The organism is Rhizobium johnstonii 3841 (assembly GCF_000009265.1).
GTDB classification, from domain to species: Bacteria; Pseudomonadota; Alphaproteobacteria; order Rhizobiales; family Rhizobiaceae; genus Rhizobium; species Rhizobium acaciae.
This window is the reverse complement of record NC_008380.1, coordinates 1880043-2109862: the sequence shown is the minus strand read 5'-3', so window position 1 is coordinate 2109862 and position 229820 is coordinate 1880043. Positions and strand designations below refer to the sequence as shown.

General features: G+C 60.8%; 223 protein-coding genes, 1 tRNA gene and 2 pseudogenes (2 of these 226 cut by a window edge). 106 read left to right on the top strand and 120 right to left on the bottom strand.

Features of this window, described 5'->3' with window-relative positions:
- From RL_RS10380 to RL_RS10355, 6 genes are all read right to left on the bottom strand, one after another.
- Positions 1-769 carry the 5' portion of a TRAP transporter substrate-binding protein gene (locus RL_RS10380; RefSeq protein WP_011651617.1) on the bottom strand. It extends 230 nt beyond the left edge of the window, so only the first 769 of its 999 coding nucleotides appear in the window; its start codon is at positions 767-769; the stop codon falls past the left edge of the window.
- A gap of 13 nt (positions 770-782) precedes the next feature.
- The gene (locus RL_RS10375) at positions 783-2615 is read right to left on the bottom strand and encodes a TRAP transporter large permease subunit (protein WP_011651616.1); all 1833 of its coding nucleotides are present in this window, start codon (positions 2613-2615) and stop codon (positions 783-785) included.
- A 118-nt stretch (positions 2616-2733) separates the two neighbouring features.
- Positions 2734-3717, bottom strand: a complete 984-nt coding sequence (locus tag RL_RS10370; protein WP_003538873.1) for an ABC transporter permease — start codon at positions 3715-3717, stop codon at positions 2734-2736.
- Positions 3714-4709, bottom strand: a complete 996-nt coding sequence (locus RL_RS10365) for an ABC transporter permease (protein ID WP_011651614.1) — start codon at positions 4707-4709, stop codon at positions 3714-3716. Before RL_RS10365 ends, RL_RS10370 begins: the two co-directional genes overlap by 4 nt.
- Complete coding sequence (locus RL_RS10360; protein ID WP_041936284.1) at positions 4706-6244, bottom strand: sugar ABC transporter ATP-binding protein; 1539 nt, start codon at positions 6242-6244, stop codon at positions 4706-4708. The genes RL_RS10365 and RL_RS10360 overlap by 4 nt, the downstream gene beginning before the upstream one ends.
- Positions 6245-6321: 77 nt before the next feature.
- Positions 6322-7461: a sugar ABC transporter substrate-binding protein gene (locus RL_RS10355; protein WP_003538869.1), complete on the bottom strand. Its 1140-nt coding sequence runs from the start codon at positions 7459-7461 to the stop codon at positions 6322-6324.
- A gap of 228 nt (positions 7462-7689) precedes the next feature.
- Between RL_RS10355 and RL_RS10350 the strand changes: the two genes are divergently transcribed.
- The 7 genes from RL_RS10350 to RL_RS10320 all read left to right on the top strand — a co-directional run bounded on the left by RL_RS10350 (position 7690) and on the right by RL_RS10320 (position 17898).
- Positions 7690-8694, top strand: coding sequence for a LacI family DNA-binding transcriptional regulator (locus RL_RS10350; protein ID WP_011651612.1), 1005 nt, complete (start codon positions 7690-7692; stop codon positions 8692-8694).
- Positions 8695-8779: 85 nt separating this feature from the next.
- Positions 8780-9367: an ANTAR domain-containing response regulator gene (locus tag RL_RS10345; protein ID WP_018241751.1), complete on the top strand. Its 588-nt coding sequence runs from the start codon at positions 8780-8782 to the stop codon at positions 9365-9367.
- Between the two features lie 34 nt (positions 9368-9401).
- Entirely contained in the window at positions 9402-10682 is a 1281-nt protein-coding gene (locus tag RL_RS10340) for a CmpA/NrtA family ABC transporter substrate-binding protein (protein ID WP_011651610.1), read from the top strand.
- Between the two features lie 481 nt (positions 10683-11163).
- Positions 11164-12432 (top strand): MFS transporter, encoded by a 1269-nt coding sequence (locus RL_RS10335; protein ID WP_011651609.1) that lies wholly within the window; start codon positions 11164-11166, stop codon positions 12430-12432.
- A 17-nt stretch (positions 12433-12449) separates the two neighbouring features.
- Positions 12450-14900 (top strand): nitrite reductase large subunit NirB, encoded by a 2451-nt coding sequence (gene nirB / locus RL_RS10330; protein WP_011651608.1) that lies wholly within the window; start codon positions 12450-12452, stop codon positions 14898-14900.
- A 4-nt stretch (positions 14901-14904) separates the two neighbouring features.
- Positions 14905-15240 carry a nitrite reductase small subunit NirD gene (gene nirD / locus RL_RS10325; protein WP_011651607.1) on the top strand — a complete coding sequence of 112 codons (336 nt, stop codon included), beginning with the start codon at positions 14905-14907 and terminating at the stop codon, positions 15238-15240.
- On the top strand, positions 15241-17898 hold the full coding sequence (locus RL_RS10320) for a nitrate reductase (RefSeq protein ID WP_011651606.1): 2658 nt from the start codon (positions 15241-15243) through the stop codon (positions 17896-17898).
- A gap of 37 nt (positions 17899-17935) precedes the next feature.
- On the opposite strand, the gene RL_RS10315 is transcribed toward RL_RS10320, so the two are convergent.
- On the bottom strand, positions 17936-18613 hold the full coding sequence (locus tag RL_RS10315) for an HAD family hydrolase (RefSeq protein ID WP_011651605.1): 678 nt from the start codon (positions 18611-18613) through the stop codon (positions 17936-17938).
- 113 nt (positions 18614-18726) lie between these two features.
- A complete protein-coding gene (locus RL_RS10310; RefSeq protein WP_011651604.1) occupies positions 18727-19044 on the bottom strand; it encodes a hypothetical protein in 318 nt (105 codons plus the stop codon).
- Positions 19045-19231: 187 nt separating this feature from the next.
- Here RL_RS10310 and RL_RS10305 point away from each other — a divergent pair.
- The 5 genes and pseudogenes from RL_RS10305 (at position 19232) to RL_RS10285 (ending at position 24823) form a co-directional block, all read left to right on the top strand.
- Positions 19232-19583, top strand: a pseudogene (locus RL_RS10305) (hypothetical protein).
- Between the two features lie 150 nt (positions 19584-19733).
- Entirely contained in the window at positions 19734-21185 is a 1452-nt protein-coding gene (locus RL_RS10300) for a cryptochrome/photolyase family protein (RefSeq protein WP_011651602.1), read from the top strand.
- Entirely contained in the window at positions 21182-22516 is a 1335-nt protein-coding gene (locus tag RL_RS10295) for an NAD(P)/FAD-dependent oxidoreductase (protein WP_011651601.1), read from the top strand. The genes RL_RS10300 and RL_RS10295 overlap by 4 nt, the downstream gene beginning before the upstream one ends.
- Complete coding sequence (locus RL_RS10290; protein ID WP_011651600.1) at positions 22513-23364, top strand: DUF1365 domain-containing protein; 852 nt, start codon at positions 22513-22515, stop codon at positions 23362-23364. Before RL_RS10295 ends, RL_RS10290 begins: the two co-directional genes overlap by 4 nt.
- A 199-nt stretch (positions 23365-23563) precedes the next feature.
- Positions 23564-24823: an SAM-dependent methyltransferase gene (locus tag RL_RS10285; protein ID WP_028742113.1), complete on the top strand. Its 1260-nt coding sequence runs from the start codon at positions 23564-23566 to the stop codon at positions 24821-24823.
- Here RL_RS10285 and RL_RS10280 read toward each other — a convergent pair whose 3' ends face one another.
- Entirely contained in the window at positions 24824-25657 is an 834-nt protein-coding gene (locus RL_RS10280) for an SDR family NAD(P)-dependent oxidoreductase (RefSeq protein WP_011651598.1), read from the bottom strand.
- Positions 25658-25756: 99 nt separating this feature from the next.
- Positions 25757-26416 carry a ChrR family anti-sigma-E factor gene (locus tag RL_RS10275; protein ID WP_011651597.1) on the bottom strand — a complete coding sequence of 220 codons (660 nt, stop codon included), beginning with the start codon at positions 26414-26416 and terminating at the stop codon, positions 25757-25759.
- Positions 26417-26642: 226 nt separating this feature from the next.
- On the opposite strand from RL_RS10275, the gene RL_RS10270 reads away from it, so the two are divergent.
- The 4 genes from RL_RS10270 to RL_RS10255 are packed head-to-tail and all read left to right on the top strand — an operon-like array spanning position 26643 to position 29878.
- A complete protein-coding gene (locus RL_RS10270) occupies positions 26643-27680 on the top strand; it encodes a cysteine synthase A (RefSeq protein ID WP_011651596.1) in 1038 nt (345 codons plus the stop codon).
- Between the two features lie 6 nt (positions 27681-27686).
- Positions 27687-28424, top strand: coding sequence for an alanyl-tRNA editing protein (locus tag RL_RS10265; RefSeq protein WP_041936282.1), 738 nt, complete (start codon positions 27687-27689; stop codon positions 28422-28424).
- An 18-nt stretch (positions 28425-28442) separates the two neighbouring features.
- The gene (sseA, locus tag RL_RS10260; RefSeq protein WP_011651595.1) at positions 28443-29312 is read left to right on the top strand and encodes a 3-mercaptopyruvate sulfurtransferase; all 870 of its coding nucleotides are present in this window, start codon (positions 28443-28445) and stop codon (positions 29310-29312) included.
- A 5-nt stretch (positions 29313-29317) separates the two neighbouring features.
- Complete coding sequence (locus RL_RS10255; RefSeq protein ID WP_011651594.1) at positions 29318-29878, top strand: GNAT family N-acetyltransferase; 561 nt, start codon at positions 29318-29320, stop codon at positions 29876-29878.
- A gap of 30 nt (positions 29879-29908) precedes the next feature.
- Here RL_RS10255 and RL_RS36900 read toward each other — a convergent pair whose 3' ends face one another.
- A complete protein-coding gene (locus RL_RS36900) occupies positions 29909-30076 on the bottom strand; it encodes a hypothetical protein (RefSeq protein WP_165402793.1) in 168 nt (55 codons plus the stop codon).
- Positions 30077-30157: 81 nt separating this feature from the next.
- On the bottom strand, positions 30158-30985 hold the full coding sequence (locus RL_RS10250) for a class I SAM-dependent methyltransferase (RefSeq protein WP_041936281.1): 828 nt from the start codon (positions 30983-30985) through the stop codon (positions 30158-30160).
- A gap of 533 nt (positions 30986-31518) precedes the next feature.
- Between RL_RS10250 and RL_RS10245 the strand changes: the two genes are divergently transcribed.
- The gene (locus RL_RS10245) at positions 31519-32586 is read left to right on the top strand and encodes an IS110 family transposase (RefSeq protein ID WP_011649142.1); all 1068 of its coding nucleotides are present in this window, start codon (positions 31519-31521) and stop codon (positions 32584-32586) included.
- Positions 32587-32857: 271 nt separating this feature from the next.
- A complete protein-coding gene (locus RL_RS10240) occupies positions 32858-33361 on the top strand; it encodes a DUF1203 domain-containing protein (protein WP_011651591.1) in 504 nt (167 codons plus the stop codon).
- A gap of 53 nt (positions 33362-33414) precedes the next feature.
- Here RL_RS10240 and RL_RS10235 read toward each other — a convergent pair whose 3' ends face one another.
- The 5 genes from RL_RS10235 to ald form a co-directional block, all read right to left on the bottom strand.
- Positions 33415-33699, bottom strand: coding sequence for a DUF1330 domain-containing protein (locus RL_RS10235; RefSeq protein ID WP_011651590.1), 285 nt, complete (start codon positions 33697-33699; stop codon positions 33415-33417).
- 63 nt (positions 33700-33762) lie between these two features.
- Complete coding sequence (locus tag RL_RS10230; protein WP_011651589.1) at positions 33763-34311, bottom strand: flavin reductase family protein; 549 nt, start codon at positions 34309-34311, stop codon at positions 33763-33765.
- A gap of 66 nt (positions 34312-34377) precedes the next feature.
- Complete coding sequence (locus RL_RS10225; RefSeq protein WP_011651588.1) at positions 34378-35127, bottom strand: SDR family oxidoreductase; 750 nt, start codon at positions 35125-35127, stop codon at positions 34378-34380.
- A 154-nt stretch (positions 35128-35281) separates the two neighbouring features.
- On the bottom strand, positions 35282-36211 hold the full coding sequence (locus tag RL_RS10220) for a helix-turn-helix domain-containing protein (RefSeq protein ID WP_244432362.1): 930 nt from the start codon (positions 36209-36211) through the stop codon (positions 35282-35284).
- Between the two features lie 226 nt (positions 36212-36437).
- Entirely contained in the window at positions 36438-37556 is a 1119-nt protein-coding gene (gene ald, locus RL_RS10215; RefSeq protein ID WP_011651585.1) for an alanine dehydrogenase, read from the bottom strand.
- Between the two features lie 156 nt (positions 37557-37712).
- Between ald and RL_RS10210 the strand changes: the two genes are divergently transcribed.
- The 3 genes from RL_RS10210 to RL_RS10200 all read left to right on the top strand — a co-directional run bounded on the left by RL_RS10210 (position 37713) and on the right by RL_RS10200 (position 39725).
- Positions 37713-38174 (top strand): Lrp/AsnC family transcriptional regulator, encoded by a 462-nt coding sequence (locus tag RL_RS10210; RefSeq protein ID WP_011651584.1) that lies wholly within the window; start codon positions 37713-37715, stop codon positions 38172-38174.
- Between the two features lie 179 nt (positions 38175-38353).
- On the top strand, positions 38354-39235 hold the full coding sequence (locus tag RL_RS10205; RefSeq protein ID WP_011651583.1) for a DMT family transporter: 882 nt from the start codon (positions 38354-38356) through the stop codon (positions 39233-39235).
- An 85-nt stretch (positions 39236-39320) separates the two neighbouring features.
- Positions 39321-39725, top strand: coding sequence for a PilZ domain-containing protein (locus tag RL_RS10200; RefSeq protein WP_011651582.1), 405 nt, complete (start codon positions 39321-39323; stop codon positions 39723-39725).
- On the opposite strand, the gene RL_RS10195 is transcribed toward RL_RS10200, so the two are convergent.
- A complete protein-coding gene (locus tag RL_RS10195) occupies positions 39695-40417 on the bottom strand; it encodes a hypothetical protein (protein ID WP_011651581.1) in 723 nt (240 codons plus the stop codon). The two genes, RL_RS10200 and RL_RS10195, sit on opposite strands and share 31 nt — an antisense overlap.
- 179 nt (positions 40418-40596) lie before the next feature.
- On the opposite strand from RL_RS10195, the gene RL_RS10190 reads away from it, so the two are divergent.
- On the top strand, positions 40597-42585 hold the full coding sequence (locus RL_RS10190; protein WP_041936280.1) for a bifunctional 2',3'-cyclic-nucleotide 2'-phosphodiesterase/3'-nucleotidase: 1989 nt from the start codon (positions 40597-40599) through the stop codon (positions 42583-42585).
- Between the two features lie 42 nt (positions 42586-42627).
- Here RL_RS10190 and RL_RS10185 read toward each other — a convergent pair whose 3' ends face one another.
- Positions 42628-43596, bottom strand: a complete 969-nt coding sequence (locus RL_RS10185) for a LysR family transcriptional regulator (RefSeq protein ID WP_011651579.1) — start codon at positions 43594-43596, stop codon at positions 42628-42630.
- 139 nt (positions 43597-43735) lie between these two features.
- Here RL_RS10185 and RL_RS10180 point away from each other — a divergent pair, with 139 nt between their 5' ends.
- A complete protein-coding gene (locus RL_RS10180) occupies positions 43736-44350 on the top strand; it encodes an FMN-dependent NADH-azoreductase (RefSeq protein WP_011651578.1) in 615 nt (204 codons plus the stop codon).
- A gap of 47 nt (positions 44351-44397) precedes the next feature.
- Here RL_RS10180 and RL_RS10175 read toward each other — a convergent pair whose 3' ends face one another.
- The gene (locus RL_RS10175; RefSeq protein ID WP_011651577.1) at positions 44398-44973 is read right to left on the bottom strand and encodes a TetR/AcrR family transcriptional regulator; all 576 of its coding nucleotides are present in this window, start codon (positions 44971-44973) and stop codon (positions 44398-44400) included.
- Between the two features lie 162 nt (positions 44974-45135).
- Between RL_RS10175 and RL_RS10170 the strand changes: the two genes are divergently transcribed.
- Entirely contained in the window at positions 45136-45912 is a 777-nt protein-coding gene (locus tag RL_RS10170; RefSeq protein ID WP_011651576.1) for an SDR family NAD(P)-dependent oxidoreductase, read from the top strand.
- 58 nt (positions 45913-45970) lie between these two features.
- On the opposite strand, the gene RL_RS10165 is transcribed toward RL_RS10170, so the two are convergent.
- The 4 genes from RL_RS10165 to ilvA form a co-directional block, all read right to left on the bottom strand.
- Entirely contained in the window at positions 45971-47200 is a 1230-nt protein-coding gene (locus RL_RS10165; RefSeq protein WP_041936279.1) for an MFS transporter, read from the bottom strand.
- A 196-nt stretch (positions 47201-47396) separates the two neighbouring features.
- Positions 47397-48668: a GGDEF domain-containing protein gene (locus RL_RS10160; RefSeq protein WP_011651574.1), complete on the bottom strand. Its 1272-nt coding sequence runs from the start codon at positions 48666-48668 to the stop codon at positions 47397-47399.
- Positions 48669-48903: 235 nt separating this feature from the next.
- Positions 48904-49230 (bottom strand): HlyU family transcriptional regulator, encoded by a 327-nt coding sequence (locus tag RL_RS10155; protein WP_003538786.1) that lies wholly within the window; start codon positions 49228-49230, stop codon positions 48904-48906.
- A 37-nt stretch (positions 49231-49267) separates the two neighbouring features.
- Positions 49268-50518: a threonine ammonia-lyase gene (gene ilvA / locus RL_RS10150; RefSeq protein WP_011651573.1), complete on the bottom strand. Its 1251-nt coding sequence runs from the start codon at positions 50516-50518 to the stop codon at positions 49268-49270.
- 138 nt (positions 50519-50656) lie between these two features.
- On the opposite strand from ilvA, the gene RL_RS10145 reads away from it, so the two are divergent.
- Positions 50657-51091 (top strand): VanZ family protein, encoded by a 435-nt coding sequence (locus RL_RS10145; RefSeq protein ID WP_011651572.1) that lies wholly within the window; start codon positions 50657-50659, stop codon positions 51089-51091.
- A gap of 288 nt (positions 51092-51379) precedes the next feature.
- On the opposite strand, the gene RL_RS10140 is transcribed toward RL_RS10145, so the two are convergent.
- Together RL_RS10140 and wrbA are read right to left on the bottom strand one after the other, a co-directional pair.
- Positions 51380-51464, bottom strand: a tRNA-Leu gene (locus RL_RS10140).
- 217 nt (positions 51465-51681) lie between these two features.
- Positions 51682-52278 carry an NAD(P)H:quinone oxidoreductase type IV gene (gene wrbA / locus RL_RS10135; protein WP_003538774.1) on the bottom strand — a complete coding sequence of 199 codons (597 nt, stop codon included), beginning with the start codon at positions 52276-52278 and terminating at the stop codon, positions 51682-51684.
- A gap of 285 nt (positions 52279-52563) precedes the next feature.
- On the opposite strand from wrbA, the gene RL_RS10130 reads away from it, so the two are divergent.
- The 4 genes from RL_RS10130 to RL_RS10115 all read left to right on the top strand — a co-directional run bounded on the left by RL_RS10130 (position 52564) and on the right by RL_RS10115 (position 55854).
- Entirely contained in the window at positions 52564-53340 is a 777-nt protein-coding gene (locus RL_RS10130) for a competence/damage-inducible protein A (RefSeq protein WP_011651571.1), read from the top strand.
- Between the two features lie 108 nt (positions 53341-53448).
- The gene (locus RL_RS10125; protein WP_011651570.1) at positions 53449-54291 is read left to right on the top strand and encodes a universal stress protein; all 843 of its coding nucleotides are present in this window, start codon (positions 53449-53451) and stop codon (positions 54289-54291) included.
- Positions 54292-54472: 181 nt separating this feature from the next.
- Positions 54473-54967: a xanthine phosphoribosyltransferase gene (gene gpt, locus RL_RS10120; RefSeq protein WP_011651569.1), complete on the top strand. Its 495-nt coding sequence runs from the start codon at positions 54473-54475 to the stop codon at positions 54965-54967.
- 296 nt (positions 54968-55263) lie between these two features.
- Complete coding sequence (locus RL_RS10115; protein ID WP_011651568.1) at positions 55264-55854, top strand: hypothetical protein; 591 nt, start codon at positions 55264-55266, stop codon at positions 55852-55854.
- Between the two features lie 235 nt (positions 55855-56089).
- On the opposite strand, the gene RL_RS39830 is transcribed toward RL_RS10115, so the two are convergent.
- Positions 56090-56371 carry a hypothetical protein gene (locus RL_RS39830; RefSeq protein ID WP_011651567.1) on the bottom strand — a complete coding sequence of 94 codons (282 nt, stop codon included), beginning with the start codon at positions 56369-56371 and terminating at the stop codon, positions 56090-56092.
- A gap of 122 nt (positions 56372-56493) precedes the next feature.
- Here RL_RS39830 and RL_RS10110 point away from each other — a divergent pair, with 122 nt between their 5' ends.
- The 4 genes from RL_RS10110 (at position 56494) to RL_RS10095 (ending at position 63794) form a co-directional block, all read left to right on the top strand.
- Entirely contained in the window at positions 56494-60309 is a 3816-nt protein-coding gene (locus RL_RS10110; RefSeq protein WP_011651566.1) for a vitamin B12-dependent ribonucleotide reductase, read from the top strand.
- Positions 60310-60664: 355 nt separating this feature from the next.
- Complete coding sequence (locus RL_RS10105) at positions 60665-61858, top strand: HNH endonuclease (RefSeq protein WP_011651565.1); 1194 nt, start codon at positions 60665-60667, stop codon at positions 61856-61858.
- A gap of 10 nt (positions 61859-61868) precedes the next feature.
- The gene (locus tag RL_RS10100; protein ID WP_011651564.1) at positions 61869-63116 is read left to right on the top strand and encodes a nucleotidyltransferase domain-containing protein; all 1248 of its coding nucleotides are present in this window, start codon (positions 61869-61871) and stop codon (positions 63114-63116) included.
- A gap of 66 nt (positions 63117-63182) precedes the next feature.
- Positions 63183-63794, top strand: coding sequence for a hypothetical protein (locus RL_RS10095; protein WP_011651563.1), 612 nt, complete (start codon positions 63183-63185; stop codon positions 63792-63794).
- Between the two features lie 178 nt (positions 63795-63972).
- On the opposite strand, the gene RL_RS39670 is transcribed toward RL_RS10095, so the two are convergent.
- Together RL_RS39670 and RL_RS39665 are read right to left on the bottom strand one after the other, a co-directional pair.
- Positions 63973-64491: a hypothetical protein gene (locus RL_RS39670; RefSeq protein ID WP_011651562.1), complete on the bottom strand. Its 519-nt coding sequence runs from the start codon at positions 64489-64491 to the stop codon at positions 63973-63975.
- Between the two features lie 9 nt (positions 64492-64500).
- A complete protein-coding gene (locus RL_RS39665; protein WP_129557785.1) occupies positions 64501-64692 on the bottom strand; it encodes a hypothetical protein in 192 nt (63 codons plus the stop codon).
- Positions 64693-65113: 421 nt separating this feature from the next.
- Here RL_RS39665 and RL_RS10085 point away from each other — a divergent pair, with 421 nt between their 5' ends.
- Positions 65114-66472, top strand: coding sequence for a hypothetical protein (locus tag RL_RS10085; protein ID WP_041936276.1), 1359 nt, complete (start codon positions 65114-65116; stop codon positions 66470-66472).
- 49 nt (positions 66473-66521) lie between these two features.
- Here RL_RS10085 and RL_RS10080 read toward each other — a convergent pair whose 3' ends face one another.
- The gene (locus RL_RS10080; RefSeq protein ID WP_011651560.1) at positions 66522-66917 is read right to left on the bottom strand and encodes a hypothetical protein; all 396 of its coding nucleotides are present in this window, start codon (positions 66915-66917) and stop codon (positions 66522-66524) included.
- Between the two features lie 191 nt (positions 66918-67108).
- On the opposite strand from RL_RS10080, the gene RL_RS10075 reads away from it, so the two are divergent.
- From RL_RS10075 to RL_RS10060, 4 genes are all read left to right on the top strand, one after another.
- On the top strand, positions 67109-67870 hold the full coding sequence (locus RL_RS10075) for a metallophosphoesterase (protein WP_122330859.1): 762 nt from the start codon (positions 67109-67111) through the stop codon (positions 67868-67870).
- Positions 67871-68534: 664 nt separating this feature from the next.
- The gene (locus tag RL_RS10070; RefSeq protein ID WP_129557784.1) at positions 68535-69245 is read left to right on the top strand and encodes a hypothetical protein; all 711 of its coding nucleotides are present in this window, start codon (positions 68535-68537) and stop codon (positions 69243-69245) included.
- On the top strand, positions 69235-70299 hold the full coding sequence (locus RL_RS10065; protein ID WP_041936274.1) for a pentapeptide repeat-containing protein: 1065 nt from the start codon (positions 69235-69237) through the stop codon (positions 70297-70299). The genes RL_RS10070 and RL_RS10065 overlap by 11 nt, the downstream gene beginning before the upstream one ends.
- A 112-nt stretch (positions 70300-70411) precedes the next feature.
- Positions 70412-70945, top strand: coding sequence for a hypothetical protein (locus tag RL_RS10060; protein WP_011651555.1), 534 nt, complete (start codon positions 70412-70414; stop codon positions 70943-70945).
- 3 nt (positions 70946-70948) lie between these two features.
- Here RL_RS10060 and RL_RS10055 read toward each other — a convergent pair whose 3' ends face one another.
- Positions 70949-72316 carry an FRG domain-containing protein gene (locus RL_RS10055; protein WP_041936551.1) on the bottom strand — a complete coding sequence of 456 codons (1368 nt, stop codon included), beginning with the start codon at positions 72314-72316 and terminating at the stop codon, positions 70949-70951.
- A 187-nt stretch (positions 72317-72503) separates the two neighbouring features.
- On the opposite strand from RL_RS10055, the gene RL_RS10050 reads away from it, so the two are divergent.
- On the top strand, positions 72504-74513 hold the full coding sequence (locus tag RL_RS10050) for a DNA cytosine methyltransferase (RefSeq protein ID WP_041936273.1): 2010 nt from the start codon (positions 72504-72506) through the stop codon (positions 74511-74513).
- Here RL_RS10050 and RL_RS10045 read toward each other — a convergent pair.
- The 8 genes from RL_RS10045 to RL_RS10010 all read right to left on the bottom strand — a co-directional run bounded on the left by RL_RS10045 (position 74503) and on the right by RL_RS10010 (position 85624).
- The gene (locus RL_RS10045) at positions 74503-74805 is read right to left on the bottom strand and encodes a hypothetical protein (protein WP_011651552.1); all 303 of its coding nucleotides are present in this window, start codon (positions 74803-74805) and stop codon (positions 74503-74505) included. The genes RL_RS10050 and RL_RS10045 overlap by 11 nt on opposite strands.
- On the bottom strand, positions 74802-76679 hold the full coding sequence (locus RL_RS10040; protein ID WP_011651551.1) for an AAA family ATPase: 1878 nt from the start codon (positions 76677-76679) through the stop codon (positions 74802-74804). The genes RL_RS10045 and RL_RS10040 overlap by 4 nt, the downstream gene beginning before the upstream one ends.
- Positions 76676-77299 carry a hypothetical protein gene (locus RL_RS10035; protein WP_011651550.1) on the bottom strand — a complete coding sequence of 208 codons (624 nt, stop codon included), beginning with the start codon at positions 77297-77299 and terminating at the stop codon, positions 76676-76678. The genes RL_RS10040 and RL_RS10035 overlap by 4 nt, the downstream gene beginning before the upstream one ends.
- Positions 77300-77428: 129 nt before the next feature.
- Positions 77429-77605, bottom strand: a complete 177-nt coding sequence (locus RL_RS10030; protein ID WP_065420956.1) for a DUF3606 domain-containing protein — start codon at positions 77603-77605, stop codon at positions 77429-77431.
- Between the two features lie 81 nt (positions 77606-77686).
- Entirely contained in the window at positions 77687-81559 is a 3873-nt protein-coding gene (locus RL_RS10025; RefSeq protein WP_011651548.1) for an autotransporter outer membrane beta-barrel domain-containing protein, read from the bottom strand.
- A 526-nt stretch (positions 81560-82085) separates the two neighbouring features.
- Positions 82086-83111: a DUF1254 domain-containing protein gene (locus tag RL_RS10020; RefSeq protein WP_041936271.1), complete on the bottom strand. Its 1026-nt coding sequence runs from the start codon at positions 83109-83111 to the stop codon at positions 82086-82088.
- Between the two features lie 74 nt (positions 83112-83185).
- Positions 83186-84700 carry a DUF1254 domain-containing protein gene (locus RL_RS10015; RefSeq protein ID WP_011651546.1) on the bottom strand — a complete coding sequence of 505 codons (1515 nt, stop codon included), beginning with the start codon at positions 84698-84700 and terminating at the stop codon, positions 83186-83188.
- A 162-nt stretch (positions 84701-84862) separates the two neighbouring features.
- Positions 84863-85624, bottom strand: coding sequence for a hypothetical protein (locus RL_RS10010; protein ID WP_049778369.1), 762 nt, complete (start codon positions 85622-85624; stop codon positions 84863-84865).
- 611 nt (positions 85625-86235) lie between these two features.
- On the opposite strand from RL_RS10010, the gene RL_RS10000 reads away from it, so the two are divergent.
- The 17 genes from RL_RS10000 (at position 86236) to RL_RS41120 (ending at position 108440) form a co-directional block, all read left to right on the top strand.
- Positions 86236-87957 carry a hypothetical protein gene (locus tag RL_RS10000; protein ID WP_011651543.1) on the top strand — a complete coding sequence of 574 codons (1722 nt, stop codon included), beginning with the start codon at positions 86236-86238 and terminating at the stop codon, positions 87955-87957.
- Positions 87958-88040: 83 nt separating this feature from the next.
- A complete protein-coding gene (locus RL_RS09995; RefSeq protein ID WP_011651542.1) occupies positions 88041-90638 on the top strand; it encodes an SH3 domain-containing protein in 2598 nt (865 codons plus the stop codon).
- A gap of 33 nt (positions 90639-90671) precedes the next feature.
- Positions 90672-91652 (top strand): SphA family protein, encoded by a 981-nt coding sequence (locus RL_RS09990; protein WP_049778367.1) that lies wholly within the window; start codon positions 90672-90674, stop codon positions 91650-91652.
- A gap of 84 nt (positions 91653-91736) precedes the next feature.
- The gene (locus RL_RS09985) at positions 91737-92885 is read left to right on the top strand and encodes an alpha/beta hydrolase (RefSeq protein WP_244432376.1); all 1149 of its coding nucleotides are present in this window, start codon (positions 91737-91739) and stop codon (positions 92883-92885) included.
- A 169-nt stretch (positions 92886-93054) separates the two neighbouring features.
- Complete coding sequence (locus tag RL_RS09980) at positions 93055-94701, top strand: arylsulfatase (protein ID WP_041936269.1); 1647 nt, start codon at positions 93055-93057, stop codon at positions 94699-94701.
- A gap of 56 nt (positions 94702-94757) precedes the next feature.
- Positions 94758-95735 (top strand): AAA family ATPase, encoded by a 978-nt coding sequence (locus tag RL_RS09975; protein ID WP_011651538.1) that lies wholly within the window; start codon positions 94758-94760, stop codon positions 95733-95735.
- Positions 95732-96670 (top strand): DUF58 domain-containing protein, encoded by a 939-nt coding sequence (locus RL_RS09970; RefSeq protein WP_011651537.1) that lies wholly within the window; start codon positions 95732-95734, stop codon positions 96668-96670. Before RL_RS09975 ends, RL_RS09970 begins: the two co-directional genes overlap by 4 nt.
- Complete coding sequence (locus RL_RS09965; protein WP_011651536.1) at positions 96670-97191, top strand: DUF4381 domain-containing protein; 522 nt, start codon at positions 96670-96672, stop codon at positions 97189-97191. The genes RL_RS09970 and RL_RS09965 overlap by 1 nt, the downstream gene beginning before the upstream one ends.
- A complete protein-coding gene (locus RL_RS09960; protein WP_011651535.1) occupies positions 97178-98167 on the top strand; it encodes a vWA domain-containing protein in 990 nt (329 codons plus the stop codon). The genes RL_RS09965 and RL_RS09960 overlap by 14 nt, the downstream gene beginning before the upstream one ends.
- Positions 98164-99717: a VWA domain-containing protein gene (locus RL_RS09955; RefSeq protein WP_011651534.1), complete on the top strand. Its 1554-nt coding sequence runs from the start codon at positions 98164-98166 to the stop codon at positions 99715-99717. Before RL_RS09960 ends, RL_RS09955 begins: the two co-directional genes overlap by 4 nt.
- Positions 99714-101015 carry a BatD family protein gene (locus RL_RS09950; RefSeq protein ID WP_011651533.1) on the top strand — a complete coding sequence of 434 codons (1302 nt, stop codon included), beginning with the start codon at positions 99714-99716 and terminating at the stop codon, positions 101013-101015. The genes RL_RS09955 and RL_RS09950 overlap by 4 nt, the downstream gene beginning before the upstream one ends.
- A 254-nt stretch (positions 101016-101269) precedes the next feature.
- Positions 101270-102874, top strand: coding sequence for an arylsulfatase (locus RL_RS09945; RefSeq protein WP_197729729.1), 1605 nt, complete (start codon positions 101270-101272; stop codon positions 102872-102874).
- Positions 102875-102983: 109 nt separating this feature from the next.
- Entirely contained in the window at positions 102984-103946 is a 963-nt protein-coding gene (locus RL_RS09940) for a formylglycine-generating enzyme family protein (RefSeq protein ID WP_041936268.1), read from the top strand.
- A complete protein-coding gene (locus tag RL_RS09935) occupies positions 103943-104956 on the top strand; it encodes an HAD family hydrolase (protein ID WP_011651530.1) in 1014 nt (337 codons plus the stop codon). Before RL_RS09940 ends, RL_RS09935 begins: the two co-directional genes overlap by 4 nt.
- 12 nt (positions 104957-104968) lie before the next feature.
- Positions 104969-106885 (top strand): mechanosensitive ion channel family protein, encoded by a 1917-nt coding sequence (locus RL_RS09930; RefSeq protein WP_041936547.1) that lies wholly within the window; start codon positions 104969-104971, stop codon positions 106883-106885.
- Position 106886: 1 nt separating this feature from the next.
- Positions 106887-108020 carry a hypothetical protein gene (locus RL_RS09925; RefSeq protein ID WP_011651528.1) on the top strand — a complete coding sequence of 378 codons (1134 nt, stop codon included), beginning with the start codon at positions 106887-106889 and terminating at the stop codon, positions 108018-108020.
- 312 nt (positions 108021-108332) lie between these two features.
- Entirely contained in the window at positions 108333-108440 is a 108-nt protein-coding gene (locus RL_RS41120) for a sugar-binding domain-containing protein (RefSeq protein ID WP_077988444.1), read from the top strand.
- Between the two features lie 225 nt (positions 108441-108665).
- Here the strand turns inward: RL_RS41120 and RL_RS09920 are convergent, their stop codons facing one another.
- Positions 108666-108848: a hypothetical protein gene (locus tag RL_RS09920; RefSeq protein WP_041936267.1), complete on the bottom strand. Its 183-nt coding sequence runs from the start codon at positions 108846-108848 to the stop codon at positions 108666-108668.
- Between the two features lie 105 nt (positions 108849-108953).
- Here RL_RS09920 and RL_RS09915 point away from each other — a divergent pair, with 105 nt between their 5' ends.
- The 7 genes from RL_RS09915 to RL_RS09885 all read left to right on the top strand — a co-directional run bounded on the left by RL_RS09915 (position 108954) and on the right by RL_RS09885 (position 117712).
- The gene (locus tag RL_RS09915) at positions 108954-109544 is read left to right on the top strand and encodes a type II toxin-antitoxin system VapC family toxin (protein WP_011651526.1); all 591 of its coding nucleotides are present in this window, start codon (positions 108954-108956) and stop codon (positions 109542-109544) included.
- Between the two features lie 79 nt (positions 109545-109623).
- The gene (locus RL_RS09910) at positions 109624-110436 is read left to right on the top strand and encodes a hypothetical protein (protein ID WP_011651525.1); all 813 of its coding nucleotides are present in this window, start codon (positions 109624-109626) and stop codon (positions 110434-110436) included.
- Positions 110437-111234: 798 nt separating this feature from the next.
- Positions 111235-111636 (top strand): hypothetical protein, encoded by a 402-nt coding sequence (locus RL_RS09905; protein WP_041936266.1) that lies wholly within the window; start codon positions 111235-111237, stop codon positions 111634-111636.
- A gap of 242 nt (positions 111637-111878) precedes the next feature.
- Positions 111879-112595: a hypothetical protein gene (locus RL_RS09900; RefSeq protein WP_011651522.1), complete on the top strand. Its 717-nt coding sequence runs from the start codon at positions 111879-111881 to the stop codon at positions 112593-112595.
- 4 nt (positions 112596-112599) lie between these two features.
- Positions 112600-114849 carry a DDE-type integrase/transposase/recombinase gene (locus RL_RS09895; protein ID WP_011651521.1) on the top strand — a complete coding sequence of 750 codons (2250 nt, stop codon included), beginning with the start codon at positions 112600-112602 and terminating at the stop codon, positions 114847-114849.
- Positions 114846-115892, top strand: coding sequence for an ATP-binding protein (locus tag RL_RS09890; RefSeq protein WP_011651520.1), 1047 nt, complete (start codon positions 114846-114848; stop codon positions 115890-115892). Before RL_RS09895 ends, RL_RS09890 begins: the two co-directional genes overlap by 4 nt.
- Entirely contained in the window at positions 115889-117712 is a 1824-nt protein-coding gene (locus RL_RS09885) for a TniQ family protein (protein WP_011651519.1), read from the top strand. The genes RL_RS09890 and RL_RS09885 overlap by 4 nt, the downstream gene beginning before the upstream one ends.
- 39 nt (positions 117713-117751) lie before the next feature.
- On the opposite strand, the gene RL_RS09880 is transcribed toward RL_RS09885, so the two are convergent.
- From RL_RS09880 to RL_RS09820, 12 genes are all read right to left on the bottom strand, one after another.
- Positions 117752-118720 carry a hypothetical protein gene (locus RL_RS09880; RefSeq protein ID WP_129557783.1) on the bottom strand — a complete coding sequence of 323 codons (969 nt, stop codon included), beginning with the start codon at positions 118718-118720 and terminating at the stop codon, positions 117752-117754.
- A gap of 1020 nt (positions 118721-119740) precedes the next feature.
- Complete coding sequence (locus tag RL_RS09870; RefSeq protein ID WP_011651516.1) at positions 119741-120109, bottom strand: hypothetical protein; 369 nt, start codon at positions 120107-120109, stop codon at positions 119741-119743.
- Positions 120110-120207: 98 nt separating this feature from the next.
- Positions 120208-120648 carry an EF-hand domain-containing protein gene (locus RL_RS09865; protein ID WP_041936264.1) on the bottom strand — a complete coding sequence of 147 codons (441 nt, stop codon included), beginning with the start codon at positions 120646-120648 and terminating at the stop codon, positions 120208-120210.
- Between the two features lie 92 nt (positions 120649-120740).
- The gene (locus RL_RS09860) at positions 120741-122963 is read right to left on the bottom strand and encodes a copper-transporting P-type ATPase (protein WP_011651514.1); all 2223 of its coding nucleotides are present in this window, start codon (positions 122961-122963) and stop codon (positions 120741-120743) included.
- Complete coding sequence (locus tag RL_RS09855) at positions 122956-123633, bottom strand: methyltransferase family protein (protein WP_011651513.1); 678 nt, start codon at positions 123631-123633, stop codon at positions 122956-122958. Before RL_RS09855 ends, RL_RS09860 begins: the two co-directional genes overlap by 8 nt.
- Positions 123626-123886: a DUF2933 domain-containing protein gene (locus RL_RS09850; protein WP_011651512.1), complete on the bottom strand. Its 261-nt coding sequence runs from the start codon at positions 123884-123886 to the stop codon at positions 123626-123628. Before RL_RS09850 ends, RL_RS09855 begins: the two co-directional genes overlap by 8 nt.
- 56 nt (positions 123887-123942) lie before the next feature.
- Positions 123943-125421 (bottom strand): multicopper oxidase family protein, encoded by a 1479-nt coding sequence (locus RL_RS09845; RefSeq protein WP_011651511.1) that lies wholly within the window; start codon positions 125419-125421, stop codon positions 123943-123945.
- Positions 125422-125532: 111 nt separating this feature from the next.
- Positions 125533-125910 (bottom strand): hypothetical protein, encoded by a 378-nt coding sequence (locus RL_RS09840; protein ID WP_011651510.1) that lies wholly within the window; start codon positions 125908-125910, stop codon positions 125533-125535.
- Between the two features lie 21 nt (positions 125911-125931).
- Positions 125932-126237, bottom strand: a complete 306-nt coding sequence (locus tag RL_RS09835) for a hypothetical protein (protein ID WP_011651509.1) — start codon at positions 126235-126237, stop codon at positions 125932-125934.
- A gap of 478 nt (positions 126238-126715) precedes the next feature.
- Positions 126716-127888 (bottom strand): acetate/propionate family kinase, encoded by a 1173-nt coding sequence (locus RL_RS09830; protein WP_011651508.1) that lies wholly within the window; start codon positions 127886-127888, stop codon positions 126716-126718.
- Positions 127881-128234 (bottom strand): hypothetical protein, encoded by a 354-nt coding sequence (locus RL_RS09825; protein ID WP_028742141.1) that lies wholly within the window; start codon positions 128232-128234, stop codon positions 127881-127883. Before RL_RS09825 ends, RL_RS09830 begins: the two co-directional genes overlap by 8 nt.
- Positions 128215-129849 (bottom strand): MBL fold metallo-hydrolase, encoded by a 1635-nt coding sequence (locus tag RL_RS09820; RefSeq protein ID WP_011651507.1) that lies wholly within the window; start codon positions 129847-129849, stop codon positions 128215-128217. Before RL_RS09820 ends, RL_RS09825 begins: the two co-directional genes overlap by 20 nt.
- 215 nt (positions 129850-130064) lie before the next feature.
- On the opposite strand from RL_RS09820, the gene RL_RS09815 reads away from it, so the two are divergent.
- The gene (locus tag RL_RS09815; protein WP_011651506.1) at positions 130065-130712 is read left to right on the top strand and encodes a BON domain-containing protein; all 648 of its coding nucleotides are present in this window, start codon (positions 130065-130067) and stop codon (positions 130710-130712) included.
- Between the two features lie 78 nt (positions 130713-130790).
- Here RL_RS09815 and RL_RS09810 read toward each other — a convergent pair whose 3' ends face one another.
- On the bottom strand, positions 130791-131300 hold the full coding sequence (locus tag RL_RS09810; protein ID WP_041936263.1) for an Hsp20/alpha crystallin family protein: 510 nt from the start codon (positions 131298-131300) through the stop codon (positions 130791-130793).
- Positions 131301-131506: 206 nt separating this feature from the next.
- Here RL_RS09810 and RL_RS09805 point away from each other — a divergent pair, with 206 nt between their 5' ends.
- Entirely contained in the window at positions 131507-131950 is a 444-nt protein-coding gene (locus tag RL_RS09805; protein ID WP_011651504.1) for a hypothetical protein, read from the top strand.
- Here the strand turns inward: RL_RS09805 and RL_RS09800 are convergent.
- The gene (locus RL_RS09800; protein ID WP_011651503.1) at positions 131913-132656 is read right to left on the bottom strand and encodes a response regulator; all 744 of its coding nucleotides are present in this window, start codon (positions 132654-132656) and stop codon (positions 131913-131915) included. The two genes, RL_RS09805 and RL_RS09800, sit on opposite strands and share 38 nt — an antisense overlap.
- 122 nt (positions 132657-132778) lie before the next feature.
- Here RL_RS09800 and RL_RS09795 point away from each other — a divergent pair, with 122 nt between their 5' ends.
- The 3 genes from RL_RS09795 to RL_RS09785 are packed head-to-tail and all read left to right on the top strand — an operon-like array spanning position 132779 to position 135748.
- The gene (locus RL_RS09795) at positions 132779-133513 is read left to right on the top strand and encodes a helix-turn-helix domain-containing protein (protein WP_011651502.1); all 735 of its coding nucleotides are present in this window, start codon (positions 132779-132781) and stop codon (positions 133511-133513) included.
- Positions 133491-135410 carry a hybrid sensor histidine kinase/response regulator gene (locus RL_RS09790; protein ID WP_011651501.1) on the top strand — a complete coding sequence of 640 codons (1920 nt, stop codon included), beginning with the start codon at positions 133491-133493 and terminating at the stop codon, positions 135408-135410. The genes RL_RS09795 and RL_RS09790 overlap by 23 nt, the downstream gene beginning before the upstream one ends.
- Positions 135411-135433: 23 nt before the next feature.
- Entirely contained in the window at positions 135434-135748 is a 315-nt protein-coding gene (locus tag RL_RS09785) for a hypothetical protein (RefSeq protein ID WP_041936262.1), read from the top strand.
- Between the two features lie 5 nt (positions 135749-135753).
- Here the strand turns inward: RL_RS09785 and RL_RS09780 are convergent, their stop codons facing one another.
- The 3 genes from RL_RS09780 to RL_RS09770 form a co-directional block, all read right to left on the bottom strand.
- Positions 135754-136401, bottom strand: a complete 648-nt coding sequence (locus tag RL_RS09780) for a BON domain-containing protein (RefSeq protein WP_011651500.1) — start codon at positions 136399-136401, stop codon at positions 135754-135756.
- 124 nt (positions 136402-136525) lie between these two features.
- Positions 136526-137881 carry a trypsin-like peptidase domain-containing protein gene (locus tag RL_RS09775; RefSeq protein ID WP_011651499.1) on the bottom strand — a complete coding sequence of 452 codons (1356 nt, stop codon included), beginning with the start codon at positions 137879-137881 and terminating at the stop codon, positions 136526-136528.
- A 108-nt stretch (positions 137882-137989) separates the two neighbouring features.
- On the bottom strand, positions 137990-138973 hold the full coding sequence (locus tag RL_RS09770; protein WP_028742145.1) for a zinc-dependent alcohol dehydrogenase family protein: 984 nt from the start codon (positions 138971-138973) through the stop codon (positions 137990-137992).
- A gap of 165 nt (positions 138974-139138) precedes the next feature.
- Here RL_RS09770 and RL_RS09765 point away from each other — a divergent pair, with 165 nt between their 5' ends.
- Both RL_RS09765 and RL_RS40485 read left to right on the top strand, forming a co-directional pair.
- Positions 139139-139438, top strand: a complete 300-nt coding sequence (locus RL_RS09765; RefSeq protein WP_028742146.1) for a hypothetical protein — start codon at positions 139139-139141, stop codon at positions 139436-139438.
- Positions 139439-139701: 263 nt separating this feature from the next.
- The gene (locus RL_RS40485) at positions 139702-139839 is read left to right on the top strand and encodes a universal stress protein (protein WP_244432361.1); all 138 of its coding nucleotides are present in this window, start codon (positions 139702-139704) and stop codon (positions 139837-139839) included.
- 12 nt (positions 139840-139851) lie between these two features.
- Here the strand turns inward: RL_RS40485 and RL_RS09755 are convergent, their stop codons facing one another.
- On the bottom strand, positions 139852-140223 hold the full coding sequence (locus tag RL_RS09755) for a hypothetical protein (protein ID WP_011651496.1): 372 nt from the start codon (positions 140221-140223) through the stop codon (positions 139852-139854).
- A 46-nt stretch (positions 140224-140269) separates the two neighbouring features.
- Entirely contained in the window at positions 140270-140728 is a 459-nt protein-coding gene (locus RL_RS09750) for a pyridoxamine 5'-phosphate oxidase family protein (RefSeq protein ID WP_011651495.1), read from the bottom strand.
- A 129-nt stretch (positions 140729-140857) separates the two neighbouring features.
- On the opposite strand from RL_RS09750, the gene RL_RS09745 reads away from it, so the two are divergent.
- Entirely contained in the window at positions 140858-141679 is an 822-nt protein-coding gene (locus RL_RS09745; RefSeq protein WP_011651494.1) for a universal stress protein, read from the top strand.
- Here RL_RS09745 and RL_RS09740 read toward each other — a convergent pair.
- Together RL_RS09740 and RL_RS09735 are read right to left on the bottom strand one after the other, a co-directional pair.
- Positions 141676-143538 (bottom strand): heavy metal translocating P-type ATPase, encoded by a 1863-nt coding sequence (locus RL_RS09740; RefSeq protein ID WP_011651493.1) that lies wholly within the window; start codon positions 143536-143538, stop codon positions 141676-141678. The genes RL_RS09745 and RL_RS09740 overlap by 4 nt on opposite strands.
- 28 nt (positions 143539-143566) lie before the next feature.
- On the bottom strand, positions 143567-143890 hold the full coding sequence (locus RL_RS09735) for a TraR/DksA family transcriptional regulator (RefSeq protein WP_011651492.1): 324 nt from the start codon (positions 143888-143890) through the stop codon (positions 143567-143569).
- A gap of 236 nt (positions 143891-144126) precedes the next feature.
- Between RL_RS09735 and RL_RS09730 the strand changes: the two genes are divergently transcribed.
- The gene (locus tag RL_RS09730) at positions 144127-146808 is read left to right on the top strand and encodes a cation-translocating P-type ATPase (protein ID WP_011651491.1); all 2682 of its coding nucleotides are present in this window, start codon (positions 144127-144129) and stop codon (positions 146806-146808) included.
- 66 nt (positions 146809-146874) lie between these two features.
- A complete protein-coding gene (locus RL_RS09725; RefSeq protein WP_011651490.1) occupies positions 146875-147708 on the top strand; it encodes a universal stress protein in 834 nt (277 codons plus the stop codon).
- A gap of 202 nt (positions 147709-147910) precedes the next feature.
- Here the strand turns inward: RL_RS09725 and RL_RS09720 are convergent, their stop codons facing one another.
- The 5 genes from RL_RS09720 to hppD all read right to left on the bottom strand — a co-directional run bounded on the left by RL_RS09720 (position 147911) and on the right by hppD (position 153824).
- Entirely contained in the window at positions 147911-149239 is a 1329-nt protein-coding gene (locus RL_RS09720) for a hypothetical protein (protein ID WP_011651489.1), read from the bottom strand.
- A gap of 357 nt (positions 149240-149596) precedes the next feature.
- Positions 149597-150229: a maleylacetoacetate isomerase gene (gene maiA / locus RL_RS09715; protein WP_011651488.1), complete on the bottom strand. Its 633-nt coding sequence runs from the start codon at positions 150227-150229 to the stop codon at positions 149597-149599.
- Positions 150226-151251, bottom strand: a complete 1026-nt coding sequence (locus RL_RS09710; protein ID WP_011651487.1) for a fumarylacetoacetate hydrolase family protein — start codon at positions 151249-151251, stop codon at positions 150226-150228. The genes maiA and RL_RS09710 overlap by 4 nt, the downstream gene beginning before the upstream one ends.
- 40 nt (positions 151252-151291) lie before the next feature.
- Positions 151292-152653: a homogentisate 1,2-dioxygenase gene (hmgA, locus tag RL_RS09705; protein ID WP_011651486.1), complete on the bottom strand. Its 1362-nt coding sequence runs from the start codon at positions 152651-152653 to the stop codon at positions 151292-151294.
- Positions 152654-152714: 61 nt separating this feature from the next.
- On the bottom strand, positions 152715-153824 hold the full coding sequence (hppD, locus tag RL_RS09700) for a 4-hydroxyphenylpyruvate dioxygenase (protein ID WP_011651485.1): 1110 nt from the start codon (positions 153822-153824) through the stop codon (positions 152715-152717).
- 130 nt (positions 153825-153954) lie between these two features.
- Between hppD and RL_RS09695 the strand changes: the two genes are divergently transcribed.
- Complete coding sequence (locus tag RL_RS09695; RefSeq protein WP_011651484.1) at positions 153955-154434, top strand: Lrp/AsnC family transcriptional regulator; 480 nt, start codon at positions 153955-153957, stop codon at positions 154432-154434.
- A gap of 48 nt (positions 154435-154482) precedes the next feature.
- On the opposite strand, the gene RL_RS09690 is transcribed toward RL_RS09695, so the two are convergent.
- Positions 154483-154944 (bottom strand): Lrp/AsnC family transcriptional regulator, encoded by a 462-nt coding sequence (locus tag RL_RS09690; protein ID WP_011651483.1) that lies wholly within the window; start codon positions 154942-154944, stop codon positions 154483-154485.
- Positions 154945-155067: 123 nt separating this feature from the next.
- Here RL_RS09690 and RL_RS09685 point away from each other — a divergent pair, with 123 nt between their 5' ends.
- Complete coding sequence (locus RL_RS09685) at positions 155068-155859, top strand: phenylalanine 4-monooxygenase (RefSeq protein WP_011651482.1); 792 nt, start codon at positions 155068-155070, stop codon at positions 155857-155859.
- A gap of 61 nt (positions 155860-155920) precedes the next feature.
- Here the strand turns inward: RL_RS09685 and RL_RS09680 are convergent, their stop codons facing one another.
- Positions 155921-157702, bottom strand: coding sequence for a peroxidase family protein (locus tag RL_RS09680; RefSeq protein ID WP_041936261.1), 1782 nt, complete (start codon positions 157700-157702; stop codon positions 155921-155923).
- Positions 157703-158387: 685 nt separating this feature from the next.
- Here RL_RS09680 and RL_RS09675 point away from each other — a divergent pair.
- Both RL_RS09675 and RL_RS09670 read left to right on the top strand, forming a co-directional pair.
- Positions 158388-159743, top strand: coding sequence for a S8 family peptidase (locus RL_RS09675; RefSeq protein ID WP_011651480.1), 1356 nt, complete (start codon positions 158388-158390; stop codon positions 159741-159743).
- Positions 159740-159970 (top strand): hypothetical protein, encoded by a 231-nt coding sequence (locus tag RL_RS09670; RefSeq protein ID WP_028742154.1) that lies wholly within the window; start codon positions 159740-159742, stop codon positions 159968-159970. Before RL_RS09675 ends, RL_RS09670 begins: the two co-directional genes overlap by 4 nt.
- Before the next feature lie 93 nt (positions 159971-160063).
- Here RL_RS09670 and RL_RS09665 read toward each other — a convergent pair whose 3' ends face one another.
- On the bottom strand, positions 160064-160768 hold the full coding sequence (locus tag RL_RS09665; RefSeq protein ID WP_011651479.1) for a type 1 glutamine amidotransferase domain-containing protein: 705 nt from the start codon (positions 160766-160768) through the stop codon (positions 160064-160066).
- 80 nt (positions 160769-160848) lie between these two features.
- Positions 160849-161355, bottom strand: a complete 507-nt coding sequence (locus RL_RS09660; RefSeq protein WP_011651478.1) for a YybH family protein — start codon at positions 161353-161355, stop codon at positions 160849-160851.
- A 350-nt stretch (positions 161356-161705) separates the two neighbouring features.
- Between RL_RS09660 and RL_RS09655 the strand changes: the two genes are divergently transcribed.
- From RL_RS09655 to RL_RS09625, 7 genes are all read left to right on the top strand, one after another.
- Positions 161706-162431, top strand: a complete 726-nt coding sequence (locus tag RL_RS09655; protein WP_011651477.1) for an SDR family NAD(P)-dependent oxidoreductase — start codon at positions 161706-161708, stop codon at positions 162429-162431.
- Positions 162425-162934 (top strand): RidA family protein, encoded by a 510-nt coding sequence (locus tag RL_RS09650; protein WP_011651476.1) that lies wholly within the window; start codon positions 162425-162427, stop codon positions 162932-162934. The genes RL_RS09655 and RL_RS09650 overlap by 7 nt, the downstream gene beginning before the upstream one ends.
- Complete coding sequence (locus RL_RS09645) at positions 162931-163932, top strand: enoyl-CoA hydratase/isomerase family protein (RefSeq protein WP_011651475.1); 1002 nt, start codon at positions 162931-162933, stop codon at positions 163930-163932. Before RL_RS09650 ends, RL_RS09645 begins: the two co-directional genes overlap by 4 nt.
- 153 nt (positions 163933-164085) lie before the next feature.
- On the top strand, positions 164086-164619 hold the full coding sequence (locus RL_RS09640) for a hypothetical protein (protein ID WP_011651474.1): 534 nt from the start codon (positions 164086-164088) through the stop codon (positions 164617-164619).
- A gap of 33 nt (positions 164620-164652) precedes the next feature.
- Entirely contained in the window at positions 164653-165276 is a 624-nt protein-coding gene (locus RL_RS09635; protein WP_011651473.1) for an isochorismatase family cysteine hydrolase, read from the top strand.
- Positions 165277-165565: 289 nt separating this feature from the next.
- The gene (locus RL_RS09630) at positions 165566-166234 is read left to right on the top strand and encodes a VOC family protein (RefSeq protein ID WP_011651472.1); all 669 of its coding nucleotides are present in this window, start codon (positions 165566-165568) and stop codon (positions 166232-166234) included.
- A gap of 482 nt (positions 166235-166716) precedes the next feature.
- A complete protein-coding gene (locus RL_RS09625; protein WP_011651471.1) occupies positions 166717-168003 on the top strand; it encodes an epoxide hydrolase family protein in 1287 nt (428 codons plus the stop codon).
- Between the two features lie 131 nt (positions 168004-168134).
- Here RL_RS09625 and RL_RS09620 read toward each other — a convergent pair whose 3' ends face one another.
- Positions 168135-170981 carry an ATP-binding protein gene (locus RL_RS09620; RefSeq protein WP_011651470.1) on the bottom strand — a complete coding sequence of 949 codons (2847 nt, stop codon included), beginning with the start codon at positions 170979-170981 and terminating at the stop codon, positions 168135-168137.
- 267 nt (positions 170982-171248) lie between these two features.
- Between RL_RS09620 and RL_RS09615 the strand changes: the two genes are divergently transcribed.
- Positions 171249-171902, top strand: a complete 654-nt coding sequence (locus RL_RS09615; protein ID WP_028742158.1) for a response regulator transcription factor — start codon at positions 171249-171251, stop codon at positions 171900-171902.
- Positions 171903-171997: 95 nt separating this feature from the next.
- On the opposite strand, the gene RL_RS09610 is transcribed toward RL_RS09615, so the two are convergent.
- Positions 171998-173011 (bottom strand): L,D-transpeptidase family protein, encoded by a 1014-nt coding sequence (locus RL_RS09610; RefSeq protein ID WP_011651468.1) that lies wholly within the window; start codon positions 173009-173011, stop codon positions 171998-172000.
- 119 nt (positions 173012-173130) lie between these two features.
- Here RL_RS09610 and RL_RS09605 point away from each other — a divergent pair, with 119 nt between their 5' ends.
- Complete coding sequence (locus RL_RS09605; protein WP_011651467.1) at positions 173131-174024, top strand: LysR family transcriptional regulator; 894 nt, start codon at positions 173131-173133, stop codon at positions 174022-174024.
- A 13-nt stretch (positions 174025-174037) separates the two neighbouring features.
- Here the strand turns inward: RL_RS09605 and RL_RS09600 are convergent, their stop codons facing one another.
- The 5 genes from RL_RS09600 to RL_RS09585 all read right to left on the bottom strand — a co-directional run bounded on the left by RL_RS09600 (position 174038) and on the right by RL_RS09585 (position 176645).
- Positions 174038-174352, bottom strand: a complete 315-nt coding sequence (locus tag RL_RS09600) for a hypothetical protein (RefSeq protein WP_011651466.1) — start codon at positions 174350-174352, stop codon at positions 174038-174040.
- 110 nt (positions 174353-174462) lie between these two features.
- A complete protein-coding gene (locus tag RL_RS09595; RefSeq protein ID WP_011651465.1) occupies positions 174463-175044 on the bottom strand; it encodes a BA14K family protein in 582 nt (193 codons plus the stop codon).
- Positions 175041-175208 (bottom strand): hypothetical protein, encoded by a 168-nt coding sequence (locus RL_RS40125; RefSeq protein ID WP_165422411.1) that lies wholly within the window; start codon positions 175206-175208, stop codon positions 175041-175043. Before RL_RS40125 ends, RL_RS09595 begins: the two co-directional genes overlap by 4 nt.
- A gap of 49 nt (positions 175209-175257) precedes the next feature.
- Positions 175258-176130: a DUF1236 domain-containing protein gene (locus tag RL_RS09590; RefSeq protein ID WP_041936260.1), complete on the bottom strand. Its 873-nt coding sequence runs from the start codon at positions 176128-176130 to the stop codon at positions 175258-175260.
- Between the two features lie 116 nt (positions 176131-176246).
- Positions 176247-176645 (bottom strand): DUF1236 domain-containing protein, encoded by a 399-nt coding sequence (locus tag RL_RS09585; RefSeq protein WP_003547654.1) that lies wholly within the window; start codon positions 176643-176645, stop codon positions 176247-176249.
- A 201-nt stretch (positions 176646-176846) separates the two neighbouring features.
- On the opposite strand from RL_RS09585, the gene RL_RS09580 reads away from it, so the two are divergent.
- Entirely contained in the window at positions 176847-177113 is a 267-nt protein-coding gene (locus RL_RS09580; RefSeq protein ID WP_011651463.1) for a hypothetical protein, read from the top strand.
- Positions 177114-177207: 94 nt separating this feature from the next.
- Here RL_RS09580 and RL_RS09575 read toward each other — a convergent pair whose 3' ends face one another.
- Positions 177208-178047, bottom strand: coding sequence for a class I SAM-dependent methyltransferase (locus tag RL_RS09575; RefSeq protein WP_011651462.1), 840 nt, complete (start codon positions 178045-178047; stop codon positions 177208-177210).
- 173 nt (positions 178048-178220) lie between these two features.
- Between RL_RS09575 and RL_RS40120 the strand changes: the two genes are divergently transcribed.
- The 3 genes from RL_RS40120 (at position 178221) to RL_RS09560 (ending at position 180474) form a co-directional block, all read left to right on the top strand.
- Entirely contained in the window at positions 178221-178397 is a 177-nt protein-coding gene (locus RL_RS40120) for a hypothetical protein (protein WP_041936258.1), read from the top strand.
- A 62-nt stretch (positions 178398-178459) separates the two neighbouring features.
- The gene (locus tag RL_RS09565) at positions 178460-179848 is read left to right on the top strand and encodes a sensor histidine kinase (RefSeq protein WP_011651460.1); all 1389 of its coding nucleotides are present in this window, start codon (positions 178460-178462) and stop codon (positions 179846-179848) included.
- A gap of 2 nt (positions 179849-179850) precedes the next feature.
- The gene (locus RL_RS09560; protein ID WP_011651459.1) at positions 179851-180474 is read left to right on the top strand and encodes a response regulator; all 624 of its coding nucleotides are present in this window, start codon (positions 179851-179853) and stop codon (positions 180472-180474) included.
- 27 nt (positions 180475-180501) lie between these two features.
- Here RL_RS09560 and RL_RS09555 read toward each other — a convergent pair whose 3' ends face one another.
- Positions 180502-181002 carry a hypothetical protein gene (locus RL_RS09555; protein WP_011651458.1) on the bottom strand — a complete coding sequence of 167 codons (501 nt, stop codon included), beginning with the start codon at positions 181000-181002 and terminating at the stop codon, positions 180502-180504.
- 286 nt (positions 181003-181288) lie between these two features.
- Here RL_RS09555 and RL_RS09550 point away from each other — a divergent pair, with 286 nt between their 5' ends.
- From RL_RS09550 to RL_RS09540, 3 genes are all read left to right on the top strand, one after another.
- Positions 181289-181786, top strand: coding sequence for a hypothetical protein (locus RL_RS09550; protein WP_011651457.1), 498 nt, complete (start codon positions 181289-181291; stop codon positions 181784-181786).
- Positions 181787-181954: 168 nt separating this feature from the next.
- A complete protein-coding gene (xth, locus tag RL_RS09545) occupies positions 181955-182749 on the top strand; it encodes an exodeoxyribonuclease III (protein ID WP_011651456.1) in 795 nt (264 codons plus the stop codon).
- A gap of 105 nt (positions 182750-182854) precedes the next feature.
- Positions 182855-183037 carry a hypothetical protein gene (locus RL_RS09540; protein ID WP_028742166.1) on the top strand — a complete coding sequence of 61 codons (183 nt, stop codon included), beginning with the start codon at positions 182855-182857 and terminating at the stop codon, positions 183035-183037.
- Between the two features lie 45 nt (positions 183038-183082).
- Here the strand turns inward: RL_RS09540 and RL_RS09535 are convergent, their stop codons facing one another.
- The 13 genes and pseudogenes from RL_RS09535 to RL_RS39975 form a co-directional block, all read right to left on the bottom strand.
- Positions 183083-185167 carry an FAD-dependent oxidoreductase gene (locus RL_RS09535; protein ID WP_011651455.1) on the bottom strand — a complete coding sequence of 695 codons (2085 nt, stop codon included), beginning with the start codon at positions 185165-185167 and terminating at the stop codon, positions 183083-183085.
- Between the two features lie 6 nt (positions 185168-185173).
- A complete protein-coding gene (locus RL_RS09530; protein ID WP_011651454.1) occupies positions 185174-186343 on the bottom strand; it encodes a Gfo/Idh/MocA family protein in 1170 nt (389 codons plus the stop codon).
- A 24-nt stretch (positions 186344-186367) separates the two neighbouring features.
- Positions 186368-188023 carry a GMC family oxidoreductase gene (locus tag RL_RS09525; RefSeq protein ID WP_011651453.1) on the bottom strand — a complete coding sequence of 552 codons (1656 nt, stop codon included), beginning with the start codon at positions 188021-188023 and terminating at the stop codon, positions 186368-186370.
- A gap of 1 nt (position 188024) precedes the next feature.
- Positions 188025-189571: pseudogene (locus RL_RS09520) on the bottom strand (GMC oxidoreductase).
- Between the two features lie 15 nt (positions 189572-189586).
- On the bottom strand, positions 189587-190702 hold the full coding sequence (locus RL_RS09515; RefSeq protein WP_011651451.1) for an ABC transporter ATP-binding protein: 1116 nt from the start codon (positions 190700-190702) through the stop codon (positions 189587-189589).
- A gap of 3 nt (positions 190703-190705) precedes the next feature.
- Positions 190706-191653, bottom strand: a complete 948-nt coding sequence (locus RL_RS09510; RefSeq protein WP_011651450.1) for a carbohydrate ABC transporter permease — start codon at positions 191651-191653, stop codon at positions 190706-190708.
- Positions 191650-192603 carry a carbohydrate ABC transporter permease gene (locus RL_RS09505; protein WP_011651449.1) on the bottom strand — a complete coding sequence of 318 codons (954 nt, stop codon included), beginning with the start codon at positions 192601-192603 and terminating at the stop codon, positions 191650-191652. Before RL_RS09505 ends, RL_RS09510 begins: the two co-directional genes overlap by 4 nt.
- 128 nt (positions 192604-192731) lie before the next feature.
- A complete protein-coding gene (locus RL_RS09500) occupies positions 192732-193994 on the bottom strand; it encodes an ABC transporter substrate-binding protein (RefSeq protein ID WP_011651448.1) in 1263 nt (420 codons plus the stop codon).
- Positions 193995-194184: 190 nt separating this feature from the next.
- On the bottom strand, positions 194185-195705 hold the full coding sequence (locus RL_RS09495; protein WP_028741349.1) for an aldehyde dehydrogenase family protein: 1521 nt from the start codon (positions 195703-195705) through the stop codon (positions 194185-194187).
- A complete protein-coding gene (locus RL_RS09490; RefSeq protein ID WP_011651446.1) occupies positions 195705-196484 on the bottom strand; it encodes an enoyl-CoA hydratase/isomerase family protein in 780 nt (259 codons plus the stop codon). The genes RL_RS09495 and RL_RS09490 overlap by 1 nt, the downstream gene beginning before the upstream one ends.
- Positions 196477-198090 (bottom strand): acyl CoA:acetate/3-ketoacid CoA transferase, encoded by a 1614-nt coding sequence (locus RL_RS09485; protein ID WP_173364453.1) that lies wholly within the window; start codon positions 198088-198090, stop codon positions 196477-196479. Before RL_RS09485 ends, RL_RS09490 begins: the two co-directional genes overlap by 8 nt.
- 5 nt (positions 198091-198095) lie before the next feature.
- A complete protein-coding gene (locus RL_RS09480; protein ID WP_011651444.1) occupies positions 198096-199145 on the bottom strand; it encodes a LacI family DNA-binding transcriptional regulator in 1050 nt (349 codons plus the stop codon).
- A 199-nt stretch (positions 199146-199344) separates the two neighbouring features.
- Positions 199345-199494 carry a hypothetical protein gene (locus tag RL_RS39975; protein ID WP_162039348.1) on the bottom strand — a complete coding sequence of 50 codons (150 nt, stop codon included), beginning with the start codon at positions 199492-199494 and terminating at the stop codon, positions 199345-199347.
- Between the two features lie 244 nt (positions 199495-199738).
- Here RL_RS39975 and RL_RS09470 point away from each other — a divergent pair, with 244 nt between their 5' ends.
- On the top strand, positions 199739-201274 hold the full coding sequence (locus tag RL_RS09470) for a sensor histidine kinase (protein ID WP_041936257.1): 1536 nt from the start codon (positions 199739-199741) through the stop codon (positions 201272-201274).
- A gap of 63 nt (positions 201275-201337) precedes the next feature.
- Positions 201338-201955, top strand: a complete 618-nt coding sequence (locus RL_RS09465; RefSeq protein WP_003547626.1) for a carboxymuconolactone decarboxylase family protein — start codon at positions 201338-201340, stop codon at positions 201953-201955.
- A 40-nt stretch (positions 201956-201995) separates the two neighbouring features.
- On the opposite strand, the gene RL_RS09460 is transcribed toward RL_RS09465, so the two are convergent.
- A complete protein-coding gene (locus RL_RS09460) occupies positions 201996-202970 on the bottom strand; it encodes an alpha/beta hydrolase (RefSeq protein WP_028741353.1) in 975 nt (324 codons plus the stop codon).
- Between the two features lie 467 nt (positions 202971-203437).
- On the opposite strand from RL_RS09460, the gene RL_RS09455 reads away from it, so the two are divergent.
- Positions 203438-204028 carry a nucleoside 2-deoxyribosyltransferase gene (locus tag RL_RS09455; protein ID WP_011651441.1) on the top strand — a complete coding sequence of 197 codons (591 nt, stop codon included), beginning with the start codon at positions 203438-203440 and terminating at the stop codon, positions 204026-204028.
- Here the strand turns inward: RL_RS09455 and RL_RS09450 are convergent.
- The gene (locus tag RL_RS09450; protein WP_011651440.1) at positions 204003-204890 is read right to left on the bottom strand and encodes a LysR family transcriptional regulator; all 888 of its coding nucleotides are present in this window, start codon (positions 204888-204890) and stop codon (positions 204003-204005) included. The genes RL_RS09455 and RL_RS09450 overlap by 26 nt on opposite strands.
- A 126-nt stretch (positions 204891-205016) precedes the next feature.
- Between RL_RS09450 and RL_RS09445 the strand changes: the two genes are divergently transcribed.
- Positions 205017-205868: an oxidoreductase gene (locus RL_RS09445; protein WP_011651439.1), complete on the top strand. Its 852-nt coding sequence runs from the start codon at positions 205017-205019 to the stop codon at positions 205866-205868.
- A 103-nt stretch (positions 205869-205971) separates the two neighbouring features.
- Complete coding sequence (locus tag RL_RS09440; RefSeq protein ID WP_011651438.1) at positions 205972-206973, top strand: ketopantoate reductase family protein; 1002 nt, start codon at positions 205972-205974, stop codon at positions 206971-206973.
- 43 nt (positions 206974-207016) lie between these two features.
- On the opposite strand, the gene RL_RS09435 is transcribed toward RL_RS09440, so the two are convergent.
- Positions 207017-208012: an alpha/beta fold hydrolase gene (locus tag RL_RS09435; protein WP_173364435.1), complete on the bottom strand. Its 996-nt coding sequence runs from the start codon at positions 208010-208012 to the stop codon at positions 207017-207019.
- A 302-nt stretch (positions 208013-208314) separates the two neighbouring features.
- On the opposite strand from RL_RS09435, the gene dapA reads away from it, so the two are divergent.
- The 4 genes from dapA to RL_RS09415 all read left to right on the top strand — a co-directional run bounded on the left by dapA (position 208315) and on the right by RL_RS09415 (position 210269).
- Positions 208315-209235, top strand: a complete 921-nt coding sequence (gene dapA / locus RL_RS09430; RefSeq protein WP_011651436.1) for a 4-hydroxy-tetrahydrodipicolinate synthase — start codon at positions 208315-208317, stop codon at positions 209233-209235.
- A 117-nt stretch (positions 209236-209352) separates the two neighbouring features.
- Complete coding sequence (locus tag RL_RS09425; protein ID WP_041936256.1) at positions 209353-209535, top strand: hypothetical protein; 183 nt, start codon at positions 209353-209355, stop codon at positions 209533-209535.
- A 26-nt stretch (positions 209536-209561) separates the two neighbouring features.
- Entirely contained in the window at positions 209562-209825 is a 264-nt protein-coding gene (locus tag RL_RS09420; RefSeq protein WP_041936255.1) for a hypothetical protein, read from the top strand.
- Between the two features lie 132 nt (positions 209826-209957).
- The gene (locus RL_RS09415) at positions 209958-210269 is read left to right on the top strand and encodes a DUF1883 domain-containing protein (protein ID WP_003547605.1); all 312 of its coding nucleotides are present in this window, start codon (positions 209958-209960) and stop codon (positions 210267-210269) included.
- 13 nt (positions 210270-210282) lie between these two features.
- Here the strand turns inward: RL_RS09415 and RL_RS09410 are convergent, their stop codons facing one another.
- Positions 210283-211599 (bottom strand): replication-associated recombination protein A, encoded by a 1317-nt coding sequence (locus RL_RS09410; protein WP_011651433.1) that lies wholly within the window; start codon positions 211597-211599, stop codon positions 210283-210285.
- Entirely contained in the window at positions 211596-212999 is a 1404-nt protein-coding gene (locus tag RL_RS09405; protein WP_011651432.1) for a DegQ family serine endoprotease, read from the bottom strand. The genes RL_RS09410 and RL_RS09405 overlap by 4 nt, the downstream gene beginning before the upstream one ends.
- Positions 213000-213255: 256 nt before the next feature.
- Between RL_RS09405 and RL_RS09400 the strand changes: the two genes are divergently transcribed.
- Together RL_RS09400 and RL_RS09395 are read left to right on the top strand one after the other, a co-directional pair.
- On the top strand, positions 213256-213636 hold the full coding sequence (locus tag RL_RS09400; RefSeq protein ID WP_011651431.1) for a YkvA family protein: 381 nt from the start codon (positions 213256-213258) through the stop codon (positions 213634-213636).
- A gap of 23 nt (positions 213637-213659) precedes the next feature.
- Positions 213660-214013 carry a lysozyme inhibitor LprI family protein gene (locus tag RL_RS09395; protein WP_011651430.1) on the top strand — a complete coding sequence of 118 codons (354 nt, stop codon included), beginning with the start codon at positions 213660-213662 and terminating at the stop codon, positions 214011-214013.
- A gap of 169 nt (positions 214014-214182) precedes the next feature.
- On the opposite strand, the gene ilvD is transcribed toward RL_RS09395, so the two are convergent.
- The gene (gene ilvD, locus RL_RS09390; protein WP_011651429.1) at positions 214183-216021 is read right to left on the bottom strand and encodes a dihydroxy-acid dehydratase; all 1839 of its coding nucleotides are present in this window, start codon (positions 216019-216021) and stop codon (positions 214183-214185) included.
- Positions 216022-216356: 335 nt separating this feature from the next.
- Between ilvD and msrP the strand changes: the two genes are divergently transcribed.
- Together msrP and msrQ are read left to right on the top strand one after the other, a co-directional pair.
- Positions 216357-217304, top strand: coding sequence for a protein-methionine-sulfoxide reductase catalytic subunit MsrP (gene msrP / locus RL_RS09385; RefSeq protein ID WP_041936254.1), 948 nt, complete (start codon positions 216357-216359; stop codon positions 217302-217304).
- Positions 217304-217960, top strand: a complete 657-nt coding sequence (gene msrQ, locus RL_RS09380) for a protein-methionine-sulfoxide reductase heme-binding subunit MsrQ (protein WP_011651427.1) — start codon at positions 217304-217306, stop codon at positions 217958-217960. Before msrP ends, msrQ begins: the two co-directional genes overlap by 1 nt.
- Positions 217961-217963: 3 nt before the next feature.
- Here msrQ and RL_RS09375 read toward each other — a convergent pair whose 3' ends face one another.
- The 22 genes from RL_RS09375 to rplV all read right to left on the bottom strand — a co-directional run.
- Positions 217964-218383 carry a DUF2809 domain-containing protein gene (locus RL_RS09375; RefSeq protein WP_011651426.1) on the bottom strand — a complete coding sequence of 140 codons (420 nt, stop codon included), beginning with the start codon at positions 218381-218383 and terminating at the stop codon, positions 217964-217966.
- Positions 218384-218466: 83 nt separating this feature from the next.
- Positions 218467-218889, bottom strand: a complete 423-nt coding sequence (rplQ, locus tag RL_RS09370; protein ID WP_003558556.1) for a 50S ribosomal protein L17 — start codon at positions 218887-218889, stop codon at positions 218467-218469.
- Between the two features lie 123 nt (positions 218890-219012).
- The gene (locus RL_RS09365) at positions 219013-220023 is read right to left on the bottom strand and encodes a DNA-directed RNA polymerase subunit alpha (RefSeq protein WP_003547579.1); all 1011 of its coding nucleotides are present in this window, start codon (positions 220021-220023) and stop codon (positions 219013-219015) included.
- A 97-nt stretch (positions 220024-220120) separates the two neighbouring features.
- On the bottom strand, positions 220121-220510 hold the full coding sequence (rpsK, locus tag RL_RS09360) for a 30S ribosomal protein S11 (RefSeq protein WP_003547577.1): 390 nt from the start codon (positions 220508-220510) through the stop codon (positions 220121-220123).
- Positions 220511-220643: 133 nt separating this feature from the next.
- Positions 220644-221012, bottom strand: a complete 369-nt coding sequence (gene rpsM, locus RL_RS09355) for a 30S ribosomal protein S13 (RefSeq protein WP_011651425.1) — start codon at positions 221010-221012, stop codon at positions 220644-220646.
- A gap of 222 nt (positions 221013-221234) precedes the next feature.
- Entirely contained in the window at positions 221235-221885 is a 651-nt protein-coding gene (locus RL_RS09350; protein ID WP_011651424.1) for an adenylate kinase, read from the bottom strand.
- Positions 221882-223222 carry a preprotein translocase subunit SecY gene (gene secY / locus RL_RS09345; protein WP_003547569.1) on the bottom strand — a complete coding sequence of 447 codons (1341 nt, stop codon included), beginning with the start codon at positions 223220-223222 and terminating at the stop codon, positions 221882-221884. The genes RL_RS09350 and secY overlap by 4 nt, the downstream gene beginning before the upstream one ends.
- 234 nt (positions 223223-223456) lie before the next feature.
- Positions 223457-223933 carry a 50S ribosomal protein L15 gene (gene rplO / locus RL_RS09340; protein WP_003547567.1) on the bottom strand — a complete coding sequence of 159 codons (477 nt, stop codon included), beginning with the start codon at positions 223931-223933 and terminating at the stop codon, positions 223457-223459.
- A 16-nt stretch (positions 223934-223949) separates the two neighbouring features.
- On the bottom strand, positions 223950-224159 hold the full coding sequence (rpmD, locus tag RL_RS09335) for a 50S ribosomal protein L30 (RefSeq protein WP_003547566.1): 210 nt from the start codon (positions 224157-224159) through the stop codon (positions 223950-223952).
- Between the two features lie 14 nt (positions 224160-224173).
- The gene (gene rpsE / locus RL_RS09330) at positions 224174-224743 is read right to left on the bottom strand and encodes a 30S ribosomal protein S5 (RefSeq protein ID WP_003547565.1); all 570 of its coding nucleotides are present in this window, start codon (positions 224741-224743) and stop codon (positions 224174-224176) included.
- A 131-nt stretch (positions 224744-224874) separates the two neighbouring features.
- Positions 224875-225237 (bottom strand): 50S ribosomal protein L18, encoded by a 363-nt coding sequence (gene rplR / locus RL_RS09325; protein WP_003547564.1) that lies wholly within the window; start codon positions 225235-225237, stop codon positions 224875-224877.
- A 12-nt stretch (positions 225238-225249) separates the two neighbouring features.
- Positions 225250-225783, bottom strand: coding sequence for a 50S ribosomal protein L6 (rplF, locus tag RL_RS09320; RefSeq protein WP_003547563.1), 534 nt, complete (start codon positions 225781-225783; stop codon positions 225250-225252).
- A 42-nt stretch (positions 225784-225825) separates the two neighbouring features.
- Positions 225826-226224 (bottom strand): 30S ribosomal protein S8, encoded by a 399-nt coding sequence (rpsH, locus tag RL_RS09315; protein ID WP_003547562.1) that lies wholly within the window; start codon positions 226222-226224, stop codon positions 225826-225828.
- 12 nt (positions 226225-226236) lie between these two features.
- A complete protein-coding gene (gene rpsN / locus RL_RS09310; protein WP_003547561.1) occupies positions 226237-226542 on the bottom strand; it encodes a 30S ribosomal protein S14 in 306 nt (101 codons plus the stop codon).
- A gap of 32 nt (positions 226543-226574) precedes the next feature.
- On the bottom strand, positions 226575-227132 hold the full coding sequence (gene rplE / locus RL_RS09305) for a 50S ribosomal protein L5 (RefSeq protein ID WP_003547560.1): 558 nt from the start codon (positions 227130-227132) through the stop codon (positions 226575-226577).
- A complete protein-coding gene (rplX, locus tag RL_RS09300; protein WP_003547559.1) occupies positions 227125-227433 on the bottom strand; it encodes a 50S ribosomal protein L24 in 309 nt (102 codons plus the stop codon). Before rplX ends, rplE begins: the two co-directional genes overlap by 8 nt.
- An 11-nt stretch (positions 227434-227444) precedes the next feature.
- Entirely contained in the window at positions 227445-227813 is a 369-nt protein-coding gene (rplN, locus tag RL_RS09295; protein WP_003547558.1) for a 50S ribosomal protein L14, read from the bottom strand.
- A 258-nt stretch (positions 227814-228071) separates the two neighbouring features.
- Entirely contained in the window at positions 228072-228311 is a 240-nt protein-coding gene (gene rpsQ, locus RL_RS09290; RefSeq protein ID WP_003547557.1) for a 30S ribosomal protein S17, read from the bottom strand.
- 12 nt (positions 228312-228323) lie between these two features.
- Positions 228324-228524 (bottom strand): 50S ribosomal protein L29, encoded by a 201-nt coding sequence (gene rpmC / locus RL_RS09285; protein WP_003558545.1) that lies wholly within the window; start codon positions 228522-228524, stop codon positions 228324-228326.
- Positions 228525-228535: 11 nt separating this feature from the next.
- Positions 228536-228949 (bottom strand): 50S ribosomal protein L16, encoded by a 414-nt coding sequence (gene rplP / locus RL_RS09280; protein WP_003547555.1) that lies wholly within the window; start codon positions 228947-228949, stop codon positions 228536-228538.
- A gap of 36 nt (positions 228950-228985) precedes the next feature.
- On the bottom strand, positions 228986-229717 hold the full coding sequence (gene rpsC, locus RL_RS09275; protein ID WP_003547554.1) for a 30S ribosomal protein S3: 732 nt from the start codon (positions 229715-229717) through the stop codon (positions 228986-228988).
- Positions 229717-229820: the 3' portion of a 50S ribosomal protein L22 gene (gene rplV, locus RL_RS09270; protein ID WP_003547553.1), read on the bottom strand. 286 nt of this gene lie beyond the right edge of the window; 104 of the gene's 390 nt are visible here — the last part of the coding sequence; its start codon lies off the right edge, out of view — the gene reads right to left on this strand; its stop codon occupies positions 229717-229719. Before rplV ends, rpsC begins: the two co-directional genes overlap by 1 nt.

Below are 229820 nucleotides of genomic sequence, written 5' to 3'. Positions count from 1 at the left end.
CATTGAGGCCGGTCCAGAAGGTTGAGGCATAATAGATGACGCCGGATGCCCAAATGTGACCGGTCTCGGTCATGTCAGGCACGACCTCATAGAGCTTGAAGCCGGCATAGGCCGACTTGGTCAGGTCCATCGCGTCGGCGACGCCGGTTGCAAGCGCATTATAGGTCTCGGTGATCGGAATGCCGATCGGCGTCGTGCCGAATGCGCTCCAGAGCTTTGTGTGCAGCGGGCTCTGGATGACACGAATGCGCTTGCCCTTGAGCTGCTCCGGCCGCGTCACCGGTTCCTTGGTCAGGAGATGGCGGGCGCCGTAATTGATGAAATCGCCGACGACGAAATTCTGCGCCTGCAGTTTCTGCTTGAGATCGGCGCCGACATCGCCGCCAACGGTCCTGCGGACATGGTCGGCATCGCGGAAGAGGAAGGGCAGATCGAGGATCTGCAGTTCCGGCGCCCAGCCGGAGAGCGACGAGACCGTTGAAAGGCTGGCCTGGATGGAGCCGAGGCGCACGCCTTCGGCCACTTCCTTCTCGCCGCCGAGCGCACCGTTCCTGACGATATTGAACTTGAACTGGCCGGGAAGCTTCGCTTCGACCAGTTCGCCGATCTTCACCCAGATCATCGTCTCCGGCTTGTCGTCGCCGAGCAGCGAGGCGATCGTGATCGTCGTCGTGCGGGCAGCGGCCGTGCGGACGAAGGCGGGCGCAGCAAGAGCCGTTCCAGCGAGAGCTGTGGTCTTCAGGAAATCGCGTCGGTTGAGACTGTCCATGGGGTTGTCCTGTTTATGAGAAGATGATGGCCCAGACGCAGAGGATTGCGAGCGAGACCAGGAGAGCGAACAGATAGGGAAGGACCGCCCGAAAGAGCTCCGAGGCGGGAATGCGCGTGACGCCGCTGACGACGAAGATCAGCATGCCGAGCGGCGGCGTCAGTCCGTGGATCATCAGGTTGACGACGATGATCACCCCGAACTGAATGGGATCGATGCCGGCGGCAACCGCTGCCGGCAGCAGGATCGGGCCGAAGAGCAGGATCGCGGCGCCGATGTCGAGAACGAGGCCGACGACCAGCAGAATGACGTTCGACAGCAGGATGACCGCAAGCGCGCTGCCACCGAGCACGGTCGTCAGATGCGAGATCAACCCGGATACGTCGTCGACCGCCAGCAGGAAGGCAAAGGGGCCGGCCGTGCCGATGAGAAGGCCGATCGCTGCCGCCTCCACAGCCGCCTGACGAAAAGCGGCATAAAGTGAAATAATGCCGAGGCGCGCGCCGAGGCCGAGCAGCAACGTGTAGAAAGCAGCAAGTGCCGCGGCTTCCGTGGTGGTGACGATACCGATGCGGATGCCGACGACGACGATGACGCCGAGCCCGAAGGCCGGGATTGCCTGGACCGCCGATTGCCAGCGCTGTCTCGCGTTTGCGCGCGGCAAGGGCACTTGCTCACCTACGGTCAGATGAATGGCGACCGCCAGGCATATGGCCATCAGGCCGCCGGCAAAGAAGCCGCCGACAAGCAGCGAACCGACGGAGAGATTGGTCGCGGTCGCAAGGATCAGGAAGGCGATCGACGGCGGGATGACATTGTCGAGAACCGATGTCGAGGCGATGATTGCCGCCGCCTGCGCCGGCCGATAGCCGTGTTTGACCAGCTCGGGCTGGAAGGTCGATGCGCCGAAAGCGGCATTTGCGACCGACGAGCCGGAGGCGCCGGAAAAGAGAACGCTGGTGAGCAACGTCGTCTGCGCCAGTCCGGCCCTGCGATGGCCGACCATGGCGGCTGCGAAGCGCACAAGCTGATTGGCGACGCCGGAGGCAGTGAGAAGACCGCCGGCGAGCAGAAAGAAGGGAATGGCCAGCAGCAGGAATTTCGATATGCCGGTGACGGTCGAGGAGACGATCGCCGGCTCCGGCAGGCTGCTGCCGAAGGCGATGACGACATAGGCCGCAGCAAGAAAGGCGTGCGGCAGCGGTGCGGCGAGCGCGAGACCGACCGCGGCGATCAGTCCGAGGAAGATGCTCGGCGGCCAGTCGAGATCGAGCGAGACATGCGGGATGCCGGCATAGAGCCCGACACCCACGGCAAGCGAGAACAAAAACGGCAGGATCTTGCCTTCGGCGATGCGCTGCAGAAGCAGCACGACGAGGATCAGCGCGCCGCCGGCGCCGAGAAAACCGAAGCGGATCCATTCCGGCACGCCGAGCGTCGGCGAGACGCCGCCAAGCATCGTCATGATCTCGCTGCCGCCGAAGCTCAGGATCAGCGCCGAAAGCACGGTGAAGACGTCGGCGCCGATCCGCGTCACCTTCTGCAGGTTTTCCGGCAGCATCTTGACGAAGACGTCGAGGCGCATGGCAAGCGCACTGTTGAGACTGAGCGGCGCGCCGAGCGCAATCAGGCTGACATGCAGCCAGATACCGAGATCCTCGGCACCGATGAAGCCGGCGCTGAAGAAATAGCGCAGGCAGACTGTGACGAGGACCATGAAGAGCAGCACGGCGAGAACGACTGCCGCGGCAACGCCGAGAATCGCCTCGATCGCCCTCAAGGCGCGCGCAGCAAGTCCATCATCCAGAGCGGTCCGTTCGATCGAATGAAATTCGCTGGTGGCCACAAAACGTACCTTCTGACTTCCCTGCTGACATGGAACCGCGGCAGCTCCTTTTCGCCGAAACGATAGGTTTCCTCAAGCAGCGGATGCTGGAAAAGATGAAAGTATCGACAGCGGCCGATCAGGCCGGCTTCTGGCGGCCGTAGAGCAGGAGCATGCCGATGATGACGGCGCCGTAAATGAGCTGGCGGCCGGCTTCCTCGATCTGCATCACCGAGAGGATGGATTGCAGCAGGGTGATCAGGATGACGCCCGCCACCGTTCCGAGGTAGGAACCTTTGCCGCCGAGCACATGCGTGCCGCCGAGAACGACGGCCGCGATCGACGGCAGCAGGTAGGCGTCCCCCATGGATTGCGACGCCTTTGACGCGTAACCCGCCAGCAGAACGCCGCCGAGCGCGCTGAGCCCTCCCGAAATAACAAAAGCCAGAAGCGTAATGCGACGAGTATTGATGCCGGACATGTAGGCGGCGCGCTCCCGGTTTCCGATGGCGTAGAGCGACCGGCCGAAGGTCGTCCGCGTCAGCATGAAAACCGCGGCCAAACCCACGCATAGCCAGACGAGAACCCCGTTAGGGAGTCCCGGGATTGTGTAGCCGGTTGCCAGGAACCGCATGGCCGGCGTGGCCGAATCCTGCGGGGAGAAGCCGCCGGTGTAGACGACCATCAGTCCTTGCGCGACGGCATTGGTCGCCAGCGTGATGATCATCGAGGGAATGCGGAGATAGGCGACCGCCAGGCCGTTGACGAGACCGATCGCAGCGCCGCAGAAAATGCCGAAGGGGATCGCTAGAACCGAGCCGGTCGTACCGTAAGCCGTCGCGGCGCAGGCCATCATCGCACCTGTCGTCACGACCCATGGCACCGAAAGGTCGATCTGGCCGAGCAGGATGACCGCCATCATGCCGGTGGCGATGACGCCGAGGAACGAGGCCACCTTCAGCTGCTGCAGCAGATAATCCGGCGACAGGAAATTCGGCGAATAGATCGATCCGGCGAGCAGAAGCAGGATGATGCATCCGAAGGCGGTCGCCACCGCCGGATCGACACCGCGCAGGCGTGTGGGCACTCGAAGCTGCCGCATGAGGGACGCTTCCTCGCTCATTGAAACCACTCCAGCCGATTGCGGACCCTGGCAATCCCGATGCAGCCGATACTGATCGCCAGCATCAACACCACGCCCTGGAACAGCGGCTGCCAAAGCGGATCGAAATCGAAGACGAAGAGGAGGTCGCCGATCGTGCGAAAGGCCAGGGCTCCGAAGACAGCGCCGACGGCGCTTCCCTTGCCCCCCGCAAGGGAAACGCCGCCGAGCACCACCGCCGCGATCGAATAGAGCGTGTAGGCGTTGCCGCTCGCAAACGCCGCTTCGCCGGTATAGGAGAAAAAGGTGAGATAGAGCCCGCCGATCGCCGAAAGCAGTCCCGCCAATGCATAGGCGGTGAATTTCGCCCGCTTGACCGGCATTGCCGACATATAGGCGGCGTTCTCGGCCGAACCCACCGCATAGGCCGCCCTGCCGATCGCCGAGCGGCTGAACGGAACCCAGATGACGACAATGACGGCGAGGAGAACCACGAGGCTTGCCGGAACGATCCCAAAGAGCTTCGAGGTGAAGGCATCGGCCAAATCCTCGTTGACCGAGCCGCCGGGCGTCGGTCGCAGCAACAGCGCCAGCCCATAGAAGATCGCGCTGGTCGCGATCGTCGCCACGATCGGCTGCAGCCGGCCGAAGATGATGATGAGCCCGTTCAGCATGCCGCAGCCCAGCCCGGCGAGCAGCACCACGACGATGCCAGTTCCCGTCTGCAGCGGCGTGCCGACGACCAGCCAGGAGGCGAGGCAATTGCAGAGGACCAGAACCATGCCGGCCGAGAGATCGATGCCGGCGGTGATGACGACCAGGCATTGCGCCATGGCGACGAAGGCAAGCAGCGTCGCCTTGTTCGAAGCCGTCTGCACGACGTTGGGCGTGAAGCCCGCCGGGTGGTTCGAGACGTAGAGGGCGAACATGGCGACGAAGAGGAGTGCGGCAAACAGCGTTCCCTTCTGCTGCGCATACCAGAACCGCCGGTCGCCGGAAGCATGCTTGTTCATGGGGCAATCCTTTGCGCTGCGTGGTCGCCGGCGATGTTGAGAGCAGCGCCGATCAGCTCGTGCTCGTTGATCTCGGCGCCTTCGAGCTGGCGGATGATGCTGCCGTCATACATGACGAGCACGCGGTCGCAGCAGCCGATCAGTTCGTCGTAGTCTGTCGAATAGAAGATGATCGCCGCTCCCGCATCGGCAAGCTTGCGCAGCAACAGATAGATTTCCTGCTTGGTGCCGACATCGATGCCGCGTGTCGGATCGTTGAGCAGGATGATGCGCGGCCGGTTCATCAGCCATTTAGCGATGACCACCTTCTGCTGGTTGCCGCCGGACAGGGCGGCGACGGGCATGTCGATCGTCGCGGCCTTGATCGCCAACAGCTTGAACAGGTCGTCGATCTCGCGACGCTCGGCCGCCCGGTCGATCACGCCGTTGCGCGAGACGCGGTCGAGGGCTGCAATCGACAGGTTCTCGCGCACGGTCATCGGCAGCATCAGCCCTTCGGTCTTCCGATCCTCGGGGATCAGCGCCATGGATATGCCGCCGGACTTGGCATCGCGGGGGCTTTTCAGCGTCACCGGCCTGCCGTCGATTACGACTTCACCCTTCACATCGCGCAGCACGCCGAAGAGGGCCAGCAGCAATTCGCGCTGTCCCTGCCCGTCCAGGCCGCCGACGCCGATGATCTCGCCGGGCCTGATATCGAAGGTGATGCCGGAAAGCCTATCGCCCCAGGAAAGGTCGCGGCAGGAAAGGACCGGCATTACCTCTCCGCGATGCGCCGGTTTCGGCGGAAAGACATTGCTGTATTCGCGGCCAATCATCAGTTCCACCACCTGCTGGTCGGTCTTCGTGCCGGCCGGATAGGATTCGATGCTGCGGCCGTTGCGGAAGACCGTGCACTCATCCGCCAGCTGGGCGATCTCGTGCATGCGGTGGGAGATGTAGATTAGCGCCATTCCCTCGGCGCGCAGGCGCTTCAGCATGGTAAAGACCTTTTCGACATCCGACTGCGTCAGCGCCGAGGTCGCCTCGTCGAGGATCATCAGCCGCGGCTTGCGGGCAAGCGCCTTGGCGATCTCGACCATTTGCCGCCGGGACAGAGGGAGGTCCTTGACCAAGGCGGACGGATGAATGTCGGAGGCGCCGGCGCGCGCCAACGCTTCCTCGGCGATCCGCCGCTGCCTGCGCCGGTCTATCATGCCGAATTTCAGCGGTGGATTGCTGATGACGATGTTGTCGGCGACCGAGAGGTCGGGGATCAGCGAAAGCTCCTGGAAAACGCAGACGATGCCCGCCGCATTGGCGGCGGCCGGCGAGGCGAAGGCGATCTCCTTACCGTCGAGCAGCATGCGTCCTTCATCAGGCGCCACGACGCCCGCCATGATCTTGATCAGCGTTGATTTGCCGGCGCCGTTCTCGCCGAGGACGGCATGGATCGCGCCCGGCCGGATGGCGATATCGGCATCCTTAAGCGCGACGGCACCGCCATAGCGTTTCGATATGCCTTCCATGCGGAAAAGCGGTTCGGGCAAGGTCATGCATCCAGCCTCCATTCGGTCTATCACCTTCGAGATTGCGGGTGCGAACACCCGCAATCAGATCCGGAGGACGGCTGCTATTGGTTCTCTTTGGACTGCCCCATGATTTCCTGAGCGCTGAAATTAATGCCACAGGTGGGGAAGGAATTGCCGACGAAGAAGTTGTCGGACTGGGTGGGATAATAATCCTCGCCTTCCTTGAAATCAGGATCCGAAACAATCGCGGTCGGCAGCTTGACGGCCTGCGGCACGACCTGACCCTCAAGGGCTGCAATCGCCGTCTTGATGGCGACGGCGACCTGGGCCGGGCCGGTGCCGGCGGACGAGCACTTCAGGCCGTCGGCGGCATGGGCAGCGCAGAATTTGCGGAAGCCATTTTCCGTCTCACCGCCGAAGGGCACGAAGGGATGTTTGGCATCGATCATCGCCTGCACGACGCCGGTATCGCCGCCCTGGGCAGTGATGCCGTCGAACGGGCCGTTGGTGGCGATCGCGTCAGCGGTTGCCTTCTGGGCAACGCCGTCATCCCATTTTCCGACGACCTCGGTTACCGTGAACTTCTTGCCCGAGGCGTCCAAGGTTTCGTGGATGCCGTTGTGGCGATCCGTATCGACCGAGGTGCCGGCGACGCCACGCACTTCCAACACCTTGCCGCCGTTCGGCAGATGCTTCACCAGCCAGTCGGCCCAGAGGACACCGAGCCCCTTCTGGTCGACGTTGACATTGATAGCGTCCTTGGTGTCCAGGATATTGTCGAAAGCGACGAGGACGACCCCGGCCTCCTTGGCGCGCTTGATCACCGGCCCGAAGGCGGTCGGGTTCTGCGCGTTGACGACGATGGCATCATAACCGGCATCGATGAAGTTGTTGATGGCGGAAATTTGCGCCGGCACATCCTCGCCTGTGGAAACGACCTTGAACTCCTTCAGCTTGGCCGCGACATCGGGCTGGGCGGCGTAGGCCTTGGCCGTCTGCACCATCTGGATACGCCAGGTGTTGGCGATATAGCCGTTGGCGAGCGCGATGCGATAGGGGCCGTCCTTCTTCGGATATTGCAGGAACTGTGTGTCGGCTGCCCACGGCACCATGCAGCCGGGCTCGGCGGCCGGACCGGACACGACCTTCGGTTCCGCGCTGGCCGCGCCGCAGAGCAGGGCAAGCGCGGATACGGAAAACGCGGCAATGCGAGCCAATTTGGCTTCTTTCACCTTAAACATGAATGTTCTCCTCCTCAGGCGGACCGAGCCGCCTCTCCTATGCTTTGATTTGCATACTTGGTCCCGGAAGGCTCCACCCCGTCCCTTTCCGGTACAATTTTAGGTTAACATAGTTGACAGCGCTGTCAAATCGTATCTGCTAGCGCTGTCAACTACAACAACGAGAAAATATTCTCTATTTTTGAAGAATATGAGAATCAATATTATGGGTCGAATGGCGGGACTTGCATGCGGCGGATAACACTTGATGACGTGGCAAATCTTGCCGGCGTCAGCCCGATCACGGTTTCGAGGGTGCTGCGCAAGCCCGATGCGGTCTCGCCAGGCCTGCGGCTGCGCGTCGATGCCGCGGTCAAGGAACTCGGCTATGTGCCGAATATTGCCGCGAGCCGCCTCGCCTCCTCGCGCACGCATGCGATCGGCGTCATCGTTCCGACCCTCTACAACGTTATCTTCGCGGAATATCTGTTTGCGCTTCACGAGGTGCTGGTCGCCGCCGGCTTCCAGGTGATCGTCGTCAACAGCCGCTATTCCGAGATCGAGGAGGAAAACGCCATCAAGGCACTACTCGGGCAAAGGGTGGAGGCGATCATCATCGCCGGCACTCATCACACGCCGCTCTCGCGTCAGCTTCTCACCCAGGCTCGTCTGCCCGTTGTCGAGACCTTCGAGCTTTCTCCAAACCCGATCGACCTCAACATCGGCATGTCGCAGGAGCATGCCGGGCAGACGGCGACGCAGCACCTGATCGAACGGGGTTTCCGCCGAATCGCCTTCCTGACCGGCAATCTCGACCACCGCGCCCAGTCGCGTTTCGACGGCTACCGGCTGGCGATGCAGGAGGCGGAGCTGCCGAATCTGGAGATCATCGCCGAGAGGCCACGCCATAGCTCCGTGGCACTCGGCTCCGACCTCTTCGCCATGACGCATGAACGTGGCGACGTGCCCGAGGCGATCTTCTGCACTGACGACAATCTGGCGCTCGGCGCCATGCAGGAATGCCGCAAACGCGGCCTCCGTGTGCCCGATGACATCTCGATCATCGGATTTCACGACCTGGAATTCGCCGCCTGCGCCGCACCCTCCCTCTCCTCGATCGCGACTCGGCGTTTCGAAACCGGGAAACTCGCGGCCGAAAGGGTGCTTGCCGCGTTGAATTCCTCCGTGGTATCGAGGGCCGAGCAGATCGACCTCGCTTTTGCCTTGATTCCGCGCGAAAGCACGGCAATCTGATCATATATTGTGCATACTTAGTTTTTGCACACTTTTCAGGCTGGCGCGCTTGCCAAATTTGCTGCACTGCGCCATGAATATAGCCATGACGCATCTCGATCTGACAATTCTGGTGATCGACGAAAATGCCATTCGCGCCTCCATCATCGAAGAAGGCCTGCGCGAGGCAGGGCATGTGCGCGTCACCGTGGTCCACGAGGTCAACGGCATCGCGCGAATCATCGAAACGCTGATGCCCGACGTGATCATCATCGATATCGAGAATCCCAACCGTGACATGATGGAGCATCTGTTCCAGCTGACACGCACGGTCAGCCGTCCGATCGCGATGTTCGTCGATCGCTCCGACACGGCCTCGATCGAGGCTGCCGTCGATGCCGGCGTCTCGGCCTATATCGTCGACGGATTGAAGAAGGAACGCGTCAAACCGATCCTCGACATGGCCGTCAGCCGCTTCAATGCGTTTAACCGGCTACGGCGGGAGCTTGCCGATGCCCGCTCCGCGCTGGAGGAACGCAAGTTGGTCGAGCGCGCCAAGGGCATATTGATGAAGATGCGCGGCCTGTCGGAGGAAGAGGCTTTCGCCCTGCTGCGCCAGACAGCGATGAACGAAAAGAAGAAGATGTCGGAAATCGCCCAGAGCGTCGTCACTGCCGCGGGGCTGTTGATGTAATGGCCGACCTGATGAATTTCCGGAGGAAACCGGAGTGGATATGATGACAACGACCTCCAACTCCGGCGGCGAGCTGCCCTCGCCGGTGCGGGTGAACAACGAAGGACCGAAAGTACTGCGGGCCGGTTTCATTCCGCTCGTCGATGCATCGGTGCTGATTGCGGCGGCGGAATTCGGCTTCGCACGGAAGGAAGGCCTGACACTCGATCTCGTCAAGGACGTCTCCTGGGCGAATGTGCGCGACCGCCTGGCATTCCGCCAGTTCGACATCGCCCACATGCTGTCACCGATGCCCGTCGCCTCCATGCTCGGTCTCGGCTCCAATCCCTCACCGACCATCACGCCATTTTCGCTGGGGCGCGGCGGCAACGCAATTACGCTGTCGACGCGGCTCTTCGACAGGATGCGGAATGACGTGGGATTGCCGGAAACGGCAAGCGCGCTCGACAATGCCCGCGCCCTGGCAAAAACATTGGTAGCAATGAAGGCCCGCGGCGAGCCGCTGCCGACTTTCGGGGTCACCTACCCCTTCTCCTCGCACAATTACGAATTCCGCTACTGGCTGGCAGCCGGCGGCATCGATCCCGACAAGGATGTCAAGCTCGTGGTCGTGCCGCCGCCCATGACTTCGGATGCGCTGGCGGCCGGTGCGATCGACGGTTTCTGCGTCGGTGCGCCGTGGAACATGGTCGCTTCGGAGCGCGGCGTCGGCCGCATCGTCGCCGCCAAACAGGATATCTGGCCGTCGGCACCGGAAAAGGTGATCGGCATGCGGCCGGACTGGGCGGAAAGCCATCCGGAAACCGTTTCCCGGCTGATCGTGGCGCTCGACGCGGCAGCCCAATGGTGCGACCGGCCGGAAAATCACGATGCGCTGGCGGCAGCTCTTGCCGACCCGCGCTATATCGCTGCCCCCGTCGAAATCATTCGCCGTGTGCTCGCCGGCGAATTCAGCCTCGACGCAAAGGGTAACCGTCGCATCATCGCCGATTATTTCATGTTCCATTCCGGCTTCGCCAATTATCCCCGGCCTAGCCAGGCGCTGTGGATCTACAGCCAGATGATCCGCTGGGGACAGGCTGAGATAAGCCTTAACATGGCAAGGGCCGCAGCATCCGCTTACCGCCCGGATCTCTATCGCACGGCTCTCGGTGAGGGCAACGCACCTGAAGATGCCGATATCCGCATCGAGGGCAGTGACGAGCGCGACCGTTTCATGGACGGCCACGTCTTCGACCCGGCGAGACTGCCGGACTATGTCGCAGGTTTTGCCGTCAAAAGCGCCCTCGCCTTCGTTCCCGACGACGAGGTCTAACCGATGCCGGCCTGCACAAAACGCCAGCAAGCATCTGCCCGCCTCACGACAAGCGCACAAAATATTTGCATGAGCGGGTGGCGGCCCGAAAAACAAGCAGGCGACGCGTTTCGTAAAATATCATTTTTATTCAGTGACTTGAATGCAAATCACCAAACTGGCACGCAGCTTGCATGACCATTATAGCGCCGGTCAATGACGATCAGCGCAGAATGAGCGCGCAATAGACGCTCACGGAAGACACAGAGATTGCTCTTCGGATTGAAGAGGTAGGTTTTAGCTTGGGCAATCCGGCCAACGGATTGCCTCCAGGCAACTGGGCCAGAAGGCCCAAGAATTCGGCGTCCAACGGCGGGCGCCACCAGCAAAGCCGCTGATCAGGATATTTCGCGCGCCTCGGGTATGCGCGTCCTGACCAGCGGCTTTTTGTTTTAACCCTCAGCGATGGATCGGCACGACCTTGTCGGGCCTCGGAGAAGTTATGTCTGTCATCGAGAAAGCACAGCCAATGTCTGCCGGCGAACCAGCCAAGGCATTGTGGATCTCCACTGTAGCCTTCACCCTCTGTTTTGCCGTCTGGACGATCTTCGCGATCATCGGCATTCGCATCAAGCAGGATCTCGGCCTGAACGAGGCCGAGTTCGGATTGCTGGTCGGCACCCCCGTGCTCACCGGTTCGCTGGTGCGCATCGTCCTTGGCATCTGGACGGGCCGTTACGGCGGCCGTCTCGTCTACACGCTCACCATGCTGGCCGCCGCATTGGCAACCTTTCTGCTCTCTTACGCCCAGACCTATACGCAGATGCTGATCGCCGGCCTCGGCGTCGGCCTCGCCGGCGGCTCCTTCGCGGTCGGTGTCGCCTATGTCTCGCCTTTCTTCCCGGCGGAGAAGCAGGGGACCGCGCTCGGCATCTTCGGCGCCGGCAATGTTGGCGCGGCCGTAACCAAATTCGCAGCCCCCTTCGTGCTGATCGCATGGGGCTGGCAGGCGGTTGCGGAGATCTGGGCCGTCGGCCTGGCGCTGATGGCAATCGTCTTCTGGTTCACCACGACCGATGATCCGGCCTTCCGTCTCCGCCGCGAACGCCGCGTCGCCACCAAGAGTTTCGTCGAAGAATTCGCGCCGCTGCAGAACGTTCAGGTCTGGCGCTTCTCGCTCTACTATTTCTTCGCCTTCGGCGGCTTCGTCGCCCTGTCGCTGTGGCTGCCGCGCTACCTGGTCGGCGTCTACGGCTTCAATCTGGAAACCGCCGGCATGGTCGCCGCCGCCTACTCCATCCCGGGCAGCATCTTCCGCGCCTTCGGCGGCGTGCTGTCGGACAAGAAGGGCGCGCGCAGCGTGATGTATACGATGCTTACCGTGTCGGCCGTCGCCACCCTCATCCTTTCGCTGCCGGCTGCTTCTGGGTCCGGGACGGGTCCGGCGTTCGGCATCACCCCCGTCATCTTCATCGTCGTCATTTTCGTGCTCGGCTTCTTCATGAGCCTCGGCAAGGCTGCCGTCTACAAGCACATCCCGGCCTACTACCCCGAAAACGTCGGCGCAGTCGGCGGCGTCGTCGGGATGATGGGCGGCCTTGGCGGCTTCATCCTTCCGATCGCCTTTGGCCTCCTCAAGGACATGACTGGCCTTTGGTCCAGCTGTTTCCTGCTGCTCTTTGCGATCGTCGTGATCTCTCTCATCTGGATGCACCTGTCCGTCAAGCAACTGTCGCGCCAAGGGCACTCGGCGCCCGTGGCTGCAACCTGATCTAAGGACCTGGAAATATGACCGAAAAACTTGTCATCATCGGCAATGGCATGGCGCCCGGGCGCATGCTGGAGCACCTCTTCGAGCAGGCGCCGGGTCGCTATGAAGTTACGATCTTCAATGCCGAGCCGCGCGTCAATTACGACCGCATCATGCTGTCGCCGGTTCTCTCCGGAGAAAAGGACTACGAGCAGATCATCATTCACGGTGACGGCTGGTATATCAAGCACGGCATCATGCTCTATAAGGGCCACAAGATCGTCAATATCGATCGCGCCGCCAAGACCGTCACCTCCGACCACGGCGTCACCGAAAGCTATGATAAGCTGGTGATCGCAACCGGGTCCGTGCCTTTCATCATCCCCGTTCCCGGCAAGGATCTGCCCGGAGTCATCACCTATCGCGATCTCGACGACGTGCAGGCGATGCTGCTTGCCGCCCAGTCGCGCGAAAAGGCCGTCGTCATCGGCGGCGGCCTGCTTGGCCTGGAAGCAGCGGCCGGCCTTGCCCAGCGCGGCATGGACGTCACCGTGCTGCATGTCATGCCAACGCTGATGGAACGCCAGCTCGACCCGGCCGCCGGTTATCTGCTGCAGAAGGCGGTCGAGGAACGCGGCATCAAGGTCATCTGCAAGGCCAATACCAAGGCGATCGTCGGCAATGGCAAGGTCGAGGGCATCGAACTTGACGACGGCCGCATCATCCCGGCAACGCTGGTCGTGATGGCCGTCGGCATTCGTCCGAGTGTGGGCCTGGCGAAGGACGCCGGCATTGCGGTCAATCGCGGCATCGTCGTCGATGCCGGCATGCAGACCTCGGACGGCGATATTCTCGCGCTCGGCGAATGCGCCGAGGTGGGCGGCATGGTCTATGGCCTCGTTGCGCCACTCTATGAAATGGCCCGTATCGCCGCCTCGCATCTTTCCGGCGATCGCTCGCCCGCCTTCGTTCATGCGGATACGCCGACCAAGCTCAAGGTCACCGGCATCGAGCTTTATTCACTCGGCGATTTCGCCGACGGCGACGACCGCGAGGAGATCGTGCTGCGCGATGCCAGCGCCGGCGTCTACAAGCGCCTGGTGCTGAAGGACAATAAGATCATCGGCACCGTGCTTTACGGCGAAACCGCCGATGGTGCCTGGTTCAACGACCTGAAGAAGAAGGCAACCGATATTTCGGAGATGCGCGAGACGCTGATCTTCGGACAGGCCTATCAGGGAGGGTCGCCGCTGGACCCTATGGCGGCCGTTGCAGCCTTGCCGGATGACGCGGAGATTTGTGGCTGCAACGGCGTATGCAAGGGCAAGATCACCTCGACGATTTCAGGCAAGGGGCTGACGTCGCTCGACGATGTACGCGCCCACACAAAGGCATCCGCCTCGTGCGGCTCCTGCACCGGCCTCGTCGAACAACTCATGGCGCTGACGCTCGGCGACAGCTACAATCCGACTGCCGTACAGCCGATGTGCACCTGCACCGAACTCGGCCATGACGACGTTCGCCGGCTGATCAAGGCCAAGGGTCTGAAGAGCATCCCTGCCGTCATGCAGGAGCTCGAATGGAAGACCTCCTGCGGCTGCGCCAAATGTCGGCCGGCGCTCAACTATTACCTGGTCTGCGACTGGCCGGACGAATATGCCGACGACTACCAGTCGCGTTTCATCAATGAACGCGTGCATGCCAACATCCAGAAGGACGGCACCTACTCCGTCGTTCCGCGCATGTGGGGCGGCGTCACCAATTCGAACGAACTGCGCGCCATCGCCGATGTCGTCGACAAGTTCGAGATCCCGATGGTGAAGGTCACCGGCGGCCAGCGTATCGACCTGCTCGGCATCGAGAAGGAAGACCTGCCCGCCGTCTGGGCCGATCTCGGCAAGGCCGGCTTCGTCTCCGGCCAAGCTTATGCCAAGGGCCTGCGCACCGTAAAGACCTGCGTCGGTTCGGACTGGTGTCGCTTCGGCACGCAGGATTCCACCGGCCTCGGTATCCGCATCGAAAGGTTCATGTGGGGCTCCTGGACGCCGGCCAAGCTGAAGATGGCCGTCTCCGGCTGCCCGCGCAACTGCGCGGAAGCAACCTGCAAGGATATCGGCGTGATCTGCGTGGATTCCGGTTTCGAGATCCATTTCGCCGGTGCGGCCGGTCTCGACATCAAGGGCACGGAGGTCCTTGGTCTTGTCCGCACCGAGGACGAGGCGCTGGAGTATATCGTGGCCCTGACGCAGATGTACCGCGAGCAGGCCCGCTATCTCGAGCGCATCTACAAATGGGCCAAGCGCATCGGCCTGGAGGAAATCCGCCGCCAGATCATGGGCGATGCCGAAAAGCGCAAAGCCTATTACGAGCGCTTCGTCTTCTCCCAGAAATTTGCCCAGGTCGATCCCTGGTCGGAGCGTGTTTCCGGCAAGGACAAGCATGAGTTCAAGCCGATGGCGACGATCGGCTATCCGCAGGCTGCAGAATAAGGAGATGGACATGAACTGGATCGCAATCGGTGACATCTCCGACATCCCGCTGCGCGGGGCGCGCTGCGTGAAGACGCCGCAGGGCAAGATCGCCGTCTTCCGCACGGCCGAAAACGAGGTCTTCGCCATCGAGGATCACTGCCCGCACAAGGGCGGCCCGCTCTCCCAGGGCATCGTCCACGCCAAGTCAGTCACCTGCCCGCTGCACAACTGGGTTATCTCGCTGGAAACAGGCAAGGCGCTCGGCGCCGACGACGGCGAGGTCCGGACGATACCGGTGCTGAACGAAGACGGCAGGCTGTTCGTCGCCCTGGAAAGCCTGATGATGGCGGCGGAATAGATGGCGGCTGAGGTCAAGACCACCTGTCCCTATTGCGGTGTCGGCTGCGGCGTTCTCGCCACGGTCGACGAGGCCGGCGCAGTCAGCGTCAAAGGAGATCCGGAGCATCCTTCGAATTTCGGCCGGCTCTGCTCGAAGGGTTCAGCCCTCGCCGAAACTATCGATCTCGATGGCCGCCTTCTCCATCCCGAGATCGAAGGCAAACAGAGCGGCTGGGACGAGGCGCTTGATCTGGTCGCCCGCCGTTTTTCTGAAACGATCGCCGAACACGGGCCTGACGCCGTTGCCTTCTACGTCTCGGGCCAGTTGCTGACCGAGGATTACTATGTCGCCAATAAGCTGATGAAGGGCTTCATCGGCTCCGGCAATATCGACACCAATTCAAGGCTTTGCATGTCCTCCTCCGTGGCGGGGCATCGCCGTGCCTTCGGCGCCGATACGGTGCCCGGTACCTATGAGGATATCGAACTCGCGGATCTGGTGATCCTGACCGGCTCCAACCTCGCCTGGTGTCATCCCGTCATCTACCAGCGGCTTGCCGCCGCAAAGACGGCTCGGCCAAACATGCGGATCGTCGTCATCGATCCGCGCCGGACGATGACCTGCGACATCGCCGACCTGCATCTCGCCATCCGTCCGGACGGCGACGTTGCGCTGTTTATGGGACTGCTTGCCCATCTCGCGACCAGTCCGGCAATCGACCAGAATTATATCGGCGCCCATACCGAAGGTTTCGGCGACGCTTTTGCCGCCGCCGCCGCGCTCGATATCAACGATCTCCTGGAACGGACCGGCCTGCCGGCCATGCAGATCAGGGAGTTCTTCCGGCTGTTCGAGACGACGCCGAAGGTCGTGACCTGCTACAGCCAGGGCGTCAACCAATCTTCCTCCGGCACCGACAAGGTCAATGCCATCCTCAACTGCCATCTGGCGACCGGCCGCATCGGCCGCCCCGGCATGGGACCGTTTTCGCTGACCGGCCAGCCGAACGCCATGGGTGGGCGCGAGGTCGGCGGTCTCGCCAATATGCTTGCCGCCCATATGGCGATCGAAAATTCCGAAGACCGGGACCGTGTGCAGCGCTTCTGGAACTCGCCCGTGATCGCCGCAAAGCCCGGCCTGAAGGCGGTCGACATGTTCCAAGCCGTGGCCGACGGGCGCATCAAGGCGCTGTGGATCATGGCCACCAATCCCGTCGTCTCGATGCCGGATGCCGACAGCGTCGAAAGCGCGATCGCCGCCTGTCCCTTCGTCGTCGTGTCGGACATCCTCAAAGAAACGGATACGACCCGGCACGCAAATGTGCTTCTGCCCTCGCTCGGCTGGGGCGAGAAGGATGGCACCGTCACCAATTCCGAACGGCGCATTTCAAGGCAGCGGCCGTTTCTCGATGTCCCCGGCGATGCAAGGGCCGACTGGTGGCAGCTTGCGGAGGTCGGACGCCGCATGGGATTTGCCGCCGCCTTCGATTTTGATGCGCCGGCCGCAATCTTCGACGAACACGCCGCGCTTTCCGCCTTCGAAAATAACGGCAGCCGCGACTTCGACATCGGCGCGCGGGCCGGCTTGAGCGGCGGCGCCTATGATGAACTGTCGCCTTTCCAATGGCCGCAGGCGGCAGGGACAGAACCGAGCATCACCCGCTTCTTCGCCGAAGGTGGTTTCTTCCACCCCGATCGCAAGGCGCGCTTCGTCGCGGTCAAGCCGCCCGCAACCGATCGTACCAATGCCGAGTACCCCTTTACCCTGAATACCGGGCGCATCCGCGACCAGTGGCACACGATGACGCGAACAGGAAAGAGCGCGCGGCTTTCCGCCCATATCGCCGAACCCTTTGCCGAGATCCATCCACGCGACGCGATCGAGACCGGTATAGCAAGCGCGGGCCTCGTCGAGATCGACAGCCCGCACGGCAAGGCAATCGTCAGGGCACTGGTGACCGATCGCCAAGCCCGCGGTGGCATCTTTGCGCCGATGCACTGGAACGACCAGTTCGCCGCAAGAGCGCGAATCGACGCCGTGGTCGCGCCGATAACCGATCCCATTTCCGGTCAGCCGGCATCGAAGAACGTTGCCGTCGCCGTTCGGCCCTTTCGCGCCACCCATTACGGTTTCGCCGTCTCCGCCACAAAACCCGCCACGCCCGACGCCGCCTATTGGGCGCTGGCAAAAGCCGCCGGCGGCTGGCGGTTGGAGCTTGCTTTCGGCGAAACCGTCGAAGACTGGACGGCCTGGTGCCGGGCGGTTTTCGCCATTCCGGCCGAGATCGAACCGCTTGGTTATGCCGACCGGCAATCCGGCGACCTCAGGCTCGCCTTCTTCGATGGCGAGGTCCTGCTTGCGGCGCTGTTTCTGGCCCGCGAGCCCGTCGCAGTCGCGCGCAACTGGGCGATTTCGCAGCTCTCCGCCTCACATGGCGACCTCAGGAAACGCTTTGCGCTCGTCGCGGGTCGACCGGGAGCAGGCAGGCCGGATCCGGGCGCAACCGTCTGCTCCTGCTTCAGCGTCGGGGTTAACCAGATCGCTGCTGCCGTACGCGGCGGATGTCACAGCGTCGAGGCGGTCGGCAAGGAAACCAGCGCTGGAACCAATTGCGGCTCCTGCCGCAGCGAAATCGGCAGCATCATCGATCGCTGTCTTGCCGCAGCGGCGGAGTGAACCGCACAAAAGCAAGCAGAACGCAGCCGGAGCACTGTCAGGCCGCGTTCGGGACGATCAGCATCCTGTGATCGGAGGAGATGCGGACCGAGATCTCGTCATAGGATGAAAGCGTCGGGTGCGGCGTCTCCATCTTTTGGTGATGTGTTGTCGTGATGACCATGACATCGGCACCCGCTGCCTCGCCGGCGGTAATGCCGGCTGCGACATCCTCGAACACCAGGCAATCCTGGGTGCTGACGCCGAGGCGCTCGGCGCCGAGAATATAACATTGCGGGTCGGGCTTTCCGACCTTCACGTCCTCCGCCGTCACCATGAATTTCGGCACCGGCAAGCCTGCCGCCTCCAGCCGCCGGTGAGCAAGGCGCAACGGCGAGGAGGTGACGATCGCCCAACGATCCGGGGGCAGTGAACTCAGAAAGGTCGCGGCGCCGGGAACGGCCACGACGTCGCTGACATCGGCGATTTCGGCCTCGGTCACCAGCTTCGATTCATGTTCGGGATCGACTCCCGGCAGGTTCAGCCGGGTTATCGTGTCAATGCCGCGCGATCCATGCATCTTCGGCAAAAAGGTGGCGACATCGAGCCCGTGACGCCTTGCCCAGTCGCTCCATACACGCTCGGCCGCGCGGATCGAATTGAGGATGGTGCCGTCCATATCGAACAGGAAAGCGGCATAGGGCTTCTCGAAGCCGCGGGGCATCGGCATGGACAAAAGGCTGATCCTTCAGGGAAAGAGTCGGACGGTGGTTACTATCGCGATGAAACGGCAAATCATCGGGTTTTGCAAGCTTTCGGGGATGAGTGACGCCTCCCGACCGCCTTCACCTAAAAAGCCGCAGTACCAGAGGTGACGATCAAGTCGCAGGAAAGCCGGAGGCCGATCGGGTCGTTGCAGAGGTCGTCGGCACCATCGGCGAGTTCCAATGCGGCCGAAGCATCGGCGCGCAGGTAGGCTTGCGTAGCTGGATCGACGCGCATCGGAGCGGCGGTCCAGAGCGAGGGACGGCTGACGTCGATCGCTGAAATTTTGGCCTTGTCGTTCCTGACGGAGTAGGAGGCGACCGCCATGCCACTCAGCGTCAGGGTGAGTGCAAGTACGATCTGGAGACCCAGATCTGCGGCTTCGCGAAAGGAGATGAACATAGCGGCCTCATGCCACGGTTTTTTAGTATCTCCGCATGCAAGTAGGACATGTGCTGGCGCCGATCCAGCGACATCGCCCGTTAAGGTTTACGCATAACCATGCGGGTATGCCGTGAGGCTTGAATGCAGGTTTCGGCAAATTTCGGAACAATGATTCCATCAGGCAGTTACCGCTGGGTCATCCAAGATGAAAATCCAAGGAGGATATCCCACGTCTACGTGCCTTATCGCCGCTTCGCTGCTTGCAATCGGCATGGCGTCGTCAGCCTTTGCGCAGTCGAACCCCGATCCAATCGGGCCGACGAATGGCGGCTCGACTGATCCGAGTTCGAGGTACCTATTCATCCGACTACACCAACGATGACAACGGCATTCGTCCGGTACCCGTCTCGCCGGTCGATCCGATGACGACACAGAGCATCGGCCGACCGCAGACGATGGAGTGCCCCGGCATGCCGCAACAGATGTCCGGCGTCGACACGCGCGGCGGCCAGAGCGGCGCATCGATCAGCGAAGCCTGCCGCGAATACGACAACTAAGCGAGACCGCCGCTCTCAGAAAGGTCGGTTTACACCGGCCTTTTTTCATGCCGCCGACAGCCAGCTTTTTTCCGCCGGATGAAACTTTTGATCCGGGCGTTCCGTATATCCGTAACGGGTTGAAAAGAACACAAGCGGGGAACGGTTTCATTGGCAAAGGACGCGGCAAAACCGGTCATCCTCTGGTTTCGCAAGGACTTGCGCCTTGACGACAATCAGGCACTCACCGCCGCCCATCGCTCCGGGCGGCCGATCATCCCGCTCTATATTGGAGAACCGGCAGCAGCAGGCACCGGTCCACTGGGTGCTGCACAAGCCTGGTGGCTGCATCATTCACTGGAAGCGCTCAACAGGTCACTGCAAAAGCGGCATGGACGGCTGGTGCTGGCAAGCGGCGAGGCGCTCGAAGTGCTCCGCGCCTTTATCAAGGAAAGCGGTGCCGAAGCCGTCTTCTGGAACCGGCGCTACGATCCAGCCGGAATCTCCATCGACGCCCGTATCAAGCACGAACTGGAAAAGCAGGCGATCGAGGCAAGAAGCTTTGGCGGCCAGCTGCTGCACGAACCTTCCCGGCTGATGACCGGCAACGGCACGCCCTATCGCGTCTACACGCCATTCTGGCGCGCGCTGGAGGGCGGCGACGAACCGGAGCCGCCGCTGGAGGCGCCGGCGGAGCTGCGGCTGACATCGCAACTTCCGACATCGGAAACGTTGGAGAGCTGGAAGCTGCTTCCGACGAAGCCGGACTGGGCAGGCGATTTCGTTGATCTCTGGACACCCGGCGAAGAGGGTGCCCAGCAGAGGCTCCATGCCTTCGTTGAAGACGCGCTCGAGGGCTACAAGGAAAACCGAGACTATCCAGCGAGGCCGGCGACGTCGATGCTGTCGCCGCATCTGGCGCTGGGCGAGATATCCCCTGCCCGCATCTGGGATGCCACACGCGGCCTGTCGCAACGCGTGCCGGCAGCCGACATCGTGCATTTTCGCAAGGAGATCGCCTGGCGCGAATTTTCCTATCACCTGCTTTTCCATTTTCCGCGTCTTGCCTCTGCCAACTGGAACGATCGTTTCGACGGCCTCGAATGGTGCAACGACAGCGACGATTTCGAGGCGTGGCGCCGCGGCATGACCGGCTATCCGATCGTCGATGCCGGCATGCGCCAGCTCTGGCGCCATGGCTGGATGCACAATCGCGTGCGTATGATCGTCGCCTCCTTCCTCATCAAGGATCTGATGATCGATTGGCGGCGAGGCGAGGCCTGGTTCCGGGATACGCTTGTTGATGCCGATCCCGCCAACAATGCCGCAAGCTGGCAATGGGTGGCGGGATCGGGAGCCGATGCCTCGCCATTTTTCCGCATCTTCAATCCGGTGCTGCAGGGCGAAAAATTCGATCCCAACGGCGACTATGTCAAAACCTACGTGCCGGAGCTTCGAGAGCTCGGGGCAAAATACATCCACCGGCCGTTCGAGGCGCCGAAGAGCATGCTCGACGAGGCTGGCATCACGCTTGGCCAAACCTATCCAAGACCGATCGTCGATCACGCGAGCGCCCGCAACCGAGCGCTCGCCGCTTACAGCGCAACAAGGGATGCCGCATGAACGCACACTTCCGTCCCGCTCCACGCCGGCTGAGGATCGTCGTGATCGGCTCCGGCATTTCGGGCGCCTCCGCAGCCTGGGCACTGTGTCAGGTACATGACGTTACGCTGTATGAAAGCCAGGCGCAGGCCGGAGGCCATACGGCGACGGTCGACGTGGATTACGACGGGGTTCAAATTGCGGTCGATACCGGCTTCATCGTCTATAACGAGCAGAATTATCCCAATCTGACGGCGCTGTTTGCCGAACTCGACATCGCGACGCATGCAAGCGATATGAGCTTTTCACTCTCGCTCGACCGCGGCAGACTGGAATGGAGCGGCGGCGGATTGTCCTCGATCTTCGCGCAGAAGCGCAACCTGCTGCGGCCTTCGTTCTTGTGGATGATCCGCGAGATCCTCCGCTTCAACCGCACCTGCCTCGAAGACCGCACCGCCGGTCACCTCGCCTCGCGCTCGATCGGCGATTATCTCGACTGGCGCGGCTTCTCGCCCGGTTTCACCAACAACTATCTCGTGCCGATGGCGGCGGCGATCTGGTCGACACCATCAGCCCGCATGCTGCAGTTTCCCGCTGAGCAGTTCGTCAATTTCTTCGACAATCACCGGCTGATCTATCGCCGCCAGCACCAGTGGCGCACAGTGACCGGCGGCAGCCGCAACTATCTCGACCAACTGCTTCGGCCGCTCGGCGAACGCGTGAAACTCTCCTGCGGCGTGCGCGGGGTCATGCGCTCCGAGCGCGGCGTCACGATCATAGACGAAACGGGCGGCGAACAGTCGTTCGACAAGGTAATCTTCGCCTGCCACAGCGATCAGACAGCTCGCCTGCTCGTCGATGCCACCGATCGGGAAAGCAGGCTGTTTGCTGCCATTCCCTACCAGCCGAACCGCGTCGTCCTGCATCGCGACCAATCGCTGATGCCGCAGCGGCGCAAGGTTTGGGCCTCATGGAACTATCTGCGTTCGAGCCGTGAAGGCGGAAACGCGGACGTCGCGGTGACTTACTGGATGAACCGGCTGCAGGGCATCGACGAGAAATTCCCGCTGTTCGTCACCCTCAATCCCGACCGCGAGCCGGCCCCCCATAAGGTTTTTGCCGAATTCACCTATGAACATCCGCAATTTTCGGCGGAAGCCATGGGCGCGCAACAAGCGCTCACGACCATCCAAGGACAGAATAATTGCCATTTCGCGGGCGCCTGGACTGGGTACGGATTCCACGAAGATGGTCTCGCTTCCGGTCTGGCGGCGGCAGAGGCCTTGGGCGGGATCATACCCTGGCGAACGGCCCGAACCTCCCGACAACCTCAACCGGATGCGGCGGCATGACAGGGCGCGGCGAAAAACGTGGCATGAACGCGGTGGCCAACGGTGCGCCACCGAATGCTGCGGCGGCGCTCTATGTCGGCGAGATCATGCATCAACGCATGAAGCCGTTCGGCCATCGCTTCCGCTACCGTGTCTTCTCGCTGCTTGTCGATCTCGACAGGCTGGACGAGGCCGGCGGGCTGTCGGTGCTGTTTTCCGTCAACAGGCGCAATCTCGTCTCGTTTCACGAGAAGGACCATGCCGACATCGGGGACACGTCGCTGAGCGCCTATGCCGACCGGCTGCTCGCCGAGGCAGGGCTCGACCGCGCGGACAGGATCCTGCTCGTCTGCTATCCCCGAATTCTCGGCTATGTCTTCAACCCGCTTTCCGTTTATCACGCCTATGATGCCGCTGGCACGCTCGTCGCGATGATCTACGAAGTGCGCAATACTTTCGGCGAGCGGCACAGCTATATCTGTCCGGTCGGCCATGGCGAGATGTCGGAAAGCGGGCTTCGCCAGAGCTGCGACAAGCTCTTCCATGTCTCGCCCTTCATCGGTATGGCGGCGCATTATCATTTCCGCATGCTGCCGCCCGGCGCCGAAATCCGTTGGCGCATCCTGGAAAACGACAGCGAAGGCCCGCTTCTCTCGGCGACATTTTCCGGACGGCAGGTGCCGTTGACCAGCGCCTCGCTGCTGGGGTTGACGGCGCGCATCCCCTTCCTCACCTTCAAGATCATCGCCTGCATTCATTGGGAAGCGCTGAAATTGTGGCTGAAAGGCGCGCGCTACGTCAGGCGTCCGGCGCCTCCGCCAGAAGTCAGCATCCGGCAACCCCTCCCGCTTGCGGACGCGGCGGAATGACATTACAGCGCTGCGCGTCTTTTCAGACGCGCAAAGGACGCTGTAACGCTTTGAACTGCTGCATAATTTTATCCGCAAATCGGTTCCGATTTACGGAATTATGCAGTAGCCTTCGGTGCAATAGCCGGGGGTCGGTCGAGCGCATCGTCGCGGATGTGTAAGCATCTCTAACCGGCAAGAGAATACTGGAGGAGGAGAGATGAGCAAGGCGCAGGACTGGAATCTGCTGGCCCGCGACGCGGTGACGCTGACGGGGGAAAACATATCTCGTCTGGTGAAGGGCCTGCCCTTCAAGGCGAAGTTGGCGTTGCGCGGGCTTCTGCGCATGCAGCACGGCTCGCTTGCCGTTACTCTCCCCGACGGTCGCAAGCTGCTGGTGGAGGGCAAGCAGCCTGGGCCGAAGGCGGCGCTCAGCCTCAACAACTGGAATCTTGCCTATCGGGCGCTGACGAGCGGAACGATCGGGGTCGCCGAAACCTATATGGACGGCGACTGGGACAGCCCCGACATCACCGCCTTCCTCGAACTCTTCCTCGTCAACGGCGAGGCCGCGCACAGCTATGCCAATGGCAAGGGCGGCCTTGGCCGCCTCTTTGAGCGCCTCCGCCATTGGATGAACACCAATACCAAGACGGGCTCGAAGCGCAACATTTCCGCCCATTACGATCTCGGTAACGATTTCTACAAGGAATGGCTCGATCCGAGCATGACCTATTCCTCAGCGCTCTATTCCACGGGCGCCAACGATCTTCAATCGGCCCAGAACGCCAAATACCGGGCGCTCGCCGAGGCAACCGGCATCGGGCCTGGCGATCACGTGCTGGAGATCGGTTGCGGTTGGGGCGGTTTTGCCGAATTTGCCGCAAGTGAGCTGAACTGCAAGGTGACCGGGCTGACGATTAGCCGCGAGCAGCTCGCCTTTGCCCAAGAACGTATCCACAAGGCCGGCCTCGACGACCGCGTGGAATTCCGCTTCCAGGATTACCGCGATGAAGCAGGGCTCTATGACCGGATCGTCTCGATCGAGATGTTCGAAGCGGTCGGCGAGAAATACTGGCCGTCCTATTTCTCCAAACTCAGGCAATGTCTGAAGCCGGGCGGCAAGGCTGGGCTGCAGATCATCACGATCAAGGATGAGTCCTTCGACCAGTATCGCAGCAACCCCGACTTCATCCAGAAATACGTCTTTCCCGGCGGCATGCTGCCGACGCGCAACCATCTGGCCGAACTCGCCAGCAAGGTCGATCTGTCGCTGGTCAAGGATTTCGGCTTCGGGCTCGACTACGCCCGCACGCTTGCCGAATGGCGCGAACGTTTCTGGTCGGTCTGGGAACGCATCCGCCCGATGGGCTTCGACGAGCGTTTCAAGCGGCTCTGGGAATTCTATCTGTTCTATTGCGAGGCCGGCTTCCGTGCCCGCAATATCGATGTGCGCCAGGTCGTGTTCTCGCGCCGTTGATCATTCCGCGGCATGCGGTGTCACCGGGTGGCGACCAGCCGATGGCGGCCGCTCCCGCCAGCCGGTCACGCGATTCACCAGTGTGAAATAAACGCTGTAGGGGAGCAGGCGCGCGAGCTTCAGCATGGTGGTGAAGCGCTTCGGAAACGTGATCTCGAATGTCTGCGATTTCAACCCGGCGGCAATCTCCCGGGCGGCCTCCTCGACCGATACCAGAGACGGCATCGGAAAGGCATTCTTCCTCGTTGCCGGCGTATCGACGAAGCCCGGGCAGACCAGCTGGATGCGGATGCCCATCTTGTCGAGATCGAATTTCAGACTTTCGGCCATATTGATCAGCGCCGCCTTGGTGGCGCCATAGGCGGCCCCCGTCGGCAGGCCACCATAGCCGGTGACGGAGGAAACGATGGCGATCTGTCCCTGCCCTTTCGCCTTCATATGGCGGATCGCCGGCAGCAGGCAGTTGACGACGCCGGAGAGGTTGACGGCAAAGCTCTTCTCGAAATCGGCGCGGTTCAGATCCTCGGCATGAACAGGCAGGTAGACGCCGGCATTGAGGATCGCCATGGCGAGCGTGCCGTGCTCATATTCGATCGAGGCCATGACATGCTCCATGTCCTCGGCATCGGTGACGTCGCCGTCGAGCACAATGATACTGCCCGAAAGGCCATTGGCCTCGGCTTGCAGTTCGACCAGCTTTTCGTGGCTTCTGGCGGTGACGGCGACCTTGTATCCTTCGCCGGCGAGCTTTAACGCAAGCGCCCGGCCGATGCCTGAACTTGCGCCCGAAATCCAGACGATTCCATGTTCGGGATGGGCAATGAAATCACGCATGACATGTTCCTCCGGGCTGCCTGATCAAATGCGAAAACAGGTCCGGAAGTTCCTCAACCCCTCCGGATTTACGGCTCTATCACACCATTGTGGCTGCTTTCAGCCGAGCAGGTCGCCGATCATCTGACGAAAGGATCCGGTGAGCTTGACCGGTCCGTCCGAGACGGCAAAGGCGATGCAAGGCCTGTCCTTTTCGGCAACCGGCCGGTGGTCGACCGTCTCGTCGGCGATGGAGATGTCGCCGGGGCCGAAACGGCCGCGTACATCGTTGAAGGCGCCGTCGAGAATGAGGATCAGCTCCATGCCTTTATGGGTGTGCGCCGGCAAGGCGCGGCCAGCCCGGATCCACATCAGGCTGACCTCGCAGCCGTCCATGTCGAGCGAATATTCCTTGAAACCGGGCAACCGCCGGCGCCAGGGCACATCGTCGGCCTCGAAGCCCAAGAGGGCGCGCAACGCTTGCGGAAACAGCGCGTTTTCCGGTCGCGCGACCGTCCGTGGCGCCGGGACGAGAGACGCAGAGGAAAAGATCGCCGCAAGCCGCCCGTTGCGATCGGCAATGGCGGCTTCAGGCGCGTTTTCCAGAGCTTCGCCTGCCAGCAGCTCGAGGCTGTTCACCAGGCTGCGATTGTCCGGTTTCATTTCGAGATGAGACTGCACCAGCACACGCGCCGGCTCGGGCAAGGAGCCGGCAACATAATGCGCCATCAATGCATCGATCGTGTCGATCTGCTCGTGAACCATGTCGGTTTCGGTCACGCCCTGTTGCCGCGTTCCGTTTTCGCTTTGTCGTCATCCGTACGGGGAAAGTCAATCTTCGGATCACCCCTCACACGGCGGGATTGCGGGCCATGCGTCATTTCGGAGGAGGAAAGCCAAATTTTATCGCGGCCGACAGAGGTGTGGAATAGCTTTTCTTGCCAACTCAGCCTTGTGAAGGGAAAAGACCGTTCCTAAAGTAAGAGTTCGAATAGAGGCAGATTCTATGACCTTCCACCCCTCCGTCCTTGAAGCCATCGGCAACACGCCCCTGATCAAACTCAAGGGTGCCTCAGAGGCGACCGGCTGCACCATTCTCGGCAAGGCGGAGTTCCTGAACCCCGGCCAGTCGGTCAAGGATCGCGCCGCGCTCTACATCATCCGCGACGCAGAGCGGAAGGGATTGCTTCGTCCGGGCGGCGTCATCGTCGAGGGCACGGCCGGCAATACCGGCATCGGGCTGACGCTGGTCGCCAAGGCGCTCGGTTATCGCACCGTCATCGTCATCCCGGAAACGCAGAGCCAGGAAAAGAAGGACGCGCTGAAGCTGCTCGGCGCCGAACTCGTCGAAGTGCCCGCCGTTCCCTACAAGAACCCGAACAACTACGTGAAGGTGTCCGGGCGGTTGGCAGAGCAATTGGCGAAGACCGAGCCGAACGGGGCGATCTGGGCAAACCAGTTCGACAACGTCGCCAACCGCCAGGCGCATGTCGAAACGACGGCAAAAGAAATCTGGCAAGACACCGACGGCAAGGTCGACGGCTTTATCTGCTCGGTCGGTTCCGGCGGCACACTGGCAGGGGTGGCTGCGGGCCTCAAGGCTTTCAAGGCAGACGTCAAGATCGGCATCGCCGATCCCGACGGCGCCGCACTCTATGAATTCTACCAGAACGGCGCGCTGAAATCCGAGGGATCCTCGATCACCGAGGGCATCGGCCAGGGCCGCATCACCGCCAATCTCGAGGGTTTCACGCCTGACTATGCCTATCGGATTCCGGATGCCGAAGCGCTTCCCTATCTCTTCGACCTCGTCGAGAACGAGGGCCTCTGCCTCGGCGGCTCGACGGCGATCAACATTGCCGGCGCGGTCAACCTCGCCCGGGATCTCGGACCTGGTCACACGGTGGTGACGATCCTCTGCGATTACGGCAACCGCTATCAGTCGAAGCTCTTCAACCCGGATTTCCTGACGTCGAAGGGGCTGCCCGTTCCGGGCTGGATGGCCAAATCATCAGATATCCACGTTCCCTACGAGCCCGTGTGAGACGCCATGCCCGTCAATGCCCTTTATCGTGACGACTTCTATCTCTCGACGTGCGAGGCGGTCGTCACCGCCGTTCACGAAGACGGGGGCATCGAACTGGACCAGACCTGCTTCTATGCCACATCAGGCGGCCAGCCCGGCGACACCGGAGAGCTCGAGCGCGCCGACGGCAGCAAGATCGCGCTCGGCCAGACGAAACATGGTCCGAGCAAGGATGTCATCATCCACGTGCCGCTCGAAGGTGCGCCACGGCCCGTGCTCGGCGAGACGCTGGTGCTGCATGTCGACTGGCCGCGCCGCTACAGGTTGATGCGCATGCACACGGCCTGCCACCTGCTTTCCGTCGTCTGCTCCTATCCGATCACCGGGGCTGCCGTCGGCGAGGAAGAAAGCCGCGTCGACTTCGACATGATCGAGACGATCGACAAGGACGAGGTGACGGCCAAGCTGATGGAACTGGTCGAGCAGAACCATCCTGTCACTCTGCAATGGATCACCGACGAGGAGCTTGTGGTCAATCCCGATATCGTCAAGTCGAAAAACGTCCGCCCGCCGATGGGGCTCGGGCGCGTCAGCCTCGTGTGCATCGGCGAGAACTCCTCGATTGACAGCCAACCCTGCGGCGGCACACATGTCTCCGAGACTCAGGAAGTCGGCCGGATCCTTATCGCCAAGATCGAGAAGAAGGGCAAAGAGAACCGGCGCTTCCGCATCCGCTTCGGCACGCCCGGCGACGAAGCTTGACCATCAAGGGAGACCATCATGAGTGAGACCAAGAGCCGTTTCGTCGTTTCGGCCGACTGGCTGCAGTCCGAGCTTGGCAAAGCTGACCTGCGGGTGCTGGACGCCTCCTTTTATCTGCCGGCGCAGAAGCGCGATGCCGATGCCGAATATGCGGCCGGCCATATTCCCGGCGCCATCCGTTTCGACCAAGACAAGATCGCCGACCATTCGACGTCGCTGCCGCACACGATCCCCTCGCCCGACTATTTCGCCGCCGAAGTCGGCCGGCTCGGCATCAACGAGAATGATCGGATCGTCGTTTATGATGGCATCGGCCTGTTCGCCTCGCCGCGCGTCTGGTGGCTGTTCCGGGTGATGGGCGCGAAAAATGTCTTCGTGCTCGATGGCGGTCTCGACGGCTGGAAGGCCGAGGGCCGTCCGCTTGAAACCACGGCGCCCAATCCTGCGCCGGCGACCTTCACGCCGCATTTCGATGAAAGCCGCGTGGTGACGCTTGATACGATGCGCGACATCGTCTCCAGCGGCGCGATGCAGATCGCCGATGCCCGCAGCGCCGGCCGCTTCGCAGCCGCCGAACCCGAACCGCGTGCCGGCATGCGCTCCGGCCATATGCCTGGCGCCCGCAGCCTGCCCTCCGGCGCCTTCGCCAGCCAGGGCCGATTCAAGTCGCTGCCCGAACTCAGGCAGACGATCGAGGATGCCGGCATCGATCTGTCCAAGCCTGTCGTCACCTCCTGCGGCTCGGGAATCACCGCCGCGATCATCACGCTGGCGCTGGAATCGCTCGGCCATCACGACAACAAGCTTTATGACGGCTCGTGGAGCGAATGGGGCAGTCGTGACGATACGCCCATCGTCACCGGTCCGCCGACGCCGGTCAAAGTCTGATCGCCATGGGAAAGGCACCCGCTTCGCTGAAAGCTCACATCACCCGGCTCGAAATGACGGCGCCGCCGAAGGCGAGCATGCCGGTGCCCGTCAATATCCAGACGGCGATCATGCGCACTCCCGAGATCCCATTGCCGTTCTACCGCTATCTCTACCGGCAGGTGGGTGCGCGCTGGCAATGGGTGGACCGGTTGCGCATGAGCGACGAGCAGCTTGCCGAGACGCTGAACGACAAGCGCAACAATATCAGCGTTCTTTACGTGAACGGCGCGCCCGCCGGCTTCTACGAATATTTCTGCGAAGACGAGGATATGATCGAGCTCAGCCATTTCGGCCTGATCGAACATGCGCTCGGTCTCGGCATCGGCAAATGGTTCCTGCTGCAGGCGCTCTATGCCATCTGGTCGCTCAATCCGAAGCGGGTCACCACCACCACCAACAACCTCGACCATCCGCGCGCGCTGCAGCTCTACCAGATGTACGGCTTCTCCCCCGTCTCGACCGGCACCGGCATCGTCCGGCCGCTCAGCGACAAGGAGCTTCTGGAGATTGCGCGGAAAAGCTGACGGCTTCTTTCCCGACGTAAGTGGAGGCGACTAACGCTGCGTCAGGCTGTTCGGGCGGCGCGGATCGTTGCGGCGCTCGAAATCGAGCGTGCGGCCCGACTGTTCCTTCAGTTCCGCCACTTCCCGCCGCAGAGCCCTGAGCTCTTCCAGTATTTCCGCATTCTGTTGCGCCAGCAGCGCGAGATCGACATCGGGCATGGGCTTTTTCCTTTTCGTCATGCAGTTTTGCGGAATCCGATAGCAAATGCCAGCCATGTCGGCTTAGCCCAAAGCCGAGATTCACGCTGAGCGGAAATCACCAATAAAGCACGGGGGACTGTCGCCGTACCGGCCGCCGGTGATCAGCCATGCGCGCGAATCGAATTGAACTCCGTGGGGCGTCTGGTGCGCCTCCAGCATGTCGAGCAGCCGCGCTCGTATTTCGGCTGTCGTGGCGGGACGATCGAGGGCGTTCTTCACATTTTCAAATGTCTGAATCGTCACCAATGCAGTCTCGGGATCCGGACCGTAGAACACAGGCTCGTTGATTTCACGAAACTCGATGGCAGTGAATCCTGCCGTTTCGAGCAGTCCGGACGTTACCGAGGTTTCGCTCAGCGAAAAGGCTTTGCCGGCCGCAACCGGACCGGTTGAATCCGGATCAAGCGCCTCATGTATAGCGGTCGCCCACTCATTGTGGTCTCTGCCCTGCCAGACCATGAAAATGAAACGCCCGCCCGGGCGTACGGCGTTGGCGATATTGGCGAAAGCCACCGCCGGATCGGCGAAGAACATGACGCCAAATCGACTGATGCAAAGGTCGAATTCCCCTTTTGCGAAGTGATAGTTCTGTGCATCCGCCAGTTCGAACGTCGCATTGGGTAATCCCTCCTCGGCGCTGCGCCGGCGGGCAATCTCCAGCATCGTGGCGGACAGGTCTATCCCGTGCGCCCGTCCTGCTTCCGCAGCGCGAGCGGCGTCACGTGTGGTTTGTCCGGCGCCGCAACCGACATCGAGAACACGATCAGACCGCCCGACCGCGGCGGTGACCCGAAAATGCGCGTTGTGAAGAGCAAGCTCGGCATCATAGAAGTCCGCGAAGTTCAATGCTGCTTCTTCAGCCACCATCTGTCCCTCCAAACCGAAATTCGTGATGGGTTAGCCACCCAGGCAGCGTACCCTCTCAAAACCGAGCAGCGGCCCGACCATGTGCCACCCGATCGTGTACCACGGTATGAAGACGGCAAACATACCCGGCGCCGCGACGAGAGACACGATCGAGGCGACGACAGGCTGCCGCGAGAAGAAAGCTGGTCCATGACAGGCCTCGACCCGCTTGGGGGTGACCCGTGGTGACCTGCTTTTGGCGAATTCCCGCAGTGTCTGAGTTTACGAGGAGCGTGGGAGCGTGCGGCTGCGAAAGTGGCATATTCCGCGTTTCGCTCGATCGCCCAATGCCTGCGGCGCGCAAGAATCGGGTGGCTTGCACGCTCGTCCGGGTGCATTTCATGGCAATCACAAAGGAGGTGGCATGAAAGAGGCCGCGCCCGTTGAGAGAACGGATCACTGAGATGCAGATGATGATCGAGGGACAGTCACACTTCCAGCCTTTCGGCTTATCCTATTGGGGTTTCGAAGATCTCAATAAGGGAGTTGGAAGCATGACTGCCTCTTATGAATACCATATCGGGGTCGACTACCACAAATCCTACAGCCACCTGGTGGTTCAGGACAGCAGCGGCAAGACGCTGAGATCCGGCCGGGTGAAGAACGACCGACAGTCGCTCGGCGGGTTTCTCGAACGCTATCGGGAGAACTCGCATGCGGTTGTCGAAGCGACGCGCAACTGGATGGTGATGTACGACTGGCTCGACGACATTTGTGATGATGTCGTTCTCGCTCATCCGCTGAAGGTTAAGGCGATCGCCGACGCCAAGATCAAGACCGACAAGATCGACGCGACGGTGCTGGCACATCTGCTCAGAGCCGATCTGGTACCCGAAGCCTGGGCGCCAAGCGAGAGATCGCGGGACCTTCGCGTCGCGCTGCGCGAGCGGATGTTTTACGTGCGGCTGCGCACGATGACCAAGAACCGCATCGTCACGGTGTTCGACCGCTATCCGGAGCAGACGGCGCAATTGAAGAAGCTTGGCGACCTGTTTGGCAAGGCCGGCCGCGTCCAGCTGGCTCAAGTGAACGTCTCTGAGATCGACCGCATCCAGATTGACCGTGGTCTCGCCTTCATCGGCGACATCGACATGCGGATCAAACAGTCGGAAGCAACGATCCGGGCGATGACCAAGGCCAATGCCAACGTCAAGCTGTTGAAGACGATCCCCGGCATCGGCGAGTTCTTCGCCCGGCTGATCGATGCGGAGATCGACGACATATCGCGGTTCCGCCACTCGAAGAAGCTTGCCGCCTATGCCGGGCTTGTGCCGTCGACCCATTCCTCCGGCGGCAAGACCTTCCACGGCAAGATCATCAAGCAGGGCAACAAGTGGCTGCGCTGGGCCTTCGTCGAAGCCGTCGCTCCTGCCATCGCCAGCGATCCACAGCTGCGCGCCCAATACGAGCATCTGAAGATCAAAGGAATAAACAAGGCGCGGGTGGCGATTGCGCGCAAGCTTTTGACGATCACCTTCCAGATCCTGCGTGACCAGCGCGCCTACGAGCCGCGCGGCGAAAGCACCATGGAAGGCGCGTCGACGATATCCCGGTTGTCCTGATGGCAGTCTAGCGAGCCCGGTAGAACTGGGTTGCGCTTCTCAAGGAGAATGGGAAACCGGGAGCCGAACGCCACTCTGTGACCGAAGCCCCAGGCATCAGGTCACGCATTGGAGACTGGTTCAAGAACCGAAGGACAGCAAAGCGATCTGTCCGGCGGAAAGAGAGACTTTGCCGATCGGTGCGAATGCCGGTCAAAACTTAACCGAACCCAAGGAAAAGCCGCCAAATGGTGGTGTTCTGCCCCTTGCGTTCTTTCATTGGAGATCTGCCATGACCGCCACTCGTTTTGTTGCCATGCCGACGACCGACGCCGAACACCTCTGGAACGGCGGCCGCGACGCCTATGACAGGCCGCCCGAGACGATCGTTTCCGATGGCCCCGGTCATCCCTGCCGCCATTGCCTCGAAAATATCGATGCGGGCGAGGCGTTGCTGGTCTTCGCTTACCGGCCCTTCCCCGAGCTGCAGCCCTATGCCGAAACCGGCCCGGTCTTCCTGCACAAGCAACCTTGTGCACGCTATGCCGCCGAAGAGATCATGCCGCCGGTGCTGACGACGAGCCGTGACTTCATCGTCCGCGGCTATAGCGAAAATGACCGCATCGTCTACGGCACCGGCGCGGTGACTGCTATCGGCGATATTTCAGCCTATGGCGAAGAGCTGCTGGGACGATCGGATATCGCCTATGTGCATGTGCGTTCCGCGCGCAACAACTGCTTCCAATGCCGGATCGACAAGGTAAAGGCGCCGGCCCTGGTGGAGGCCGGCGCCTGATAGGCGGAACAGGAAGTCGTCAATCTGTCGGGATCGCGCGCCTTCTAATGTTCTTAAACGCCGCGCAAGGCAATGATCCGCGAACCTGCGGCAGCCTGCCGTTGGTGTGCGAGCGGCGCATATTCGGGCGATGCAAAGAGACCACGGATGGCATCCATATCGAGAAACTCGATGATCAGCATATTGGTCGCCTGCCAGCCTTCGAGTTCGAGCGGCGCGTCATCAAGAGCAATGAGACGGCCGCCGGCCTTTGCCACCAACGGCAGAGCCCTCGAGCGGTAATCGGCAATGGCTTCGGGGTCGTGGATGTCGAGATCGACAACGAGGTAGGCGGACATGCTCATATCCTTTCAATCAATGTGAAGTTCAGGGGGTGTGTGTTTTGCGTGCGGCGGCGCGCCTTAGGGCAAATGCCGCCACTTAACCATGCGCTTGCGGAGATCGAGCGTGCCGCCATCGACGGTGAAGCTGCCGTCACCGCGATGATGCATGGTCCGTCGTTCCTTGCTGGTCTCGTCGATCCAGATCCTCTTCGCTTCGAGGATGAAGAGATTGTATCGATCGACGAGGCTCGGATCGGCAACACGGCATTCGATATTGGCAAGGCAGTCCACCAGTAACGGTGCTGCAACATCCTTTGCTGGACGAGTCCTCAAGCTGAACCGCTCGAACTTGTCCACCGTGTCGCCGGAGCAGTTGCCGATGTCCACCACGGTTTCGGCGAGGTCGACAGCTGGAATCGCAATCACGCATTCGCCGGTCTTCTTCAGGGTGTGGTGGCTGAAGTCCCAGGGGCCGATGACGCACCCGATCAGCGGCGGCGCATGCTGGATCATCATGTGAAAACCCATCGTCATCACATTCTGCGTACCCTCAAGGCTCGTCGTCACAAGAACGATCGGGCCAGGTTCGAGCAAGCGATAGGCCTGGGAAGCGGAAATCTCTTTCATCCTGCGCTCCTTCGCGGGTCTCTTCCCCGCACCTATGCGGGGAAGCTGACAGACGTTCTGGCGTGGTTACCAGCCCTGTTCGACCGGCAGAACGAAGAGTTCCGCGACATTCACATGCGCAGGCGCCTGCGCAGCGAAGACGATGGTGTCGCCGATGTCTGCGCCCTGCAGGAACGTCATCTGCTTGGCAAGGTCGTCCATCTGCTTGATATAGTCAGGCTCCGTGATGTGATCGTACAGCTCGGTCGCCACGGCGCCCGGCTGGATGCAGGTCACCCGGATATTGTGCTTCTGGCCCACTTCCATGCGCAGGCCGTCGGAGAATGCGGCGACCGCATGTTTGGTGGCGCAATAGACCGACAGGCCCTTGAAGACCTTGCGGCCAGCAATCGACGACATGTTGAAGATATGGCCCGAATGCTGGTTGATCATCTGCGGCAGAACGGCAGCCGTGGTGTTCAGCAGGCCTTTTACATTGACGTCGACCATCCGGTGCCATTCGTCGACTTTGAACTGATCGACATCCGAAAGCGGCATCAGGCCAGCATTGTTGACGAGAATGTCGATCGAACCGTAGGCACCCACCAGCTTTTTGACGCCGGCTTCGACGGAGGCTGGATCGACCACGTCCATTTCGATAACGAGGGCCTCACCGCCCTTCGAGACGATCTCCTTTTTGAGGTCTGCAAGCTTTTCGGTGCGACGGGCGGCGATACCGACCTTTGCGCCGGCCTCCGCGAGCTTCAATGCGGTTGCGGCACCGATGCCGCTCGAGGCGCCGGTGACCAGCGCGACTTTTCCATTGATATTCGTCATGGTTTATCTCCTTGTCTTGGCGTCCTTCCAACTGAAAGGGCGGTCGTGTTCGACAAGGAGGAACATAAGGAGGAGGGCCTGATCCCTCTCTCGGGACCTTGCGGGATCTGTCGGGATCTTGCTCAAATCAGCAATTCTAAAATCGCGACGCGCTTCAGCTGCGACGGTAGTCGCTGGGGGAGACGCCAGCCTCACGGCGAAAAATCTGAGCAAAATGGCTAGGGCTCGAATACCCCACGGACATGCCGATCTCGATGATGCTGGTACTGGTTTCCTGCAGAAGTTGCTGGGCTTTGGCTATGCGTTGGCGAATGAAATAATGGGATGGAGAAAGGCCGGTGGCCTTCTTGAAGAGGCGGCTGAAGTGAAACGCACTCATGCCGGCCGTTTGCGCCAGACGTGCGAGATCAAACGGCTCCTGGAGGTTGGCTTCCATGAATGCGATGGCCCGCCGTAGCTTTGCGCCGGGGAGGGCATTTGACGGCCGTGCCTCTGCGTCAAATGTTGCGTATTGCCGGATAAGATGAACGGCGAGCGTCTGTGCCAATCCCTCAACGAAGAGCCGACTTCCCTCCCCTTCTGCCGTCAGTTCGGCATGGATCAGTTCCAGCATGCTTGAAAGATGTTGGTCGCGGCCGCCCGATATGTCGCGCAGGCGCAAGGCGCTGGCAGCCTTGCCGAGAACCGCTTCCGCCACCCGCTCAAACAACGGAACGGAGAGATAGAGATGCATCACCTGGAAAGGTTCGTCTCCCTCGGCACGCCAGCGCATTTCGTATGGCGTGGGCGACCGCGTCAGAAAAAAGTCTCCGACTCTGACTGTGTTGGCCTCCCACTCCCCATCCAGATCGCGTTCTTCCACGCGTGCCTGACCTGAGATCACCCAAACAACGAGAGGTTCGGCGACCGCCGGAACAAGAAAGGGGCGTTGCACCGTCAGGCGGGAAAACACCTGCACGAATATATCCGTCCAGGCCGGTCCATCTCCGCTGACGAGTGTTCTGCCGGCAATATATGTTTCGAGGCCGGCAGGTGACGTTCGAAGCGGGACCGGCGATATTTCCTCTCGACTATCGACCTTCATTGCTGCTCCGTTTAGATGCGACTGCCCATCGGCATGATACGATAGGCACTGGTCGGCGGGACACAACTCATCGCTCTGATTGACAGGGAAAAGCATACCTGCAACGTCGTCGAAGGTCGCGGTTCAATTACAGCTACGCCGTCATACAAAGAAGGCGGCATCCCCTCGGATACCGCCCTCCCCGCCGAAAAATAGAGCTGTAAGCCGTCACCTGGAGTCAGTTAGCTTACGCTACGTTCAGCACGCTTTCCGGCGCGAAGGCCTCGTAGCCCAGCGCTTCGGCGACCGGCTTGCTGGTGATGCGGCCCTTGTGGACGTTGAGGCCATTCCTCAGATGCCTGTCTTCGGCGATGGCGCGCAGGCCGCGATCGGCAAGCGCCAGGCCATGAACCAATGTGGCATTGTTCAGCGCGTGTGCCGAGGTGACCGGCACGGCGCCCGGCATGTTGGCAACGCAATAATGCACGACGCCATCGACTTCATAGGTCGGATCGGAATGGGTCGTCGCATGCGAGGTCTCGAAGCAGCCGCCCTGGTCGATGGCAACGTCGACGATGACGGAGCCCTTCTTCATGCCGGACAGCATCTCGCGGGTGACGAGCTTCGGGGCGGCAGCGCCCGGGATCAGCACGGCGCCGATAATGAGATCGGCCGAGAAGACTTCCTCCTCCAGCGCCTGGATGCTGGAATAACGGGTGTGGATGCGGCCTGCAAAGATATCGTCGAGCTGGCGCAGACGCGGCAGCGACTTGTCAAGGATGCTGACATCGGCGCCAAGGCCGGCGGCCATCCTGGCCGCATGCAGGCCGACGACGCCGCCGCCGATGACTGCGACCTTGGCCGGCAGCACGCCGGGCACGCCGCCGAGGAGGACGCCGAGGCCGCCATTGGCCTTCTGCAGGGCGGTCGCTCCTGCCTGGATCGACAGGCGACCGGCGACCTCCGACATCGGCGCCAGCAACGGCAGGCCGCCGCGCTCGTCGGTCACCGTCTCATAGGCGATCGCGGTGACGCCGGAGGCGATGAGGCCTTTGGTCTGTTCGGGATCCGGCGCCAGATGCAGATAGGTGTAGAGAAGCTGACCGTCGCGGAGCTGCGCCCATTCGGCAGGCTGCGGCTCCTTCACCTTGACGATCATGTCGCACTTTTCGAAGATATCCTTGGCGGAGGCGGCGATCTTGGCGCCAGCCGCGGCATAGGCGGCATCATCAGCGCCGATACCGACGCCCGCCTTGGTCTCCACCCAGACCTCGTGGCCGTGGGCAACATATTCGCGCACCGAAGCCGGCGTCAGGCCGACGCGATATTCATGATTCTTGATTTCCTTCGGGCAACCGACACGCATGCGCGTTCCTCTCATTTTATCTCCGCGGCCGCGGATTTTTTCAGATGAGGAATCCAACCATCAAGACAGTGAAATGTCCTTGCAAAGACGATTTGCGAAGACGCGATTTTTCGGCGATTATTGCGCTACTTCTATCTTTCTTCGAAGGTTCTTCGAATGGCCGATCTCGATACCATCGATCTTGCGATTCTCCGGGTATTGCAGGCCAATGCCCGCATCACCAACGCCGAGCTTGCCGAAAGGATCGGATTGTCGCCTTCGGCCTGTTCGCGCCGGCTCGACATCTTGGAAAGAAGCGGCGTCATCGGCGGCTACCATGCGCGGCTTTCACACAAGGCGCTCGACTATAAGATGATCGCCATCGTGCATATCTCGCTTTCCGGCCAGTTCGCCAAGACGCTGGCGGAATTCGAGGCAGCGGTGAAGCTCTGCCCGAACGTGCTCGTCTGTTACCTGATGTCGGGCGAATACGACTACATCTTGCGCGTCGCCGCCCGCGACCTGGAGGACTATGAGCGCATCCACCGCGACTGGCTGTCGGCCCTACCCCACGTCGTCAAGATCAATTCGAGCTTCGCGCTCAGAGAAATCATCGACAAGCCGAATGTCGGCCTTTGAGGCCTTGCATCTTTGCCGAAAGCCTGCCCAGACTTTCGTCGCGCGCACGCGTTTCCCCACTACAGCGCCGCGCGTCTTTTCAGACGCGCAGAGGACGCTGTAACACTTTGGACTTCTGCATAATTTCACGCTTAAATCGGAATCAATTTAAGCGTGAAATTATGCAGTAATGGCAAGTCATGACATCGAAGACCCAAGGCTATATTTTCGCGCTGCTGGCGATCACCATCTTCTCCCTGCAGGATGCCATCTCGAAACATCTGGCGACGGCCTATCCGCCAATCTTCGTGACGATGATCCGTTACTGGGCCTTTGCGCTTTTCACGATCATCCTCGCTGCGAAGATGCGCGGCGGCATCAAGGCGACGGCCCGCACCAAACGCCCTCTCCTGCAGGTGACCCGCGGCGTGCTGCTTGCCGTTCAGGTGGTCCTCGCCATCACCTGCTTTGCGATGATCGGCCTTGCCCGTTCACAGGCGATCTTTTCCGCGACGCCGATCCTGATCGCACTGCTGGCGATGCCGATCCTCGGCGAGCGGGTCGGGTGGCGGCGGTGGGCAGCGATCGGCGCCGGACTTTTCGGGGTGCTGTTGATCCTCAAACCGGAAGGCGAATTTTTCGACGTGAAGCTGCTTCTCGCCGTCATTTCCTGCTTCAACTTCGCCTTCTACGTTATCGCCACCCGTCTGGTCAGCCGCGACGATTCGTCGATGACCAGCTTCTTCTATACCGGCGTCGTCGGCGGCGTCACGATGACGCTGGTCGGACCGTTCTACTGGAGTTGGATGTCGTCGGGCGACTGGGTCTGGATGGCGCTCGTCTGCGTCACCAGCATTTCCAGCCATTATTTCCTGATCCGCGCCTATGATGTTCTCGATGCCGCCGCCGTCCAGCCGCTGACCTATCTGTCACTTGTCTACGCCTCGGTCATCGGCATGGCGGTCTATGACGAAACGCTCAGTCTCAACACGATCATCGGTTCGATCATCGTGGTTGCCGCCGGGATTTTTACGGTCTGGCGCGAGCATGTGGTCGGAAGCAGGGCCACTGCGGCCAATTGATTGTTTCACTGCAATTTTAGCCAAGCCCCTAAAACCATTTCAATTTTCCGACGCTATGCTCCCTCGCTATATCAAGGGAGACAGTATGACCCGCAACTTGAAAATCACGGCCCGGAAGACTGATCGGAAAAACTGCCGCGTTTTCGGCCATGTCAAATATCTGAACAGCCAGGTGGATGCCCGCATCCTCGACCTATCACTGACCGGTGCCGCCCTGGAGATGAAGGGGCCGCTCCATGCCGCCTCAGGCAGCAAGGTGCGCATCGAGGCCGAAAACCTCGGGCTGCTCGAAGGCATCATCCGCTGGAAGCACAATGGCCGCGTCGGCATCCAGTTCGACGTGAATTCGAATGCGCGGGCGCAGATTTCCTCCTATTTCCGCTTTTTCCATAAGGAGATGCGGCCGGTGCTGGCGGTACGCCAACTGGCCAAAGCCGGCGCCAATAGCGACCGGATGCCTCATTTGGCAACGTCGACGCTGAAATCGTAAGGCTGCACGGCCTTGGCGCCGAATGACCGGCTGAGATCGTTCCAGTAGCTGCGGTTGACGTTGACGTCGAGGGTGACCGAGCCTTGCGTCTGCGGCAGCCTGGCGCCGAGGTCCCTGATGTTAACCGTGGCGGTATTGGCGTTGGCGCCGGACAGCAGGATCGTTTCCGTGCCAAGCGGCACGTTGACTGCGCCAGGCGCCTGGCTGCTGGAGAGCGGCTCGCTTGATATGATCTGGCCGTCTCCACCCAGGAACTTGATATCGCAGGTCTGGCATTCGCCCTGCGTCCAGCCGGGATTAACTTTCAACTCGACCCGCGGCGGCAGCGAGCGAGTGCCATCCTGAGCAAGGGCGACGCCGACGATGCCGAACAGGCTGGCGGCCGAGCTGACCTCGATCGGCCTCGGGTTGGCTGCACTCCCCTGCGCAGCGGCCATGATGAGGGCCGGTGCGCCGATGCCAAGAAGAAGCGCCTTCTGCAACTGCTGTTCGCGATAGATCAGGGCGATGGCGCCGCCGATAATGAAGAAGACGACGATGGCGGCAAGCGCGCAGGCAACCGAGATCCAAGGGTTTGCCGTCGTCGTCAGCCATTTCTCCACATCGCCGCTGTAGAGCGCCTGCGCCTTGTCGACCAGACTGGGTGCGATGCCTCCGAAACCTCCGACCAAAGCGATAACAACCTTGTTCATAATCCCATCTCCCCCAATGGTTCCAGCTGTTACCACTGTACCATAAATTGCATTTCACGACCACGCCGCTTTTCCGACGGATTGTTTTGCCGTTCTGTCATTTTCACGGTGTACTCCTCGGCAAATCGTCCTAATTCTGACGGGCCGGACGATGCATGACCCCTATTAGGAGAATTTCCATGTCTTCCATTTTCGATGTTGGCGTGATGAGCCGCCGTTCCCTGCTCGGCGGCCTCGCCGCCACTTCCGCCCTGGTGCTGCTGCACCCTTTCAGCGCGCGCGCCAGCGCCAACCAGGCCCATCTCAGGCTGATGGAAACGACCGACATTCACGTCAACGTCTTCCCCTATGACTATTATGCCGACAAGCCGAACGACACGATGGGCCTGTCGCGCACCGGGACGATCATCGACGCGATCCGCGCGGAGGCCGTCAACTCGCTGCTGATCGACAATGGCGACGTGCTGCAGGGCAATCCGATGGGCGATTACATGGCCTATCAGCACGGCATGAAGGACGGCGACGTCCATCCGGTGATCAAGGCGATGAACACGCTCGGCTATACGGTCGGCACGCTCGGCAATCACGAGTTCAACTACGGCCTCGACTTCATGTTCAAGGTCCTGGCAGGCGCGAACTTCCCCTTCGTCTGCGCCAACCTGACCAAGGGCCAGCTCGCCTCGGACCCGAAGCAGGACGATCTCTTCTTCAAGCCCTACATCATCGTCGAAAAGCAGATCAAGGACGGCGCCGGCAATGAGAGCCCCGTCAAGATCGGCTTCATCGGCTTCGTGCCGCCGCAGATCATGCTGTGGGATATCAAGAACCTCGAAGGCAAGGCGCAGACGCGCGACATCGTCGAGGCCGCCAAGGCCTGGGTTCCCGCCATGAAGGAAGCCGGCGCCGATATCGTCATTGCGCTCTCGCATTCCGGCATCGACGGCAGCGCACCGTCCGAAAAGATGGAAAACGCCTCGCTGCATCTCGCCGCCGTCGACGGGATCGACGCGATCTTCACCGGCCACCAGCACCTCGTCTTCCCCGGTCCGAAGAGCTGGGACGGTGTGTCCAATGCCGACCCCGTCAAGGGCACGCTGCACGGCAAGCCCGCCGTGATGGCCGGCTTCTGGGGCTCACATCTCGGCCTTATCGACCTGCTGCTCGAAAAGGACGGCAATAGCTGGAAGATCGTCGATTTCACCTCGGAGGCACGGCCGATCTTCCATCGCGACGACAAGAAGAAGGTGGTTGCCGACTATGCCGACAAGAAGGACGTGGTCGAGGCCGCCAAGGCCGAGCACGAGGCAACGCTTGCCTATGTCCGCACCCCGGTCGGCAAGACCTCCGCACCGCTCTACTCCTATTTCGCGCTGGTTGCCGATGACCCCTCGGTGCAGGTCGTCAGCCAAGCCCAGACCTGGTACATCAAGCAGATGCTCGCCGACACCGAATTCAAGGATCTGCCGGTGCTTTCGGCGGCGGCCCCCTTCAAGGCCGGCGGTCGCGGCGGTGCCGACTACTATACCGACGTGCCGGCCGGCGACATCGCCATCAAGAACGTCGCCGACCTCTATCTCTACCCGAACACGGTGCAGGCTGTCGCCATTACCGGTGCCCAGGTGAAGAACTGGCTCGAAATGTCGGCCGGCATGTTCAATCACATCGAGGCCGGCTCGAAGGATGGCGCGCTGCTCAACAATGATTTTCCGTCCTACAATTTCGACGTGATCGACGGCGTGACCTACCAGATCGACCTGTCGCAGCCGCCGAAATATGATTCGTCCGGCAAGCCGATCCATCCGGACGCCAACCGCATCCAGAACCTCGCCTTCAACGGCAAGCCGATCGATCCGGCCCAGAAGTTCGTCGTCGTCTCGAACAACTACCGCGCCGGCGGCGGCGGCAATTTCCCTGAGATCACCGCAGACAAGGTAATCTTCCAGGCGCCGGATACCAACCGCGACGTCATCGTCCGCTATATCCATGATCAGGGCACGATCAATCCGTCGGCCGACGCCAACTGGACCTTCAAGCCGCTTCCGGGCACGACCGCGACCTTCGAAAGCGGCCCGAAGGCGAAACAGTTCCTCGCCGAGGTCAAGAGCGTCAAGATCGAGGATGCCGGCGAAGGGGCCGACGGTTTCTCGAAATTCAGGCTGGTTCTTTAGGCGGAAGACAATATCAGCGAAGGCGCGGCACCCGCGCCTTCGTCATTCGGCCGCGAGCGCCGTACCAGCGTCCTGCAGTTCCGCTATCTGAGCATGGAAATCGGCTTGGCTCGGACAGGCGGAAAGCCGCGTGCGGAACGCGTCGATCATCCAGGTGGCGGCAGGTCCGGGCGGGTTGGCGAGCTGACGGACCGAATATATCGGATATTCCCCCTGTTCGTAGGCATCCAGATCGAGATGAACGAGCCTGCCGCTCGTCAGATCGTCATGAATCACGGAAGCCGGGAGGCCGCCCCAGCCAAGGCCGGCCTTGATGAGCTGGTGTTTCGTCGCAATATCGCTGACGCGCCATGTCTTGTAGGAGAGAACGTTGAAATCGCGCCCCTTCGTCCGTCCCGATGCATCGGTGACGACGAGTTGCACTTCCTCGCGCACGTCGCCGAGCGTCAGCGGTCGGCCGATCCCAGCAAGCGGGTGGTTATGCGCGGCAACCGGCAACATGAAGGAATGACCGATACGCTCCGTGACGATCGAATCGTCCTGCTTGACGACCGCGCCGCCAATCCCGATCGTCGCCTTGCCGCTGAGGACGAGATCCATGACCATTCCGAGCTCACCTACATTGAGGCTTAACGAAACGGATGGAAACATCTCCCGGAATTCGCGGAGGACGTCCACCAGGGCTCGCGAAGGCACCATGACACTGATGGCGACGGAAACCTCCGCTTCGAGCCCTTCCCTCAGGCTCTTGACGCGCGCCCGCATGACTTGCAGATCGCCCAGAATGCGCCGCGCATCCTCCAGCATCGCCTTGCCCGCCTCCGTCAGCTTCGGCTGACGCGCGCCGGAACGCTCGAAAAGCGGGACTTCGAGCTGCGCCTCCAGATTGGCGATCGTATAGCTGACGACCGACTGCGCCCGGTTCAGCGCCCGCGAAGCGGCCGAGAAGCTACCGGTCTCGGCAACGGTCAGAAACACCTGCAATTGGTCCAGAGTGGGGTTTGGCAGCATCTTCTATCCATTCCATCGATAGTTTCGATCTACATTATCACCGTTTTTTCGATAGCAGGCCAGACCTATTTTCCTCATCGAGACTGCGGCTCACCTCCCAGCAACGGGCCGTCAAATCCCATTCGAAAGGAAATGCACCATGTCGTCCATCCTGCTTCTGACGTCCAGCCCGCGTGCCGATTCTCTCTCGACGCCGATCGCCGTCGATCTCGCCGAAAAGCTGAAGAGCCAGAATCCGGGCAGCGTCGTCGTTCGCCGCGACCTTGCCGCCAACCCGCTGCCGCATATCGATGACCTCTTCACCGGCGCGATCCGCAAGCCGCCCGAGGCCCGCACCGCTGAGGAAACCGTGGCCGTCAAGACCTCCGACGAGCTTGTCAACGAACTGCTCGCCGCCGACACGATCGTCATCAGCACCGGCCTCATCAACTTCAACATCTATTCGTCGCTGAAGACCTGGATCGACAACGTTGCCCGCGCCGGCCTGACCTTCAAGTACACGGAAAGCGGCCCGGTTGGCCTCGCAACCGGCAAGAAGGTCTATGTGGTGCTCGCCTCGGGTGGCGTCTACTCGCAGGGACCGGCCGCCCCCTTGAACCATGCCGTGCCGTATCTGAAGTCGGTTCTCGGCTTCCTCGGCATCAGCGATATCGAGACCATCTATGTCGAAGGCCTGGCCTTTGGTCCGGAAGCTGCCGAAAAGGCGATCGACGCCGCCAAGTCACGCGTCCAGGAAATCGCACTGGCGGCCTGATCGGCTCCCAAATGCTTCACGGACGGCCGGCGTTTGCCGGCCGTTTTTCATTTGTCGATATCGGCGACAGAATCCCGGACCGTCGCCAGGATTTCGGCCGAGAGTTCTTCATCGGACGAAATCCTGGCAAGGCCGACGCCGCCGGCCATCATCGCGAAGGCCATGATCGCCTTGCGCCGCCGTTCCCTATCGTCCGCTCCCGCAGCCTTGCCCGCCAATGACGCGAAATTGCGCCGGAGCCCGTCCGTGGCGATCCCCCGCGCCTTCTCGCCGCTGCGGGATATGTCGGAGGTCAGCGCTGCGAAAGGGCAACCCTCGCCAGGATTGTCGCGATGATAGGCGCTCACATAACGATCGGCGACATCGGCAGCCGTCATCTCCGCCGGGTTCACCCCCTCGGCCTCCAGCTTGCGCCCCCATGAATCGAAAGCGGACTGGATCGCTTCGGCAACCAGATCGTCACGGGAGGCGAAATGTTTGTAGAAGCCGCCGACGGTCAGTCCGGCCTCCTTCATCAGGTCGGCGACGCCAATACCTTCGAGCCCCTCCTCGCGCAGCCGCTTCGACGCGATCTCGACAATCTTCTCGTGCGTCTTCTGTTTCTCCAACTGCGAACGCCCCATCGGACATCTCCCCGGCACCAATCGAATGAACATGATGTCGGCCGAAAACCGCTTACACTTTTCGGCATCATGCTTCTCTTGACTCATGTGGATTATCATCATAATCCTTGTAGATAACGATCATAATCCAGATCGTTGCCAATTCCAAGAGGAGCATGAATCATGCGTCTAAGAAACAAGGTCGCCCTGATTACCGGCGGAAACAGCGGCATCGGTCTTGCGACCGCCAGGGTCTTCATCGACGAGGGTGCCAGGGTGGTGATCACCGGTCGCAACCCGGAAACGCTCGCGGCTGCCGAAAAGGCGCTCGGCGCCGGCGTGCTGGCGCTGAAGGTCGACGTCACCGATGCCGCCGCCACCGAGAAGGCGTTTGCGGAAGCCGCCGGAAAGGTCGGCAAGTTCGACATCGTCTTCGCCAATGCCGGCATCGGCGGCGCGACGCCGCTTGGCGAGACATCGCCAGAGCAGTTCAACCAGATCATCAGCACCAATCTCACGGCGGTTTTCTTCACGGTGCAAGCGGCCTTGCCGCATCTCCATGACAGCGCTTCGGTAATCCTCAACGGTTCGGTGCATGCCGTGCTCGGCGCTCCCGGATGGACGGCCTATGCGGCAACCAAGGCAGCGGTCCGGGCAATGACGCGCAATATGGCATCCGAGCTTGCGCCGCGCGGCATCCGCGTCAATCAGGTAACGCCCGGCGGCACCAAGACGCCGATCTGGTCGCCGATGGCCCAGACAGAAGACGCCATGTCGGCGCTCGAGGCCCGAATCGGCGGCATGAGCCCGCTCGGCCGCATGAGCGAAGCCGACGAAATCGCCAAGGCGGCGCTCTATCTGGCCTCGGATGATTCGGCCAATGTCACCGGCATCGAGATCACCGTCGACGGCGGCATGACGAGCGCCCCATCCGGCGCCAAGATCTTCCGCGCTGCCTGAGTAAGCCGGGCTGGGCAGTTCAAATTTGCCCGGCCCCCTCGCCGACCTCGGTCACCCGTCATAGAGTGCTTGTATTGTCTCTTACGGATGCTTTGTTTCGTTCTTGCGTCGCACGGTGGGCAACACGAAAGAGGACGATTGCCAAATTCAGGACGGCAAGCAGGAGCAAAACACAGAGCATGGTCTGGATACCGGCGGAAACGATCAGATTGCCGGCGATCAATGGAAAGCCGAAGACGCCGATGGAATAGGCGAGCGAGAATAACAAAAGCGACTGCGGCATAAGGCCGGCGGGAGCCTCATTGGCCGCCAGACCGTTGATGACGGAATAAGTCAAGCCATAACCCACCCCCAGCATCGCCGCGCCTCCCAGATAGGCAAGCTGATTTGATGTCAGCATCAGGAACAGCAGGATCGATGCCAGCGTCAGGCTTGTCAGGACCAAAAGCGAATAGAGTGGGTCTTTCTTGACCACATATCCCGCCACGAACAGCCGACTCAGAATCGCGGCGGACATGAAGCCGATGAAGAACAGGGAGTAGTCGAACCCATGCGCCTTGGCGTAGCTGGTCTGAAAGCTGGACAACCCGCCGAAAATCGCGCCGCCGATGCCGACCATAATGATGGAATAGATGGCCCTCGAGCCGATCACCTCACGCGCTGAGCCAAATGAGATCTTGTTGACATGAGGCAAAATCTTGCCGGCATTGGTCAGCCGGATATGGAGCAAAAAGTAAAGCGCACCGCCGGCAAGACTGGCAAGGAACGCAAATGCGAAGGCCGCCTCGATCGGCATCGACCAGATGGTAGCAACGCGGCCAATGATCGGTCCGGCGCCGATGCCCGACATCATCGATCCCGAAAGCAGGGCAAAAAACCTGATCCGATGTTCGGGTTCGACGATCGCGGCGACCAGAATAGGGCCGAGCGCATAGAAGGTGCCCCAGCCTACGCCGAGGATGAAACCGACCGCCATCAGGCTCAGCCCAACTGAGGGAACCATGGCGAATCCGAGCGCTGACGCGGCAAGAAACAATCCCGAAACAGCCACCGCCCGCGCCGAGCCAATGGCATCCGCGATGTGGCCGGACAGGATCACGAGAATGACGGTGCTGACAGTCGCAGCCGAAATGATCAGGCCGGCCAGCGCCTCGTCGCCGCCGCGCTCACCCACCAGCACCGGGATCAGAAAGGTCACGCCATAGGCGATCGAAAGAAGAAACCCGCCGATACACAAAACGGCAAACTCGCCGCCATCGACTTTCTGTGCTGCAACTGAATCACTCATGTCCACGCCCCTCGCAGGAAAGCTCATCGGAATGCTGCGGCAATGGAGATCATGTTTGCGTTATGCTAACAAGCCGTTTTTATGGTTCTCATAACCTGTTGAAAATACGTAAATATATGGGATCATGTTTCTGTTTACGCAACATCCTAAACACCCGCGGCCGACGGCGCTGCGCTGATCGACGAGCCCACCGGGCCTAACTGAGTTTCACCACGCCGGAGCGGCCGACGACGCAGTTGCGGCCGCTCTTCTTTGCTGCGTAGAGCCTGCCGTCGGCAGCCGTCAGCACGGCGGTGAAATCGATACCGTCCTCGTCGGCAGTCGCAACGCCGATGCTGACCGTGATCGGACTGTCATCCGGCGTCTTGACGCTGGTTGCGATTGTCCAGCGCAGGCGCTCGGCAAGCAGCAGGCCTTCTTCGTGGCCCGTGCCTGGACAAACGGCAACGAATTCCTCGCCGCCGAAGCGGAAGACGCGATCGCTCGAGCGCAACGTCGTGCCCAATCGGGCGGCGATCGCCTTCAGCACCTCGTCGCCCTGGAGATGGCCGTAGCCGTCGTTGACATCCTTGAAGTGATCGGCGTCGATAATGAGGACGGTGGCGAATGACCCCTGCTTCAGTGCCTCGAGCAGCATCAGCGGCGCTTCCATTTCCATGCGCGTCCGATCGTAGACACCAGTGAGCATGTCGCGGCCGGTGCGCTCCAGCAGATCGTTGTAGCGCTCGCGGAACGTCAGGTCACCGAATACGTCGCTGATCGAACGTGCGGACCCGGCTGCGCCGATACGGCGAATACGATATTCATAGAATGCGAACATCGCCGCGTAGAGGCAGACGGCAAGCATTTTCGCCTTCCATCCGCCCCAGAATGCGGCGATCGGCACATCCAGGAAGTAATGCAGCGCCGCGAAGAAGCCGATCTGGTCGAATGTCAGCAGCACGAAGCCCGAAATCAGGAAACGCAGGACGACGCGGCGGCGGAAGAAATCGCCGAGTTTTTCGTAAAGCAGGATGATGCCGAGCGAATCGACATAGAGCAGCGCCGTGCCCCAGACCATCAGCCAGCCCATCTCCTTGAGGAAGTCGACGTCGGGTGTGTGGTTGGTCGATATCTGCAGCGGCTGGTGCAACTGCAGCACCCAGGCGATGCCGACAGTGAGCAGGTTGCCGAGGAACAGGCCGTAGATCGGCTGGCGCACCGTCGCTGCATCCTCCTGCAGGTAAAGCATCAGGATCATCATCAGCTTGCCGGAGAAGAAGACGGATGAGCCCGGCGACACATCCCCGAACGGCAGCGAGACATAGAAGACCGCGGCCAGATAGGTCTCCATGAAATGCATGACGCCGAGCGCCGTCAGGAAAACCCCGAGACCGAGCCGGTGACGGAAATGCAGAAGCGTCACCATCAGCACGAAATAGGCGATGGCTTCGACGACGAAGAGAAGGAGGTTGAGTGTCTCCATCATGAGACCTCGGCTCCGGACGTTCGGCCTCCTGCTGGCGCGGTGATCGCGACAGCGAATCCTTTGGTCAATCGTCCGAAACAGTCAAACACGGGGGTGTCCTGCAAATCCTGCAGGCGATACCTTTCACCGCAATCCTTTAAGATTGCGTGAGCGAGAACGCACTCGCTGGAGCGCAGCCGGGTCACATACAGGAATAGTTGCAGCCGGTATCTGGGACCTATGCCCGGATGCCGTTTCAGACCTGACGAAGCTTCTCGCCGTCGCCAAAGAGCGACGAACCATGCTGATCGATAATCTGCTGCGCCTTGCGCACCGTGCATTCGAGCGCGTCATCGGAGGAGGAAAACAGATCGGCGCGTATGAAATTGCGCACCAGTACCTCGTCGCCAACCTTCTTTTCGATGCGGCCGGCAAGGCGATACTGGCCGCCTTCCTTGCGCGGCTCGGCATAGATCGTGCAATCGCCGTAAAGCTGCGGCTCGCCGGAAGGGCCTGCCGCCTCCGAAGCCGGTTTGCCGCCACCGGAGAACATCGAAAAGATATTTGAAATGAACGAAGCCATGCTCCGCCTTTAGCACGACCGTATCGCTGTCGCCAAGTCAAATGATCAGATTGGCGAGGATCTCGTTTTCGGTAATATCCTCGTAACCCATGCCGGCTGCTTCGAAATTTCCGATCAGCCGAGCGAAATTCTCAGGCGCCTTGGTTTCGATGCCAATCAGGATCGAGCCGAAGTTACGTGCCGATTTCTTCAGATACTCGAAGCGGGCGATATCGTCGTCGGGGCCGAGCAGATTGAGGAAATCCCGGAGCGCACCGGGGCGCTGGGCGAGCCGCAGGATGAAGTATTTCTTCAGCCCTGCGTAACGCATGGCTCTTTCCTTCACGTCAGGCAGACGCTCGAAATCGAAATTGCCGCCGGAGACGACGGCAACGATGGTCTTGCCGCGGATCGCTTGGCCGTCCATCGCGGCGATCGCCGTCAGCGACAGGGCGCCGGCCGGCTCCAGCACGACGCCCTCGACATTCAGCATCTCCTGAATGGTGACGCAGATGGCGTTCTCCGGTATGAGTTGCACCTGCTCGGCCGGAAAATCGCGAAGAGCGGCGAAATTCAGGTCGCCGATCCGGGCGACTGCAGCGCCATCGACGAAATTGTCGACCTTGGCAAGCGTCGTCACCTTGCCCGCTTCGATGCTGCGCTTAAGGCTCGGCGCGCCGGCCGGCTCAGTGAAGACGAAAGCCGATTTCGGCACCGTGCCGTCGAGATAACTGGTGATGCCGGCGGCAAGTCCGCCGCCGCCAACCGGCAGGACGACCATGTCCGGCACTGTTCCCTCCGGCAGCTGCTGCATGATTTCGGCGGCGACGGTCGCCTGGCCTTCGATGATGTCGGCATGGTCGAAGGGCGGCACCATGACGCCGCCAATCGCCTCCACATGTTCGCGGGCGGCTTGGTAGCACTGGTCGAAGAAGTCGCCGAACAGCCGGATGGTGATGAATTCGGCGCCGAACATGCGGGTCTTGTCGATCTTCTGCTGCGGTGTCGTCACCGGCATGAAGACGACGCCCGGCACGCCGAAATGGCGGCAGACGAAGGCAAAGCCCTGGGCGTGGTTGCCGGCTGAGGCGCAGACGAAGGTCTTGCCGGCAGCACCCTGCCCGATCGCCTTGCGGAAGAAATTGAAGGCGCCGCGGATCTTGTAGGAGCGCACCGGCGACAGATCCTCGCGCTTCAGCCAGATATCGGCACCGTAGCGGGCCGACAGATGATCGTTGAGCTGCAGCGGCGTTGCCGGAAAAAGGCTGCGCATCGCCTCTTCGGCGCTTTCGACATCAAGTCTCGTCACGGGCGTGGTCCATTCTCTCAATTAGCCACCGCCGCTATGGCACAGGCCGGCCGGCAAAGGAAAGCTCGTTTGGGCCGTTTCCGGTTCGCTCCCGGACCGTTTCGCTCCGAGGAAGGCTTTCTTAAGCCAATCGCGAAATTGGCGGCACATGAACTGATTTTAACTGTCAATGAAAAGGGCGGCCACTTATATGAAGCTATGATGATCTTCAAATTCGCAAAACCGCTCGCCTGGCTGCTGCTCGCCCTCATCCTCTTCGTCACGGTTTCGCCGATCGGAGAGAGGCCGGATACGGTCACCACGGTCGATGTCGACCGTGCCGCCGCCTATCTTCTCGTCGGCTTCGCCTTTGCGCTTGCCTATCCAAAGCAGTGGAAAACCGTAGCGGTGCTGCTGATCGTCGGCGCATTCGCCATCGAATGGCTGCAATATTTCGCGCCGACCCGCCATCCGCGCCTGCATGACGCGAGCATCAAGGCCATGGGTACAGCCCTCGGGCTGCTGGCCGGCTGGGTGATCAACAAATGGCGCGATACGAAGGCGCCAAACGCCCTTCCGTTCGCAGAACGCTGATTATCGGCGGGATCGACTAGAAAGCGCGCAATTGCACTGCCCAGAAGAACAGTGGTATCGCGGCCATCGCAGTCGCGAGAACGAGCGCGACACTGGCCTTGAAGACCCGGATGCGCCTAGTCCTTGCCCCACTCCAATCGTAAACCATCGTCTTACTCCCACAAGACAACACTTACTCAACCGCCGCGGCGCAATCCTTGCTCCGAAAATGCCAAATGCAAGCAATAGCGCGCTTTTATCCACAATATACAGGCATAATACAAGCATATTCGAACAGGATTATGAAGGTGGTGCGGGCGACGGGGGTCGAACCCGTACAGCCAAGGCCGAGGGATTTTAAGTCCCTTGCGTCTACCAGTTTCGCCACGCCCGCTTGCGGCATTTTCAATATCTTGCGTCATGGGCGATGGGAAGAGCCGCGAGGCGTAAAAATTATGCTTGGTTTTCCGGCAGCACCGACGAATGATCGGCCAGGCATTTCCCTCCCGAATGCCCTCGCCGATGAAGGCTGCCAGTCTCTCGTGGGAAAAAACAGAAGAGGCGCGGCGAGCCCCATGCCCGCCGCGCCTTCTTTATTTCAGCGTCAAAGATCAGGCGAGCTTGGCAGCAAGCTTGGCGACGTGGGCGCCCTGGTATTTCGCGCCTTCCAGTTCGATCTCGGAAGGCTGGCGCGAGCCGTCGCCGTTGGTGATGGTGGAGGCACCGTAGGGCGAGCCGCCCTTGACTTCCTCGGTGCCCATCTGGCCCTGGAAGGCATAAGGCAGGCCGGCAACGACCATGCCCTGGTGCAGGAAGGTCGGGATGAAGCCGAGGATGGTCGATTCCTGGCCGCCGTGCTGGGTGGCCGAAGAGGTGAAGACCGAACCGAGCTTGCCGACGAGTTTGCCGGCGAACCAGAGGCCGCCCGTCTGATCCCAGAAATTGCGCATCTGCGAGGCGACCGTGCCGAAGCGGGTGCCGGCGCCGACGATGATCGCGTCATAGTCCGCCAGTTCGTCGACGGTGGCGATGGGAGCCGCCTGGTCGACCTTGTAATAGGAAGCCTTGGCGACGTCTTCCGGAACCAGTTCCGGAACGCGCTTGACGGTGACCTCGGCGCCGGCCGACTTCGCGCCTTCGGCGACCGCATAGGCCATGGTTTCGATATGGCCGTAAGCCGAATAATAAAGGACGAGAACCTTCGCCATCTTCTATCTTCCTTGAAACATCGGGTTGAATTTCGTGTCCGACGCGATTTCTATCAGCGCGTCTGGGCGAACACAGCCCTTCCGTCAAGAACTCAGTGTTCACCACCCGGAGACGAAAATTCGCTTGCGGTTTTCATTTCGGCAAAATGACGCATCGCCCGAATTAGAGAGTTGGCGCATGATGTCGTCCAAAAACCGCCTGCACTTTTCGGCATCATGCTCTGGTGTTTGCAAAGCGAGCGAACGGCGCTACCTATTCCCCAGCCTCACATCACGGAACATCCCATGAGCCAAGACATCGTCGTCACCGCCGCCATGCTCGCCATCGGCGACGAACTTCTCTCCGGCCGCACCAAGGATAAAAATATCGGCCACCTCGCCGATTTGCTGACGCTTTCCGGCATCGACCTCAAGGAAGTGCGGATCGTCGCCGACGACGAGGACGCGATTGTCGAGGCACTGAACGCGCTTCGCGGCAAGTATGATTACGTCTTCACCTCGGGCGGCATCGGGCCGACGCATGACGACATAACCGCCGATGCCATCTCCAAGGCTTTCGGCGTGCCCTGCGAATACGACGAAACAGCAATGACGCTGCTTGCCGAGATGTACCGGCGCCGCGAGATGGAATTCACCGAGGCGCGCCAGCGTATGGCGCGCATGCCGCGCGGCGCTGTGCACATCGCCAATCCAGTCTCGACAGCGCCAGGCTTCATCATCGGCAATGTCCATGTCATGGCCGGCGTGCCGCAGGTCTTCCAGGCGATGGTCGACAATGTGCTGCCGACGCTTCGAACCGGCACGCCGGTGCTTTCGCTCGCCATCGCTTGCCCTTACGGCGAAGGCGAGATCGGCACGCCACTGACCGCGATCCAGAAGGCACATCCGGAAACCAGCATCGGTTCCTACCCACGCTATATCGGCCAGAAATTTTCGACCGAGATCGTCGTACGCGGCCGCTCGCAGGCGGCAATCGATGCGGCCGGCGCCGAGGTGCAGGCGATGATCGACGCCATCCGCCAAAGGAAGGACATCGCCGAAAACCATTCCGCCGAGGCTTGAGGGCAACGCCGGAACTGGAGGCCATCCTTGATCCCGTTCAAGGAACAGTAGAACGGTCCGGCGCATTCCTTCCCTCGCGCAAGCCATTTCAGCGCAAGGAGAATTGATATGTCTTACAAAACCATTCTCGCCATTCTCGATACATCAGACAATAGCGGGGCGGTTGCCGATTTCGCCTTTGCCATCGCTGCTGAAAGCGGCGCCCATGTGATCGGCCTGCATGCCGAAATCATTTCCGCCGTGCCGCTGGTCGCGCCGATGGAAATCCCCGATCCCGTTGCCGTGCAGGCGCTGCAGGATATGGCGCATAGCGAAACGATTGCCGTCGAGCGCATCTTCAGGGCGAAAGCGGAGGCGGCTGGAGCCTCCTTCGAATGGCGCAGCTTTGCCACATCAACCGGATACGGCTCCGCACCGCTGATCGAAAGTGCGCGCAGCGCCGATCTCCTGATCGCCTCGCAGGCCGACCCGGCCAGACCTTCCGACAGCCACGTCGACGTCGACAGTTTCCTTTTCGAAACCGGCCGGCCGGTGCTGATGATCCCCTATATCATTCGCCAGCCGAAGCCGATCAAGCGGGTGCTGATCGCCTGGAACGGATCGAAAGAGGCGGCGCGCGCAACCTTCGACGCACTGCCGATCCTGAAGGCGGCTGACGATGTGGAGATCTTTTCCGTCGATCCGGCCGACACGGCGCTGCAATCGCCGCTGACCGCCGGCGCCGACATCGCCGCGACACTTGCGCGTCATGGCGTGAAGGCGACGCTTTCCACGGCCCAGAGTGTGGATAAGAGCGCATCGCATGTCATCGAGAACCGGCTTTCGGACAGCAGCATCGATCTTCTCGTCATGGGCGCCTATACGCATTCCTGGCTCTGGCAGATGATCTTCGGCGGCACGACGAAAACCTTGCTGCAATCGATGACGGCGCTGACCCTGTTATCGCGTTGATTGGCTGCTCTTGCCTTTTGCCGGCAAATCCCGCTAATTGCGGCGACCGATGACAGCTTCGAGCCTCGGCCCCATCTCGCGCAGTTCCGACTGCGCGATTTGCGTTTTGCCAATCGCCGCTTCAAGCCCATCCGGTCGCCGGCAAACGGCGTGTCGTTTTTTCATGCCGCGGAGCAGCCCGATGTCCCTTCCCGATAAAGCCTTTCCCGTTTCCTGGGATCAGTTCCACCGCGATGCGCGCGCCCTTGCCTGGCGGCTTGCCGGCTTGAATCAGACGTTCAAGGCGATCGTCTGCATCACCCGCGGGGGCCTCGTTCCGGCTGCGATCATCTCGCGCGAGCTGAACATCCGGCTGATCGAGACCGTCTGTGTCGCTTCCTATCATGACTATGTGAACCAGGGCGACATGGTGCTGCTCAAGGGAATAGCGCCCGAACTTATGGAGAATGGCGGCGAAACCGTGCTGGTCGTCGACGATCTGACCGATACCGGCAAGACCGCCGCACAGGTGCGCACCATGCTGCCGAGAGCACATTTCGCCTGCGTCTACGCCAAGCCGAAGGGCGTGCCGACCGTCGATACCTTCATCACCGAGGTGAGCCAGGACACCTGGATCTACTTCCCCTGGGACATGGGCTTCACCTATCAGGAGCCGATCGCCAAGGGTGCGGGCTGATCGCCACCGATCAAAGCGCGCGACCCGCGGATTTACCACTTTAAATTGTTCCAGATTTTGTCGGCGAGGTTTCCTGAATCCGCTATCGGGATCTGCACATCTATTTTATCTTTTGCTCATAGACTGCTGTCTAATTCCTTCAATCGGAATCGATTCAAGGATGAAATTATGCAGCAATTCAAAATGTTACAGCGTCCTTTGCGGCTCTCGAAAAGACGCGCGGCGCTGTAGGGCGTGCGAATCGTGTCAAATTGCGCTTAAAGCGTGCAATGATCGGTACGGTACAAGGAAACGAGATGGCGCGGTGGGGGCATATAAGAGCGGTTGTGACCGTCGGGCTGGCGGCCTTTCTGTTGCCGCTGGCGCCTGTCCGCGCTGAACCTGCCTATATTCCCCTCGTGCGCGACTATGTTGAGAAACGAATCCGGCCGATAGTGGAAACGCCGTTGGTGCTGAAAGCCATTGCCGAGCAGAACGCAAAATTCGGCAATGTCAGCGAAATGGATATGCGGGTGCTCGACGAGACCTACCGGTCTGAGGTCGATCAGCACCACCTGCAGATGGTCAAGCTGCTGCTCGACAAATCCGTGTCGCATTACCTGAGGGAAAAGCAGGACGCCTCGCAGGGCGCGATTCTCGAATTTTTCGTCACCGACTCGCATGGGCTGAATGTCGGGCAGAGCACCATCACCGCAGACTATTGGCAGGGCGACGAGGAGAAATACCTCAGAACCTTCGCCAACGGCTCCCGCGAGATCTTCATCGACCGGGCGGAACGCAACGAATCCAGCCAAAATCTCGAGACGCAGGCGAGCTTCGTCGTCATGGACAAAGAGAACAGGCCGATCGGCGTCGCCATCGTCACCATCGCCATCGATGCGATTTAAGACCATGTCGCGCAAAAGTTTGCGGTTTTGCGATAAGGACGCGCTTTAGGAGCGCTGATTTCACCGGCGAATCGGCATGCCCATTTGCGCCGGAAATGCCATCACAAGATTTGCCGCAGGACGCTTTTTTGCCATTCTAAGGTTTTCCTTAGCCGGCAATGCCTGCAAGCCATTGTAATTTCAGCGCTCCCCGGCTTTCCCCAATCTCCACAGGCGCATCCACAACATGTTGTGGTTAGCAATCAATTAAAAGCCAGCCCTTGACGGAATCAGCTGTTTCAAACTTTACTGATCCTGATGTTGCGGCGGCGACAGGACCGGAGGTAACGAGCCCGGTTCCCTTTTGAAAATTAGGACGCGGAATCAGGGCGATGGACCGGGAACGGTTCAGGCCAGACAGGATTTCTGCGCGGTTTTCAGCCTCCAAAAAAAGTGACATCGGGGCTGGCGATAATAAGCTGTTAATACTATATTTAGTGTTTGCAGCCACCATCACCACAAGATACAGGAAGGACATCTCCGGATGACACCCCTGTCACAATACGGAAACGAGACTGGCTGCGCGACGACAAAGTGCCGCCGGATAGGAATTTTGCGCCTGAGGTCGTGGGGACCGGGCGCCAACGCGAGGTCAAGACTATGCGCATCGAACGTCGTTTCACGAAGGCCGGCCAAGGCGCCTATGCGGATATCGAATTCCGCAAGGCGACGAGCGAGATCAAGAACCCTGACGGTTCGATCGTGTTCCGCCTCGAGAACATCGACGTTCCCGCGCAGTTCTCCCAGGTCGCGACCGACGTTCTGGCGCAGAAGTATTTCCGCAAGGCCGGCGTTCCCACCCGGCTGAAGAAGGTCGAGGAAAACGATGTTCCTTCCTTCCTGTGGCGCTCCGTTCCCGACGATGCTGCGCTGAAGACCCTGTCCAAGGACGAGCAGACCGGCTCCGAAATCGATGCGCGCCAGGTCTTCGACCGTCTTGCCGGCACCTGGACCTATTGGGGTTGGAAGGGCGGCTATTTCTCCTCCGAGGAAGATGCATCGGCCTTCAAGGACGAGCTTGCCTATATGCTCGCCACCCAGCGCGTCGCCCCGAACTCGCCGCAGTGGTTCAACACCGGCCTGCATTGGGCCTACGGCATCGATGGTCCCGGCCAGGGCCATTTCTATGTCGATCCCTTCACCGGCAAGCTGACCAAGTCCAAGTCGGCCTACGAACATCCGCAGCCGCATGCTTGCTTCATCCAGTCTGTCGAGGACGATCTCGTCAACGAAGGCGGCATCATGGACCTCTGGGTGCGTGAAGCGCGCCTGTTCAAATACGGCTCCGGCACCGGCTCCAACTTCTCGATGCTGCGCGGCGAAGGCGAAAAGCTTTCCGGCGGCGGCCGCTCCTCCGGCCTGATGAGCTTCCTGAAGATCGGCGACCGCGCCGCAGGCGCCATCAAATCGGGCGGCACGACGCGCCGCGCCGCCAAGATGGTGGTCGTCGACATCGACCATCCGGATATCGAGGAATACATCAACTGGAAGGTCAAGGAAGAGCAGAAGGTTGCGGCTCTCGTGACCGGCTCGAAGGTCGTCGCCAAGCATCTGAAGGCGATCATGAAGGCCTGCTTCAACTGCGAAGGCGGCGACAACGGCGATTGCTACGATCCCAACAAGAACCCTGCCCTGAAGCGCGAAATCCGCGCCGCCAAGAAGGACCAGGTTCCGGAGAACTACGTCCAGCGCGTCATCCAGTTCGCCCGCCAGGGCTACAAGGATCTCCAATTCAAGACCTACGACACGGATTGGGATTCGGAAGCCTACCTCACGGTATCCGGCCAGAACTCCAACAATTCCGTCTCGATCAAGGACGACTTCCTGCGCGCCGTCGAAAATGATGGCGAATGGAACCTGACCGCCCGCAAGGACGGCCGGGTGATGAAGACGCTCAAGGCCCGCGATCTCTGGGAAACGATTTCCTACGCTGCCTGGGCTTCGGCCGATCCGGGCATCCATTTCAACACGACGATGAACGACTGGCACACTTCGCCGGCCGGCGGCCCGATCCGCGGCTCGAACCCGTGCTCGGAATACATGTTCCTCGACGATACGGCCTGCAACCTTGCCTCGCTGAACCTGCTGCAGTTCAAGGACAAGGCCACCAAGCGCATCAACATCGCCGATTACGAACATGCGGTTCGCCTGTGGACCGTCGTGCTCGAAGTCTCGGTGATGATGGCGCAGTTCCCGTCGAAGCGCATCGCCGAACTCTCCTACGAATACCGCACGCTCGGCCTTGGCTACGCCAATATCGGCGGCCTGCTTATGTCGTCGGGCATTCCCTATGACTCCACGGAGGCCCGCGCGATTGCAGGGTCGCTGACCGCGATCATGACCGGCATCTGCTATGCGACCTCGGCCGAAATGGCCGCCGAGCTCGGCCCGTTTCCGAATTTCGCGCCGAACCGCGAGAGCATGCTCAAGGTCATTCGCAACCATCGCCGTGCGGCGCATGGCGAGAGCTCCGGCTATGAAGCGCTGTCGATCAACCCGGTCGCGCTGATCCATTCGGAAAACCCGGACCAGGATCTCGTCGCCCACGCCAAATCGGCCTGGGACAAGGCGCTCGAGCTTGGTGAACAGCATGGCTACCGCAATGCCCAGGTCTCGGTCATCGCGCCCACCGGCACGATCGGTTTGGTCATGGATTGCGACACGACGGGCATCGAGCCCGACTTCGCCCTCGTCAAGTTCAAGAAGCTCGCCGGCGGCGGCTACTTCAAGATCATCAACCGCGCCGTGCCCGACGCGCTGCGCACACTCGGCTATTCGGAAAGCCAGATCGCCGAGATCGAGGCCTATGCCGTCGGCCACGGCAACCTGAACCAGGCGCCGGCTGTCAATCCGTCGACGCTGAAGACCAGGGGCTTCACCGACGAGAAGGTCGAAGCCGTCAACGCCGCGCTGAAGAGCGCCTTCGACATCAAATTCGTCTTCAACCAGTGGACGCTCGGCGCCGACTTCCTGAAGGAGACGCTGAAGGTTTCCGACGAACAGCTCGCCGACATGAGCTTCAGCCTGCTTGACCATATCGGCTTCTCGAAGAAGGACATCGAAGCTGCCAACATCCACGTCTGCGGTGCGATGACGCTGGAAGGCGCACCCTTCCTGAAGAATGAACACCTGCCGGTCTTCGATTGCGCCAATCCCTGCGGCAAGATCGGCAAGCGCTACCTCTCCGTGGAAAGCCATATCCGCATGATGGCGGCGGCCCAGCCGTTCATCTCGGGTGCGATTTCCAAGACGATCAACATGCCGAACGAGGCGACCGTCGAGGATTGCAAGAACGCCTACATGCTCTCCTGGAAGCTTGGCCTCAAGGCCAACGCGCTCTATCGCGACGGCTCGAAGCTGTCGCAGCCGCTCAATTCCTCGCTGATCGAGGACGAGGACGACGAGGATGCGCTGGAGGACCTGCTGCAGGCGCCGCTCGCCGCCCAGGCGGTCACCATCACCGAGAAGATCATCGAGCGGGTGGTCGAGCGTGTTTCCCGCGAACGCGAGAAGCTGCCGAACCGCCGCCAGGGCTATACCCAGAAGGCCGCCGTCGGCGGACACAAGGTCTATCTGCGCACCGGCGAATTCGGCGACGGCCGCATCGGCGAGATCTTCATCGACATGCACAAGGAAGGCGCTGCCTTCCGTGCGATGATGAACAATTTCGCCATCGCCATCTCGCTCGGCCTGCAATATGGCGTGCCGCTCGAGGAATATGTCGAGGCCTTCACCTTCACCAAGTTCGAGCCCGCCGGCATGGTCATCGGCAATGACGCGATCAAGAACGCCACCTCGATCCTCGACTATGTCTTCCGCGAGCTTGCCGTCTCCTATCTCGGCCGCCATGACCTGGCGCATGTCGATACCTCGGACTTCTCGAACACCGCGCTCGGCAAGGGCATCCAGGAAGGCAAGACCAACCTGCTCTCCACCGGCTGGACCCGCGGCTACAAGCCGACACTGGTGTCCGGCACCGGCGGCGAACGCCAGGCGGGCGAACCCAAGGGTGCGGCCACCGCCGCCCCTGCCCGCGCCGCTTCCACCGGCACAGTGACCGCCTTTGCCGGCGCCGCTGCCCGCAAGCTGGAACCGACGATTGCCGTCTCCACCTCCGAAATCGTCGCCTTCAAGCGCGATTACGAGGAGCGCGCCAAGGAATTGGCGGAAGAGATCGCCGAAGAGGTGACCGAGGAACTCTCCAGCGACGCAACGGCCCTGTTCTCCGACAAGGCGGCAGCCGACGCGGCCACGGCGAAATCCGAAGCCAAGAAGCGTGAAGCCGAACGTCGCCAGCGCTCGATCATGCAGGGCTATACCGGCAACATGTGCTCGGAGTGCCAGAACTTCACGATGGTGCGGAATGGGACCTGCGAGAAGTGCGACACGTGTGGTGCGACGAGCGGGTGCAGCTGAGCGGGCTAGGCGCTTATAGGTGTAGGCAGCCAGCGATTATGACGGCTGGCCACTTAAACGACGCAGTAATGATGAGGCCGCAACAACGTTGCGGCCTCCATAGAATGAAAAGGACTACCGCACAGGCACCGCTGGAAAGATCTTAGTAACTAGGTCGAACTTCACGATGCCAGCATATCAAGCAACCCTACCGTCTCCGGGAAAGTAACGATTGACTTCGACTGAGCTGAACGCAGGATAGACTTTCTTGGTCCACAGACAAACGGCAGATGGATGAAATTCTCACGCCGATACTGTTGGGTTTAGGATATTATCCCTGCAACCTTCGGCCGCTGGAAGCGAGGACATGTAAGCCATGTCGGATGAAGCTGATGCCGTTGAAGACCGACCTGCGCCACAGGCGAACGCCAGGCGCCGCCCCTCCCTGCCTCAAAACGTAAAAGCAATTGTCTGGGCACGAGCCGCCGGACGCTGCGAGTTCCGCGGATGCAATAAGGCGTTGGTGGGCGACCTGCTTACTGGGAGAGACGATCTCAACACCGCCTACATCGCGCACATCGTTTCAGATGCTCCCGGCGGTCCGCGCGGCGATGACATTCTTTCGCCAAAGCTCTCGACAGATCCATCGAACCTGATGCTGCTCTGCGATCCGCATCACCGGCTAATCGACGGCAAGGCAACGTGGAGGGATTATCCCGATCAACTACTGCTGGAGATGAAGGCCGAACATGAGGATCGCATCGAGGCAGTCACGTCTATCGTTCGGGATCGCGGATGCCACGTCATCCGGTTCGCAGCAGGCATTGGCAAGAACGAGTCTCCCGTGAACGTGGATGCCGTCAAGGAGGCGTTGCTTCCGGAGTTCTATCCCGTCCGAAACGGAATGATAGATCTTGATGTCCCCGACCTCGGAATCCCGGATAGCGATGCGGGCTACTGGCCGCTGCATCAGCGTCTCCTACGCGAGAAATACCAAGAGCGGGTCAAGGGCAGGCTCGAGCGGAATGAGATCAACCGCCTCGCAGTCTTCGCCCTCGCCCCAATGCCGCTCCTGATCGAGCTTGGCCGCCTTTTATCGGACATCTCGGAAGCTCACGTCCGGCAGCGTGTTCGCGAGCCGACAACTTGGGAGTGGCAGAGTGAACCTGGAGAAATGGAGCTCGTTCGAGAGGAGCCCGCTTCCAAGGGACCGGTAGTCGCATTGAAACTGGGCGTCAGCGGACCGATCGATGACGACCGCATCACGTCCGTTCTCGGGGACGACGTGTCTATATGGTCGCTCTCGGCGAACGGCGCCCACAACGACATCCTTCGCACCCCGAGCGATCTCACACTGTGGCGAAAGGAACTCCGGGCCATCTTTGAAGCCATCAAGGACAACCATGGTCGCACAGACATCGTCCACATCTTTCCGGCGGTGCCCGTCTCCGCGGCGGTCGAACTTGGCCGGGTCTGGATGCCGAAGGCCCATCTGCCGATGCGCATTTACGACCACAACTGGGCGCTCGGCGGCTTCCGCCAGACGCTCGACATCGTTCATCAAGCATAGGAGCCATCCGATGAACTATACGGATCCCGTCCTTCGCGAGATCGCCGCCTTCAGTCCGCTGGACGTCCTGCTCGCAGACATCGCTGTCCGCATTCAACTTACACCGACAGACCATCGTCTTGCCGTCGGCCACTACCATGCGATCCATCAATGGTTGGAACGAGACGGCAGTCCGCTCGCGGGCCTCATCGCGTCTTTTTACGCTCAAGGTGGGTTCTCGATCGGCGCGACGACGGCCCGACATGCGGAAGACGCCGACTTCGATATCGACGCAATGGTTCAAGTGACCATGCATCACGATACTGACCCTGAGGATGTTCTTTCGACGCTTCATACCGCTATCCGTGGCGAGCCTGGTTCGCGCTACTACGACAAGACGGAACGGAAGAGCCGTTGCGTCACGGTGAAGTACGACGGCCTACATCTGGACTTAACGCCTGCGGTTCTCATCCCGTCGCTCGAAGAAAGGACCAGCTTTATCTTCCACTCCAAGAAGACGGCGACCGGCTTCGACAAGGCACGGCTCGTCGCCAACCCGTGGGGCTTCGCCGAATGGTTTCTGAGGCAGACGCCGCCGGAAGCCGCGTTCGGCCAGTTCTTCGAACGGCAGTCCTTGGAGTACGAACGGCTCCGCTTCACGAAGGCGGAATCGGACGCCGATCCGGTCCCCGACCAGGATCCGGCTTACCGCAAGTCTCGGGCTGTGATCGCGCTCCAGCTCATGAAACGTTGGAGAAACCTCGCGTACGACGCACGCCATGCCACGCTGCGCCTGCCCCCGTCCGTCGTTCTCGCCCACTCCGTCGCCGTGAACGCGAACAGGACGTCGAGCCTGTCTGAGGAGTTGCTCCATCAGGTCGTCTCCCTGGTCTCGGCACTCGAAGCGGCCGAACGCAGGGGAATGACCTACAAGGCAGTCAATCCTGCATGTGACCCCTACGACGTCCTGACAGACCGATGGCCAGAGGATCTGAATTCTCAACGCATCCTCATCGACGAGCTGCGCGCCTTCGCGGTCGACATCCAGCGGCTGCGTAGCGGCCTGTCCATGCCGGAAATGCGCAAGACGCTGGAAAAGCTGTTCGGCGAACGGCCGGCAGCAGATTCAGTCCGCAAGTTTATGGACAATCAGGTGTCTGCAGATCGCGGCGGCGTTGCCGCACATATCCCGTCGACGGGTACCGTGGCCGCGGTGACGTCCATAGCGACCCCGACCTATGCCCGTCCCACCCCAAGAACCTCTCCCTGGGGAGACTGACAACTGGCGTGGTATTCGATCGCAGAGCAGGACACCCGTCTCCGTTCCGTCTATCCGGGATTTCGGTTGACGTTCGACGGTGGGTGGTTTGCGACCTGGGAAGGAACCCTCACCCCGATCGCTCAGTCCTATCGGATCTGGATCAGGTACTTCCCGGAGCTTCAGTGGGACGAAGTGACGTTGTCCCACCGCTATGCGACGGTAAAGGTTCTTGATCCACTAATCGCGCCCGACGTTCGAGGTACGGGCGAACTGACCCCGCATGTCTACAGGCATCGGCAGCCGCCGCACAGTCCCGCTCTGTGTGCGTGGGACCCGGTCGACGAACCATTCAATCCGACTGTCTACCTAGCAGACCATGTCATCCCTGCCGTTATCCGTTGGCTTGTCTTCTACGAGGACTGGCTCGACACGGGAGTCTGGAGAGGCGGCGGGAAACATCCCGATCCCGATGCCGGGATGTTAAGTCGGTCGAGTTTCTCGTCGGGCGGCGCGTCTCTGGAACCTCGACGTCTCGATGCCGTCCTCGAGCGTCGCGTGACCAAGGAAGCCGGTTCGGCGACTTCGGCTATGTCGATCAGCCGGGCGAGCTGGGGATTGTTCCCGAGCACCCTGGAACTTGTGCGCTATCGTTACCACCGCATCTTCGTTAACCGGTCGCCAGCACCCTTGATATGACGCCCAATCGTTAACAAATGGCGTCGTTTTTCCGGCCGGAGAGATCTACGACGATGATCATTTGGAATCGACCTTCAGAGACTATTGCTGGCTGGACGCGGATCTCGCTCACGCTCTTCAGCATAGTCACGGTTTCGGCTCGCCCGGCGTCGGCGGACGCCACGACGTCGGACGTGGCTCAAGGGAGCCGCTGCCTACGCGGGAGGAGGCCCTTTTGGATGTTTTCCATCTTGGCTTCAAGCCTGGCTGCTTCGGCGAGCGCAGCCGCAGCAAGGGCTTCAAGCCTCTCCTCATCGCGAACCCTGTTTATCTCTTCTACTTTTGCTCGATGAAAATTATAAAGGAGGCTTCCGGGTGGGTCTTCAGCGAAGCGGTTATGATTGCCAATCGCGAGAACGACGACGTGGTCATCGAACTGCATCAGGAACAGGAGTTCACTCGAACTCTTCTTTCCAAGATGCAAATGCATGATGCCGTAACGAGAAAGAACCGTGTCAGGTGGGTAGTTGTCGTCGATGCCGCTTCGATACGCCCACTTTGGCAGCGGCCTGCCCTCAGCGATCGCATCAACGATGTCGAGCACGTGGTCCTCCAGGTGAGGCTTTCCACGATAGTAGGATTTAGAATCGTAAAGGGGGGAGATAATAACTTCTAGTGGCTTCCTCTGGATGCGGGGAAGCTTCAGTGCGTCATTCATGTGAACACTTTAACGTCCGAAAAGAACTTTTCTACGTTCTTCACGGGTCATTTTCGTAATGTTAATTCCCCCACCCAACTTCGCGTCTTTCGCACTCGCTGCGATACGAAGCAGACGGTCGGTGTGGGTCTCTTTCTCTTCCTGAACATCGACAGGCATCTTAAGAAGAGCTGCTACCATTTCAACCACCTCATAATTCACGACAATTCATAACCGATTAGCGCGATCATTTCAATGCATTTCGAGGATCGCAGCCACCACACGGACCGAACGTGTAGATGCGCCTTAAGGTTCGAGCCGACAACCGAAAAACAGGTCGATATGAATTACCCATGTATGCATGCGTTCTCTTGACGTCAATGACGGCGCCACTCAATTCACCCGACCGCACAGGCTCCCTGTCGCCGGCTCCCTACACTCTGCCTGTGATCGCCCCGGAGCAGCATCTGGCTTTCAAAGGGTTCCGCCGTAATGCTTTCGTGATGACGACGAGATTTCGGGCCTTGACAACGTATTCGTAGATTCCGGTGCACAACTAAGGATTGGAGCTTTAATATGTGACGAGACTATTGCATCCATGACGCGATCATATTGAACTTTCGTGACTTATGGATGAGGGGCTATGAGTTACCGAGTTATACAACTTGACGATATGCTGGTTAACCGAGCCAACGATCGGCATGGTGAATTGGAAAACGAGACCGCCGCCATCGGATGGCTGTTTTCGCACCACCTCGGCCAGATGCGAAAGTTGGCCGAAGACATAGTTCGTTCTAAAGGACTGTACGAGCCGCCCCTTGTCTACCAGGAGGGATCGCATTTCGTCGTATACGACGGCAATCGTCGAACCACCTGCCTGAAGCTGCTCGCCGATTCAAAGCGAGCGCCAAATGCGGAACTACGCGAGTTCTTCGTCAACCTTCGAGTCGAGTGGACAGGCGCCTTCCCTGATCGGATCATGTGCCGCGTCGAAACCGACCGCGATGAGATCGACGAAATCCTCTACCGACGTCACACCGGAAGCCAGGGTGGGGTCGGCCAGAGCACTTGGGACGACCGGCAGAAGGCCACGTTCGTCAACAGGACCGGCAAAGGGGGGAAGCTCAACGTCGCCGACGAGATCGAGACCAGGCTGAAAGCCGCGGGCCTTCTCCCCAAAAAAGGGCGCATCCCTCGCAGCAACTTGAACCGGCTGCTATCGGGCGAAGCATTTAGAAACCGCGTCGGGATTTCCACGGCGAAGGGACGTTTCGAGTTTATCCGGACGGAAGAAGCCTCCTTGAAGGCACTCGCCCGTATTGCCGACGATCTTGCTCACCGCCGAAAGACGCTCGACGATGTGTGGGATGTCGACAAGAAGTCCGAGTACCTCAACGAACTCGACACGGAAGGCGTCCTGCCGACTGCGGCTGACCTTTTGACATCGGGACCGCTAAAATCGGCGAAGGCGGTGAAGACGGTAGGCCCTGCAACTGTTCCTTTGGCAAGTTCCGCACCGGGCAACGTGGTCTCCTTGGGAGCCTCACGTTCATCCAAACCTCCAAGACGAACCAAGCTGATACTGCATCACGACTACGGCATCGCGTGGACCGGACGCCTCCAGCGGCAGAGGTCCATCTGGGAGGAGCTTCAGTTCAAGCTGGACCTGAACGAACACCCGAATGCCATCGCGGTTCTGTGCCGAGTGCTGCTCGAGCTGTCCGTTGACAATTACATCAAGCAGACGAAGCTGACGACGGCGGCCGAAAACGACGCCCTCGTGAAGAAGCTAGTGGCATGCGCGGAAGATCTCAACACCCGTGGCAAGGTGGACAAGCGCTACGTCGAAGTCGTGAGAAAAGCGCGTACGATGGACGCTATTGTGTCCGTCGACACTCTCAACAAGTATGTTCATTCGTCGAACCTTGCGCCCACCGGCGAGCATCTTTGCGCACTCTGGGACACATTCTCAGAACTGGTCGTGAACTGCCTCAATGAATAGGCGGTAAAGATTCATGAAGCGCCGGCGCGGACACCATCGCCCTATCTTCCTAGGCAGCCTTTTCAAGATCGCGTTCGTCGAATAGGCCCGTAGACAACCATTGGACGGCACGTCTGACGGCGCGCTCGTACGAAAGACGTTGCCCCTCACCGATCCTCATGCCGAAATTCCATTCCGCATCGTCACAGATGAACTGCGTACCTTCTCCACGGTATCTGTTGATCGTCAATGTCCAACCGTCGTCACTTCCGGGACCGCTCAGCACGACGTCCCGCCTTGCGCCAGCTTCGGCGTAGGTGGCTACGTATCGCCAGAGATTGCCGGGACCGAAAGAAACATCGAACTCCTCCATTGCTTTTGCAACGAGAACACCGAACGACTCTTCGGCGACGTCCAAGAGTGACAGCGATATCGGTTCCACATGGTTGGAGGTCATGTCTGTCATCGCTTCGGTATCCCTCAAATTCGCTTGGTCGGTGCCGCCAACCTTTAATTGACACTCGTTGCGAAAAGCGCCGTGGTTTCATTAAAAGTCACCGAATATGCCAGCAAGTCAGTTTCAATTTGAGGCACGACATTCGCGCGCCGGAAACTTTTCGGCGCTATTGCTTGCCCTCAAGACCGAGAGGATGCCCTTTGAAGACCTATGTCATAGGCGATGTCCATGGCCGCGCCGACCTATTGAAAGCGCTGCCTTCCCATATCGAAGAAAACGATCCGAATGGCTGCGGCTACCGGGTCATCTTCCTAGGTGACATCATCGACCGCGGTCCGGATAGCATGAAGGCGATGGAGATGGTGGTGAGAGAACTCAACCAGAATCCGGAGAGCCGCCTGATCCTCGGTAACCACGAGGAATTCATGCTCCTCTTCCTGGACCGGCCAGACAAGCGCGAGATCGTCTTCGACCACTGGATGAGGAACGGCGGCCTGGCTGCCGCGGCGTCCTACGGACTGAACGTCGGCGGGCGATACGGCCGCATTGAGGAGGCTCACGAGTCCTTACTGGAACTTCTCCATCGGAGGCAGAACCACATAGACGCGATGCGACGGGCCGCTTCTCTGATCAACGACGGCGCCAACGTCTTCGTCCATGCCGGCCTTCGGCCGGGCGTCCCTTTCGAGCAGCAGACTACGAAGGATTTGCGCACCATCCGCTCGGGTTTCCTGGACAACGATTTCGACTTCGGCGCGATGGTTGTCCACGGTCACACGGTGACGAGCTCTGGTCTGCCGGAGATTCGCCGAAGCAGGATCGCACTCGATACCGGTGCGGGTGCAGGTGGATGCCTATCGATGATGATGGTCGACGACGACGGAGCGAGGACCTTCTTTCAGTCGGGTTCGGCCCGCGAGGTCGTGAAGGTCGAACTTTCCCAACGGCCGGACGAACCTTGACGCTTTTGCAGGATTCACGTGCCACGAAACGCCAATCTAACAGAGGGACAGGGACACCGCCCGCATGGTCGCCGTCTTCGCGATGACGGCCTTGATGTCCATCGCAGCGAACTGGACGGCGGACACCCCAGCGACGAAACGGCAGAGGGAGTGGTTCGTCCATGTGCGTGCTCGCGATCCTGAAGCTCCGGAATCTAGAAAACTTGCCCGACATGTCCCTAGGGACGTACTGGCCTGCCGCTGGATGCGCTAAACGTATCTTCACCCGCTCAGCGAAGCGCTGGTGGGCATCCTCATGATCGCAGGTCCTCTTGGCGTATGGTCGACGCTTGGCTCGATTTCCAGCTCGCCTCCGAGACCCGCCGCCCCGAGCTTCGCGTTGGCAACGTCGAAGGGAAGCAGGCTGTACACGAATCCTGCCGTACATGTGAACCAAGCGCGCGCCTGCTTTGTAGAGCGCGGCACGGTTCGGAGCGAAGGCCGGCGTCTCGTTCCAAGACGCGCCATGCTTCTAACAACCCACATCCCCTAAAATTCGGCTGCTTTTCCAAAAGCATTAAAAGTGCGAATACAACTGTCGCACTTCATGGATTCGGAGCCGCTCAACTTGTCATTCCGAACTGAGAATAAGAACGCGTTTCGCAAGATCGTCGATCTGCACACTATGGTCGAACGGCTGGAGGGAGACGGCAGGCACGCGATAAACGTCCACCTGGGCATCTATTGCGACGAGATTGAGCTTGAGGGGGCGGTTGTGGAGGTCGGCCTTAAAACAGCGTTCGTTTCGGTTGAGGCAGAAGGACTGGAGATCGATCAAGGTTCGAAATACGGCGAGATGGCTTTCCCTGCGAAGATCGGCGTCGATCACACGGTCATGGAGACATTGAGCCGGGCCATCGAAGATTCGGCCGCCGTCGAGGCGACGATCCAGGGAAGTCTTTCGCCCCTCAAGGCCGGGGTAGAGGTATCCGCGAAGGGGCAGTTGTCCGGTAAGCAAACCGCTGGCTACACCCTCTCGGATTCCCGCGTCGAGACCCGATCCTTTCAATTCGTCGAAGCTATCGGAGAAGATCGCTGGAAGCTTCATCCCGAGAAGGAATTGCTTCACGGAAAGTTTCTCCATGGGCAGACCCTATGCGAGACAACGGTTGCGCAAGGCAGGCCTAACCGTCGGGGCGTTGCAGTCTCGGTCAATGTCAGGAAACGCGACGTCGAGGTGAACCTTGTGACGGATACGCGGGTTGTGAAGTTCCCGAAGACGAATCGTGAGAAGATGATCGCTCTGCTTATAGCGAAGAGCCTGTCACGCGCGTCCCCGTCGTCGAGGGCAGAGAGCATTCTCCTGTCCTCGTCGGAGAGCTATGATGAAGAGTAGCGTGTTCCTGACGGACGACCTGTCGGCGGCAGACCTCGCGGCGATCGAGACGATGGCCACAACAGCCGATTCCAGCTTTGCAAACCTCGTGAAAATCGGGGGCTTCGACCCCAAGGTAGACTTCAGATATGGGAACTTCCGCGGCATGGACCTCGGCGATGCCGATCTTCGAGGCTTCGACTTCACGGGCGCCGACCTACGGGAGGTTTCCGGCGAATGCACCATCGATAGCACCACGATTTTGGACAGCGCCTTGCTGGACGGCGCCTCTTTCCTCACTCCCCCCCTTGCCCAGAAAGGCTTGGACATAGAAATCTATGAAGCCCTCAGGGGTTCTTATTGGACGGATCAGATCATAGTCCTCGAGCGAGAACTTAAGCGACAAGATTTGCCGGCGTCCAGCAAGCTTGCCACTGCATCCGCTCTCTACGCGCTGGGCAAGGACAGCTTCATCCGGCGCACGGCGATGAGGGCAATGTCGAAAATGATGACCGCCGGACAATTTCTCCAGTTCGTGCGCGATGAGCTAAAGAAGGGGAGCCACAGCCCGATCGAGGTGTTGAGTTCGGCTCTTCATATCGTAGATGAACTTTACGAAGCGGCGCCTTCCGATTGTTTGCGGTTTCTGATGCAACTTCTTGACGGAGGGGAGGCGTTCGAGACGATCGCGGCGGCGGCTATCGCACGGAACATTCGAACACAGGATATTCCCCGGATGGCGGCGGTGATCAAGCGAAGGAGTAGTGCGGTCATGAGGAAGTCTTTCATCGCCGCCTTGGCTGCGAGGCTAAGTCCGGTGCATGCGATGATGGTCCGGAACCCTATCACAAACGACACTTTCGATTTTGATACGAGACTGTCGGACGACGAGTTCAAGAGTGTCACGCGTGCCGTGACCCGTCGCGTCAGATCGGAGTCGCTTGATCGTTCTGGCGCACCAAAACCGTTCTGTGAAATCTTGGGCTACCCGAGCAAGGAGGCGGTCGTCGCCATCCGTCTCATGGAATTCTATGAAGGGCTCGCTCTGACGGGAATTTCCGTCTCGGTACCATAGTGACAGGGCCGTAATCAGGCGCTCACAGTTAATACCAACCGATGGGACTAATAGGCAAAATTTTCCCTGAGAAAATCAGCATCCACCAGCGGAGCCGGAATGGGAGAGGCGGATGGCGCAAGTAGGTTACGACAGTCTTGAAGGCGTCCTTAGGCTCACCAGCGCCGGAGAAAGAGAACTCGACCCATTCGTGGTCGAAGTGCTGACCTATCACGCCGCGCTCGAACTCGAGATGGACCATCTCATCGCGAGGATGCTTCCACGTCCGGACCGCCTCCAAGGTGGCGGGCTCGGGTTCAAGCACAAAATCTCGGTCATCAATGCGGCATGGCGTGGGCGACCCGAAGATGGAGATCTGCTCGCCGACGCGCTCACCAGGTACAACGACCTGCGCAACGCGGTCGCTCACGCAGATCAACACAAAGGAGTCGAACGGATATTCTCGGCCTTGAGCGCGGCCGGCACACTCATCAACCCCGACCAGGCCGTGAACCCTACCCCGTACGACGTCGCCGTCAGCATCTGCGCGTTCATGGGTGAGGATCCGGGCGGGCGGCGACTTCTTCGAACCCTGGGCGAGTTCGACGACGTGATTAACTCCCATCTTCCGACGGCTTTTGAAAGGAGCGCTGATGACGATACCTAGCGTTCAGCGAAACGACAACTCATGCTTCCTGGCAATTTCCGCCGTCGTCTTCTCGATGCCGGGGTATATCGTGCTCGACTTGATATTGAGCTTGGCGAGGTCCTGCAGGATCGCGCCCTTATTCCTTATCGTCATGCGCTGCACGTTAAGGGAGCTGTAGCCGGTCTCGGGCAGAACTGAATCCTTCCCAAACAGCAGGAAGGCGCCGGATTGAGACGTGATCCTTTCGTTCGTGCTGCGCCCTCGGACGAACATGATCCTCTCGAGGTCCGTCGGCTCGATCCGAGCCTCGAAATACGGCTTGTCCCGTCGGATGAAATGCAGGAGCTTCTTGCATTCGTCGGTCTTGTTGAATGCCCTCGCCTTCGCGGTCGTGTCCAGCGCCTCCTTCTCTGCCTCGGTCATCAGAGCAAGGTTTGCGATGCAGCTCACGGTGTCGGAATCGAAGAAGCGGACTTCGCGAGTCTTCGTTGAAAGCACGATGACTTCGCCGTCGACCTCGTGACCGTCTGCGTCTACCTTAGCGTCCGCGCAGCAGAAGTAGAGGGCAACCAAAGGATTCGAGGTAACGTCGAGCAGTCGCGTAGGAAGCCCGTAGTGCTGCATCCTCACGAGCTTGTCCAACATGTACTCGTCGCTCGAGAAGGCCGTAGCCTGAGCTGTAAGGAGTTCCCGGACGATGGTCTCCTCCTTCCTAAGATAGCGCCAGTCGCCGCCGTCGTTCTTTCGGAAGAGCGACGGGATCAACTTGTAGCGCCGGTCCGAATGTCCCCGATAGAAGATCTCTTCGTCAGCTTCGGATGGAAGGCCAAGCACGTGCTGCATGAACTCGATAAGGTTCGTGATGATGGGTAGCGCCGGCTCGTCTTCCGGAAGATCGGGCGACTCCGGCGGCGGAGTGCCTGGCGGAGGCTCGGCGTCACCTGCGGCCGGCTCAAGAAGGCCAGCGTCACGCAACGATAACTCCAAGTTCCCCGACTTGACCGCCCAGTGCGTTCGAGAGATCTCCCAGTTCCCTAGGTCAAATAGCTGCTCGAAGAGGGAGCGGTTCGCGACGTCGACCTCGCCGAAGTTCTGATCGATGCGAAACTGATAGGCGATGTCCCTGCCGACGATCCTGATGCCCCAGACCCGACCGACACGGATCCTGACGAACTGGCGCTTTTGCGGACCGGTCTGGAGTTCGCTCATGAACACGGTCGGTAGCTCGGAGAGAAACGATACGACGGCGGACCCGATAGGTTTCAACCGCTGCTCGACCTCATCCTCGGTATACTCAAGGTAACGGGAGAGCGGAAATGTAGCTTCGTGGTCGGACCCCACATCCACGTCCCAGTCGTCGTCGTTGCCGGCCATCAGCAGGTTGTACAAATCGCGCATCCTTATTCGATCTCGCGGTTGTAGACGCCGCAAAAACGCGACGCAATAAGCGCTAATCGTGAGATTTGGACGACCGCCAATAATTTGAGGTTGTAAACAATTTTAATGACACGCTTGCCGGTTCGGCAACGAATGTCCCGATATGACACGTGGGAATTTCACATGCGAGACATTGCGGATGAAGGATTTGAGAAGCGAAGCCCTCAGCAAGGCGAAGAAGGCGATCCGGAGCCTTCAACAGCAGATGTCCGACCGCCTGTTCAAGATGGCCCACGAAGTCGAAGGACTGCTTGAGCATCTGTCGCCGAAGGATGTGGTACACTTTCTTCATGCCGGCTGCGAAATGGATGTCGCCGAGGCAGGCACATATGTGAAGGTGACGAAGACTTTGAAGAGCTCCGAGGAGTTGCTTCGCGAAGCACGCATCCAGTTTCCAGTCCTGAAAGCTTTGGCGGCATCGGACGACGAAGCGCGGAGCGAGGCCATTTCCCGGATTGCCGGTGGCGCAACATTGGGTGTGAGGGATGTGTCCGCCATCCGGGCCAATCTTCGGAATAGGAAAAAGACGTTCGCGGAGCAGTATGCCACGGCCGGCTTCCAGAGCTCGTCGAAGGCGGCGCGTCGAAGAGCGGTCGATAACGTGCGCGTAGTCGACAAGGCTGCCACGGAACTCCTTGCCCTCCTCCACGCATACCGCCCGAAGAGTATGACCGACGAGCAACGCTCGGACGCCCATGCGAACATCCGAGCGTCAGCAGCAGCTCTTCTTCCGAACTTCATCTCTGCCTATGGCACGTATGACATTCCTATCGCGGACATTCTCAGGATGCCAATGCACGCGAGCGAACGCTACCTGGCTCTCGCCAATGCCGCGATCGACGCTCTGGCCAAAGGACGCTTCGGTGGCGAGTTCGGGCTTGCGCTCGACAGATCCAGCCTTGAAGCGCAATGGTCGACCAACTTCCAGGAGTGCATCCAGCCGATCACGTCGACCGTCGCGCCCGACATATTCGACATCGTGACGGAAGAGCCGGCTCCGCTGACTAGCCTTCCCACCCAGAAGCTGAACGTCGTCGAGTTATGCGCAGGTGCGGGTGGAATATCTCTTGGCCTCGAAGACGCAGGGTATCATCCTCTCGCCCTCTTCGAGTTCGACAAGCATGCCGTCGCGACGCTGCGGTTGAATCGGCCGCTCTGGAACGTGGTCGAAGGCGACATCCGCCAAGTGGACTTTACGGCCTATAGGTCTGTGGGAGTCGATCTCCTCGTCGGAGGCCCGCCTTGTCAGGGCTATTCCATAGATGGCAAAGGCCTCGGCAAGGACGACCCCAGGGATCTGTTACTCGAATGTGCGCGGGCGGTGCGCGAGATGCTACCTCGGGCATTCGTCTTCGAGAACGTGGTCGGGCTCCTGAATGCTAGACACGCAGACCATCTTGGCAACTTCCTCAAACAGTTGAAGAAATCTGGCTACGCCGTTCAAATCGTTCGCATGGAAGCGGAAGACTACGGCGTGGCCCAAGAACGGACCCGGATGCTCTTCGTGGGATTGCGTCAGGGGGCCATGAGCGCCTTCCGCGCTCCACCGACGTTCCCTCACTGGCGCTCGAACCTGGGCGATGTCCTCGGAGACCTCATGGCCGCCAACGGCTGGACGGGCGCCAAGGATTGGGCGGAAGCGCGCCGCAACCATTTGGTCGTTCGCAACGGCATCGAACTACGAGGCGCGCTGGCCTCGACAGTGGTCGGGCGAAAGGGAGGCTCTCGAGAGAAGGAAGCCGCGCGGTGGGCAAAGAAGGGCATCGACATCGCCACCGTCGCCGACGCCGCGCCGACACAGGAGGAAGCTGACAAGTGCGGCGCAGGGTTCCTGCCTCAACTTACGCTTCGGATGCGTGCCCGGCTTCAGGGCTTCCCGGATTACTGGGACTTCGTGGGCGGTAAGGATTCGACCGCACGCCAGGTCGGAAATGCGGTTCCTCCTGTGATCGGTCAGGCAATCGGGCTTGCGGTGCGCTCGGCTTTGACCGGGAAGCGATTTGACTATTCGGTCATGCTGCGGGAGCGAGGCTGCATCGAAGAGCCATTTGGACAGCGCTTCATCGATGCTCCTCCTATCGCCCCGGATTTTCGATCGACGGACGTCGCGGAGTTAGGCGTATCAGCGTCCGCTGAGATCAGCGCGTGACACGACCCATTACCTCCGCCAGAGTTGGCGGAGGATCGGCCAGGATATCCAGAAGATCATCGAACGAAATCAGGCAGATTTCACCCTCTCCGTATACGTCGATAAACCGTGGCGTACCGGAGAGGGCGTCGACGGACATCGTGAGCAGTGCTCTCCTCGCCTGTCGGATCGGCGCGGCGTCGCCACCGACGTCCTTCAGCACTTGGGCGATCAACTCCTTGCGGCCTGCCAGCACCTTGCTCTTCAGGCCTTTGACGACGAGCTTCCAGGAAGATTCCTTCGCCCCTGTCATGACGACCTCTCCCGCAGCTTCGCCGACATCATCTGCTCGACGTCCTTCCCATCGAGACGGCCCTTGGCGGCCAGTTGCGACGCCACCAATTCAATGACGCCGACATGTTCCTCGACGATGGTTCGCGCGCGCTTCCACTGCTTCAGGAGAACCTTTTCCACCCGCTCGCGCACGGCAGGAATTCGGCGGCGAAGTTCCTCAAGGTCGGCAGACGAGCTTGCCCGGAAATACCCCAGCGATTCACCCATCCCGAGCTGAACCTCCATAACCGTCGCGAGGTCCGTAGCCTTGTGGATATCCGAGCCCTCGCCGCCCGATCCTTCGAACGCCGATCCAAGAATGACCTCTTCCGCAAGTCTTCCTCCCAGCAGCATCGCGATCTGGCTCAGGAAAGTCTGTCGATTTCGCTCGACGTCGCCGTCGAGAACGAAGTGCGCAAAACCGGCGGCGGATCCGGTCCTTGGGACGTCGCGGGCGATCACGATGGAATCCAACCTTCCGACCGCAACGCGAATGCCGACGATCGCGTGGCCGGCCTCGTGCACGGCCACCGTTCGCCGCCGCTCTCCCTCGATTTTCAGCGCGGGCGGCAAGACCTGCAGCGCAAGCGAGGCCGTGATCTCCGATCGTTCCCTCCTCGCCCGCCGACGGATATCGCGTCCAATCCGTTCAAAATCGGCGCCGCTGAGGCCGGAAGTGGCGCGGACGATCGTTTCAATTTCGCCCTCGGGCATATCGTTGCGGATGTATCGACGGCAGAGAGATCTTCTGGTTTCCGCGTCCGGCAAGGGAATCGCGATGTGTCGGTCCAGCCGGCCGGCCCTAAGGAGGGCCGGGTCGATTTTCTCCGGGAAGTTGGTTGCTCCGACCAGCACGACGCCTTCGAGGCGATCATACCCATCGACCAGTTCGAGCAGTCCGTTCACCACCTGGCTGGAGTACTGGGCGTTGTCGCCCTTGAAGGTGGCCCTGTCACCAACGCTGTCGAGTTCGTCCAGAAAAAGGATGCATGGCTTCTTTGCAGTGGCCTCCTGAAAACTCTTGCGCATGGCGCCCAGCATGTCGCCGAGATGCCCCGCTGATTGCCACCGGCTTACGGAGGTCGCGACCACCTCGACGCCGCAGCTACGTGCGAGCGCCGAGGCGAACAGCGTCTTACCCGATCCCGGAGGCCCGCTGATGAGAATTCCGCGATCGACCTCCGACCATGGGATATCTGCGCTCTGCCACGCACGGATATCCTCCGCCAACGCCAATCCCCACTCGCGGGCTTCGCCATAGCCTTCCAGCTCGTCGAGGCCGGGACCTGCTGTGGGGATGTCGGACGAGAGATGCGCAGCCTGGAGCCGCTTCAGAACGAGCTCGGTCGAACGTCCTGCGCGCATCGAAGCGAACACGGAGGCAAGGGGATATTCGAGGAGCCTGGTCGCCTCGCCGATATCCAGCAGCCTCCCTTCGACTTCCTTGGCGGCCGAAACGAGATGGAAGGGCCGCACCGATCGCACGTCGACAATTCTGTCTGCGGCCGCAACGATATGGATCGGCACCTTAATACCCAGAGGCCAGAGAATGACGAGTGGACGCCCCAGAACAAGAGCGTCGTCCAGCGTCTTGACGTCCAGTAGGCCCCTCCGGGTGACGTCGGCTCTGATAACCAGAAAACCAAGAAGATTGGGGTTGCTTTTTACTAGCCGGCCTGCCGCGGCTTCATAGGCTCTTTCGTCTGCCTGCGGAGGCAGTTTCAAGATGATGACCGTTTGGCGAGTGGTAGCCCCATTCAAGAAAGCGCCCGCGAGCCGCATCGCGGCCTTCAAGGCGACGCCGTAGGTCGCCGAGGCGATGGTGACCTTGGAGGTAGTGCGCCCGAGGTTCATCGCGCCACCTCGTTGCTGGAGCGACGGATCAAGGTGTCAGGTCCGATCGGCGCCTCGTCCAGATCCATAGAGATGAACCGATGAAGGGTCATCCATGCGATCGCCGTCAGAGGAGGCACTTCCCGGAAAAGGTTGAACGTTTCGCCGACCGTAATAGAACCGGCCTCGCTAAGGGCGGCCATCAGTCTCACTCTGTCGTTCAGTGGCGTTCGAAACCGCGCGTAACGGAGCAAGTCCTTCGCATTCTGGAGGCGATGTCCCGAATAGATTTCCCCCAGGGTGACGAAGCGGTGCCGGCGCTTCATGCAAGCGATCGTCTCCGTCACCGCGGGATCACCAAGGAACTCTGCGACGTCAAGGAACTCGCGCGTTCCGTCGAAGTGGTCGACCATGAAATCAACCACATGCACTCGATCATCGACGTGAGCGCCGAAGCAGAGGCAGGACCAGGCGACGACGGTTTCGTCGACGTCCAGCAGACAACCAAGGTCTCGCGCGATCTGGCTTCTGAAAGCGGGGCGATCCGGGCAGCGGACGGTGGCTAGGGGGAAGTAGGTGTTCTGTGACGCTTCGCGAAACGCGGCGTCGAGAATGGAGTGGTCAGCAGCACGCTTTTCCATGTTCGAAAATCCAACACACGATGATACCAGCCGCGGGAACGGCGTTCAGTGTCAACCAGTGGTGGATATTCGAAGATCGTGTTCCATATGGGAACATATAGAGAACACCATGATCGATGTCAACAGAGATCAGTGTCGGCTGATTTCCGCCTCGACCTTCTTGCGAGAGTTCCCAGCACTCTTGACGGCCTTCTTGACCGTTTCCTTTGAAACGCCTTCCTTCTTCGCTTCGTAGCGGACCTCGTGATCCTGTCCGCCAGCGACCTTCGCGCGATCCAGAGCACGGCCTCGGGAAGTGGTTGCCATCTTCATTTCTCCTAATGATATCGATCACCGGGAAACGGACGTCGATTCGAGAAGTTCCGGGAGCGATGAAAGGCCCCTCTTCTACCAGTTGACCCTCAACCCGAGCTTGCCGTTCCACGCGTAGTTGTCTCCATCGAAGGACGTGCTGAAGTTGACGTTCCCATACAGGGACGTGTTGTTCGACACCTGTCGGGTCGCTCCGAGGCCGAGCTCGATCCACGTCTCGTCGAGGTTCGACGAGAACGGGACGAACCCATCGGACGAAGAGACTTCCGTCTGTGCTTTCGCCGTAAACTCATGCCAGACATTGACCCTGCCCCAGACCGTCGCCAGCCGGGCCGGGTCCGTCGCGGTCGCCTCCTCCGCCTGCCATGTCCGGGCAACGCGAGCGCCGATCCGGCCGACAAGCGAGTTCAGATTGTCGTAGCGGACGTCGGCGGCGCCGTCGTTGAAGTCGTCCATCCGGATCGTCTGCCATATGATCTGCGCCTGCGGCTCGAACTGCCAGCCGTCGCCCAGGTCGAAGGGATATCCGCCTTCGATAGAAGCGGCGAAACCGAAACCGTCGATGCTCTGGTCGGGGAAGCCGATCTGGGTCGGCCGGTTGGAATGCGTCGTCACGTCGTACCAGGTTGCCTGGAGCACGCCATCGAGATACCAGCCGTTCTCGCCGAACCGCGTCCAGTAGCCCCCAACCGAGAAGGCGTTGAAGTCGCTGTCGCCCGCGTCGCGCTCCGTCGTCAGCAGGTTCTGCGTGACGTCCATTCGACCGTGGCCGTACGCCAGATACATGCCGGCGTGGTCGGTGATCCCATCCTCCTCCTCGCGGTAGAAATCCATTCCGCCCTGCATGGCACCAAACCTGTAGTCGAACTCCGGCGCGCCGTCGTAGACGCCTCTGGCGTCGCCGTCGCGATGACCCCACTGGCCGATGCCTCGCAGCCAGACGCCGTTGAAGTTCTCGTCCTCGCGTATATCCGTGCGTCCCTTGAGCTGCTCCTCCTCGCCGACGCGCTCATGAAGGGTGTCGATGATGTGTCTGCCGTAAATCGCGGCCATGGATGGAATTGCCGCATAGAGCGAGACTTCCGGGCGATAGATCGGCGTTGGATCCGGTGGGCCGTCGAGCTCGGAACGAAGATACCAGTTCTCCGAACCTGAGCCGTCGACGCTGCTCCGGAAGAGCAGGTAGTCGTAAGGCCCTGCGGCTGCGGGCGCGGCGAGATAAAACGCCGTCGGGTCGGTCACGCCTCCGTTGATCGCGTCGACGACGAGAATGCCGTTGCCCGTCGTCAACGCTCCGCCGCCGGTCGTGTTGGAGATGATGAGGCCACTGGAACCGGTGGCCGATCCGCCGTCGATGACGAGGCGGTCCGACGGGGAACCGTCCGTGTCCAGATAGGTGTTCAACCCGATGTTGCCATCCTCGCCGACGTAATCGACGACAGTCAGCGTCATGTAGCTGGCGAGCAGCGTGGGATCGCCCGTCGGGGCGGAGAATTGGATCAGACTAGGGTCGTTCAGCAGCGTCGTGAGGTTTGAGCTGCCCGTCATGTTCCAGAGGCTGTCGTCCTCAAGAACAAGATTGGATACGCTTCCCGGCGCTGTGAACGCTGCGCCCGTCACTACGGAGCGAGACAGCGTCACGTTGGCGAGGCCGGGCACCACCGGCAGGGCCGCCGGGGGGGTGAACACCGGGGAAGTTTCCAGTCCTTCCGGGTCGGTTACGCCCCCGAGACCAGCGTCGGGCACGGTCAGGGGCTGGAAATCGGCGATCGTCCCGACGCTTAGCCACTGCCCGCTCGACGAAACGACGGAGCCGGTCAGCGAGACGACGCCCTCCCCGCCTATCGCGATCGCCGGGCCGTCGGCGTTGCTCAGCCGGCTCGCGTCGAACCGGGCCTCGGAGACAAAGCCCGCGGCTCCGGCGACATATAGCGCGTAGGAGTCACTCCCTTTCGCCTCCACCGAGGTCCGCAACCCGTTCACAAGCCCGCCACCCTCGGCGAGAGCCCCGTGCGACGCCGTACCCTCGGTAGTCACAGTGGTGTCGATAAGGTTGATCTCGCTGCCGTTGTCTCTCGAGTGCAGTCCAGACGACCGGTCGCCTTGGGTCAGAATGACCGAATTGCGAGCGTCGATGCTGGCCGACATGATCGATCGGAGACCGGAGGCGAGGTCTCCATGGGTGGTGAGCAGCGAGTCGTCGAGCAAGATGGTCGAATCGGCAGGAAGAAAGTGCTCGACCGCCATCGCCCCGTGCGCCCCCGTTCCGAAGGTCTCGACGACGAGGCGCTCGCCGACGATGCCTGCTGGAAACTGTGGCCCCGACTGCTCGACCGTGGAATAGAGGCCAATGCTCGTCGTCCCAAGGGTGGTGATCGAGTTGCGGTCCAACAAGATGACTCCGCCATCGTCTGCGACCACTCCCATGGCGGTCAGGCCTTCAGTCCGTACGGAAGTTCCGTTGGCTCTCACGATCCCTCCTGGATTGCGGGCTGCAATGCCATGTGGGTAGGCGCTCAGGCGCACGGAGTCTCCAGTCGTAACGATCGAACCGCCGTTCAGGGTTATGTTGCCCCCTAGGTCGGCAAGGACACCCATCGCGTTGTCCGGCCCGGCAGTCGAGAAGGTCACGTTGTTGGCGACGACCGTGGCGTTTCCGGCCGCAAGCGCGGGAGCGTCCCGCCCCGTCGTCGTCGAGGATCCTCCCGTCATCGTCACCGTTCCGCCATCTCCGACACGAAGACCATATCCAATCGCACCACCACTCCTGACATTGCTGTCCGTGAGGTCGATGGAAGACCCTGCTCCCTGGACATTGACCGCTGTCGAGTTCGCTGAAAACAGGCTGCTGTCGGAAAACGAGGCTTCCCCGCCGTCGAACACGAAGGCAGCGTTCGCGCGGGTTCCGGAGACCGATATGGCCGTGCCTGTCACAGTGGCCGTCGAACCCGCGTCCTGAACGGAGAGACCGTTCCCCCTCTGCCCCGTGGTGTCCACCGTGCTGTTCGTCAGACGGAGGCTCCCGCCCGATAGGACTCGGGTGGCGGACGAAGGATCGCTGTCGGCCTGCGAATTGCTGCTGGTGTTGATGGTCGCGCCCGTAAGTGCGACGACGCCCCCATTCTCGGCGCGGGCGGCACTTGCAAACAGGCCCGACGTGCCGAGCGTGACATTTGCACCGTCGATCCGGCTGCCCGATCCGGTCGCGATGAGCGCATGGCTGCCGGTGACGGGCGTCGTAGTTAGATCCTGCACGCCCGTTGTCGTTACCTGCGTGCCGCCGCCGATCACGACACGTCCACCGTCCGCCGCCTGGACGCCAAAGGAGCCACGGGAGGCGGTCGAGACCGTGCCGCCCGTGAGCGTGACGGTGCTTCCTGATCCCGTCGCGGTGACGGCATGGTTCGCGATGCCGTTGGCTGCGCCCCTCGTCGAAATGGCGGAGTTCGTGAAGTTCGCCATGCCACCGTTCTGTGCGAGCACGGCAAGATTGTCGTTGACCGTCGTCGCCCCGGTTCCGAGCGTGATCGTCAAGCCGGTGGCGCTGATGTTGCTTCCGAAACCGTCGGAAATCACGCCTCTTTGGCCCGTCCCTGCCTGAGACGTGATGATGGTACTGCCGCTCAGCTCGACGGCAGCTCCGGACAACGCCTGCGCGCCGACGAAGGTCCTCGGTACGACACCGGGACCGAGCTGCACCGTTATACCTTGGGCGGTAATGGTCGCACCAGCATTTCGGGCGTCCAGCCCCGGCACGGCCGCCTGCGATACCGTGATGCTGGAGCCCGCCGTCACGGTGCAGGAGGTTCCGTCGACGAAGACCGGTCCGGCCGCGCACGTCTGCGCGGCGGCGCCGTAGGCGTCGAGGAACAACGCCATCCCCGCAAATAGTGTCGCCAGTCCGACGTGGCGCCCGACCGACGCCGACAACCATCGGTAAATGCGCATCGCTGCTCCCCTCCCATGATTCGCGCAAAGCTTGCCAATCGGCACGCAGGGAGGGAAGCATGTAACAGTAACAACTCAGGCTACATCAGCCATCCGGCCGCGGTTGGCGACCGCCAGCAAGAAAGGCGGAATCCGCCTGTTGCGATCGGCCGCCCTTACTGCTGGAATTGATGCACCCTGGCGAACACCTCTCTTTCAGGGCCGGGCATCCTAAGGGTGAGGTACTCGTCCTTCCGGCGCGAAGCCAGTTCGAGGTGTCGGCAGCTTCTCATCCTGGAACCAGGATCGCCAGCGACCGCACGGATCGGTTTTCAGCGCGTCTGCAGTCCTGCTGTGCGGCCGCAGTCGTTCTCCCCGAACAGCGTGTCGGAGGCTTAAACGCCCTGTTCCGGAAGACCGAGATGGGAGGATGTCCGCCCCGGTCGGCGGCGCAACTTTCTACGGCAGCCTGAATTCGATCGGACGGCGTAGACATCGAGGAGAGAAAACTCCCTGACCGTGCTCCACCAGCGCTGTCAACATGAGATCAGTTCAAAGCCGTGAGATCGGGAAAACTCCACTGGCCGTTCAGGATGGAATCCCGCGGCCGATACAGTCGCACCGTGTAATTCCAACCGGCCATGATCGGGAGGCAGTTTGGAATTTTCCCATCGCAACCACCAAATTGAACGTTGATCGAACCATCGGCGTTCTTCCGCGCGGTGAAATCGTTCAGCGAATAAGCCCCGTATGGGTTTTTCTCGAAGTAGCCTTTTGAATTATAGAGACTGATCGACCAGAATCCATCGACGGGAACGTCCCTGACGTCGAGCTTGTAGATCGTCTTGCCGTCGTTTTTCTCAGGGGTGACGTTCAGATAAGTGGCGTCCTTGTCTGGGTTCCCACCCCACGCCGCAGCGCTGGAGACGAGATGACGTATGGGGTCGACACTTTCCTTCGACCCGAAGGACTTGTTGAAGTCTGACATGGTCGTAGCGAGGATTAGGAGGGCGTCGCGCACTTTCTTTTGACTGGCGGCGTCCCAGTCGGGGGTCTCGAACTTGCCGGGTCCGCCGGGCTGGTCGACCTTGATGGCGTCCTGCAGCACGTGGACCTGTTCCACGTCCTTCGGATTGGAAGGATCGACGAACGTCCGGATGGCGATCACCAAGTAACGCGTGCCCGCTGTCTCCTTGGTGAAGGTCGAGGTGCCACCATACGACACGGTCGTGACATAGTGGTCCTCGTTGATGGCCAGCAGCGACATGAAGCGCTTTCCGGCCTCTGGCAGCGTGATCGTAACCGGCCCCGCATCGAGATCGAAAACCGCGCCCGAATAGAGCGTGTCGCGGTTCAGTCTTATGATGGTCTGGTTTTCGATTGTCGCCGGCTCGCGGCGATGAAAGAACTTCCCGAAGCCTCCGTCCTTTGCGACATTGCCGAAATACAGATCGCTTTCGGCACGGACAAAGTTGTCGATGGTGACCTGCTCGGCCGCCGATGGCGCCGTGGAAGAGGCGACGAGGGCCGTGATTGCGGTTGCGGCGGCGATGGCAAGAGGTGTCGTGTGCATGTATCTCTCCAATTCGCTGTGTTCCCTCGCACGAACGGTAGATTTCCGCGGTTGCCGAGGTCGGAAATTCGTTCCTACTGAACCTTTTCAAAGTCTCCGGGCTTCCAGCTTTTGTCGAACCACGGTTCCAACGGCGCGTAGAGCCGCAGGATCGTGTTCCATCCCTTGCCGGGCATGGTCTGCACCCAGTTCGTCTGATGGCCTTCGGGGGCGTTGGGAGAGAACCAGATCGTCACCGACCCGTCCTCGTTCTTCTTGATGTCCGGCTGATTGCTGTCGATGCCCGCGAGCTTCTGGTCTGTCTCCAGCATCGAGCGCGTCTGGTTGTCGTACACCGTGAACGACCAGAACTGCCCGGCCGGTATCGGCGACGGCAAAGTGATCTTGTAGGTCTTGCCTCCGTCGAGATACTCCCCGGCCCCGTCCCTGACGGCGAATGCGTAGGCCGAGCCGGTCCCCGGTTTCGCGTCCGCCATCGCCGGAGTGATCCCGGTCGCCGCGTAATGGAACATCGTACGGGCGTCAAGCATGCGTTCGCCCTCGTTCAGGAACTGGTAGCTGTTGCCGATGAAGCCGTTGTTCCACTGGCGGTCGGGGTAGAACTTCGCGCGGGGTTCGCGGGGTGCGAACACCATCGAGCGGGCGGTCGCGTTGCCGACTGCAACGGCGTCCGTCAGGATCGTCTTCATGCGGGCGTCGGGTGCGAACTGCTGTCCTTTCTTGATGCCGATCGAAGCGAACAGCCCGACGATCTCTGGATCGAATGCATCGGCGGGCTCGCTCTGAACGACGTTGTAGAGCTCCTCGTAGAAGTGAAAGTCGTTGGCATGGATCGTGTTGAGCTGCTTGCCAGAGAGGTTGACGAACGTGGTTTCCGGCGCGGGCGTCGCCTCAGACAACGGGTAGATTCTGGCATGATCCTTGACGCCCTTGACCGCTGCCGCGATGTCGCCGTCCTTTACGAAGGCCCGGTAGAGGACGAGGTTCGTGTTGGTCGAAGACTTCGTGACGAAGTAGCCGTCCGCGGGCAGTCCGCCCGAGTACCCCGGCGGCACGAACAGATACTTTCCTCCCTTGCCCTTGTCGGGGCCGATGATGCCGACGTCCGTGACATAGCGGAAAAAGGCATCGTCCACCGGTCCGAGAACGCCCGGCGGGACTTGTGCAACCACGGGACCGTTCGACAGATCTACGCAGAAGAAAACGTAAACGGTGGTGGTGTTGGCGGTCAGAAACAACGAGCGCGCGTCCAGGAGGTTCTCCGTGATGCCAATGCCCTTGTTCTTCACGGCGCCCGCGTCAGCGAGCCCCTCGCACATCGCATAGACGGACGCGGCCGGCATTCCTGATAGGAACGCTTCGACGCCCCTCGAAAAGTCGATGTTGTCGTATACCTTCTGCACTGCAGCCTGATCGGGGAGACCGTCGGCAAAATTGAGCGTGCCGATTCGGGTCTGGACAGTGCTCGGCGTCTGGATGCTTGCCGGAACTTCGGCTTTGAACTGCGGTGCCGACTGATTGGCTGCGGCAGTCGCCGCTGAAAGCAACGATGACATCACTACTGCTTGGATTCGGGCATATCGGTTCATCTGTCTCTCCGGATTTTCTGCTGATCAGCAACTGGACGGTTGCCAGGAAGAAGTCGGCGGCTGGAAATCGTCCTCCAAGATGGCGGCGCTAGACGGTGCGCGACACCAATCGCTCGCGAGAATGTGCGTACGCTCGCGTATCTTACCTTTCTGCGGCGACCATCAGCGACCGACCGGAAACTGGAAATTCACTCCAGCGAAGATCTGCCAGCGCGGCGCACCGGCTCCGTCGTGCCAGACGGTGTACTGGGGCTCGACGAAGGCGTTCATCGTCACGCCCTTGTCGAGTTGGAAGACCTTGCCGACGCCTGCGCCCACCGGGATGTACGAGTTGCCGCTCTCGAGGTTGAAGTTCCATGTCGCGGAGGACCGCAGGTACCAGCCGTCCGACAGGTTTATATTGAGGATCGGCTGGACGGTCAGCAGGTTGACGTCCTCGCGGTCCTCGACGCCCGCGAACGAAGTCTGATAGGTAACGAGACCCCCGAGCAGACCCCAGCTTTGCGGAGCGACGACGACGCCGGCCGCGCCGATCTGCCACTTGCCGCTTCCAAGGGATTCGTCGGTCGCCGTCGGCACGACCAGCAACGGCCCAATTCCGAGAGTGACGTCGCCCTGCTTCGGCAGGATGAAGAGATCCATCAGGGTGAGGTCACCGAGCCCCGTGACATATCCGCTTGGAACATCGGGGGATGTCGCGATCGGGAGTGTAAAGCGAAAAAGCTGCGGCAGTCCGAACATGTCCGACGGAATGAGGCCCCTGAGCAGGAACTGGTTCGCCTCCGGATCTCCGGGCGTGTCGATGAAGCTTGGGATGTAGTAGTCATGGAAGTTGATGGTGATCTTCGGGGTCAGTGGGTTGTTCGCCTCGTTGACTGTGTCATGCGCCTCCTGCGCGACCGCGGGTGCGGCGACCGCCAGCATCAGGACTGCCAGGATTCGAGTGAAATTCAATTGCACGAAGGATCTCCCGTTTCGGTGAAGGCAATCCAGCACGAAAGGTTTCGGGTGCACAGATTGTTACAGTAACAAGGCGATGCCCCGTCCCGGCGACATCGAATGTAACTGTAACAATCTCGCTTTTTTCGATTGGCCCAGGCGAGAATGGCCGATGCGTATCCGCGCTCCTCGCACGCCTCCTGCTCGAAAGGATCGCCTGCTCGCCATGGACACTCCCAGAGATGCAGCCCATCGCGGATTGCTGAAGCTGATGCTGAGACTTCCGTCTCTGCGTGGCGAGCTTCAACTTCTCTGGCCAAACGACGCTTCGTTCGAGGCTCTATGCGAGGCCTACGAGGACGCGACGGCCACGCTTGACCGTCTCCTGACGTCCCCGAGAGACGGCGAGGACGAACTGATCGACGAGTACCGCAACTTGTGTCGGGCCTTGGAATCGGACGTGGTAGCTCGATGCCGCACACGGACAGCGCGATCACGATTTTAAATTCTCCGCATTTGCCGCTTTATGGTTGCAACAGGAAATACGCCAGCATACATTCTCCACTGCTTATGGACGGACGGGCGCGAGGTGCGGAATGGCAGCGAACGGCGTGAGCAGTGGGGCATGCGCAGTTTCCGAGGAGGAGGCGCGTTCGGAAGCGGAGCGGCTGCTGGCCGATCCACGGCTTCACGTATCCGACCGCCACCGAGCTTTCTTGCGGTACATCGTCGACGCCCGGTTCGAAGGCCGGAGCGACACCATCAAGGCCTATTCGATAGCGATCGACGTCTTCAAACGGCCAGCTTCATTCGATCCCTCCTCGGATCCGATCGTCCGCATCGAGGCCACCCGTCTGCGGGAATCCCTTCAAAAATACTACGCGCAGCTTGCCGACGAGCCGGGTGCCCGCCTCGACATCCCGCGCGGGCGCTACGTCCCCGTGTTCGTCGAACGCGATAACCCGCCCTGCCCCGAGGAGGACGGCGAACTTGAGGACGTCGGCCTGCCGACGGAGGAGCCGACTCAAGCTGCTTCGCGGCCCGAGGGCAGAAACTGGCGTCACGCCATCATGGGAGGAGCAGCCCTCGCCGCCGTCAGCTTGACGGGGAGCCTTGCATATTTAGCCGCCAGCGCGGCGCATCTGAACACGCAGAAGCCCTTCGTCGCGCTGTCGATAAACGCCTCGCAAAACGACAAGGCGGCCGGCGAAGCGGTCATGGAAGACCTCGCCGTGTCGCTCGCACGTTTTGGCACCGTCCGTCTGAAGTCCGGTGCCTCCGGCTCGAGAGTGCCTAGCGATGCGATGGAGCAGAGTCTCTACGAAATCAACATGCGTTACGCCGAGAATGAAAGTTCGGTCTCACTGTGGTGGCAGGTTTCCGACGCCGCCAATGGCGAGGCCGTCTGGACCGACGAGGAGCGACGTCCGGTCGCAGCAGGATCACGCGAGGAGGCGATGCGCGACCTGGTCTTCGCAGTCTCCCGAAGGCTGGCAAGACCGGCCGGAATCATCAATACGATCGAGCTTAGGCGCAACCTGCCCTCATCAACGATCGGCAACGTGTGTGTCCTCCGAGGCGAGTTCGCAGTCGAGCAACGCGACGCCGCCGGCCTGGAGGCCGCCCGCTCGTGCCTGGCGGCCACGATCGCCTCGGATCCCACGGATGCCGACGCAATGGCCACGCTTGCGCGCGTCTATGTCTGGATCGGCCGCGCGACCGGCGACGACAGCTATTTCGGCCGTGGCCTGGAACTGGCCAACCGGGCAGCCACCCTCTCGCCTTCCTCGCCAAGAGCGGCGCTGGCGCAATTAGGCGTGCAGTATCAGCTCGGACAGAACGAGATCTCGATAGCGGCCGGCCGCCGTGGCGTCGCGCTAAACCCTGAAAACGCTGACCTGCTCGCCAAGCTTTCCATGGTCGTGTTCCTCACAGGACACTGGGACGAGGGCGTGCAGCTTGCCAGACAGGCGACGGAGATCGCCGGGCAGCCCATACGCGATGCAAGCTTCGTCATGATCCTCAACGACTATCGCCAGGAACGTTACGCGCAAGCCGTGTTCCTCGCACGGCAGGTTCCGGCACCGGACGCGCCGACGACGGTTTTGAAGCTTGCCGCGATCGCTCGCCTCGGCGACCGGCCGGTGACGCAGCAGGAGATAGCCGCAGCCCGTTTGCAGCATCCCGATCTCGAGCGGACGGTCACAGCAATGTTCTCCGGAGCGCGCTACGACAGCAATCTCAGAGACGCGCTGCGCGCAGGCATTCTGGAAGCCGGCCTGAAAATGCCGGAACTCGCCAGCAACGGTGCAATGTAACAGTAACATTCTTGTCCGAAAGGCTCCGATGGCATTCCTTCGACCGGTCCGCAGATCGCGGGCGATGACGTCGAAGGGCCGCCATGATGCGCAAGCTGCTTGTCCTCTCAGTCGCTTCCACCTTTCTCGCAGGCAACGTACTGGCCGATCCCGCGGTCATGACCGCGGCCGTCAATCTGCGTTCGGGACCGGGCACGGGGTTCGCGGCGGTCGGAAACGTTCCGGAAGGCGCGCAGGTCGACCTCAAGGAATGCGACGCGAGCGGCGCATGGTGCGCGGTTGATTTCGGGGGCGAAAACGGCTTCGTCAGCGGGCGCTATCTCAGCCAGGTTTCAGCCGAAACCCCGACCTGGCCGAAGACGTTCACGGCGGATAGCGGGGCGACGCTCACTCTATTTCAGCCGCAGGTGATCGACTGGCCGAACTTCACCAAGCTCGACGCGCTGATCGCAGCGGAACTGAAGCTCTCGAAGGACTCGCAGCCGGTCTATGGCGTGATCGGCGTCACAGCGAAGACAGTTGCCGATGACGAGACCGACAACATTGCTCTGACAGACTTCCAGACGACCGCGGTGTACTTCTCGACGCTTGACAAGGAGCAGCTTTCGAAACTGGCGCTCGGCGTTGGCAGGATCATGCCGACGGATCCCATAATGGTCTCGCAGGACCGCCTTGCGGCGAGCCTCGCCGATTACAAGCGGCTGAACGATATCTCGGGGCTCAAGGCTGATCCTCCGCCGATCTTCACGAGTGAAACCTCCGCCATTCTCGTGCAGACCGACGGCAAGGCGGTTCTCTCTCCGGTCAAGGGCGTGCAGGGCCTCTCCTTCGTCGTCAACACCAACTGGGACATTTTCCAGACCGATGCCGACAAGGCATTTTATCTCAGGAGCGAGAAGAACTGGCTGACGGCGTCGAGCCTTGACAGCGAATGGACGGAATCAGATGCGCTGCCACCCGAGATATCCAGCCTGCCCGACGACGACGCCTGGAAGGACGTGAAGGCCGCCCTGCCCGCGATGCAGTTCGGTGAAAGCGGCGTCCCCAGGGTCTTCTATTCGGACGTGCCGGCCGAACTCCTCTTGTTCGAAGGAAAGCCCGCACTGCAGAAGGTGCCCGGCACGGGACTGGAATGGGCCTCGAACACGACCAGCGACGTCTTCTATCGCCCGTTCGACACGACATGGTACGTGCTGCTTTCGGGTCGCTGGTTCTCGGCGCCGTCGCTCGACGGGCCCTGGACGTTTGCGACGCCGAACCTGCCTGCCGACTTCCAGAACATTCCGCAGGATGCGCCCTACTACGCGGTTCGGGCGTCGGTGCCGGGAACGTCGGAAAGCGCCGAGGCGCGCCTGAAGGCGAGCATCCCTCAGATGGCCCGCGTCGCGACCGACGGAACCGTCAAGGTCGACGTCGCCTACAGCGGCGATCCGAAGTTCGAGACAATCGACGGCACCAGTCTCTCCTATGCGGTGAACTCGAACGAACAGGTGATCAAGGTCGGCGAGAAGTACTTCGTGCTGAAGGATGGGGTCTGGTTCGTCGGCGACACGCCGATCGGACCCTTTGAAGTGGCGAAAGCCGTTCCGGACGAAGTCTACAAAATCCCGGCCTCCTCTCCCGTCTACAACGTCACCTATGTCAGGGTCTACGACACGGAGCCTGACGCCGTCTGGTACGGCTATACCGCGGGGTATCTCGGGGTCTACCTCGCATGGGACGCCCTCGTCTGGGGAACCGGATGGGCCTACCGTCCCTGGTGGGACTTCGGCTGGGCGGGCGGTTACTGGCCCTATTATCCCAGGCCCGTCACCTACGGCGTCGGTGCCTTCTACAATCCTGCCTTCGGCACCTTCGGCCGCTACGGCTACGCCTACGGTCCCTATCGTGGCATCGCCGGCGGGGCGGCCTACAATCCTCGCACCGGCACCTACGTCAGAGGCGGCGCCGTCTCCGGCCCGGCGGGTTCGCGTGGCTTCGTCGCCGCGTTCAATCCACGTACCGGAAACGCCGTCGCGGCGCGCGGCGGCACCAACGTCTATGGGTCGTGGGGCACGGCTGCCGTCAAGCACGGCGGCGAGTTCGCCCGCGTCAGCGGCGGTTCGACGGGCAACGCCGCCGGCCTCCACTGGCACAGCTCCTCGGGCGACCGCGGCTTCATCGCCGGCGGCAAGGGTGGCGACATCTATGCGGGGCACGACGGCAACGTCTATCGCCGCGAGAACGGCGAATGGCAGAAGCACACGCCCGACGGCTGGGATCCTGTCAATCGTCCTTCGACCGAAGGCTTGAAGAACGTCGGCGAGCAGTTTGCTTCCAAGCATGCGGAAGCCGCCGACCGCATCCGCCAGAATGCTCCCGAGCGTGCGCAGAACATCCAGGACCGGGTGGAGAAAAATCCCGCAGCCAAGGACCGTGTCCAGAACCGCGTGCAGAACGGTCAGAACGCTGCTCCTCGCCAGCAGGTCCGCGAACAGGCTCCGGACAATCTCGGCCTCGACCGCGTCGCCCGCCACCTCGGCAACCAGCGCGACCTCTCGCGCAGCTACGGACGCCGCGACATCGGACAGTTCGGCGGCGGACGGCAGATCGGCGGCGGCGGGGGCCGTGAATTTAGCGGCTCCCGCGGCGGCGGTGGCGGCTTCCACGGCGGTGGCGGCGGACATTTCCGCAGACGTTGAGCCTCGTAGAAATCTTGGAGATTGAGAACTTCGATGACCTCTGAATTTGGCAGACGCCTGGCATTAGTAGCAGCGACAACGTTGCTTCCTTCGCTTGCACTGGCGGCCGAGGGCGGCGCGGGCTTCTATCTGCTTGGCGCGAAGCTTCCCGCAAGTGCGATCACGCCGCCTCCCGGCGTGTTCTTCTCGAACGACATCTACATGTACACGGGCGATCTCGGGGGCGGACGGGCGCTGCCATCAGGTGGACGACTGGCGGTCGGCGTCGAAGGCTCGGCCGTCATCGAGGTGCCTACCGTGCTCTGGATCCTTCCGGAGGATGTTGCCGGTGGTCACCTCGGACTGTCGCTCACCGTCCCTGTCGGCTGGAAGAATACCGACGCCGACGTAACGTTGGCGGGACCACGAGGTGGAACGGCGTCAGGATCGATCTCCGATCCGGTCTTCACCGTCGGCGATCCGGTCCTTGGCGCCCTGCTTGGCTGGGAAGCCGGCAACTTCCATTGGCAGACCAGCCTTCTGGTCAATGTGCCGATCGGTGATTATCAGGACGGCGAGATATCGAACATAGCCTTCCACCACTGGGGCGCCGACGTTTCGGCCGGCGTGACCTGGCTCGATCCGACGATCGGCCTCGACCTGTCGGCGGTGGTCGGCATGACGTTCAATGCCGAAAACCCCGCCACCGACTACCGCACGGGCAACGAGTTCCATGTCGAGTGGGCGGCCGTCCAGCACTTCAACGAGCAGTTCGACGCCGGTCTCGTTGGGTACTACTACGACCAGGTGAGCGGCGACAGCGGCGCCGGCGCGTCCAGCGACTTCAAGGGGCGCGTCGCGGCCATCGGCGCGACCATCGGCTGGACGTTCAAAGCGGGCGAAGTGCCGATATCGACCCGCATCAAGTATTTCCACGAGTTCGCCGCCGAAAACCGCGCCGAGGGAGATGTCGTCTATCTGACGATCTCGATGCCCTTGTCGATCACCAAGCCCATGAACATAGCGGCGCAGTAAATGAAGCATTTGCAACTGAAACTCCTTGCCGCTTTGATCGGCTTCCTCCCGGCGCTAACCGGCTGTGGGCACCCGAGCGGCGTCATGCAGCCTGTTCCGCTGGCGGCAGGAACGAGCACGGCGCAGGTGGACATGCTGGTGGCGACGACCAGGCAGCCTTCTGGCGACGCGAGGACGCTGTTCAATGGCGAGCGTAGCCCGAAGCCCTCCATGACCGACGTTGCGGTTTCCATTCCGCCGAAGCGCGAGGCGGGCACCGTCCAGTGGCCGCAGCGGCTGCCGCCCAATCCCGCCACGGACTTTGCCGTCACGCGGGTGAAGCAGATCGACACCATTCCGGAAGGGCGGGCATGGTTCCGCCAGCATATCCAGGGCGGGCATGCGCTCGTCTTCATCCACGGGTTCAACAACACATACGAGGACTCGGTCTTCCGCCTAGCCCAGATCGTCCACGACAGCGGCATGCAGGCGACGCCGATCCTATTCACCTGGCCGTCACGCGCGCAACTCACCGGATACGAATACGACAAGGAGAGCACGAACTATTCGCGCACGGCGCTCGAACAATCCCTGCGCGTCCTCGCAGCCGATCCTGAAGTGAAAGACATCACCATCCTCGCGCATTCCATGGGCACGTGGCTGGCGATGGAATCGCTGCGGCAGATGGGCATCCGCGACGGCCATGTCAACGCCAAGATACACAACGTTATCCTCGCCTCGCCCGACATCGACATCCAGGTGTTCGCTAAGCAGTTCGTCGAGTTGGGCGATCCGAAACCGCAGTTCACGATCTTCGTCTCCCAGGACGACAGGGCGCTCGCAGCGTCGAGCTTCATCACCGGCAACGTGTCGCGTCTCGGCGCAATCGATCCGTCGAAGGAGCCATATCGCTCGCGGCTGGAGAAAGCCGGAATCACGGCCATCGATCTTACGAAGGTCAAGACCGAAGACAGCCTGCACCACGGCAAGTTCGCTGAGAGCCCGGAGATCGTCCAGCTCATCGGGCAGAGGCTGATGACCGGGCAGACGCTGACGGATTCCAACGTCTCTCTCGGTCAAGGCGTCGCCGCAGTCGTGGGCGGGACGGCGCGCACGGTGGGCACGGTCGCGGGCGCGGCCGTCGCCGCCCCGCTGACGATCGTCGAACAGCCTGTGAGGACGCGGCGGCCGTCCGGCAGGGAGGTGGGAGAAGACCTCGAAAGCGATCGAAAGTCGAAGCCGTTGACCCAGTAGACCCGCAGCCTGGACCGATTGTTACCCCCGGCTGCCTGCAATGTAACTGTTACAAGCTTACCCCCTTGCTGCGCCTGAAGCACAGTATCGCGGCGCATAGGAACCCGACGAAAACTACGCACTCCGCCTGACAAGCCAGACGCATTCGCTAGTAGAAAGGAATCTCGTGATGAGTACGCCCACCCATCGAAGACTTCTTGCAGCCTCGGCCGCGGTCGTGATGACCATGACCTCGGCCGTCATCGTCGCGCCGGCCTTCGCACAGCAGCCCGCGCCAGCGGCGACCACTCCGTCGGCCACCACGGAAAATTCAAAGCCGAACATTCTCGTCATCTTTGGCGACGACGTCGGACAGACCAACATCAGCGCCTATTCATTCGGCGTCGTCGGATACAAGACACCGAACATCGACAGCATCGCCAAGGCCGGCATCATGTTCACCGACTACTATGCCGAGAACAGTTGCACGGCGGGCCGCTCGACCTTCATCACCGGCCAGACATGCCTGCGCACCGGTCTCTGCAAGGTTGGCGCACCCGGTGCTCCGGTCGGCCTGCAGGCCGGCGACATCACGATCGCCCAGGCGCTGAAGCCGCTTGGATATGCGACCGGCCAGTTCGGCAAAAACCATCTTGGCGACCGCGATGAGTACCTGCCGACCAAGCACGGTTTCGACGAATTCTTCGGCAACCTCTACCATCTGAACGCCGAAGAGGAGCCGGAAGCCCCTTATTGGCCCAAGGATGACCAGGAGTTTCTGAAAGCTTATTCTCCGCGCGGCGTCATCAAGGCGTCGGCCGACGGCAAGATCGAGGATAGCGGCCCGCTGACCAAGAAGCGGATGGAAACCATCGACGACGAGACCAGCGCCGCGGCTATGGACTTCATGGACCGCCAGGTGAAGGCGAAGAAGCCGTTCTTTACCTGGATGAACGCGACTCGCATGCACGTCTTCACGCACGTGCGGGAGTCGATGCGGGGCCAGAGCGGCATGGTCGGAAACGAATATGCCGATGGCATGGTCGAGCACGACCAGATGGTCGGAAAGATTTTGAAAAAGCTCGACGAACTCGGGATCGCCGACAACACCATCGTCGTCTACAGCACCGACAACGGGCCGAACCAGTGGTCCTGGCCGGACGCTGCAACAACTCCATTCAGGAGCGAGAAGGATACCAACTGGGAAGGCGCGTTCCGCGTGCCCGCCATGATCAAATGGCCGGGGCGCATTCAACCGGGCCAGGTTTCGAATGGAATGATGTCCGGCCTCGACTGGTTCCCGACGCTGCTTGCGGCCGCCGGTGATTCCGACGTTAAAAGCCGCCTCCTGAGCGGCTGGAAGCCGGAGGGCAGCGCCACCAGCTTCCGCAACCATCTCGACGGCTATAATCAGCTCGACTACCTCACCGGCAAGACCGATAAGAGCGCCCGCAGCGACTTCTACTACTTCGACGACGACGGCGAATTGGTTGCGACGCGTTACGACGACTGGAAGGTGGTGTTCAAAGAGCAGCAGCTCCCCGGCGGATTCGCGGTCTGGCAGAACCCGCTCGTCACCTGGCGGATCCCGAAGCTGTTCAATCTGCGCATGGATCCCTACGAACGGGCGGACGTCGTGTCGGATCAATATAACGACTTCGTCGTTCGTAACGACTACCTGCTTGTGAAGGGTCAGTTGCAGGGCGCTGCCTTCCTCGAGACCTTCGTCAAGTATCCACCGAGCCAGCGCGTCGCCAGCTTCAACATCGAAGGAGTGCGCGACCAGGTCGACAAGGCGATCAACCAGTCCTTCAAGGATCGCGGCATCGAGAAGTAGCCCGATATGGACGCGCCGGGTCCCGGCGCGCCTATCCCTCAATCATAGAGAGTGCCATGTCAGCTCGTGAAGACGTCCTTCAGCTCGGCCAGCGCATCGGCAAGTCGATCATCGGCCAGGAGGCGATGGTCGAGCGGCTCTTGCTCGGCCTACTTGCCAATGGGCATCTACTCGTCGAAGGGCTGCCTGGCCTCGCAAAAACCAGAGCAATCAAGAGCCTGGCGAAAAACCTTGATTCAGAGCTTTCACGCGTTCAATTCACGCCCGACCTTCTGCCGGCCGACATTACCGGCTCCGAGATCTACTTCAGCGAGGGCGGCAAGGGCGAATTCAAGTTCCAGCAGGGGCCGATCTTCGCCAATCTCATTCTGGCGGACGAGATCAACCGCGCGCCGGCCAAGGTGCAGTCCGCTCTGCTCGAGGCCATGGAGGAACGGCAGGTCACCGTTGGCGGCAAGAGCTATCCGCTGCCGCCACTCTTCATGGTGATGGCAACGCAAAACCCCATCGAGCAGGAAGGCACCTACCCTCTCCCCGAAGCCCAGCTCGACCGCTTCCTGATGCATGTCGAGGTCGGTTATCCCGACGAGACGTCGGAGGCGGCCATTATGCGGCTCAACCGCGACGAGGAAAACCAGACGCATGGCGGCACGAAGCCGCCGTTGCCGGAGAAGCTGAACCCACAGGCCATCTTCGACGCCCGGAAGGAAATCGGCGCTGTTACCGTTTCAGAGCCCGTCGAGAAGTACATGGTAGCGCTCGTCTTCGCCACGCGTTATCCCGACCGCTACGACAAGGATCTCGCGAGGTTGCTGCAGGTGGGTGCCAGCCCTCGCGGTGTGATCGGCCTCGACAAGGTTTCGCGATCCTATGCCTGGCTGAAGGGGCGCGATTATGTGACCCCTGACGACGTCAAGGCGATCGTCCACGACGTTTTTCGCCACAGGCTGATCCTGTCCTACGAGGCGCATGCGTCAAATACCACGCCGGACAAGGTGATCGACCGCATCGTCGAACTGGTGGCGGTCTCATGAGCGATGCGGGCGTCTATGTTTCGACGGACGAACTGGTCGCGCTCGAAGCGAGAGCCCGAGATCTGAGCTTCGTCCAGAAGGCGCGCAGCCACCAGCAGCTTGCGGGCCGCATGCAGTCGGCGATGCGCGGCCGGGGACTGATCTTCGAAGAACTTCGCGACTATCTACCCGGCGACGACATCCGCTCCATCGACTGGCGCGTCACGGCGCGAACCAGCAGACCGGTGGTCCGCGTCTATTCCGAAGAGAAGGAACGCCCGGCTCTGATCATCATCGACCAGCGCATCAATATGTTCTTCGGCAGCAGGCGCTCGATGAAATCGGTCACGGCAGCGGAAGCCGCGATGCTCTGCGCCTGGCGTATCCTTGGTTCCGGCGACCGGGTCGGCGGATTCGTCTTCGGCGACGGTGGGACCAGCGAGGTGAAGCCGCATCGCAGTCGCAACGCCGTGATCGCCTTCGCGAACCGGATCGCCGAAAAGAACAAGGAACTGAGGGCCGATGCGGCCTCGGCGGCGGCGTCCGGACAGCTCGACGCCGTGCTCGAAACCGTCTCGAACATCGCGCATCACGACCACCTCGTGGTGGTGATCTCCGACTTCGACGGACATACGGAGCTTACCCGAGACCTTCTCCTGCGCCTCTCCTCCCGCAACGATGTCGTCTGCATTCTCGTCTACGATCCCTTCCTGTTGGAGCTGCCGGTCTCCGGCGACATCGTCGTCAGCGGCGGCGGTCCGCAGGCGGAGCTGGCGCTTCGAACAGCAAGCGTCCGCACCTCGATAGACGCCTTCGCGCGGAAACGTGGGCGGGAACTTCGTGCATGGCAGCACGAACTCGGACTGGCGATGCTGCCGGTCTCTGCCGCCGAGGAGACTGCGCCTCAGCTTCGGCGACTTCTCGAGCAGTCCGCCTGGCGACAGAGGAGACGCTGATGGAGCCGACGGCGAAACCTGATCCGATAACGGAAGCGGCACTGCGATCACTGCACGACATCGCGACGCTCGAACCGGTGTCATGGATGCCGCAGACATGGGGGTGGGGCGTTCTCGCGGGCGCCCTGCTCGTGATGTTGGCTCTGACCGGCATCCGATGGATCTTGCGTTATCGTGCAGACGCATACCGGCGCGAAGCCTTGGCCCTCCTGACCGTCATCGACGAGCAGCTTCGAAACTCTGCGACCCGGCGCGATGGCATTCGAGACCTTTGCGAGGTCCTGAAGCGAACGGCGCTGGCGGCCTGGCCCCGTACTGAAGTCGCCTCGCTTTCGGCCAACGCCTGGACCCGCTTTCTTGAGGAGCATGATCTGGATGGTGCCGGGCATGCCCTCGAGCGGCTGCTGGACGACTTCGAATACCATGGTGCGGAGGTCGTCGCCGACCTTCCATCGAACGTCTGCAGCGACCTGGTGGCCGCCGCCCGCAACTGGATCGAGCGTCACCATGTACCAGCTTGATCTCCCATGGCTATTGTTGACGCTCCCCGTTCCCCTGCTGGTCTGGTGGCTGCTCCCGCCGCATCGGGAAACGTCCGCGTCGATCAGACTGCCCTTTTTCACCGAAGTGGCCGAGGCGGCCGGGGTGCGACCGACCGAAGGTTCGGTGATCGCCCGCAGGACATGGCCACAGATCCTGTGCGAAGGAGCCGCGTGGTGCCTCGTGGTGGTGGCGCTCGCCCGTCCTCAATTCGTCGAGCCGCCGATCGAGAAGGTCGAACCGCAGCGCGACATTCTTCTGGCGCTCGACCTTTCGCAGTCGATGGACACGAAGGATTTCCCCGGCGCGGATGGGAAGCCGCTTGCCCGTGTCGACGCGGTCAAGCAGGTCGTCGCCGACTTCGTCGGCAGGCGGCCCGGCGATCGGATCGGCCTTGTCGCCTTCGGTGATGCCCCCTACCCGCTCGCGCCCTTCACCATGGACCACGCACTGGTCGAGACGATGATCGCCGACGCCGTGCCGGGGATGGCAGGACCGCGGACGTCGCTCGGGGACGCGTTGGGGCTGGCGGTCAAGATGTTCGAGAAGACGACCGTTCCGGAGAAGGTGCTGATCGTTCTGACGGACGGCAACGACACCGCAAGCCGGATGCCGCCGCTGAAGGCTGCCGAGATTGCGAAGTCGAAAGGCGTCGTCGTCCATGCCGTCGGTATCGGCGACCCGCTAGCAACAGGCGAGGACAAGCTCGACACGGCGACGCTGCAGAAGATCGCGGAGAAGACCGGCGGTCGATACTTCTTCGGCGGCGACCAGGCGCAGCTCGCGTCCATCTACCAGGTGCTCGACCAGATCACGCCGGGAGACCAGAAAAAGCTGTCGTGGAGGCCGCGGGTCGAGCTATTTCAATGGCCGCTGCTGGCAGCCGTTCTGCTGCTGGCAGGATTTCATGCGTCTGCCGGCGCAGTCGGCTTCGTTCGCCGTAGAGCCATTGCATGATCGCCGACTTTCACTTCATTCGCCCCTGGCTGCTGCTCCTGCTTTTGTTGCCGGCACTGATATTGTGGCTGGCGTCCCGCTCGGGCGACGTCCGGTCGCAGTGGAAGAGCATGATCGCGCCGCATCTGCTCGACAATCTGATGGTCGACGGGTCGGCAGGCTCGAGGATCCGGCCGTCATGGGTCCTGGCAGGGGTACTCGTCGCCGGGATCGTCGGCGCGGCAGGCCCGACGTGGCAGCGTGAACCGCCGCCGTTCGTCGAGGACACCGCGCCTCTCGTCATCGCGGTTGATCTGTCGCAGACGATGGATGCCATTGACGTGACCCCGTCGCGGATCGAGCGCGCCAAGCTGAAGATCAAGGACTTGATCGATACGAGGCAAGGTGCCCGGACTGCGATCGTCGCCTATGCGGGCACCGCCCATCTCGTCCTGCCGCCGACAGAGGACGCTGCCTTGCTCGAAAGTTACTCCGATGCTCTGGCGACGCGGCTGATGCCGAGGCCCGGCAAGGACACGGCAGCCGCCCTGTCGCTCGCGGACAAGCTCCTCGAAAAGGAAAAGGCGTCGGGCACGATCCTGCTGCTGACCGACGGAGTCGAAGACGCGGCTTCGAAGGCGATCGAATCCAATTCGAACGGCATCATCATCCTTGGTGTCGGCACGTCGGCCGGCGGTCCGGTGAAGACGCACGACGGAGGATTCGCTTCCGACGCTTCCGGATCACGCCTGTTCTCGAAGCTCGACCTCGCCGGGCTGGAGGAAACCGAAAAGGAGACCGGAGCCGACGTCGCGACGGTGACCGATGACGACACGGACGTGCGGTGGATAGCGGAGCGGGTGCGTGCGAACTTTACGCAGAAGCAGGCCAAAGATGGCGACCGCTGGCGCGACCTGGGCTGGTGGCTGATCTTGCCCTTGTCGGTCGCAATGGCGTTCTCCTTCCGCAAGGGGTGGGTGGTGCGAACCAGCGCCGTGCTGTTGGCGGTCCATATGTTCTCGCCAGACAGCGCACGTGCCGACGGTCTGATGGACATGTGGCTGACGCAGGACCAGCAGGGGCGGATCGCCTTCGAACGCGGCGACTTCGACGCCGCTGCTGGGCACTTCGCCGACCCGATGTGGAGGGGCGTCGCGCTCTATCGAGCCGGCAAGTTTCAGGAGGCGGTCGACGCGTTTGCTTCCGTCGATACCGCCGAGAGCTGGTACGACCAGGGCAACTCCCTTCTTCATCTCGGAAAGTTCGACGAAGCCGTCGCCGCCTACGGCAAGGCGCTTCAGAAGCGAAAGGACTGGGGGGACGCGATTGCGAACCTCGCCGTCGCGCAGCAGCTCCTCGAGGCCCAGAAGGAAAAGCACGAAGAGCAGCCGGAGCAGCCGAGCGAAGCGCCCGACAGCATCCAGTTCGACGACAAGGGAAAGCAGGGCAAGGAAGGCACCATCAACGTCGCCGAACAGACCTCCGAGATGTGGATGAAGAACATCAACGTCAGCCCGGCCGACCTGATGGCCCGCAAGTTCTCGATCGAGGCGGGAAGGAATTCGCAATGAGATTGCTCATGCTCCTGATCGGCCTTCTGACTTCTACATACGTCTTCGCAGCCGAGCCGTTCGGGCGCGCGTCGATCGAAGGCGCCGAAGGCATCGTTCCCGGCCTGCAGGTGCACGTCGTCGTCGACGTGTTCGCGCCGGAATTCTTCACATCGCCGCCGCAGTTTCCGCTCTTCGATGTGCCGGATGCGCTTGTAACGCTGTCCACCGACCGCGCTCAGAACCTGGTGCAGACGATCGACGGCACGCAATATGCCGGGATCCGTAGAAGCTATGCGGTCGTTCCGGAAAAGGCGGGGTCCTTCCAGCTTCCGGTGGTCGAGATCGATCTCGGCTTCTCGTCCAATGGCAATTCGACGAAGGCGATTGTGAAGGTCGCCCTTCCCTCCTTCGAGGTCGGCGCTTCGTCCCACCAGGCCGCTACTCCCTTCGCCGCACGCGGCCTGACGATGACGCAGTTCTTCGACAGGGACCCGGCGAGCCTGAAGGTAGGCGACGCTTTGGTGAGGACGGTCGTCGTCTTTGCCGAGGACACACAGGCGATGCTGATACCTCCGGTCGAATTCGGCACGACTGCGGGGATGTCGCTGTACGAAAAGCCTCCGGTACTTGCAGACGGCATCGAGCAGCGGGGGATCGGCCGCAGCGTCGAAACTGGCAGCATGCGGACCGAGACGGTCGTCTATACGGCCCCTAGCACGGGGCGCTTTCCGCTTCCTGCGATTTCGTATCCGTGGTTCGACGTTGACGGGCACGTCCTTTCGGCCGCGGCCCTTCCCGCTACCGACGTCGTCGTCGCGCAGGCTGCAGTGACGGAACGCATCCAGCCCGAGCTTCAAGGCGACGTGAATGCCCATGCGAGCCGCGCCCGGAGAGGTTGGCTTTTGGTCCTCTCGCTGTGCGCCATCGATTTGGCGGTCGCCGCTTTCGCATGGCGGCGGTTACCGGCCATTCGCACCTGGGTGGCGGATGCGCGCGCGCGGGGCCGGAATTCTCCGCGGCGTAGGCTGGGCCGGATACGAACGATCATTGGAGTAGGTGACGACCTCGCGGTCTACCGGGGGCTTCAGGACTGGAGCCGCAAGCTGGGATACCGGACAACGTCGGAGTGGGTGGAAGCGGAGGCCTGTCCGCGCCTCACGGTTCAGTTGGCTATCCTCGAGCGGCGGCTCTTCAGGTCGCGCGACGTGCAGTGGGACCGGGCGGCGCTGGCGTCGGCGATTACCTTGCCGACCGCCGATCGTCGGCCAGCCAAGCCAGCCTTGCCCGACCTGAATCCAACGGAAGGCCCATTGTAACGGTAACAAGGTTCTCTTGGTGCGCGGACGCGTAGCGGCAATCTGCGTCTACGTTGCCTGATCTCCGACTGGATTCACATCGCTGATCCGCCAATCGCGTCGAGCGGCGACGCCACGGCTTCCCACGACGCGAAGTTGTTACTGTAACACCCCGTCAGGTTTACAGTAACGTGCTTCCCTCATTTTGACGTGTCGCTAGCCTGAGGGCCTAGGTTCCACCTGCCTTGCCGGGAGACACGCCAATGGTCAATGAAATGAAGAATCGAGCGCCTAGTGGAATTCGGCAGGGGATTAGTAGACGGGATCTGCTGGCGGCAGGTACTGCCCTCGCTGCAGGTGCGGTGTCATTGTCAGCGCCCGGTCTTGCGATAGCGCAACAGGCCTCGTCGTCAGGGGGTGGGCGCAAGCCGAACATCCTCATGATCATGGCGGATGACATAGGCTGGTTCAATGCGAGCATCTACAATCACGGCATGATGGGCTACCGCACACCGAACATCGACCGTATCGGGACCGAAGGCGCGATGTTCACGGACTGGTACGGCGAACAGAGCTGCACTGCCGGTCGCGCCGCATTCATCACTGGGCAATCTCCCATTCGCACGGGTCTGACGAAAGTCGGGCTCCCCGGCGCGGATATCGGTCTGCGGGCAGAGGATCCGAGCGTCGCCGAGTTTCTCAAACCACTCGGCTATGCAACCGGGCAATTCGGCAAGAACCACTTGGGTGACAAGGACGAGTTCCTTCCGACCAACCATGGCTTCGACGAATTCTTTGGCAACCTCTATCATCTCAATGCGGAGGAAGAACCTGAGAACCCCGACTACCCGAAGAATCCCGATTTCGCCAAACGCTTCGGGCCGCGCGGCGTCATCAAGGCGTCTGCCGACGGACGGATCGAAGACACCGGACCGCTCACCACCAAGAGAATGGAGACGGTGGATCAGGAATTTCTGGGCGCTGCGATGGACTTCATCGACAGGCAGCAGAAGGCCGACAAGCCGTGGTTCTGCTACTTCAATCCAACCCGGATGCACGTCTGGACTCACCTGAAGCCGGAATCCGAGGGCAAGACGGGTTTGGGACCTTACCCGGACGGCATGGTGGAATTGGACGGCTATGTCGGGCAGTTGCTCCAGAAGCTCGAAGAGCTCGGAGTGGCTGACAACACCATCGTCGTCTTTACGACGGACAACGGCGCGGAAGTGATGTCTTGGCCGGATGGCGGCAACACGCCGTTTCGCGGGGAGAAGGCGACCAACTGGGAAGGCGGCTACCGGGTTCCCATGCTGATCCGCTGGCCTGGCACCATCAAGCCCGGAACCGTTTTCAACGAAACCTTCGCGCATTACGACCTGGTGCCGACTTTCGCAGCCGCAGGCGGTGATCCCGATATCGTCGAGAAGTGCCTCAAGGGCGGCCAGTTCGGCACCAAGACCTTCAAGGTCCATCTCGACGGCTACAATCTCATTCCCTTCTTCAAGGGTGAGGTGAAGGACGCGCCGCGGCGCGAATTCATCTACTGGAACGATGACGGCCAGCTTGTCTCGCTTCGCTACGATGATTGGAAGGCAGTCTTCATGGAGCAGAACCATGAGGGCATCGGCGTCTGGATGCGCGGTTTTGAAGAGCTGCGCATTCCGAAGCTGTTCAACTTGCGCGCCGATCCCTTCGAACGGGGAGATGAGTCAATTCTTTACGACAAATGGTTGGCGGACCACGCTTTTGTTCAGGTTCCCTTGCAAGCACTGGCGGCAAATTGGCTGAGCAGTTTCAAGGACTTTCCGCCGAGGCAAAAACCCGCAAGCTTCAATCTCGACAAGGTCGTGGAACAGTTGTCCTCTCCGGCGTCGAGATAGAGATCGAGGCCGCTAGTCGCGAAGCTAGATGAAGCTTGGTAATGCTCCGGTGTGGCCGGGACACTGCTTCGCGAGAGCTAAGGTCAGCCCATCAGTTCTGGAGACAGCGATGGCTTTAGCATTCGACAACATGACGGAACGGGACCGATTCATCTGGATACCCGGTCGTACCTTCACGGTGGGATCCGACAAGCATTATCCGGAAGAGGCCCCGGCCCATCCCGTGACCGTCGACGGCTTCTGGATGGCCGAAACGCCGGTCACCAACAGGCAATTCAAGCAATTCGCCGAGGCGACGGGATATGTCACCGTCGCGGAGAAAGCTCCCGATCCGAGGGACTATCCCGGCGCGAAGCCTGAGATGCTGAGGGCGGGATCGCTGGTGTTCACGCAGCCGAAAACGGTCAGCGGCGCTGACATCTCCCAGTGGTGGACATTCAAGTTCGGTGCGAACTGGCGCCGCCCCCTCGGCGGTCTCAGCGATCTGCGCGGCAAGCTCGACCATCCGGTCGTGCATGTCGCCTACGCGGACGCCGCTGCCTATGCGCACTGGGCGGGGCTCGATTTGCCGACGGAAGCCGAATGGGAGCTTGCCGCCCGCGGCGGGCTGGATGATGCGGAATATGCATGGGGCGACGAGTTCGCGCCGGGCGGTGTGCCGATGGCAAACACCTGGAGCGGCACGTTCCCTATCCACTCGACGAAGCCGAAAGGACACGAACGCACCTCGCCTGTGCGATCGTTCCCGCCGAATGGCTTCGGCCTCTACGACATGATCGGCAACGTCTGGGAATGGACCAGCGACTACTGGTCGACCCGGCATCCCGAACCGGCGAAGCACTCGTGCTGCATTCCGAGCAACCCACGCGGGCGCGACGCCGAGGCGAGCTACGATCCGCGCCAGCCGGAAATCCGGATAGCGCGGCGGGTGCTGAAGGGCGGCTCCCATCTCTGCGCCCCAAACTACTGCAGACGCTACCGTCCTGCCGCCCGCCACGCCGAGCCCGAGGATACGTCCACCAGCCATGTCGGCTTCCGCTGCGTCAGGCGCACCGAAGGAGAAGCGAAATGAGAAGACGTTTCCAGGCTTCCGATACCGTGCTTGCATCATTTCTCGTCGCCGCGCTGCTACTCGTCAGTGGCGTCGTCGGAACGGCCATGGCGCAGGAGGTCCTGCCGTCCTGGAACGATACCGCGGCGAAGACCAGGATCATGGATTTCGTCAAGGCAACGACAGCCGAGGGCGGCGAGGGATACGTCGTTCCCGAAGACCGGATCGCGGTCTTCGACAATGACGGCACCCTCTGGTCGGAGCAACCCATCTACTTCCAGTTTGCTTTTATGCTCGACCGTGTGAAGACGCTCGCACCGGAGCACCCTGAATGGCAGGCCAAGGAGCCGTTCAAGTCGGTGCTGGCAGGCGATCCGATGGGCGTGATGAAAGGCGGCGAGAAAGGGATCATGGATCTCGCGATGACGACGCATGCCGGGATGACGACGGACCAGTTCTCGAAGATCGTCACCGACTGGTTTGCGAGCGCCAAGCACCCGAAAACCGCAAAACCATACGACGAGATGACCTTCGTGCCGATGCGCGAACTCCTCGACTACCTCAGGGCCAACGGCTTCAAGACCTACATCGTCTCCGGCGGCGGCGTCGAATTCATGCGACCGATGACCGAGAAAATGTACGGCATCCCGCCGGAACAGGTGGTCGGCAGCACCATTACGACGGAATATGCCATTGTCGGCGACGAGCCCGTGCTCAACAGGCTGCCGAAGATCGACTTCGTCGACGATGGCGCCGGCAAGCCTTCCGGCATCAACAAGTTCATCGGGCGCAAGCCGATCTTCGTGGCCGGGAATTCTGACGGCGACTACGAGATGCTGCGATGGGTCACCGCCAAGGGTCCGAGCTTTGCGATGATCGTCCATCACACGGATGCGGAACGGGAGGTCGCCTACGATCGAAACAGCGAAATCGGCAAGCTCGACAAGGCGCTCGACGAAGCGGAGCGCCGCAACTGGCTGGTTGTCGATATGAAGGCGGACTGGAAGAAGGTCTTCTCATTCGAGAAATAGAAGGACATGCGCATGAAATGGATCGGCGGACTCCTCCTGTTCGTGTTGATGTCCGTCGTCGCCACTGCCCAGGAAGCGCCGCGGCCGCAGAAGGTCGACGACCTCGTGCGGCTACTGCAGGATCCCGAGGTCCGGGCATGGCTGGAGAAAGCGCCCGGCCCGGCACTTACGACTGTCCAGCAAGCGGACTCCGGGCTGGCCACATGGGAGGCTGCCACCCGGAGCCGGATCGATGGTGTCGTTCAGGCAATGCCAAGGATTCCCGCCGAGGTGATGGCCGCCGCTGCTCGCACGAGAGAAGATGCGCTGTCCCATGGCCGGCTGCCTGTCTTCGTCGCATTCCTTGGGCTGATGGCAGTCGGACTTTTCGCCGAACGTCTTTTTGCGCGATCAAGAAGGCGCATGGAAGGGCTGCAGGAGCGCCTGCTGGCCATTGGCATCTCTGCGGTGGCGATGGCCGCCGTCTACTTTGCCTTCGATTGGCCTGCACTCCCACGCATCGTACTCCTCGTCTCGCTGCTGGCGCTCTCGGCATATCGGGCGATCTCGGCGCTGCTCGACACGGCCGTACTGACAATTTCCGCTCGCAGGCGGACGAAGATTTTCGCGGGGGCCGCGATCGTCGGGATCGCAGCGGCAAGCCTCGGCCGGCCTTTGTCGGTCGACCCCTCGGTGACGGCGGCGATCTCGTTCTGCTTCTCGATCGTTCTTCTCGCCCTGGCCGTTGAGGGCGTCGTCTCCTCGTCCGAGAGGCCCCTTCGCATGCGCATCGCGCTCTGCCTTGCCTTCGTGATCATCTGGGCACTCTGGTGCGTCGGTCTCCGCGGTCTGTTCTGGCTGGGCGTCTACGCGATGACGCTGCCCTCGGCGCTTCGGTTCGCCGGTCAGACGGCAGCCGACACGATTCGCTCGGAACCCGATAGCACCAAGCGCGTCCTGCTTGTCCGCGGCAGCCGGGCCGTCGTTGTCGCCATCGCCGTCGCATGGGTGGCGATCGTGTGGAGGGTCGATCCCAACTCGCTTGTTCACAGCGATCCTGCCGTGGCCTCGGTGGCCTACGGACTTCTGAAGAGCGTCGTCGTCCTGCTGCTTGCCGATCTCGCATGGCACCTGGCGAAGTCGTGGATCGACCGGCGCCTCTCGGTGCAGGCCGAAGCTGGAAACGATCCTTCGCAGGCTGCCCGGCGGGGGCGGCTTCGCACCCTGCTGCCGATCTTCCGGAACGTGCTGGCCGTGATGGTGGCGGCTATCGCCGGGCTGATCGTGCTTGCGGAGCTCGGCGTCGAAATCGGGCCGCTGATCGCAGGTGCGGGCATCTTCGGCGTGGCGCTCGGCTTCGGATCGCAGACGCTGGTGAAGGACGTCATCAGCGGGGTCTTCTATATGCTCGACGACGCCTTCCGTGTCGGCGAATACATTCAGGCGAAGAGCTACAAAGGGACCGTCGAGGGATTCAGCCTCCGGTCGGTGCGGCTTCGTCATCACCGCGGCCCGGTGTTCACCGTTCCGTTCGGCGAGCTCGGCGCCGTCGAGAACATGAGCCGCGACTGGGTCATCGACAAATTCCGGGTCAATGTCAGCTACGACACCGACATAGAGAAGGCGCGCAAGCTCGCGAAAAAGATCGGCGCCGAGCTGCAGGCCGATTCGGAACTGGGGCCGATGTTTATCCAGCCGCTGAAGATGAAGGGTGTCGAGGAGTTCGGCGATTATGGCATCGTTCTCAGCTTTGCGATGACGACAGTGCCCGGAATGCAAACCTATATCCGGCGCAAGGCCTATGCGAAAATTCGAGAGGCTTTCCAGGCGAACGGCATCGAATTCGCGACGCCGTCGGTGCAGGTCGGCGGCGACGATAGGGACGGCGCTGCCGCTGCGGCGGCCGCGATACGCACGCAGCAAGCCAAGGTGGTGGCCGCGGAGGGGTAGAATGGCCAGCGACGACGATCGCCTGCGGATCATGCATGGCGGGCCGTTCTACGAGCTGATGACCCGGCTTGGCATACGCAAGCGCGGATGGCGGGCATTCGTCTTCGCAGGCCTATGCTGGACAATCCCGGTGCTGCTTCTGCTGGCGACCAGCGGCGGACACGGGGCCGGCCTCTTCCTTCACGACTGGGGAGCGTGGGCAAAGTTCCTGATCGCGCCGGTCCTGCTGACGCTGGCGGAAAAGCCCATCGGTTTCGCCCTCGACGAGTGCGTTTCAATCCTCTTTAGGATTCCGCTCGTGTCGTCGCAATCCATCCCAGACACCCGGAAGGCCCTGCGTGATGCAGGCGCTCGAACAACTGCCGGCTTTCCGGAACTCATCTGCTTAGGTTTGGCGCTCGCCGCGACGGTCTTCAATGCGTCCACGTTCCTTGGCGGATCCGCGCCCCCATGGGCGGTCGGCGACGGAAGCATTTCGATGACAGGCTTCTGGTGCCTGGCAGTCGGCAACACCGTCTACTGGTTCCTGCTGACGCGTCTCGTATGGAAGCATGTGATCTGGTGCCTATTCCTGTCGAGCGTCGCAAGGTGCCATCTCCGTCTCGTGGTCACGCATCCCGACGGCCATGGCGGCCTCGGCTTCCTCAGCTATTACCAAGCCGGCTATGGCCTCTTCACGCTTGCGGTGAGTTCCGTCTTCGCGGCCGGCGTCGGCCATGTGATGCAGCGCGAGACCGTGACACCCGGTCTGTTCACCGCCGTCTGCGGGGCGTGGCTGGTGGTGGTCGTGATCTACTATGCTGTTCCACTCGTCGGCGTCGCCATGCAAGTCTCCCGTCTGAAAAGGAAGACGATCCTGCTGTCTCTCTCGAAGGTGACGGATTTCGAGCGATGGAGCGAACGTGCGACGCTCGGAGATAATGTCGTCGGTGATGAAAGAGAGCCAGAGGTGGCGGAATTCCGCGATGTGAAACCGGTCTACCTCGCATCAATGAAGACGTCCGCGATGCTGATCAACAAGGGGAACGTCCTGCCTGTTCTGGTGCCGGCACTGCTGCCGATGTTAGTGGTCGGCGCATCGTACCTGCCGTATTCCCAGCTCGGTCCGATCGTGAAAAGACTTTTGCTACTTTGAAGGTGGGCGAGCCGGCGGAAGAGCTTTGATCTCCTCAGATCGTCATACCAGTTCGTCAATTTTGAACGCGCCTGTTCGACATCTTGTCGAAGATTTCCGGCACGATCCACTCTGCCGCCATGTGGCGAGAGAACAACTTAAGCAAACGTTGGCGAGAAAGCGAAATCGTGAGGCCCCCTTCCCGGCAGAACTCGTGCCCTGAGCAGGCACTGCCTCTCGAGTGACGCCAAGCACGCCGGCATCGAACGTCTCGCCTGCGCCGACCGTATCGACGACGGTCCTAACTTGGTCGCGTAGCCGTTCGCCGCAGCTATTGGAAAAGACGGGGTTCCTGCGATCCGAGCCGCGCTGCGTGGCGGATACGTGAACATCCTGGTGACGGATAAGATCACCGCGGAGATGCTGTTGGACGAGGCGTGATAACAACCAGTTGCGATGGCTCGAAGCCGATCGCAAGACCGCGGGGATTTCGGCGGGATCGGGCAGTCGACCTGTCTGTCAGTAAATTTTAAGCTGCCGATCTCGAAGGCACCCAATCACCGCTTGGCGCCGTAGCGCCTGCTGACAAATTTGTCGGCACTTCTGGTAACGTGGCCTCAAGCTTGGAACGTAGTTAACGAATCCTTGCCGTGGGGGCGCCGAAATCTAGCCCTTGGGACGCAACTTCAACAGAGAATCGGCGGCATCCGGCTTACTGAAGTCATCTTCGATCTTGAGCACATAAATACCCGTCTCGTCGCGAATCCGTTGCGGACCAACGGTTCTTGCCTGTTCCAGCACCCGCGCAAGATTTCTCTCGAGGTCCTTGGCCGTCCAGACCGGGTTCATTCCATTCCACCGCCAACAAAGATTCGAACGGTAACATTTTAACAGGCGCAAAGCAGTTAGCATACCTTCGTTTAGACGGGACCAACAATTGGAAGCGGCGAGCCGGTGGGGCAGATTCTCGTTGATACCAACATAATCAGCGTGGCCTATCTTCCCGAGCCTCCGGACTGGGTTTGGGAATGGCTGGCGGAACTGCCTCGCGGATCGCTCGCCGTCTCGTGGATCACCATCTATGAGACTGAATATGGCATCCGCAACGTGCAGCGGCACAATTCGAAGAAGGCGATCGAACTGCTCGCCTGGTTCGAGGAGTTTCTCGCCAGTCGTATGGTTCAGCCTGAAATGGACGTGGCCGCGGCCCGTGTGCTCGGGGCGATGGCCGCGCACCCCCCTCTCAAGCACTTCTTCTTCACTCCGGAAAAGAAGGACAGGTATGGCAGGACGATCAAACAGGACCGGGTCAACCTGGGCTGCGACACAATGTTGGCGGCCCTCTCCATCGCCCACCAGCTCCCAATCGCCACCCTCAACGCCGCCGACTTCTGCCTGATCCATCAGCATTTCCCACTCCCCGGCGTCTACGATCCTCGTGCGGACGTCTGGCATGTGGAGCCGCCCGTCGGCTGGTATGTCGGAGAGGCAGCAAACGACGACGTGATCCAGTCGAGCTGGCCTGTTCCCGACCGCCGATCCTAGTCACCGGGGGACGGCGAAAGGCGTTGTACCTTGCGACATGTGAAGAGACGGTGGGGCGTACGCTCACCAGGAGATTCCCATGTCGATCAGGCTCATGATGGCGCCGAACAACTATCCCTACACCCACGGGTGGGGAGTGTATCCCCAGCTCGCGACAGAACTCGGGAAGCGGCGTCGCAGTGCGAAGACCATGCTCGGCTTCATCGACGGGACGCCCGGAGTAAAACCCAGCGACTGGCGGTATTCAGCGCTCATTCTTGAGGGCGCCTTCAAATCCGTCGCCGGGGAAAGTTCACGTGACTGGTTCACCCTCTGCAATCATCTTGGTCAGCCTTCACGGGCTCTCGCTCACGAAATCTTCGAACATCTTCGGACCTTGAAGGAGCTCGATCCGCGGTCAAGCGAGGCGGGGCGGACTTTTGACCTGCTGGAAGATCTCGCCCTGCCGGACATGCTGCAGTACTTCCGCGAAACGACCTCCGCCGAGGACCCGCGGCCGGTCGACGTCCGCGAGGGCTGGTGCCACGTCCTCTGGACGCACGAGACGCCGGACCGCCTGCTCGTCGGCGCCGTGCACGGTACTTCCGTCGAAGTCGTGTCCATGCTTGACCACCGGTCTCCCGGAGTGCGCCACGGCGTCCTGGCCGCGTGGCACGTCGAAGATCCCGACTGGGCCGCGTCGCAAATTGTAAGAACGTTCGGAAAGTCGCTCGACCAGCTCGGCCTCATGCAGCTTCCGGCGGCGGAAGGGATACCCGCGATCAAGCTGCTCACCGAGAACGCGATCTGGAAGACGATCGTCAAGTCGCCATGGCATGTCGAAGCCGTGGAACCGCCCTGCGGCGAAGCGGCGGACACCTATTCCGATGTGGTCTCTGACTTGTCCCTATAAATGCGAATCCTTGCGCGCTTTAGTTGAATCCTTGCGTGCGCGTCTCCAGTCCCAAATCGGGACAGGATTCGAGAGAGTTGACAGTTTGTTAAGCGTATGACGTCGTAACATACTGAAAGGGCGTCGCGATTGAAAATTGATCAAAAGACGCACGCCCGCATGCCATCGGAAAATACTCTTGCATTGCGTGTATTGTCGAATTATGGTGCAGCCCGGCCGTAAGGTCCGTCATGTCGGCGGACCGGCCTTGAGGAGCATGCCATGACTGCAGTCATGTCGATAATAGCCGGGCCCCCTGCCCGCTTGGCCCCGTAGGCGTCGACAGAGCTGCGCCGTGCCCGCGATGAGGGCTCGGCCGTCCCGAAGTTCTTCCCACCGATTTTTGGAATGAGGGTTCGAAATGTCTGGTTACGAGAATACAGCCTTCTCGGCATTCGCTCGCAACGTTTCCCGGAACAACGCGGAATTTCCGCAGATAGCCTGACGCGACATTCGTCGTCGTCTCGTTCATCCTGTCCGTCGCGTGCCATGAGGCCCGGCGGCTCCTTCCGGAGGTTGCCTGTGATTGAGCTGTTCTCCCGCGGTCCTATGACCGCCATCGCCGCCACCGCCCTGCTCGCACGCGTCGCGAAGCCGATAGGCTGACGTCCGAGCGGCCGTAGCGCGGCCAATTTCCCCGTCGTGCCTACCAGGACTGCATCGCAGGCCTAGGACTCGCGCGCTCTTTCGAGCGCCGAGCCGGCTGCGCCGTCGTCCTGCCGAACCGAGAGTTTGTCGCAGCACAAGGAGTACGTAGTCATGCGCGACCTGATCGAGTCCATCCTGCCCCGCACCTATCTTTCCGAACTCGACGAGGAGTACGGCGTCGTCGACGTGGAGGAGATCGTCGAAGCCCTCGACCTCGAGGCCGACAAGCATTGCTTCTCCGCGACCAACGTCGCGCTTCAGAAGAAGCACGCGATGATGCACGTCGAAGGGGCGCTCGGCATGTTTGCCGCCTATTCCGCCATGCAGTCCGAGATCGAGGACCTCAACGACTGGAGACCGGCCGGACACGAGCTGCGACCGTGCTCGTTGCGCACCTTCAGCAACCGCATCGCCTCGTTTCAGTACCGCCTGGCGGAGGCTGAAGGGCATGACATCGCCCTGCTGAGCGACGCCGCCTGGCGGAGGCTGAAGGGCATGACATCGCCCTGCTGAGCGACGCCGCCTGACGGCGCCAGACCATCACGAGGCACGCCGGCGTTCGTCTCCGGCATGTCTTCCCTAAAGGTACGCCAGGATAGGATCCACGACCATGCTCGCCGCACTCATCGATATGATGCACTCACGTCACCAGGGCTTCGACATCCTCGAACGTCCCATCGCAAACGAGACCAACTTCGCGAATTCGACCGTCACGAGAAAGGTAGGAGGCTTCGAAATATAACGAAGAACTGGGTGTGCGGACTGGAACGCCGCCTCAGCGCGGCGAGTTTGACCGCGAGATCCCGTTCAAGGGGACGCTCGGCGATGAGGTCGAGGAAGAGGAGTTCGTCAAGACTATCGCGTCGTGTCGTGTTGTGATCCTTGATCGCTCCACGAACACCTACCATCGTCTGGAGAGCAACCTAGAAGCGGGTCTCGTGAAGATCCTGCTCGCCCGTCACGACACGCTCGCGATCAAGGGGCAAGACGGACCTTATAGCGTGATCGTCGAGGGCAAGACTATCCTTCACATCGTCGACGTCCGGCGAACCGCGGTGGGTGGCGCGATTACGTATTTCGTCGTCAAGGCGGAGGGCAGCACCGCTCGCGCCACTGCAGGTTTGGTTAAACTCCTCAATAACCAACTTCCCAAAAACAGTGGTGATCGGTTCGTTCTCGTCACCAACAGGGACATCACGAAAGGTCGTGTTAACGCGGCCGAGAACATTCTCCACACCCGCGAGGTCCGGAACAACTCCGAGACGTCGCGCGTGCATGATGCACTGCTGGAGCACGGCGGACGCGCTAAGGTCTGGCATCTCGCCCAACTCCTGCCCGATCTCCCTATGGCGAACATCTGGACTGCCGTTTGGGACCTGATCGACAGGCAACTTGCCATTTTCGACCACCCGACCCCCGAGAACGTCATCATGTCGGAGGGATCGTGGATCGGTGCGATTTCGAAGGATTGAACCGATGCCAGTGACCGCGTCCGTGCTCGACTACACCAGATACACGTTTACCCAGGACGACCTCATTCGGTACCAAGCCCGTGACTGGTGCCTGAAATCCAAGAAGACCGGCAACGACGGTTCAGAGTGGGAAGATGGCGTCCTCATCGAAACCTGCGACGGGAAGGACCCGCCGAGGACGGAGGCACTCGAATATTCAGATATCTCCGAGCTCTTCCGTCACAAGCAGATCGAATGGGAAGAAGGATACTTCAGCGCCAAGAATGCGATCGCCAGACGTAAGGGGATCAAGATCTTCGACATGTCGGCGGCGACGATCTTCCGGGTGCGGATGGTAGCCGAATTCCTCGAACTCGAGCTCGACCGATACGAGACCGGAGAATACTACCCGCGATCCGACGCCGGCTACGCGAAATTCATCGCGGCGTTCAAGGCGGAGAACGAGTTTCTCATTCCTCCGAAGACCGGCAAGCGCGCCGTCATTCCCGGTCCTCGGCAATTCGGAAGGCTCGTCGAGCGTTTCGAGGACAACGAACTTGAGCCGACATCTCTCGCTCCCCGTCATCGGGGCCGGGTCGGCCAGGAGTCGCGCTTCACCACCGACGAGCTGCGTTTCCACGCCGAATATGCTCAGAAGTTTCAAAGCAAGGACAGGCCGACCAAGCTCGACTGCTATGTACAAATGTCGGAGGCTAACGATGCACGCGAGGCAAGTGAAATGCCCCGGTTCGATGTCCCGTCACTTAGAACGTTTCAACGGATCATCGACGACCTAGGAAATTTCAGCAATGAGGTGGCCCGTGCCGGCGATCCCATGAGGGTGATCCGGAAATTCGGCATGTCCCGTCGCGGATACCAGCCACAGCGACCGCTGGAAGTCGTCGAAATGGACGAACACAAGCTCGACGTCATCCGACTGCTCGTGAGGAATGGAATCTGGGACTATCTCCATCCGGAGGTGCAGCGCCGCATCGAAGAGAAGATCGGCGAAAAGAACGACGGCAGAGTGTGGCTCTCCGTTGCTCTCGATGCTTGCTCCCGATCGGTTTGCGGCATGAAACTTCTATGGGGCGGGCCAGACGGAGCGTCGGCCGTCGCTACACTTGCGATGGTCGCCCGTTCGAAGGAGTTCGAGACCCAGCTCTACGGAACGACGACCTCGTGGGTGCAGCAAGGAACCGCGGAGAGCGTTCACGTCGACGCGGGGACGAGCTACACATCGAATGAATTCCAACAGGCGGTAATGTCATATACCGGGAACGTGACAATCCCTCCGTCAAAGCATCCGCACCTGCGAGGTAGAGTGGAGCGCTTTTTCCGGACGATCAACCAGCGCTACATCCATCTTCTCTCCGGCCAGACGTTCAGCAACGTCCTGCTTCGGGATAAATACGATGCCAAGAAGCACAGGCACATCACGGACGACCAGCTTGCCGATCTGATCGTGATGTTGATCGTTGATTGCTACCACAATACGAAGCATCGCGGCCTTCAGGGAATGACCCCGCTCCAGGCGTGGCGCTTCTTCAGCCAGAATGGCAAGGGCGGTGTGAAGCCGGTTCCGAGCGAAGAGAAATATGCCGAGGCTTTCAGCATCGTCGCCAAGTACAAGCTGGGGAACTACGGCATCCAAATTTTGGGTCTTCCTTATTCGAATCGGAGGCTCCAGGCTCTACGTCTGCGTCGCCACGATCTCGAACTGTCTGTCCGCGTCAACGAGATCGACCTCTCCAAAATCCATGTCAAGGACCCCTTTTCCAAAAAACCGGCCGGCGATTGGTTCGAGGTGGAGTGTGCGATGGATGGTCTGAAGGGCGTCAGGGTGATGCACTGGCTGGATCAGATGAAATACCTGCAGTCGCAATTCGGGCGGGACGCCAAGGTCGCCGCCAAGGTCGCGGCAAAAAACCTTGCCGACGCGAGAGTGTTCGCCAACGCCAGCAAGGCGGCTGCGGGCATCGCTTCGCCAATCGCAACCCCGGAAATGATGTATCATTGGTCTAAAATGGTCGTAGCCGGATTCACGATCGTCGACGAGGCGGCGACCGACTACGGGGACGGCACCTATAGTCCTAGCGGAAGTACCGACGGGACCGATCCGTTTGCGCCACTACCCGCCAGCGTCGGCCACGACGTCGACGCCAGTGTCGAAGAGCCCCCTGAAACGGACGGCGTGCTCACATGGGCGCAGATCATGGAAAGCTACAATACCGACTCGGCCAATGTTGGTGAGTCTGAAGAGGACGAATCGTGATTGAGCAGCCCGCTACGAGCATGATGGAGCACCTGCTCCGAACGGCGTCGCGCAAGACGGTCGATCGTGCGGCAATAATCAAAAAAATCCAGGACATTCATGTTCCCACGACAGTGGACGACGAACTCGCGAAAGAGATCGAGATCATGTTGGCCCATATCATGTCGGGGAACGCAACGAGCGGGTACGCACTTACAATTTTGGGTAAGAGCGGCGCCGGAAAGTCGAAGGCGTTGGACCATCTTCTGGACAACCATCCGTCATTCGCCAGTTTCGATGGCCTTTACAATAGGATGTCGTTGAGCCTTCGTGCAGTCACGCCGCCGAGCTGTACCTGGAAGAAGCTGGGAGCGCGCCTCGCCGCTCAGAGCGGCTTGCCCGTTCACGGCGAGACCAACGAAGACGTCGTCTGGAACGATATCCTCCTCGATCGAATGAGGAAGATGGGCACGCGTGTGATCGTGCTTGATGAATTTCAGCATGTGCTGGAGGCCCCGACCAGCCACGCGTACACTCATCTGAGCAACTCGATCAAAAACTTGATGCAGACCCCGTCATATCCGATTTGGGTCATCGTGTCGGGTGTTCCGGAGATCGAGGGTATCTTGGATCGCGACGAGCACAAGCAGTTGGATCGGCGCGTACCGATCATCCGCGTAAAGGACATGCCCAACGACGAGACCACAGTCGGGAAAGTGGTCGAGACGGTGCAGAAGCTTGCTGACGCAAGCGACATCAGGATCGGCTTTCCTTTGATTCACGAATTTGTGCAGCGGCTCATGCACGGCGGAATTTGGCGGTTCGGCATGACCGTGCAAATTATCAAGAATTCGCTGGAAAAGTGCATCTGGGACGACAAGGCCGGCGGCGTCCTGCTTCCAAACCATTTTGCGCAGGGGTACGCACGCCTCGCCAGGGATTGCCCTGACGAACAGAACGTATTCAAGTCAGCGGACTGGCAGAAGATCCAGCGCGAGGTGGATGACAAGGGCTACCTGGTCGATCCGGCTTCGGCTCCTAAGCGTCGGAGAAAGAAAGGGTGAGCGCTCTTTTCGACGTCCCGCTCTTCGAGCACGAGCCTCTTACAAGTTGGTTCGCACGCCTCGCGCGGGCTAATTCCGCGCCGAACTCGCGGGTCCTCTTCCGGTATCTCGGCATCGATCGGGCGGCCTTCCTCAGGGGCGATCGGGATGAAATTGCAAGAGTCGCCGGACAAGTTGGACGTTCCGAAGACGAACTTTTCGCCCGCGCCGTCGTCACCAACGATAACGCGAGCGTGACCGTCGCGGGGGCGACTTTCGGGAAGAGAATGGTCGTCGGGCCACGCCGGTTGCGTTTCTGCCCGCATTGCATCCTTTCAGACGATCAGGATGAAGGTCTTATGCCCGGTGCCCGGCGACGCCTTCGGCCGCATTGGATGTTTCTTTCGGTGCAGACCTGTCCAGTCCACCTGACACAAATCGTTGAGGCCGAACACGTTGGCCTCCAGCGTCATCCATATGACCTGATCAGTCAGCTAGAGGTCGTCGCGGAGTCGATGCCTGAATTGATTCTGGAGAGCGTACCAAGACAGATGACAGCGTTCGAACGTTTCGTCTGCGATCGGCTCGAAGGACGGCGAAACCACGGGGACTTCCTGGATACCGTCACACCGGCGGTCGGCATCACCGCCTGCGAACTACTCGGCACTGCCTACGTCTACGGACGAGATACGGCATTCGCTGGTTTGTCAAACGAAGCTATGGTCGAGGCGCGAAACACTGCTTTCGACTTCATCGTCCGTGGGAGCCACGGCTTCACCGAACTGCTGGATTACATCCGATCAAATGGTCGGGCTTCTTATGCTGGTGGACAGGCCCTCTACGGGAAACTGTACTCCGCCCTTCTGATCAATTTCAAGGAACCAGAATACGGCGTGTTAAGAGAACGCATTCGCTCGCACACGCTCAAAACAGTGCGAGTAATCAATGGCTCCGAGTTCTTCGGAAAAGTGACGGACAGCGAATGGACGACCGTCTCCGCGTTGGTCGATGCGACTGGCTCAAGCGACCAGACGCTGCGCCGCCTGCTAGTCGAAATGGGCCATCTGGACTCGGTTCGTCAGAAGGACGGCGAACAAACCATTCCCGTCGCGGTCGTTGAAAACGCGCTCGGGAAGCTTCGGGACATGATCGATTTGGAAGAGGTCGCCGCTATCCTCGGCATCAATCGCATGCACGCTTGGTACCTGCTCAAAGGAGGACTGATCGAACCGGTCGTGAAGCGTGACGGAGGCAGTGAAAGAAGCTATCGGCTTCAGAACCGCTATTCGAAGACCGCGGTGCTCAGACTTCGTGACTGCATCATGAAAAATACGATCACGCCATGTTCGAAGGCCTTGGTGCCGATCTCCAAGGCGGTGAAGCTTGCGAATACCAGTTATGTAGGCATCCTAGAAGCTGTGATCGAAGGACGTTTTAAGCGTTGCGGACGCGCGGAAGACGAAGGGATCGCCGGCCTTCGATTTGACCCAGCGGAAATTGAAAGTCTGTATTGGAAGGCGCCCGGCTCGGCTCTTGATCGTGCCGAGGTTCGCAAGCGGATGCTGCTGACGTCCAAGGCATTCACCTACCTCGTGAGCGAGGGCTACCTTCGCGCCGAAAGGATCCATCTCCATCAAAGTCGCGCACCGGTCTGGATAGTGGCCGAGAGTGACTTCGAAGATTTCAGTTCAAAGTACGTCACGTTCGCACTGATCGCTCAACAGACACGCTGCAGTACGCGTGGTCTGGGTCGACGCAGGCAGGACCGTGGCATCCCTTTGGCGTTTCCTGAAGACAAGGTCGATCAGTGCATCGTGGAACGGATCTACTTACCGATCTGAAGGAACTAAGATCGAGCGGTCGCCCCCTCCATCGCGCGCTCAAAACCGCATTGTGAAACCCGCGTTCAGCTCAAATCCAGGTTCCGAAAAGAGGATCTGTAGGACGTCGCGCATCGCGGTCAAGGCCTCTCCTGACTGTCGCTGCGTCGCATCATTCCCTTTGTGCATCAGCTTATTACGAGCGTTCCTCAAATTTTCCATCCGCTCGTAAAGATAGCCGCTGAAAACGCCGCAATCACGCAGCGCCGAGGCCATGGTCTGCTGGGTCATGCTTCTAACTTCATTCCTAGATTTTGATCCTAGAAATTGCGTCGGGAAAACGGCGCCGAGAGTTTTGGTGGTGTTATTCACGATTCCACTCGCCCATATCGTCCCTTGGCTAGCTGCTTCGACGACCACCGCCGACAATGCCAGGCTCGCGGAAGCATGCTGCGCAGCGTGCAGAACGACTGCTTGATAGGCCATAGCGAGGAGCTGTATCGGATCCGCGTTGTTGAAATCGTGCGCAAGTAGCCGATCAGCCAGTTCGAGACCTTGAGCTACCGTTGCTAGTGGAATTGGCATCTTTCGCAAAGCATCTCCGCCCCCCGGCGTCCGCAGACGGTCAATGTCTTCAGGTCTGGATATGAACTTGCCATCCGCGATGGTTATCCACGCCATGTCTCCCAGACTTGGATATCTCATACCTGAAAGAGCCGAATGGCTGTTTCGTCCGTGTGTCCCGTAGATGCAAGCTGCGACATACACAGCGAACGTCATCCGCCGCCGCTGGATATCAAAGACGTGGTCGTTGCTGGCCGTCACTTCGTCTGGAACAGCACCCTGCCCTTGGAAAACCAACCGCTCAACGCTGCCTAGGTCACTGTTTGTGCAATCGAACACAAGCAATCCGTCAGGTGTGCATCGAACATCGACGCCATTCGACAACGTCGCTCCGCTCACCGCCGTAAGGTTGTTCCTCTCGATCGCAGGCTCCTCGCCGAAATAGTAGCTATTGCTGAAATTCAAAGCGACGCCTTGGGGAAGTGGCTGTCTCAAAATCACGGAAAAGAACCTCTCAAAATTGAAAGGCGAGGACTATCCGGTTCAGCACAGACCGGCAAGAATTCCGGTTTGCCAGAGCCGTCAAATTCATCTGGCTGTTGCGTCGAAATCAATTGGCTGTGACGATATCGAAGTTATTGAAATTCCGAGACCCTGTGCGTCAAAATCAGCGACTGCCTACAATAGGCAGCCATTCATTTTGTCCGGCAGCCACTTAAGTGACGCAGTATACATCCCGCTCGACGGCAACTTCGAGCGGGATGCCAGACGAAGAAAGCACTGACAGCGCTTGATTTGGAAGATGATCCGAAATCCCAAAGTTCTCACAATGCAAGACGAAGTGATACGTTATGTTTCGGGCCTGCAATGGTCGCGTTGATGCGATAATTTATTTGTCAGAGGCCAAGATATAGCTGCGACGCAGCACGTAGCTCCAGCTAGAGACAAAAGACTTGGGCTATTTCGTATCCGCTGACTGCGCAATCGGCAGACCATCAGAGGTTTGCGACTTATTAGCGGGCTCAGCCGTCAGATCGGTCCAGGCGCAAGTCGGGACGGACGGCAGGATGAGAGAAGCGGCATTGTTTGCGAGCCGTCTGTAGGACGAGAGAATACTCCGAGTGCGAGCCCCAGGCACGCGCTCGCAAGCAACGGACGCCCTCGCCCCGATAGGCGGGCTTCTTCGAGCCGTCGGCATTCTCGCGGGTCGGACTCTTGCGCGGAATGTCGGGCTGCTGCGACTCGTCGCCATTGCGCAGGCTGGAGCCGTGAAGCGGCTGGGAGGCGTCGCCGACGTAGTGCGCGAGGGTTCCTGCGGCGGCGACGAATTTCGCCGGATCCGTGGCGGCATAAGCCTTCAGCCTCTCGATTGGGCCACTGAAAAAGCTCTCAGGACGAACCTTGAGGAAGCGCCATACGTGTTCCTGGACGTCCGCCCGCGGAAGGGCTGACGTCGCGATCGATCAAGCCATGTCGAGCTGCCGCTCACGAAGCGGGAGAGGTGCAGAGCGCCGCCCAGAGATCGTGCTTCCAGTCGGTTCCCGGCCGCGCCGACACGTCAACCGTATAGTTAGCGGAATTGATCCGCACCACGGCGGGCGAAACGCAGCGCACACTCGCCTCGTGTCTTCCTCCGTCCCGATAGAGCACGATGCCGCTACCGTCGAATTCTGAGAGCGTGATGACGACGTCGAAATCAAAGGCGAGATCGCGGGCGGGCCCGCCCTCGGCCAGACCGAGACTGACCGACCGGCTGCTGCCGAACGAAGCGGTGTGGAAGATGGCAAGCCCCGACGCTGCCGACATCGATGCGGACTGCGCGCAAAGGATCAGAGACAGAAGGACTCGGCGCATTTCCCCCTCCCGTGGTCAATGCATCGCCAATCTTATCATATCCACGGAGGCTCCGCGACTATTCGCGGAGTCTCCGAAGTTGGATCCCTTCGGCCCCGCTACGGCCGCATGAACGCCTGCATCTCCTCGGTCGTGACCTTGCCGTCCTTGTTCGCGTCCACGCTGTCGAAGATCCGCTTGTGGATCGCCGTCACCTCCTCGAAGGACAGCCCGCCGTCTCCGTCAGCGTCGGCGATCGCGAACATGATCTTCATCATGTGTCCGCGCATCGCCATCATCGGCATGCCGCCCATCATGCCGGACGGCATCATCATGTTCCGCCCCATCATTCCGTCGGGCATCATGCCGGAACCGCCGGGCATGGCTCCCTGGCCCTGGCCCGTCGTTCCGTCGTCCGCATCGGACGGCGGGGTTGCCTGCGCCGATGTCGCAGGATGATGCGGATCGGCGTCGTTCGTCTGCGCGAGCGCGAGGCCGGCTCCGCCGACCGCGATCAGCGAGGCCAGCATGGCTGCATGTGGCAATCTTGTCGTCGTCATGTCCATTCTCCTTTTGCGTGATCCTCTTCCACCTGCATCTTTTATCCTGCGCAGGACAGGCATTCGCACATCGTGCACCAACCGGCGCTGGCCTAATCCAACGGCGAGCGTCGCAGCCGCAGCGAGTTGCCGATGACACTGACGGAGGACAGCGCCATGGCGGCGGCGGCGATGATCGGCGAGAGCAGTAACCCGAAGGCCGGATAGAGCACCCCCGCCGCGACGGGGATGCCCGCCGCGTTGTAGATGAAGGCGAAGAACAGGTTCTGGCGGATGTTGCTCATCGTCGCATGGCTGAGCTTGCGGGCTCTTGCGATGCCCTGCAGGTCGCCCTTCAACAGCGTGACGCCGGCGCTCTCGATCGCGACGTCCGTTCCCGTGCCCATGGCGATGCCGACGTCGGCGGCGGCAAGCGCCGGGGCGTCGTTGACCCCGTCGCCGGCCATCGCGACGACGCGTCCTTCGCTTCGAAGCCGGGCGACCACCTTTCCCTTGTCCTCCGGCAGGATCTCCGCCTCGACCTCATCGATGCCGAGCCGGCGGGCCACCGCCTGTGCCGTCGTCTTATTGTCGCCAGTCAGCATCACGACTCGGATGTTCTCCTCCTTGAGCGAGCGCAGCGCCGCGGCCGTCGTCGCCTTGATCGGATCGGCGATGGCGACAAGACCGCCCACCTTGCCGTCGACGGCGACATAGATCACCGTCGCTCCCTCGCCGCGAAGCGCTTCGGCCTCGGCCATGAGAGCCGCAAGGTCGACGCCCGCCTCGGCCATGATCCGGTGGCTGCCGATGACCAGCTTCCTGCCGTCGACCGTACCGGTGACGCCCTTGCCGACGGGACTGTCGAATTCGCGGGCCTCGCCCAGGGCAAGGCCCCTCTCCTGGGCTGCTGCGACGATGGCGGCGGCAAGGGGATGTTCGCTGGCCCGCTCGAGCGTGGCTGCCAGCCTGAGTAGGTCGGCCTCGTCGAATCCCCCGACGGCTTTCAGGGCTGTGACCTTGGGTTTGCCTTCGGTCAGCGTTCCGGTCTTGTCGACAACCAGGGTGTCGATCTTTTCGAAGCGTTCCAGCGCCTCGGCATTCTTGATGAGGACGCCCATCCGGGCGCCGCGTCCGACGCCCACCATGATCGACATCGGCGTCGCCAGTCCGAGGGCGCATGGGCAGGCGATGATCAGCACGGCGACTGCGGCGACGAGACCATGAGCGAAGCGTGGGTCCGGACCCCAAATCCCCCAGGCGACGAAGGCGACGATCGCGATGAGGATTACGACCGGAACGAACCAGCCGGAGACCTGATCGGCCAGACGCTGGATCGGCGCGCGGGAACGCTGAGCGTCCGCGACCATGCGCACGATCTGCGAGAGCATCGTGTCGCGGCCGACCTTGCCAGCCTTCATGACGAAGCCGCCGCTCTGGTTCATCGTGCCGCCGATCAGCCTGGCGCCGACCTCCTTGGTAACCGGCATGGATTCGCCGGTGATCATGGATTCGTCGACGGAGCTGCGCCCCTCCAGCAACTCCCCGTCGACAGGGACCTTCTCGCCCGGCCGGACGCGCAGACGGTCCCCGACCGCAACGACGTCCAGCCCGACGTCTTCGTCCGAATCATCCTCCTTGATGCGGCGGGCCGTCTTCGGCGCAAGGTCGAGCAGCGCCCGGATGGCGCCGCCGGTCTGCTCCCTCGCACGGAGTTCGAGAACCTGGCCGAGCAGCACCAGCACGGTGATGACCGCAGCCGCCTCGAAGTAGATCGCGACCGAGCCGTTGGCGGCGCGGAACGTGGCAGGAAAGATGTCCGGCGCAGCCGTGGCGACGACGCTGTAGATCCAGGCGACGCCCGTTCCCATCGCGATCAGTGTGAACATGTTGAGGCTGCGGTTGAGGAGCGAGGCCCAGGCCCGCTCGAAGAACGGCCATCCGGCCCAGAGCACGACGGGCGTCGCAAGCACGAGCTGGATCCAGTTGGCGAGCTGCGCGCCGAGCAGCATGTGCAGGTTGGTGAGATGGCCGCCCATCTCGAGCGCGAGAACGGGCAACGACAAGGCGAGTCCGATCCGGAACCGCCGGGTCATATCGACAAGTTCGGCACTCGGCCCGGTCTCCTTCGTCGTGACCTCCGGCTCGAGCGTCATGCCGCATATCGGACAGGTGCCGGGCCCCACCTGCCGGATCTGCGGATGCATCGGGCAGGTATAGATCACGCCCTCCGGCGCCTCCGGCGGCCTGGTGGCCGCTGGCGTGACCAGCCGCCCTTCTTCGTGATGGCGATGGCCGCCATGGGCATGGCCTTCATGGACGTTGTGGTCAGTCATGGACAGCTCCTCCGCGATGGCTTCCAGCGGCATCCGTTCCGCGGCCGAACCTCGGGAGGAACCGGGGAACCGCTCGGGCATAGGCGTCCCATGCAGCTCCGAACTCGGCCCGCGAAGCCTCCTCCTCCCGCTTCGCAAGGTGCACGTAAACCCAGACAAGCACCGGGAACATGGCTAGCGTCACCAGGGTCGGCCACTGTAGCAGGAATCCGATCATGATGACGACGAAGGCGTCGTATTGCGGGTGCCGGACCCGCGCGTATGGCCCGGTGGTCGCCAGGCGATGGTTCTGCTGGGCGGCGTAGAGCACATGCCAGCTCAAGGCGAGCAACCAGAAGCCGGCCATGATCAGGACGCTGCTTGCGAGGTGAAACAGCCCGAAATGCGGGTTGACACGCCAGCCGAACATCATTTCCAGCAGGTGGCCGGCGTCGTGGGACCAGAAGTCGACGCCTCGAAACTGTCGGCCAAGCCAGCCGGACAGCAGATAGATGGTCAGCGGGAAGCCGTACATCTCCGTGAAGAGCGCCACGACGAAGGCGGAGAAAGCGCCGAGCGATCGCCAGTCGCGCTTGGTCTCGAGCCGGGTGAAGCTCGCGGCGAAGACGATGAACACCACGGAGTTGATGATCACGAGGCTCCAGAGTCCATAGGCGGGAGTGTCAGACATCTTCCTTCTCCTTCGGCTTGTGCGGTGTCATGCGCGCATCGTGACGCGAATGATCATGACCGGAATGACCGCCGTGCCCGTGATGCATGAACATGTGCATGAGCGGACAGGCGAGGATGAGAAGCCAGGGCAGGATACCGAGCACATGCACGCGGTGCTCGTAAGCGATGAGCGCCAGGGCGACCGCGGCAAAGGCGATGAAAACGGTACGGCTGTAAGTGCTCCAGGCCGACGGAGGGTGGTTGTCGTTCATGAGGATGCCTCGTTCGAATAAGTTCGGGGAAGCCGTCGCGGTCTCTTGATCCGCGTTCAGCCGATGCCGTCGTAGGTCACGTAGGCCATCATGCCCGTCGCCATGTGATAGAGATGGTGACAGTGAAGCGGCCAGCGGCCGGGATTGTCGGCGTCGAAGGCCAGGACGACGCTCGCCATCGGCGGCACCAGGACGGTGTCTCGCACCGCGCCGGCGACCGGCGCTCCATTGACGCCGACCACCTGGAAATGATGCCCGTGCAAGTGCATGGGATGCGCCATCATCGACATATTGTTGATCGCGACCTCGATCCGCTCGCCGCGCTTGACGACGAGACCGTCCGCGCCGTCGATGCCCCAGCTATAGGCGGCCATGTCGCCTCTCAGCGAAAGCCCGAAGCGGCGGTCTGCCGCACGGGCGGCAATGGGAGCGACGGGACGCAGGCGCTGTTCCAGATCGAGCCCAAGGACCGGTCCCTTCATATCGCCCGCGACCTGAATTCTGCGGATGTCCGACGGGGTAGTGGCCAGGATGACGCCTGCGCGCTCGACGGCCCCTTCGCGAAGGGCAAGGATGGGAAAGGCGCCGCCCTCCCTGGGCAGGCTCAGGCGGATGTCGAGGCGCTGGCCCATGGCGATGGGGAAGGAGGTCCCGCCAACCGGTTCGACACCCTGCCCGTCGACGGCGACCAGCTCTCCGGAAAGGCGGCCGGTGTCGACGGTGAAGGCGGTCGCCGTTGCGCCGTTGATGATGCGCAGACGGACGCGGCCGCCCTTGTCGACCCTCACGATCTCGGGATCGTCGAGCGTGCGGTCATTGGCGAGATAGGCGTCGTAGTCGATGTCGTTGAGGTCCATGGTCGCCATTCCCGGCATCGCCATGCCCGCCATGTCGTTGCCGGTCATCATCTGCTGCATGCCGGCCATGCCCTGCATCGAGCCGTGTTCCATCGGCATCGCGCCAGGCGCGGCATTCCCCTTCAGCTTCGCCAGCAGTTCCTCCGCCGACAGGAAGGAGAAGTCGTGCAGCAGGACGACGACCTCCTGCTCGTCCCGCTTCAGGTCGTCGGCGGTCCGCACGATCAGCGGGGCGGCGAGCAGGTTCTGCTCCTGCAGCGTATGGGCGTGCATCCAGTGCGTGCCACCCGCGCCGACGGGAAAGGCGTAGCGGCGGGTTTCCGTCGGCCGCAGGAGCGCGGCCGGATTGTCGGGCACACCGTCGGCCGCCCAGGGCGGCGTCAGACCGTGCCAATGGATCAGCGTCGGCTCGTCGATGACGCTCGATAGAGCGACGTCAAATTGGGTTCCGGCGTCCAGCACCAGTCCCGGTCTCCCGTCCGCCTGGACGAGGCCGAAGGCTCGGGCGGACTTGCCGTTGACGTCGATGGTCCTGTAGCCGACCGACAAGGCGCGCGGCGCAGGAGACGTTTTGGCGGTAGCGGCCTGTGCAAAGGCGCGTATGGGGCTGAGGATGGCCGATGTGCCGAGCGCGGCTGCGCCGACCATCAGGTCGTTGAGAAATTCACGGCGATTCATTGTAGTTGGTCCTGGCTTCCGGGTCGGCTGTGCCGACCATTGGGTCATGGGCGTCCGGAGGGAAGCCCGTCGAAGCAACCGGATGCCGCGACGAGGCAGCCTCCGGCATCCTCAGACCGGAAGACGAGGCGGACCGAGCGTCGGTGGAAGCGCCAGACCGCTGCCGGTCTGATCGCCCCATGCGAAACGGAGGAACGAACCCGTTGCGGCGGGAGCTTGCGTCCTGTCGAGGCTGGCGAGGACGACGCAGAAGCCGCACGGGACTGCGCAGCAGCCCTTGTGATCGGGCGTGTGAAGGCCGCCTTGGAGCGAGACGTGGGCGTCCATTGTCAGCACGGAGGAATGCTCGAGCCCCGAGTGTCCGTGAGCCGGACGTTCATGGCACTGCATCGCCTGCGCGCCTGCCGCGGGCGCAATTAGAAGTGCGAGTGCGACCAGAAAGGTCAGCACTGCGTTCACCCATGGGAACCTGCGGCGGTCGGCGGCCATATGCGCGGCTCCACTCGCTGCTCAGCCGAAGCGCCGGCTGATGAAGTTGAAGATCGCAGCGATCAATGCTCCTGCATAGCCACCAAAGATGACGCTTTGAAGGAGGCCCAGCGCCAGGCTTCGAAGATCGAAGCCCGTGAGGCCGAGATAGAACTGCAGCCATGGTCGGTGCAGGCCCCATTCAGGGGCGACGAAGCCGAGCAGCATGCACAGTAGGAACGAGATGGTGGCGAAGGCGGCGAGCGTCGCGCCAAGCACCGGAACCGAAACATGAGCCGACGTCGCCGGGGATGTGTCGGAACGGGCATACAGGGTTGTGTTCGCCATTGAACGATCCTCCGCCTGGCTGTGTGTTCAGCCGCCTTCACAATCGAAGAATGAACCTGCCAGCCGCGTCCTTCTTTGACTCAAATCAAGAATGCGGAAATATCACCCCGCTGTTGCATTCGAGCCGGCCAGAACCACTTGAGACGGCCCGCCCGGCAGTAGTGGCCGCCAAGTGGTCCGGTCTTCCAGCAGTCGGTCGACCGAGCATGTGATGCCCACGCAAGTCGTTGAAATTCAAGCAACCGCTGTGTCATAATCATTGGCTGCCTATAGCGCTGGTTGTCTAGCTGTCGAATCGAACGGCGTGGTCGTCGTGCCTTCCTCACAAATCCGCACACATGGATCTTGCGGTGACTGGTGCGACGGCACGTCAACCGATGAATGAGATACGGATAGCCGTGAATAGGCGAAGATGACCGGGCTATCCCGTTAAAATGTCGTCGAACCGCGCGTCGCCGAGTGCAGACATGTTTGATCGTCAAAGCTTGTGGCGACGGATGACTTCGATCGCTTCGTCGGCGATGACCTGTTCCTCGTCGGTCGGAATGACGAGGGCGACGATTTCGCTTTCCCTCGCGCTGATTACGGTCGCGTTCATCTTGTTCGCGGGCTCGCTCAACGAGAGACCCAGCCAACCCAGATGGTGGGCGACGCCATTGCGTATCTCCGGCTGATGCTCGCCGACGCCGGCGGTGAAGACGATGGCGTCCACCCCGCCCAGAGAGACGGCGAGCCTTCCTATCTCGCCGGCGATCCTGAAGCAGAAGAGATCGAGGGCTTCCCTGGAGGCCGGATGGAAGTCCTCCAGCAGGACGCGGACGTCGCCGCTTTTCCCGGAGACGCCGAGCAACCCGCAACGGTTATAGAGGAAATCCTCGAGACGATCTGCGTCGTGACAATTGTTGCGCAGGAGATGGACGACGGCGCCGGGGTCGAGCGAACCCGGCCGGGTCGACATCGGAATTCCGTCAAGCGGGGAGAAGCCCATACTGGTGTCAATACTCACGCCGTCGACCATTGCGCAAAGGCTCGCGCCGCTTCCAAGATGCGCGCAGACGACACGGCCAGCGGCCAGGTCGGGATCGTGTTTCCTGAGTTCGCCGGCGACGTACTTATAGGAAAGACCGTGGAAGCCGTATCTCCGGACACCCGCATCATGCAGCGCCCTTGGAATGGCAAGCCGTACGGCAAGACTGCTCTGCGACGAATGGAATGCGGTATCGAAGGACACCGTCTGCGGTATGTCCGGATATGCGCTCCAGACTGCGTGGACGATCGCAAGCGCTGGAGGAAGGTGCACCGGCGCGAGATGCGTCAGATCTTCCAATTTAAGGACCACCTCGGGCTCCAGCAGAACGGGGCCATCGAAGACCTGTCCGCCGTGGACGATGCGATGGCCGGCCACGACGGGGTCGAATCCTCTGCCGACGATGCAATCGACGACCTGCGAAACTAGCCGCGCGTCGATCGCTGTCCCGGACGGAAGATCGACGGCCTCGTCCCCGCCAGAAAATCGGAAGGTGAACCTTGGCTGGTCCCCGAGCGTGGCAATGCCGCCTCCCAGCCGGAGTGCTCGACCGTCCTTCAGCTTGAAGACGCCGACCTTGAGGCTGGAGGATCCGGCGTTGAAGCTGACCGCGACCCTATCCATGGCCCGAAGCCCTGGAGCGTGCCGTTTCAGCGGACTTCGCAGCCACCTTCGTTGCAGCCTGCCTGCCTGCCTCCTTGCTTGCCTCTTCGAAGAACTCGCATGCGTACTCGAGGACGGACGTCTCGTCTTCCGACGAAAGACCGAACGGCACGCACTGCTCCTTCATGGCCCGCAGGACCTTTTTCTTTAACGCAGCGACCGCAAAGGCATTCTTCGAAGCGAGAACCTCCCGCAGGCAGGTTATAGCGACGACCTCCAGGACGGTAAGCTTGCCTTGCACCTCACCCTGGGTCGGTATCGCGAAGCGTTCTCCGCCGCGCTTGCAGTCACGATCCATGATTAACATTGCCGTCTCTCCTCCCTTCGACCGCCGAAACATCGTCCGGGTCCAGTGCGCGTCGAAGCCTGCGCAGCACGACCGCGCGGCCCTTCTCGTCGGCGACGGATTTCAGACGATCGGACAGGTCCAGAACGAACCGCTGATAGTCGTTGTTCCAGTCAGGCCTGCCGGGCACGACCGGCTTGATACGTGCGGGCGTCCTGTCTTCGATGAGGCGTGCACCCGCCGGTGAAAGCTCGTAGGCGTCGTCCAGCGACGGGCAGACGACCTTTGCGGAAACTTGCTTCGGGAGCCGGGCGGACATCGCTTCACGAGCGCGCTCCTCTCCATGGACAAGGAAGATCGCCTTCCGGATCGGTTCCCGGCCAGCAACCCACGCATCCAGTTCGCTCGCATCCGCATGTCCGCTGTAGGCGTCGAGCGTGGCCATCCTGGCGCAGACGTGGATCTCCTCGCCCTGGATGCGGACGTCGGTCGCGCCCTCCTGCAGGATGCGGCCGAGCGTCCCCGCCGCCTGAAACCCGACGAACAGCACGGTGCACTCCTGCCGCCAGAGCCAGTTCTTCAGGCGGTGGCGGATCCGCCCCGCCTCGCACATTCCACTTGCCGCGATGATGATGTGAAAGCCCCGGACGAGATCGAGGGCCTTCGACTGCTCGGCCGTCTCGGTGAAACGGACGTTCGGCGCGTTCAGAGCGCGAAGGAACGCCTTGCCGTGACCGAGGTCGGCCGCATGCTTCTTGAATGCCTCGGTCGCTCGCGATGCAAGCGGCGAGTCAATCATGATAGGGCACCGCGGCACCTCTCCTTCGTCCATGAGGGCGACGAGATCGGTCAGCACTTCCTGCGTCCTCTCGACGGCGAAGGAGGGAATGAGAAGGACCCCGCCGGGGCTGTTCGAACTCGCCACCACTTCGCGCAGCCGGTCCCGTCGATCCTTCAGAGCGTACTCTTCCCGTTCCCGGTCTCCGTATGTGCTTTCGCAGATGAGGTAGTCGACCCCGGAAGGCGCCAGAGGAAGATTTTCAAACAGCTTGTTGCTCGCCCCGACGTCGCCCGAGAACAAAATTCTTGTCGCCCCGTCGGCGCCCGCCGTCTCCACTTCGATCGATGCGGAACCCATCAGGTGTCCGGCATTCCAGTAACGGAACCTTAAGCCGCCAACGGTCTCCCGCCACTCGCCGTACTCGACCGCGATGAACTGCGGCAGCATGCTGCGGGCGTCGTCGGCGGTATAGATGGGCTCCACCGTCTCTCGCGCCCTTCGGCGATTCCTTCGGTTGAGCTGTCGGACCTCCGACTCCTGGATATGACCGGAATCCTGGAGCATGATCGTGCAAAGGTCGATCGTTGCCGGCGTTGCATAGATCGGCCCGCCATATCCCGCCTTCGCAAGCTTCGGAAGCAGCCCCGAGTGGTCGATGTGCGCGTGTGTGAGCAACACCGCGTCGATCCGCGATGTTACAAATGGGAATGGCTTGTAGTTGAGCTCCTTCTCCGACTTCGAGCCTTGGAACATTCCGCAGTCGATCAGTATGCGCGCGCCACCGGTCTCTAGAAGGAAGCTCGACCCGGTGACCGACCCCGCGGCGCCGTGGAAGTGAAGGATCGGATTGGCCATGACAACTCCTGTGTGTTGTCGGGCACTCTATGGCAGCTCGGACGACCGCACGTTGACGAAGGTCAAAGACATGTTCGGTGCGCGCCTGACGTTCGGTCGATTGGGAAGATGCAGGTCGTCGCCGGTTCAATTGACCGAGCGCAACGCCGGAAATTTTGGACGGCGCATCATACTCCGCGAGGCCAACGGGGTTCGGAACCCAACAGGAGGCAGAAATGACGGACTTAGGAATCCAACAGGACATACTCGACGAGCTGGCGTTCGAACCCAGCATCGACGCCGCCCATATCGGCGTCTCGGTGGAAGATGGCATTGCGACCCTCTCCGGTCATGTGTCGACCTATGCCGAAAAGCTGACAGCGGAAGACGTTGCAACGCGGGTGAAGGGCGTCCGGGCGGTGGCTGTGGAGATCGAGGTGCGGTGCGTAGGTCACAAGCAGCATGCGGACGACCAGATCGCATCGAGGGCGATCGACATCATCGCCTGGACCACGGCGCTTCCGGAGGGACCGGTTCATGTAAAGGTCGAGAGCGGCTGGGTGACGTTGTCGGGCGAAGTGCGCTGGCAGTTCCAGAAAGCTGCCGCCGAGCATGCCGTCAGGAAGCTCGGTGGCGTGGTCGGCGTCCTCAATCTGCTGACGATACGGCCGTGCCCGACGGTGCCGGACGTCCGCCGGCGGATCGAGGAAGCGCTGAAACGGAGCGCTGAAGTCGACGCTGGCGGCATTTCGGTCAAGGTTCAGGATGACAAGGTCGTTCTCGAAGGCGGCGTGCGCGCCTGGCACGAGCGCGGCGTCGCCGAACGGACGGCTTGGTCTGTTCCAGGTGTTGCCACCGTCGAGAACCACATCCGCATCAACTGAAAAAGAGGGAGGGGTCACCCCCTCCGTCTCTCCGCGCCCACCGTACGCCACCCCCTCGGCGTAGCGGAGGAATGGCTGTCAGGCCGCCTTGACCGTAATCTTCTTGCCGTTCTGCTGCCGCTCGGGCGTCTTCGGCAGCGAGACCTTGAGAACCCCGTTGGAAAAGTTCGCCTCGATCTTCTCGCTGTCCACGCCGCGCGGCAATTCCAGGCTTCGATGGAACGATCCGTAGCGCCGTTCGGAAAGGTAATAGTCCTTTTCCTTTTCCTCCTTGGTCTCGTTCTTCTCACCCTTGATGGTGAGCACACCGTCGGCGAGCGTGACGTCAAGATCCTTGGCGTCGACGCCCGGAAGCTCGGCCGACAGCTCGAAGGCTTTTTCGGATTCTACGAGATCGACGGCGAGCATGCCGCGCGAGAACGCGGCCGGCATCCTGCCGAAGGCCCGGTCGAAAATCGACGGACTGCCGAAGTCGTTGAGCACGCGGTCGATCTCGGACCGAAGGCTGTCGAGGGGCCGCCAGCGGTCGACTGGCGCCGCCGGCTTTGCTTCTGTCTCTACGGAAAGTTTCGTTGGAGAGTCTGCCATTGTCATTCTCCTTCTCTCAAGAATGCCGTCGTTCACAGGCGGCGACGCGCACATAGAACAGTCCATTGCATCCTCAGTCTTTGATCACCGTCAAATCACCCTGGCTTTTGTCATTCGAGTTTCCCCGGACTGAGGATTGACCTGGGACAAGGCCCCAACTGCCGGACCATGCGAACCTCTCCTCTCGATCGAAGAGGAAAACCACCATGACGTCGGGATATTGCGTCCGCCTGCTCCACATGGACGATGCACTGCACGCCTACAGCCTGATCCAGGTGGCGGCTCCTTGCTTTTCTGCCGATGATTGGGCGCAAGTCGTGGCCAGCGCCGATCAGTGGACGCTCGTCTCGTTAAAGGATCCAGCAGGGTATCTGCGTGGGCTGGCCGTCTACCGGATCGGCACGCATCCGATCGCCGGACGATTGATGGACGTTCCGATCTTCGTGGCGGCGAGCGTCATTGACGACGTGACCATCGCGGATGTCCTGTTCACCTCGTTGAGAAAGCGATCGGCAGGATGCAACTTCATGCGGTTCTGGGCGCGGTGTCCAAGCGATCTCACAGAGATGGAAAGCAAGGGCAGATTTCGTCGGTGGGATCATGGCCTGATGGTCAGGGTTGACCAGAAGCCGTCTCCAGCCTTGCTGTAAAGAGATATCCGACGCCGCGGACCGACTTGATCAGGCGGGGGCTTGCCGGATCCGTTTCGATCTTGCGACGGAGCCTGACGATCAGCGCGTCGATCGTGCGATCGAAGCCGTCGCGGCCTCGCTTGCGCGTCAGATCCATCAGCATGTCGCGCGTAAGGACCCGGCCGGCATGAGCGGCAAACACGTGCAGCATGTCGAACTCCCCCGTCGACATCGCCACTTCGTCTCCGGCAGGGTTGGTCACCGCCCGCCGTTCCACATCCAGCTTCCACCCCTCGAAGCGGAAAACGTCACCCTCAATCCTGACCGGGTCGCCTGCAGGGCTCCTGCGCCTTAGCACGGTCTTGACCCGAGCCAGCACCTCCCTCAGATGAAAAGGCTTGCCGATGTAGTCGTCCGCACCAACCTCGAGTCCGACGACGCGATCCATGACGTCGTCGCGGCCGGACAGCATGATGATGGGAACGTCCGAACCTGAGCGGATTTCCCTTGCGAGCTGGAGCCCGTCGCAGTCTCCCGGCAGAACGAGATCGAGCAGGACAGCATCGAATTTCGCCCCCGCCATTCTGGCGCGCATTTGCGAGCTGCCGCCCGCTACGTCGACGTCGAACCCCTCCTCGCCGAGATACTGCGCGAGCATTCTTTGGATCCGGACGTCGTCGTCCACGACAAGTATGCGGGTCCGCCTGACAGTTCCGCTCGTCATCCCAGCATTCTCAAGTTGTTACGGATTGTTACACGATCGCATCAATTCTTACGCTTCTCGCATCCCTGTGTCATCAGGCTCCTGTTAAATCCAGGCCACGCAACGGCAGAGGGAGGCACGACATGCAAGCGGTATCAAACATTCACTCACTCGAACGCCCACGGGCGCACGGGATGATCGACTTCGCGCCGCTGTTCATGCGCCAGACCGTCGAGACAGCACAGTCGGGAACCACGATCTTCTTCGAAGGCGACGCCGCCCGCCATGTGTTTCGCATCGTGCGCGGGAACGTCCGCATATGCCGGTTCCTTCCTGACGGCCGCCGCATCATCATCGGTTTTCTTGGTGCGGGCGACCTGGTCGGACTGTCTTTTCGCAACCGCTACTTGTTTGCAGGCGAAGCTATCGACGAGGTGGCCTTCTCCCGGATGAACAAGCGGACGCTGGAAGAGGAACTGCAACTCGTGCCTGATTTCCGGCTTCAGCTTCTGTCGCAACTTCGCGACGAAATTTCCGCAGCGCAGGACCACATGCTCCTACTGTCCCACAAGAACGCCGAGCAGCGCGTCTGCACCTTCCTGCTGCATCGGCTGGAACGGAACGAGGGGCGGGACGGCCGGACGATCAGTCTGCCGATGGTCCGCGCCGACATCGCCGACCATCTCGGCATGACGATCGAGACCGTGTCGAGGACGCTTACCAAGCTGGTCGCCAAAGGCATACTATTGCCTGCGGACAAGCATCAGTTCAAGGTTGCGAGCCGGTTGGCACTGGCCCGCACCGCCGACGAAGACCCGGACGACCTGTTCGAGGACGTAGACGCAGGAGCACGCTGTGGTGGAACACGCTACCAGTGAGACAGACCTGGACCGGATCGTGCGCATGTTCGACGGCGCCAACCTGATCGTCCACGGCTTCGACGGCGTCATCCAGCGCTGGACCTCGGGCTGCGAGCAGCTCTATGGATGGTCCGCCTCGGAGGCCGTGGGAAATGTGGTCCACGATCTTTTGGACACGCAATTTCCGGCCGGCGTGGAAGAGCTTCGGACCGAAGTGCGTGACAAGGGGTTCTGGACCGGACAGGTGGGGCACCGGCGAAAGGACGGGGTCAGACTGGCGATTGTGACGCGGTGGACCGTTCTCGAACTTGGCGATCCGGATACGCTCATCATCCAGTCCAACAACGACGTGACCCTCATGCAGCAGGTGGGGGACGAGCTGCGGGAGCGGCAGGCACACCTGCAGTCCATCCTAGCCACGGTCCCCGACGCAATGATCGTGATAGACGACAAGGGTTGCATCGCCTCGTTCAGCACCGCGGCGGAAAAGCTCTTCGGTTACTCCGCCGACGAGGCCATCGGGCAGAACGTCTCGATGCTGATGCCGTCGCCCGACAGGGAGGCGCACGACGGATATCTGGATTCATACATCCGGACCGGACGCCGCCGGATCATCGGCTACGGGCGCGTGGTTGTCGGCCTCAGGAAGCACGGGACCACCTTTCCGATGGAGCTCTCGGTCGGCGAGGCGGTCGCCGGCGGCAAGCGGACGTTCACGGGCTTCGTCAGGGATCTGACGAGCCGCCACCGCATCGAGGCCGAGCTGCGGCAGTCGCAGAAAATGGAGGCGGTCGGACAGTTGACCGGAGGGCTCGCGCACGATTTCAACAATCTGCTCGCCGTCATTATTGGAAATCTCGAAATGCTGGAGGCCCGTCTTGCCGAGCCGGGGCAGTTGTCCCTGCTGCGAGAGGCGCAGTCCGCGGCCGACGACGGCGCCAGACTGACCTCGCAGCTTCTGGCGTTCGGAAGGCGGCAGGCTCTCGCACCGACGGTGCTGGACGTCGGCGCCCTCCTTGGAGAATTTTCAGACCTCGTCCAGCGAACGCTCGGCGATTCCGTCGAGCTCCGGACGATCATTCCTGGACGGCGGCTGAGCGCAATGGCAGACAAGGCGCAGCTTCAAAGCGCGCTTCTCAACCTTTCGATCAACGCCAGGGACGCGATGCCTGCCGGGGGCCGTCTGACGATCGAGATATCCGGCGTCGAGATCGACGCCGACTACGTCGGGATGTACCCGGCGATCCGCCCCGGCAGATACGTCCTCATTTCGGTCACCGATACGGGCACCGGAATGACATCCGAGGTGATGGAGAGAGCTTTCGAACCGTTCTTCACCACGAAACCGACGGGCTCGGGAACGGGGCTTGGGCTCAGCATGGTCTACGGTTTCGCAAAGCAATCCGCAGGGCACCTGCAGCTCTACAGCGAACCTGGCGAGGGGACGACTGTGCGCCTCTTCCTTCCGCGCGCCGATGGTGGAAGGGATTCCCATCCGGACGAGCAGCAGGTCAAGGACGCCCCCTCTCCTGGCACCGAAACCATCCTGGTCGTCGAAGACGACGCGAGAGTTCGCCGAGTGACGATCAGCCGTCTGCAGACGCTTGGCTACTCGGTGATCGAAGCCACGAACGGGATCGACGCGTTGAAGGAGCTGGAGGCGGGGCACGACGTTGCATTGCTGTTTTCAGACGTCGCCATGCCCGGCATGAACGGCGACGAACTGGCCCGCAAGGTTCGCGAGCGCTGGCCGAGGGTGAAAATCCTTCTCACGTCCGGCTTTTCGGAACCCCATGCTGCGGAGAAGGAGATCGAAGCAGGCGCCGGCTGGCTAAAGAAGCCATACACGGCGTCGGAGATGTCGACCCGTCTCAGGCTGTTGCTCGACGCGAGGCATGGTAGCGATTCTGCTTGACGGCGGGATTCCAAGTCGGAGAAATGGGAAAGTTCTCGTTCGCGCTGTCGCCGTTCGGATACGAACATCGAACTCGGTATCCGTCCTGGCGGCTGATCCAGTCAACATCCCTGATCGGCCTTTCTGGGCAACAAGCTTTTCCTGATGCTCGCGACGAAGGCTCAGCATCGGCAGGTCCAGAATTTCGTTTCGAAGACGAGAGCGACACCGCAGTCGGGCAAAGCGGAAGAGACGGTCTGATCTTCGATCTTGGCATTGGTGGCGTATGCGAGGGCGCTCGCAGCGGCGCCCTCGCTGCCGAGTGGGCGGAGCGGTTAACGTCCAGCCGCTCCGGCTAATTCGATCAACCGACCGTCAGCCGGTCGTCGAGAGTGCTGATCCCCGGAGCAGACCATGCAGCGCGCTCCGCTGCCTGCCGTTCCGACCAGGTCTTCACATTGCCGGATAGGGTGACCTTTCTGCCTTGGACGTCGATTCTGATTGCACCGGCCTCCAGAGCGGCGTCGCGCTGGAACGCATCTTCTATGCGTTTCTTGACGTCCACGGCCGTAATGCGCGGCTTCAGCTCCACGAGATTGGATACCCCTACAACGCCGGCGAGATCGCGCACCGCGTCGTAGGTTGCGTTCTTTTGATATTGCCACTCGACCTGGCCCCGCAGGGTGATCCACCCCTTGAGGACCCGCACCTGCACCGAATCCTTTGGCACGGAGACGTTCCAGTCGAGCATCTTGACAGCCCGACGGGCGATGTCGTCGTCGTCTGTTTCCTTCGGGCCGAAAATCTGGACCTCTATGTCGGCAGCTATTCCGCGTACGCCCTTGACGCGACGAACCACCCGCTCTGCGGCCTCTTTCTCCGCGTAGGTACGCACGTGGCCTGTCAGGGTTACGATCCCGCTGTGGACCGCGACGCCGATACCAGCCGCGTCGATACTGGGCTCGAATTCCATTTCGTCGAGAATGCTCTGTCTGAGATGAATGTCGTTCATAATAACCTCCTTCAGGTTTGTGACTTGCCGACCGTGCCAGCGCCGCAGAATTTCGTCGTTGATCTTCATCAAGCACGAGAGCGGCCTTGATATTTCAGCGGACTGAACACCGTCTGCGGGGCTGCTACTGGGTCTGCACGTCGGCGGCCACGAAGAGGCGATGGCCGTTCCTCACGACGGTGACGAGAGCGCGGGCATGCTCCTTCATGAGAATTGCAAGCACTTGCCCGACGTCCGTCACCGGCTGCTGGTCGAGAGCGACGATAACGTCGTCCAGTTGCAGACCGGCCTGTGCCGCGACCGAACCCTCGGCGACGACGACGACGCGCGCGCCGAGACCGTCGGGGGAGTTCGCCATCTCGACGTCAGCGAGAGGGCCGCGAGCGATATGGATGGTGCGGGGAGCGGCCGGTTCGGCGACCGGTGCGGCGGACACCGCGGGAAACGCCTCTATCCTTCGGCTGGCGCGATCGATCTGGAAGGACGGCCTGGACTGCAATGGTAGCGATCCCACAAGCCTGCGTACGTCGGACGCGCCGCGCACCGTCCTTCCGTCGACCATTCGGATGACGTCGCCCGGCTGAATTCCTGCATTCGCCGCCGGCGAACCGGGCCGGACTTCGCTGATGAGCGCCCCCGGCCCTTCATTGACGCCGAACGCCCTTGCAAGACCGGGCGTCAGGTCCTGAGTGACAACTCCGACCTCGCCGCGTACCATCTTGCCGGTTAGGATGAGCTGCCGCATCACGATACCGACAGTCTCGGCGGGCACTGCAAAACCAATGCCGATGCTTCCGCCGGCGGGGCCGATGATCGCGCTGTTGATCCCGACGACGACACCGTTCTCGTTTACAAGTGCGCCGCCCGAGTTGCCGGGATTGGTCGAAGCATCCGTCTGAATGAACCCTTCGTAACCCTCCGATCCTACGGCGCGGCGTCCAAGCGCGCTGACGATGCCCATCGTCGCAGTCTGGCCCAGCCCGAAGGGATTCCCGATCGCCACGACGACGTCGCCGACATGCAGGGAGGACGCGCTTCCAAAATCGGCCTGAACAAGATGATCGGGCGGAATTTGAACGACAGCGACATCCGTCTCGGGATCGGCGCCGACGAGTTTCGCTTTGAAGCGTCGGCCATCGGAAAGCACCACCTCGATTTTTGAGGCGCTTGCTATGACATGCTGGTTGGTGACGATGTAGCCGTGGACCTCGTCGATGACGACACCCGAGCCGGCTGATTGGAAGCCGTGCTCTGCCGGCGCGGCGTCGTCAGGGAGTCCGAAAAACTTTCTGTAGAAGGGATCGGCGAGCGTCGCATCCGCGTCGTCGAGTTCCTTGCCCTGCACCGAGATGCTGACGACGCTCGGCACGACCCTCTGGAGCATCGGCGCGAGCGACAGGCTGTTTGCTACGGCTGGAGCCGACAACAGGCTCTCACCTGCGATGAAGAGCGCCACCAAGGCTAGCAACGAACGCGACATGTCTGATCTCCTCGCGAAAGCGCCGCCGCTTGTCGACGGACGTCTTGACCAAGAAGCTTCCGTTTTCCCCGAACGATCCGCATTGATCCTCGTCAACGAGGATGGCGGCTACGGAACGATGACGGCTGCGCCGGTGAGGCGGCCTGCTCGCAGGTCGTCGAGGGCATCGTTCGCGTGCTCGAGAGCGTAGACGCTGGTGACGCATCGGACGCCGGCCGCCTTCGCGATCGAGAAGAATTCGGTTCCGTCGTTCCGGGTCAGATTCGCCACCGAGACCACTCGCCGCTCACCCCAGAGCAGACGGTAGGGCATGCTTGGGATGTCCGACATGTGGATGCCGCCGCAGACCACCGTTCCGCCCTTCCGCACTATGTCGAGCGCCATCGGCACGAGTTCGCCGGCCGGCGCGAAGATGATGGCGGCGTCGAGCGGCACCGGCGGCCTTTCACCGGAGAACCCGGCCCAGACGGCGCCAAGGTCAAGCGCGAACTTCCGCCCGGCCTCGTCTCCGGCACGCACGAATGCATAGACGCTCTGGCCTCGATGCTTGCATACCTGCACGAGGATGTGGGCGGCCGCGCCGAACCCGTAGATGCCGATCGTCCTCCCCTCGCCCGCCATCTTCAGGGATCGCCACCCGATGAGGCCCGCGCACAGAAGAGGAGCGGTCGCCACAGGGTCCGTATCGTCAGGCAGTTCGAACGCGTAGCCCGCCTCGACAACCGCATGCGTCGCGAAGCCGCCGTCGATGGTGTACCCAGTGAAGCCAGGCTCGTCGCACAGGTTCTCGCGACCCTCGCGGCAATATTCGCAGTGCCCGCAGGTGTGGCCCAGCCAGGGTACTCCGATTTTTCGACCGACAAGACGACCGGGAGCGCCCTCGCCGGTTGCGATCACGGTTCCCACAATCTCATGCCCAGGAACGAGAGGAAGCTTTGGCTGGGAGAGGTCTCCGTCGCAGACGTGAAGGTCCGTCCGGCAGACGCCGCAGGCCTCCACCTTGACGACGACCTGGCCGGGCGGCGCTGGCGGGTCAGGCAGCTCCACGAGACGAAGCGGACGTCGCACCTGTTCAAGTACCATCGCCCTCACGTTTCCCTCCATCGGCACGTGCCACCGCTATGATCGTATCACTACCTTCCCGACCTCGACTTGATCCCGGTCAAACATCCGGATTGACGCTCGTCAAAGACGGAACGCCGCGGGGCAGATAGGCTTCTGGACACGGCGCCACGACCTCATCCAAAGGAGACGGACATGCGCGAACAAGAAAAGGCACGCAAGACAGCAACCGACGTAGCCACGACCATTCCTCCGGTCGAGCGAGTGTCCGCAGACCTTGTTCTCGGACGTCGAGACGAGGATCGCTGGGAGGTGACGGCGGCGACGCCGCGAGGCCAGGCATGGGCGAGAGACCATTTCTGCTGCGCGCTCCGGCAATCCTTCCCTGGCACCATGTGTCTCGACATCATGAGCGCCGATCGGCTTCTCAAGGAAGCGCATGGCGATGGACTGACCACCGAGTTCGTCAGCCTGTCTGGAAAAGACATATACTGAGATATTCGCCACAGTCGTCTGCGTCATCGCCAGAGGATCCCGGCAACGCATGCTCCAGCTCGCCCCCAACGGAAGCCTCCACCTCGTTCACGCGGTAGACGGCCTGCCCTCGCCGGCCTCGCCGGACGATTGGGCGGTCGAGGTGATGGCCGCCGCCGAGACCAGACTTTCGGAAGCTCTGCGGTCGACCGACACTCCTGCTTCGATACACGTCCGCGCGGGCACCCGTCTGCGGGCACCCGTCTCAGGTCATCGTCGCCGTCGTGAAGGAGACCATCGCAGATCTCGTCGTGATCGCCTTTCACCGGGATGACGTGCTCGACCGGGTCTTCGGCTCGGTCGTGGACCATGTCGTGCAGCGCGCACCATGCTCCGTGCTCGTCTTGCGAGCGACCCGGTGACCGCCGCACGTTTCACACGACCGTCTTCGCTTCAGCCTCCCCGACCTGACCGGCCGCGACGTCACGATACAGTTCGGCCGAGTGTGCCAACAGTCGTGACCCTGTCTCAAAGAACCGCGCCACCTCCACAGGATATACCTCCAGCTCGCTCTCGACGAAGTCCGAAAGAACCGCGACTGTATCGCCGTTGTCGATACTGCAGGCGAGTCGCGCCAGGAATTCAGAGCATCGAAGCCCGCGTCGAGCAGCGGACGCCGTCAAATCCGTGGTTACACTGGCCGACGCGGCGAAGATCTCGTCTTGAATCAGGAACCCCGTGCGAACGATGGGTGCGAGGTTGGAGGTGAATATGGCGCTCGGATGGAGACTGGGAAAATATAGCATGTGGTGCTCCGTTTGTAGGATGTGGTTTCGGCTCGAGCATTGACGGTCATTCCGTTCTGATTGCGCACCGTCCCGACACGGCCGTGACGGCAATGCCGTAGAAGACGTGAGGAGAACCGTCGGGCATGGGGACCTCATGAGGCTTCATTGAGCCGATCTCCCACCAGTCCGAATACTTTTGGAGAAGCGACCACGCATGGAGCCTTTCGCTTGGTCGCGCGTCGCTGTCAGGAAACTCCTCGAACCTGCCTTCGACGACGACGCTCGTCCACCCGCCGGCGCTCGAACGCTGCTCGACGTGAAGGCAGACCTTGTCGTTTCCCCGCATCCAGTCGAGCTTCTTGCCGGGCATGGTGAAGCTATAGGCGACGCCGCTGGAAAAGGCGAAATAGATCGCTGCCACGTAAGGCTGTCCATCCTTGCAGCATGCCAGATGACCGAAGCGCTCGTTCTCAAGGATTCGGTAGCACTCACCGGGGTTGATCTCCGTCAGCTTGATCGTCATGGCCGTGTCCTCCAGCTCTAATGAAGACACGATCATAGGAGCTTCGTTGCGCCGCGGCCTTGACAAAGCTCAATGCGAACTCTCTCTGCGGCATGCATCATGACGGAAGTTTAATCTCAGGAGGCCAGCATGAAGCCGCAGTTCCATCTCCCGTTATCGACCTATCCCGACCCGAGTTCCTTTACCATAGTCGACAACGCGATCGACCTCGCTCGGCAGAACGACGCCGATCTCGTCGCCAGCATCCCGCAAGTCCGGATCCCCCAGGTCCATCAGCCCTTTCCCACTTTTATCGATGTCGACACATGGCGGGGACAAGCAGAGGGGTATAGCCGGGACAGCGGGAATTCGCTGCGGGAACACGTCACCGACGCTATTTCGGAAACTGGCTTCGAGGTGCGAATCCACGGATTCGAGGTCCGGGAACCGTTCGTCTATGAACGCTTTTCCGAAATTGCCAGGTGCCACGACCTCTCCATCGTCGAGGCTTCGGAACTGTCCCGACAGCTTTCCGAGACGCTGCTGTTCGGAAGCGGCCGCCCCCTAGTACTATTTCCTGCGACCAGCGTCTGCTCTCGTGTGGACACGATCGCCGTTGCCTGGGACGGCAGCGCCACCGCGGCGCGCGCCCTTTCCTGCGCACGCATCTTCATCGAGCGCGCGACCAAGGTGCAGGTCATCTCGATCACCGACGACAAGGAGATCGACGAGGCGAACCGCGCGCTCCTGATCGCCTCGTTGAAACACTCGGGATTCGACGTGGAAGACGTTTCGATCCAGGCAGGCGGCGAGACCGCGACAGCCGCCATCCAATCGGCCGCGCGGGAACGAAAGGCGGACCTTCTGGTCGCGGGCGGGTTTGGCCATTCGCGGCTTCGTGAATTCATCCTTGGCGGCGTTACTCGGGAACTGCTCGTCAAGGCCGATCTGCCGGTGCTTCTCGCCCATTAGAGAGCGCGAAGGGCGTTGAGAATGACCGCCACGTCGATGGCCTCCTGAAGCAATGCCCCGCCGACTGGCGGAAGGTATCCCGCTCCCGCGAACCCCATCGCGAGGAGCGAGAGACCTATGCCGGCATAGATGCTTTGAAGCGCGATCTTGCGCGAACGACGCGCGATGCCGATCGCCGTCGCTATCTTGGTGAGGTCGTCCCGGACGAGCACGATATCCGCGGCCTCCGCGGCCGCCGCAAGGTTCTCGACGCCTACCGCGATTCCTACATCGGCTGCCGCCAGCGCTGGCGCGTCGTTCACGCCGTCGCCGACCATCAGCACTTTCCCGTGGACGCGTTCCTTTTCGATGACTGCGACTTTGTCTGCGGGAGCGAGCCTCGCCGCGACGTCGTCCAAGCCCAGCGAGCGAGCTATGGCTGTCGCGATAGCCAACTCGTCGCCAGAAGCCAGGACTACTCGAGAGATTCCTGACGCCCTGAGCTGGGTGACGAGTTGGACAGCGTCTTTGCGAAGCCGGTCTTCGAGCGTGATCGTCCCAGCCAGCGTGCCGTCAAACAGCACCATCACACGCATCGCGCTGCCTGACCCGTTAAGCCCGGACGGCGGCGCCTCTCCGAAATACGTGTCTCCTCCGACGCCGACACGCACCCCATCGACGATCCCGGAGATTCCGAATCCCGCGGTCTCGGTCACCTCCGATGGGCGACTCAGTACCAACCCACGTCTATGCGCCTCGTCCACCAGCGCGCGTCCGACCACATGGCCCGACGCCTGGTCCAGCGAGGCGGCCAGCCGCAGGATCCTGTCGGGATGCTCCGGGCCTGCTATCACGCCGACTTCCGGCTGTCCCGCGGTGAGCGTCCCCGTCTTGTCGAACACCGCCACAGTGGCCTGTGCGAGGGCTTCGAGAGGTCCCGCGCCCTTCACCAGAACGCCCTCCTTGGCGGCTTTTGAAGTGCCAGCCGCAAGTGCGACGGGCACGGCCAGGATCAAAGGACAGGGCGTGGCGACGACCAGCACGGCCACGATGCGCGACATGTCGCCTGACATAATTGCCGAGACTCCTGCAATGGCGATGGTTGCGACCAGGAACCAGAGCGAGAACCGGTCGGCGAGACGCATCAGCTTCGCCTTGGAGCGCCTCGATGCTTCCACGAGCCTGACTATTCCGGCATAGGTGCTGTCCTCTGCACGGCTCACAACACGAATTTCAATCGCGTCCCCCTCGTTCGTTGCGCCGCTCGAAATGTTGCCCCCCTTGGCGATGCGCACCGGGAAAGGCTCTCCGGTCAGCACCGCCTGGTCGATCGTCGCGACTTCGCCGACGAGGGCTCCGTCGGTCGGTACAACGTCGCCCTTGCGTATTAGGAGCACGTCGCCGACTGCGACCTTCTCGATCGGAATTTCTTCGAAACCGGTTCCGGCAAGCCGCAGGGCCGTCCGCGGTACTTGCGCCAGCAAAGCCGACATGCCCTCGTCGGCGCGACGATGTGCGTATGCCTCCAGAAACTGACCGCCGGAATACATGAGACCGACGATCGCTCCGGCAAGATATTCGCCGAACCACAAGGACGATCCCATGGCCATCGCCGCGATCAGATCCAGGCCGTATTCCTGCTTCCGCAGCTTCTTGGCGATCTCAATGCAAAGAGACAGCAGAATCAGGCTGGTGCAGCCCACCAGGATTAATCGATACCCAAGGCCGTGACCCGCGAGATAGAAGGCGAATGCGGCCGCGAGCGCAAGGAGCGACGACAGTACCAGAAGACCCGACCGGGAGCCCGCTTTCCTCAGTCGCAACATCCCGCCCTGATGCCACATCCACTTACCACCCCACCATGCCGCCGCTGTAGCCACCTCTCACCCTCCCATCAATCCAGAAGTCTCAGCGGAACGATTTTGCGCAATCGATGCAGAACGGCGTATAGGGGACCGCAGTTAGCCGCTCCTTGCCGATCCGATTGTGGCATTTGACGCATTTCCCATATGTATCGTCGTTCAGCCTGCCGATCGCCGCGTCGATGGCCGCGATCTGGTTGTGCCCCTCGGCTTGCATCTCGCGAAGAACCTCATCGTTTTCAACCTGGGTCGCGCGCTCCTCGCTGTCCTTCTCAAGCGCGACGCTGAGATCCGCACCGATCGCTCCGAGACGACGGGCAAGGTCATCCTTCATTGTCTGCAACACGGTCTGTACTGAGCTTTTGTTCATTTTAGTGCCTTCCAATCCTGCCTAACCAATGCTGGCCCCCACACGGCATCGTCGGAAACCGATCCAAGCGCAGCGTCTTCGAAACGCATTGGCCGCATAAGCCGCGGTCCACAAATCATCCGCAGCATATCTCAGTCCGATCGGAGCTCCTTGATCCCGGTCAATGCCCCGCGCGCGGGTGCACATAGGCTGTCGCGCGAGCTTTCAATGAAATCGTTGCGACAAGTCCGGAGACCATGATGAATCTTACGGCGCAGACACCCGCCCCCACGACGCCCAAGACGAACGGACTGACGAGCGTCGAGGCCGAGGCACGCCTCGCCGAGCTCGGACCTAACACGCTGCCCGAGCCTGAGCCCCCATCGCCGCTGAAGGTCTTCCTCATTCAATTTCGCAACCCGATCATCTATATTCTTTTGCTGGCATCGGCGCTCTCGTTTGCGACCGGCAGGATCGAAGACGCCCTGTTCATTTTCGTCGTGCTTCTGATCAATGCCTCCATCGGCACCTACCAGGAGTATTCGGCGGATCGAGCGGCTGCAGCCCTTAGAAAGCTTGAGCAGCCGTCGGCCAAGGTCATCCGGGACGGCGTGGCTAGTAGGATCGAGGCCAAACGGCTGGTCGTCGGCGATCTCGTCCTTCTGGAATCCGGCGACCGAATCCCTGCCGATCTGAGGCTTGTCGATGCAAGTGACCTCCGGTGCGACGAGTCACTTCTGACCGGCGAGTCGAAGCCGGTCCCCAAAGGGCCTATTGTCGAAGGCTCGTCGGATGTAACCCGCAATTCCTTGCTGCTGCTCGCGGGTTCCCTTGTGACACGCGGGCGAGCCAAAGGCGTCGTGACCGCTACGGGTACCGCGACCATGCTTGGCGGCATCGCCGTCGAGTTGGGAAGAGCCACTTCGTCGCAGCCCCCGCTCGTCGCCCGTCTGGCGAAGTTCACGAACGCGCTCGCGGTTTTCGTAGGATTGGCTGCATTGGTGCTGGTCCTCGCGGGCTTCATGCGGGGCCTTGCTCTGCACGATCTAGTCATGATGTCCGTAGGTCTGGCGGTGAGCGCTGTTCCGGAAGGCCTTCCGATCGCCATCTCCATCGCGCTTGCCGTCAGCATGCGGCGGATGGCCGCCCGCAACGTCATCGTCCGAAGCATGCCGGCCGTGGAGGCCCTGGGTTCGACCACGATGATCGCCACGGACAAGACAGGGACCTTGACCAGCAACGTACAGACAGTGACCGAAATTCGCCTGCCGGACGGAACGGACATTGCCCTGGACGCCCACGCCGATCTCGACAAGTGCGAGATCAGGGCGAGCGGCCTGCACAGCGACCTTGTCCGCGAGAGGGCGCGCAGGCTGCTACGCGCTGCACTGCTCGCAAACGAAGGAACCCTGGCTCGCCATGACGATCTCTGGGTCGCTGCCGGCGACACGGTCGACGTGGCGCTTCTTGCAGCAGGCCGAAAGGCGGGGCTGGGACAGGAAGAGCTGAACGACCGATACCCGCTGGCGGCAAGGATCGCCTACGAGCCCGAGCACAAATACGCTGCATCCTTCCACCACGGCAGCGATCGGATCCATCTCTTCGTCAAGGGGGCGTCGGAGGTCCTCATAGAAATGTCTGATCGCATGGACTCCGCAGGAAACGTAGTCGAAATCGACCGTGCATCGCTTTTGGCGCAGAAGGAAGAAATGGCCGCTCGGGGCCTCAGGGTGCTCGCGTTCGCCGAAGGGGAAGTCGGCGCGACGCTCGCCGGAAGCCTCGGACACGGTCACCTTGTCGATCTCGTGTTCTTGGGCCTGGCCGGACTACAGGACCCGGTTCGACCTGAAGTGCCGAACGCTATGAAAGATTGCCACGCGGCCGGTGTGCAGGTCGTGATGGTGACCGGGGACGACCCGCGGACCGCTGCCGCGATTGCCAGAGATTGCGGCTTGAGCTTTCACGCGGGCCAGGTCGTCTCTGGCAGCGACATCGATGAAGCCGCCCGAGCGGGCGACCAACGGCTGGACGAGATTACGAGAGAGGCCCGCATCTACGCCCGCGTGCAGCCGGCGCAGAAATCGGCGATCGTCGGATCCCTGATCCGCAATGGCCACATCGTCGCCGTGACCGGAGACGGTGTGAACGACGGTCCAGCGTTGAAGAAGGCGCATGTCGGTGTCGCAATGGGGCTCAGGGGAACCGAGGTAGCAAAGGAAAGTGCCGATCTCGTCGTCACGGACGATAACTTCGCATCCATCGTCGCGGGGATCGCCGAGGGGCGGGCAGCCTATCGCAACATCCGCAAGGTGGTGCTGATGTCGGTCGCAACAGGCGCCGCCGAGGTCCTGCTCTTCATGCTCGCGCTGCCATTCGGCCTGCCCATGCCACTCCTCGCTGTTCAGCTTCTATGGCTCAATCTCGTGACAAACGGCATCCAGGACGTCGCCCTTGCAGGCGGAAATCCGGAAGGAGACGAGCTGGCGGGGCCGCCACGTTCTCCGCTCGAGCCTCTCCTCGACCGGTTGATGATCCGGCGCGTCGTCCAATCGACGCTCGTCATCGGCGCGGGCGCCTTCCTCGCCTTCCAGTGGATGCTCGCGCACGGATATGGCGTTCCCGAAGCCCGCAACATAACACTTCTCATCTTCGTGATGTTCGAGAACGTCCAGACCCTGGCAAGTTCCTCCGAAAGACGATCGATATTCTCCGTCGATATCCTTCGGAACCGCTTCCTGCTCCTCTGCGTGCTCGCCGCCCAGATGATCCACATCTCCGCGATGTACATACCGTGGCTCAGCAGAACGCTCGGCCTTTCGCCGATCACGCCTCTTGAATGGGGCCTCAGCATGCTGATCGCTAGCTCCCTCGTTCTGGTGACCGAGGTCGACAAGCTCGTCTCCCGGCGACGCCGCGATCGTTCATCCCACGTTGCTTGACGAAGATCAAAGACGTCGCCGCAAGTGCCGTTATCCTCTCGATATTCAACAAGAGAGGTGATCGAAATGTCCATTCGCACGGTAATGAGCATCCTGACTTCCAAATATTTCGACGAAGATCTGAAGGCCGCCGTGGAGTTTTGCGGAGCCTCCGGAGCGCATCTCAGCGCGGTCGTGATCTGCATGGGCGCATCGCCGATGATGGGAGAATACAACTCCCTGTCGACCGTCTGGCTGGAAGAACGCCAGCGCGAAATCGAGGAACTCGTCAAGAAAGCCGAAGAGATCAAGGCGTATCTCTCGCGCACCGAACTGTCCTACGATGTGCAGGACGTCTATACGGAATATGCCTTTGCGCGGGAGGACGTTGCAGAACGGGCGCTCTATGCCGACGTCGTCCTCGTCGGCCGCCAAGCGTGCCAGGACGAGGAACTCCAGAAACGGGTCATGGATGGCGCTCTGTTCCGGACGCCGACGCCGGTCATCATCAACCGCGGACGGCGGCCGCTCTCTTCAACTTCAAAATCGATCGTACTGGCATGGGATTCGAGCGACGAGGCATCGCGTGCCGCAAGGCAGGCCCTAGACCTGTTGAAGGCGGCGGACTGCGTCTACGTGACCATGATCGATCCAGTCTCGCGAGAGCGGGTGAATGGAGAGGAGCCAGGCGCTGACATCGCGAGCTTCCTCTCCCGCCACGGGGTCAAGGTTCAGGTGGATCGTGTGGCCAGCGGCGGAAACAGGGCTGACGAGATTCTGAGGCAGCATGCGATGGATGTGAACGCCGATTTGATCGTCATGGGCGCATACAATCACCCCCGCTGGCAGCAGACGCTTTTCGGAGGCGTGACGCGCAACATGATCGAGCAAAGCAGCATGCCGATATTCATGGCTCATTGACGGCAGGGAGAACACGGCCGCGCTCCGTGCGCGGCCTTGCCGGAGTGGCAGCATGCCGATGGCGACGTGCGGCTGCGTCATCCCCACCACAAGGCACTTGACGGCTGCTAAGCCCCGTCTTCGCTTTTACGTCAGTCACCGCAATGACCGCCTCACCTTCCTTTAGGCAAACGGCCGCTTCTCGCCCGCGGACCGGCGATCCTTAATCTCCATACCGACGGGAGTTGGCATCGCATTTGTGCCACTCCCAGTTTATTCCGGCTTCGTCCTTATGGCCATAACACCAGTCCGCGCGATTGAGCAGCGGACCGAGTTCGTCGCGCCGTTTGCATGCCCGTAGCGTCTCAGGCCCCTCGCGATCGACACCCGTGCGGCAGATATCGTCCAATCCTGTCCACTGATGGATCAACCGATCCGGTGCCTTGGCCCCCTTGTCCGTGGCGAGCACCTTTCCGGTCTCGGACTCAATCTGCAGAGAGGCCGTGTTCCACACCAAAGAGAATTCCGCCATCCCGGAGGACGTCTTACCCGTGTCCCTGTTTCCGGCAAACCACTCGACAATTCCCGACATTTCGCATTTTCCGGCACAGCTGGCAGTCACGGAGCCCGGCTTGACGCTGTAGATGCGCTTCGGCCAGCGTTGGGCGAAGGCTGCCTTTTCCTTCAGGACGGCGTCTTTGTCGACCGAGTTTCCGAAGAAGGAGACCTCGTCGGCATAGACGCCCTTCATAAAGGCCAACGCCGAGGCACTGTCTTTCGACCATTCGTCATTGTATCGGTTGACGAAATCAACCGCCTCCGTGGTCAGGTCGCCGGGTTCGGAGGCGCCCACCTCCTCGGAAGCGCTGAGGTCTGACGGCATGTCGGCGGGTGTTGCGCTCTCCTGCGGTGCGGCGCCGGGCGGGGGCGGCGCGCTTTCCTGTGCCGAGGGCATATCCTCGGGCGTGTTGATGTTCCAGTCTCGCATTTCCGCAGCGGTGAGATACCGTATATCGGTGCTGTCGATCGACAGGCTGAGCTGCAGCAGATTGGGGCTTACTCCCATGTCGGTGAGATAGCCGATGATCTCGCCGGTCATCAATTGAACGGTCGAGACAGCCAATTTGTTGTCCATGGGGACATCGTCGGATAGGGAAATCCGATGCACGCCGATGGAGCCCGGCTCGGCGAACCTTTCGACGCCACCGACGAAGGCGAAGGCGCAAGCCGATGCACATTCCATGGCTCTGATCTGGAGCGTTCTTGCATTCAGTGCGCGGATGGCGCGGCCGAACCTGATCGCGGTGACCACGTTTCCACCGGGCGAGTCAAAGCTGAGGTAGTCCGCTTGGTACTGCGTGTATTCGTCGACAAGCTGCGTCGGATCGTCGGAGAATTCAAACACGCCCTTTATGACCAGACCACGTCCCGGGGCGCCGTCCAGACGTTGGTAGGAAATTGCTGCATGCCCCTCTCCTGCCATGGCGACGAACGCAAGCAGCATCGATATGAACGAGACGGATTTCCGCATTCTTCTCCAGCCTTCGAGCACGTATATCTCTCCTGTCGTCACTCGCAGCATATCTTGCCCACCTATTGCCGGGCGATCATCGAATCCTTGCGATGAGACCGTCAGCTTTCAATGCGACTAAACCCGTGTCCATCACGAGTTTGAAGATCAACAGCTTTAACGAGAACATTTCAGACCTACCCCAATCATCTGATCAATGCACAAGGGGCAATCTTCTGGCAAGCGGCACAATCAGAAGTGTTGATACAAGGTAAACGTCGGTTCCTCGCCGCGATCGTGAGATCCCAGTCCACGCGATCTGATGCGTGCCGGCCACGGATGCGAGAGCCGCAGGAAGAAGGGAACGCTTCTTCGGATTCCGTCCCGGCTGGTCTGCCGTTACGGTTTCACGCGGTCGGGATGCGCCGCCTGGAAGGCCGGCAGGTCTGCGCATCTGCCGTCGATGTCGACGATGCGTTTGAAAGCGGTCATATCAACGCCCCAGCGGCGGGCGTTGTAGACCTGGGGAACAAGGCAGAGGTCCGCCATGGTCGGCGTGTCTCCAACGCTGAACGCGCCGTCGGCTTTGCCGATCATCGCTTCCAGTTTGCGCAGTCCGTCTGAGATGAAATGCTTCATCCATTCCTCGCGAGCATCGGGCTTCTCGGTCATGCTCATCAGATGCGACACGACATGCATGTTGCAGATCGGATGGATGTCCATGGCGACCGCATATGCGAGGGCGCGGACTTTCTGGCGATCGGCGATATCCGATGGCAGCAATCCGCATCCCGGCTGAAGCTCGGCAAGATATTCGATGATTGCCAGCGACTGCGTCAGTGTTTTCCCGTCGATCACCAATGTCGGCACCAGTCCCTGCGGGTTGAGCGTGATGTAGTCGGGGGTCTTGTGCGCCCCTTCCAACAGGTTGATGGACACCGTCTGATAATCGACGCCCAAGAGATTGAGCGCGATGCGGACGCGATAGCTCGCCGATGATCTCCAGTAGTCGTAAAGAACGACCTCGTTCATTGCGGGTCGGCTCCCCGGTATTTTTCGACCGTCTGCTCGATCGCCCCGAAGATCGAATGGCCGGCATGATCCTTCATCTCGATGCGGACCTGATCCCCGAACTTCATGAAGGGGGTTCTCGGCGAGCCGGCCTCGATCGTCTCGATCATCCTGAGTTCGGCGATGCAGGAGTAGCCGTCTCCTCCCTCTTCCACCGGTTTGCCCGGGCCGCCGTCCAGCTTGTTGGACACCGTTCCCGAGCCGATGATCGTGCCGGCCGCGAGATTGCGGGTTTTGGCGGCGTGGGCGATCAGTTGGCCAAAATCGAACGTCATGTCGATGCCGGCGTTGGCTTTGCCGAACGGCTTGCCGTTCAGGCTGACGAGCAGCGGGAGATGCAGCTTGCCGCCGTCCCAGGCATCTCCGAGTTCGTCCGGCGTCACCGCGACCGGAGAAAATGCCGATGCCGGCTTCGACTGGAAGAAACCAAATCCCTTTGCCAATTCGTCCGGGATCAGACCGCGCAGCGACACGTCGTTGACCAGCATCAGCAGGCGGATGGCGCCGCGCGTGGCCTGCGGGCTGGACCCCATGGCAACGTCGCCGGTGATGACGGCCACCTCGCCCTCCATGTCGATCCCGTAAGCCTCGTCGGCCATCGCGATCGGGTCACGCGGTGCCAGGAAAGCGTCCGAACCGCCTTGATAGATCAGCGGATCGGTCCAGAAGCTCGCCGGCATCTCGGCGCCGCGCGCCTTGCGCACCAGTTCGACATGGTTGACGTAGGCAGAACCGTCGGCCCATTGATAGGCCCGCGGCAAAGGTGACGTTGCGTCATGTTCGTGAAACCGGATCGTCGGCTGAGCGCCCGTCTCGACACCTTCGGCGATGAGCGCGAGCCTCGGAGCCACATGCTCCCAGTCATCGAGTGCTGCCTGCAATGTGCGTGCGATATGACCGACCTCGGAACAGCGGGTCAGGTCGCGGGAAACGACGGCGAGCCGGCCGTCCCGCGTGGAGTCTTTTAACGTCGCAAGCTTCATGTCCGAGATCCCGTGCCGGAGGATGGCTTCACTTGATGCATCACTTGATACCGGGGGTTCCGTCGAACTTGCGTTCCAGCCCATCCCAGCATTCCAGGTAATTATCCTGCAGCGTTTCAAGCTCGGCTGCGTATTTCGTCAGTTGCTGCGCGTACCTGGTCTCGAACATGAAGGCCATGGTGTGATCGAGCTTCACCGGTTTGAGCTCGGTATTGGATGCCTTTTCGAAGGCGAGCGCATCCGGCCCGTGGGGAAGCATCATGTTGTGCAGGCTGATGCCGCCCGGCACGAAACCCTCCTCCTTGGCGTCATACTGGCCGTGGATCAGGCCCATGAATTCGCTCATGATGTTGCGGTGGTACCAGGGCGGACGGAACGTGTGCTCGGCGACCAGCCAGCGCGGCGGAAAGATCACGAAATCGACATTCGCCGTACCCGCATCTTCGCTCGGCGCGGTCAGCACCGAAAAGATCGACGGATCGGGATGATCGAAGCGGATCGCGCCGACCGGAGAAAATGTCCGCAGATCGTATTTGAACGGGGCATAGTTGCCGTGCCAGGCCACCACGTCCAGCGGCGAATGGCCGATCTCCGTGACATAGAACTTTCCGCACCATTTCACATGCACACGGCAGGGCGTTTCCTTGTCCTCGAATGCGGCGACAGGCGTCTTGAAGTCGCGCGGGTTTGCCAGGCAGTTGGCGCCGATCGGCCCGCGGTCCGGCAGCGTGAATTTGGCGCCGTAGTTCTCGCAGATATAGCCACGCCAGACCGTCTGTTCGCCGCTCTTCAGAATCTTGAACATCATGCCGCGCGGGATGAGGCATATTTCCAAGGGCTCGACATCCATGATCCCCATCTCTGTGAACACTCTGATGGCGCCGAGCTGCGGCACGATCAGCAATTCACCATCGGCATTGAAGAAGTAATCGTCGACCATGTCCTCATTGAAGACGTAGGCATGGGCTGACATGCCCACCTGGGTGGCGGCATCGCCTGCCGTCGTGATGGTCCGCACCCCTTCGAGGAATGTCAGTCTCTCCGCGGGCGCAGGGATGGGATCCCAGCGAAGCTGGCCGAGAGGAAGCGAATGTTCGTCGAGGCACGGCGCGGTTTTCCAGAGCGGATAGGAAGCATTGGAGAAGCGGCGGGTGTGACGCACGCTCGGGCGGATGCGGTAAAGCCAGGACCTTTCGTTGGTTCCGCGCGGCGCGGTGAACGGCGAGCCGGAAAGCTGCTCCGCATAAAGACCATAGTTGCACTTCTGCGGGCTGTTCTGGCCTTGTGGCAAGGCGCCGGGGAGCGACTCGGTTTCGAAGTCATTGCCGAACCCCGGCATGTATTTCAGCGTGTTTGCTGTCGCGGCTTCACCATCCGACGTCTGGATCGATGTCTGGTCCATGCTCACTCCTCCCCGAACACTCCAGCGCCGCGCGTCCGACAGATGCGCGGCGCTAGTGAGTTTACTCCGCTGCAGTCCCGATGACACCACGCTTGATCTGATCGGCCTCGATCGACTCGAAAAGAGCCCGGAAGTTGCCTTCGCCGAAGCCTTCGTCGCCCTTGCGCTGGATGAATTCGAAGAAGATCGGGCCGATGACGGTCTTGGAGAAGATCTGCAGCAGGATTTTCGTCATGCCTCCATTCACCACACCTTCGCCATCGATGAGGATGCCGTGCTTCTTCATGCGTTCGACAGGTTCACTATGGCCGTTCACGCGTTCATAGGACATGTCGTAATAGGTCTCCGGCGGACCCGGCATGAAGCGCAGGCCGTTGTCGGCCAGCCTGTCGGTGGCGTCGTAAATATCCTCCGTTCCAACGGCGATGTGCTGAATGCCCTCGCCCTTGTACTTCTTCAGATATTCCTCGATCTGGCTGGTATCGTCCTTCGATTCATTCAGCGGAATGCGGATTTTGCCGCAGGGCGAGGTGATGGCGCGGCTGACCAGACCGGTGATCCGCCCATCGATGTCGAAGAAGTGGATCTGCTTGAAATTGAACAGGTTGCGGTAAAAATCCCACCACTTGTCCATGTTGCCGCGGAAGACGTTGTGCGTCAGATGGTCGAGGTAATAAAAGCCGATCCCCTGGGGATGCGGGTCACTCTCGCCGAGCCAATCGAACTCGGCATCGTAAGCCGATCCCCTGGCACCATAGGTCTCGACGAAATAGAGCAGCGAGCCGCCAATGCCGACGATAGCCGGAACGTCGAGCGCCTTGTCATCCCCTTCATAGGGAACGGCGCCTTTTGACACGGCATGCTTGAACGCGTGCTGGGCGTCGACGACGCGCCAGGCCATCGATGGGGCGCAGGGACCATGACTTGCAACGAAACGCGCGGCATGACTGCCGGGCTCGGCGTTCAGCACATAGTTGATGTCGCCTTGTCGCCAGACGGTGATGTCTTTCGTCTTGTGCCTGGCGACCGCAACATAGCCCATGCGTGTGAAGAGCTCGCGCAGCGTCTCGGGCTCGGGATGGGCGAATTCGACGAATTCGAAGCCGTCGGTGCCGGCCGGATTGTCGGCGGTGATTTCCGAGGGCGGCGCATCATGCGGGAAAGGACCCATTTTCTTTCCTCCAGAGGAGATTGCATTTGATATGCAAAGTGTGGCCCAAAACGCGTGCAAAGTTCTTGCATTCTTTATGCTCCGAGAAGAAATTATGCACGATCCGTGAGTGTATTGGAGATTTCGCGCAATGGATGAGCCGCTCGACAAATTGGATTTGCGCCTGCTTCAGGAACTTCAGAAGGACGGCAGGCTGACGAACAACGAGTTGGGGGAGCGGATTGCGCTTTCACCGTCGCAATGCTCGCGCCGGCGGACGAGACTGGAGGCTGAAGGATATATCCGCAGCTACCGGGCTCACCTCGATCGGCAGAAGTTGGGGCTCGATATGCTGGTGGTCATCTCCGTGACGCTTGCGACCCACAACAGAGACAATGCCCGCCGATTTTCGCAGCTGATCAACGGACTGCCTGAAGTTCTCGAAGCCTATGCTTTGACCGGTGAAATGGACTATCACCTGACGGTCGCGACCCGCGGCCTCGCCGACCTCTCCAAATTCGTCAACGACGTTCTGTTGCCCCACGAGTCGGTGCAGCACGTGAAGACGTCGATCGTCCTCGACACGCTGAAGACATTCGAAGGCTTTCCGGTGCCGATGCCGGCTCACTGACATGGCGACAGAACGCGATGATTCCGCTGCCTCGTTCGGGGACAGGCATTAGAGCGGTAGTTCAGTCGAGAATTTCAGCTCGCGCAGCACGAAGCTCGAGACGACGGTACGCACATGCGGGTTGCGCATGAGATAGCGGGTCATGAAGGCTTCGTAGCTTTCCACATCGCTTGCCCGGATCTTCAGCATGTAATCGAAGGCGCCTGATAGGGCGTAGCACTCCATGATCTCCGGCCGCTCCAGCACCATCGAAGCGAAAGATGCGACCGCCTCTTCGTGGTGATCCTCCAGCGTGACATGCGCAATAACGCAGAGCTTGAGATCGAGTTTTCCAGGATCGAGCAGCGTCACCCGCTTACGGATGACGCCGTCGGCTTCCAGTTCCTGGATCTTCCGCCATGCCGAGCTCTGCGACATGCCGGCCTTTTCCGCTAGGTCGGCCAACGACAGACTGCCGTCGGCCTGGACGAGCTGCAGAAGCTTACGGCGGAAATTCCCATGTTCTTTCATTTTTGGCGTCACTTTCGGGAATATTTGCCACCATTATGGCGATAGCCAGCATGAAAGAAAAGAAAATCCTCCAAACTCGGATCATAATGGCAGGAATAGCGCCGTGCCTGGGAGGATCAGCACATGACCAAGGAAAGCAGCTACACCGCCAAATTGCCCGGCCCGGATGGTCTCTATGACTACACCCCGGATGAAGATGCGATCTGGGGTGAACTCTATCGGCGTCAGATGAAATTGCTTTCCGATACCGCCTGCCGCGAATATCTGGATGGCGTCAAAATGCTGGGGCTGAAGCCCGATAAGGTGCCTCAGCTTCTCGACGTCAACAGACGCCTGAACGAGACCACCGGCTTTGGTGTGGAAGGCGTGCCGGCGCTCATTCCGCCCTCGCGCTTTTACGAGCTTCTGTCGCAAGGCAAATTCCCGCTAGCAACTTTCCTCCGCCGTCGCGAGCATATCGACTATATCGAGGAACCGGACCTGTTCCACGAGGTTTTCGGCCATTGCCCCATGCTCACCAACCAAAGCTATGCCAATTTCGTCCGGCATTTCGGCGAAACGGCCGTCCGCCTCGGCAAGGGCTATTCATGGCACCTGTTCCGGATCTTCTGGTTCACCGTCGAATTCGGCCTGATCAATACGCCGCAAGGTCGCCGCTGCTTCGGCGCGGGCATCGTCTCATCTCCCAGTGAAGCGAAGGCGGCAATGGAAGGCAAGGCATGCGAATTCCGGCCGTTCGATCTGCTGAGCGTGCTCCGCACGCCCTACCGGATCGATATCCTCCAGCCGATCTACTATGTCATCGACAGCTTCGCCGATCTTGAAGCGATCGTGGAGCAGGATATCGAGGCCACGATCCTCAAGGCAAAATCACTGGGTGATTTCGCCCCCGCTTTCGAAGCCAAGGCTTCGTAAATCGCGGATGATATGGCGGTTTGCCTCGCCGCGGTGCGGCGAGGCAACAGTCTTACCTGCACTACTGCATAACCGCCGCGAACCGCATCCACTTGGCGATCGAGTCGATCGGCGTGTTGTCCGGCATCTTGAGAGGGCTCTGACTGGGCGTGAACCCACGCGAAAGAGCCGAGTCCGGATCCGCTAGCAGCACGCCCACGAAGGTCGACGCCACGAGACAACTCCCGACTTCGCCCAATCGATTTCCGCCCGCAGCCTCGGCTTCGGCCAGAATGTAGAACCAGAGCGGCGTACGTTCGTGGAAACGCGATGCAGTGCCGGCGAGGAAGTTCTTCAGATCGGGCTTTGCGGCGAACAGCGCCGAGACATCTTGGATCGGCGAGGACTGTACCGCGCCAGTTTGCTTGAGATGCTTGTGTAAAGCCTGACCCGTCGGGAGCCTGAGATTGTAGCCCCGACGAAGGTTCCTCCTTGCCAGGTTCTTGAACAACTCCTTGAGCTGTTGGTCGGCCTGGTCTTCACCCTCCTTGAACAGCGTATGCAATGGAGGAGCCAGTTCCGTATCGATCCTCCTGGCAAGACGGGCCGGCTCTCCATCGCCCGCATCATGGGGATCGGCTCCGGTAAAGCGCGTCCAGTCGATTATCCAGTTCTTGGGCAGCTTCTTCGCGTTATCCAGCCTGCCGCCGCCGCCAGTGAATTCGAAAAGCAACTGCAAGGTGGCGCGCGGTAGAAAACCTGTGCCCGGCCGCCCGAAGTTCTTGTTGTAGTCGTAGAAGGCTCTGACCATGGAATGACCGAACCGATAGGCTGCGGTGGAGAACTCCAATGGCAGAGCATTGCCGAGCCGGGTATTCTGTCTCCGGGCATCGAACTCGGCTCTGAATTTGAAGAAATGAGATGCCCGATCCTTGACGACGCGGTCCACCACAACCGGATCGCAAACGCCCTTGAGATATCCTTCTACAATCAACCACTGATAGTGAAGTCTTGTCAGAGCCTGCGCTGAGCTGAAATCGGCGATCCAGCCGGTGTCATGCGATGCGAGATAATCGACGGCCTTGTTATGGAACCGGAGAAAGCTCAGATGGAACTGCGCGACGACGAGATTTTCATCGTTGCGATTATCCCCGATTATCGCGCGCTGGGGCAAGCTATCAGAGAATTTCTGAAACGCCTCGGGAGTCATCGCGGCCTGAGCCAGACGTAAAGCCGCCTCCCGGACAGACGACTGGACCTGGCCGTAGCGAGGGAGGTCGCGATGTTCGTCGAGGTTGTCTGGAAGTGGCCCCGGATCGACGGCTGTCCCGACGCGCATTTTGTTTTTCAGCGTGGGGTGGCGAAGGCCGGAGATCACTTTGACAACATCCGCATCTATTCCCTCGCCGACGGCAGATCCGCCGTAGACACTATCCAGATCGAAACGGGGCGAGCGAGCATTCCTGAACTGACTCTCCACTGTCGACGAGGCGACAGGCGGGTGTGCATTGACCATGCTCGAGATCGCCCCTTCGCGATCAGTTCGGGCCGTCAGCTCGTGATCCAGGAATTGTCCCCAATATGTAAAAACAGGCGGGAGCGTGGAATCTTCCGTCGGATCCTCGCTCGTCGGCGTCGCGACAACATCGATCATCATTTCGCCGAGTTCATCGAGCTCCCCAAGCGTCTCCGCCGTGTTGGGAAGGTAATTCTCTGGCGCATCTAATGGCGGCACGAAATAACCGAAGTCAGCTTCTTCATCGACCGCGACGTCACCCGTCGCTGGCCGCCCGGCCCGAACGCTCGGCCCTGGAACTGCACGCTTTTTCTCCGCACCCCCGTGCGATTGAAAAACGATTGCCATTGGCAACACCCTCCGTTTTCCAGCCCGCGGGATAATTCATACACCTAGAACGCGAAGTCAACTAATCATATTGGGCTATTATTCATCTTAAAGTTGGTAAATTACCCGTAAACCCAGTCGATATCTGTCCGGATTCAGCGCACTCGTTTTGTGCGCATCGTACCCCCTACCCGCGGTTGGCGCCTCGCTGTAAGCGGTGCCACAGCCGGCATCGCCAGCGCTTTTCGCGACAAGTCCGTTATTGCACTTCGGTATCGATAATCGGAAAGAGCCTCCTCAGGCACAAAAATAACGAGGAAATCCAATGGAGAGGAGTGCAGAAGTATAGGTTACCTGCAAAGCAATGAAATACCGGCGAACGACCACTAGAATTTTCATTTGCTAACTCAACAATAAGATGTATATTTGCCGCCGAGATTTCGGCTAGGGAAGTACATCCCGAAATCGACCTACAAGGTACAATTTATTATGCTTGCTTGCCGAATGCTCCAATTTTCGGTCGGCGAAGCTTTGTGTTCTCGTGGCAAGTCAGCGGAAATAAACATCTAGTCAATCCGCATCGATCTACCTTTAGGGCCGCCGCTGTCCCGAACGCGAGTTTCGGCTCGATTAACGGGTATGCCGCGTCAAGCTTGCGGCTTTTGTATTGCTTTCAAACCGCGAATGATGGGGGAGAGTTGATATCATGGCGAAATCAACACGAGGCAGGGTCAACGCACCGGGCGACGGCACATCGGGTCTTGGCATGGTCGTGCGATTTACACCCAAAGCAAGGAGCGAGGGTGTACAGCAACTCGAAAAAGGCGGCTTCCGTGTCGCGTCGTCCAAAGATTTTCGCAGCGCAGTGGCGGTGCCAAATGATTTCGAAGGCGCTGATGTTCAGTACTTCGAACGTTTCGGAATCGCAATTGTGCGCCGGGACGGCGAGAGACTGAAACCCATGTTGCAAAATGCCATGCAGCGGAAGGTCGTCAGCGCGGCTCGGCCGGAGCGATCCTATCGTGCCCTCGGCGGGCCGCTGACGAAACGGCTAGACCTCGCGCAGGCAACGGCGGGCGGCGTTGCAGCCCCCTTGGACCGTGATTACCTGCTCGGCTATCGGGACGCTGTGAACGAACTGGTCGATCGCTTATTGGGCAAAAAGGGGGCAGAAGGGCTTGTCGCCCGGGCCGCCTTTGACGAGACCAGCAACACCTGGGGACTGCAGGCTATCAGGGCTATCGAAAGTGACCTCAGCGGGGCCGGCATCAAGGTGGCAATTCTGGATACCGGATTTGATGAAACTCATCAGGATTTTGTCGGCCGTTCTGTCACCAAAAAGCTCTTTGCAACACGTAGTTCCGAAGGCGACGTTCACGGTCACGGAACGCATTGCATCGGTACGGCATGCGGTCCATTGCGACCGACCAGCGGCCCACGCTATGGCATCGCCCATGAGGCGGAAATCTACGCTGGAAAGGTGCTGGGCGACGATGGCTTCGGCACTGACCGGTCGATCATTGCCGGCATGGAATGGGCGCTGGATGAAGGTTGCCATGTTATTTCGATGTCGCTGGGCGCTGCAACGCAAATTGGAGATGCGCCGAGTGACGACTACGAGCAAATTGGGCAGGTATGTTTAGACGCGGGAACTTTAGTTGTTGCCGCCGCTGGGAACGAAAGTTCTCGTCCTCAACAGATTGCGCCAGTTGGTTCTCCGGCGAACGCGTCCACGATCCTGGGAGTTGGCGCCGTGGATCGCTCCTTCGTGCCGGCTTCGTTCTCATGCGGCGGTTTGAATCCTGGTCAGGAAGTGGACATTGCCGCTCCTGGCGTCGACATATTTTCGAGCTTGCCCGATGACAAGTATGACCGGTGGGATGGCACCAGCATGGCGACCCCACATGTTGCCGGCGTTGCCGCTCTTATTGCTCAGTCTGATCCGAAGTTTCGCGGATGGGCGCTATGGGCCCGCTTGATTCAGCTTACAAAGCCTCTATCTTCCCCTGGTAGGGATGTCGGCAAGGGCCTGCTCCAGGCAAGAGGAAGCGGCGAGGTATGACGACCGATAAGATTGAAGTTACCATTCGGGTCGACAAAAACGAGGCCCGCAGTTTGGGAGAGGTAGTCGGCGACTTGAAGTCGCAAGGCCTCGAACAGGTGCAAAGCCACGAGCGCTTCATGATTGTCAACGGTACTGTCAATCCTGACGCGCTCGATGCGCTTCGCGCGGTAAAGGGAGTCGCTTCCGTTCGGAAAGATGTCGCATACAAGACTCAACCGAACTGATCATGCAGGCGGCACGGCCTATGCGCAGGCGCTGAGTAGGAAGTCCCGTTTGCGACTACGCATCCTGAGTTTGTCAGCTGTCCACGCTGTGACTCATGCTGCACTCGAACCGAGAGAAGACGGCTGGGCAAGCAGTTTGACCAGGGCTTGCGCACCGGCAGTCGAAGAGGCCGGGTTCTGTCCGGTGATCAACCGGCCGTCGGTGATGGCAAAGCTCTGCCAGTTCGGCGCTTTTTCATAAAGTCCGCCGAGCCGCTTCAATTCATCTTCGACCAGGAACGGCACGACGTCGGTGAGTTGAACCTCTTCCTCTTCGCTATTCGCGAACCCTGTGACGCGTTTTCCTTTGACGATCGGCGCGCCCTTATATGTCACCAGATGCAGCACGGCAGGTGCATGGCAGACGGCGGCAACCGGCTTGCCGGAATTGTAGAAGGACTCGATCAGAGAGATCGAATCCGGGTTGTCGACCAGATCCCACATCGGTCCGTGGCCGCCCGGATAGAACACTGCGTCGAAATTCTCCGAGCGCATGTCCGCCAGCTTCAAGGTGCTGGCGAAATCCTTCTGCGCCGCTGCGTCTTGTTTGAAGCGCGTCATCGCCTCCGTCTGGTTTTCCGGCAGATCGCTCTTCGGATCGACCGGCGGCTGGCCGCCCTTGGGCGAGGCGAGGACGAGTTCAACGCCGGCATCGCGAAAGACATAATAGGGCGCAGCTCCTTCTTCGAGCCAGAAGCCCGTCTTTCGGCCGGTGCTGCCAAGAATGTCATGGGACGTAAACACCATCAGGATCTTCATCTGTCGACTCCTTCTTGTTCGACCGCAGTCAGAACCGGCTGCGTGAAGAGAAGTATGACAAGCTTCCGCTCGCACCACAGTTACACCTTGGTATCGGCGATACCTTGGTATTGGCTGCCTTTGGCCCTGCCCCCAAAGATCAAACGTTGGTAGTCCGCAAGCATCTTGGGGTCTTCGACGGAACCGTGGTGGTGGAGTTGCCGCCAGGCGTCGTTCATTCGAACGAACCAGCGTGTCGTGCGAAAGGCTACATCGAGCCTCTCCTCGGGTGTCTCGCATCGCCCCCTTTCGCGACCGACAAAGAGGTGCCAGTCTTCTCCGCCCTGGCTCGTGAAGTCGTGGAACGCCACCTGCACCTTCGCCGGACCTTCGAAAAGCCTGGAATACCCTTCGGCAATTGCGCCCCAGCCGCGTCGGATTCCGCCGATGGGATTGTCCATGCTCGGAGCTTCGCCCTCGACCCAGATGGCTTCCAGCGCCGTCATGTCGGCAGCGTTGAACGCCCTGTAGAACTCTTTCAGCGCGTCTAGAGGACCCTCGCCGGTCTTCGCCTCGTTTCCCGTTATCGCTCGTAGATGCGTCTGCATGTCAGAACCTCTTTCCGCTTGGTTTCAAAGGAGCGCCGGCCCGGGCCGGCTTGCTGAGCATGCGGAAAGGAAAAAGCGGATTCCATTAGACGATGGTGTCGTCAACGCGCGGATTCGGCTTCCTCCGGTGATCGGCGCTCGGTCCCGCCATCCCACCCAAAGGTATCGGCGACACCTTCGTACAATAGGCGGCAACCGTTTTTGGCGAGATGTTCCTGGCAGAACGGCAACGGAGACGTCGAAACCGTTCCCGGCTGAAGGCCGGATCAGCACACAAGCTCGCGATCGAGGCAGCACCCAACCGTTGGCGGCGGGCGGCTGGTCGATGCGTACCAGTAACGGAGGCGGAAATGAGCCTGCACAAGACAGTGGTGATCACCGGCGCATCCCAAGGGATCGGCGCCGGCCTCGTGAAGACCTTCCTCGATAAGGGATACAATGTCGTCGGGACATCGAGACGCATCAGCGAGACGACCGCGTTCGAGCGCAATGACAGGCTGGCGTTGATCGACGGCGACGTCGCCGATCCGGAGACCGCCGAGCGTGCTGCGCAGCGAGCCGTCGAGCGGTTCGGGTCGATCGACGCGCTGGTCAACAACGCCGGCATCTTCGTCACAAAGCCTTTCCTCGACTACACGATCGATGACTTTCGGCGCCTGACGGCGACCAACGTCGAAGGCTTCCTTCACTTCACCAAGTGCGGTGTGTCGCAGATGCTTCGTCAGAAGTCGGGCGGAAGCGTCGTCACCATCACGTCGTCGCTGACGGATCATCCCATCGCCGGCGTGACGGCGTCCGTGCCGATGATCACGAAAGGCGGCCTCAATGCCATCACCAAGAGCCTGGCGCTGGAATTCGCCCGGGATAACATCAGGGTCAATGCAGTGTCGCCGGGTGTGGTCGACACACCGCTGCATACGACGAACCCAAAAGATTATCTCAAATCGCTTTCGCCAATGGGAACGATCACGGCCGTCCAGGAGATCGTCGACGGCGTCGTGTATCTGACCGAGTCAGCGAATATCACCGGGGAGGTGCTGCACGTCGACAACGGCGCACATTTGGGAAAATGGTAGGCCGCGACCCGGAGGGGCGCCTGCAGGAACTGGGCATCGTGCTGCCTCCCCCGCCGACGCCTTTCGGCGCCTATGTCGAGGCGATCCAGTCAGGGCCGCTGCTGTTCCTGAGCGGCATGCTTCCGGTGGTCGGCCACGATCCTGTCTACTTCGGGCGGGTCGGCGAGGAGCTTTCGGTCCTTGAAGGCTATGATGCCGCGCGCACCGCCTGCCTCAGCGGCATCGCGGCCGCGAGGTCGCACCTGGGATCGTTGAACTCCGTTCGTCGCATTTCCAAGCTCGGCGTTTATATCGCGACATCCCACACGTTCCGCGAACATCCGAAGGTGGCAGACGGCGCCTCCGAGCTTCTGCTCGACATTTTCGGAGCGGAAAGGATTCCGCCGCGCATCGTTCTCGGCGTCACCAGCATCCCGCTCGGAATGCCCGTCGAAATCGAGCTCATTCTTGAAATCGAGCGGAAGGATTTCGCTGACCAACCCCAGACATGGAGACAATCATGACACTCACATCATCGAAAAGGTTGCGGTCCCGGCTTGCTCTCGCCGTCGTCGCGTCATCCACGTTTCTGACAGCCGCGACGGTCCTGATGCTGCCGGCGCTTGCGCTCTCAGGCCAGTCGCCGGTCAAGCCGGACAGCACGGTACAGTCAAAGCCCGGGTCCGAAACGCCACACGAATCCCAGATCAAAGTGAACAGGCGGACACCGGCCTATTGGCGGGTGACATTTGACAACCCTCCGTTCAATATTTTCGGTCCGGAGACCATTCCGCAGCTCGAGAAGGTTATCGCCGACATCGAGACCGATCAGAACCTCAGGGTCGTCGTGTTCGACAGCGACGTGCCGGGTTTTTTCCTGACCCACTACAATTTCACGCCCCCTTTGGAGGAGTCGACGAGCCTTCCCTCAGGGCGCACCGGTCTTCATCCGCTTCCCGACATGCTGGTGCGATTGAGCAAGGCGCCGGTCGTATCGATCGCCTTGATCCGTGGACGCGCCACGGGGGTCGGAAGCGAGCTCGCCCTGGCGAGCGACATGCGTTTTGCGAGCCGGGAAAAGGCCATACTGTCACAATGGGAGGTCGGTGCCGGCTTCGTGCCGGGCGGTGGCCCTATGGCACGGCTTCCCAGACTGATGGGCCGAGGGCGTGCGCTCGAAGTCCTGCTCGGATCCGACGACATCAACGGCGAACTGGCGGAGCAATATGGTTACGTGAACCGTTCGTTCGCAGACGACAAGCTTGATCCCTTCGTCGACGCCCTTGCCGCGCGCATCTCGGGATTTGACCGGAGAGCCATCGCGGATACGAAAGGGCTGGTCGATTTCGCCAGCCTGCCGACCGACCCGGAAATCGGTGCCGGCTGGGACGCCTTCATCTCCTCGGTCCAGCGCCCCGTCGCGCAAAAGAACATCGGCAGGTTGATGGAGATGGGCCTGCAGACGAAGCCCGACATCGAGTCGAGGCTCGGCCACTACACGCGGACTTTGGCCGATAACTAGGCTGAAGAGGCGCCCCATGTGAACCGGCAGGTCGAACGGGCACTACCGCATATTCGACGGCGTCTTTGTGATGCCGGAGAATCCAGATCGCGGTACAGCAGGCTCTGGTCTGGCAGCCCGCGCCCTATCCCTTATGAACAATGGAGAGATGACATGCACAGCGTTGAGAACCAGATCGTCGATTCAAGCTTTTCCGCCATCATCAATGCGCCGATCGAGCAGATCGACATCCCCGGTTGGTGCTTCACATTGCCCGAGAAGGACTACCAGGAATGCTCTCCAGCCCACATCGCCGCCGGCTTCACCACGGCGCCGGACGGCAGGCGGATGTCGATCAATGTCGAGACCATCGGCGGTAGTCTGATGGTCCAGCATTACGTCGAGACGCTCGGCGAGAAGGATCACCTGATCCTTGACTCCCACTCGGACGTTTTCACCCCATCGGGGCGCACGACCATCCATGTGACCTGGGAGCTGAGCGCCAAGCGGATCGACGAGGCGAGATGCGAGTTCACCAACCGCGTCAGGTCCTACGCGACTGACGAGATGCTCGCCTTCCTCGACCGCCAGGGGATTCCATTCGACATCTTCCGGACGCAGCGCCAGCCGATGTCCATTGCCCATAACAAGGGCGAGACGCCGCTCTTCGCCGCGAATATCGAGCGCGCCGCGCTCCGCAACGGCTGACCGTCTAAATCTAGTTGCCGTACGGAGAGCACCATGAAACGCCTGTCCTATGATCCGAACAACACCGGCCTGGTGGTTGTCGACCCCTATAATGATTTCATTTCCGAGGGCGGAAAAATCTGGCCTCGGATCAAGGAGGTGGCGGAAGCCAACAACTGCGTGCCACACATGCAGCAGGTTTTGACCGCAGCGCGTGCTGCAAAGCTTCGCGTCTTTTTCGCCATGCATCACCGGTACCGAGAAGGCGATTATGAGAACTGGAAATTTGTGGCGCCGATCCAGCGCGCGGCGTGGCACCGCAGAAGTTTCGAATGCGGAACCTGGGGCGGAGAATTCCGTGCCGAGTTCGTTCCGGCCGCAGGCGAGATCGTCGCGTCCGAACACTGGTGCTCAAGCGGATTTGCCAACACCGATCTCGATTTACAGCTGAAGCGGCTCGGCATCGAGAGGATAATCGTCATTGGACTGGTCGCTCACACCTGCATCGAAGCCACGGTCCGCTTTGCCGCCGAACTGGGCTACGACGTCACGGTGGTGAGGGACGCCGTTGCGGACTACTCGGACGAGATGATGCACGCAGCGTTGGAAATCAACATGCCCAACTATGCCAGTGCTATCGTGACCACAAGCGATCTCGTTGAAGCGCTTGCAGCGTGACAAGCGCGTCGCGCGGCGCCAAAGCGGCCCTCTGCGGAGACATTCCCCCGGGGGGCGAGCGCACGCCTTTAAGGGTGAACAAAGCTTCTTGGTCTGCTCTGTCGGACAAAGGAGGCGTTTCTTGCGTGCGGGCGTCACAGGCGTCCGGCGCGGTCTTCATCGACCATCGCCGATTATCGCCGCATCCATCGAACCGACACCATGGGACAATGGACGGCCGCACTGGGCCGACGCATCGTTCACAGCGCTACGGGCAGTGCCCATCACGCACATTACGGGAGAATTGAAAATGTCCATCCAGGAACGTAACAGGACAGCCGCAGAGAAGGTGCATGACGTCGACATGAAGCTCGAAGTCGTGGTTATTCCGGTTTCCGACGTCGATCGCGCAAGGGCCTTCTACACCCGGCTTGGCTGGAGGCTGGACGCCGACGTTTCCGGCGCGAACGGGTTCCGGGTGGTGCAGGTGACGCCGCCTGGCTCGCCGTGCTCGGTGATCTTCGGCAGCGGCGTCACCTCCGCCAAGCCGGGTTCCGCGCAAGGACTTCATCTCATCGTTTCCAACATCGAGACGGCTCACGCGGCGGTGGCCGCCCGAGGCGCCGCGATGAGCGGTGTCTTTCATGATGTCGGCGGCGTTTTCCATCATCAGGACGACGAGGGTCGTCTTGCGGGTCCGCATCCAACCCGCGGGAGTTACTCATCTTTCGCATCGTTCAGCGATCCTGATGGAAACGGTTGGCTCTTTCAGGAGGTGACAGCCAGGCTGCCAGGCCGGATCGACGCAACGGGCGCGGCATTCTCGACGGAGAGCGATCTTGCGAGCGCGTTGCGCCGCGCCGCTGCCGCCCATGGCGACCATGAAACGCGCACCGGCGGCAATCATGATGAGAACTGGCCGGACTGGTATGCGCAGTACATGATCGCCGAGCGCTCAGGACGGCCGTTGCCCGACTGACGGCTCATTTGCACTGCCGGCATGTGCCATGGGAGTTTTGGAAGAGTGCTTCCGGCGCTGCTCACAGGCAAGGCCGCTGCAACTGTTGCGATCGAACCTGGATCTGGCCGCCATCTGCGATGATGGTGGCCTTCTCTTTTGGCATGATCGAGCTCCCCCGTTCCAACGGAACATCGGCTGCGGCCTCGCCCAGTTCGATCGGATTTTAGCCGACTGGACGAGCGAGAGATCCCCGCTTTGGCCACGACATCAATGATCTCGCCCTCACGCCCTTCGCACCTTGAGACAAGAACCTGCCGCTTTCAATCGAGCCGGCCTCGTTGCTCCCCCAATGTCGACCTGTTCGAAACCCTCCAAAGGCCCTCTCTGCCATCCGTATTCGGAACCGATCCAATGGTATCGGCGACACCTTGGTGCAATAGAAGCTCGCCTCAGCACATGGGAGCTTTGGCGCGTCGAAATTCTGAACCCCGGAGACCCCCATGTCATCCATCTCATCCTCAGTCACTCGCCGCACTCTTTTGGCAACCGCCGCGGCCGCGGGCGCGCTCAGCGTCCTTCCAGCCTCGATCGCCCTGGCCAAAGCCAGTGGCGAGGAAATTCGTCCCTTCAAATACAAGGCGACCGATGCCCAACTCGACGATCTCCGCCGCCGCATCGAAGCAACGCGCTTTCCGGAGCGCGAGATCGTCGATGACAATACTCAGGGCGTTCAGTCCGCGACCATCGAAAAGCTCGCCAGCTATTGGGCCAAGGACTATGACTGGCGAAAGGTCGAAGCGAGACTGAACGCCCTGCCCCAGTTCAAGACCAAGATCGACGGCGTCGACATCCACTTCATCCATGTGAAGGCCAAGCGCGACGGAGCCCTGCCCATCATCGTGACACACGGATGGCCGGGGTCGATCATCGAGCAGATGAAGATTATCGAGCCCCTTACCAATCCGACCGCCCATGGCGGCTCGGCGTCAGATGCTTTCGACGTCGTCATCCCTTCGATCCCTGGCTACGCCTTCTCCGGAAAGCCGACCGAGAAGGGCTGGGATCCCATCCGGATCGCGCATGCCTGGATCGAACTCATGAAACGCCTCGGCTACTCGAAATATGTCGCCCAGGGCGGCGACTGGGGCGACGCCGTGACTGAGCAGATGGCACTGATCGCCCCGCCGGAACTGGTCGGCATCCACGTCAATATGCCGGCCACCGTTCCGGACAACATCGCCGCCGCGCTGCGGCCGGGAGGCACCAAGCCTGCAGGACTGTCGGCCGACGAGGAACACGCCTACAACCAGCTCGACGACTTCTACAAGCATGGCCTCGGCTACGCGATCGAAATGGCAAACCGCCCGCAGACCTTGGTCGGCATTGCGGATTCACCCGTTGGCCTTGCCGCCTGGATGATCGATCACGACATCCGGAGCTACGAGCTGATCGCCCGCGTCTTCGACGGCGAGACGGAAGGCCTGACACGAGAGGATATCCTTGACAATGTGACCCTCTACTGGCTCACGAACACGGCCGTCTCGTCGGCACGCCTTTACTGGGAGAACAAGCTTGAATTCTTCGCTGTGAAGAATGTCAAGATTCCGGTGGCGGTCAGCGTATTTCCCGACGAAATCTATGCGGCACCCCGGAGCTGGACGGAGCGGGCCTACCCGAACCTGATACACTACAACAGGCTCGCGAAGGGCGGGCACTTCGCGGCATGGGAGCAGACGACGGTGTTCTGCGAAGAACTCCGCACTGCGTTCCGTTCGGTCAGAACGTAAACGCATTTCGGACGCGGGCCTGGTCGCCGGTTTTCCGGCGGCCTTGCTCCATGTGTTGAACATGGACGCGGGTCCATATCTGATTTCGGTTGCGACGCGGGACTGTCGTCCAGCGATTTTCGGCATTCTTTTCAGCCCAGACCGTCGATCAGCATCTTTGCTCGTGACACTTTGACGCTGGAAAATCCTTCCGTGAACTGCTGGTAGATCGGAAGGAGGATATTGCGGGCCGATCCGCCTCCACCATTGCGATCAAGGAATTCGACGAGGCTGGTTCCTGCAGAAATCTGCCAGTAAATTCCGCCTTGCGCGGAGGCCTGCTGCATTGCCTGTTGGTACAAGTTTTGGACATCAGAGGCGTCGCTGATGTTCTGAGTGGCCAATATCTCGCCCTTCTTTCTCAAAATCTCTGGCACCATCCACCGGTAGCCTTTTTGCTCTGAGAAATGCAGAGCATTTCCGATTTCCTGAAGCGCCTCATTAAAACGACCGGCCGCCTGCAACGCAGACGCAAGCTCGCATAAGAAAAAAGGGTAAAAAAGCAGGTACGCTGCTTCACGCATCTCACCAATGCCGGATCGAAGCGCGTCGATTCCATTCATAGGATTGCCTGATCTGGACGCCAGACTTCCCTTCACGCACAAGCCTACCGCGTGAAAAGGGCGCAGGCCATGCTGGAATGCGTGGTCGAGCAACTCCTCGCCGTATTCTTTGGCTCGATGCATTTCTTCAAGGCTTAGTGAAACGAAGACAGCCGACCATGCGAGAGCAACACATAACACGAATGGCTGCCTTGTTTCGCGTGCTTCCCGGATCGACTCCTCGGCCGTTCGAACCGCCGCGTCCAACTGACCGCGTGAGATCAGGTTCACCGTGTTGTGGGCCATGGAGGACGTCCGAACGTCGGCACCCAGCCTCAGCATATCTTTGCGGCGATTATCGGAGGGGAAATGCCTCGCCGCCCAATCAAGCCGCTCGCCAGCTTCCAGGTGCTCCGCCTGATAGGTTTGAGGAATTCCCACGAGCCATGCGGCCGTAGCCCGGGACTGTATGTCTCTTCCCTTGACGACTTGCTCGTATTCACGCGCAAACACCAGCGCGTCTTCCAATTCCATCGACCGGGCGGAGAACAGCCAAAGTGCGCATGTCACGCGCTGCTGGTAGTCAAAGTCATCGAATGCCTTTGCCAGCGACAAGGCACCGGTCAGCACGTCCCTGCCGCGATGGCTCATGCCTTGGGTGTAAATCAGCGCAAACCCGAGAGCGCATCGCAAGACCATCTCGGTGCGGCTTCCGCTCTCCTCGCCGATCTGTTCGAGCGCTTTTTCCGCCCAGTCGCCCGCCTCGGAAACGAGCGACATGGCAGTCCAGAAGTCGCTCGTGGTGGCGGCGAGCCTTGCGCCCAGAATTCCGTCCCCATCGGGCGAGAGAGCCCATCTCAACGCGGCACGCAGATTGTCGACCTCCCGGCGATAGTGACCAATTTCTTCGATCGCAGCCTGAAGATCGCGCTCCTCCGAAAACGGCCGAAAGAACGACAGAAAGTACTCCGCCAGCCGACGCATAGCGCGTTGGTAGTGGTCGCGGACCCCGAGTTTTTCGCGTGCGTAGACTCGAACAGTTTCGAGGAGACGCCAGCGAGGACCTGTTTCCGCCCCTTCGAATGTCACCAGAGACTTCGAGACGAGATTAGAAATAGCGAGAGCCGTTTCCGCCTCGGTTTCCCCACTCACCGCCACGGCGGCATCTAGTGTAAAGCCGGCAGGGAAGATCGCCAGATTGCGAAGCAGTTGACGTTCGGCTTCCGGCAACAATTCATAGCTCCAATCCAGCGCCGCGCGGAGCGTCTGATGACGAGGCAAAGCCGTCCTACGGCCGCCGGTCAGCAGGACAAAGCGATCGTCCAGTCGGCCGGCGATCTGTTGGAGACCGAGGGTCGCAGCGCGGGCGGCGGCAAATTCGATGGCAAGCGGAATTCCATCGAGATGCCGACATATCGTCGCTATGGCAGACAGCTTTTCCTGGGTTGGCGAAAAATCCCATAGCAAGGCCCGAGTGCGAGCGATGAAGAGCTGGACTGCACTATGCTCCAGGGCGTTGCCGAAATCCTCGCTCGCCGGAACCTCGAGCGGGGGCACGCGGTAAGCGAATTCGCCCTCGATACGGAGAAGCTCTCGGCTTGTCGCGAGCACCGATACATTCTGGCAAGCGCGCACGATCGCCTCGACCATCGCGGCGGCTGCGTCGATGACTTGTTCGCAGTTGTCGATCACCAACAACATCTTCCTCGTTCCGATGGCGCGCGCCACCAACTCTGCGGAAATGTCGTCTCCCTGAAGATGCAAATCGAGGGCTTGAGCTAGCGTTGTGGGAACAAGGCCAGGATCCGACAGGGATACAAGTTCTACGAAGAAGGCGTCGCCGTCCAGCGATGGCAGCAAACGGCGGGCGATTTCCGATGCAAGCACGGTCTTTCCGATACCGCCGGGGCCGGTCAGCGTAACAACTCGGTAGGCAGACGTCAGGTCCAGGACTTGGGTAATCGTCGTCTCGCGGCCTACCAAATCAGACATTGAGGCCGGAATATTCGTAAAAAACAAATTCTCAGTCGACCGTGGGTGGATGGGAGGCGTCAGCGCCGGCGCGTGTGCTGGTTTACGATGGCACGTCCACTCGCCAAGAATACGATAGCCTCGACCAGAAATGGTCTTCAGCAAATTCCTATCTTTTCCGAGCGCCTTACGAATTGCCGATATGTGAACCTGAATCGTATTGTCTTCGACGACGAGTCCGGGCCAGACGCGCTTCATAAGGTCGTCTTTGGATACAATATCGCCTTCCGAAACCACAAGTGTTTCCAGAATTTCAAATGCCCGACTGCCGATGGGTACTGGCGCTCCCATGGCACGCAGCTCTCGTTTCGCGAGGTCAAGCTCCCAACCGCAGAACTCGAAAAGGCCTAACTCGATCTGTCCCAAAGCACTCTCTCATCCGTCCAGGCAATGGTATTTAGGGCCATAAAACCATAGGAACGCCCCCTATTCCAAGGGTACGGGGCCGCGCTCCAAAGCAGCGATTCAGAATTTTTCAGAATCTCTCATAGCACTTAAGTGCCATTTTTAATCGCTATCCGCTAAAAGAATTTCCAGCAGCGATCGCGACAATCAACAGTCGGACGCGAGTACAATTCATTTCCAAGATCTTTGCCCACAGAATTCTCAACACAATTTAAAAGGAGAATGGCAATGTACACTGGCAACCACCCTCATGCTACAACGCGCAAAGCGCAGAAACTCTCACCAGAAGACGCAATCGTCATCATATTGAGTGACGACGATACTATTCGTTCGGCTTTGGACGCAAACATTCACTTGCAAGGTAGGCGGTCGCACCTATGCAAATCGAGAACGGATTTTCTGATAAGCCCTGAGGCGGACTTAGTCGGCTGCGTTGTTCTTGACGCGAGGCTGCCTGACCTGACCGCGTCTGATCTGACACATCTAATATGTGCGCATGCTATCCGCTGCCCGGTGATCGTCCTCACCGGCCATGGCGGTCAAGCGATGACCGTAAACGCAACGAAATTTCATGTCAGCTTCATACCACAGCCGTTCGACTTGAACGCTCTCGCGGAAAAGATACATGCGGCCATTCGGACCACCATGGAGATAGGTCGCCTGGAGGGAAACTACCGTACGCTTACGCCGCGAGAGCGGGAAGTCATGAAGTTCGTCGCCGAGGGGCTACTGAACAAGCAGGTGGCGTTCAAATTGAACATCAGCGAGATCACAGTGAAGGCTCATCGCGGTCAGGTCATGAGGAAGATGAATGCCCGAACGTTGCCGCATCTGGTGAACATGGCAGCGAAGCTCGATATCGGTGTGGCATTCCTGCATTAGTTTGTGGTCTGACAGACGGTCGGAGATGCCGGGAAGCGCCCGACATCCTATCGGCAGCAAGCCCGAGAAGGGATCGGAATAGAAATAATTCCGTCTCACTTCGGGGCGGCTGGACTGCCTGTGACGAAGTCCACCACGACCCCTGGCTTGACCATAGCCGCCAACTCTTCGGCATCCCAGTTCGTCAGCCGCACGCAGCCATGCGATCCCACCTTGTCGATGAGCTTCGGCTCCGGTGTGCCGTGTATCCCATAGGTCGGCTCGGTCAGGTCTATCCAGACCGTACCAACAGGACCGTTCGGCCCTTTCGGGATCGTCAGGACCTTGTCGTTCTTTCCCTGCTTGAAGTTGCGCTTCGGGTCATATCTGTAGACCGGCATCCGCGCGACACCCTTGACCTTGTGCTTGCCTGACGGCGCCGGATTGTCTTCGCTTCCGATCGTTGCGGGATAGACTGCAAGCAGGGATCCGTCCGCCGCATAGGCGAGCACCTGCCCCGTCTTCCTGTCAGCCTCGATCCTCTTGACCTTTCCTCCTCTTGGAGGACCCGGGTTCACCACCCACACCGTGTCGCCAGGAGCAAATTGCGAAGCCGGGTTGAGCGCATGCACGAGATCGATCCCCATGTGGAACCGCTCGGATAGTTTCTCGGCAACGCTCGTATATCCCAGGCTTTGCATCTTTGCCTTCTCGCCATAGTCTTCAGGGATCTTGTCAACGAGACCCGCGGCATCCTCTGCCGAGACGACATAGCTTTCAACGATCGGGGCAACGATAGGGGCATTGCCTTCCAGGCGGGAGGCGACCTCTGGATCCAGCCTCCCATCGACAGGAAGATTGTTCATAGCCTCGAAGCCGGCCACGGCCTTGTCGACGTTTTCGCCGGAGAGTCCGTCAATCACGCCGGGAGACGAGCCTGCACGGTCGAGCAGCACCTGAAGGCGGACGATCGCCGGGTCGGGATCTCCCGGCGCAGGCTTCTCAGTCCCGATGGACGCAATCGACGCGGTGTTGATTTCTTCAGGCCGGAGTTCCCGCGCGGCGGCACCGCCAACGGAGAAGGCCAGAGCGAGCAGCGACATCGTCAGGGCTGTTTTCATGGACGACAAATGGGCGGCGCCGCAACTTGTTCCAGTGCGAACCGAACCAGGCAGGTGTTCACGATGATTTCAATGTCCAGTCTCTGCAAATTCAGTACAACCGCCATTTGATCCGAAGGAGCTCGTGAATGCCACGCGAGAGCGTCAACGACCTGATGGCCTTTCTGGCGGTCGCCCGGGAGAAGAATTTTACGCGGGCGGCTGCGAAGCTGGGCGTCTCTCAATCGGCGCTCAGCCACACTGTCCGCCAGCTCGAGACGCGCCTTGGAATCCGGCTTCTGACCCGTACCACGCGGGCAGTTTCACTCACCGACGCCGGGGAGCGGTTGTTCCAAGGCGTGGGACCCCACTTCGACGAGATCGATGCTCAACTCGACGCTCTCACCGAGCTCCGGGACAGGCCAGCGGGGAACATTCGCATCACGGCATCCGATCATGCGATCAACTGGATCATCTGGCCGAAACTCCAGCGCTTCCTACCGAACAAGCCTGACATCAAGGTGGAGCTGATACGCGAGAATGGGCTGTCCGACATCGTGACCGAGCGCTTCGACGGCGGCGTTCGGATGGGCGAGCAGGTGGCGAAAGACATGATCTCGACACGCATCGGGCCTGATTTCCCTTTTGCCGTCGTCGGCGCACCCTCATATTTCGAGGGCAAGGGGGTTCCGGAGCATCCGCAGGACCTCGTCCGCCACAACTGCATCAACGAGCGCCTGCCCACATATGGCGGCTTCTGGGCATGGGAGTTCGAAGACAACGGGAAAGAGATCAGGATCAGGGTAGAGGGACAGCTTGCCTTCAATAACTCCTATCAGAGTGTGGAAGCGGCGCTGGACGGACTTGGCTTGGCATACGTACCAGAAGACGTCGCGCTACCTCATATCGCGGAAGGCCGTCTGAGACGCGTGCTGGAAGCCTTTTCCCCATACTGGGATGGCTACCATCTCTACTATCCCAGCAGAAGGCAGTCCTCTCCGGCATTCGTGGCGCTCGTCGACGCCCTGCGCCATCGAGCCTGACGAGGTGACCCTCTCAATGAATTGTTTTCGACCGCTTCTCGGCATGCGAAATGTCATCGAGCGTAGCCATAAGCTTTTCGAACTCGCTCAAGACGCGATTGAACTCGGCGTCCTGCATGTTGGCGATTTCGGAAATCGTCGAGGACACGGACGCGATCAGCCTGTCGATCCAAACGCAGCGCTCGGCCGGCACATGTCCGAGAACCTCCCGCCGATGCGTCTTCAGCTCACGGAGGATGCGAACGATAAGGGCTCCCCGATCCGCCCGGCTCAAGAGCGGAAGCCTTGTCTGTGCCTGCTGGATTTCCGTTATCAGCGTCGTCGCCATCCCCGATCTCCAACCCTCGTGCAACCAGGTATCACAACCGTAGCGTTTGCAACACGGACTTTAGTCCGGTTGGCCAGGTCGTGCAATCGGGTAGGCACCGCGCCACCCCATCAGTTGCTCACTGCTACGAGATCCGACACATCGCAGCTGCGCCGGGGTCCGTCCCATGGTTGATAGGTATTGTCTTGCGGTCGATACGACTTGTAGCGAGCGGCGCACCGGGCTGCCGCCTGTGCATTCACTTTCGTGCCAACGCCTTCATCGGCCCCGGCGACGATCCGCTGGAACGGCGAAGCGCACTCGCGGGTCTCGCCGCTATAGGATCGATAGCTGTTGGTCGCGGGATCGAAAGAGCGGTACCGGTCCGCACACCAGGCAAGATGCTCGACCGAAAATTCTGGCTGGGGTGTCTGACGTTCGGCCGTCGGGCGAACGGGTTCCGGCCTCGCCCTTGCGGTGATGACGGGCGATGCCTCGGTGACATAGCTGGAATAGAGAGGCGGAATTCGTTCATAGCGCTGCTGCCGAGGATCGACTTTCACCGGCGTCGTCGTCCAGAGATCGGGCGCTGCAAGGTCATTGAATGCGTGGGACTCGGAATCCGCCACGACTTGGGACGCGACAGACACAGCAGCCATGCAAACCCCGACCGAGCTTAAGATTCCAAAGGCAACGGATGCGATGGCTTTCATTGTCCCGACCCCTGCTGGTGAGCCTGTGGAACCCAGACGCGGCCGGCAGTACTGTCATGTCGGTCGCCAGTGGCGACAAGCACGCCGAGAATACCGGTCATTGCCAGCAGGATGACGATCAGCGGCAAGGCCAGACCACCGGATTTTTCTTCGGAATAGATCATGTTCCTCTCCTCGGCCCCGGCGGCGGAGATCGCCGCCGGGCACCGCTCGTTATGCCGAAATGATGTAGACGATCGTGAATGCGGAAGGATCGACGATGACGATCCGGCCATCCGCGAGAAGGAAGAAACGGTAGGCCTTGTACTGCGGTACAATTTCCACGATCCGCGGCGGCAGCGGCTCGAGCCTGATCTTCTTCGGGATAGTGGTGCCGACGGAGACCGTGAAGTCCGCCTCCCGCACCGGCTCGACATGAACCTCCTTCACAACGCTGCGGATTTCCGTCTGCTGCTCGACGGAGATGTTCACGTTGGTCGTGTTGCTCGTCTCGGTCTTCGTGGTGTTCTCGGTGTTGCTGTCGACGGATGTGTTGTTGTTCTCCACCTTCGTCTTGCTGTTCGACTGGGTCTCAGTCGAGCCGCTGGAAGACTTGACGTCGCCGGACTTCTGGGTTTCACCGGAGCCGGTCGACGTGCCAGTGTCCTGGCTGCCGGCGGGCTTCTGGCTTTCCGTCGAGGACTGTCCCGACTTGGAAGATTTCGAACTGTCCGGGTCTCCGCCTGAGGCGTCTGTACCTGCAGCACCGGAGCCGGTTTCGGTCGAGCTTCCGGACTGCGTCTTAGCACCGGGCTGGGTTGTCGTCTGATCGGAAGATCTATCCGTGGAGGTTCCGCTCGACGCACCCGACGAGCTTCCGTCGGAGCCAGAAGGCTGCGTGGCTTGCTCGCTCGATGCTCCCGCGCCGCCCGAGGAGGCACCGCCCGCATCCGGTTGCTGGGTCGCGCCACCGCTGGATTGGTCGTTTTGAGCAGCACCCTTCTTGGGAAGAATCGGTGCATCCTGCGCCGTAGCGGACATGATACCGACCGGCGAAACGCCGATCGAGAGTGCCGTCATCAGTACGGCGAGTGTCTTGGTCTTCATAACAATCTCTCTGCTTTTTGGCCGCACGACGACGCTATCGTCCGTCGTGCGGCGGTTCTCAGGTTCTGACGATGATATTGGGAGGCAAGACGCGGCAGAGACCGCGTAGGATCAGGTCACTTGATGACCTGGATCACCTTGCGGGACGACGGCTCGACGATGACACGTTCATCGTTGACCACTGCATAAGCATAGGTCGGGTCATCCGGAATAGGCGTCACGACGACCGTCTCCGGCAGGGGCTGGCCGACGACAACCTTCTCCTTGACGACCACGCGCGCCGACGGGGCCGGAGCCTCGCGGACATAGGTGATGACCTTTTGCGGCGGCGGATCAATCGCCGTGCCAACGACTGCGCCGGCAACGCCGCCGACAGCAGCGCCAACGGGCCCGCCGACGATCGCACCGGTAACCGCCCCACCGGCGGCACCATTGACGGTCGAGGACTGGGCGAATGCGACGCCCGACATCAGGGTCGTGGCAGCTACTGCACCGACGATAAGCTTGGAGAGCATTTTCTCCTCCTTCTGTTTCGAGGCGGCCTTCGTGACCGCTGCCGAACCAACTTGCTGGAGGCAGGGTCGTTCCACGCCCCGGACCTCAGTCCGATGGGTCCCGGCCTTTGGTCCTAAAACCCATGTCAATGCCCGTTGCCGGCGCTATTTCAGGATTAAAAGGGCCCCGCACACACGGGCATAGGCAGGAGACTGAAGGAGATGGCACGATCCAATCGCCGCGAAGCTGGACGCCGGCGCCTGGCGATGCGTTTGCCGCATATGCGGAAGCTGATCATGGCAGCCTGCGACCCGTTGCAGCTCGAACTCTTCGAGGCCTACCAGATGGCAGTCGAAGCGCGCGACGCAGTGCGCCGGCGACGGTTCAATCCAAATCTGGTACGGGAATACGACGAGACTTGTTCTGACATCGAGCGGCACGTCATCCGCGCAATAGAAGAACCTTCCTTCGCGCAGCGCACTCGCTGAGGTCCGGTGAGACTTCATACCGGCAGACGAAACTTTTGGGCATTCGATCCGGGGGGAATCGCGTGATTGGCAGGCCAGCCTGCGTCAGAGAGCGTTATGGAGCGCGGCCGGCGACGATGAGCGCGCTCATGCCGCCGCAAGGACGGGCCCCGTGGCGCGATCCCACCCGCTCAGCCACCTCATCGACTATCTCGGAAATGTGCTCGGGCGCCCGCCATTCGATCTCTCTCCTGAGCGGAGTGCCTTGGCAGAAGGCCGCAGCGACGTCGTGCGCGGTGGCAGCGACGGAGGTCAACTTGACCCGATCGCAGGAAACTGCCTCAAATCCCGCCGAAGCCACGTCTGCCTTGATGAGGCGGGGGTCGACGTAGGAATATGGCAAGCGCCTTAGAAAATCCGGTGGGTCCGACGGGAAAAGGCTCGCCAGACATTCGTCCACACATCTTGCGAAGTCGTTGGCCGAGAGTGAGCCCCACGTTGAAAACAGAAAACGACCTCCGCTCCGCAACACTCTTTTAGCCTCGCCATAGGCCTTCAACTTATCCGGAAAGAACATCACGCCGAACTGGCAGACGACGAGGTCGAACATCGAAGGCGCGAACGGCAGATTTTGTGCATCGGCGTGCATCCAGTGAGTCCGCGACATCGTCAGCGATGGCGCGCCAACGTCAATCATCGCCTGGCTGAGATCGGTGGCAACGATCTCCGTTGCCGGATCAAGCGTCGCCCGCAGAGCGCGTGTCAAGGCGCCGGTCCCCGCAGCGACCTCGAGAACGCTGCCGGGTTTGGACCGGTCGGCGACGATTGCCATCTCCGAGGCATAGGGTTCGAAAAGGATCGGCACGAGAAGGGTCTCGTAAAGCTCGGCGACGCCTTCCTCGAACGGCGCGATAGAAGAGCCCGATGCGGCGCGGGTGGCGCCTTCGATATCCATGGAAATCTCCACTCAAAGCCTCCAAACCCGGGTCGTCGGTCAAGAAATATGCCTGAATCTACTGATGTCTACTGGGGTCAGACCTTGGTCCCAACCCTGTCGGACCGAAGTCCCTGAGGTGGAACGTGCGTCGGACTCGCGCCGTTTCGAACGATATTGAAGGAGATCCAAACATGAACCAGAGTCATAGATCCCGAGTGAATGACGCCTGTAACGCGTCCGTCTTCGCACTTGTTATCGTTCTGGCCACTCTTCTCTACATCTTCGGCGCAGCCATATCCGGCGATACCGTCGGGTTGACACAGAGCATAAGAGGCGCCGAGGTGTTCGACACCAGGAATGTGCCCTGATGCTGTTTGGAAAACTCTAAAGACGCGGTAGGTTAATTAGGCAGTCTCTTACCGGTATCAAAATGAATTGGCTTCGCCGCTGGAATGCCCGCTCACTCGCCTCCCAGTTCTTCATCGCGGGTGGACTCATATCGATTGCCGCCATGTTCGTGGTCGGCTTTTTTGTGAGCCATCTCATCGAGGAGACCGTCATCCACAATTCGGGCGCGGCGACGGCGCTTTATGTGGACAGCGTGATCGCGCCGCTCCTTCCCAATATGCAAACCGAGTCGCTGCTGGACGACGCGAGTGCTCAGGCTCTGGACGAGACGCTCGGTCAAGGTGCACTCGGCAAACGCCTTGTTTCGTTCAAGCTGTGGCGAAGCGACGGCACCATCCTCTATTCGAACGAGAAGGAGCTGGTAGGCAAGACGTTTGCGGTCAGCGACAAGCTGCAGAGGGCATTCGCAGGATCTCTCGTCGCGCGCTACGAAATCGCCAGCGATCCGGAAAGCGACAAGGAGCGCGCGCTCGGCAAGCCGCTGATGGAGATCTATAATCCGGTGCTCCAGCCTTGGTCCGGACAGGCGGTCGCCGTCCTTGAGTTCTACGAGACAGCAGAAGGACTGGGCGATAGTCTGGCGCATGCCAGGCTCAGGAGCTGGGGCGCCGTCGCCGCTCTGACGGCGACCTTTTTCCTTGTTCTTTCCGTTCTGGTGTTCCGGGGTAGCCGCACGATCGAGGCACAGCGCAAGGATCTCAAAGAACGGGTCACCGAACTGTCTGCGCTGCTGGCGGAAAACCGCGGACTTCAGCGGCGCCTGCAGCGCGCCTCCCAGCGTGCGGCAGCGCTGAACGAAACATATTTGCGCAGCATCGGTGCCGATCTGCACGACGGTCCGGCCCAGCACATCGCCTATGCCTCATTGCGCCTGGACAGCGACGTGTTGATCAATGCGTCCACCCAGCCCGAAGCGCGTGAGAAGGAACTTGCGTGGATACGCTCGAGCCTTGCCGAAGCGATGACGGAGATCCGCAATATCTGCAGCGGACTGGTGCTTCCGCAGATCGAGAAGTCCTCGATCACCGAGATCGTCACGCGGGTCGTCGACGTGCATCAACACAAGACCGAAAGCCATGTCGAAACTGTTATCGACGAGGATGGACCGGAACTTCCCCCCGCCGTGAAGATCTGTATCTATCGTTTCGTTCAGGAAGCCTTGAACAACGCTTATCGCCACGGCGGCGGCGTTCAGCAGACGGTCAGGGCCGTCTCGCACAAGGGTCATGTCCGTGTCGAGGTCAGCGATCGCGGCGACGGCTTCGATCCGACCGAAGTGAGACCAACGAGCCTCGGCCTCGTGGGGTTGCGGGAGCGCATCGACAGCCTGGGAGGATCCTTCGATATCAAGACAGGCGAAGGAGGAACGACCGTGACCATGATCTTCGAGCCAATGGAAGTGGGAGAGTAGGGATGACAGCAATCACCATCGGCGTCGTGGACGATCATCCGCTTTTTCGCGAGGGCGTAACGCGCAGCCTCTCCGAGATCAGCGGCTTTATCGTGGTTGGCGAGGGGGCCAGCAGCGATGACGCGGCGATGATCGCTTCGGACAACCATCCCGACATCATGCTCCTCGATGTCTCGATGCCCGGCGGCGGGCTGTCTGCGATCAGTGACGTCCTGGCGCGGAGCCCTACAACGAAAGTGCTGATGTTGACCGTATCCGAGGAGGTGGACACGTTACTGGGAGCTCTGCAACGGGGCGCGATGGGTTATGTTCTGAAAGGTGTTGGTTCGCGTGGCCTCGCCGAAGCAATCCAAACCGTCCTGCGTGGCTCGCGATATATCTCGCCGACGATGTCGGCGAAAGTCATGGAGAATTCGCTGCATGGCGGAACCCCCGAAAAAAACAGCCTGACGCCACGGGAACGCGAGGTGATGGATCTTGTCGCTCAAGGCTTGTCAAACAAGCATATCGGCTTGCGTCTCAGCCTGCAGGAAAAGACTGTGAAGCACCACATGACCCAGATTCTGAGCAAGCTAGGCGCCTCGAACAGGACTGAAGCGGCTCTACAATGGCGCGAACGCCGCTGAAAAAGCTTATCGCCCGACTATCACGCTTCAGCGAAGAAAGCGGCTCAGCCGGCGAGCATCGTTGGCCGTCGCCTGTCGATTTATAATCGTCCGGCCCTTCGAGTCCTTCATAATGTAGCGACCGCGCTGCAGGACTTCAGTGATGCCATTCGAATGACGGACGTCGATCGAGCCATCGGACGCTGATGTCGCTCTCGCTCCCGATCCTGCTGACGATCCTGTGCTCGAGGTAGAAGATCCTCCACCACCGGAGGAATTCCCCCCATTGCCATTCCCGGAACCGCTGTTGCCGTTGCCGCCACCGTTGCCATTCCCTCCCCCGTTGCCATTACCGCCGCCGTTGCCGTTGCCATTCCCTCCTCCATTGCCATTGCCATTCCCGTTGTTGCCGTCCTTTGCCAGCGCAATGTCCAACGCCAGAACAGGAAGGGAACCGCCGAAATTCAAACCGGCTGGCAATACGGCAGCGACGAGGGCGACCGCGGCGCCGCTGCCCAATCTTAGAAAATCGCGTTTCCGGATACTCATGCCATAGCCTCGTTCGTGCGTTCCTCGCGGTTCAATATATGACGTATGAGATTTCTCGCTGTTCCGCGTAAAGAATGCAACCGACCTAGGTAGTAGGCGCCGGCAAGACTTTGGTCCGGCGTGCCCCGATTGCAATGCTCGTCATCGGAAAAGGCCGTACAATGTCATCGTAAGCGCGAGTTTGCTGACCTCTGTTCAATCCTTTCGGTGTTAAGCGCGGCAGCATCTATGGAACTTCTTTGCCTGTCGTCGCTTTGATTGTGGAAGTGCAACAGAGGAAACCCCAATGGCAAATCCCAATGACTCCCCCGCAGTCCAGTCGATGCGACAAGAGCAGGCAGAGCAGCGGAAGCAGGCGCGAAAAGGCGAACTCGACAAAGCAATCGAGGATACCTTTCCGGCGTCCGACCCGGTGTCAGCCACCCACACCTCCATTCCCGCCGGCCGCAGCGACGTCGAGGCGGCCGAGCGTGTGAAGCGGGAGCCAGATGCCACCAGGCTGGACGAGGAGTTTCCACTTGTGGATCAAGCCCTGCGCTCAAGCGGCGAAACCGCACACTCCTCAGAGAGATTTGATGTGGATCGCGAAGAAATGCGCGCGCTTCAGAAGGAAGCCGGTCGGATGGCTGAATCTGCTTCGGAGCTGGCTTCTGGAACAGCCCGCCTGGCAAAGGCGGAAGCACGCACATTCATCCATGACCTCGAGGATCGCATACGCCGGCAGCCGCTGACAGCCGCAGCCATCGTCGCCGGCATCGCCTTCGTCTTCGGCGCGACGCGTTGAGGAGCCAAGTGACTGTCGGCTCGCTCGATCACCCCGAGAGGATTCGACCGGCGCACCATTACGGTGTGGAGAACCGCCTCCACTAGGACGATTGCGGGCGGGATTTCCTGAGGAGGAAACTCGGGAGCGTTTCTAGAGCCTGTCCGTGCTTCGACTTCCGGGGGTCTCATGAAAATCGCAACCTACAACGTCAACGGGATCAATGGACGGTTGGACATCCTGTCGCGCTGGCTCAAGGAGGATACCCCTGATGTGGTCTGCCTCCAGGAACTGAAGACAGACGATGCCAGGTTTCCGCGAAAGGAGATCGAACGAGCCGGCTACGGCGCCATCTGGCACGGGCAGAGATCCTGGAATGGGGTTGCGATCCTGGCAAAAGGCAAGATACCGATCCTGACGCGGCGCGGTCTTCCCGGCGATCCTGACGATACTCACAGCCGGTATATCGAAGGCGCCGTCGACGGCATCCTGGTCGGATGCCTGTATCTTCCCAACGGCAATCCGTTCCCAGGAGCAAAGTTCGATTACAAGCTTCGTTGGTTTCGTCGCCTGCACGAATACGCCGCCGAACTCCTCGAGCTCGAGGTGCCTTCCATCCTGGCCGGCGACTTCAACGTCATGCCGACGGAGATCGACGTCTACAAGCCGGAACGCTGGCTGGACGACGCCCTCTTCAGGCCGGAAGTGCGCAGGGCCTATGCTGATCTCGTCGCTCAGGGCTGGACCGATGCCGTCAGACATCTGCATCCAGAGGAGCGCATCTATACCTTCTGGAAATACTGGCGGAACAGCTTCGAACGTGATGCAGGGCTTCGGATCGACCACTTCCTGCTCAGTCCGGCAGTCGCCCCATGGCTTCGATCGGCGACCGTCCGGAAAAAACCGCGCGGCTGGGAGCATACCAGCGACCACGCCCCCGTCATGATCGAGCTCGACGTTTCCAAAGCCGGAGCCGACCTGTGAGCCGTAGGCCGCTCGGGAGCGAGGGAACCTGTCACCTCGCCGAGAGTTAGCCCAAAGCGCGGGACGGCATCCCTGCCCCGCAATTTTCCAACCGGAAGTAACGCCATGGGCGAAAGCAAGAACTACCTGAACACCGACGAGATCCAGGCCGACGACCAGTTGTCGCCGAAGCCGGTCGAAGGCAAGGATCCGCCAAGGCGGGTGCGCAGAAGCGAGGAAGCTATCGCCGAAGGCTCTGACGACACCGAGCGCATCCGAGTTCCGCCCCCGGTTTCGAATCCCGATTGATCAGCCGCACGGCTCCGTCTCGAAGTGACGCCTACCGGCATCGCCTCATTTGTCCGCGCCCAGATCGTAGATGCGGCCTGTCAACCAGGCTGGCCAGTCTCGCTCGAAGAAGGACTTGGCGCTTTCATCCAGCATGCGGTTCGGACGGGTTGAAAGCCTGATCTCATCGCCATCAAGCCGAACGACGATCTGTTCCTTGCGATGCGCCTCGCGTTCCTTCCGGAAGCGATAATCCTGCAACGGTCCTGAGCGCGCCAGCGGAAGCGATTCGCCCTCCGCATCGCATATCGCCCGCGCCCCACGGCTGCCGCCTCCATTGCGAATGAAGAAATCGAGCGCGCTGAGCACGGCTTCCGACGCGAGCGCCATATGCCGCCATTGCACGCCTCGAACCGCCTCCGCTGCGCGACCGTAGGCAATGCCGTTCGCATGGATTTCAGCGTTCAGTTTGCGCGCTTCGATCAAGGCTCGGCCTACGCTTTCTTGATCACAGATGATGCCAGCCTTGTCGCTCATTCGCGCCTGTACTTGCGAACGGATAGATTTGACGGTGAGCGGGCTCTCGGTCCGAAGGACCGCGAGGAGGTCGGCGATGCCCGCCTCTGCGACATCGGTTATGTGCTCTGCTGCTGACCGCTTTGCCTTGCCGCTGGCGCTGATGTGCTCTGCCGCGCGCGTACCGAAGACTTGCCCGGCATTGAGCGCCGCTCCACCCGGCCTCGTCACGCCGTGTGTGCCCGCTGCTTCTCCAACCGCGTAACAGCCGCCGAGACTGCTGCGGCCCCAGGTATCGACCATGATGCCGCCGTTCATGTGCTGGTTGTTGACGGCAAATTCCAGCGGCTCCTCGGCGATATCGATCTTGTAGCGGCGGTAGAGCTCGATCGCGAGGGGGTTCATATGCTTCAATCGATCGATCGGCATGTCCTGGTCGGCGCCGGCCTTGCCGAGATATTCGCGGACGTCTTCATCCAGTCTTTCCAGGCTGAACGGCAGATCGCCCGGCACGGATAGGGGATTGCGATTGAAATCCATGAAGACGCGCCGCCCTGCGGCGGTTTCGCTAGAGATGGCAAGGTCGACCAAGCTCGAGCCGAAATCGAGCATGCGCGTCGCGTGAAAGGGCCACTGATAGCCTTTGCGGAAGATGTTCGACGCCAGCTCCTGCGTGCTGCGGTAATATTCTGCCAGGAAATGGCGCTCGGCGCCGTCTGAATCGAGCGAGTAGATATGCGGGATCGCCTGGACGTAGGTGCCCGACAGATTCCACGGGAAGCCTTCCCGGCGCGTTCCGATACCAAACTGGCTTTCGGTCAGGTTGACGAGTTCGACGCCTGCCTCGAGCGCCAATCCGAGGGAGCCGAAGCAGCCGTTTGGATAAACGCTGTCACGATAAAGTTCGCCCGGCCCGCCGGCGGCGAGCACGATCACGCCACCGACGAACAGCGCGATGCCCAGCGGGTTATCCTGCGTGCGGTCGGTAGCGCGCATGGCGATTATCCCGACGACGTGGCGGTCAGCACCATCGCCCTCATTGAGGATCTTTACCGCCGTGGTCTGGTTGTAGAACGGCACTCCAAGCCGGATCGCCTCTTCGGCCAGCACCTTGACCATCAGGCGGGAGGTGCGGGGGCCACAACTGGTGGCGCGGCCGACCTCGTCATGGTCGGTCTGATATCTGAGCGTCCCGCCCAGCGGATCCTGCGGCAGCGGCAGGCCTAAGAACTGGAGCGATGCCATCATCCGCGACGAGCCCACAGCCTCGACATAGGCCGTGTCCTCGTCCATCGCACCGCCGCTGCGGATGGCTCGGGCCATTGCCTTGTAATTGTCGCCCTGATCCGCCGTATTTGCCGTGTGAAGGGTTTGCTTGTCGGATCCAGAACAGGCCGAGGTTCCACCCCACGCGCTTTGGCTGACGATAACGACGTCGTCGCCGCGCCGCTTCATTTCCACTGCGGCTCGCAGACCTGCCGCGCCGGATCCGACGACGACGCAACCGGCTCGATAGATCGGCGCCTCGACGCCGGCGAGCCGGACTACGTCCGAAGGGCCGGGCTCGGTTGGGAGCCGCGGCATGTCGACATCGGTCAGTGCGTCAAGAATTTCCTGCGGAACATCTATGGTCATCGGCGTTCAACCCAACGGGATGTCGACCCAACGCTTTTGCCGGGAGGACTCCATGCATGCGTCGACAATCTGGCAGAGGTGATGGCCTGTATCGAATGTCGGCCACATCGGCCTGTTTGCAACGATTGAGCGGATCACCTCGGCCACCTCGATGATCTTGCTTTCATTGTAGCCCAGGCCGAAATTCGGCAGAGGAAGGAAAGCCCTGAAGGTGGGGTTCTCCGGACCCACGTCGATCTCCCGGAAGCCGCGCCGCCCCGTCCGGTCGTCGTTGGAGTAGAAGCGCAGCCGGTTTATCTCGTCATAGGTATAGGCGATGCTGCCTTTCGTTCCATAAATTTCGTAGGTCTGCATGAACTTGCGGCCGGTCGCGACACGGCTGAAATCGACGACCCCGCCGGCGCCGTTCTCGAACCGGCACAGCAGGTTCGTTGCATCAGGATTGGTGATATCAGCCCAGGACTCGTTGCCTGAGAGTTTCACCTGCTCGCCATAGGCAAGGCCCTCGACGACAGGCCGACGCGGCGTCACGATGAGATTGTCGGCGATCAGGGAACTGACGCGGCCGACCAGGAAATCCATGAAGCTGAAGATGTGCGAGCCGGTATCACCGACGATCCCGGTCGGCGCGAGCTTTCCGTCGGCCCGCCACATGAAGGGCGCGTTCGGATCGCCATACATGTCGACGTGCTGGCAGCCGCGGAACAGCTTGATCTCGCCGATTTCGCCGGACTGAATGATGTCTTTCGCCAGATCATGGACGGGGTTCCGGGGAAAGGCGTGTCCGACGCGGGTAATGACACCCTTTTCCCTGGCGATGTCGGCCAGTTCCCGCGCTTCGGAGGCGGTGTTTGCCAACGGCTTCTCGCAATAGACATGTTTGCCGGCCAGCAAGGCCGCCTTGGCCACCTGGTAATGAAGGTGGTCAGGCAGGCAGATATCGATCAGATCGACATCCGGATCAGCGACCGCGAGATTCCAATCCTGAAGAATTCTTGCACCCGGCGCCCTGTGAGAAAGATCCCCGGCTGTCTTCGAGGGACCTTCGACGAGAGCGACGATCCGTGCCGTTCCGTCCGACACTCCGAAGAAGTGCGGAAAGGTCTGGTAGGCCATCGTGTGGACCTTTCCCATCCAGCCCGAGGCGCCAAGCACTGCAACTCTGACTTCAGACATTGTCGTCTCTCCTCTGGATGTGGCTTACCGGATTTCGGCGCGGGCCCGAGGCCTCGCATCGTTGCGTTCGTAGGCGAAGATGATGGGGGCAAGTGCCGGCAAGTCCCGAATGAGGTCCGAGCCTTTTTCGCCGACCATGATCGTCGGAGCGTTGGTATTGCATGACGGCACGCGCGGCATGACGGATGAGTCGCAGACCCTGAGGCCTTCCAGGCCATGGACCTTGAGATCAAGCCCGACAACCGCGTCGGGTCCTCTTCCCATTTTGCAGGTGCCAACCGGATGATGGTCGGTCTTTGCGTTGGCGCAGCCGTAGTCGAAAAGCTGCTCGTCGGTCATCACCTTCGGTCCGGGAAGCCTTTCGGCCATGACATAAGGCTTCAGCGCCGCCTGCTGCATGATCTCGCGTGCGATCTTGAGCCCCTCCAGGGACATTGTCCTGTCGTGCGGATCGGACCAGTAGTTGGGGTCGATCAATGGAGCGGCAGCCGGGTCGGAGGATGACAGACGCACCGTCCCCCGCGAGCGCGGATGCAGATAGGCGGAGTTGAGCGTCACGCCCGCATTCTTGAGCCGTTCGACACCCGCTTCGATGCCCGAACCCAGACCGAGGTGGAACTGGATATCGGGAGAACGGGCTTCAGGATCGGCATACCAGAAGCCGCCGGTCTCGAAGAGCGAAGAGGCGACCGGACCGGTCCGGAACAGGACGTATTGAATCCCGGCCCAAAGTGTCCGGTGGAATTTTGCAACGCCATCATAGGTGTGATCGCCGGTGCATTCGGCGATGACGAAAAGATCCAGGTGATCCTGCAGGTTGCCGCCGACACCCGGCAGATCGTGGAGCACCTTGACGCCCACCGAGCGCAGATGGTCGGCCGGTCCTATGCCGGACTGCAAAAGCAGCTTCGGCGATCCGATGGCGCCCGACGAAATCAATACTTCGCGGTTGGCGCGCACGATCTCCAAGCCGCGCGCGGTCACGATCTCGACGCCTGTCGCACGGGCTCCCTCCAGAACGATGCGTGCGACGCGTGCGCCTGTCCTGACCGTCAGGTTCTTCCGGTCCTTGATCGGCGAGAGATAGGCGAGCGATGCCGACGACCGGCGGCGGTTGCGCTGCGTCAGCTGATAAAATCCCACGCCCGCCTGCTGGCGTCCGTTGAAGTCGTGATTATAGGGAATGCCGAGCTCCTGCCCTGCACGGATATAGGCGTCGCAGATCGGCAGCGGCGCAGCCGGCATCGAGATGCCCAGCGGACCGCCATAGGAGTGATAGTCGTCAGCGAAGCGCTGATTATCCTCCGCGCGTTTGAAATAGGGAAGGATCGAACGATAGTCCCAGCCCTCGCAGCCGTCTTCACGAGCCCAGAGGTCATAATCCACCGCGTTTCCGCGCGTATAGAGCTGTGCGTTGATGGACGAGCCGCCACCGATGACCTTTGCCTGCGTATAACGAAGCACCCGGCCTTTCATGTGCTTCTGGGGAACAGTTTCCCATCCCCAGCTGGCGACGCCTTTGGTCATCTTGGCGAAGCCCGCGGGCATGTGAAAAAGAGGATTCCAGTCGCCTCCACCCGCCTCGAGCAGGAGTACGCTGACATCGGGATCTTCGCTCAGCCGATTTGCAAGCACGCATCCTGCAGGGCCGGCGCCGGTGATGATATAGTCGAAACCCATCTTACTGTCCTATTTTGTCCGTTCGGTCTGCCAGCGCGTGTCTCATGCCTGCAAGTCCTTCGATGCGATGTGATCTGCCACTCTCAGCGCCTGGGCGGCGATGGTGAGCGCAGGATTCACCGCGGCCGAGGTGGGGAGGAAACCGGCGTCGACGACGAAGAGATTTTCGTGATCATAAGACCGGCAGTACGCGTCGAGCGGCGCAGTCGCGGGATCGTTTCCGATGCGGATCGTTCCGCATTGATGGGAAGGCGTGCGCTTGTCGAAGGGCCTCGCCAGCACGATCGGAAATCCGATCGATTTCAGGATCGCCTTCAGCCTGGCGACAAGTGCGAGATGAGCGTCCCAGTTGGTTCGCTGCCATTGGAGAATAATCCGGTCTCCATCCACCATGACGCGGCTTTCAGGGTTTGGAACGTCCTCGCTCATCGCATAGAAATCGATGGCATGACCTGTGATGAAGCGCAGAAGCCATTCCGGAGCCTGCGGCAGAGAGCCCTTGAGAACCTTTTCGGAGATGCGCCCCAGGAGCTGCACGTTGCCGAGGGGCGGCCCTCCCTCCCCGTCGGAGAGATAGAAGTCATTGAAGGCAAAGGTCTTCTGGTAGATGGAGGTGTTGCTGAACCGCGGTGAGACCCCGATGACGGCGGACGCATTATGATTCATGAAGTTGCGGCCCACCTGGTCGGAAGAGTTCGCCAGCCCCCTTGGGAAGCGGTCGTTTTTCGAGCGCAGCAAAAGCACGGACGACTGCACCGCTCCGGCAGAAAGGATCACGATCTCTGGCGAAACAGTCACCGTCTGCCCATTCTTGACATAGGTCACCCGGTCGATCCGGCTCCCCGCTCCCGTGTCGAGCCTCGTCACACGCGCATTGGTTTCGAGCCGGACGTTCTCGTGTCTCAGCGCCACTGCGAGGGCTGCGGTCTCGGCGTCCATCTTGCCGTCGCGGGCGTTCGGATGCGCATCCCACGGCGTGCGTGCTTTGGAGAGCCAGGCGTCAAGATCGAGGCCGAGCGGCAGGGAAAATGGATGCAGGCCTTTCTGCTTGAGGCGCGCCCTGATATCGGCAATCGGCGCCTCGTCCGGGACGGGCGGGTACTCGTAGGCAGCCGAGTGGTGCGGTTCGGTGGGATCTTCACCCAGACTGCCGCGAACCTGATAGATGCGTTCCGCCTGGCAGTACCACGGCTCCAGGGCTTCATACGGAAACGGCCAGGCCGGCGACACGCCCTCCCGGTGCTGGATGACCTCGAAATCTTGCTGGCGATAACGTGACAACACGGCGCCGTAGAACTTCGAATTCCCGCCGACATTGTAGTAGTTGCCGGGATTGAACCCCTTGCCGTTCGCCTCGTACCAGGTTTCTTTCGGTCGAAAATGTCCCCGCTGGAAGATCGCGCGTTGGTCGCGGTTGACCGGAAGATCGGCGATATGATCGCCGGCTTCGAGGATCAATATCTTCGCACCGGTCACGGCCAGGCCGGCCGCGACCGTGGCGCCGCCGACGCCTGAACCGATGATGACGATATCTGGTGAACCGCTCATGTTAGCACCTGGCCCTCACGCGATCCGCGCCTGTGTTTCCGGATCGAAGAAGACGGCCTTGTCGAGGTTGAATGCGAGGCGGGTGTTTTGTCCTGGAGCGATGCCGGTATCGGCACGAAGGCGGGCGACGACGGATTTGCCGCCGAGCTTGGTGACGGCGAAGGTGTCGGAGCCGGCCGGTTCGACCACCTCGATCAGACAATCGCCCTCGGTCAGCGAGCGCGCCTTGCGGTCGGCGCCATCGGGATCGGTCAGCGCCTCCGGGCGGATGCCGAAGATCACCTGTTTGCCGGTATAGGCGGTCAGGCCGTCATTGCCTGATATGACTGGCAGTCGGAGCGGGGCGGCATTCGGCCGCTCCAGCGAGACTTCCAGCCCGCCGGCGCCGTTTTCGACGGTGGCGTTGAGCAGGTTCATCGCCGGCGATCCCATGAAGTCGGCGACGAAGATGTTGGAAGGGCTGTTATAGATCTCGGCCGGCGTGCCGAACTGCTGCAGCACGCCGTCCTTCAGCACGGCGATCTTGGTCGCCAGCGTCATCGCCTCGATCTGGTCATGGGTGACATAGACGAAGGTGGTGCCCATGCGCTGATGCAGCCGCTTGATCTCGGTGCGCATGTCGACCCGCAGCTTGGCGTCAAGATTGGAGAGCGGCTCGTCGAACAGGAAGACCTGCGGATTGCGCACCAGCGCCCTCCCCATGGCGACACGCTGGCGCTGGCCGCCGGAGAGCTGGCTCGGCTTGCGGTCGAGCAGATGGCCGATCTGCAGCATGTCGGAGACTTGGGCGATCGCCCTGGCACGCTCCTCCTTCGGAACGCCGCGGATCTCCATGCCGAAGGCGATGTTGCCCGCCACCGTCATGTTCGGATAGAGCGCATAGGACTGGAACACCATGGCGATGTCGCGCTTGGAGGGATGCAGGCCGCTGATGTCGCGTCCGTCGATCTTGATATCGCCTGAGGTGATCGTCTCCAGCCCGGCAATGGTGTTGAGCAGCGTGGACTTGCCGCAGCCGGACGGGCCGACCAGCACGAGAAAGCCGCCCTTTTCGAGTTCGAGGTCGATCCCCTTGAGAATGTCGACGGCGCCGAAGCGCTTTTTGAGACCGGAGATTTCGAGGAAGGCCATGGATTACCCTTTGACAGCGCCCGCCATCAGACCGCGCACGAAGTAGCGGCCGGCGAGGATATAGACGATGAGCGTCGGCACGGCTGCGATCATCGCCGCCGCCATGTTGACATTGTATTCGACGACGCCCGTCGAGGTGTTGACGACATTGTTCAGCGCCACCGTCATCGGCATGGTGTCACCGGTGCCGGCGTAAGCCGAGGCAAACAGGAAGTCGTTCCAGATATTGGTGAACTGGTAGATGACGGTGACGACGATGATCGGCAGCGAGTTCGGCAGCATGATGCGCCGGAAGATCTGGAAGAAGCTGGCGCCATCGACCTGGGCGGCCCTGACCAGTTCGGTCGGAAAGGCCTCGTAGAAATTGCGGAAGAACAGTGTCGTGAAGCCCAGGCCATAGACGACATGGACGAAGACCAGATTGATCGTCGGATTGCCGAAGCCGAAGTTCCACCCCGTGGCATTCTGCAGCGTCATCCCGAAGCGGCCGAGCGAGCCGAGGATCGTTGCCATCGGCAACAGCACCGACTGGAACGGGATGAAGCAGGCAAACAGCATCAGCCCGAACACCAGTGTGTGGCCGGGAAAGCGCCATTTGGTCAGCACATAACCGTTCAGCGCCCCCATGATGGTGGAGATCGCGACGGCCGGAACGACCATCTTGATCGAGTTCCAGAAGTAGCCCTTGATGCCGGCGCAGGTCAGCCCGACGCAGGTCTCGCCCCAGGCCTTGATCCAGGGGTCGAAGGTCGGCGATTGCGGCAGCGCCAGCATGTTGCCGTTCTGGATCTCGTCCATGGTCTTGAACGAGGTCGTCAGCATGACGAAGAGCGGCATCAGATAGAGGACGGCGAAGATCAGCAGCAGGCCGTAGATGACGGTGCGGCCGATCCAGCGGGTGTTGTTGCTGTTCTGCGCCCTGTCGGTTGTCGGTGAGATGATCGTGCTCATCGCGCCTTCTCCTTCAGTTCGGAATAGAGATAGGGAACGATGATCGCCGAGATCGTCATCAGCATGATGATGGCGCTGGCCGAGCCGACGGCCATCTCGTTACGCTTGAAGGTGTATTCATACATGAAGTTGGACGGCAGCCAGGCCGAGCCGCCGGGGCCGCCCGAGGTCAGCGCCACCACAAGGTCGTAGGACTTGATCGCCATATGGGCGAGCACGATGAAGGCCGACAGAAAGATCGGCCGCAGCAGCGGAATGACGATGCGCCGATAGAGCTGGAATGGGGAAGCGCCATCGATCTGGGCCGCCTTCATGATCTCGCCGTCGATGCCGCGCAAGCCCGCCAGGAACATCGCCATGACGAAGCCCGACGCCTGCCAGACGCCGGCGATGACGACGGTGTAGATGACGAAGTCCTTGTTCTTGATCCAGTCGAAGTGGAAGCTCGTCCAGCCGAAGTGGTGCAGCGTCTGTTCCAGCCCGAGGCCGGGATCGAGGAACCATTTCCAGGCAACGCCTGTCACGATGAAGGAAAGCGCCATCGGATAGAGGAAGATCGGCCGCAACACGCTCTCGCCGCGGATCTTCTGGTCGAGCAGGATGGCGAGGAAGAGGCCAAGTGCCAGGCAGATGCCGACATAGAGAAAGCCGAAGATCGCCATGTTGGTGATCGAGGTGTACCAGGAAGACGGCGGATCGCTCTCGAAGGTCCAGCGCCACAGCCGCTGATAAGCGCGTGGCCCCGTCAGCGCATAGGAGGGGAATGTCTTGGAATTGGTGAACGACAGATAGGCCGTCCAGACGATGAAGCCGTAGACGAAGATGATAGTGATGACGAAGCTCGGCGCCAGCACGATCTTCGGCAGCGCATCCTGCAGCCGGCCCCTCAACGAGATCCCCGTCGATTGCCTCGGCGTCAGAACCGGATCGGTGGTCGCAACAGTGCTCATGGAATGTCATCTCCTGCCTGCATAATCGTCCGGGCAATCGGCCCCGCATGATCATCCCTGCATGATCGGCGCGAAGCCTGAAGCTTCCCCGCCAGCAGGCGGGAAAGCATTTTTGGTCGACAGTGGTCTCAGCGGGCGTCGTCGATCGCCTGGACGAGCTGCTTGACGGCTTCGTCGGAGGTCTTGATCTGGCCGTGGACGAACTTCGAGACGACATCCTTATAGGCATTGGCGATCGCCGGAGGAGCGCCGTACCCTTGCGCCAGCGAGCCGAACAGCGTGCCGCCTTCGTTGGCTGCCTTCAGGTCGGCGATGCCCTTCTTGCCGCAGGCGTCGAAGTCGGTGTCGGGAACGTCGGTGCGAGCCGGCACCGAACCCTTGACGACGTTGAAGGCCGACTGGAAGCTCTTCGACAGCGTTGCCGTTGCCAGCGCCACCTGAGCGGCCTTGCGGTCGTCGGGAACGTTGAACATGCCGAACATGTCGGAGTTGTAGACCACGCTGCCGTCGGTGCCGGGGAAACGGTAGCACAGGAAGTCGGTATCAGGCGTCTTCTTGGCGGCGACGAATTCGCCCTTGGCCCAGTCGCCCATCACCTGCACCAGCGCATCACCCTTGATGACCATGGCGGTCGCCAGATTCCAGTCGCGGCCCGAGAAGTTCGGGTCGACATACTTGATGATCGTGGCGAGGTTATCGAACGACTTCTTCATCGTGTCGGACTTCAGCGATTCCTCGTCGAGGTCGTTGAAGGCCTTCTTGTAGAACTCCGGACCGCCGGTCGACAGCACGATGGAATCGAACATCGTCGCTTCCTGCCAGTTCTGACCACCGAGCGCCAGCGGGATGACGCCTGCGGCCTTCGCCTTGTCGAGCAGGGCGATCAGCTCGTCGAAGGTCTTCGGCTGGGTGCCGCCGATCTTGTCCATCACAGCCTTGTTGATCCACAGCCAGTTGACCGAGTGGACGTTGACCGGGGCTGCGACCCATTTGCCGTCATAGACCGAGAACTTCTGCAGGGCTGCCGGAACCGACTTGTCCCAGCCTTCCTTCTTCGCCGTCTCCGTCAGATCGCCCATGACGCCGGCCTGGGCATAATCGAGTACGGTATAGCCCAGCATCTGCGAGGCTGTCGGATAGGTGCCGGCCGCAACCATCGCCTTCAGCGCCGTCATCGCCGCATCGCCGCCACCACCGGCAACAGGCACGTCCTTCCAGGCAAACCCTTCCTTCGAAAGATCCTGCTTCAAGACGTTCAGCGCCGCCGCCTCGCCACCAGACGTCCACCAGTGCAGCATCTGCACTTCCTTGACGTCAGCGGCGTGGGCGGAGACGCTGGCGCCGGCCAGAGCCAATGCGATCATTGCAGTCGTGGTCAAAAACTTGTTCATCGAAAGACCTCCCAGTCTTACATTGGACGATGCGGGACCCATTCCCGCACCAATCACCCGCCCTCCTCGAGCGTAGTTTGGCCGCCGTTGCAGCGCCGCGCGTCTTTTCAGACGCGCAAAGGACGCTGCAACACTTTGAATCGACGCATCGTGCTTTCCGAAAATCGATTCCGATTTTCGGGCCGATGCGCTAAGCCAGCTTTTCTGTCTGCGGCATCCACCAGCTGGTGCGTTTGCCGATATGCATGTTGAGCGTCTTGGTCTCGGTGTAGTCTTCAACCGCATGGCGGCCGAGCTCACGGCCGAGGCCGCTTTGCTTGTAACCGCCAAAGGGAAGTTCCGAGGCGCCGTCCATGAAGGTGTTCATCCAGACCGTGCCCGCCCGCACCGACCGGCCGATCGTCAGGCACGTGTCGAAATCGCGGCTCCAGACACCGGCCGACAGGCCGTAGTCGATGGAATTCGCAATCCTGATCGCTTCGGCGGATGTCTCGAATGTCAGGACCGAAAGCACCGGACCAAAGACCTCCTCGCGCGCCACGGCCATATCGGGGGTGACCTCTTCGAGGATCGTCGGCGACATGAACTGCCCCATGCCGAGATCGAGCGTCTCGCCGCCATGGGCAAGCCGGGCACCGCTGCCCCTCGCGCCGGCGACGTATCCTGATATCTTCTCCAGATGCTCAGGCGTAATGATGGCGCCGACCTGCGTCGAAGGATCGAGCGGGTCGCCGACCTTCACCGCCTTCGACAACTCGGCGATCCGCTTGACGACATCGGAAGCGATTGATTTGTGAAGGATCAGCCGCGAGCCGGCATTGCAGCACTCGCCGGCATTGAAGTATGCGCCGAAGACCGCGGCATCGATGAAGGCATCGAGATCGGCATCCGGAAACACGATCTGCGGGTTCTTCCCACCCAGTTCCAGCGAGACCTTCTTCAGCGTCTGTGCGGCATTCGACATCGTCAGCTTTCCGACCCCGGTCGAGCCGGTGAAGGACACCATGTCGACGTCGGGATGGGACGTCATGACCGCGCCGACCTCGGGTCCCGTACCGGTGACAATGTTGACGACGCCATCCGGAATGCCTGCCTCTTCCAGGATCTCTCCCAGCACCAGCGTCGATCCCGAGGTCAGTTCCGAAGGCTTGACGACAGTCGTGCAGCCAGCAGCCAAGGCAAATGGCAGCTTCTGGCCGACGATCAGGAACGGGAAGTTCCAGGGCGTGATGATCGACACCACCCCGATCGCTTCGCGCAAGACGACACCCAGGGTGCCATCGCCGAGCGTGTTATAGCTCTCTCCATGGAGGTCGCGGGCAAGAGCCGCCGCGTAGCGCCATATGTCAACCGAGCCGGCAATTTCTCCCCGTACCTGCGTGATCGGTTTTCCTGCCTCGATAGCATCGAGAAATGCCAGCTCCTCTGCACGCGCCGCGATCAAATCGGCAGCCTTGAGCAGGATGGCGGAACGTTCGGAAGCGGTCATCCGGGGCCACGGCCCGAGGTCGAACGCCTTGCGCGCCGCAGCGATCGCACGTTCGGCGTCCTTCTTGCTGCCGGTCGGGAACCGGCTGACCACGACACCATGGCTCGGCGCGACACGCTCGATCGGATCGGAGCTGCCTGCCTCCCATCTGCCATCGATGAACATCTTGAAATCACGCGCTTTGTGGTCGCTGAGCGCGGTGGGGTTGACGAGAACCGTCATTACCATTCTCCCTTGAACGTTGCCGGGCGCTTCTCGCTGAATGATGCGACGCCCTCCTTCAGATCGCCGGTCTTCGCAGCAAGGATCGAGCCCAAGGCTTCGACCGCGGTTCCGTTGTCTTCGCCGTTTGCCGATGCGATCATCAACTTCGCGATCTCGGTCGCAGCCGGCCCCCTTGCGGCGATCCGCCCAGCATATTCCCTGGCAGCAGTGAGCGCGTTTCCTGTGGGAACAACCGCGTCGACGATCCCGAGCAGGCGTGCCTCCTCGGCGGTGAATATCTCGCCGCCCAAGGCCATGCGCCGGACCGCCTGCGCCCCGAACCGGCGTACAAGACGCTGGGTCCCGGACCAGCCCGGCACCATTCCAAGACCGGTTTCCGGCAGGCCGATCTTGATGTGCTGCTCGGCGAGGCGAATGTCCGCGACGCCTGCAAGTTCAAGCCCTCCTCCGAGTGCGTGGCCATTCAGAGCCGCGATCAGCGGCATCCGGAGCGTCGCCAGTCTTTCGAAGATACGGTGGCCGTGGCGAACCCAGAGATGACCGAACTCCTGAGGCAACATTCCGCCCCAGGCCTTGATATCGCCTCCGGCGGAAAAGCCCTTTCCTTCGCCTGTGAGAATGGCAGCGCGCACATTGGCGTTCGCCTCCACCTGGTCGGCCGCGTCCGCCAACGCCTTGAGCATGTCCAGGTCGAGCGCGTTCAGCTTCTCCGGACGAGAAATCGTCAGCGTCGCAACATGTCCATCGACATCAATTTTGATTGTTCCGCTAGCCATGGAAGCGGCCCTCCAGTGTCCGTGCCCCTTTTTCTGAAAGCGACAGGCCGATGTTTGCCTCCCCGAAGAGCGCGGCGTCCATGACCTTCAGTTCGGGCGCCACGATCAACGGAAACTCCGACTGATCGAGGATGTGGGACTGGAGATCGACGCCTGGGGCAATCTCGGTGAGGACGACGCCATCGGGCGTCAGCTTCATCACGCACCGCTCGGTGATATAGGTGATCTCCTGCCCCTGCTCGATCGCGCGCCTGCCGCTGAAGGTGACATGTTCGACCTCGTTCACGAGCTTCTTCAACTTGCCTTCCCTCTCGATGAGAAGAGCGCCATCGGCGATCGAAAGCTTCGCTCCGGCGTTGAACATGCCTGAGAAGACGATCTTCTTCGCCCGCGCCGTGATGTCGACGAAGCCTCCGGCGCCAGCCGTCACATGCGGTCGGAAGGAAAGCTTGGAGACGTTGACCGAACCGTCTTTGCCGATCTCGAGGAAGGACAGCAGCGATGCGTCGAAGCCTGCCCCCTGGAAGTAAGTGAACTGATAGGGGGACGGCATGTAGGCGTCGGCGTTGGAGGCGCAGCCAAAGGCGAAGTCGAGCAGCGGCACGCCACCGACCGCCCCTTGCTCGATGACCCAGGTGACTGCGCCGTGGAGCCCTTCCTCCAGCAGAATTCGCGGAACGTTGGCCGATATGCCGAAGCCGAGATTGACGCAGCTTCCCAATTGCAGTTCCTGCGCGACACGGCGCGCGATGACTTTCTGAACATTGAACTCCGGAACGCTGAAGCTATCGAGCGGGCGGAAGATCTCCCCCGAAATCGCGGGATCGTATTGCGTCTGCGTCGTCTGCTTCTGCGCCGGATCGACGACCACGTAGTCGACCAGCATTCCAGGCACCCGAACGTCATGGGGCTTCAGCGAGCCTTCCTTGGTGATCCGCTTGACCTGCGCGATGACGATGCCGCCGTTGTTGCGTGTGGCCAGCGCCTGATCGAGGCCGCCGAGATAGGCGCCTTCATGCTCGTATGTCAGGTTGCCGCGCTCGTCGGCGGTGGTGGCGCGGATGATGGCGACCTCTGGGACGATCGAGGGAAAGAACAGCCAATCGTCGCCCTCGAAGCTCACGCGCTTGACCACCGCATGTTCCGACGCCAGGCCGTTCATCGCGCAACCCTGCCGCTCGGGATCGACGAATGTATCGATTCCGATCTTGGTCAGGACGCCCGGCCGCTTCGCGGCGGCCTCGCGATGAATGTCGAAGAGGATACCCGAGGGAATGTTGTAGGCCGGGATTTCGTTGTTGGTGATCATTTGCCAGATGAGCGGCGGCTCAGACGACGATGGACCGGACGGATAGGAGCCACCGATGATGCGCTTGAGCAGACCCTTCTTGGCGATATGGTCGACGCCCTTGATGCCGCTCATATCGCCGGCAGCGATGGGGTGAAGGGTCGTAATGTCACGAGGATGGCCGGTCGCATCAAAGCGTTCGCCAATCGCCTTCAGCATGAGGTCCGGGCAACCGAGACCGCTCGAGGAAGACACCGTTACAACAGCGCCATCCGGGATCAACGCGGCCGCTTCGGCCGGGGTGAGATGCTTCTTCATTGGCATTACGCAAAGTCCTGTTTGATTTTTACCCTCATACCGGCCCCACAGCTCTCGCGAACGACCAACCGAACCGCTGTTGTCACCGTCTCCGCCTCGGCCTTGCCCGCGTTGATCTGCTTGAGAAGCATCTGCGCGGCGCGCCGCCCAATGCCCTGCGGATCAACCGAGACGGTCGTGAGCGCGGGAACCGCCGCCTGAGCCTCGATGACGTCGTCGAAACCCACGACCGCGAAGTCGGCGCCGGGCTCCAGACGGCGCGCGCGCAATCCGTCGCAAACACCGAAGGCGACGGCATCGTTGAAGCAGACGGCTGCAGTGGGCCGATCGGCAAGAACGAGCGCTTTTCCGATCGCCTCGACCCCGCCGGCTCGCGAAGGCGCGGACGAGATGACAAGTTCTTGGTGATAGTCGAGCCCGGCTGCCTCCATGCCGCTTCGGTAACCGGCAAGGCGGTCGTCGAATACGGCGGTGTCGGGAAAGCCGCCGAGAAAAGCGATGCGCTTGTGACCGAGTTCCGCCAGGTGTTTAACCGCGGACATCATGCCCGCCCGGTTGTCGGAGACGATAGACGAGACTTTGGCGCCAGGCAGGTTTCGCACGACGACCACCACCGGAATCCCCGCGGCGACAAGCGGCTTGAAGTCTGTGGCATCGGTGGCGCGCGCCGGCGACACGATGAGCCCCGAAATGCCATGTTCCCGCATCGATGCGACAACCTCGCGCTGCCTGTCGATGCTCTCGCTGGTGTTCGACAGGAATTGCACGAACCCGGCCGACTGAACGACCATATCGACGCCGACCGCCAGTTCCGCGAAGAAGCTGTTCGTCAGGTCGTTCACGACGACCCCGATGATCCTCGACTTGGCGCCGGCCTGCCGAAGATTGGCTGCGCCGCGATTGTAGACGTAGCCCAGCTCGCGCATCACCGCATTGACCTTGGCACGCGTCCCCTCATTGACCAGGGAGGAACTCTGAAGCACCAACGAAACCGTCGATTTCGAGACGCCGGCGGCTTTCGCGATGTCGATGACGGTTACCCGCGCCTTTGTCATTTCCCCTCCCGACACCAACGTCGACTGATTGCTTAATATTTGGAACGTTCCAATTGTGTCAAGCGAAATTCGCGATTCCTGTCCTCAATGCGTCTATTTGCTATAATTATTTATATTCTTCTCGTCGAAGCCAGAGCCAAAAATTTGGAACGATCTAAAAAGCAACTACGACTGGGCGGGCATATGTCAACAAGGACGACTATCTGCTGCTCAGCTTGGATCGGCGTCTTCGTGTTTCCGCGCTGATGTTTTCGAAGAGGCCGAACTGACCGTTGGTCTGCGGGCCGGACAGCAGCCTTTTCATAACCACGCCGGCCAGAACAAACTCTTTCGATTCCATGCTGCTCATAGCGATCATCCTAATTAGAATTTCCAGGTTTCGCTCCCACACGATCGTTGCCGAGGCGCTATCACCGGCAAACTAACATGAGCCATTGTCGAACAATAAAGCCCGTACAGGCCGTGCTCCGGCGACCCGTTCTCTCTTCCAGGTTTCCGTCGAGGAATTCCCGACGATAGACATTAGGGAAACTTTATCGTTTCTGACGAATGCTACGAATACGTGCAACGCGCCAAATCTGACGCAGGGCGGGATGATGTCACACTCGTTTGAATCCATTCTGGAGAGCCTGCCTCAGGGCATCGTTCTGCTTGATCCTGCCGGTACGGTGACGGCTTTCAATTCCCGTACACTTGATATTCTCGGCCTTCCGCAAGGAGCCATCCGCAAAGGCATGAATATCGACGGATTGCCGGGCACTGCAGACTGCCGTGCAGTGGCATCCCGGCGGGCGATGACCGGTGGAGCGCCGACGTCTCAGTTTGCCCTTTCCGACGGAGGGATGGTCTCATTGACCTGCGCCCCATCGAGGGATGGGGGCTGGATCCTCAGTTATGAAGACATCTCGACTCTCATTCGCGTCGAAGACAGCCTGACCGAACAACATCGCCGGTTCGACGCCGCCCTCAGCAACATGCCGCATGGGCTGTGCATGTTCGATTCGACCAAGAACCTGATATTGTGCAACGCCTCCTACGCGCGGATGTACAATCTGCCGGACCTGCTGACGCAACCGGGAACGCCGCTTGTGGATATCCTGGCCTATCGCAGCCGGGAGGGAAATGGCCCCGCCGATACCACGACCTATTTTGACGTGGTCTTTGAAGCGACAGTCCGCGGTGCGCCGGCCAGCCAGAACATCGTCCTGGCCGATGGGCGCGTTATCAAGATCACTCACAATCCGATGCAAAACGGGGGATACGTCGCCACCCATGAGGACGTCACCAAGACCGTCCGGCTGGCGGAAGATCTGCGCCGGCATCACGATCAGCTCGAAGCGACGGTTAAGAGCCGCACGGCGGAAGTCGAGCGGCAGGCGCGGGAACTCGAGCGCATGCTGGCGCAAGAGCGCAACATCAACGAATTGCAGCGGCAGTTCGTGGCGATGGCATCCCATGAATTCAGGACCCCGCTGGCAATCATCGACGCTGCTGCCCAGCGGCTGTTGCGCAAAAGAGGGGCGGTCGAGCCCGAATTTCTCAGCGACAAGGTCGATCAAATCCGCGCATCGGTGACCCGGATTGTCGATCTCATGGAGAGCATCCTGTCAGCCGGACGCCTTGATACCGGCAAAATCGACATCAACTACGACGCCTGCGCATTGAGATCATTGATAAAAACCTGTTGCGAGCGGCAGTCGACGATCGCAAAGTCGCACAGCTTTGTGTTGGATATCGATGGGCTGCCGGAGTCCATCGATGCCGATCCCCGCACTTTGGCACAGGTCTTTACCAACCTGCTTTCCAACGCCGTCAAATACGCGCCCGGAACCTCCGAAGTTCGCGTCACGGCATGGGCGGAGACGGGAAACGTCAAGGTTTCGATCAGCGATGATGGCGTGGGGATCGATGCCGAAGACGTGCCACGGCTGTTCCAGCGCTATTTTCGGGCCCGGACGTCGACCGGGATTGCCGGAACCGGGATCGGCCTCAACCTGGTGAAGCAGATCATCGAATTGCACAACGGCTCGATAGAGGTTCGAAGCGCAAGAGGATGCGGTTCGACGTTTACCGTAACTCTTCCAATCAAGAGAAGTGGTAACGCTTCCGCGACCAATGACGCTGCCTGACGTTTCAGGATTGCTGTCCTGCATATCTACCCTATCCTTCTCACAATAGAGGAGGATCATGCCATGGCTTTCATTCACACCCCCAATGCATCCGCCAGCGAGAAGACGACGTCGATGTATGCGTCGGCCGAGGCGAATTATGGTTATCTGCCGAACATGTATCGGGCCTTCGGCCATCGACCGGAGGTGATGGAGAGCTGGGCGGCGCTGCTTTCGAGCATTCGCGGCCATATGAGCTTGCGGCGCTACGAGTTGGTGACGCTGGCGGCGGCCAAAGAGCTCAAATCCTCGTATTGCATGCTGGCGCACGGCTCGGTGCTGCTGCGCGAGGGTTTCACCAGCGACGGGCTGACGGCTGTTGTCAACGAGACGGAGAAGGCGCCGATCGATGCCGGCGAACGCGCGATCATGGCTTTTGCCGCCAAGGTGGCGCGCGATGCGACGTCGGTGACGCAGCAGGACATCGATGGCCTGAAGAAACATGGTCTGAGTGATGCCGATGTCTTCGACGTCACGGCTGCGGCAGCGGCCCGGTGTTTCTTCTCGAAAATGCTGGATGCGCTGGGCGCAGCACCCGACCATGCTTATATCGAGCGGCTGGAGCCGAATGTGCGAAAGGCGCTCAGCGTCGGCCGAGAGGTCGAGCGGCCTCTGGCGCCGTCACCGTCTCGCGCGCAATGACGCGATGACGGAGGCGCGTGGACCCTTGGTCCTGCGGCCCCTACTCCTGCGGTTTGTCGGCGAAATGCCGGATCGCAAATTCGGCGATATTCTGGCTCGACCGATCGGCATCGTCGAGCAGCGAGGGAAACAGCTGCCACTGGTGGGGCATACCCGGCCAAACTTCGGTGGTGACATCCACGCCCGCCTGGCGCGCCTTGTCGGCGAGCCGTAGCGTATCGTCCAGCAGGACTTCGCCGGAGCCGACCTGCAGCAACAGCGGCGGAAAGCCGGTCATGTCGGCGTAGAGCGGCGACGCCTGGGGATCGGTCGGAGACCGGCTGCGGAGATAGGTCTTGCGCAAGGTCTCGATCCAGTCCTTGCCGACCAGCGGATCGCTTCCGGCGTTTGATGACATCGAGCCGCCTGTCGCAGCAAGATCGGTGATGGGGCTGAGCGCAATCACAGCCGCCGGCAACGGCTTTGCCGCCTGCATCTGCCTCAGCACCGTCTCGATCGCGATATTGCCGCCGGCGCCGTCTCCGGCCACGATGACATTCTCGCTCCGATAGCCGTTGTCGAGAAGCCAGCGATAGGCGGTCAGCGCGTCGTTGATCTGCGCGGGATAGCCATATTCGGGCATCAGCCGATAATCAATGAGAAGAATGTCGCTGGATGCGGCCTTGGCGAGCGAGCCGGCAAGCAGGCTATGTGTGCGGATGGAGCCGCTGGAAAAGCCGCCGCCATGAATATAGAGGATTACCCTTTGGCCGATCGGGTGATGAAGACGAGCAGGCCACATCAGCTCGGCGTCGACGCCGTCGGCATCGACCTGCCGCACCTGTATGCGCGTCGGCCCCGGCATCGTCTCCATCAGCGTCCTGAAGGCTGTCCGCCGCTGCTGCAGGCTATCGGCGCCGGCAAAGTGATCTTTCCAGAGGCCGACGAGTTTTTCGACCTGCTCGCGCGAGGCCGGGCTTTGCGGCCCAATGTCCCGCCCGACCGCCGCCGAGGCGAGCAGCATCAGCGCAGCCACCGCGGGGAACAGACATTTGAGCCGCTTTGGGGCTCTTCGGATACCAACTGGCAAAATCCGACCGTTCATCAACCTCTCCCGACGATGCTGGCCATGCGGCATCTTTGGCCGGTTCGTCCACCGGAGTCAAAAGGGTAACAGGCGCGAATCCCAAGCTTTTTCATTCCGCGAACATCGCCGCCCCCATCCGGGCCTGGGTGCGGTCGATGGCCGCCTTGAGGGCGGTCCACATCAGGCGGCGACTCGATGACGGAGATAGGGCGGATCCTCTGGACGTCCCTCCGCTCTGCCCGGAATGAAAGTCGGCAGTTGCCCGTTCACTGTGGATTCGTCAGACTGCTCTTTAAAAATTGAACAATGCCTGCCTGCACGGCTTGCCATTTGCCGCGCTTCCGTCGGAAATGGACGACGTGCCTGGCTGTCCCCTACCCCCGGCGCCTCATCTTGCTTGTGAGTGAAGGATACCGATGACCACCATTTACCTTGCCGGCCCGGAAGTCTTTCTTCCGGATGCCATGCCCATCATGGCCGAAAAGCGCCGATTGGCGCGCCAGTTCGGCTTCGAGCCGACCGGTCCCGGCAGCGACGAAAACCAGACGCCGGTGAAGCGGACGGCCGCAGAGATCTATGCACGCAACGACGACGCCATGCGTCGAGCCGAGATCTGCCTTGCCAACATCACTCCCTTTCGAGGCGTCAGCGCCGATCCGGGTACGGTCTACGAGATCGGCTTTATGATTGCGCTGGGAAAAGCGGTCTTCGCCTACACCAATCACCCCGACGACTATGGTCTGCGTGTTCGCTCGATCTGGTATGCGGGACTCGATATCGATGAGACGAGCGGGCGCCCACGCGGACCGGATGGCATTGCGATCGAAAATCACGGGATGGCCGACAACCTGATGATCGACGGAGGGGTTGAGGCGACGGGAGGCAAGGTGTTTCGTGCGGCCGCACTCCCGGCGGATCCTGCCCGCGAGCTGGCGGTTTACTTCGAGGCGCTTCAGACCATCGCCGGCATGCTGGCCTCTTTTACTCCGCCTTCATCGCGTCGATGAGCGCCCTGAAGCCCGCCGACATATGGCGGCGGCTCGGATAGTAGAGATAGAGCGGTTCCTCCGGCTGGCACCAGTCGTCCAGCACCTGGATCAACTCGCCGCTGGCGATCGCCTTCTCCACGCGCGGCTCCCAGACATAGGCAAGGCCGACGCCGCCGAGCGCTGCCTGCATCATCAGCTCGTGATCGTCGAGCGACAGCGGTCCGGTCGGCTGAAAGCTCACCGCCTGGCCGTCCTTCTCGAATTCCCAGGCGTAACGCGCGCCTGAAGGAAACATGTTCTGGATGCAGAGATGGCGCTTGAGTTCGTGCGGCGTCGCCGGTTTCGGCCGAGTCTCGAAATAGGCGGGCGAGCCGACGACGACCAAGCGGATGCGCGGCTTGATACGCAACGCGATCATGCCCTCGGTGACGCGTTCGCCGAAGCGGATGCCGGCATCGAAGCCCTCTTCGACGATATCGACCAGCCTGTCCGTGGCGTTGATCTCCAGCTGCAAATTGGGATTCTTTTTGAGCAACGGGCCGATGACACGACCGATGACGAAGGGGCCGATCGAGTTCGGCACATTAATCCTCACCTTGCCGAACGGCGTGTCGCGGTAGCGGTTCAGAGCATCGAGCGCTGCTGCCATCTCGCCGAAGGCCGGATCGAGATGCGAGATCAACAGTTCGCCGGCTTCCGTCAGCGAGACGCTGCGCGTCGTGCGGTTGAGCAGGCGAATACCGATCCGGTCTTCGAGATTGAGCACGGCATGACTGATTGCGGAAGCGGTGACGCCCCGTTCCTCACCCGCCTTGCGAAAGCTCTTATGCCGCGCGACAGCCGCAAAGGCCGCAAGTTCGGACAGTTCGGTGGCTCGCATTGCTGAACTGCGCTCATCATAGTTTCAAGAATAACAAATCTTATACAGCAACGGATTTTCGGTCAAATTCAACCCGTCAGCACAGAGATGCGACGCCAACCGAACAGTTATCGAGAGGAATTCGTCATGAAAGTCTGGTTTATCACTGGTGCATCCCGCGGCTTCGGTGCGCTGATGACCAAGGAAGCCCTTGCATCAGGCGATGCCGTCATCGCCACCGCCCGCAACCCGAAGACCGTGACCGACCGGTTCGGCGATCATCCGAACCTGCTTGCCGTCGCCCTCGACGTCACCAACGAGACGCAGGCGAAAGAGGCTGCGGCTGCCGGCATCGCCCGCTTTGGCCGCATCGATGTTCTCGCCAACAATGCCGGCTACGGCTTGCTCGGCGCTGTCGAGGAAGCCACGGCCGAAGAGATCGAAAGGCTCTATGCCACGAACGTCTTCGGACTCCTGAAGGTGACGCGAGCCGTGCTGCCCTATATGCGCCGCCAGCGCTCCGGCCACATCCTGAACTTTTCCTCGATCGGCGGTTACTTCGGCTATCCCGGCTGGGGCGTCTACGGCTCGACGAAGTTCGCTGTCGAAGGCTTGTCCGAATCGATGGCCGCCGAACTCGAACCTTTCGGCATCAAGGTGACGATCGTCGAGCCCGGCTTCTTCCGCACCGACTTCCTCGCCGACACCTCGCTGGCGATCAGCCCGGCCTCCATCGCCGATTACGAAGGCACGCCGGCCGGCAACATGCGCAATTTCGCAGCCGAAGCCAACCATGCCCAGCCCGGCAATCCCGCCAGGCTCGCCGCCGGCATCATGACGCTCGCCAATTCGCCCAATCCGCCGCTGCGCATGCCGTTCGGCAGCGATACGGTAGCCGTGATCGAGGAGCAGCATGCCAGCGTCGAACAGGAACTTGCCGTCTGGCGCCAGCTCGCTTTGTCCACGGATTTTCCAAGCGAGGCAACGGCCTCGGCCTGAAGGGCACTGCCCGCAGGAAAACGCATGATGCGGCAAATTAGCATTCGCCTCACTTCTGGAATGACCTAGATCTAGGTTCGATCACCACCATGAAGAGGCGAGCATGTCCATCAAGTCCATCTGCATCTATGGCGCTGGCGCACTCGGCGGCGCTATCGCCGTCAAGCTTGCAAGCCAAGCCGGAAACGACGCCATCATCTCCGTCATCGCGCGTGGGGCGCATCTCGACGCCATCCGCGACAACGGTCTCAGCCTGCGCGAAGCCGATGCGGAAAGGCCGCTCAATGTCCGCCTCACCGCGACCGACGATCCCAGGACATTGCCGCCGCAGGATCTCGTCATCACCGGCCTCAAGGGGCATCAGCTGGCACCCGCTGCCGAAGGCATTGCAGGCCTTCTCAAGGAGGGCACCCGCGTCGTCATGATCCTCAACGGCATCCCGTGGTGGTATTTTCACCGCGATGCCCAGAGTCGGCATGCCGAGCTGCAGTTCGACGAGCTCGATCCCGGCGGCAGGCTCTGGCGGCTGATCGGGCCGGAACGGGTCATCGGCTGCGTCGCTTATCAGGGTGCCGAGGTGATCAACCCCGGCGAGATCCAGCTTTCCCACAACGGCCGCTTCGTGCTCGGCGAGCCCTCCGGCGACATCTCGCCCGATCTCGAAGCGATCGCCGCGGTGCTGACCGGCGCCGGCCTCAGCATTACGACGACACCTGATATCCGCGGCGAGATCTGGAGCAAGCTGATGGGCAACGCCGCCTTCAACCCGATCAGCGCGCTGACCAGGGCGCTGATGACCGACATCATGGCGGATCCCGCCCTTTCGGCTACGGTCGGCAGGGTGATGAGTGAGGTCCGCGCCGTCGGCGAGGCCTTGGGTGCGCGGTTCAGCATGACCGTCGAGCAGCGGTTGGAACAATCGCGCCATATCGGCGGCGTGCGCACATCGATGCTGCAGGATCTGATCGGCGGCAAGGCGCTCGAAATCACGCCGCTGGTCGGCATGGTGGTGGCGCTCGGACGCCTGAGCGCCGTGCCGACGCCGGTTTCGGAAACGATCCTGGCGCTGGTGACCCAGTTGGATCGGGAAAACCAGCGCGGCTGATTGCAGAGAAAATGGCGGCCGGGCAAAACCCAGCCGCCTTCGCTTACTTTCCAACCTGCTCGGCCCAGTTCGGCGCCTTGCCGCCGCCATCGAGGAAGGTCATCGTCATATTCGCCATCAGGGGCGAGGCGAAGGTCTCGTAGTGGGTGAGATCGGGCAGGATCGCCAGCCGGTTCTTCGACATGTTTTCCCGCATCCAGCCCGCATCGCGCAGACCGCCGCCGAGCTTGTGGTAGAAGTCGATCATATGCTCGGGCCGGATCATGTCGGCATCGCCATATATCAGCATGACCGGCATGGTGAGCTTGGCGACGGCATCGCTATAGTCGATGGGTTCGCGCATCAGCGCGCCCATGGCGTCGAGCAGCTTCGGAAATTCCGAAACGTCAGGCGCCACCGCCTTGTAGGAGAGGAACATCGGCGTGTCCTTCATCATGTCGGCCATACCGGCGCCGACGGCCGCCTGCTGCGGCAGCATCTCCGGGAAGAAGCCGTTCTGCGCATAGGGTGCCGAGAGGATCACCAGCCGGCGCACCTGGTCGGGAGCGTTCGCCGCCATGTTCAACGCCACCCCGCCGCCGAAGGAATAGCCGAAGACGTCGAGCTTGTCGTAACCGAGCTGCTTCACCAGAATTGCGAGATCGGCGCCGATGGCCGGAAGCTCGATCGGCCGCTTGCCGAGCGGAGTGCGGCCATGGCCCTGCAGATCGACGGCGATCACCTGCCGGTGGTCGGTGAAAACAGGCATGACCGGCGCGAACATCTCGATCTGCCCGAGGCCGCCGTGAAGCAGGAGCAGCGGCTCGCCCTCGCCGCGAATCTCGTAATAATAATCGATGCCGTTGACCGGCAGACTTCCCTTCCTGACAATAGGCGCTGCAGCCTTCTTCTCCTCGATAACAGGCGTGCTGCTGTCGGCGCCTGATATACCGGGCGCTGCCAGGAATGCGGCAGCCGTTGCGATCATCGAAATCAGCGTCATCTTCGACATGTCCTTGCTCCGTGTTTGCATCGATACCGCAAGGACGGCAGCGCTCATGTCTTTCCGACACTCCGCTTCGAAATTTCTCGCATCGGCCTTTATGCCGTTCCTATATTTTCGTGCCCCGCTCCGAATGGATTTCCTATCGCGCCCAACAGTAGGCTTTCGCCATCACTGCAAAGGTCAAATGCCATGCGAAATGTCATGTCCTCAGGTTTTCAGTTCCCTCGTCCACACAGGATCAAACGCGGCAGCCGGCAGATGCGCGAAAAGCGCACCGCCCAGGCGCTGATCGTCTTTGGCGTGGTGCTCGCCTGCGTCGAACTCTACGTCATTTTCGGCGCGCTCTGAGCACCGCCATGGAAATGGCGAGAATGCCGCGTCTTGGCGGCGCGATTACCGCTCTTGTCACGCCGTTTCGCCATGGCGGCCTCGACAGGCCGGCGCTTCGGGCACTTGCAGAGTGGCAGATCCTTAGCGGCGTCGACGGGCTTGCGGTCTGCTCCGTCACCGGAGAGGGCCCGACGCTTTCGCCGCAGGAGCGCGCTGAGGTGATCGACCTCAGCATCCAATCGGTCACCGGCCGGGTGCCCGTCATCGCCGCCACCGGCACCAACTCCACCGAAAGCACGATCGCGCTCACCCGCGAGGCCGAAGCGCTCGGCGCCGCCGCCGCACTCGTCACCGTGCCCTATTATTCCAAGCCCGGGCAGAAAGGCATCATCCACCACTTCGAACAGGTGGTAGCGGCGAGCGGCCTGCCCGTCATCGTCGACCATGCGCCGGCGCAAACGGCGAGCGATCTTTCGACAAAAACGCTCGGCAGCCTGGCCGCCATCCCGGGGATTGTCGGCATTCGCGACGCGACGGGCGACATCGCTCGCTTCGCCGGCCTTTCGCCGATCCTGCGGCAGCGCTTCCGCTTCTTTTCCGGCCATGACCCTTCCGCGCTCGCCTTCACCATCGCTGGCGGCGACGGCGCGATCTCGCCGGGCGCCAACGTTCTGCCAAGGCTCTTCACCTCGATGCAGCAGGCAGCACGGGCCGGAAACCTTTCGGCCGCGCGTTCTCTGCAGGATCGGCTGCTGCCGCTGATATCGGCACTCGGGCCGGAGGGCGATCCGGCGAGGATCAAACACGCGCTGCAGCTGATGCGCGGCCTGGAGGCCGAGCTTCGCCTTCCACTTGTCGCTGTCGAGCCGGAGATGCGTTTCGCCATCGGCAAGGCGCTAGCGCCCTTCCTTGACGAAAGCAGCGCGGGGATGGGGTTATCCCTATGAGATTTTTATATTTTCGTTTTCGCCGCCAAATGGAAACCCTATCCACCCGAGCTTATTTTTGAAGTGTGACACCGCCGCTCGATCAAGCGGCGGTTGAGACTTCGAAAGGACAAACCGATGTCACGCCTGACTGAACCGAGTGCCGAGAGCGACCCGCTGCAACGCAGCCACCTCAACACACTCGCCGCCGATCCCTCCCATTCGATGCTCTCCGGCCTTGCCGCGATTGCGCCCCGCCTTGCGATGACGCTGGCCTTTGCTGGCCTGGTCCAGATGATGTTCGACCTCATCTCCCGGTGAAGCATCAGGACCGAAGGATCACCACAATGGCAAACGCACAGCAACGCCGCAGCCTTCCCGCTGCAGCACCCTCGCCTTCCGCCCGCTTCACCGTCGGCCGCGACAGAAGCGGCCGCTGGATTGTCCACGACCGCGAAGGCCTCGTCGGCGGGCTCTTCATCAATGAAGCGGCCGCCCTCCATTTCGCAGCTGGGGAATGCAACTGCCCCTCCGCCGATATCCATAGGGCGGCCGCAGGAATGGTGCTCGAATTTGCGCCCTTTGCGCGCGGCACCACGAACATCCACTAAATCTTATCGTACTCCCGCTGTTTTCATGCAGCGGGAGTACGAAGACATAAGCTGAACGGCCGATTTCCAACTTTTCCTTAACCCACATTCTGGTAAAATCCTGGCGCAGAGACTTCAGACGCCACGAGACCGATGCCGAAACCGAATTTCCGCTTCACCCATTACGATCTCAAGGAACAACGCGCCGGAACGATCATCGAGGTGTCGTTGAATGCTGTGAACAATGTCCGCCTGATGACGGCCCCGAATTTCCAGCGGTTCACCGAGGTTCTCGATTTCAAATATATCGGTGGCGTGGCACGCAAATCGCCGATCAAGATCGCCGTTCCGGAAAGCGGTCACTGGCATGTCATCGTCGATATGGAAGGTCATCACGGGCTTGCGGAATCGTCCGTCAAGGTGATCGCCGCGCCGGCAAATCAGAAGACGCCGCGCGCCTCCTGAGGTTCGCCGGGCTTCAGCGCGGATTACGCTCCTTGCGAAGCTTCGCCCACCATTCCAGCCGCTTGCGGATATCGCGCTCGAAGCCGCGCTCCGGCGGATCGTAGAAGATCTGGCGTCCCATCTTCTCCGGGAAATAATCCTGGCCAGAAAAGGCGTCCGGCTCATCGTGGTCGTAGCGATACCCGTCGCCGTACCCCTCGCCCTTCATCAGCTTGGTCGGCGCGTTGAGAATATGCTTCGGCGGCAGCAGCGAGCCGTTCTGCTTTGCCGCCTGGCTTGCCGCCTTGAAGGCGGTGTAAACGGCATTCGATTTCGGAGCGGTGGCGAGATAGACGCAGGCCTGGGCCAGCGCCAGTTCGCCTTCCGGCGAGCCGAGATACTCATAGGCATCCTTGGCGGCATTGCAGATCACCAGCGCCTGCGGATCGGCAAGACCGATATCCTCCACCGCCATGCGCACCAGCCGCCGGCCAAGATAGAGCGGATCCTCGCCGGCATCGAACATGCGGGCAAGATAATAGAGCGCGGCATCGGGATCCGAGCCGCGCACGGATTTATGCAGCGCCGAGATCAGATTGTAGTGGCCGTCCTGCGCCTTATCGTAGACCGGGGCACGGCGCTGGACGATGCGCGTCAGGCCTTCGGTATCGAAGCTCTCGCCTTCGCGCGCCGCGCGCCAGACTTCTTCGGCGAGCGTCAGCACCGCGCGGCCGTCGCCATCGGCCATGCGGATCAGGCTGGCGCGGGCATCCTCCGTCAGCGGCAGCGACTTCTGCTCGATCGCCTCGGCACGCTTCAACAGTTCCTCGAGGCTCTCCTCGTCATGCGACTTGAAGGTGAGCACACGGGCACGCGACAGCAGAGCGGCGTTGAGTTCGAAGGAGGGGTTCTCGGTGGTGGCGCCGACGAGGATGACCGTGCCATCCTCCATGACGGGCAGGAAACTGTCCTGCTGGGCGCGGTTGAAACGATGGATCTCATCGACGAAGAGCAGTGTCTGACGGCCGTCCATACGCCGCAAACGGGCTGTCTCGAACACCTTCTTCAGATCGGCGACGCCGGAGAAGATCGCCGATATCTGCTCGAAGGCCAGGCCCGCCTCGCCCGAAAGCAGACGTGCCACCGTCGTCTTGCCGGTGCCGGGCGGCCCCCAGAAAATCATCGAGCCGAGCGAGCCGCTTTCGATCATCCTCTTCAGCACGCCATCCTCACCGGTCAGGTGTTCCTGACCGGTGACATCGGCAAGCGTCTTCGGCCGCAGCCGGTCGGCAAGCGGCCGCCTGGCTGCGACCTCCTCCGGAACGCGCGGCGCGAAGAGATCGTTGCTCATCGGAAGAATTGCCGGATGCGCTGGCCGTCGCGCTCGATCTCGACCCGCCAGAAGCCGGGGTCGCTATCGGCGATCTCGGACAGTTCGCTGGTCGACTTCACATCGGTGCCGTTGATCGAGACGATGATATCCTTCGGTTCGAAACCGAGACGGGCGGCGGGCGAATCCTCCTTCACCTCGGATACGACGACGCCCGCCGATTCCGGCGGCATGCGCAGTTCGTCAGCGACACGCGGCGACAGGTTCTCGACGACGGCACCGGTAAACGGCGTATGTCCGCCGATCGTGCGCTGGTCGCGCGGCGAGGTTTCCGGGGCGCGGGCGAGCGTCAGCGGCAGTTGCTCCTCGCGGCCGTTCTCGATGACAGTGAGCTTGACCGAATTGCCGAGACCGGCCGTCGTCAAGCGGTAGAGCAGCGCATCCGGATGCTCGACGGAAACTCCGTCGACGGCGGTGACGATTTCGCCGGCCTTCAGCCCGGCCTTGGCGGCCGGCCCACCTTCCGAAACCTTGACGACGAGCGCGCCGCGGGCCTTGTTCAGCCCCAGCGCCTCGGCCACTTCCGAGGTCACGGCATCGAAACTTGCGCCGACATAGGGCCGCTCGAAGGATTTGACGCCGGCATCGGCCGACGCGAGGAAGACCTTGACCAGATTGGCAGGGATGGCGAAACCGATGCCGTTCGAGCCGCCGCCGCGCGAGAAGATCGCCGTGTTGATGCCGATCAGCTCGCCCTTCATGTTCATCAAGGCGCCGCCGGAATTGCCGGGATTGATCGAGGCATCGGTCTGAATGAAAAAGCCGAACTCGTTCTTGATCACCTGGTTGCGGGCAAGCGCCGAGACGATCCCGCTCGTCACCGTCTGGCCGACACCGAAGGGATTGCCGATCGCCAGCACGAGATCACCGACCTCGACCGTATCGGAATTGCCGATCGGCAATGTCGGAAAGCTTTCCTTGGTGTCGATCTTCAGCACGGCAAGATCGATACGGTCGTCGCGCAGCACCACCTTGCAGGGGAATTCGCGGCCGTCCGAGAGCGCTACCTTGATATCGTCGGCGCCCTCGATGACGTGATTGTTGGTCACGACTGTGCCGTTCGCCTCGACGATGACGCCGGAGCCGAGCGAAGACTGCTTCTCCGAACGGTTCGGCATCTGCTGGCCGAAAAATTGCTCGAAGAAAGGGTCGCCGGCAAAGGGCGACTGCCGCCGGACGGTCTTTTCCGCATAAACATTGACGACGGCGCCTGACGTCTGTTTGACGAGCGGCGCGAAGGAGAGCTGCATCTGCATCTGGCTCTCGGGTACGGTCTTTGCCGTCTGCGCATGGGCCGCAGCCGGCAGAACGAGCATGAGAGCGAATAGCGAGACGGAGGCGCGCTTGAACAGGCCGTGCATGGGTATCCCTTTTGAATCCTCTTGAGGAACGTTTTAGAGCATGATGCCGAAAAGTGTGAGCGGTTTTCGGACCACATCATGCTCTAACTATTTAGTTGCGAACAGGATTCAGATTTTAGGCCGAACCGACCTGAATCATCCTGTTCTGCGGCCCGACGCTAGAAAGGAAAGAGGGCGGAAGCATGGAAGAACAAGGCGGGAGGGCGTCTTGGAAACCGGTTGAAGTCATTGTCAATTTGATTCAGGAAGCTTGGCCATGCAACTGATATCAAAAGCCAAAAACTGGGCGAAGTCACTGAAGCGTGACATCGTGGCCCTATGGCTTGCCGCCCGCGATCCCCGCGTACCGTGGCATGCCAAAGCGGTGGCCGGCGCGGTTGCCGCCTACGCGCTGTCGCCCATCGATCTCATCCCCGATTTCATCCCCATCCTCGGCTATCTCGACGATCTTCTCATCGTGCCGCTCGGTATCATGCTGGCGATCCGGCTCGTTCCGGCAGAGGTGATGAACGAGCTTCGTACGGAGGCGACAGGGCGCATCGAGCGTCCCTCCAGCCGGGTCGGACTGATCTTCATCCTTGCCGTCTGGCTCATCTGCATCATCTTCCTGGCTCTGGCACTGCGGAAGCTAGCCTGACCGGCAGCAATAGGAACATTTGAATGATCACGACAAGAACGACGACAGCGGCCCTCGGTTTTGCGATCCTGCTCATTGGATCGAACCTGGCACAGGCAGCAAGCTTCGATTGCGATGCGAAAGAATTGAAGGCGGATGAAAAAGCGATCTGCGACAACCGCGCACTCAACGACGCCGATGTGAAGATGGTGACGACTTTCGAGCTGCTCTCCGGCCTGCTGGCGATGGGTTCGCGCGGAACATTGCAGGACGAACAGACGGCCTGGCTGAAGAAACGGCAGGAATGCGGGGCAGATGCAACTTGCATCAAGGCTGCCTATGACGAGCGGCTGAAGCAGCTCGGCGAGTCCTATAAAAACATCAACCGGCCGCTCTAGAACAGGATGATTTTAGGCCGGGTCGGCCTAAAATCTGAATCCTGTTCTACATTATATAGTCGGAGCATGATGTTGTCCGAAAACCGCTCACACTTTTCGGCATCATGCTCTGAAGCGACCGGTTGGAAGAGCAGCTGACTCTTAATCAGCGGCTCGTAGGTGCGATGACCTACCGCACGTTCAGATCCCGCACGGCGCCGCGATCGGCGCTCGTTGCGAAGGCCGCGTAGGCCTTCAGCGCGGTCGTGACGTTGCGCTTGCGCACTTCTGTGGGATACCAGCCCTTGGCGTCCTGCTCGGCGCGGCGGGCGGCGAGTTCGGTCTCGCTGACACGCAGGCTGATCGTGCGGTTGGGGATGTCGATGTCGATCATGTCACCTTCGCGCACCAGGCCGATCGTGCCGCCATTTGCCGCTTCCGGCGAAGCGTGGCCGATCGAGAGGCCGGAGGTGCCGCCGGAGAAGCGGCCGTCGGTGATCAGCGCGCAGGCCTTGCCGAGGCCCTTCGACTTCAGGTAGCTCGTCGGATAGAGCATTTCCTGCATGCCGGGGCCGCCCTTCGGGCCTTCGTAGCGGATGACGACGACGTCGCCGGCCTTGACCTCGTTGGCAAGGATCGCCTTGACGGAGGCATCCTGGCTTTCGAAGACGCGGGCCGGGCCGGAGAATTTCAAGATCGATTCATCGACGCCGGCAGTCTTGACGATGCAGCCGTCGATCGCAAGGTTGCCCTTGAGCACGGCAAGACCACCATCCTTGGAGAAGGGATGTTCGACCGAGCGGATGACGCCGTTCTCGCGGTCGGTGTCGAGTTCGTCCCAGCGGGCCTCCTGGCTGAAGGCGACCTGGGTGGGAATGCCACCCGGAGCGGCACGATAGAATTTACGGACAGTTTCGCTGTTGGTGCGGGTGATATCCCAGCGATCGATCGCGTCGCCCAGCGTTTCTGCATGCACGGTCGGGCAATCGCGGTTCAAGAGACCGCCCTTGTCGAGTTCGCCGAGGATCGACATGATGCCGCCGGCGCGATGGACGTCTTCCATATGAACATCGCTCTTGGCGGGGGCGACCTTCGACAGGCACGGCACGCGGCGCGACAGCGCGTCGATATCGGCCATAGTGAAATCGATCTCGCCTTCATGGGCGGCGGCAAGAATGTGCAGGACCGTATTGGTGGAACCGCCCATGGCGATATCGAGCGTCATGGCATTCTCAAACGCCTGTTTGGAAGCGATGGTGCGCGGCAGCGCCTTGACGTCATCCTGCTCGTAATAACGGCGGGCGAGATCGACGATCAGGTGGCCGGCCTCGACGAAGAGGCGCTTGCGGTCGAGATGGGTGGCAAGCGTCGAGCCGTTGCCGGGCAGCGACAGGCCGAGGGCTTCCGTCAGGCAGTTCATCGAATTGGCCGTGAACATGCCGGAGCAGGAACCACAGGTCGGACAGGCCGAACGCTCGATGGTCTGGACGTCCTCGTCGCTGATCTTGTCATCGGCAGCGGCAACCATGGCGTCGACGAGGTCGAGTGCATGCGTCTTGCCGTGCATCACGACCTTACCGGCTTCCATCGGACCGCCCGAGACGAAGACCGTCGGGATATTGAGGCGCAGCGATGCCATCAGCATGCCGGGAGTGATCTTGTCGCAGTTGGAAATACAGACCATGGCGTCGGCGCAATGGGCATTGACCATGTATTCGACGCTGTCGGCGATGAGCTCGCGCGAGGGCAGCGAATAAAGCATGCCGTCATGGCCCATGGCGATGCCATCATCGACGGCGATCGTGTTGAATTCCTTGGCGACACCGCCGGCCGCCTCGATCTCGCGGGCAACGAGCTGGCCGAGGTCCTTCAGGTGCACGTGACCGGGCACGAACTGGGTGAAGGAATTCACCACCGCGATGATCGGCTTGCCGAAATCCGAATCCTTCATGCCCGTGGCGCGCCAAAGGCCGCGGGCGCCCGCCATGTTGCGGCCATGGGTCGTGGTTCTGGAACGGTAAACTGGCATCGGTGTCTTCCTCAACGTGGCGGAATTATCAGGCGAAGCTGGGCGGCATGGAGCCTGCAGGCCGGGCAAACGCTGCTTTTTGGAATTGTCCTAATCCAATCGACGGGGGCTGTCACTACCGGGAAGCCCAAATCCGGTACGCCGGGGAGAAGCGCCATCAGACCCATCGATGATATACGGTTCGACGCGACGTTTTGTTACAGCCTATTCCATCACGGCCGAACACAAAAAATTGGCTTCCTGTCAGCAATATTCAAGGCTTAGACACTAATCTAGACATGCCGGCGGTTCGTTTAAGGGCTATATTTCAAGATATCCGCCGAGGAGGTTTCGACATGCCAACCTATCGCCCACCGAAGATCGCGTCATCGGAGATCACGCCGCGCCAGATCTATGTGCGCCGTCGTGAATTTCTGGGCGCGGCGGCGCTTGGCGCCATGGCGCTCTACAGCGGCGGCAAGGCGAGCGCTGCGGCCCTCTCTGCCGTAGAGAGCAAGTACAAGGTCGATGAGAAGCCGACGCCGATCAAGGACGTCACGACCTACAATAATTTCTATGAGTTCGGCCTCGACAAGGGCGATCCCGCAGCACTTTCCGGCGATTTCAAGCCGCTGCCCTGGACGATCAAGGTCGACGGCATGGTCAACAAGCCAGGCACCTTCGACCTCGAGGCGCTGATGAAGGAATTCCCGATCGAGGAGCGCACCTACCGGATGCGCTGCGTCGAGGCCTGGTCGATGGTCATCCCCTGGGACGGCTTTCCGCTGGCATCACTGCTCGACAAGGTGGAGCCACTCGGCAGCGCCAAATATGTCGCCTTCGAAACCGTCGTGCGGCCGGAGGAGATGCCGGGGCAGAAGGGTTTCTTCCAGTCGCTCGACTGGCCCTATGTCGAGGGTCTGCGCCTGGATGAGGCGCGCCATCCGCTGACGCTGCTGGCCGTCGGGCTCTATGGCGAAACGCTGCCGAACCAGAACGGGGCGCCGATCCGGCTCGTCGTGCCGTGGAAATACGGCTTCAAGGGCATCAAGTCGATCGTCAGGATCACGCTCACCGACCAGCAGCCGAAGAATACCTGGCAGGTCACCAATGCGCAGGAGTATGGCTTCTACGCCAACGTCAACCCTGAGGTCGACCATCCGCGCTGGAGCCAGGCCAGCGAACGGCGCATCGGCGAGAACGGCTTCTTCGGCGCGAGCCGCCACCCCACCCTGCCCTTCAACGGTTATGCCGACGAGGTGGCAAGCCTTTATGCCGGCATGGATCTGAAGGCGAATTTCTGATGGCGGAACTGTCGCTCGCCATCCCGAAGCGCTGGCAACCCGCCTCCGTCTGGCTGCTTTATGTCGTCGGGCTCGTGCCTGCAGCCTGGACTTTCTATCTCGGCGCGACCGATCAGCTCGGCGCCGATCCGGTCAAGACCTTCGAGCTTTTCCTCGGCATCTGGACGATCCGTTTCCTGATCGCAACACTTGCCGTTTCCCCTGCCCGTGAGCTCTTCGGCTGGAACTATCTGCGCTATCGCCGGGCGCTTGGCCTGCTGACCTTCTATTACGCGCTGATGCATTTCACCGTATACATGGTGCTCGACCAGGCGATGGATATTTCCGCCGTCATCAACGACGTGTTGAAGCGCCCCTTCATCATGTTCGGCATGGCAGCCCTTGCGATGCTCATTCCGCTGGCACTGACATCCAACAATCTATCGATCCGCCGCCTCGGCAAGAACTGGATCTGGCTGCATCGCCTTGTCTATATCATCGCCGCCTGCGGGGCGCTGCACTTCGCGCTCTCGACCAAGATCCTCGATCTCGAGCAGTATATCTATGTCGGGCTGATCATCGCGCTCATACTCTATCGCTCCTACCGGCCGATCGCACGCAACAGGCAGAAGGGCAAAGGGCTGACGCGCAATCGCGCAGTGGCGTCGACCTCGTGAGGTTTAGCGGCGAGGACGCAACGCAGTCCGGCGTGCCGGATCGAAGGCGCAGGCCGCACCTATGCCGATTGCATAAGCCAGCATGTTCCAAAGCGAAAAGACCCGGCCAAGCAGCAGGGCGCCTGCCGTAGTCAGCCGAAACGCATCAAGCCAGGGCGTGTGATAGAGCCGGAACATTTCCACCGAGATCGCTATGAACAGCGCTGTGACAGCAATTGCTACCGGCCGTGACCTTGCCGCAATGAGCGCCACGAGCAGATAGACCATTGCTCCCCAGAGTGCCGATCCATCATATTTGACGACAATGAAAGGCAGATCGGCCGCATAGCCAAACGTGCGGAGCACCAGCCCGAGAACGATAACAAGAAACAGCGCGGCCAGTCGAAGAAACTGCGGAGAGCGAGTCCGAATGATTTTGCGCAATGGAGCCGGTCCCCTCACTACATCAGAAACAAAAACAGCCGGGCTTTGCAGCCCGGCTGTTCTGTTTCCGCCGGAGCGGAAGATTAAGCGGCGACGGCCTGCTCTTCAGCAGCGACGCGAGCCTTGTCGGCAGCGCCCTTGGCATAGGCATCGCGGTCCACAAATTCGATCACGGCCATGGCGGCATTGTCGCCCTGGCGGAAGCCGGCCTTCATGATGCGCAGGTAGCCGCCGTTGCGGGTGGCGTAGCGCGTCGCGATCGTATCGAACAGCTTCGAGACGACAGCGGCATCGCGGATCTGCGAGATCGCCTGACGGCGAGCATGCAGGTCGCCGCGCTTGCCGAGCGTGACGAGTTTCTCGACGATCGGACGGATTTCCTTGGCCTTCGGCAGGGTCGTGACGATCTGCTCGTGGGTAATCAGCGAAGCCGCCATGTTGGCGAACATCGCCTTGCGGTGGCTTGCAGTTCTATTCAGCTTGCGGCCGGCTTTACCATGGCGCATTGCTATTCTCCTTTAATGCAGGTGCCCTTACGCTAAGTGGGCCTGCCGTTTCCTGGCACATGCAGGCGATCGGCCTGCTGTTTGACGGGGAAAGGCAGCCGAAAGAGCCTGCCTTTTGTTTTCTCAGTATTGATCTTCGTAACGCTTGGCGAGATCTTCGATGTTCTCGGGCGGCCATGCCGGCACTTCCATGCCGAGGTGCAGGCCCATGGAAGCGAGAACTTCCTTGATTTCGTTCAGCGACTTGCGACCAAAATTCGGTGTGCGGAGCATTTCTGCTTCGGTCTTCTGAATGAGGTCGCCGATGTAGACGATGTTGTCGTTCTTCAAGCAGTTTGCCGAACGGACCGACAGTTCGAGTTCGTCCACCTTCTTCAGGAGAGCCGGGTTGAAAGCGAGTTCGGTGACTGCTTCCTCTTCGGTTTCCTTCTGCGGCTCGTCGAAGTTGACGAAGACGCCAAGCTGATCCTGGAGGATGCGCGCCGCAAAAGCGACGGCGTCTTCACCGGTGATCGAGCCATCGGTTTCGATGGTCATGTTCAGCTTGTCGTAGTCGAGAACCTGTCCTTCGCGGGTATTTTCAACCTTGTAGGACACCTTCTTGACCGGCGAATAGAGGCTGTCGACCGGGATGAGACCGATCGGAGCATCTTCCGCACGATTGCGTTCGGCCGGAACGTAGCCCTTGCCGTTATTGACGGTGAATTCCATGCGGATCTCGGCACCCTCGTCGAGCGTGCAGATGACATGCTCGGGGTTGAGGATTTCGATATCGCCGACCGTCTGAATGTCGCCAGCCGTGACAACGCCCGGACCCTGCTTACGCACGACCATGCGCTTTGCATCGTCGCCATCCATCTTGATGGCGATTTCCTTGATGTTGAGCACGATATCCGTGACGTCTTCGCGGACGCCCGGAATCGAGGAGAATTCATGCAGCACGCCATCGATCTGCACCGCCGTGACGGCAGCACCGCGCAGCGAGGAGAGCAGAACGCGGCGAAGCGCGTTGCCGAGGGTGAGGCCGAAGCCGCGCTCCAGCGGTTCGGCAACAAGCGTCGCCCTGGTGCGCGAGCTCGAAGAGAACTCCACCTTGTTCGGCTTGATCAATTCCTGCCAGTTCTTCTGAATCATGAGTTTGCCTTCCGTTCGTTGCCACCATCCAATCGTGGCAACCGAGCTTGAAAACCACCGGGAGCGCGCAGGCGCTCACCGGTGACGAGAGCGATGATCAGACGCGGCGCTTCTTGCGCGGACGGCAGCCATTGTGCGGGATCGGGGTCACGTCGCGGATGGACGTGATCATGAAACCTGCAGCCTGGAGCGCGCGCAAAGCCGATTCACGACCCGAACCCGGACCGCAGACTTCGACTTCCAGCGACTTCATGCCGTGCTCCTGGGCCTTCTTGGCGCAGTCTTCGGCAGCGATCTGGGCAGCGAACGGGGTCGACTTGCGCGAGCCCTTGAAGCCCTTGGCGCCAGCCGACGACCAGGCGATCGCATTGCCCTGCGCATCGGTGATGGTGATCATCGTGTTGTTGAAGGTCGAGTTGACGTGAGCGACACCCGACGAGATGTTCTTGCGCTCGCGACGGCGAACGCGGACGGCTTCCTTAGCCATGGTATTCCTTTCGTTGATCTCTTCACCGCCGTAATGCCAGCGGCTACACCGGAACGGCGCCTATATGGTCCCGCTCCAAACTCAAAAGAGGCCGGCGCAGACCGCCAGCCTCCCCACCCCGGTTTCCCGGAAATTACTTCTTCTTGCCAGCGATTGCCTTTGCCGGGCCCTTGCGGGTGCGGGCATTGGTGTGCGTGCGCTGACCGCGGACCGGAAGGCCGCGGCGATGACGCAGGCCGCGGTAGCAGCCGAGGTCCATCAGGCGCTTGATGTTCATCGCGGTATCGCGACGAAGATCGCCTTCGACCTGATAGTCGCGGTCGATGGCTTCGCGGATCTGAAGGACTTCTGCGTCCGTCAGCTGATGCACACGACGCTCAGCCGGGATACCGACCTTTGCGACGATTTCCTGTGCGAATTTCGGACCGATCCCGTGAATGTAGGTCAGCGCAATAACAACGCGCTTCGCAGTCGGGATGTTGACGCCAGCGATACGTGCCACGCCTGTTCTCCTTGCATTCCAGTTGCCATCCGGCAAGTGGGCTTCGTTATGCGGCTCTTGAGAACCGCCCGTTCAGATTTACGTCCGTAACATGTCAAAACGACCGCACCCGGACTTCCCTGGGAAATCCGCGCCGATCGCATGGAATGTCGCGAGTTGGCGCGGTGTTTAGCGGAATCACTGCTGAAAAGCAACCGTTCCGCCAAGTTTATTTTCAAAGCCTTAAAGCTTGGAAAGAATGCTTTCGACCTCGGCCGTCACCTGATCGATTTCTGCCATGCCGTCCACGGACTTGAGCTTGCCCTTGGCGTGGTAATAGCCGATCAGCGGCGAGGTCTCCTTGTAGTAGACCTGCAGCCGAGCCGTCATGGTCTCCGGGGTGTCATCAGGACGGCGCTTGAAGTGCGTCGAACCGCACTTGTCGCACACGCCCTCAGCAGCCGGAACCTTATCTGTATCGTGATAGACGCTGCCGCACTGTGCACAGGAGTAGCGACCGGCAACGCGACGAACCAACTCGTCGTCATTGACACGGAATTCGATGACGACCGAAAGGTCGAGACCCTTTGCCTTCAGCATCGCCTCGGTGGCGTCCGCCTGGACGAGCGTCCTGGGGAAGCCGTCGAGGATGAAGCCGTTGGCGCAATCGGGTTGATCGATACGCTCGGAAACGATGGCGATAACGATCTCATCCGAGACGAGCTTGCCGGCGTCCATGACCGCCTTCGCGCGCTTGCCGACATCGGTGCCGGCGTTAACCGCTGCACGCAGCATGTCCCCCGTGGAAAGCTGCGGAATGCCGTGCTTTTCCACGATCCGCTGGGCCTGGGTTCCCTTACCCGCGCCCGGCGGCCCCAAAAGGATAAGTCTCATCGCCCCCTCTTTCCTCCACGCAACTTCGATTTCTTGATCAGGCCTTCGTATTGCTGCGCGATCAGGTGACCCTGGATCTGTGCAACCGTATCAAGAGTTACGCTAACCACGATCAAAAGCGAAGTCCCACCAAGGGCTAATGGAATGCCGGTTTGCGACACCAATATCTCCGGAAGGATGCAGACGAAGACGAGATAGAGCGCGCCGATCACCGTGATTCGGGTCAGCACGTAGTCGATATATTCGGCGGTGCGGTCGCCCGGACGGATGCCGGGAATGAAGCCGCCATGCTTCTTCAGATTATCAGCCGTGTCCTTCGGATTGAAAACGATGGCCGTATAGAAGAAGGCGAAGAAGGCGATCAGCGCCGCATAGAGCACCATATAGAGTGGCTGGCCATGACCGAGGGCCGCGACGATCGATGTCGCCCAGGAGGGCATTGCCGTGGTGCTGGCGAAACCCGCAATCGTTGCCGGCAGAAGCAGCAGCGACGATGCGAAGATTGCCGGAATGACACCTGATGTATTGAGTTTCAACGGCAGGTGGGACGTATCGCCCTGGAACATCCGGTTGCCGACCTGGCGCTTCGGATACTGGATCAGCAGCCGGCGCTGGGCGCGCTCGACGAAGACGATGATGGCGATGACGGCGATCGCGACGATGATCACCAGCAGGATCAGCGGGGTCGACAGCGCGCCTGTGCGGCCGAGTTCGAGCGTGCCGGCAAGAGCTGTGGGAAGGCCAGCGGCGATGCCGGCGAAGATGATCAGCGAGATGCCGTTGCCAATGCCGCGCGAGGTGATCTGCTCGCCCAGCCACATCAGGAACATCGTGCCGCCGAGCAGCGTCAGAACGGTGGAGACGCGGAAGAACCAGCCCGGGTCGACGACCAAGCCCTGGCCGCTTTCAAGGCCGGCGGCAATGCCATAGGCCTGGAGCGCACCGAGGATAACGGTACCGTAGCGGGTATACTGGTTGATGATCTTACGGCCCTGCTCACCTTCCTTCTTGAGGTTTTCGAGCGCCGGCACGACCGAAGTCATCAGCTGCACGATGATCGAGGCGGAGATATAGGGCATGATGCCGAGCGCGAAGATCGCCATACGCTCAACGGCGCCGCCCGAAAACATGTTGAAAAGGCCGAGAATGCCGCCTGCCTGGCCGCGGAAAGCCTGGGCATAGGCTTCGGGATTGAGGCCTGGAAGCGGAATATGCGTGCCGAGTCGGTAGACGAGGAGAGCTGCCAGTGTGAACCACAAGCGCTTCTTCAAATCCTCGGCTTTGGCGAAGGTCGAAAAATTGAGGTTGGATGCCAATTGTTCCGCTGCAGAAGCCATGCGTTTCTCCGCGCTACCAATTCCGGCGTCTCTGGGGGACAGACCGGACCCGGAATCAGTATGAAATTATTCAAAACCGGGCTTAGGACGGATTGCGACGCAACCCCATGCCTCACCCTTGTTTTCGAGTCTTACCGGCATGACGCGGGCGCGCCAGCCAAGTTTTTGTGAGGCCCACATATGGGAGCAAAATCGCCCGGTGTGAAGCACCCCGGGCGATATATCATCAGATTATTATTCGGCTGCAGCAGGAGCCGAAAGCAGCGTCACGGTGCCGCCGGCCTTTTCGATCTTCTCGACGGCAGGCTTGGAGGCGCCTGCAACGACGATGGTGATCTTGGCCTTGATCTCGCCGTCGGCGAGAACGCGAACGCCATCCTTGACGCGGCGGATGACACCAGCAGCCTTGAGGGCCGCTGCGTCAACGGTCGTCTTGGCATCGAGCTTGCCGGCGTCGATCGCCGTCTGGATGCGGGCCAGCGACACGACAACAAAATCGGAAGCGAAAATGTTGTTGAAGCCGCGCTTCGGCAGGCGACGATAGATCGGCATCTGGCCGCCCTCGAAGCCGTTGATGGCGACGCCCGAACGGGACTTCTGACCCTTCACGCCGCGACCGCCAGTCTTGCCAGAACCCGAGCCGATACCGCGGCCGAGGCGCTTGCGGCTGTGGGTCGAGCCTTCGTTGTCTTTAATTTCATTGAGTTTCATGAGCGTTTCCTCCGTCTCACTTCTCGTCGACGACGCGAACGAGATGCTGGACAGCACGGATCATGCCACGAACGGAAGGGGTATCCTCCAGCGTGCGGCGACGGTGCATCTTGTTCAGTCCGAGACCGATCAGCGTGCGCTGCTGGACATCCGGACGGCGAATCGGGCTGCCGATCTGTTCGATCGTGACAGTCTTCGCTTCAGCCTTCTTGGTAGCCTTGGCCATCTGTCAAACTCCTCTTATTCTTCAGAGGCGTTGCCGGAGGCGCTACGACGAGCCTGCAGCGTTGCATACTTGATGCCGCGCTGAGCTGCGATGTCCTTCGGGTGAACCTGGTGCTTCAGAGCGTCGAAGGTGGCGCGAACCATGTTGTAGGGGTTCGACGAACCGGTCGACTTGGCGACGACGTCGTGCATGCCGAGTGTTTCGAATACGGCGCGCATCGGGCCGCCGGCGATGATGCCGGTACCGACCTTGGCCGAGCGCAGCAGAACCTTGCCGGCGCCATGACGGCCATGAACGTCGTGATGCAGCGTACGGCCGTCACGCAGCGGTACGAAGATCAGTTCGCGCTTGGCGGCTTCGGTTGCCTTGCGGATGGCTTCCGGCACTTCACGTGCCTTGCCATGGCCGAAGCCGACGCGGCCCTTCTGGTCGCCGACGACGACGAGTGCTGCGAAACCGAAACGACGGCCGCCCTTGACGACCTTGGCGACGCGGTTGATCGCGACAAGCTTGTCGACGAATTCGCTATCGCGCTCTTCACGGCTCTGGCGGTCGTCCCGCTGCGGCCTTCTTTCCTGTGCCATTGTCCTCTTCCTTTTTCTTTTCCGGGTGCAATCGGCAAACAAATGTGGACCGCATCAGCCTCCCCTTTCGGAGAGTGCCTGCGGTCCGGCGAAAATCCGGCCGGCGCTTGAGGCGTCCGGCCGGAAACTGATCAGAAGGTGAGACCGCCTTCGCGGGCCGCTTCGGCGAGAGCCTTGATGCGGCCGTGATAGATGAAGGCGCCACGGTCGAACACGACTTCCGTAACACCGGCCTTGGAGGCGCGCTCTGCGAGGAGCTTGCCCACAACGGTAGCGGCGGCGGTATCGGCACCGGTCTTCAGAGAACCGCGCAGATCCTTCTCGAGGGTGGAGGCAGACGCAAGCGTCTTGCCGGCCACATCATCGATGACCTGGGCGTAGATGTTCTTCGAGGAGCGATGAACCGACAGGCGCGGACGGCCATTGGCCACCGACTTGAGATGACGGCGCACGCGGTTGGCACGACGTGCAAGTGCTTCTTTCCTGCTAGCCATTTCGCGTGATCCTTACTTCTTCTTGCCTTCTTTGCGGACGATCCGCTCGTCAGCGTACTTGACGCCCTTGCCCTTGTAGGGCTCGGGACCGCGATATTCGCGGATTTCGGCGGCAACCTGACCGACCTGCTGCTTGTTGATGCCGCTGACGACGATTTCCGTCGGCTTCGGAACAACGATCGAGATACCGACCGGCGGCTCGTAGATCACGTCATGGCTGAAACCGAGGGCCAGCTGCAGGTTCTTGCCCTGCATGGCGGCGCGGTAACCGACGCCGTTGATTTCAAGCTTGCGCTCGAAACCGTCCTTGACGCCCTTGAAGATGCCTTCGATCATCGTGCGGGACATGCCCCACTTTGAGCGCGCATCCTTGGTCTGGTTCACCGGCGTCACGACGACGGCGTTATTTTCAAGCTTGAGGCTGATTTCGTCGTTAGCAACGAAAAACAGCTCGCCCTTCGGGCCCTTTGCAGTCACCTTCTGGCCATCGACCGTAGCCGTGATCCCAGCAGGCACCTGAACGGGCTTTTTACCGATACGAGACATGTTTCAATCCTGTCTGTTCGCTATGGAGATCCCTGCCCGATCTTAGAAGACCGAGCAAAGAACCTCGCCACCAACGTTCTGTTCGCGAGCCTGGTGATCGGCCATCACACCCTTCGGAGTCGAAAGGATGGTGATGCCGAGACCGTTCGCGACCTGCGGAATGGACTTGACCGAGACATAAACCCGGCGGCCCGGCTTGGACACACGGCCGATCTCACGGATCACCGATGCGCCTTCATAATATTTCAGCTCGATGCTGAGTTCCGACTTGCCATTGCCGAAATCGACAACGGAGTAGCCACGGATGTAGCCTTCGGACTGCAGAACATCGAGAACACGTGCACGGAGCTTCGAAGCAGGCGTCGAGACCGACGACTTGCGGCGGGAAGCGCCGTTACGGATGCGAGTGAGCATATCGCCCAACGGATCAGTCATTGTCATGTAACCTGCTCCTTACCAGCTCGACTTGACGATACCCGGCACCTTGCCGAGATTGCCGAGTTCACGCAGCGCAATACGCGACATGCGCAGTTTGCGGTAATATGCGCGCGGACGCCCCGAAACTTCGCAACGGTTGCGAATACGGGTCTTCGATCCATCACGCGGCAGGGATGCCAGCTTGATCGAGGCCTTGAACCGCTCTTCGATCGGAAGAGCCTGGTTCATGATGATCGCCTTCAACCCAGCCCGCTTAGCGGCCTGGTTAGCGACCGTAGTACGGCGGCGCTTGTTCTTTTCAACTGCGCTTGTCTTCGCCATGTCAGGTTCCTTTTCTACGCTCGTCGTTACGGTTATTGACGGAACGGGAAGCTGAACTCTTTCAGAAGAGCCCGTGCTTCGTCGTCGGTCGTCGCCGTCGTGCAAACGATGATGTCCATGCCCCACATCTGATCAACCTTGTCGTAGTTGATCTCAGGGAACACAATGTGCTCCTTGATGCCCATGGCGAAGTTGCCACGGCCGTCAAAGCTTTTCGGGTTCAGGCCGCGGAAGTCGCGAACGCGCGGGAGCGCGATGTTCACGAGACGGTCCATGAACTCGTACATGCGGGCGCCGCGCAGGGTGACCTTCGCACCGATCGGCATCTGTTCGCGGACCTTGAAGCCTGCGATAGAGTTGCGTGCGCGGGTGATGACCGGCTTCTGGCCGGCGATCGCTGCGAGGTCGGCGGCAGCTACCGTCGGCTTCTTCGAGTCAGCGGTCGCTTCGCCGACACCCATGTTGATCACGATCTTGTCGAGCTTCGGGATCATCATCTCGTTGGCGTAGGAGAACTGCTCCTGCAACGCCTTGCGGATGCGCTCGACATATTCCTTCTTGAGCCGCGGCTCATATTTTGCCTCAGCCATCGATCACTTCTCCAGAACGCTTGGCCACACGGACCTTCTTGCCGTCAACGACCTTGAAACCGACGCGGGTCGGCTTGCCGTCCTTGTCGATGATTGCAACGTTGGACAGGTGAACCGGGGCTTCCTTGTTGATGATGCCGGCTTCCTGGGTCTGCGTCTGGCGCTGGTGGCGCTTGACGACGTTGACGCCACGAACAACGGCACGATCTTCCTTCGGCATGACCTGGACAACTTCGCCGGTACGGCCCTTGTCCTTGCCAGCGAGCATGACGACCTTGTCGCCTTTACGAATCTTCTGCATCGCTTCGCTCCTTACAGTACTTCGGGAGCCAGCGAGATGATCTTCATGTGGTTCTTGGCGCGAAGTTCGCGCGGAACCGGTCCGAAGATACGGGTGCCGATCGGCTCTTTCTTGTTGTCGATGAGGACTGCTGCGTTGGTGTCGAAGCGGATGACGGAGCCATCTGCACGACGGATGTCCTTGGCGGTGCGAACGACAACCGCCTTCATCACGTCACCCTTCTTCACACGGCCGCGCGGGATCGCTTCCTTGATCGAAACGACGATGACGTCGCCGATCGAGGCATACTTACGCTTCGAGCCGCCCAGCACCTTGATGCACATGACACGACGTGCGCCGGAATTATCCGCGACGTCGAGGTTTGTTTGCATCTGAATCATATCAGGTCGCCTTCTTGGTTTACCGGAATGGTTGGGCTAGCCCCCTACTCCGGCTTATGAAAATTTTCGCCGGCCGAGCTGCCGTGAGGCAGCACAGACGCGGCAATAGCTGAATAGCGCGGGATCGATCGTGCCAGGGTGGTTTCCCGAACGGGACCTTCCGTGCGCTCAAAGCAAAAGAACGCCCGGCATTCGAGCGTTCTGACGCTGCTTCATACAGATATTTCGGCGAGACGCAAGGCCTCGCGCAAAATTCTGTTACTTGCCCTGGGCGGAAATCACCGTCCAGCGCTTGTCCTTGGAGATCGGCGCGCATTCCTCGATGGATACGGTATCGCCAATCTTGTACTGATTGTTCTCGTCGTGGGCCTTGTACTTCTTGGAACGACGAACGGTCTTCTGGAGCAGCGGGTGAGCGAAACGACGCTCGACACGAACCACTACCGTCTTCTCGTTCTTGTCGCCAACGACGACGCCCTGCAGGATGCGCTTCGGCATATTTTTCTTCCTTTAGGCCTTAACTTCTGCCGCCTTCTGGCGGGCAATGGTTTTCACGCGGGCGATGTCCTTGCGGACTTCGTTGATGCGCGAGGACTTTTCGAGCTGGCCGGTCGCCTTCTGGAAGCGCAGGTTGAACTGCTCCTTCTTCAGCTTGGCAAGCTCGTCCTTGAGTTGGTCGGCGGTGAACGCGCGAACGTCTGAGGCTTTCATGAGCTCATTCCTTACTCTGCAATGCGCTGAACGAAGCGCGTCTTGACCGAGAGCTTGGCAGAGCCGAGGCGAAGCGCCTCACGGGCGATTTCTTCGCTGACACCGTCGATCTCGAACATCATACGGCCGGGCTTGACCTTGCATGCCCAGTATTCAACGGAGCCCTTACCCTTACCCATACGGACTTCGGTCGGCTTTTTGGTTACCGGAACGTCCGGGAACACGCGGATCCATACACGGCCGGCGCGCTTCATATAACGCGTGATCGCGCGGCGGGCCGCTTCGATCTCGCGCGCGTTGACGCGGTTGGGTTCCTGTGCCTTCAGGCCGAATTCGCCGAATGCCAGGTCAGAACCGCCCTTGGCGACGCCCTTGATGCGGCCCTTGAACTGCTTGCGGTACTTGGTACGCTTTGGCTGCAACATTTTCTTATTCTCCGAACTTCTCTGCCACGCGCGCTATCAAGCGTTGTCGCGGCGACGGTCTCTGTCGCGGTCACGATCACGGCTTGCCGGACCCTGGGCGTCACCTTCCATCGCGCGGCGCTCGGAAGCCATCGGATCATGCTCAAGGATTTCGCCCTTGAAGATCCAGACCTTGATGCCGCAGATGCCGAACGCGGTTTCTGCTTCAGCCGTGCCGTAGTCGATGTCGGCGCGCAGGGTGTGCAACGGCACACGACCTTCGCGGTACCATTCCGTACGGGCGATTTCAGCGCCGCCGAGACGGCCAGCGCAGGTGATCTTGATGCCTTCGGCGCCAAGACGCATCGCGGACTGAACGGCGCGCTTCATGGCGCGACGGAAAGCCACGCGACGCTCGAGCTGCTGGGCGATCGACTGAGCGACCAGCGTCGCATCGACTTCGGGCTTGCGCACTTCGACGATGTTGAGGTGCGTTTCCGAATTCGTCATCTCCGACAGCTTCTTGCGGAGCTTGTCGATGTCTGCGCCCTTGCGGCCGATGATCAGGCCCGGACGTGCCGAGTGGATCGTGACGCGGCACTTCTTGTGCGGACGCTCGATGACCACCTTGGAAATCCCGGCCTGCTTCAGTTCGCTCATGACGAACTTGCGCATCTTCAGGTCTTCGTGCAGCAGCTGACCGTACTCGGCATTGTCCGCAAACCAGCGGCTATCCCAGGTACGGTTGATGCCGAGGCGGAAACCGATTGGATTGATTTTCTGACCCATTATGCGGCCTCCTCTGCTGCCTGCACTTCACGAACGACGATCGTCAGGTGCGCGAAGGGCTTTTCAATGCGCGACGCGCGACCGCGGCCACGAGCGTGAAAAC

Bases quoted from the DNA above. Each gene is read 5' to 3' on its own strand.
- RL_RS10370 (WP_003538873.1), bottom strand. From the start codon at position 3,717: ATGAGCGAGGAAGCGTCCCTCATGCGGCAGCTTCGAGTGCCCACACGC.
- RL_RS10365 (WP_011651614.1), bottom strand. From the start codon at position 4,709: ATGAACAAGCATGCTTCCGGCGACCGGCGGTTCTGGTATGCGCAGCAG.
- RL_RS10360 (WP_041936284.1), bottom strand. From the start codon at position 6,244: ATGACCTTGCCCGAACCGCTTTTCCGCATGGAAGGCATATCGAAACGC.
- RL_RS10355 (WP_003538869.1), bottom strand. From the start codon at position 7,461: ATGTTTAAGGTGAAAGAAGCCAAATTGGCTCGCATTGCCGCGTTTTCC.
- RL_RS10350 (WP_011651612.1), top strand. From the start codon at position 7,690: ATGCGGCGGATAACACTTGATGACGTGGCAAATCTTGCCGGCGTCAGC.
- RL_RS10345 (WP_018241751.1), top strand. From the start codon at position 8,780: ATGACGCATCTCGATCTGACAATTCTGGTGATCGACGAAAATGCCATT.
- RL_RS10335 (WP_011651609.1), top strand. From the start codon at position 11,164: ATGTCTGTCATCGAGAAAGCACAGCCAATGTCTGCCGGCGAACCAGCC.
- nirB (WP_011651608.1), top strand. From the start codon at position 12,450: ATGACCGAAAAACTTGTCATCATCGGCAATGGCATGGCGCCCGGGCGC.
- nirD (WP_011651607.1), top strand. From the start codon at position 14,905: ATGGACATGAACTGGATCGCAATCGGTGACATCTCCGACATCCCGCTG.
- RL_RS10320 (WP_011651606.1), top strand. From the start codon at position 15,241: ATGGCGGCTGAGGTCAAGACCACCTGTCCCTATTGCGGTGTCGGCTGC.
- RL_RS10310 (WP_011651604.1), bottom strand. From the start codon at position 19,044: ATGTTCATCTCCTTTCGCGAAGCCGCAGATCTGGGTCTCCAGATCGTA.
- RL_RS10295 (WP_011651601.1), top strand. From the start codon at position 21,182: ATGAACGCACACTTCCGTCCCGCTCCACGCCGGCTGAGGATCGTCGTG.
- RL_RS10290 (WP_011651600.1), top strand. From the start codon at position 22,513: ATGACAGGGCGCGGCGAAAAACGTGGCATGAACGCGGTGGCCAACGGT.
- RL_RS10285 (WP_028742113.1), top strand. From the start codon at position 23,564: ATGAGCAAGGCGCAGGACTGGAATCTGCTGGCCCGCGACGCGGTGACG.
- RL_RS10280 (WP_011651598.1), bottom strand. From the start codon at position 25,657: ATGCGTGATTTCATTGCCCATCCCGAACATGGAATCGTCTGGATTTCG.
- RL_RS10270 (WP_011651596.1), top strand. From the start codon at position 26,643: ATGACCTTCCACCCCTCCGTCCTTGAAGCCATCGGCAACACGCCCCTG.
- RL_RS10265 (WP_041936282.1), top strand. From the start codon at position 27,687: ATGCCCGTCAATGCCCTTTATCGTGACGACTTCTATCTCTCGACGTGC.
- sseA (WP_011651595.1), top strand. From the start codon at position 28,443: ATGAGTGAGACCAAGAGCCGTTTCGTCGTTTCGGCCGACTGGCTGCAG.
- RL_RS10255 (WP_011651594.1), top strand. From the start codon at position 29,318: ATGGGAAAGGCACCCGCTTCGCTGAAAGCTCACATCACCCGGCTCGAA.
- RL_RS36900 (WP_165402793.1), bottom strand. From the start codon at position 30,076: ATGCCCGATGTCGATCTCGCGCTGCTGGCGCAACAGAATGCGGAAATA.
- RL_RS10250 (WP_041936281.1), bottom strand. From the start codon at position 30,985: ATGGTGGCTGAAGAAGCAGCATTGAACTTCGCGGACTTCTATGATGCC.
- RL_RS10245 (WP_011649142.1), top strand. From the start codon at position 31,519: ATGACTGCCTCTTATGAATACCATATCGGGGTCGACTACCACAAATCC.
- RL_RS10240 (WP_011651591.1), top strand. From the start codon at position 32,858: ATGACCGCCACTCGTTTTGTTGCCATGCCGACGACCGACGCCGAACAC.
- RL_RS10235 (WP_011651590.1), bottom strand. From the start codon at position 33,699: ATGTCCGCCTACCTCGTTGTCGATCTCGACATCCACGACCCCGAAGCC.
- RL_RS10230 (WP_011651589.1), bottom strand. From the start codon at position 34,311: ATGAAAGAGATTTCCGCTTCCCAGGCCTATCGCTTGCTCGAACCTGGC.
- RL_RS10225 (WP_011651588.1), bottom strand. From the start codon at position 35,127: ATGACGAATATCAATGGAAAAGTCGCGCTGGTCACCGGCGCCTCGAGC.
- RL_RS10220 (WP_244432362.1), bottom strand. From the start codon at position 36,211: ATGAAGGTCGATAGTCGAGAGGAAATATCGCCGGTCCCGCTTCGAACG.
- ald (WP_011651585.1), bottom strand. From the start codon at position 37,556: ATGCGTGTCGGTTGCCCGAAGGAAATCAAGAATCATGAATATCGCGTC.
- RL_RS10210 (WP_011651584.1), top strand. From the start codon at position 37,713: ATGGCCGATCTCGATACCATCGATCTTGCGATTCTCCGGGTATTGCAG.
- RL_RS10205 (WP_011651583.1), top strand. From the start codon at position 38,354: ATGACATCGAAGACCCAAGGCTATATTTTCGCGCTGCTGGCGATCACC.
- RL_RS10200 (WP_011651582.1), top strand. From the start codon at position 39,321: ATGACCCGCAACTTGAAAATCACGGCCCGGAAGACTGATCGGAAAAAC.
- RL_RS10195 (WP_011651581.1), bottom strand. From the start codon at position 40,417: ATGAACAAGGTTGTTATCGCTTTGGTCGGAGGTTTCGGAGGCATCGCA.
- RL_RS10190 (WP_041936280.1), top strand. From the start codon at position 40,597: ATGTCTTCCATTTTCGATGTTGGCGTGATGAGCCGCCGTTCCCTGCTC.
- RL_RS10185 (WP_011651579.1), bottom strand. From the start codon at position 43,596: ATGCTGCCAAACCCCACTCTGGACCAATTGCAGGTGTTTCTGACCGTT.
- RL_RS10180 (WP_011651578.1), top strand. From the start codon at position 43,736: ATGTCGTCCATCCTGCTTCTGACGTCCAGCCCGCGTGCCGATTCTCTC.
- RL_RS10175 (WP_011651577.1), bottom strand. From the start codon at position 44,973: ATGGGGCGTTCGCAGTTGGAGAAACAGAAGACGCACGAGAAGATTGTC.
- RL_RS10170 (WP_011651576.1), top strand. From the start codon at position 45,136: ATGCGTCTAAGAAACAAGGTCGCCCTGATTACCGGCGGAAACAGCGGC.
- RL_RS10165 (WP_041936279.1), bottom strand. From the start codon at position 47,200: ATGAGTGATTCAGTTGCAGCACAGAAAGTCGATGGCGGCGAGTTTGCC.
- RL_RS10160 (WP_011651574.1), bottom strand. From the start codon at position 48,668: ATGATGGAGACACTCAACCTCCTTCTCTTCGTCGTCGAAGCCATCGCC.
- RL_RS10155 (WP_003538786.1), bottom strand. From the start codon at position 49,230: ATGGCTTCGTTCATTTCAAATATCTTTTCGATGTTCTCCGGTGGCGGC.
- wrbA (WP_003538774.1), bottom strand. From the start codon at position 52,278: ATGGCGAAGGTTCTCGTCCTTTATTATTCGGCTTACGGCCATATCGAA.
- RL_RS10130 (WP_011651571.1), top strand. From the start codon at position 52,564: ATGAGCCAAGACATCGTCGTCACCGCCGCCATGCTCGCCATCGGCGAC.
- RL_RS10125 (WP_011651570.1), top strand. From the start codon at position 53,449: ATGTCTTACAAAACCATTCTCGCCATTCTCGATACATCAGACAATAGC.
- gpt (WP_011651569.1), top strand. From the start codon at position 54,473: ATGTCCCTTCCCGATAAAGCCTTTCCCGTTTCCTGGGATCAGTTCCAC.
- RL_RS10115 (WP_011651568.1), top strand. From the start codon at position 55,264: ATGGCGCGGTGGGGGCATATAAGAGCGGTTGTGACCGTCGGGCTGGCG.
- RL_RS39830 (WP_011651567.1), bottom strand. From the start codon at position 56,371: ATGTCCTTCCTGTATCTTGTGGTGATGGTGGCTGCAAACACTAAATAT.
- RL_RS10110 (WP_011651566.1), top strand. From the start codon at position 56,494: ATGCGCATCGAACGTCGTTTCACGAAGGCCGGCCAAGGCGCCTATGCG.
- RL_RS10105 (WP_011651565.1), top strand. From the start codon at position 60,665: ATGTCGGATGAAGCTGATGCCGTTGAAGACCGACCTGCGCCACAGGCG.
- RL_RS10100 (WP_011651564.1), top strand. From the start codon at position 61,869: ATGAACTATACGGATCCCGTCCTTCGCGAGATCGCCGCCTTCAGTCCG.
- RL_RS39670 (WP_011651562.1), bottom strand. From the start codon at position 64,491: ATGAATGACGCACTGAAGCTTCCCCGCATCCAGAGGAAGCCACTAGAA.
- RL_RS10085 (WP_041936276.1), top strand. From the start codon at position 65,114: ATGAGTTACCGAGTTATACAACTTGACGATATGCTGGTTAACCGAGCC.
- RL_RS10080 (WP_011651560.1), bottom strand. From the start codon at position 66,917: ATGACAGACATGACCTCCAACCATGTGGAACCGATATCGCTGTCACTC.
- RL_RS10070 (WP_129557784.1), top strand. From the start codon at position 68,535: ATGGTCGAACGGCTGGAGGGAGACGGCAGGCACGCGATAAACGTCCAC.
- RL_RS10065 (WP_041936274.1), top strand. From the start codon at position 69,235: ATGAAGAGTAGCGTGTTCCTGACGGACGACCTGTCGGCGGCAGACCTC.
- RL_RS10060 (WP_011651555.1), top strand. From the start codon at position 70,412: ATGGCGCAAGTAGGTTACGACAGTCTTGAAGGCGTCCTTAGGCTCACC.
- RL_RS10050 (WP_041936273.1), top strand. From the start codon at position 72,504: ATGAAGGATTTGAGAAGCGAAGCCCTCAGCAAGGCGAAGAAGGCGATC.
- RL_RS10045 (WP_011651552.1), bottom strand. From the start codon at position 74,805: ATGACAGGGGCGAAGGAATCTTCCTGGAAGCTCGTCGTCAAAGGCCTG.
- RL_RS10040 (WP_011651551.1), bottom strand. From the start codon at position 76,679: ATGAACCTCGGGCGCACTACCTCCAAGGTCACCATCGCCTCGGCGACC.
- RL_RS10035 (WP_011651550.1), bottom strand. From the start codon at position 77,299: ATGGAAAAGCGTGCTGCTGACCACTCCATTCTCGACGCCGCGTTTCGC.
- RL_RS10030 (WP_065420956.1), bottom strand. From the start codon at position 77,605: ATGGCAACCACTTCCCGAGGCCGTGCTCTGGATCGCGCGAAGGTCGCT.
- RL_RS10025 (WP_011651548.1), bottom strand. From the start codon at position 81,559: ATGCGCATTTACCGATGGTTGTCGGCGTCGGTCGGGCGCCACGTCGGA.
- RL_RS10020 (WP_041936271.1), bottom strand. From the start codon at position 83,111: ATGCACACGACACCTCTTGCCATCGCCGCCGCAACCGCAATCACGGCC.
- RL_RS10015 (WP_011651546.1), bottom strand. From the start codon at position 84,700: ATGAACCGATATGCCCGAATCCAAGCAGTAGTGATGTCATCGTTGCTT.
- RL_RS10010 (WP_049778369.1), bottom strand. From the start codon at position 85,624: ATGCTGGCGGTCGCCGCACCCGCGGTCGCGCAGGAGGCGCATGACACA.
- RL_RS10000 (WP_011651543.1), top strand. From the start codon at position 86,236: ATGGCAGCGAACGGCGTGAGCAGTGGGGCATGCGCAGTTTCCGAGGAG.
- RL_RS09995 (WP_011651542.1), top strand. From the start codon at position 88,041: ATGATGCGCAAGCTGCTTGTCCTCTCAGTCGCTTCCACCTTTCTCGCA.
- RL_RS09990 (WP_049778367.1), top strand. From the start codon at position 90,672: ATGACCTCTGAATTTGGCAGACGCCTGGCATTAGTAGCAGCGACAACG.
- RL_RS09985 (WP_244432376.1), top strand. From the start codon at position 91,737: ATGCAGCCTGTTCCGCTGGCGGCAGGAACGAGCACGGCGCAGGTGGAC.
- RL_RS09980 (WP_041936269.1), top strand. From the start codon at position 93,055: ATGAGTACGCCCACCCATCGAAGACTTCTTGCAGCCTCGGCCGCGGTC.
- RL_RS09975 (WP_011651538.1), top strand. From the start codon at position 94,758: ATGTCAGCTCGTGAAGACGTCCTTCAGCTCGGCCAGCGCATCGGCAAG.
- RL_RS09970 (WP_011651537.1), top strand. From the start codon at position 95,732: ATGAGCGATGCGGGCGTCTATGTTTCGACGGACGAACTGGTCGCGCTC.
- RL_RS09965 (WP_011651536.1), top strand. From the start codon at position 96,670: ATGGAGCCGACGGCGAAACCTGATCCGATAACGGAAGCGGCACTGCGA.
- RL_RS09960 (WP_011651535.1), top strand. From the start codon at position 97,178: ATGTACCAGCTTGATCTCCCATGGCTATTGTTGACGCTCCCCGTTCCC.
- RL_RS09955 (WP_011651534.1), top strand. From the start codon at position 98,164: ATGATCGCCGACTTTCACTTCATTCGCCCCTGGCTGCTGCTCCTGCTT.
- RL_RS09950 (WP_011651533.1), top strand. From the start codon at position 99,714: ATGAGATTGCTCATGCTCCTGATCGGCCTTCTGACTTCTACATACGTC.
- RL_RS09945 (WP_197729729.1), top strand. From the start codon at position 101,270: ATGAAGAATCGAGCGCCTAGTGGAATTCGGCAGGGGATTAGTAGACGG.
- RL_RS09940 (WP_041936268.1), top strand. From the start codon at position 102,984: ATGGCTTTAGCATTCGACAACATGACGGAACGGGACCGATTCATCTGG.
- RL_RS09935 (WP_011651530.1), top strand. From the start codon at position 103,943: ATGAGAAGACGTTTCCAGGCTTCCGATACCGTGCTTGCATCATTTCTC.
- RL_RS09930 (WP_041936547.1), top strand. From the start codon at position 104,969: ATGAAATGGATCGGCGGACTCCTCCTGTTCGTGTTGATGTCCGTCGTC.
- RL_RS09925 (WP_011651528.1), top strand. From the start codon at position 106,887: ATGGCCAGCGACGACGATCGCCTGCGGATCATGCATGGCGGGCCGTTC.
- RL_RS09920 (WP_041936267.1), bottom strand. From the start codon at position 108,848: ATGAACCCGGTCTGGACGGCCAAGGACCTCGAGAGAAATCTTGCGCGG.
- RL_RS09910 (WP_011651525.1), top strand. From the start codon at position 109,624: ATGTCGATCAGGCTCATGATGGCGCCGAACAACTATCCCTACACCCAC.
- RL_RS09905 (WP_041936266.1), top strand. From the start codon at position 111,235: ATGCGCGACCTGATCGAGTCCATCCTGCCCCGCACCTATCTTTCCGAA.
- RL_RS09895 (WP_011651521.1), top strand. From the start codon at position 112,600: ATGCCAGTGACCGCGTCCGTGCTCGACTACACCAGATACACGTTTACC.
- RL_RS09870 (WP_011651516.1), bottom strand. From the start codon at position 120,109: ATGCGCCGAGTCCTTCTGTCTCTGATCCTTTGCGCGCAGTCCGCATCG.
- RL_RS09865 (WP_041936264.1), bottom strand. From the start codon at position 120,648: ATGACGACGACAAGATTGCCACATGCAGCCATGCTGGCCTCGCTGATC.
- RL_RS09860 (WP_011651514.1), bottom strand. From the start codon at position 122,963: ATGACTGACCACAACGTCCATGAAGGCCATGCCCATGGCGGCCATCGC.
- RL_RS09855 (WP_011651513.1), bottom strand. From the start codon at position 123,633: ATGTCTGACACTCCCGCCTATGGACTCTGGAGCCTCGTGATCATCAAC.
- RL_RS09850 (WP_011651512.1), bottom strand. From the start codon at position 123,886: ATGAACGACAACCACCCTCCGTCGGCCTGGAGCACTTACAGCCGTACC.
- RL_RS09845 (WP_011651511.1), bottom strand. From the start codon at position 125,421: ATGAATCGCCGTGAATTTCTCAACGACCTGATGGTCGGCGCAGCCGCG.
- RL_RS09840 (WP_011651510.1), bottom strand. From the start codon at position 125,910: ATGGCCGCCGACCGCCGCAGGTTCCCATGGGTGAACGCAGTGCTGACC.
- RL_RS09835 (WP_011651509.1), bottom strand. From the start codon at position 126,237: ATGGCGAACACAACCCTGTATGCCCGTTCCGACACATCCCCGGCGACG.
- RL_RS09830 (WP_011651508.1), bottom strand. From the start codon at position 127,888: ATGGATAGGGTCGCGGTCAGCTTCAACGCCGGATCCTCCAGCCTCAAG.
- RL_RS09825 (WP_028742141.1), bottom strand. From the start codon at position 128,234: ATGTTAATCATGGATCGTGACTGCAAGCGCGGCGGAGAACGCTTCGCG.
- RL_RS09820 (WP_011651507.1), bottom strand. From the start codon at position 129,849: ATGGCCAATCCGATCCTTCACTTCCACGGCGCCGCGGGGTCGGTCACC.
- RL_RS09815 (WP_011651506.1), top strand. From the start codon at position 130,065: ATGACGGACTTAGGAATCCAACAGGACATACTCGACGAGCTGGCGTTC.
- RL_RS09810 (WP_041936263.1), bottom strand. From the start codon at position 131,300: ATGGCAGACTCTCCAACGAAACTTTCCGTAGAGACAGAAGCAAAGCCG.
- RL_RS09805 (WP_011651504.1), top strand. From the start codon at position 131,507: ATGACGTCGGGATATTGCGTCCGCCTGCTCCACATGGACGATGCACTG.
- RL_RS09800 (WP_011651503.1), bottom strand. From the start codon at position 132,656: ATGACGAGCGGAACTGTCAGGCGGACCCGCATACTTGTCGTGGACGAC.
- RL_RS09795 (WP_011651502.1), top strand. From the start codon at position 132,779: ATGCAAGCGGTATCAAACATTCACTCACTCGAACGCCCACGGGCGCAC.
- RL_RS09785 (WP_041936262.1), top strand. From the start codon at position 135,434: ATGGGAAAGTTCTCGTTCGCGCTGTCGCCGTTCGGATACGAACATCGA.
- RL_RS09780 (WP_011651500.1), bottom strand. From the start codon at position 136,401: ATGAACGACATTCATCTCAGACAGAGCATTCTCGACGAAATGGAATTC.
- RL_RS09775 (WP_011651499.1), bottom strand. From the start codon at position 137,881: ATGTCGCGTTCGTTGCTAGCCTTGGTGGCGCTCTTCATCGCAGGTGAG.
- RL_RS09765 (WP_028742146.1), top strand. From the start codon at position 139,139: ATGCGCGAACAAGAAAAGGCACGCAAGACAGCAACCGACGTAGCCACG.
- RL_RS09755 (WP_011651496.1), bottom strand. From the start codon at position 140,223: ATGCTATATTTTCCCAGTCTCCATCCGAGCGCCATATTCACCTCCAAC.
- RL_RS09750 (WP_011651495.1), bottom strand. From the start codon at position 140,728: ATGACGATCAAGCTGACGGAGATCAACCCCGGTGAGTGCTACCGAATC.
- RL_RS09745 (WP_011651494.1), top strand. From the start codon at position 140,858: ATGAAGCCGCAGTTCCATCTCCCGTTATCGACCTATCCCGACCCGAGT.
- RL_RS09735 (WP_011651492.1), bottom strand. From the start codon at position 143,890: ATGAACAAAAGCTCAGTACAGACCGTGTTGCAGACAATGAAGGATGAC.
- RL_RS09730 (WP_011651491.1), top strand. From the start codon at position 144,127: ATGATGAATCTTACGGCGCAGACACCCGCCCCCACGACGCCCAAGACG.
- RL_RS09725 (WP_011651490.1), top strand. From the start codon at position 146,875: ATGTCCATTCGCACGGTAATGAGCATCCTGACTTCCAAATATTTCGAC.
- maiA (WP_011651488.1), bottom strand. From the start codon at position 150,229: ATGAACGAGGTCGTTCTTTACGACTACTGGAGATCATCGGCGAGCTAT.
- RL_RS09710 (WP_011651487.1), bottom strand. From the start codon at position 151,251: ATGAAGCTTGCGACGTTAAAAGACTCCACGCGGGACGGCCGGCTCGCC.
- hmgA (WP_011651486.1), bottom strand. From the start codon at position 152,653: ATGGACCAGACATCGATCCAGACGTCGGATGGTGAAGCCGCGACAGCA.
- hppD (WP_011651485.1), bottom strand. From the start codon at position 153,824: ATGGGTCCTTTCCCGCATGATGCGCCGCCCTCGGAAATCACCGCCGAC.
- RL_RS09695 (WP_011651484.1), top strand. From the start codon at position 153,955: ATGGATGAGCCGCTCGACAAATTGGATTTGCGCCTGCTTCAGGAACTT.
- RL_RS09690 (WP_011651483.1), bottom strand. From the start codon at position 154,944: ATGAAAGAACATGGGAATTTCCGCCGTAAGCTTCTGCAGCTCGTCCAG.
- RL_RS09685 (WP_011651482.1), top strand. From the start codon at position 155,068: ATGACCAAGGAAAGCAGCTACACCGCCAAATTGCCCGGCCCGGATGGT.
- RL_RS09680 (WP_041936261.1), bottom strand. From the start codon at position 157,702: ATGGCAATCGTTTTTCAATCGCACGGGGGTGCGGAGAAAAAGCGTGCA.
- RL_RS09675 (WP_011651480.1), top strand. From the start codon at position 158,388: ATGGCGAAATCAACACGAGGCAGGGTCAACGCACCGGGCGACGGCACA.
- RL_RS09670 (WP_028742154.1), top strand. From the start codon at position 159,740: ATGACGACCGATAAGATTGAAGTTACCATTCGGGTCGACAAAAACGAG.
- RL_RS09665 (WP_011651479.1), bottom strand. From the start codon at position 160,768: ATGAAGATCCTGATGGTGTTTACGTCCCATGACATTCTTGGCAGCACC.
- RL_RS09660 (WP_011651478.1), bottom strand. From the start codon at position 161,355: ATGCAGACGCATCTACGAGCGATAACGGGAAACGAGGCGAAGACCGGC.
- RL_RS09655 (WP_011651477.1), top strand. From the start codon at position 161,706: ATGAGCCTGCACAAGACAGTGGTGATCACCGGCGCATCCCAAGGGATC.
- RL_RS09650 (WP_011651476.1), top strand. From the start codon at position 162,425: ATGGTAGGCCGCGACCCGGAGGGGCGCCTGCAGGAACTGGGCATCGTG.
- RL_RS09645 (WP_011651475.1), top strand. From the start codon at position 162,931: ATGACACTCACATCATCGAAAAGGTTGCGGTCCCGGCTTGCTCTCGCC.
- RL_RS09640 (WP_011651474.1), top strand. From the start codon at position 164,086: ATGCACAGCGTTGAGAACCAGATCGTCGATTCAAGCTTTTCCGCCATC.
- RL_RS09635 (WP_011651473.1), top strand. From the start codon at position 164,653: ATGAAACGCCTGTCCTATGATCCGAACAACACCGGCCTGGTGGTTGTC.
- RL_RS09630 (WP_011651472.1), top strand. From the start codon at position 165,566: ATGTCCATCCAGGAACGTAACAGGACAGCCGCAGAGAAGGTGCATGAC.
- RL_RS09625 (WP_011651471.1), top strand. From the start codon at position 166,717: ATGTCATCCATCTCATCCTCAGTCACTCGCCGCACTCTTTTGGCAACC.
- RL_RS09615 (WP_028742158.1), top strand. From the start codon at position 171,249: ATGTACACTGGCAACCACCCTCATGCTACAACGCGCAAAGCGCAGAAA.
- RL_RS09605 (WP_011651467.1), top strand. From the start codon at position 173,131: ATGCCACGCGAGAGCGTCAACGACCTGATGGCCTTTCTGGCGGTCGCC.
- RL_RS09600 (WP_011651466.1), bottom strand. From the start codon at position 174,352: ATGGCGACGACGCTGATAACGGAAATCCAGCAGGCACAGACAAGGCTT.
- RL_RS09595 (WP_011651465.1), bottom strand. From the start codon at position 175,044: ATGAAAGCCATCGCATCCGTTGCCTTTGGAATCTTAAGCTCGGTCGGG.
- RL_RS40125 (WP_165422411.1), bottom strand. From the start codon at position 175,208: ATGATCTATTCCGAAGAAAAATCCGGTGGTCTGGCCTTGCCGCTGATC.
- RL_RS09590 (WP_041936260.1), bottom strand. From the start codon at position 176,130: ATGAAGACCAAGACACTCGCCGTACTGATGACGGCACTCTCGATCGGC.
- RL_RS09585 (WP_003547654.1), bottom strand. From the start codon at position 176,645: ATGCTCTCCAAGCTTATCGTCGGTGCAGTAGCTGCCACGACCCTGATG.
- RL_RS09580 (WP_011651463.1), top strand. From the start codon at position 176,847: ATGGCACGATCCAATCGCCGCGAAGCTGGACGCCGGCGCCTGGCGATG.
- RL_RS09575 (WP_011651462.1), bottom strand. From the start codon at position 178,047: ATGGATATCGAAGGCGCCACCCGCGCCGCATCGGGCTCTTCTATCGCG.
- RL_RS40120 (WP_041936258.1), top strand. From the start codon at position 178,221: ATGAACCAGAGTCATAGATCCCGAGTGAATGACGCCTGTAACGCGTCC.
- RL_RS09565 (WP_011651460.1), top strand. From the start codon at position 178,460: ATGAATTGGCTTCGCCGCTGGAATGCCCGCTCACTCGCCTCCCAGTTC.
- RL_RS09560 (WP_011651459.1), top strand. From the start codon at position 179,851: ATGACAGCAATCACCATCGGCGTCGTGGACGATCATCCGCTTTTTCGC.
- RL_RS09555 (WP_011651458.1), bottom strand. From the start codon at position 181,002: ATGAGTATCCGGAAACGCGATTTTCTAAGATTGGGCAGCGGCGCCGCG.
- RL_RS09550 (WP_011651457.1), top strand. From the start codon at position 181,289: ATGGCAAATCCCAATGACTCCCCCGCAGTCCAGTCGATGCGACAAGAG.
- xth (WP_011651456.1), top strand. From the start codon at position 181,955: ATGAAAATCGCAACCTACAACGTCAACGGGATCAATGGACGGTTGGAC.
- RL_RS09540 (WP_028742166.1), top strand. From the start codon at position 182,855: ATGGGCGAAAGCAAGAACTACCTGAACACCGACGAGATCCAGGCCGAC.
- RL_RS09535 (WP_011651455.1), bottom strand. From the start codon at position 185,167: ATGACCATAGATGTTCCGCAGGAAATTCTTGACGCACTGACCGATGTC.
- RL_RS09530 (WP_011651454.1), bottom strand. From the start codon at position 186,343: ATGTCTGAAGTCAGAGTTGCAGTGCTTGGCGCCTCGGGCTGGATGGGA.
- RL_RS09525 (WP_011651453.1), bottom strand. From the start codon at position 188,023: ATGGGTTTCGACTATATCATCACCGGCGCCGGCCCTGCAGGATGCGTG.
- RL_RS09515 (WP_011651451.1), bottom strand. From the start codon at position 190,702: ATGGCCTTCCTCGAAATCTCCGGTCTCAAAAAGCGCTTCGGCGCCGTC.
- RL_RS09510 (WP_011651450.1), bottom strand. From the start codon at position 191,653: ATGAGCACGATCATCTCACCGACAACCGACAGGGCGCAGAACAGCAAC.
- RL_RS09505 (WP_011651449.1), bottom strand. From the start codon at position 192,603: ATGAGCACTGTTGCGACCACCGATCCGGTTCTGACGCCGAGGCAATCG.
- RL_RS09500 (WP_011651448.1), bottom strand. From the start codon at position 193,994: ATGAACAAGTTTTTGACCACGACTGCAATGATCGCATTGGCTCTGGCC.
- RL_RS09495 (WP_028741349.1), bottom strand. From the start codon at position 195,705: ATGACGGTTCTCGTCAACCCCACCGCGCTCAGCGACCACAAAGCGCGT.
- RL_RS09490 (WP_011651446.1), bottom strand. From the start codon at position 196,484: ATGGCTAGCGGAACAATCAAAATTGATGTCGATGGACATGTTGCGACG.
- RL_RS09485 (WP_173364453.1), bottom strand. From the start codon at position 198,090: ATGAAGAAGCATCTCACCCCGGCCGAAGCGGCCGCGTTGATCCCGGAT.
- RL_RS09480 (WP_011651444.1), bottom strand. From the start codon at position 199,145: ATGACAAAGGCGCGGGTAACCGTCATCGACATCGCGAAAGCCGCCGGC.
- RL_RS39975 (WP_162039348.1), bottom strand. From the start codon at position 199,494: ATGAGCAGCATGGAATCGAAAGAGTTTGTTCTGGCCGGCGTGGTTATG.
- RL_RS09470 (WP_041936257.1), top strand. From the start codon at position 199,739: ATGATGTCACACTCGTTTGAATCCATTCTGGAGAGCCTGCCTCAGGGC.
- RL_RS09465 (WP_003547626.1), top strand. From the start codon at position 201,338: ATGGCTTTCATTCACACCCCCAATGCATCCGCCAGCGAGAAGACGACG.
- RL_RS09455 (WP_011651441.1), top strand. From the start codon at position 203,438: ATGACCACCATTTACCTTGCCGGCCCGGAAGTCTTTCTTCCGGATGCC.
- RL_RS09450 (WP_011651440.1), bottom strand. From the start codon at position 204,890: ATGCGAGCCACCGAACTGTCCGAACTTGCGGCCTTTGCGGCTGTCGCG.
- RL_RS09445 (WP_011651439.1), top strand. From the start codon at position 205,017: ATGAAAGTCTGGTTTATCACTGGTGCATCCCGCGGCTTCGGTGCGCTG.
- RL_RS09440 (WP_011651438.1), top strand. From the start codon at position 205,972: ATGTCCATCAAGTCCATCTGCATCTATGGCGCTGGCGCACTCGGCGGC.
- RL_RS09435 (WP_173364435.1), bottom strand. From the start codon at position 208,012: ATGAGCGCTGCCGTCCTTGCGGTATCGATGCAAACACGGAGCAAGGAC.
- dapA (WP_011651436.1), top strand. From the start codon at position 208,315: ATGGAAATGGCGAGAATGCCGCGTCTTGGCGGCGCGATTACCGCTCTT.
- RL_RS09425 (WP_041936256.1), top strand. From the start codon at position 209,353: ATGTCACGCCTGACTGAACCGAGTGCCGAGAGCGACCCGCTGCAACGC.
- RL_RS09420 (WP_041936255.1), top strand. From the start codon at position 209,562: ATGGCAAACGCACAGCAACGCCGCAGCCTTCCCGCTGCAGCACCCTCG.
- RL_RS09415 (WP_003547605.1), top strand. From the start codon at position 209,958: ATGCCGAAACCGAATTTCCGCTTCACCCATTACGATCTCAAGGAACAA.
- RL_RS09410 (WP_011651433.1), bottom strand. From the start codon at position 211,599: ATGAGCAACGATCTCTTCGCGCCGCGCGTTCCGGAGGAGGTCGCAGCC.
- RL_RS09405 (WP_011651432.1), bottom strand. From the start codon at position 212,999: ATGCACGGCCTGTTCAAGCGCGCCTCCGTCTCGCTATTCGCTCTCATG.
- RL_RS09400 (WP_011651431.1), top strand. From the start codon at position 213,256: ATGCAACTGATATCAAAAGCCAAAAACTGGGCGAAGTCACTGAAGCGT.
- RL_RS09395 (WP_011651430.1), top strand. From the start codon at position 213,660: ATGATCACGACAAGAACGACGACAGCGGCCCTCGGTTTTGCGATCCTG.
- ilvD (WP_011651429.1), bottom strand. From the start codon at position 216,021: ATGCCAGTTTACCGTTCCAGAACCACGACCCATGGCCGCAACATGGCG.
- msrP (WP_041936254.1), top strand. From the start codon at position 216,357: ATGCCAACCTATCGCCCACCGAAGATCGCGTCATCGGAGATCACGCCG.
- msrQ (WP_011651427.1), top strand. From the start codon at position 217,304: ATGGCGGAACTGTCGCTCGCCATCCCGAAGCGCTGGCAACCCGCCTCC.
- rplQ (WP_003558556.1), bottom strand. From the start codon at position 218,889: ATGCGCCATGGTAAAGCCGGCCGCAAGCTGAATAGAACTGCAAGCCAC.
- RL_RS09365 (WP_003547579.1), bottom strand. From the start codon at position 220,023: ATGATTCAGAAGAACTGGCAGGAATTGATCAAGCCGAACAAGGTGGAG.
- rpsK (WP_003547577.1), bottom strand. From the start codon at position 220,510: ATGGCTAAGGAAGCCGTCCGCGTTCGCCGTCGCGAGCGCAAGAACATC.
- RL_RS09350 (WP_011651424.1), bottom strand. From the start codon at position 221,885: ATGAGACTTATCCTTTTGGGGCCGCCGGGCGCGGGTAAGGGAACCCAG.
- secY (WP_003547569.1), bottom strand. From the start codon at position 223,222: ATGGCTTCTGCAGCGGAACAATTGGCATCCAACCTCAATTTTTCGACC.
- rplO (WP_003547567.1), bottom strand. From the start codon at position 223,933: ATGAAACTCAATGAAATTAAAGACAACGAAGGCTCGACCCACAGCCGC.
- rpmD (WP_003547566.1), bottom strand. From the start codon at position 224,159: ATGGCCAAGGCTACCAAGAAGGCTGAAGCGAAGACTGTCACGATCGAA.
- rpsE (WP_003547565.1), bottom strand. From the start codon at position 224,743: ATGGCACAGGAAAGAAGGCCGCAGCGGGACGACCGCCAGAGCCGTGAA.
- rplR (WP_003547564.1), bottom strand. From the start codon at position 225,237: ATGGCTAGCAGGAAAGAAGCACTTGCACGTCGTGCCAACCGCGTGCGC.
- rplF (WP_003547563.1), bottom strand. From the start codon at position 225,783: ATGTCTCGTATCGGTAAAAAGCCCGTTCAGGTGCCTGCTGGGATCACG.
- rpsH (WP_003547562.1), bottom strand. From the start codon at position 226,224: ATGACAATGACTGATCCGTTGGGCGATATGCTCACTCGCATCCGTAAC.
- rpsN (WP_003547561.1), bottom strand. From the start codon at position 226,542: ATGGCGAAGACAAGCGCAGTTGAAAAGAACAAGCGCCGCCGTACTACG.
- rplE (WP_003547560.1), bottom strand. From the start codon at position 227,132: ATGGCTGAGGCAAAATATGAGCCGCGGCTCAAGAAGGAATATGTCGAG.
- rplX (WP_003547559.1), bottom strand. From the start codon at position 227,433: ATGCAGAAGATTCGTAAAGGCGACAAGGTCGTCATGCTCGCTGGCAAG.
- rplN (WP_003547558.1), bottom strand. From the start codon at position 227,813: ATGATTCAGATGCAAACAAACCTCGACGTCGCGGATAATTCCGGCGCA.
- rpsQ (WP_003547557.1), bottom strand. From the start codon at position 228,311: ATGCCGAAGCGCATCCTGCAGGGCGTCGTCGTTGGCGACAAGAACGAG.
- rpmC (WP_003558545.1), bottom strand. From the start codon at position 228,524: ATGAAAGCCTCAGACGTTCGCGCGTTCACCGCCGACCAACTCAAGGAC.
- rplP (WP_003547555.1), bottom strand. From the start codon at position 228,949: ATGTTGCAGCCAAAGCGTACCAAGTACCGCAAGCAGTTCAAGGGCCGC.
- rpsC (WP_003547554.1), bottom strand. From the start codon at position 229,717: ATGGGTCAGAAAATCAATCCAATCGGTTTCCGCCTCGGCATCAACCGT.